This window comes from Dictyobacter alpinus (genome assembly GCF_003967575.1).
GTDB lineage: Bacteria > Chloroflexota > Ktedonobacteria > Ktedonobacterales > Ktedonobacteraceae > Dictyobacter > Dictyobacter alpinus.
Genome location: NZ_BIFT01000001.1, coordinates 1672469 through 1903154, shown reverse-complemented (window position 1 = coordinate 1903154; position 230686 = coordinate 1672469). Strand labels below are relative to the sequence as shown.

Sequence of the window (230686 nt, the reverse complement as noted above, 5' to 3'; positions counted from 1 at the left end):
GGCCCGTTTCTCCGTCAACCATGAAGCATGTAACGCTTTAGGATCCGTGAAGAGCATCACAAACGGCGTAGTAAGTTTAGCGCCAGCCAACGTTTGCATCACTTCATACGTCAAAAAAGGATAGGTCGTAATGATCATGTCCGGCTGTAAGCGCTGAATAGCCGCCCGTAAATTTTTTGCCACTAATGGAGTAAAAATACGATGAGCGACCAATGCCCTCCAGGGAGCATCTGTAAGCTGAAATTCTGCCGACCAGAGCCAGAGAGCATAGCGGCTAACCCACCTATAGTGCCAGTGAAAAAAGCTAGATTGCGGATCCAAAATTTCTATATTGGCATCCTCTGTTAAGCGATCGCGTAAAGCCTCCGCCAGACTTACATGGCCGCCCCCAGTTTTTGATGTCAGAATCAAAATTGTACGCATGATCTCCTACCCAATATTCTTCCCCCCGCAAAAAGCCTTTGCAGAGTTATGTTTTTCCTCCCGACTATAGCATATTTTTGTCTGCCTGACCATCACATGAGTCACCCCGATTTTTAAGAACGGGTGTTCTCTTTTTCTCAATGCGCCTGAGAAGCGGGGTTGCAAGGGGCAGCCGGCCCCTTGCCGGGGTTCGAGGGGTGTCCCCTCGTTTCTCTTCTTCCCTCGCGCGCCGCCGTAGGCGGCGCACAAAAGAAAAAAAAGGGGTTTTTCGGGGGACACCCCCGCACCCCCGGCAGGGCGCTCCGCCCCTGCACCCCGGTTTTGAGCTTTTGTTCCAAAAAATTGCTTGTTGAAGCAGGAGGTGGGGTGCCATTCATTTTTTAACTCTGTTGGCCAATGGTATTACGGGTAAAAATGTAGCCCGCCATATGCAATTCGGTATCATGTGAGTCTTTTGCCTGTTATGGAGTGCCAAAAAAGGGTTTTTTTGTGCCCGTTTTGCCATTCGCCAACAGAGTCTTTTTTTGCAACAATACCATCATGGACATGCTCAGAGACCTTGACGTGAGGCGAAGAGACGGCAATCCCCTTGCGGGTTGCCGTCTCTTCGCCTCATGGTTTGGTTGCTTCAACACGATTTAGTTTCTCCGTTCCAGGCAACACCCTTGATGTGAAATGAATTGGGCCTCTGATCTTCTACTCATAGGTGTGCTTGCAAAAAAATGGAAGGAGAAAGCGCGTAAACAGATGTCCTGCTTGGCACCCGTGCTGCGCTATGGTAAAATAATTTATGTTCACACCATCTGCATAACGCAGATCGACAAGCTAAAACTGATACACGCTATTACCGTTAGACATAATTCGCTCAACCTTTCGCTACCTGTCTAAAGGAATATGCGTAGTTCCTTACAATAATGATATACTTTTAAATACCACATATATGCCATCGTCTTGAGGTGATATGATAGGTAGCAAAAGGAATATCGTAAGTAGTAGATCATTGGACTGTGCCGATCCGGCACTTTGATGGGAGCGAAAGAACGGAACCTATGCTACGTTACCGACTTGAAGGAAGTGGACCGCCTCTCCTCCTCATTCACGGTTGGGGCGTGACCTATGCGATCTGGCAAAATCTAGCCCCGTTACTCAAACCGCACTTTCAATTGATTATGATTGAATTGCCAGGTCTGGGAGGCTCATCCGACATTACCGGGCATGAACCATACTATCAGGTCTGCGCCGAAGCTATCGAGGAGGTGCGCCGATTTTTAGGGATTGAGAAGTGGGCGATGCTGGCGTATTCATCTGGTACACGTGCGGCCGAAGCGTATGTAAAGCGGTATCCACAATCGGTAAGTCATGCTATTTTTCTATGCCCAACCTACATTCTTGAAATCTGGGCCGTGTTTCTTCGCCTATTGGATGCGCCACACTCCCCTAGCTTGATGCAATGGGTCTTCTCAGATTGGCGGCTCCACAGTCTGGTGCGTACATTTGGCTTTAATGGCCAAAGGCATGACTATACCTATGTATGGAAAAACGAAATTGAATTGCAGCCGCTAGACATTCTGGTGCGCTCATTATGTGAGATGCCCGGCCAGGGACGAACACCTTTTTATGTTCCCTCGATCCCCACACTCTTCATCTGGGGTGGACGCGATGCCTTGATTGCTCGTCCACGTCATCTGGGACCGCAGGATGTGGTAATTCCTGCCAACCACAGCGCGCCAATGCTGGCGGCCCCCGCCGTAGCGGATGTGGTGCTTCCCTTTGTACTTGAAGGACGGATCGTAACGGTAGGTAAAAATACATCCAAGACCTTTCAGCGTGTGCGGCGCTCGAATCGCAATCAGAAAAGGTTACGCTTCATTAAGAATAGAGGGATCCTGAAGAATAGAGGGATCCTGAGTTTCAGGGATAAGCAGACGCCACAACGCCGTCGCTTCTTCTTACAGAAACGCAAAAGTTCATTACAGACGAAACGTCCACGCCAGCAACGCCGTTTCCTTGACTTGTAGCATCTGTCAGGACATAGAAAAAAGCAGAGGACCGCTAATCGATCCTCTGCTTTTCAATTATGTGCATGGAGCTAGCGATGATACTGCTCCATGCACACAGGTTTTTTTAAGACCATATTGTATGATAGCGGAATAATTAATGTTGAACGGCGGCCTGCAGTTCGCTTTTGATCTGATGAGTGGCGCTGGCACGCAGTTCGGCTAACTGCTGGTCTGAAACCTTGCTATTCGTCTTTGGATCAAAAACGATATCATCGCGAGAACAATATGACAGGCTCTTCCATTGTGCGGTAGCTTTGTCCCAGGCTGGAAAGAGGACAGTGGTTTCATCGTCTCCACGTACGATACGTTGGAAGGCGAGATAGGAAGTGACCAGTGATCCCACGATAAAGCAGAGTGTCACTACAACCAGACCTAACTGAACGAACTGGTTAAGTCCACTTTCCATACCACCAATCAGTGTAATAATCAGAAAGATACAAATACCAACCAGTACGCCGCAAATAACAATCGGTTTCATCATGGAAACATTACGAGTAGGCATATCCGGTGGTGCACAACGTGCCACACCAGAATTATAAGCTGCTTGCATTGTTTTTACCTGGTCTGTCTGGTTACAAACCGGGCAAGTGGGTTTTTGGCTTTCAGCGGACGCCATTGAGAACCTCCTTGTCGTGCTCATTCTAATGAATAAGCAACCATTGCTGTTATGTTGTCGTAAAATAGCATAGCACGTTGCTTCACATTCGACAATGCTATGCTCTTTGCATTCTCTTATTAAAGATATTTTACCCCACGGTCACCGGGAAGGTGGTGTGTGGGAGAGGACTTTTTTTTCTATGACGATTACACCTGTTTCAGCTATTACTGTTGTTGGCCTTGGCCCAGGTAGCATGCAAGATGTAACCCTGGAAGCCTATCGAATACTTGCGCAAGCCGCCGCTAATGAACAGATGGTTTATTTCCGCACGATTATTCATCCTACAGTAGAGCCATTAAAGCAAGATCTACCTAAATTACGGATAGAGTCTTTCGATAGACTCTATGACGAGTCCGATGATTGGAGCTCTCTCTATCAACAAATCGCGACAGAGGTCTGTAATTTAGCCAGCCAGCAGCCGATCATTTATGTGGTTCCTGGTCATCCCCTGGTTGGTGAGACCTCTGTACAATTAGTACTTGAGCTGGCCCGTCAACGTGGTCTCTCTACACGTATCGTCTCCGGCCTTTCTTTTATTGAGCCAGTCTGTAATTTGCTGGCACTGGATCCATTTGAGGTAGGGGCACAGATTATCGATGCGACCAATCTGGCTATCACACATATAGATGAGGTTGCCGGTAAAATTATTCCGACCATTCCTTTGATGATTGTACAGGTCTATAATCGTCGGCTGGCCAGCGAGGTCAAACTGGCCCTGGGCGAGTGCTATCCCGATGAATGGCCGGTCAAGTTGGTGCGCGCCGCCGGTGTGGGAGAGGACGAGGCCGTGATTGAGATGCCCCTTTATGAACTGGATCGTAACAATTTTGCCAATCATCTGAGTACCCTCTATGTTCCACCGGTCACTGAGCTTTCCGCCTTGCGCTTACCGGAGACACTGCGTTATATCACCATGCGCCTGCGTCGAGAGCCCGATGGATGTCCCTGGGATCGTCAGCAGACGCACGATAGTTTAAAGCGCTATGTGATTGAGGAGACCTATGAGGTGGTGGAGGCGCTGGAAGAACACAATATGGATAAGCTGGCTGAAGAGTTAGGTGATCTGTTGTTGCAGGTGTATCTACACTCAGAGGTGGCGCGTCAGGCCGATGAGTTTACGCTTGGGGATGTCTATGAGCATGTCAATGCCAAGTTGATTCGTCGCCACCCCCACATCTTTGGTAATGTCGAAGTGGACAATGCCGGGCAGGTGGTGCAGAACTGGGAAGAGATCAAGAAGCAGGAGCGGGCCTCAGCGGGCGTGGATGTGAAAAACGAAAGTGTGCTGGATCGCGTGCCACAGGCGACGCCGGCTTTGATGGTGGCACAGGAATACCAGAAGCGTGTGGTTAAGACCGGCTTTGAGTTTACCTCGTTACAGGATGTCTATGCTAAATTGGAGGAGGAGCTCGAGGAGATCAAACAGGCGACCTCTCCTGATGAGCAGCTAGAGGAGATCGGGGATGTGCTCTTTATGGTGGCCAAGCTGGCGCGTTTCCTGAAAATCGATGCCGAGGAGGCCTTACGGCTGGCAAATCGCAAGTTCCGCCAGCGTTTCCAGACCATGGAAGAACTGGCTCGTGAGGAGGAACGTCCTCTGACTTCGTATAGCACCCCTGAATGGGAAGCACTCTGGGCTCGTGCCAAAGCTTTACAATAAATACTTTGATAGAGTATGGCGTGGCGGTCGCGACCGCCACGCCATACTCTATCAAAAGAGTGAATATGTGGAAAACATGCGCATGGTGTTATTTGCGCTCTGCCAGGGGCACAAAGCTTTCATTTTGTGGACCTGTATACTCGGCTTCTGGACGGATCAAGCGGTTATTATTAACTTGCTCCAGAATATGAGCGGTCCATCCGGCGCAGCGGCTTACCGCGAAGGTAGGAGTGAAAAGATCTCCGCTGAGTCCAACGGCTTTCATCAGGGCGGCCGAATAATATTCGACGTTCGTATAAAGCTTACGGCCTGGCTTCATCTCGTCGAGTAGTGCCAGCGCTTTTGTTTCTACATAGCTGGATAGTTTGAAATCCTCAGGATCGGCGACACGAGCCATCTCACGCAGCTCCTCGGCGCGTGGGTCAGTGGTTTTATAGACGCGGTGGCCAAAGCCCATTAAGCGACCGCCATGCGTGATTGCCTCACGTATCCAGGCTTCAGCTTTCTCCACACTGCCAATCTCATGCAGCATATCCTGTACTTTAGAGGGTGCTCCACCATGTAATGGACCCTTCAAGGCTCCCAGGGCTGCTACGAGCGCGGAAGCAATATCCGACTCGGTACTGGCAACGATACGTGCCGTAAAGGTTGAGGCGTTCATACCATGATCAGCCAGCAGCACGAGATACGTGTTTAAACCACGTACATGTTCTTCTTTGGGTAGTTCACCGGTGAGCAGATAAAGATAATTGGCGGCATGGCCCAGTTCTGAACGTGACTCCAGTGGCTCTTTTCCCTGGCGCAGCCGATGAAAGGTTGCCAGGATCAGTGGGAAGCGTGCGGTAGCCGCAATAGCTTGCTCTATCGTGGGTTTACCGGATACGCTGATGGCTCCCCAGGCCGAAACAGCGGTGCGCAGTACATCCATCGGCTCAGCAGTTTTTGGAAGTTCTCGAATGGTCTGCACAACTAAATCTGGTAAGTTGCGTTCCGCGACAAACTTTGTATGTAAATCTGAGAGCTCTTTTTGTGTGGGCAGGTGGCCAAACCATAGTAAGTGCGCGACCTCTTCATAGGTGCAGGTGCGGGCCAGATCGTGGATATCGTAGCCGCGATAAATCAGGCGACCGGCTGTACCATCCACTTTACTGATTGCGGTTGTAGCCGCGACAATTCCTTCTAAGCCACCTTTATTTGGCCTGGCAGCCGTCGCAGTAGAGTTGTCTTTTTGTGGGGTATTTCCTGTATCTGGTATCATCGTTGACATTGTGTATCTGCTCCTTTGCTTTTTTATAGATTACTGGCCAGATGCATTCTTCTTTTCTAGTTGTATCATCTATGACAATGAATGTCAACAAAACTTGACGTTATTTGATTTAACTCGATTTCTATCGACAAGGCTTGATTTTTTAGCGTAAATATGTGATGATAAAAGAGTTACGGGAATATTTAATAATTAATAAAAGATGCATTAAAGACTTCACTGGCAATATATCATCTTTTCACTGAGCAACGAAAGGAGGGTTACCCCTTGATTGAGTTAGATGGTGAACCTTATTTAGACGGTCATGAAGCTTCAACTTTTCTTGGTATTAAGCTATCCACACTTTATACCTATGTGAGTCGTGGAGTCCTTAAAAGTTATCGACAAGGGATGAAGAAGCGGCGGCTCTACAAGCAGGCTGAGCTAGAGGCCCTCCTGCGCTTACGAACCAGTGATGATGTCGTGGAAAGTAGTGCGGATACGATCATTGAGATACCTTATGCCCGAGATTGGATCTCTGACATTTAGTCGTTGTCTCTATGCTGGTGACTGGTTCGCTGTAACGTATTACTGATGAAAGCGAACCAGCCATATGCTATCTACAGTTGAAATCCTATGGCTTCCTGATTGTTCTCGCTCTCCCCTTCTTCTATCTCTACATAGCCGTACGTGGTCTGTAATTTCTCCCATACTTTTTCACCACCAAGATAATGGACTGTAATGCCTGCCAGGCGGGTTGGTGGTGGATTATCACCTACCAGTAACAACGAGATTGCGTGACCACTGCGTTGCATGCGCAGGAGTATCTCCATCAAGCGCTCATTGATCTGATTGGTAATCACAATAATAGTGGTACCTATCGAGAGACTAGAACGTTCTTTTTGCAGGATTTCCTCTAGCGGAGATCCCATATGGGACTGAATGCGTGCCAGCATCTCCATAATACGCTGCCTTTGATCCTCATTGCTTGCGGCTGGAATATGGATCGTATGGCGTTGGAGTCGCTCGGCTATCGACCGGCCCTGCCCCTTTGGTTTCAGGAATGCTGCCGATGTTTCCTCATCTATCGTGCTTATTGGTGTATTGGCATAGAGACCAACCGTATGGCCTTCATCAATGGCCCAATTGCTAATAGAGGCGGCGGCACAGATTGCCAGTTCCTGCAAGGCTGGATGGATGCTATAGTAGTTATCAAGTTGAACCGAGGAATTCAAGAAGATCGCTAGAGAGTATGTGGTCGTCGATTCATAGATCTTACTTTGCAACTCCTGGGCACGTGCGGTTGCCTTCCAATCTACCCGACGCATGCTATCACCATAAACATAATCGCGCACACCTATCACGCGCGAAGGATCTTCGAGAAATCTGCGCGACGTACGTAGATCTCCAAATGGTCGTTTAGATGGTAGCTGAAAGCTAGTAATTGGTACGACCAGCGGATAAACCAGGACGTGATTGAGTTCTTGAATTTTCAGTTCGCGACCGATAAAACCAAAGAGGTCACTACTATGTAGTTTGGCCGGACCAAAGGTATAGATGCCCCGATTAATGCAGTGCAAGGTATAATTTCTGGTTACGCGTTCATACCAGCGCAGACTAAAGAGTCCTTCTAGTACCACGCTATTGCTGACCAGTGTTTTACGGATCGCCTGACCTTTCAATGGCAAGGCCCGTGGCATCATATCATCAACCTGTACTACCGGTAAAGGCAAAAGTTTGGCGTTTTCAATTGAGACCGAGAGTGTAATCTCTTCGCCGAACAAGACCCTCTTTTCGCTGAGATGCCGCTGGTAGCGCACTTCTTGTAGACAATAAGTGGCCCAGACATCTGTAATAGCGAGCGCCAATAAAAAGATACAGCTACAGACCAGTAGTAGCGGACTATGTGTGATGACACTCCCAAGTAGAAAGATGCCACCCAGAAGATACAAGTATGGGTTGACGCGGGAGCCTTCTCCCATCTTTGCTTTTTTTGCGGCCTTGTCTGAAGCTAGCTGTGCTTTGCTCATTGTTCAACCGGTACTGCTGTGCTTTGTAATATATCTACAATTACCTGTTCCATATCATGGCCATGTAAACGTGATTGGTTAGTGGCAATCATACGATGGGACAGCACATGCGGTGCCAGACGTTTTACATCATCTGGAATTACATAGTCGCGAGCCTGTATGGCTGCCATCGCCTGGCTGGCGCGATACAGTGCCAGTGTACCACGTGGGCTGACGCCAAGTTCTACCTCGCTATGATCACGTGTGCCATGAATAAGATCAACAATATAGTTTTCAATATTGGTGTTAACATGGATCTTGCGCACCGCCTGTTGCAACTTCATCAACTGCTCCGCATCCACAACTGGTGTAAGCTGCTGAAGTGGTTGCTGCTCTTTAAAGCGCTGCAGGATCTGGCGCTCCTCATTCTTATTGGGATAGTTGAGTCGTAAGCGCATCAAAAAGCGATCCAACTGTGCTTCAGGTAAAGGAAATGTACCTTCAAGTTCAACCGGATTTTGCGTGGCAATAACCATAAAGGGACGTGGTAGAGGAATTGTTGAGCGTTCAACGCTGATCTGGCGCTCCTCCATCGCTTCCAGCAAGGCTGACTGTGTACGGGGGGTTGCGCGATTGATCTCATCGGCCAGTACAATTTGTGATAGCAAGGGACCGGGTCGGAACTCAAACTCGCCCTTCTTTTGATTGTAGAAGGTAATGCCTGTAATATCCGAGGGCAGGAGATCAGGCGTAAACTGGATGCGCTGAAAGCTACATCCCAGGGAGCGCGAAAGCGCTTTCGCGATGGTGGTTTTTCCAATACCCGGCACATCTTCAAAGAGCACATGCCCCTCGCAGAGGAGTGCTACCACCAGCAGTTCTATCACCTCATCCTTACCGATGATGACACGACCAACATTTTTTCTGATCGTCTGAGCTGCATCCCATATGAGGCGAATGTCTGTATTTCGTTCCATGTATATTCCTATGCATTGAGAGAGAAGCAGAAACAATGTTTATCAGATATTTGTTTGCCTGCTCATCTATAGAACAATTTGATCAGGAAAGAGCATATCCTTCCGTTCTTTCCTGATGTAATCATAGAATATACGTCTAAAGAGCGTCAAACATCACCTGGAAAAGGATTAACCGCCCATTTTGATGCGTACTGTGGCACCCTGTGAGGCGCTCTGCTGATTATTTTGATCACGTGCCACCGCTATCATGTTGGCGGTCACATTGCGCATAAATTTGTTGAAGCCACGCTCATTGATTGTCCAGGGAATAGTGGCGACACCATTAGCATCGGCAACCACTGGCTGTGTCTGTTGAAAGGCAGGTGTAGCTGTATAATTAATGACTAGTGACACTGCCGCACCAGGTTTGGTTATAACAGTGATATTGACCGTTGTATGATTATCGACTGTGCCAGGGACATTGCTGAACTGTGCCGTTAATGGCCCATTGTTAACCGCTGGCGTTGGCGTTGGTTGAGGGGCCTGCGTGGGTATTGGTGTGGGTGTAGGTGGTAGTGTGGGAGTTGCCGTAGGTTGTGGGGTAGCCGTGGGTGTCACCTTAGCCGCGCTGGTCTGCTGAGTATCCGGCGTGGGATTAGCTGGCTGGGTATTTGTTTGAGTTGGCGCTGATACTGTTGGGCGGCCAGGATTTGCGAATTGTGAGAAGGCGTTGCCAATCAAAATAACACCAATGATACTACACAACACGACCGCGCCAATTGCAATAAAGAGCACGCGATACGCTGGATCGGAGCGCCACAAATAGGCTATTTTGCTGGTCAGTGGTCCTGGAGGAAGTGCTTTACCTTTACCCCTATTGATGAGTTGCTCTGGCCGAACATTCGGTGTGGGACGCTGGCCGGGATTAAAGGGTGCTCCTGGTGTTGGCTGGTATGGATAATTAGCTGGTGGCACATTGGCCTGGAACATCTCCGTTGGCGCGTCATGTTCGACCCTCATATTTGGTCGATAAGGCTGTTTTGATGGATCTCCATTCATAAGACATCCTCCTCTCTACTCATGCGTGAAGGGTAGTGTACTTGCTCTACAGGCTCCACCTGTAAGAATAATAGAAAAAAATGAGAACTGATTTTTTTGCAGCACCCGATACGCATTGCTCAATAGATCAACACGAACGAGTATATGTGATATTTTCATCTGTGTAAAATTTCTAGTAAAAAGTGCTAATAATCACGCCTTTCACGATAGTATGCTGGCGGACCGACCTGCGTCATGTGATACGCTCTTCGCCCGCTCCGCGGGCGGAAGAGGAGGAGGTTGCGGGGGCACAGCCCCCGAACCCCCAGTCAAGGGGCTTGCCGCCCCTTGCATCCCCGCCTGGGCTATGAGTTGGTCACCCCTTGCATCCCCGCCTGGGCTATGAGTTGGTCGCCCCTTGTATCCCCGCTTTGCACATGAGTTGGGTCAGATCTTTAGCAGGGTTGCCGTTACTGATGAGGGACTGATTGCTGCTAACGAAGGATTGTAGATAACCTGGACGCGTTCGCCGATAGGTCGCCAGATGACTGGACTGCTGGGGCCGAATAGGGCAACCGTGGGTAGTCCGAGCAGGGCCGCCAGATGGGTGATGCCAGCGTCATTGCCTAAATAACCACGACACTGGCGTAGTATCTGGGCCAGTGTGGTCAAGGGAGCATCCACAATACTATGCAGTAACTCAGGTGATGGTGGTGCTGGAAGCAGTCTTTGCAATTCCTGGAATCGTGCCTGCTCCGCGGGTCCGATGCAAAGCAGGACGGGTATCGCTTGTTGCCAGAGGGCGGTGATTACGGCCGCAAAATGGGCTAGTGGCCAGCACTTGGTTGCTCCTCCACTGCCAGGATGAATGGCGATAGTATGGCCCCATGGACTATCCGCGACTGGCTGCCAGGCATATGCGCCGGGCGGTTGCCAGTAACTGGCTATGCCGGTTCTTTCTCCACTACTGCTGGCCAGATAATCCACAATTGGTTGGGGAGACTGGGATACTGGTCGTCCCGGGGCAATGGAGATCTGGTCAATACCTGCGGCGCGTAAATTGGCCTCTACCGTACCATCTGGATCTCGCAGCCAGCAGATGGCGCGTTCTATCTGCTGTAACTTGCTGTGTAACTGTTGTTGTCCCCGGCTATCCGCTGGAAGGAAGAGTCGGCTCCAGATGCGCTCCTCGTAACTGGATACCTCATCCGCCAGATTGAATGCTTGAAGTAATGGAAGTACCGCCGCATTGCCCACAAACGTTAGTGCAAGATCCGCTCTGGTTTTATGTAAATACTGTAACAGCGGAAAAGTTACCAGTGTATCCCCAATGGCTCCGGGACGCATCACAAGCATACGCATAGATTTTTCCTTTTTTCCTTGTCTGAAATAACGAGCAAGTCTGCTCCAGTATCGCTGCCAGGCCAGTATTTTGTATAGAGGTGTAAGAATAGTCGCGTTCGCTGTTCTATGCTTTGTAGCATATACTGATATGAGTAGGATAGTTCTAAATAATGCTAGCCTTTGTATCCTGGCACCTGTAACTTGCGCCTGCGTGTTTCGTTCTTGCCCTATACATCCTGAAAGGATGACCAATGAGAGCGATAATTAGTGTGGCTAACCATGAGGGACTCTCAATGTTAGCTCAGGAATTGCTAAGCCATCATGTTACTATCTTCGCGACCGGTGGTACCCAAAAGGCGCTGGTGGAAGAGGGAATCAATGCGCAATCTGTTAACGAGATAACCCAGTTTCCAGAGATTTTAAGTGGGCGTGTCAAGACACTACATCCGACGATCTTTGGGGGTATTCTGGCTCATCGAGGATTGCCAGAACATGAGAAGGAACTCAAGCAACATCAGATCCAGCCAATTGATATTGTGGCGGTTAACCTGTCTCCTTTTGTGGAGAAAGTAAGCAATCCAACGACGGCACTCGATGAGGCTCTTGAGCATATCGATATTGGTGGTGTGGCGCTAGTGAGAGCGGCGGCTAAAAATTTTCAGGATGTAGTCGTGCTGGTACGTCCGCAGGACTACTTTCCTGTCTTGCAGGAGTGGCGTGAACAGGGTGAGGTAAGCCTGGAGACGCGCCGTCGCCTGGCGGCGACCGCCTTCCAGCATACGGCCTGCTATGATACTGCAATCGCTGAATATTTACGCGGGGTCAGCAATGAAACTTTTCCGGAAGAACTGACAATCTCCCTTGAGCGTATTCATTTCTTGCGTTATGGCGAAAATCCTCATCAACACGCCGCCTTTTATCGCTGGACTGGCTCTCCGGCCTCCGCCATTCTACCAACCCTGGCTGATTGTGAGATTTTGCAAGGGAAAGATCTTTCCTACAATAATTTATTGGATCTTGATGTGGCCTTAAATGCCGTCCAGAGCTTTACTGCCCCAACCATTGTGATCGTGAAACATACTAATCCCTGTGGATTGGCCTGTGATGATGTCCTGGTCGAGGCCTATAAAAAGGCTCATGCAGGTGATCCTGTCTCAGCTTTCGGTGGCGTCATTGGCAGCAATAGACCCATTGATCAAGCCACGGCATTGGAGATCAGCCAGCTATTCTATGAAGCTATCATTGCGCCAGAGTTTACGGCTGAAGCTTTGCAGATTCTGGAGACACGCAAAAATCTGCGCCTGCTGGCTACCCATCGACCGATCGAGCCCAAACTTATCAATACTGAACTGCTCTTAATGGGTCGGCCAGAGGTAAGGACCGTCGGGGGAGGACTGCTGTTGCAGACGCCAGATTTTGTCGGTGATGGTGAGGCTGAATATCGGGTCGTGACCGATCGCGATCCAACCCTGGAAGAGATTACTGATCTAATGTTTGCCTGGAAGGTCGTCAGGTGCGTGAAGTCCAATGCTATTGTCCTGGCCCATAAATTAATGGTCGTTGGGGTAGGCGCTGGCCAGATGAGTCGTGTGACCAGTGTACAACTTGCGGTCTACAAAGCGGGAGATCGCGCCCATGGATCTGTGCTGGCCTCGGATGCCTTCTTTCCTTTCGCCGATGGCGTTGAAGCCGCCGCTAAAGCCGGTGTGACCGCCATCATCCAGCCAGGAGGATCCGTGCGCGACGAAGAAGCGATTCGGGCCGCCAATAAGCACGTAATGGCGATGATCTTTACCGGGAAACGCCACTTCAGACACTAACATACAAAAAAGAGAAAGAAGAAAAGCCAAAAGATATGAAACCTTTCCAAATGTTTTAAGGAGGTCTCCCCTTAAATACCTTGCGTGTCGGGAGACACACCAGCATCTGGAAAGGTTTCATATCTTTTGTGTATCTGCAGGCTGGAGGAAATACTGATATTCATTGCAGCCTTCCTCTTATCTCAGGATAAATTGAACTGCCGCTATGCCGCGATCAGATCGTCTGAGAAGAAGCGGACCCACAACACAACAACGGCCAGGCCGCCAATCAAGGCGAAGAAGCCGACGGCACCACCATTGGTATTGCCTACCTCTTTAAATGGATAGAAGAGGATCAGAGAGAGCCAGACAATGGTTAGTGTTACTGTCGCGCTTAATTTTTTGGTTTCGGACGTGGCATTGACAAACAGGTGATAGCCGCCAACGACCAGTAGGCCGATAACTCCAAGCACAAGTTTGAGAGGTGTCAGGTTTGAGCCATCGCCCGCCCAGTCAATGACGATAGAGTCCTTCACAAATATGAAGATACACATCCAGAGCATGGCCAGGACGATGCCTAGGATGACCTTACGAATCTCCAATGGACTATTCACAGTATACGGCTCCTTTCGAGGAGGATTTTTTACAAAAAAAGGACAAGACAATGTGAATGCACAAATTCTTTTTGTGTATTCGTATTGTAGTCGTTATGTCAGAATAAATCAATGTCTGACCGATATCTGTTTGCCCTCCCGCCGCCGCCTACGGCGGCGCGGGGAGGAGAGAGAAAGTGTATTTGGGGACACCCCAAACCCCGGCAGGAAGGGCTTGCCGCCCCTCCTGCACCTCCCCACTCGTGGAAATGAGAGTGGGAGAAAGTGTATTTGGGGACACCCCAAACCCCGGCAGGAAGGGCTTGCCGCCCCTCCTGCACCTCCCCACTCGTGGAAATGGGAGTGGACTAAAGTTAAATATTGGGGGACTGCCATATTTCCAGTTTTCCAGGCGAGTGTGGGGCAGAAAAGCTAATAATCTCCTCAATTGTATGGGGCGAAATGGCGACAATATGTGGTTGTCAGCAATATATAAAAGTAAGCCTCAAATGGGGGAGGTGCAGGAGGGGCCGTACAGGCCCCTCCTGCCGGGGTTTGGGGTGTCCCCAACCTTTCCCCTTAACCCATCCCCGCCGCAGGCGGGGGTGGAGGGAACTGCACGATATGACTATTATGGCTAGTACCGTTTGCGCAATTTCGATGGCACATGCTATATTAGTTCTTGAGCTTCTATTGCTCTATACATAAGTAAATCTTAATTAGGGTTATTGATATTTCCATCACTAAAGTCAGTATAGTATGATTGTTGGGGCGGTATGATGATCGTCTCATTATTGAAATTAGATAGAACAGCAAGTAGGAGTGGTTATAGATATGGCAATTGCAAAGAAATTGTTTAATACCAGTCTGATCGTGGGCGGTGCGCTGGGAGCACTTGCTCTTTATAACAAGGTGACTGAAACCATGGCGGGCGAGCTTGATACTGTTCTAACAGGTGAAGAGCGCCGCTATCCATGGAAGTACGGCGATATGTTTTATGAGGTTAAGGGCAACCGCGATGCCCGACCAGTGGTTTTGATCCATGGCTTTGGTCCTGGCGCGTCATCCTATGAGTGGCGTAAGAATATCGATTCACTCTCTGAGCAGTTCCGCGTCTATGCTCTGGATCTCCTGGGATGCGGTCTATCGGACCATCCAGTGATTGATTATGATGCTGAAACGTATACCGACCTATTGAATGATTTTATTCGTGAAGTGGTAGGCAAGCCCGCGATTGTGGTGGCCCGTGGTTTAACATCCGCTTATGTGATTGCTGCCGCTTACCGCCGCCCTCAGTTATTCGAGCGTTTGATTCTGGTCGGGGCTTCCCCGACGATGTTGCAGGAATCGTATCCTGGACCTTTGAATGCATTGCAGAAGTTTGTGTTGCGTACACCGATTGTGGGACAGTTCATCTATAATGCTTTGACTTCCCGCCAGGCTATTCGTCGCTATTATGATGATCAGGGCTATCATAATCCTGGTTTGATTACCGATGAACTGGTTGAGTATGTTTATACTTCCGCTCATCAGCCCGATAGTCGTCATGTGGGCGCGGCCTTCTTGAGTGGTCATTTAAATCTGGATGTTCATGAGCCACTTGCACGTTTGCAGGTTCCAGTGATTGCGGTTTGGGGTCGTGAAGGTATGTTGACGCCAGCTGAGGCCAGTAGCGCCTTTAAGCGTGTCAATCCTCGCGTTGATGTGCGTATCATTGATAAGTCTATTACCCAGATTCAGGATGAGCAGGCAGCCCAATTTAATAATCTTGTCCGGGAATTTGCTGGCACACCTGTCAAATAAAAATTTATCCATCGCGCAGTACACATAAAAAAGAGCAGGCATCTGGATGCCTGCTCTTTTTTATGTGTCTGTCACCTGACTTAACGCCATGTGCAAGTTTTAGCTCTCACACCTCGCGCCTACGGCTCTCGCTTGTTTTGAGGAGAAAGATGGCGAGGCGGTCGCGACCGCCTCGCTATCTTCCTCCTCAAAAGAGTGGGTATGTGGAAAACTTGCACATGGCGTTGACTTAGCTACCTGCCATCAGATTTTCATCCTTTGGCTGTGGTCGTGGGACCGCCCATTCGGGCTGAGTTGCATCATGATAGAGGCCAGCTTGATAGGCTGGTTCTTGCTTCCGCGCCTGATCATAAAGATTGAGCGCGGCCTGAGCGGCATCAAAGGTGACATTTTGATTGGTCTCAGGATCGCTCGCGACCTGTTCGAATCTGGCGGCAATGCTACGAATGGTGGCGGGATCCGTGATGCGACCATCCTGAACATTGCGATAAGCTTGTATCAACACTTCTTCCGTTAGCTCATAAGGAGAGGTCGCTGGCTTAGCTTTGTCAGCAGCATAATAAGAGCGTATTGGTTGCTCTTCCGCAGGTTTGGGCTGATTATTTGCAGGTTTGGGTGTGGCTGGTTTAGGGGCTGCCGGGGCTGTTGCTGGAATTACTTGTGTCACTGCGGGGGATTGAGGTCGAGGTGTGGCAGCTTGTCTGGCTGGTTGAGCCACTGCTACCGGTTCAATTTTAATTGAGCCGTGAGGAGCAATCTCAATATCTCGCAGACTTACCCAGTTGATTTGCACACCCCAGAGAGCCGCTTTGTCCCGCAGTAATTGGAACAGATAATCGTTGATCTGCTCCCGGCGTTCAAAACCGGCCGCGAAATCATCATCACCTGGTTGAAGCGCACCATTTTGCCGACCATCTGGCCAGGCGAGGAAATCGTCTGGTCTAAAGACAGTGGTGATCTCCTGGAGCTTTGTCTGGAATTGTTGACGCAGGCTCTCCTCCCAGTTTTTGATCTGGGTTACCGCAAGATAAGCATCCTCCGGTACGAGCTGATAAGAAATGACACCACGTAGCATCACATCTTCATCGCGTGAGAGCTGGACAATCTGGGCCGGACACATCCATTGTACTTCTTCGACATTGAGCTGGGACGACACCTCTTCCCATGGCAAAAGGACATTAAAGCCGGGATAAAGGGTACGTGCATATTTTTTGAAGCTAAAGATAATGTCGACAAAGCCTTCTGGAACCGGATGGACACAGCGGCGAGCCAGAAAGATGCCAATGGCAAGTAAAATCACCAGTACCGTCGTGCCCGTCAATGGTCCGTACAAAGCAAAACAGGTAATTAGCAAAAAGACGCAAAAACCGCTCAGGGTACCCAGGGTCCACATACCATGGTCTGCACCAGCGTAATAGACCGTGACAGCCTGAGCGATCGTCACTGCAATAATCACAATCAGGATAGGCCAGAATCCCTCTGGAGCCAGGGAGGCGTGTCCGCTTGCCACCTGAGGTAAGACAATCAGGCAGGTCAGACCACCGAAAAAGAGGGGGATAAGGATTAGCGTAATATATTGGCTGACATGTTTAATAAACTCAAAGGGTGAGGAGGCCGAGATTGGTACACCACTGCGAGGATTGCTCGCCGGTAAACCTCCTGAAATGGGCGCATTAGAGTAGTCTTCTACTAGCTCGTCCTGAGGATCAAGCAACTCTCCCTCTACCACTGGAAATTGTTCGGGAGGTTGATGCCAGTTAGAAGCTGGGTTAAGGGGTTCTTGCCAGGAGTTCCCCGGGTCCTTCCCGTCCGACGACATGTATACACACACCTTCCTCTCATCTCTTCAACCAGATAGTCGTTGTATTACGGCTTCTTCTTGAGGCCACATGATCCGCAACCGCCGCCTGCACCACCTGTAGCGGAACCAGTGCCACAGCTACCACCGGAGCCGCAGCTACCACAGCCGCCACCCGAGCCACAACTTCCGCCGCCACCTTTTGTGCTACAACATGCGCCACCGCTACCACAGCCGCCTGCTGCTTTCTTTTCTTCTACAGGGACATGGATAGTGACGCCACTCTCTAGCATGACTTCGACTGAATTTTGCGGTACATTGATTGATACGACCTTGCCTCGGCCACCAGGAGCATCGAGGAAGGTTCCGATTTGTGGCATCTGCTGCTTGGCTTGAATATAGTTGTCATTTTCATAGGAAAGGCAACACATTAAGCGTCCACAGACACCGGAGATTTTTGAAGGGTTTAATGGGAGTCCCTGCTCTTTGGCCATCTTAATTGAGACAATGCCAAAGTCAGTAATCCACGAACTACAACAAAGTGTCTTGCCACAGGGACCGACACCGCCTTGTAATTTGGCCTGGTCGCGCGCACCTATCTGGCGTAGCTCGATGCGTGTGCGGAAGGTTGCGGCCAGATCACGAACCAGGACACGAAAATCTACACGTTCATCCGCGGTAAAGTAAAAGGTCAGGCGACTACCATCAAACGTGTATTCGGCCTCCACAAGCTTCATTGGAAGCTTATGATACACCACGCGCTCATGACAGCGTACCAGTGCATCTTTCTCTTTACTTTTGAATGAAAGCATCATACGCAGTTCGTCTTCGGTTGCCAGATGTAGAATAGGTTTTAGTGGATCGCTCAGATCAATCTCAGCAAAACTCTTGGAGGCAATAACTACCCTGCCAGCCTCTAAGCCACGAACCGTTTCTACAACGACATATTGACCCGTTGAAAAAGTTTGTCCTACCGGATCGAAATAATAGATTCGACCAGCGGGACGAAAACGAATGCCAACGACAAAGACTTTTTGCTCTTGCTCTATACTATTCGCTGTCAATGACATCGATTTTTATTTCTTGCTAGACAATTGAAGGATGTAGCCACGCCGCCACATCCTGTTATCTTGCTTTACATTTCATTCGTCAATAAAATAGCTTCTGCTACTTCCCGCATTGATTTGCGATTGTTCATGCTAGCCTTTTGGATTTTGCGGAAGGCTTCTTGTTCGGAAAGTCCCTGCTTCTCCATCAAAAGACCTTTGGCACGCTCGACAACTTTGCGTGTCTCGAGTTTTTCGGAGAGGGTACGATTCTCTTCTTCAATCGCGCGATACTCGCTATAGCGTGCCAGCGTAACTTCAATCGCTGGAGTAACTTCGCTCTCGCGTAAAGGTTTCACGATATAATTAGCAACGCCAGCCTCTTTGGCCCGTTCGACCAACTGCTGATCTCCGAAGGCAGTGAGCAACAACACTGGTGCAATCTTTTCCTGTGCGAGCGTTTCAGCGGCGGCGATGCCGTCCATGTCGGGCATACGAATGTCCATGATAACCAGATCTGGTCGCAGTTCACGAGCCAGGTTCACTGCGCTCTGGCCATCGCCAGCTTCTCCAATGACCAGGTATCCCTGTTTTGTCAGCACATCTTTCAGATCCATGCGCTGAATGGCTTCGTCATCGGCAATAATAATTCGTGTTGGCATAGTGTCTCCTCAAAGCCTTTGGTCTTTTCCCACCCATCTGATAAAATACTCTTTCTACGTACAAAGAGTATATCATAACACCGAAGTAAGCGTCGATAGTGGAATGGCTTCTACTAAGATTGTATCAGGTCCGCGCTCAGGCGACACTGATCTCCTCTCTGATCATATTCGCAATCAGGCTGGTTTCCCGAATAATTTTTGTCAGTTGCTCTGGTGTAATAGATTGCTTGCCATCGCAGAGGGCGGTATCAGGATCTGGATGTACTTCGATGATGAGTCCTTGCGCCTGGGCGGCAATGCTGGCCCGTGACATAATAGGAACAAGTTCGCGGCGACCTGTGGAGTGACTGGGATCGACAACAATGGGCAGGTGGGTGAGTTCCTGTAGCAGCGGAACACAGGTGAGGTCGAGGACATTGCGTGTCTGGGGATCATAGCTGCGAATACCACGCTCGCATAAAATGACATTGGGATTGCCGGCGGCGAGGATGTATTCAGCGGCAAGCAACCATTCACTTAAGGTAGATGAGAGACCACGTTTCAGGAGGACTGGCAGTTGTTTGCTATTGCGGCCCGCAGCCAGCAAGAGAGGGAAATTCTGGGCGTTGCGGGTGCCGATTTGTAAGACATCCGCGTGTTGAGCGACTGTTTCCACCATACCTGGCTCCATGACTTCAGTGATAACTGGCAGGCCAGTAATTTCTCGTGCTTCCGCCAGCAGGTGCAGTCCTTCTACCCCTAAGCCCTGGAACTGGTATGGTGATGTACGCGGCTTGAAGGCGCCCCCTCGCAAGACATGGGCACCTGCACGCTTGACTGCTTGTGCGGTTGTTATGAGTTGTTCACGATTTTCCACTGCGCATGGTCCAGCCATAATCACAGGATCCGCGTGTGGACCGCCGATAATAACAGGGGTACAGGCATTGGTGGCTCCGATGGTGATGCTGGTGTTCTCTGGTTGGAAGGCTCGGCTGGCTAGCTGATAGGGGGTGTTGAGGGAATGGATCTGTTCGACTGCGTTCAGGGATCTCAATAAGGAGTGTGCTTCTGGATCGACAAGCGCTGAGTCAATGGCGACCACTTCACGTCCACGCATCTGTGTCGTCGTGATTGGTCGTTGGCTACCAGTGATACGACATAAAAGTGCCATTAATTGAGCTCTATGTTCACTGTTTGCTGTGTTGCGGATAGTTATGATCATGTCTGTAACCCTTTCATCAATCGAAAAAAATCTGAATAATTTTAAGAAACAAAAAAGCAGAGGATTTATCCTCTGCTTCTCCAGCACGCTGGTGGTTTATTTTTGCTCAGCCCAAAGGGCCCACCATCATGCTGGAGGGCTAAACCAATAATAAAAGCTCGATTGTACGAATTTTATCTGCTGGCTGAGCATTGCTTTGTTTTCCGCTTCTGTTTTTTTTAGGGACCGGCTACACTAAGTCTGCTTGCTTCAGTCCTTGTACTGATTATACGGAGCTTTATACGCTTGTGTCAAGGGGTACCTGTACCATTTTTGCTCTATCTCATAAAAAGATGCACTATAGTAAACGTTGCAACAGCACTTCAATCCTGCTATGCTGTGGATTGTGAGCACTTAAGCAAGCTGCAAAGTGGTAAGTGCAGTTGCGTGAGATACTAAAGATCTTTGCAAGTTATTGAAAAGCAAGAAGGAAAGTAGTGTTCAGTGAAATATCATGATCTTCATACTAGTTGGCAATTAAAGCAACGCAATCCAGAAATACAGCTGGCCGATGACTTTGTGTCAACCGAGCACTGGTTACCGGCTACCGTACCAGGTGTGGTACATCTGGATCTACTGGCGGCGGATCAGATTCCTGAGCCGTTTTATGGCTTAAACGAAGCAGAGCTACAATGGATTGGTGAACGTGACTGGTTGTATCGGAACACCTTTGAGGTAACAAATGAGGACCTGGCGGGAGCGGATGTGGTGCTGTGCTTTGATGGTCTGGATACCTATGCCAGTGTCTGGCTTAATGGTGTGCATATATTGACCAGTGATAATATGTTTGTGCCACAGCGCATACCTGTGAAATCTCACTTGCGTGTGGGCCAGAACGAGTTATATATCGCCTTTGAGTCTGCTCTGTTGCGTGGTAAGCAACTGGAGGCCGAGTACAAAAAGCTGCCATTATGGAATGGTGATTCCAGTCGGCTCTATGTACGAAAAGCCCAATATCACTATGGCTGGGATTGGGGTCCGGTCTTTATGACGGCTGGCTTATGGCGTGGCGTACGGCTGGAGTCCTATGATGCACGTATCGCGGATGTGCATTGTCCATATGAAGTGGCTGAAGATCTGCAGCGTGTGCGCTTACCAGTGGAGATACAGCTTGAAGCGTCCACGCAGGCAGCAGCTCAGGAAGTACATATAGCCCTCTATGCCCCTTCTGGCGAACTGGCGGCGGAGACTACCGTACGTGTTGAAGGACAGCAAGCTGTACACGCCCAATTAGCACTGACGCAGCCGCAGCTCTGGTGGCCCAATGGTTATGGTGAGCAGCCGCTTTATCGCCTGGTGACAACTTTGCGCAGAGCAGAGGGTGAACAGGTAGATCAGCATGAGTTGCGTCTGGGTTTACGCCGCCTGCAACTCCAGCAGCAGCCACTTCAGGATGCGCCAGGTAGCAGTTTTTATTTTGAGATTAATAACACCCCCATTTTTTGTGGAGGAGCTAACTGGATTCCAGCGGACTCTTTCTTGACGCGTATTACTCGTGAACGCTATCGGCAGTGGCTCCAGCTGGCGGTCGATGGCAATATGACTATGTTGCGTGTCTGGGGTGGTGGCATTTATGAAGATCCAGCTTTTTATGAATATTGCGATGAGCTTGGTCTTCTCGTCTGGCAGGATTTCCTGTTTGGCTGTGGCATTTATCCGGCGCATGCAAGTTTTCAGCAGAGTGTGCGGGCCGAGGCAGAGGCGGCTGTCCGTCAGTTGCGCCACCATGCCAGCATTGTACTGTGGTGCGCTAACAATGAAGACTATGCTATCGCTGAAAGTCAGAAGCTCTCAAATCCAGAGATTCATGATCACTTTGAAGAGACAGCTTTCCCGGCCCGCGCAATCTACGAGCAACTCCTGCCCGAGGTATGTCAGCGACTGGACGGCACCCGTCCCTACTGGCGCGGCAGCCCTTATGGTGGTAAAGCCTCAGACGATACCACGGTAGGCGATGTCCATATCTGGCGCGTCTGGCATGGAGGATCGCCTTATCAGGATTATCCAAAGCTGGCAGGTCGCTTTGTCAGTGAGTTTGGTATGCAGTCATTTCCAGCCCTGGAAACCATTCAATCTTTTGCACCAGATAGTGAGCTCTATCCACAGAGTCGTACCCTGGATTACCACAACAAGGCCGAAGGGGGACCCGGTTTAATGGCACCCTATTTGGTCGATAATGTGCGTGTGCCAGCGGACCTGCCGGGACAGATCTATGCCACCCAATTCGTACAATCCGAGGCACTCAGCTATGCCATTCGCGGCTGGCGCAGACTTTGGCAGGGTCCAGGTCGTGAATATACCTCAGGCGCTCTGGTCTGGCAGCTGAATGACTGCTATCCCGTGATGAGCTGGGCCATGGTTGACTACTATCTGCGTGTCAAACCCGCCTACTATAGCGTTGCACGCGAACTGGCCCCCTTTGCCGTGGGTCTGGCGCGTCAGAATTCTGAACAGGCTGGTGTCTGGGCCGTAAATGGAACCACCGAGCAGGTCACGTTAGAGTTAGAGCTACGGACCGTCAACTTGCAAGGAGAGCTCCTCTCCGAGCAAAGCAAAAGTGTTGTCCTGCCCGCCAACCGCTCCACCGAACTGGACCTGATCCAGCATCCCCAGAACGATGAGGTGGTATTGCAAGCGCGCCTGCTCAAAGACGGAGTTGTTCTGTCGCGCGCCACATTATGGAACGAGCCATACAAATACCTCACCTTGTCGGATCCTGAACTGAGCATTGAGCGTATCGACGCAACCACCGTCAGCATCAGTGCTACGCGTCCCGTCAAGGGTGTCTGGCTCGACGCAGGACCCAACTTGAAATGGAGCGACAACATGCTCGACATTATCCCCGGCGACACCCAGACCATCGTCATCCAGGGAACGCCCGAGCACGACCTACAAATACGTTGGCTCGATAAACCGTAGCCAACAACCATTATTCACATATAACAACCCGGGGATGGAGAGGTGGCCTCGGCCACCTCTCCATCCCCGGGTTGTTATATGTGAGCGCCGCAGGCGCTCACCTCTCAGGCCAGGAACGCACTAGCGCTTTTTGCGCTGGCTACTTCGATAAGCCTGATACAGATCATCATGCGCGCCCTTAACACCCTGACGCATAGCTGGTGGTGCAACCTTAGGCGTCGGTGTACCACCCTGCGAACCACTATTACTCTTCCCTTTACCCGCTGTCTGTGCTCGTCCGGCTGCAAACTGTTTACCACTTGGCAACAGATCAAGCGCAACCAGAACATACAGCACGACAATCAGGGTAATGATATTGAACAAGAAAGATGTGGTTACAGGCAGATTAACACCCGGCACTCTGAATAATTCACGCTCAATATGTGAATTGATAGCAAATGTCCGCTCCAGGGGGAGAACCGCATTGGCACCGATCAGATAGACAACCATACCGATAAAGTGGCGAGGCTTGAATAATTTGGCTGGGGGAGCCGCTTTAGCGGCAGCCTTTGGCACACCCGCTTTAGCATCGGCGGCCTCTTCCGCTTTAGTAATCGCGGCTTTGCCATTCATATTCTTTTTGGCGCGAGCCATACGAGCTTCAACAACCTCTTTCGTATCGGCTGGATCATCCTGCTCGCTATGTTCAACTTTTGAGAAGAATTTGGGGAGACGCACTAAACGCTTCGGTGTTGCCACAGGCTCACTGACGGTTTCCGTAGCTGCTGATACCGTATCGAGTGTCAGATCTTCAGTGGTAGGGTGGGAGACCCCTTCCTGGGTCTCTGTCTCTCCTCCTGTCACGAGAACTGGACGATTGCGCGGCACGCGGGTACGTCGTGGTCTTTTAGCAACGCTATTGTAGTTTTGACTCATGCTTGGTCTCCTGGATGATCCACATTAGGTGGGTTGGTTGAATTATAAGGATCTTGTTCGTTGATAGGTTTGGTTGTTTGCGTAATGCGTTCCGAGGGCCTCTCCTGGGAACGTATAGCTTCGGAGTTGTTCTGGCGATCCTGGGCGGGTATGCCGGGGCCGTTTCCTCCACTATTGCTGTTACCCTGATTGGGGTAGGTAGCCTGCGAGTAGAGTGGTTGTGAATAGGGGGCGGCAGGCTGTTGTGGTAGTGGCTGCGGCTGTGGTGAGACGGGAGGAGCAGCCTTAACCGCTGGTGCCATCGCCTCTAATGCGCCAAGAGCGGCGCGTGCAATCTCATCATCTCGTCCGGGTGCATTGCCACCACTAATGCCGATACCACCGATAGTGATACCATTGACACGTAAAGGCCAGCCACCAGCCGCCATAATAAATTGTCCATTGGTCATCGCAGCCAGACTAGAGGCAAATCCTGGGATTGATGCTCCCCATTGCGCCACGTCGTCGGTTGGTTGATTAAACATCACCGCGGTATGTGCCTTGGCAATACTGATATTTCCAGTGGCAAAACCATAGGGTGCCATCATACGTTCAAATAAGACGAGGTGTCCCCCTGCATCGACGATGGCGATGCTCACTGGACTACGTAGCTCACGGGCTCGCTGCTTGCTAGCCTCCAGAACTTTGCGTGCCATCTCGATAGATATACTCACGCCCAGATACTCCTTACTAAAAGACTGCTATTATGTATGGATTGGTGTACACTCCCTGTACATGCATAATCCAAGTGCCAGTGTTGGTGAGGTAGTGTCTTCCCCGCGCTTATGCCTTTCACTTTTTGCAGCCAGGCGAAGTCGATTGCTTGCCCTCGCTCAAAAAGTACAAAACATAACGACGTGTACGTTTGCTCATTGTACATCACATACCGTCTACGTGCAATGCAGCTATTTCTGTGGGACGGGTTTTTCAGGTTATCGTATGTGAATAGCTGTGCTGTCGATAAACCTTTGTATATCTACGTTTTGGCAACCGATAAGCTACGACAATGTGATGCGTTCTTTGCGCCAGTTCAGTTGACTATACTTTTCTTCAACCAGTCTGTGGGCCAGTTCCCATTCTGATGAACTCAGTTCTTCCTCGACCATCTCATGTTGTAAGAAAGTACTAAAGCCCTGACGGAATGCGTTGGATACATCGTCCCACGTTGCCTGTGGCGCAAAGGTGTGGAGCGGTGTCGTCTTTTCCATATAGAGGGCCAGGGCTTCCGCGCGTGCCTCAGGACTGGGATACCGTAATAAGTTAAAAAATTCTGCGGCGCGGTCATCCAATGGCAGCGATCCCTGTTGCAGTAATGCCTCATCTTTCCAGACCTGGGCACTGCCCACCAGTTTAAAACCACCACTGGTTAAATCTGCCTGGGTCGATGAAGCGAAGCAGGCTGCTGAAGGACTTTTACTGACTCGCTCATCGCTGATAATAGCCTGCACACCCAGCAAACGCAGAGCCTCCATTAATCCCTGACAGAGATATGCGTAGGCTGCTACCACACCAGAAGGGACACCCTCTCGTTTTCCAATCACGATACTATACGTAAATTCATCACGGTGATAGACTGCCCGACCGCCGGTTGGACGGCGCACCAGCAGTACTCCCTGACGCTCGCATTCATCCTCCTGAATCTCGCGCTCAACGTTTTGGAAGCGACCCAGCGTAATCGCGGGTTGCTGCCAGCTAAAGACCCGCAAAGTGGGAGGCACATCACCCTTAAGGTGATGAAGCAGAATAGCTTCGTCAATGGCCATATTTAACGCGGCATCTTGAATGCCTGTATTTACAAAACGATACGGTGCTGTCTGCATAACCAGGTTTCCTTTTGTGTTTGATGGAGTGTTCGCCCGCTACGTGGGCGAGAGGGAGGAGAGGTCTGGGGCACCGCCCCCGAACCCCCAGTCAAGGGGCTGGCGGCCCCTTGCATCCCCGTTCGCCTCTTAGTTAGAGGGCAATAAACTACTAAGCACGTTTATCGCGAGCTTCTTTCCATTTTTCACGTTGCGCGACACGTACTTTTTCGGATGCTGGTACATAGCGTGCCAGGAATTCCTCCTGGAAGGCGGGATATGTTCCATTAATAATCGATGCGCGTAAATCGCCAGCCAATCGCAGCATAAAGCGAATATTATGAATACTGCCCAGTCGGAAGTAAAGCTGTTCTTCAGCTCGAGCCAGATGATTGACATAAGCGGCACTATAATGCTGACAGGTATAGCAATCGCAGCCATCTTCAATGGGACCACGAGCAGTACGGAAGCGCGCGCCTTTGATGCTCACGCGTCCATCACGGGTAAACAATCCGCCGTGGCGAGCCACACGTGTTGGCAGAACGCAGTCAAACATATCCATACCCAGGCCAACCCCAATCACCAGATCCTCTGGTGATCCAACACCCAGCAAGTGGCGTGGTTTATCGCGAGGTAGATTTGGCGTCACATGTTTAAGCATGCCCCACATTTCATCTTTTGGCTCACCGACCGAGAGGCCACCGATCGAGAGGCCCTGAAACGGCATATTCCCGATAACCCGAGCGCTCTCAGCCCGCAACTCCGGCTCAAAAGCTCCCTGCACAATTCCGAACAACGTCTGTTCGGGTCGCTGCTTCTCCTTCTCAACCAGAGCCCGTTCCTCCCAACGATGAGTCCACTCCATCGCCTTTTTAGCTTCCGCCGGAGAGCAAGGATAAGGCGCGCAGATATCCAGAGGAAGAATGATATCGGCACCCAGTTCGGCCTCAATCTGCATCACACGTTCAGGGGTCAGTGTATGCAATGAACCATCGATATGGGATTTAAAGACTACCCCATTCTCATTCAGCTTACGCAGATGTCCCAGGCTCCAGACCTGGAAGCCGCCGCTATCGGTCAGAATAGGGCCATGCCACTGCATAAACGAATGCAAGCCGCCAAAAGAATCGATCAGTTCAGATCCAGGTCGCAGCATTAAATGATACGTATTAGCCAGAATAATCTGAGCGCCAGCGGCATGAAGTTCTTCAGGGGCAACACTTTTAACCGTCGCCTGTGTACCTACAGGCATAAAAATAGGAGTTTGAATCGTCCCATGTGGTGTCTGAACCGTCCCCGCCCGTGCCCAGGTATCAGGACATTCAGCATCTATTGTAAAGTTGAATGATGACATGCATTTCTCAAAAGCAGATTGACAACTGTGGGCATCCTAAACAAATCATATGTGCCCATTAATACCCTTCATTTTCTCACAAGCGTCAAGCCAAAGTCATCCCCTACCTCACATCCCTTCTGGTGTTTTGTCAAAATTCTTTTGATGGAGTGTGCGCCCGCTACGCGGGCGGGTAGGGGGAGATAGCCGGGGGCACAGCCCCCGAACCCCCAGTCAAGGGGCTCGCCGCCCCTTGCATCCCCGCATTTCCAGCAAAGGACAGGTGGCCCCTTGCATCCTCGCATTTCCAGCAAAGGACAGGTGGCCCCTTGCATCCCCGCATTTCCAGCAAAAGACAGGTGGCCCCTTGCATCCTCGCATTTCCAGCAAAGACAGGTGGCCCCTTGCATCCTCACATTTCCAGCAAAGGATGGCTGATAGACTCCCAGAGGGTGATCCAATCTATTAGTGTGTGGTGGCAGAACGTGGCCGCAGCCACGTTCTGCCACCACACACTAATAGATGTTGGGTGCTTTAGCACCCGCGTGAGGGATAGTTATACTCACCCGATAATAGCTTAACGCCCGTATAAGCCATCTAGATCTTCTTGTCTGTGTATAGCGAAAAAGTCCCATTAAAAGGATGAGTATAACTTTAGCTACGCATGATTAGGAATCGGCATATAAAAGCCAAATATAGTCATCATATGTAAATCGGCAAATTCCCCTGCATATAAAAGATACATAAAAATATGTACCATACCGACAATTTATCATAAAAACACTTGCAAATCATGAAACAATAGTGTATGCTTTCAATCGGTATCCAATCTCGGTCTCGCATACAGTGCTCGTCCAGGGTATAGAATCCCACGCTGGTAGGGGGACAAATTACTGGTGACAACTGCTAGGATATGGACCCGGAGGATTACCAACATATCAAACAGGAGGTCCCTAGTTGAATTTCGCTGACAAAACCCTAAAGTGCCGTGAATGCGGAACAGACTTCGTGTTCACCGCAGGAGAACAAGAGTTCTACCAGCAAAAAGGTCTGATGAATCAGCCTGGTCGCTGCCCTTCATGTCGTTCTGCTCGCCGTCAAGCATCTGGTGGTTCTGGTAGCCGCGAGCGTGCTCCACGTGAGATGCATACAGTAATTTGTGCCGAGTGTGGTACCGAGACACAGGTGCCGTTCTTGCCAAAGAATGATCGCCCTGTCTATTGCAGTCCTTGCTATGACAAGGTGCGTGTTGCCCGCGACTAACTTCTCGTTAGACGAGCGGCTCACACATCTGTATTTCAGCGGTATGGGCTCTAGCATAGAGTTCATTCCCTGTGTGCAACGGGTGACAGCTTACTGAATTTTCCCCAAAATAAATAAAAGAGGCCTGGTCAGGGTATGTTCTTGGCCCGGCCTTTCTTCTTTTTTGAATCACCGTTATTGTCGTTTATGGTCAAAAGTACTACCTCAGCCTTAAGGAATAAACAGGCCTGATTGCATGTTTAATAATTTAGAAAAAGTAAATAATCCGTGCCTCAGTTCTCTGCCTGATTGTAACCTTTTTACCCCTTCTTCAACGTAAGTGCTATTGTATCTGCTTGACAGTATCACTTTGCTCCTTATAATAGAGAAGTAACATCAGTTTTGCCCAGATGTAAGTGTTCCCACATGCAGAGATCTAACTTGAGGGGGCACTTTATTAATAAAAAGCTAACCAAATATCCAACCGGGTATGGGCAGATGGTACAGCATGTAGTAGCAGGTAATTAGAGAATGGCTACCAATTTCGACAAAGTTGCTGATGAGTCTGGCAAATCCAGAGATACTCAGGCGATTCTTCCCATGGTACGTACAACAACCACATGGGGAACGAAAGTAACGCCCTCTCGGATGACACTCCAGGACTTATTAGATGAGACGCAGCGCTATCTTACTCCAGAGGATATGGAGAAGATTCAACGTGCCTACGATCTTGCAAATCGCGCACACAAGGGGGCCGTGCGACGCTCAGGCGAACCCTATATTCAACACCCACTGGAGGTAGCCCTACTGCTTGCTGGAATGCGTATCGATGCAGATGGTATTGTCTCTGCTCTCCTCCATGATGTTGTTGAAGATACTGAATATTCGCTTGAAGACTTGAGTGAGCAATTTGGTCCTGCAGTTGCCAATATTGTGGATGGAGTGACGAAGTTTGATACGCTGGCAGGCAATAAACCCGCCAAAGCGGAACAGGGTGATGCGGCCCAGGCAGGAAAAGATACAGGCCCTTCGGCGTCATCCACTGGCACTCCTCATTCGCTGGTTGATAAGCGGCGTATACGTACTGAGACGGTACGTAAAATGCTGCTGGCTATGGCGGAGGATCCACGTGTTGTGGTCGTAAAGCTGGCGGACCGCTTACATAATATGCGCACGCTCAGCGCGATGTCGGCTGCCCAGCAGCAAAATACATCGCGTGAAACCAGTGAGATTTATGCTCCCCTGGCACGTCGCCTGGGCATGTCTCTGGTCCAGGCCGATCTTGAGGATCTGGCCTTTGGTTATTTAGAGCCTGAGAAGTATAATAAGCTGGCCAAACAGGTAGAAGAAGAAGTGAAACGCCGTCAGCCCTTTGTGAATGAGGTTTGTCGCATCCTCCGTGATGAGATGAAGCGGGCTGGTATCCGAGCGGATGTGCTGGCATGGCAGAAGCATCTGGCCAGCATCAATCGTAAATTAGAGGATGTACCATCGCAATTGAATGGCAATGAACTCAGTCAGATTCATGATCTGATCTCGTTTCGCATCCTTGTAGACTCCGATTACGAATGTTATCTAGCTCTGGGACATATCCATGCGCTCTGGAGACCAAAAGATGGGCGCATCAAGGATTTTATCGCGACCCCAAAACTGAATGGGTACCAATCTTTGCACACAACCGTCTTTGGCGTGAATAATCGTCTGGCGGAAATTCAGATTCGCACCTATGATATGGAGCGCACCGCTGATTACGGTATTGCCAGTTACTGGTTCCTGAAGGAGCGCATGGGCAATGCGGATAGAAGTAAGGAGCGGGGCGAACACGAGGATGCGACTCCCGGAAGCTGGCGACTCTCATATCGTGAGATGGTAACCTGGATTGAGCAGTTGCGCGAATGGCAGCGATCCTTGCCACAGGGCGCGGATGAATTTGTTGAGGCCGTCAAGGGCGATATCTTCCAGGAACAGATTTTTGTCTTTACCCCGCAGGGTGAAGTGAAGGATCTACCACGTGGTTCAACTCCCCTGGATATGGCCTATCGCATTCATACCGATCTTGGTGATCACTGTGCCGGTGCCCGTATTATTACGAATACCGATGATAGTGGTCGTCTGGTGACGCGTCTGGTGCCATTGGATTATGAATTGAAGGGTGGCGAGATCGTGGAGATCATGGTCAATCGGACCGTGCATCCGACCCGCGACTGGCTCTCTTTTGCGCGTACCGCTGCGGCCCGTAACAAGATTCGGCGCTACCTCAAAACATATGAGCGCGAAATCAATTTACAGTTAGGGCGTGAGCGTCTGGATTTTGCCTTAAAAACGGCTGGCTATGCTAACGGTGTCAACGAGCAGGTTGAAGAACTGCTCAAAGGTTTCTGCACACAGGAGCCGCTGGCAAGTACAGTCTTTAAGAAATATGCCACGATTGAAGATATCTACGTCGCTTTAGGACGCGAAGATTTACAGGTTGAGCAAGTTATGGAGCCTCTCCTCCTCCAGTTGCCATCAAGAGTAGTCGCAGGAGCTTCAGAGAGCGAAACAGGCCTATACCTGCATAAAGATGGTGAGAACGCCCTCCTGATTCAACTGGGGCGCTGCTGTTGTCCTATTCCTGGAGATACCATTATCGGACAACTACGGCCAGACCAGGGAGTTGTGGTCCATCGTACCGATTGTGACCTGTTGCGTCGTAGTCAAGAAAATCTGAACAATCTGGTGGAAGTAAACTGGTGGCAGATACACCCTGAGAGTTATCTGGTCGCCATTTCGATTGTCGCCCATGATCGTTCGGGCTTATTGCGCGACGTTGCTGCAGTGGTTGCCGATGCTGGTATCAATATGGTTTCGGTGACTTCCACAACAAATCCTTCTTCACAGAAGGCTATTATTACCGCTACCTTAGAGATTTTGTCGGAAGAAGGCGAGTTGCTAGATCAGATGGAACGTATCGTGCGTCGCCTGCGACAGGTCAAAACGGTTGTCAGTGTAGAGCGAGCAATAGGAAAATAAGGCCCCCTGCCATTGCGGGCACTTGATGTGAAGGCAAGTGCTCCAGCCCTGGCTTCAGAGCATGTTTTCTCCACCTTCACAGCTTAGAGGCATCTACAAGGAATATGCGACAATGTGTATAGAGCTGCCTTGTAGTGTTCCAAGGAGATGTCTCTGCTTTACTGCAAAAGTATGAGTCAATCTAACATGTAGCTCGTTGATACGTATACTGATGTAGGTACAGAATCGTATATTGTCAGGGATATATGCGCAGAAAACAAATTATACGGAGTAAGTGATACCCGACAAATCCTCCATCGGATCTGTCAGAGCTATAGATGAATTATGATAGATAGGTCTGTAGAACAACAATTCGTTGAGCCTCCTTATCCAGCTGCGATGTTGCAATTGCTGTCGCTGGTTCGTCAATATATGGCGCCTGCTGAAATAGAGCATGTAGTCAAGGCTTTTCATCTGATGTTAGAGAGTTGCCAGGATGTGCCTGGTTCTAGCACTCGTCCTATTCCTCCATTAGATCATGCCCTGGCTGTAACCACGATTATGGCTGAGATGATGCATGTGGATTCAATTGGAATTGCCGCGGGTCTGGTGTATGAGGCTGTTGATGCTGAGCTATTGCTCTCAGAGCAGGTTGATTATACGCTGGGTTCGGCTACGGCGCGTGTGGTAGATAGTATGCTGCGCCTGAATGTTTTGGAGCGCAAAAAACAAAATGCCGCCACTGGTGCCATGCTGGCTATCCAGAATTCTCAGCCTTCGAGCAAGAAGGCCCATAGTGAGCGCGACGAAGACGTGCTATCTGCCTCCTTTGAGAGCAAGAAGCCACGTGTACGTGAAGCGATGCGTCGCCAGCAGGCAGAAACTGTACGTAAGATGTTTGTGGCCATGGCCGATGATCCGCGTGTAGTGCTGCTCAAATTGGCATATCGACTACATGCTATGCGCCTGGTCTGTGAGGCCCCTGACAAAGGCGATCCTCAGGAAATGATGACGCTGGCCGAGGAGTCACATGAGATTTATGCACCTCTGGCTGGCCGTCTGGGTATGTCGCGTGTCGAGAGTGAGTTGCAGGATCTGGCTTTTGAGATTCTCCAACCGGATCGTTATGCCTGGGTACGCAAGATTCTAGATATCGAGACCAAGCAGTGGAGCTCTTATGTGGATCGTGTCTGCGAGCGGATACGGGCCGAGATGGCTGGGATTGGCGTTAAAGCTGAGATCTCTGGACGTGTCAAGCATGCGTACAGTTTCTATAAAAAAATTGCACGTACCGCTGGCGATTCTGATGATTTTGAACACCTGAAAGCGGCGGCCGATATCAGCCAGATCCACGATCTGTTGGCCTTCCGTATTCTTGTTGATACAACGACTGATTGCTATGTCGCGCTTGGCCATGTGCATAGTCTCTGGCGGCCAAAAGAGGGACGTATCAAGGACTTCATTGCCAATCCGAAACCAAATGGCTATCGTGCCTTGCATACGACTGTATTTTGCCTCGATGATCAGCTGGTCGAGATTCAGATTCGTACCCATGAGATGCACGAGACGGCTGAGTATGGTGTTGCCATGCACTGGCATTATAAAGATGTTGGAGATACTGCTTCATCTTCAGCTAAAGAACTGCTGACCTGGTTGCGTCAGCTGGCTGAGTGGCAACAGGATCTACGCATCGCCAATGCGAGCGATACAGAATTTGTGGAAGCGGTCAAGGATGATATTTTCCAGGAGCAGATCTTTGTGCTTACCCCTAAGGGTGAAGTAAAAGATCTTCCTGTCGGTTCGACGCCATTAGATTTTGCTTATCGTGTCCATACTAAAGTCGGTGATCATTGCGCGGGCGCGCGGATCATTGCTTCAGATGGGGATGGCAATGGAGATCGCCTGATCTCGCGGATGGTGCCGCTGGATTATGAACTGAAGAATGGCGAGATCGTTGATATTGTTACGAGTCGCAGTGCTCATCCAACGCGCGACTGGCTGAATTTTGCCCGTACGGCCGCGGCCCGCAATAAGATCCGGCGTTACCTTAAGATCAACGAGCGTCCGATCAATATTCAGATTGGTGAGGAGCGGTTGGAGCGCGAGCTCAAGGCTGCTGGCCCGCGTGGTCTGGAAGTCTTGACTGAAGATGCTGAAAATTGGGTCTGCAATAATCTGTCAATGAATACCTTTGAGGATGTGCTGGCCGCGATTGGCTCTGATGATCTACGTCCTCGGGCGGTGGTGGTCAAGTTGTTGGAATACTGGCAGCGTGAACATAAGGATGCCAGAGATGCTAAAGAGAGTGATGGCAACATTCCACTTTCCTCGACCTCTTCTAAGCAGGCAACCGCCCAGTTAGAGGTGGCAGGTGTCAGTGGTTTGCTGACCCGCCTGGCGAACTGCTGCTATCCTTTGCCAGATGACACGATTGTGGGTTTTATCAGCCGGGGTAAAGGTGTCATTGTGCACCGTTCTGATTGCCGCAATATTGCCCGCTTAAGTGAGCAGGATCGAGAGCGCTTGATCCACGTTAATTGGTCTGGTATGAGTCAGCAGCGCTATAATGCTCCGCTTGTGATTACTGCTCGTGACCGCACCGGTATGATTCGTGATGTTGCGACTGTTGTCTCAGATGCAGGTGCTAATTTGATGTCCATTAACTCAAGTGTCAGTACTAACCATCAGACGGTTGTGATTATGGCTACCCTTGAAATTAATGATCTTGATCAATTGCATCGCCTCTTTACTCGTCTTGAGAAGGTTAAGGGTGTGATACATGTTGCGCGTGACCTGGGTCAGCGCAAGTAAGAATGTGTTTGTTTCTTACTTTTATTGGCGAGCGTGCTAACAGCCGCACTCGGGCGCTAAAGCGCCCGAGCTTTTATTATTTGTGTGGGTGCAGCAATGGTGCGAACACACCATTGCTGCACCCACAATGAAAGAGCATAGTGTCCCTTGAAAGAAGTCAAAAGTTACGATTTCAAGAGAGTTCAAAGGCTACGATTGCTAGTTCCATGACTACGAGGACGCTACCTATTACAAGGCCTGTGGTAGAAAGGATTTTTCCGTCTTGCCACATTGGTTTGCGCGCCAGATAGCGGCCAATGATACCTAATGTTAGTGCTGGTAGTGGGCACATCAGAAAGAGATAAACTGAGATGTGGGCAAAGCCAACTGGTAGCCTGCCAAGCACAAAAGAAAAATACGTATCTAGCAAGAGGCTAATGCCAGCAATCACGCACAAGCTTATACTTAAGTAGGCGGTCCAGTGGATGCGCCAGGATTTTGGTATCAGTTCTTTTGGCCACAGTTTTCCGTCCATCTCAATTTTTTTCCTTCCATCTCACAGCGTTTATAATGCTGCCTTGCATAAGAATGTGTCTGATGCCAAGCTGTTATTGACGTACTCGTATGTTTTTTTGGGTTGCTGTGATGAATAACGTATAACAGGCGTTATTTATCTCCATAGGCTAGAAAAAGTTTGAGCACCGCAGGCGCAAAAGTTCAGGCCTGAGTATGCTAGTGTACTAGCATATACGCTAATGGCACAAATGAAAATAGACAAATGACCTGTTCTAATGGATATTATTGTCATGATACGTAATAATCAAGAAGATCAATAGATAAACGTACGCAGAGACAGAATTTGGCCAGAAAACACAAAGTCCCCCGGGAGGATGCTTTTTCTGTAAAAAGCACCCTCCCGGGGGACTTTGCGCATGTCGGTTTTAATTATGCCTATAAGGCCGCAGCTTAGCCGCGCAAGCGTTCTAGCACAGGTGGTTGACGAAGCTTAGCCAGAGCACCAGCCTCAATCTGCCGTACGCGTTCACGGGTAATACCCAATTCACGTCCCACTTGTTCAAGGGGATGAGCCTGGCCATTCCCGAGGCCGAAGCGCAGCTGGAGTACCAGCTGTTCGCGTGGTGTCAGAACTGATTCCAGTACACGTTGTACTTCATCTTTCAGGGTCTGGGTTGTTGCCAACTCTTCTGGTGATGCCGACTCAGTATCTGCCAGCACATCGCCCAGTTCCTGCTCTTCGTCTTCTCCAACGGGTAGTTCAAGTGAAACAGGAGCTCCCGGTGCCGATTGCAGTTCAATCATGCGAATAGGATCAAGTCCTGTTGCCTCTGCCAGCTCCATCTCTGTTGGTTCGCGTCCAAGTTCCTGCAGGAGCCGTTGACGCTCACGACGAATGCGATTCAGGGCAGTGTTGACATAGACAGGAAGGCGAATTGTTCGACCTTTATCCGCGACGGCTCGACTGATCGCCTGGCGAATCCACCAGGTTGCATGGGTCGAGAAGCGGTGTCCACGGCGCCAATCATAGCGCTGTACCGCACGAATAAGACCGATATTACCCTCTTGAATGAGGTCCAATAATGTCAGGCCTCTACCAACGTAACGTTTGGCGATACTGACAACCAGACGTAGGTTTGCCAGAATAAACTGTTTCATTGCATCGCGGTCACCAGACTCGATGCGCTGTGCCAGTTCAACCTCACGTTCATGGGTAATCATCGGGACGCGGCCAATCTCACGCAGGTAAGTCATTACTGCGTCAGATTCACCGGCATCAGCCGTATTAGCCTGATTTTCTTCCTGATCTTCAGAGCGGCGACGGCGCACTTGCGTGTTGCGACGTACGGGATGCTCTTCTTCAGAATTGGTTGAGGGAATGTGAATGAGTGAGTCGGTTTCAAGATCAGTGGGGGGAGAATCTTCTTGCTCGGAATCAGAAATATCTTCTAAATCCAAGGGGCCCGTCTCATTTTCAAGTGAGCCGGTATCAATACCACCCATGTCATCTTCCAACTCAGGGCTGTCTTTCTCTATTTCAGCCTCTCCATCATCCTCTTGTGTATAATCAAGATCTTTAGCAAGAAGCTGTTCGACAATATCGAATGGCTTCTCAAGATCTGTGGTATGTGATTTATGTAAGGTAAGCGTTGTTCCCGTCATGGCACGCTTTGTGTCTATCATTGTGCGCCCTCCATGAAAAGTAGTATATCCTAAGCAGCAAGATATCTGTTCGTCGTCAGTCTGGTCCTACACTCAAGGCGATTAAACCTATCATCGGACCAAATCTGTCCGAGCCGAGTGGGAGGAAAATCAATGACATGCAATCAGTTTCTACTAATAGAAACATCGCCAGGTTGGAAAATATTCCTAACTCATTGACAAGAAGACGTTTCCCCAATTTGTCGGACAAATGCGCGTACAATGTTGTCGGCTTTGTTAATTGGGCAGTCAAGCAATAATGACAATGTCATTGCCAATCAGTCGAAGGAACTACATCCCTACCTTAATTATAACGCAAGTCACCCTTTCATTCTAGTCCCTACGACCTGGATTTGACATAGTTTCACTGGTAAAACTGTAAGGTATGTGTAATCCATCTGTACTTTTATACGTTTGAACCCTTCTTAAAGTGGCAGGAAATGGAGTCGTTTTCAGATTCCGTTCCTTGTTGAAGTTTTTTTGTCGTTATTGTGAGCTCGGAGGAGGCCATCTGAAATTCTTCCGGTTTTGTCGATGTTGCCGCTGTTGTTTCTGACCGCCCCGTTCTCATCCTGTGGAACGTACGTAATAAAAGGACGACGAGATAGCCAGCAATGAGTAATATTGCTGTCAGGATAGAGATGGTGGTTAATACATCTCCGACAGCTTCCCAACTGGCCCCAAAAATAAATCCCAATATCAGAGGTGGTGCGATACCCAGGGCTTCGCCGAGAATATCGGCAAGCAAAAATTTACGATAGGGAAAACTTTCAGCGCCTGCCAGAATATTAGTGGTGCCACCAAGTGCTGGTAACAGGCAGCGCGTAAGAAAGATGGCCCAGATGCCGCGCCGCTGAAAATATTCCTGTGAGCGAGCAATAACTTTCGGTGACAAAAAGCGGATACGCCGCGTCTGACTTAGCCAGGCAATCACACGTGTTCCCACTTTACGTCCAATGAAATATCCCAGACTATCTCCACTGACTGAAGCGCTCAAAGCCGTAATAAAGAGGAGTGCGAGATTAAAATCCCCTAACGCTGCAAAGGCACCTGCCGCCAGCAGGAGTAAGCCGATCGGAAGTGGCGCGCCTACGGCTGCAATACAGATACAGATCCACAGTACTGGATAGCCATAGAGTTGCAGCCAGCTGAGCAGAAGTGGTACAAGTGTATTCAAATTATTTTGCTCCCCCCTCTATCAACCGTAGGCGTTGGATAGGGAACAAATGGATGATCTTTTCGATAATCCAGAATACTTTGCTGGATTTTACGAATCAGACTATCCGTTGACTGTTTATCCAGAATACTTTGCTGGATTTTACGAATCAGACTATCCGTTGACTGTTTATGTTGGAGAGCAAGTGTTTCTAATGTACTATGACGATTAGCCGGTGTATCTTTTATTTTTAGCGCTGCATACAGAATGCTAGCTGGGATGCGATATACATGCGCAATGTAAGGAATGGTCATCCATTGGCGAATGAGATGGACATCCCCTTGATGCTCCATGACTTGATGATTATGGACATCTTGAACCGCATGGATGGTTGCATTTGCCGCCACAACTGTCGCTCCAATTGAGAGCAGCAAAAAAAAGCAGATGATCACAAAGCGTTGCCGCATCGTTGTTTTTTTCATCGCAAAAGTATGTGTATCCACATGCCTCATCCCCCCTGATATAGAACCTTATATACACCTATCATCATAAGTTCTCTTGTCACCTTGTTTGTTTCCCCCTCTCATCGAGGAGCATGCAGCCATCCGCACGCGGGCCCTGAAGGGCCCACGCTCCTTTTACTTGTGCTGACAAAAACTGAGCAAAGCTCAGTTTTTGTCAGCACAAGTAAAACCGTTGGAGCGCCAAAGGCGCGAAAAGAACGATCGGCGGACCACAAATTTCATAGGAATTAGATACTCTCTACGAACACTATAAAACATTATTATTGGAGCGCCAAAGGCGCGAAAAGAACGATCGGCGGACCACAAATTTCATAGGAATTAGATACTCTCTACGAACACTATAAAACATTATTATTGGAGCGCCAAAGGCGCGAAAAGAACGATCGGCGGACCACAAATTTCATAGGAATTGGACACTCTCTACGGACGCTATAAAACATTATTACTTGAAATAGTATATGTTACACGCTGTGCGGAGCACAGCGTGTAACATATACTATTTCAAGTTAGTTGGGCACTTTAGTGCCCGCGTGCGGTTGAGAGCAGCAATCATAGTTAGTGTCAACTTCGGCCACAACACACGAAAAAGTCTGCCTGGCAGAAATCCTCTCTTGACGTCGCATCTTCTATTCTCTAGAATAACCTACATGGACGTATCTGTACAACCTTTAGAGGTAAATATTAAGAGAGTTGATGCGGACTTGCCGTTGCCGACGTATGCTACGGCAGGATCAGTCGGTTTTGATCTGCTCAGCCGAGAAACAACTGAAGTTGCGCCACGTACGCTGGCGTTGATTCCCAGTAACTTGATTGTGCAGACACCGCCGGGATACATGCTGCTGCTCACAATGCGTAGCAGCACTGCGCGGCGTAAAGGCTTGCTTATGCCCAATGGCGTCGGGATTATTGATCAGGATTATTGCGGGGATGGCGATGAACTGATGGTATCAGTTTATAATTTCCGGGATGAGCCTGTCACAGTCGAGCGCGGTGAACGTATTGCTCAAGGAATTTTTGTTCCTGTTGGTCGTTTCGCATGGAATGAAGTGGAGCAAGTCGGGAGTGGACGCGGAGGTTTTGGAAGCACAGGTAACTAAATTATGGCTCTACCAGATTATTATGCTATCCTCGAAGTATCAAGTACCGCCAGTTCCGATGATATCAAACGGTCATATCGTCGCCTGGCACGCTTACATCATCCAGATCTGAATAAGAATACCGAGGATCTTTACATCAAACGGATCAATGAGGCTTATGCGATCCTGGGAGATCCTATGCGGCGCATGGCTTATGATATTCAGCGTCTGGAGCAAATGAAGCGGGATGTAATTCTTAATTTTATTTTAACCCAACGCGGGCAAATTCAGCAAAAGCAGCCGCGCATGACCTGGAAAGAAGGTGCTCAGGGTTTTGTGCGTGAGCTGAAAAAGAATATGCACGACTAGACATCAACAAAGAACAGCGTGTAGCACACTTTGCCGCACGCTGTTCTTTGTTAGCTATGTTCTACTTTTTGTTTTCTTCCTGCCGGGCCTGCAAAAATGCGAGCGCGAGTGAGCCAAGCAATACCCCAACTAATACAATCTCCATCGTACTGAATGTCTTCTTCTTTTCCATCTGCTTGTATCCTTTTCAGTAGCTTTGATCAACATCTCTTTGTTTATATTTTAACCCACAGAGAACCATCTTTGCCATAGCTCTTAACCTGGTGAAAATGTTGTTGCACCCAGCTACGAAACTCTTGTAGCCTGGGATTTGTCAGTCGTCCTGTGTAGAATAGGACAGCTTTGACTTTGGGCTGAGAGGCTAGTTGGATCAGTTGCTGGCTGGTCAGGTAGTTCGTATTGATGCGAACGCTGGAGGTATCAACCAGTTCTGGTGGTGTATTTCGTCCAGCGAGAGCCGTGAGAAATTGTCCGTCTGTAATCACAAAGCCGTCGGCCGGGACTACCTGATCAAGTTCATGGGCTGTTCGCAACGAGCCCTGGGTAGCGGCCGCATTGGCCCGTGTCTGTGCCTGGCGATAGTTAAGTTGGATGATTCTAGCGCCGAATACTACTGTGATCAAAACCAGCAGTAAACAGCCTGCGCTGATGAGCCCTGATGGTTGTGTCCAGGCTTTTTTGTTCAGGGGCACCTCTCCCCATCCCATTACTGCCAATGCTGACAGAATGGGAACCAGAATCACCAGATGATGATCAAAGAGTGGTTGTTGTTGCCAGAGCATGATGGCGGAGGCTAGTGCCCATGCCAGCAATGGCAGCACACGCCAATCTTTTCTGAGTAGCGCCACAATACTGCCGTAGAGCGCGGCAAAGCTAAGTGGAGCTAGCAAGAAGCTGGCCAGCCTGGTGCCATTACCCAGCTGTGAGGTTGTACTTTTGGCGACATTATGAAATGTGATCACGCCAGCCCAGAAATCTGGCAGCACGTTGAGAAAAGGCAGCATAAGCACCACTGTTGCCAGGATGGCTACTGCTATGCCAATTATTAACGAGCGCGCACTTTGCCAGCGTGTGCCAGCCGGCTGACGTGTAATACGCCAGATCTGGGCCAGGGCCAGCAAGGCAACCGGAACAAAAGTCGTCAGGGCAAATAATTTGCTGAAAAGACTCAACACCAGGGTAAGCGTACAGAGAGCCGCTAAGAGGCTGCCACGCCATCCCTCGGGTTTCTGCCACCAAAGATATGCAAAGGCGACTGACAGTAGCGAGAAGGCCACCTGAGGGCCTTCTGCCTGGATGGTTTGTGATGCTGAGAGATAGAGGGGTGCCAGTATTAGCAGAAGCAAGGCGATAAACGCACCGCTCCAGTTGCGTAGCGCATAGCCAAGTAAAACCATACCTGCCAGTCCAAGCAGTGAGATCAGCGCAATACCCAGCCGGGCCGACCAGAGTGTCTGGCCAAAGAGCAGGTAGGTAGGAAAGATTGAGAATATGAACATTGGTGGCTGAGAATAAAAAGTAGGATGATACAAAGAATAGCCGGCGCCTAATGAGCGCAATGTCTGCCAGTAAACTCCCTCATCATATGAGTCCCGATCAAAGGGTACACCTAATGTATACAGGCGCATCAGTAGAGCAATCAGCAAGAGTGCCACCAGTCCTGCTGTGATGAAAAGCTTATGACGACTGGTCAGGGGAGTAGAAGTGTCTGTATGCGTACTGGCCGCATTTGAGAGAACGGTACTCATAGTAATTGGTTGCCTATCTCCTCTATGGTAGGGAAACTACAGTTTAGGGCTGCCGCTGGTGTTTTTTTCGTGTGTTTGATGGTGCGTTTCAAAGATACTGTATTTCACAGTAGCAAATAAGCGTAAATTATTCAAGTAATTGGGAACTCTTCCATTCTATTTACCTATGCTTATAGTGAATGCTAAAAAAAAGCAACCATCTTACAATGCGGTAAGATGGTTGCTTTGGGCTGGTGCTTTTGCGCTACATGTCTGGCATGTCGCTATAGCCCAGGGGTGGTTTATCTAATTCACTAGATTGGAAGTTGGTGCTCGTGTTATTAAAATTGGAGCCAGCCAGATAGCCAGCGTGGCTCTGGGTGTGACCGTTACTGTGGGTACCGTTACCGTTGCCGTTATGGCCTGCCTCTAGCAATGGTGTGAGTTCGCTGAAGAGCGTTTTGGTGGCGCGACGTGCATCGGCACCATCAATTAGCTCTTTGATCTCTTCCGCTACCAGTTCATCTCTGTCGATGAGTGCTTCGGCTACTGCGATCATCGCTTCACTGTGTTCAATAAAGAGTTGTTTAACCGCGTTCAGCTGGGACTGTAGGAGCGCTTCAACCCGGTCGGCGAGTTTGGGTATGGCATTCATGGCCGCGCCACCGGCATCGCTAAAAGCCAGGAACGAGGTAATCGTGTCATCCATACCGTATGCGCCAATATAGAAGGCGGCCTCTTGTGTTGCGGTTTTAAAGTCTCCCGTTACACCGTTTAGTCTGGTATTCAGGAATAATTCTTCGGCCGCGCGTGATGCCAGACAGACTTGAATACGGGCAAGCACGTCTTCGCGATTGCGCGTAACGATTGTTTCCTTGGGGCGTGGAGCAGCAAAGGCGGCGGCCCCCTCGACGTCGCCGCGCATGTGGATCGTTACATAAGCCGGGAAGTAGCGATCCATTAAGTAATAGCTGGCGACGATATGGCCCGCCTCATGATAGGCAAGACGACGGCGCTCAATCTCGGTTAGCTCACTAATCTGGCGCAAACCAAACTCATGGACATCCTGAGCTTCTGTCAGGTCTTTATAGGTAATTTTCTTGCGTCCATTAAAGTGAGCAATGATCGTTGCTTCATTGATGATGTGTTTGATCGCGACTGGTGTATAGCTTACAAAGCGCGCCGAGAGCGCTGCAATCGAGATGTCCTCTTCGTGCATCACTTTTTTTAGATAGTACTCGATGACTTCTGGACGATACTTATCGGTTGGTGGCGCCACGTTGATCTGGCGATCGAAACGTCCGGGACGCAGGAGCGCGCGGTCCAGAGCCTCTGGTGTATTGGTTGCACCAACGGTCAGTACAGGTTGGTGTTGCGCACGGCCATGATAGAGTCCAAGGGTACGCAGGATCTTTTTGAACCAGCCGGTCTCAATATTGGGGGGGTCCATCTCCATCAATAGCTGGTTAAGGCCACCACTACCGCCGCCCATCATACCACCCATCATACCCATGCCCATACCGCCATTGTTGCCACGGGAACCACCAATCGCATCAACTTCATCCATGAAGATCACGCAGCCGCCATATTCACGGGCCAGCCTGCGTGCTTTGCGGTACAGGTTACTGATCATCAGGACATCGATACCCATGAACATCGCTTTAAAGCTGGCCGCACTGGCATAAGCGAATGGCACACCAGCCTCGGTGCTCATACACTGGGCCAGATAACTCTTACCGGTTCCTGGAGGTCCTGAGAGGAGCAGACCCCTGACCGGATTACCACCCATCTCCTGGAATTCTTTGACGCCACGTAGCAGTGACACGATACGGCGGGCGGACTCCAGCACCTCTGGATTGCCTTTATAATCGTCAAAGGTAATGCCGGTCTCACCTGGCATGACCCAATACAAACGCGGACGAGCCAGGAACCAGAAGAGGGCTACAAATTGGATCAGAATGTAACAGATGGCAAAGGTAATCTGGAGAATGCCGCTCAGGGCAGTTCCTCCATCCAGGCCAGCAATTGTGACGCCTGAGGTGAAGAACCAGAGCGCAAAAATGCTTAGCGCAATCCACCACCAACCGCGCCTAAAAAATCTTCCAAACTGGTCCAGGCCCAGATCAATGGATCTATCCAGCTCGTTGCGTGGTTTCCTGGAGCGAGTTGTATTTGTTGACACTACGTCTATCCCTTCAGCAAGCTCTCAAGAGCGTATATGCTCATGAAAAGCGATCGCCAACGCCGCTCACATAATTGAATGGCATGCTAGTACTCAGTAGGTTTTCCAATGCAGTTCAGTTTAGACCGTACGACCCGACACATAATCCAGTAGGAAGATACGACCAGATGGAGTAGTGCTAAAATGCCAGAGCACCACACTATTTGTGGTAGTACTGGTGCCGCTTGCGCTACTTGTGGAACTTATATCGGTCTCGATAAATGTGTCGATCAGGCCGTCGGGAGCCTTGTTTATACTGGTTACAGCAACATTGGTCCATTTGACTGGTGCGTATTTTTCACTGAACTGCAAAACATACAACGAGCTATCTGGTGGACGTGTAGAGGCACTCATTGCCTTCTGGACTGCCAGCATCGTATTGATATCTCCAGCTCGCAGGGCTAACAGCCAGGTCTGTACATCAGGACTCAGATCAGGATTACTCTGAACGGACTGCTGTAGACTGTTTGAACTGGAACTCAAGGGGGTCTGGCCGCTGGCAAAGTATGTGGTTGCGAAGATGCTTGCCAGCAAAAGGATAAGCGCTAATAGCGTGACGAGTTTATGGGTCCGGATCCAACGAATGACGTAATAGAGGAGTTTGAAGATTGGACGCAATATCGCTTTGATGACAAGAGCAAAAGGGGATTGTCCAACTCGTTTGCGCGCCGGCGTCAGCGCTACTCTTGGTTGTTCGGCATTTGCCGGCTCAATTTGTGATGGAGGTGGGGCTACCCGTGTCGGTGGTGGCTGCGTCGGTGCTGGTATCATAGATTAGCTTATCTCAACTTTCTCGAACATAAGCAAACTATTCTTTACGTTACAACGCTCTTATAGAACGAGCACTATTCGCCAGTGTACAGGGTGATTTCTTGCCACAATTTTCGGGAGATTGTGGTTATTTTAGTACCATACATTATATCTTATGATTAATCAAGACATTCCTCTGTGCTAAATTGTATCTATCTCTACATGTTAGATCTTGTGATCCGCCTGACAACACCACAGAAGTTAAGGATAACTGTACCATCTATGGTATTATCCTTTCAGCAGGGCTTTCTGCAGCTGGCAAAAATGAGCGTGGCGCTTGAGGTTATGGCGCACCAATCCTCTTTATGTACAAGGGATGTGTCTGTAAGACGTTTTTGATATAATGTACGTACACTGTTTATGATCGACATAGAGACCCTGGAATTGCAGGTAGAGCAGCATTGTAGGAGAAAGCAGGTGAGTGCTTCCATGGATGGCAACAGGAAGATACAGGAGGAGTCCGGGCCGTATATCTGGCTACGCTACGCGACCCAGTATACGAAGGATGGCCGTACCCATACAATTGAAATGAGTGTTCCCGTCCCCCCTGGTGCGAGCGCTGAGGAGCGAGAGCGGCTGATTCTAGAGGCTGAGGCGGGTATGCAGCAACTGACGGTGCATATGGATCAACATCTACCAGAGACTTCGGGGTCGGGGCGTTCCCAGAATGGCCAGCAGAAAAACCGGCCCGCTCCACAACCGCAGGTAAATACCAGGACTGCCCCTGCCCAACAACAACAGGCTGCACCACCACGGACAACGTTGGTTCCTGGCAATCGGCCGGCTTCTATTGCGGCTCCGCCAACGGCCACACAGTCAGGAGATAATCGTAATGGGGACGCGCCTGAGATAACGACTGGTGGGCGTAGTGGAGAGCCGGGTAACAAGTCAAATACCGGAAATCTGTCATTGCCGGCTGGTGAGCCGGGCAGTAATATGCCTTTGCCGCAATTTATTCAATATATTAAAGATAATCTGGATCTGACACCAAAGCAGGCGATGGAGATGCTCAATGTGCGTTCTCTCACGACTGGTATTAATCTGCGTGATGCGTTAGAGCAGATCAAAGAAATGCTTGGCCAAAATGGTCCTGCACCTACATCTTTGCAAGCACCAACGCGACGGGATAGTGAAACGCATTTGCGGTCAGAGCAGGCGCAAGATAGTTCCGATCTGCCACGTGCGCAGAAATCAGGACAACTGCCGCGCATCTTGCGTCCAGAACGCGATAATCCGATTGTGGAGATGCGCATTCCGCGTGCAGCGCCAGCAGGATTTGAGGAAGAGATTGGACCTGATGAACTGGAGCATGAACCCTTAGCTGGTTCAACCTTTAATGAACTTGAGGATCTGCCCTTGCTCCCAGACGAATTTAGTGAACAAGAATTGGAGCGTGCCCGCACCAAAATCAGTTCCTTACGCGAATCCCAGGGCGCAGCCACAGCCAGTCCACAGCGTCAGAAAGTACTGGATAATGTGGTTCTCTCCCAGATCTCAGATGAGCAATTACGGACACTGATTGAAGGTGTATGGACAATTACAACCATCAAAAAACTGAAGGTGGACCAGGTTGAAGCGTTAATTTCCTGGGCAAAGCTGGAAGATGATTTTATAGAACAGGTAGAAGCTGTTCTGGCAGTCCTAGAGGAGGAACGCTAATGCGTGTGGTAACTGGTGAGGCCAAGGGTAAAAAACTGAAGTCTCCTAAAACAATCGGCACCCGGCCAATTATGGATCGCGTGAAGACCGCGTTATTTGATATTCTATCTGATGAAGTAACTGATGCCCGTTTCCTGGATCTTTTTGCTGGAACGGGCGGCGTGGGGATTGAGGCGCTCAGCCGTGGTGCCGCCCATGCCACCTTTATCGAGATGAATCCAAAGATTGTTAAGCTTGTACGCGAGAATTTACAGATAACTGGCCTGACCGATCGAGCTGATGCGTTGCAGGGAGATTCTTTCAAATTTTTGCTGGCCCACCAGTCTCAACCCCAACAGCCGTCTCCATCACATGGCCATGAGAAGCGTGCTTATTTTCCAGCCGCCCTCACAGGCCAGTCGCGCGTCTATGATATCATTTATGTAGCTCCACCCCAGTATGAAGAGATGGCGGCGCGTGCCCTGGGTTTATTGGAAAGCTCAACCCTATGGTCAGATAATACATTGATTATCGTGCAGATACATCCCAAAGAGCGCCCTGGTGTAGCGGCCGTGGCCAGCCAGAACTTTGTTCTAGACGATGAGCGGCATTATGGGAGTACACTCTTAATGTTTTACCGCCGTCCAACTGTATGAGCCGAATCTACCTGGGTCGTGATGCTGGTAGCGTGTGTCGGAATCACACGCGGCAAGGTGAAGCGAAAACAACTGCCTTCCCCTGCTATACCGGAACTCTCGACCCAGATACGACCGTGTAAACGCTCCACTAACTGCTGGCAAATATACAGTCCCAATCCTGTGCCGCGTACCGTGCCCCCTACATCACGGGGTAGACGCGCAAATTGCTCAAAAACATGGGCATGTTCTTCAAGCGGAATACCTGGTCCCGCGTCCTGCACACTGATACAAATCATCTGTGGATCATAGTGATCTGCTTCAGCCTTCAATATGATAGAGGTACCGGAAGGCGTATATTTAAGCGCGTTAGTGAGTAGCTGATGCAAGATGTGGCGTAAATATTGCCGATTAGCGCGTGCCCATAGATGGGTAGAGATCTGTAAACGCATACGATATTGCTCATGTTGAAGTACTGCAATATGATCACAGGTTTCAAGGACAATCTGAGCGATCGAGCACTCCTCAGCATCCCGTTCCGCCTGGGTGTTATCTATATCCATTGATACCAGGATATTATTGACAATCGCACGTAAATCATCACAGTGGCGCAACGCATCCTGTAAATAGATACCATGAGCTTGATATTGTAGATAGCCATGGCTCTCAAACAACATGTTAAGCAACTCAAAATAGCTATAAGTGGCAGCTAATGATGTTCTTAATTCGTGATTAACATTGATCACAAATTGTGTCTTGAGTTGCTCAAACTGGCGTAACTGTTCCCTTATCATCTGACGTTGCTGTTCTTGCTCCCGATTAAATGCCAGATGTGTCTGTTTGCTGCCACACGTTTCTTTGAAAAAAGCCATCAACTGTCCCGCGCCCAACAGAATAATCAAGTTGAACAGGGTTGAGATCAGGATTGTAGAAGCAGGACCATTGATACTCTTCTGATAGATGACATAGCCGCCTGATAGTGCAAAGCAACTCAAAAAGCAGATACATGTTCCTCTATATGAGAAGCCCCAGGCCCATAGCAACATGCTTAGTAGGAGGAGACCTTCAACGTGGATAACGCTAAATGTGAGCAGGTAGGTGATCATACTGAGCAGTGTGCATATAATGCAGATAGCCAGACGTGGAGCAAACGATATACTCGTAAATGAAAATTGCCATAGCAGATGCTGCTTCTCAAACATGACCCTCTCCCCTTATCACTACTCAAATATTTAATGTTCTTTTAATGATATAACAATGTTAAAACAATAAGCAGTTTTTGCAATAATACCATATTTATAAATACATATACAAGCCTTATCTTATGTAAAATTTATTAATTCCTAATAAATTATGTTATTGTCAGAAACAAAGGGCTTTCTGTTCTTGTACTTTGTCAAACGTCGTTTGATCGGTTGTTCGCCCGCTACGCGGGCGGCGAGCCCCTTGGATCCCGGCTTTGGAGGGTGGGATGTTGGGGGCACAGCCCTAGAACCCCCAGGCACCGGGGTTGGCCGTTCCTTGGATCCCGGCTTTGGAGGGTGGGATGTCGGGGGCACAGCCCTAGAACCCCCAGGCACCGGAGTTGGCCGTTCCTTGGATCCCGGCTTTGGAGGGTGGGATGTCGGGGGCACAGCCCTAGAACCCCCAGGCAATGGGATTGGCCGTTCCTTGGATCCCGGCTTTGTGATCACATGATGAGACGTGCCAATGTTCGCTGGTGTCTCGATCAGGAAACAAAGGGTCCAGTTTTATGGGATATAATAGAGGGAAGTATGTGTATAGAAAAAGGAGGACGTAATTATGGTAAGTAAGCCAGGTGGCCGTTTTGCATTTTTGGATGCCGGCGAGGCGGCGCGACGATTAGGAATTGATCGTGTGATGTTGGATCTCTGGGTGAAGGAAGGTCGGATTAAGACGCATCGGGGTGTGGGACGGGATAGTTTTTTCCGCGCGGGAGATGTTGAGGCGCTCTATAATGAACTGCATCCAGCAACTGAGGTGGCTGAGGCCGTGGCTCAGGATGAGCAGGACAGCGCAGCAGGCGTGGAGACAGCGGCGAAACCAGCGCGCAAGCAACAGGATCCACAGATGCGCGTCTACCTTCGCTTGCAGGCGGATGCCAAATGGTATGACGTTTCTGAAGATGATATTCGCTACTGGTTTCAGCAGCTGGCTCCAGATGGTTATGTGCGCAATAAGCGTAACGCCGAGCATACAATCAAGAAGTTGCAATTGCTCGTAAGCTTGATTGAAGATGCGCAAAAACGAGAAGCAGAGCAGTCATGATGGGCCGATAAAGCCCATCATGTTGGCTCTTGTTTTTCATCCTCCCAACCGAATTCGCGTCTGATTTGTTCCAAAGGGATCAATGCTTCCGCTTTTGTACCACGTTGTGCCAGGCGAAATGAGGTCATAAACTTCTCATTATGAAGTATTTCTAATGTCTGGTTGAGAGCTTCAATAGTCTCACACATGTGGAGGTAGTTAGCCATTGATAAAATGGCCATGACTTGCTGCTCATCTTGAGTGACGATGATTGGATCCTCTGTTTGTGCAAACAACTGGGGTAATGTAGAGAGTTGTTGCTGTGCTTCGGATAACGATAAATGTTTCTCCGTCATGTTGCTCCCCTTTGATAGATAATAGCATTATTTTTTATAGCAACACGCACTCAACGTTTATACTGTGCAATACAAAACGCCTTTATTGTGTGTACGTTAGCGGGTTCATGTTGTTGCAACTCATAAACAAGAGTGTTTTTCCACGAAATATGCATATAGCTTATTTAAGATAGACGCACGCCTATATTCATTTGTCACTTTGAGCTTCTGGACTATGACCTGTCTATTTCTACAGGTAGGGAACAGGTAGTTTCTCCGGCTTTAAAGACTGGTGGAAATAGCGGTGTTGTTGACCTCAAGGGAAGTTATACTACCACTGTGCAGAGGAACCATCAGTATGGAGCCCAGCGAGCAATAAGGCGTTGATTGTGGAACCCGGCGCTTTATTCATCGTTTGCATGCGAGCTTGACCTGTGTGATTTGTCAGCGGGCGAGGCGTGACGATAACATGCAATACAAGAGCCGTAGCGAGGGCATTATCGGATATAGTGTCGATGGAATCATACTGATGGGTGACTCATGTGCAGCGCGGATCAACCAGTTCAGCTGATCTGGTTGGTAGGGTGACACTCACGAATATTTGTGGGTACATGTATCGAGGGAAGAAGATTTCCTGGAAAGGAGTGCACGATGGGACAGTGGGCATATAAGGTTGTATATGTCGATTACCGTGGGCGTATCTCATGTGAAGGCACTGAGACGCTGATAGGCAACGAGCGACGTAGCGCGTTTGTGCGCCGCTATTTTGATAGCATCGGTCGTGAAGGTTGGGAGTTAGCGAGTAATCAGCCTCTGACATCCAACTCCGCATATTATGTGTTTAAGCGGCCAGCACAGGATGGCGATTATGCCGAGGAGACTCCTCCAGCTGCTAGTGAGGCGACTCCTGCTACACCTCCTCCGACATCGACTGAGGGTGGTAGTAGCCCAACTATTGAGAACGTCTAATTTAGCCAGGAAGAGGCCTCATGCATCCATAGTGGAATTGCATGAGGTTTTTTTGTTTTTGTGGTTGTGATGGCTTTTTGACGCCTCGCGCCTGCGGCGCTCGCTTGCTTTATTTTCTCAGGCGGGATATGGGCCGGTCGCGACCGGCCCATATCCCGCCTGAGAAAATAAAGGGGAGAGAGGCTATGGAGACTCTGTTATAATACTTCTGGAAATTCATGGGGTCATTATTTTGATTTGATGAAGTAATTTCCATTGATGAGATATCTGGATATCTGGCAGGAGATATATATGGCACAAACATCCGCAACCGAGGCTCCCATCTACCAAAATTTTATTGGTGGTCAGTGGCGTAACGCCCATGGTGGCAAATTATTTACAAGTACTAATCCAGCCCATACGCAAGAAGTTATTGGACAATATCAGATGTCTGATGTCCAGGACCTTGAAGATGCAGTGTCGGCCGCGACGAAGGCGCAGCGTGCCTGGTCCGCTACACCTGCTCCTGTGCGTGGTGAAGTCCTGTGGCGTACCGCCCAGTTGTTAGAGCAGCAGCAGGAAGAGCTAGCCGTTTTAATGACCCGCGAAATGGGCAAGATCTTAAAAGAGACGCGTGGCGATGTCCAGGTGGCGATCGACGTGGCTAAATTTGTGGCCGGCGAAGGACGGAGAGCAGAAGGTGAAACAGTTCCATCTGGCTTGCCTGATAAATTCTGCCTGACTATCCGCCAACCAATCGGTATCGTCGGAATCATCACACCCTGGAATTTCCCTCTGGCGATTCCAGCCTGGAAAACCTTTCCCGCTTTACTGGCCGGCAATGCTGTGATTCTTAAGCCAGCCAGTGATACACCGCTGCTTACCTTGAAGATGGCTGAAATTCTCCAGCAGGCGGGCCTGCCAGATGGTGTCTTGAATGTACTCACGGGTCCTGGTGGTACGCTGGGCGATGCCATGGCCAGTCATAAAAAGATCAATATGATCTCGCTGACAGGATCAAACGAAGTAGGACGCCGGGTGGCTGAGCTCTGTGGCCGAGACCTGCGTCGCTGCGCTCTCGAACTGGGTGGCAAAAACGCTGTAATCATTATGGATGATGCCGATCTGGATCTGGCCGCCAATAATATTACACTGGGAGCCTTTGGAACTACGGGACAGCGTTGTACCGCGACGAGCCGTGTTATCCTCCATCGTGCCGTCTATCAGGGCTTTGTGGACCGTATCATGGCGAATGCTGAGAAGTTGCGCGTTGGTGATGGCTTGGAAGCTCAGACGGAGGTTGGACCGCTGGTGAACCGTGGTCGTGTCAAGGCTGTCGATGCCTACACCCAGATCGGTCAACAGGAAGGCGCGCGCTTATTGCTGGGTGGCGCCCCTCTGAACAAAGACGCATACTCCGAAGGTGCCTTTTATCAACCTACCATCTTTGGCGATGTGCAGCCAGGCATGCGTATTGCTCAAGAAGAAGTGTTTGGACCATTCCTCTCACTTCTACCCGTTGATTCCTATGAAGAAGCCATTACTGTTGCTAATTCCACCGAATATGGCCTCTCTACCGGCATCTTTACCGAGGATGCGCGCCTGGTATTTCGAGCCATGCGTGACATCGAATCCGGACTTGTCTATATCAACGCTGGTACTACTGGGTCAGAGATTCATCTGCCATTTGGTGGTATGAAAAACAGTGGAAATGGACATCGTGAGCTGGGTGTTGAGGCTGTCAACGAATTCTGCGAACTTAAAAGCGTCTTTATTTCATACCCACCACGCAAGCACTAACCCTGCTCCTATCCATGCTTTTGAGGACGTCTGTTCATGACAGATGTCCTCTTTTTTTATGGTTAACTATCTTCTTGCATATTACTTGTGCAATTTAAATTAAATATATACATAAGGGTGAAGTGAGAACTAATAGCATCCCTTGCTCGTATATAATAATGGAACTTGTTGATGTGTCGGATTAGGGAGGGGTATATGCAAGAACAGCACGTGACCCAGTTGGAAGAAGTGATAGAGTGGTTGAAGGATTACGCGATTGCATTTGGTAGTACATCACCCGGGGGGAGTAATCGCGACCTTCTACCTTTTGTGGATATTGTAGGCAGTGCTCGTATTGTGTCTTGTGGGGAAGCAACTCATGGAACCCATGAGTTTTTTACATTGAAGCATCGTCTCCTGGAAATACTGGTTAAAGAGGCAGGCTTTACACATTTCGCGTTGGAAGATGGCTGGGCTGAGGCCGAACGGATCAATACATTTCTACACACCGGGCAGGGAGACCCAACGGCCCTGCTGGAAGGTTTGCGCTTCTGGACCTGGAAAACACAGGAGATGTTGGATATTATTCTTTGGATGCGGGCCTATAACCAGGATCGTGGTTCGCGCCCGGCATTGCAATTTTGTGGTATTGATATGCAATCCTGTGATCTTGCTATGCACAGTGTGCTGGATTTTGTGCAGAAGGTTGATCCTGATGCCGTTGAAGAGATGTTGCAACTGTATGAAACCTTCTGGCAGTATGCAGCGCATTTAAGTCGCTATAGCGATGAACCACTTGCCGTGAAGCAGACCTGTAGCCTGCAACTACAACGTGTCTATGATTTGCTGGATCAGCGACGTCCTATCTATGAGCAACAGGCTTCAGCCGCCGAGTTCGCCTTTGCCTTACAGAGCGCACGTATCGTACTTCAGGCTGAAGAGATGTTTTCCGCATATAACTATGAGTTGCGCGATGAATTTATGGCGGAAAATGCAGCCTGGCATCTAGAACAGGCTGGCCCTGAGGCCAAAATGTTTATCTGGACACATAATGGCCATGCGGCCGCGCCCGTGGGGAATGAACAGCGACGCTTTATGGGGACCTATTTAAGCGAGCGCTATCAAGATGCATTTCTAGCGGTGGGAATGCTCTTTTACCAGGGGGCGTGTAACGCATTGGATCGTGAGGAGCCGCAACAGCCAGTACCGCACCTGGTGGTACTCCCTCCACAGGATAGCTATGAATATGCCTTCCACGCAACTGGTTTAGAGCATATGATGATCGATCTGCAAGGTTTTCCGGATGAAGAGCAGCGCAGTGCCTGGATTTTACAACCCCACCTCCACCGGATTATTGGTGCCATGTACTCGGCTCGACAAGATAAATTATACTGGTCACCGATCGAACTGGCTTATGAGTTTGACCTCGTTTTTTGCCTGAATACCACCACACCATCGCGCTTATTGCACAATAGTCATGAAACCAACGATGAGACCAGAACAGCTTCCCAACTCATCACCAACAAACCCCGCAACCTTGACTTTGAAGCCGGCCTGGCCTACTGGTTATATAGTGCTCCAATCACCCATCAATGTGGTATTGAAACCGTCTTTGCCCATAGTGGTGAAGCCTGCGCTTATCTCAAATCATCCGAAGCGGATCCCACCATTTTCAGCACAATGCAGCAAACCATTGCCTCGACTATGTATGTCCAGCACCGTATTCGCTTATCAGCATACGTAAAAGCACAACAGGTACAGAAATACGCGGGTCTATGGATGCGTATAGAAAGTCCTACCGGCGCCTTAAAGTTTGATGGTATGGCTAACCGCGCGATCAGTGGCACCAGTGACTGGACGCGCTATGAGATCGTCCTGGACGTTCCTCAAGGAAGTACACAAATCGTCTTTGGACTCCATCTCGCAGGCCGAGGTCAAGTCTGGTTAGATGATGTGCAGCTAGAAACCGTTTCTTCAGAGGTACCCACCACCGATCCATCGTAACCTGACACCCGCAGTGCCCCCTGTAGCGGCAGGGCTTGCCCCCAATACTTTCAACTTAAGCACTTTTTGTGTCCGGGAGAGATGCGTCCTGCGTTCCCATCTCCCGGACATGAATGACAACAAAAGAGAGATAGGTGTCCGTTTTTTCGAAGGGAGCTGGCGCTGGCTTCCCTCGTTTTTTTGGCTTGTGTTTGTTATAGACCTGTTTGATTTCTCTTCGATTGTTCCGCAATATGGGGTCAGGCAAGACATGCGTACTCATCTCTTGTATCATTCGATCGAGGAGCGGTTCGCGATGCTGCTGACTCCATGTTGCGACCCGCTCGACCCGCAGGCGCAACTCCTCTAATGCGTGCTTACAACTCAACCTGCAGGGATCAATGCCTGCCTGCTCCCCCGCTTTGACCATCCAAAATCGCAGATTGTAATGAGCCAGCAGCAGAGCATACACTTCTTGCTTGACCCCGTCGGGCTTTTTCGCACGCAGCACTTTGACCTGCTCATGCAACACACTTTTGAGTTCTCGGATCATGAGCTCCACCTCCCAGCGTTGCTGATAGAGCTCGATGAGCTCATGAGATGGAGACGCTTTCTCATCTAACAACGTGGTGACCAGCCGATAGAGGCGTCCTGGCTTCCCGAGGCGCTCATCGGTGAGGGTGTATTCGATCACTCGCACGGTCTGTTTCTCTGTGGCGCGATACGTGGCTTTGCGATTGGGGTTGAGGATCGCCAGGTAGCTTCCATCAGAAAGCTCGGTATGCCGATGGCGTAAGCTCGTACGGGAAAGCCCACAGAGCACATGCGCATTCTTTTCTCTGGCCTCTTGTGCTAACATCCCACTGAAGATGCCACAATCGCCGAGCACGAGCATCCCTTGCACCACCGATCGCATGACCTCACGCACTCCATGCGCTTCAGCCCAATGGTAACCTCCTAATGCAGCAGCGATGACGGCATGACTGGCACATTCCATGAGCATCACGGCACGCACCTGAGGATAGGCTCCTTTGCCGTATTGGTTGCTTGATCGACCGAAGGCCGCATCATTGGCTGGGGTATCAGCAACATTGAAGAGCGTGCCATCAATGGCCATCACCCGTAATCCCTGGTAAAAGGCGCTCGGGGTTGTGAGGGCATCACCCAGCGGGCGGCAAGCACGCTCCAGCAATTGGCGAAAGGGATCAGATCCTAAGCGTGCACGTTGTGCGGCTAAGGCTTGAGCCGACATATGGTGCTCACGCATGGTGGGATGCAGATCCATCAGCCCATCGACAAGCTTTTTCCAGACCTGTTGCTGGCAAGAGCGACGCCAGTAAGAACAACAACATTGGAAGAGGATGATGCTCAGGCGCGTACACTGACGCACACGCCGAGGTCGACGCTTGGTCTGCTGGTGGGAAGGCACGCCAAAGATATCAGCAATGAGCGTGGCAGGGAAACAGGCCTCGAAAACATTCATATCAATCAAGGCGCAGATCTTGTCATTGGGGCCCACATGGCGTAAGCTAGGCATGAAGAAGTTCCTTTCATCAAAAAACAGGACGTAGATTCTTCTGTCTATGACGAAGTGAGAACTTCTTTTTCTCATCAATCCCTCTTTTTTCTCATGCTTAAGTTGAAAGTATTGGGGCTTGCCCCTGCTACCTGTTCACGTATGATATGCCTCTTAAACATGTGGTCTGGCGAGGCAAATGTTACGAAGCGTGTCGGATTTTTGGCTTGCACCTAATTGTACGTTGGGCAGGAGCAGGGATAAACCCTGCCGCTACTAGCTGCGTTGGAGGGCAAATTGTTCAAACATTGCTTCCCAGACTTCCTGGTTTTCGATGCGTTCGCGTGGGTTGGCGACACGGCCATTGATCATTTCAAAGATACAGCTGAGCAGGCGTTGTAGTACCATGGAGGACTCGTCGTAGAAACCAGCCGCCTTCTTGATATCGCCATTGAGGATTTCATAGCAGAGGGCGATGAAGTTTTCAACGTCGATATGATTATGGTCTACACGGAACTCGTAACTACCCATATGCCAGAGATTCTCATTAACCATCAATGTATGTAAGGTTTGAGGATCAAGATCAATACCATTGACACGACACGTCTCGGCAAGCGCATCCATGGTCCAGTTAATAAATGTTACCAGGGTCGACAACTGTTCCGTTGGAGAATGTTTGGTTTCCCATTCCTGTTCCATGCGGCTAATCAAATTGAGTAGCTCAAAATTTTCCAGGCGTAACTTTTCGGCTGGATCTGGCAGGCGCACCTTCTGTCCATTGGATTGTTGGGCTTCTTGGTACACAGCTACCAGGAAGCGCTGCTGCGCCAGTTGTCCCAGTTCGCGAGCAACATCCAGTTCTGGTCGGCGTAGCGCACTGGCGATACGGCGTACCCGGCGATAGAGGTTTACATGCGTGAATAATTCCAGACTGCGAATATCGAAACGCATCGCGTAGGGGATTGTCGGAGCCAGTTGTAACATGGTCCGCATGCCCTGTGGAAGAACATTCTGTAGCCCCTCCCACTCATCACTGTAGCGCACCATCTCCATAGTTGCGCGTACAACCTCGATATCCAGGGAAGCTTCACCATAGGGAAGGAGTTTTTGTACATTGGGGCTGGCAATAAATTCATAATGGCCATCCGACCACATAGATAGCTCACGGGCCGTCCAGAGCGTTTTCATCCGCAGCGCTTCGCGCAATTGTTGTTCTGTGATCACATTCATCATCACCAGACGCTCACCAATGCGCTTGCCCAGAGGATCCTGTAATTGTTGGGCATAAGCTTCTTCAATATGATGATAGGTAGTCATGCCCAGCTGTTGTAAAACATCACCCAGCGCCAGGGCCCCTGGATCAAGCTCGGACGCGTTAGCCAGTTTCCCTTCATTAAAGTAAAGGATGCCCATACGTCCAGTACTCTGCTTGAGATGAATTGCGCCCGTCATGCCACCAAGCTCTACAATTTGTAGGATTTCTACGAGGCCAAAATCTTTCAGGTTACCAGACAAGACGGTGTCGGTATTCATGCTCCCCCCAAGTGCCAGCTTGATCGATTGATCGTATTTGATGTCAGGTAATATGTTAAGCGCTTCTAACGATTCCGCAGTGAATGTTCTCAGTAGAAATGCCTGCGCTTTGCATTATATCAGAGCTTTATCTCATTCAACAAGTTAATAGATATATTATTCACCAGGCATGTTCGCCTGCTATAATTCAGGTATGGATATAAATAATAAAGTTGCTATAGTTACCGGGGCGGGCCGTGGCGTTGGCCGCTCTACCGCCCGTCTACTGGCTCAGGCAGGCGTCCGTGTTGTCCTTTTTAGTCGTACCAGGACGCAGTTGGACGAGGCCGTAGCAGAGATCACGCGCAACGGTGGTCAGGCCCTGTCTGTAGTCGGTGATGTTTCGCAAGAAGAGGACGTGCAGCGCCTCTTCCAACATACCCAGGAAACCTATGGGCGCATTGATATCTTAATTAACTGCGCTGCCATCGTGGCGGTAAAGCCCTTTGCAGAAATGGACACCGCGACCTGGGATCAAGTCATAAATATCAACCTGCGTGGAACCTTCCTCTGCTGTCGGGCCGCCTTCCGTCAGATGATGGAGCAGAAGCAAGGTGTGATCATCAACATTTCGTCCCTATCAGGCGTCAAAGGCGTAGAGAAATTCCCCGGAATGAGCGCCTATAACGTCTCAAAATCAGGTGTAGCCAGCCTTACAGAAATACTGGCTGTCGAAGGAAAAGCGCATAACATTCGCGTCTGTGCTGTCAGTCCTGGAGCCATAGATACTGAGATGCTCAAGCAAGCCGCTCCACATCTCAAAGCCGGCATGACCCCAGACGAACTAGCCGACATCCTCTTCTACCTGGCCAACGACAGCGGCCGCATGTTCAGCGGCAGCAACATCGAACTATTTACCAACGCCTGACACACAACAATAAAGAAGCAGGCAGGCGCATGAGAGACGGCCTTTTGGGGAGAGGAAGTGAGCGTAAACACTTCCTTTCTCTACGCCCATCTCGTTGGAGGGGTAGGGATGTGCAGGCGGGAAGGAAATAGAACGTTTTTGTAACTTGTTTAAAAAGAAAAAGACTATATCGACGATAGTCATCGAAACAACCGCTATCATCGTATCGAATAAAATAAATGAAGCCAACTAACTTATAGAGGAGAAAAATATGGTCTACCTGACCAGACGCGTCACCTTTAGCGCGGCACATCGTCTGTGGAGCCAGCACCTGACAGAAGAAGAAAACTACCACATCTACGACAAATGTGCCAACCCAAACGGACATGGACACAACTACACACTAGAGGTAACCGTGCGCGGCAATCCCGATCCAACAACGGGAATGGTAATGAATCTAACCGATATGAAGAAGATTACCAATGAGCAGGTGGTGGATTGGGTGGATCATAAACATCTCAACTATGATGTTCCCTGGCTGGAAAATGTGATTCCTACCGCTGAGATGCTAGCAATCGCTTTCTGGAAGCGCCTTGAGCCTGGTTTTCCGACTGGATCTCTCTACGAGGTGAAGCTGCACGAGACAGAGAACAATGTGGCTGCCTATCGTGGTGAGCAGACGGAAGCAGGTAGAGAATGAGGATCGCGCTGGTCGCGCCGCTGGTCACAACTATCTCAGAACCATTTACGGGCGGTTCGCAAGCGGTAGTGGCTGACCTGGCTATGGGATTGGCGCAACGTGGACATCACGTGACCCTCTTCGCCCGTGCAGGCTCAAAGGTACCTGGTATTACCATTGAGCCAGTTACGGTACCTGAAAACGTGACCCCATCAAGTTTCGCGGAACCTGGAAAAGAGCAAGCGCTCGATCCAGGTTTCATGGACCAGGCCAATGTATTTCTAGAATTGTTTCTGCAACTGCGTCAGCGGGCAGATGAATTTGATGTGATCCATGCCCACGCCTTCGACTGGCCCAGCTTTGCTTGTAGTACAGCGGTAACCACCATTCCGGTCATGCATACCGTTCATCTACCGGCTATTTCACCTGAAATCAACAACGTACTGAGCATACTAGAGCGTCAGGGGCATCCTCTCACACTAATCACGGTCTCACAGGCCTGTGCGCGTGATTATGCGGCATATACTTCTTTTGATCATGTGATTTATAATGGGTTGGATCTTGACGCGATACCTTTCTCCGCCCATGTTGCTCCCACTGCCCCACTCTTATTCGCGGGCCGTATTACGCCTGAGAAAGGCGTAGAGCAAGCCATCAAGATCGCTGAACGTGCGGGCAAGCCTTTAATCATAGCTGGCGGCATCTATGATCAGCGGTACTATACGGAGCGCATCGCACCGCTGCTGGAGCAGAAAAAGGATAGCGTGACGTACCTGGGTCAGTTGAATCATCCCGATCTGTGGAAACTAATGGGTGAGGTACAGGGATTACTCTTCCCGATTGCCTGGGATGAGCCGTTTGGGCTGACGCCTGTAGAAGCTATGGCGGCCGGCACACCGGTTATCGCCTTTGCACGTGGTGCTACCAGCGAGGTCATTGAGCATGGACGGACAGGCTTTCTGGTGCCAGCGGAAGATTGTGAGCAAGCAGCGGCGGCCGTCGAGCAGCTCTCCGAAATTTCGCGTGAATACTGCCGTAGCCATGTTAAAGCCAACTTCTCGCTGCAGCGTATGCTAGCGGCACACGAGAAGATATATCAGCAGCACTCCAGCTACTCACAAACGTAGAAGGTGCGTGTGGCGCTCCAACAGTTTTACATGTGCTGTCAGAAACTGAGCATTGCTCAGTTTCTGACAGCACATGTAAAAGAAGCATGGGGCCTTCAGGGTACCAATGCGGCTGGCTACCACGCTCCACAATGAGAGCAGAAAACACACACTAGCCTAGAAGACGGGGAGGTAGCGCTCGATTTCCCAGCTATGGACTTGCTGACGATACTCGGTCCATTCGATACTTTTGGCGTCTACAAAGCCTTCGTAAATAGTATCGCCCAGTACATCGCGAATCAAGGCATCCTCACGCATGCTATCCAGGGCTTCTCCCAGCGTGGCGGGGAGCAGACGAGCGCGTGGACGTAGACGTTCGCTTTCCTCTTGCAGGAAGATATTCTCGTCCATGGCGGGTGGTAAGGTGAGTTTGCGTTGAATGCCATCTAAGCCTGCACGTAGCATGACCGCCAGCGCCAGGTGGGGATTACAACTGGGATCGGTACAACGTAGCTCGATGCGCATCGATGATTGTGGATCAGTGCCGGGACGTGGAACACGGATCAGGGCCTGGCGATTGACGCGTCCCCAGTTTACGAAGACGGGCGCCTCATAGCCTCGCACCAGGCGCTTATAAGAATTTACCAGCGGTGCCAGGATTGCGCACATGGAACGCGCGTGTGCCAGTTGTCCCGCGATAAAGCCGCGTCCAATCTCCGAGAGGCCATATTCGGCCCGCTCATCAACAAAAGCATTTTTACCACTTTCTATATTGATGAGTTGTTGATGAATATGCAGCCCCGATCCATTTGTTTTGTAGAAGGGCTTGGGTAGAAAGGTAGCATAAAGATTTTGCTGGGAGGCAATCGCCTTGATGACATATTTCGCGGTCAGCAGGCTATCCGCTATGTGCAAAGCATCGCCGATCTCAAAATCGATCTCATGCTGGCCTGCCGCCACCTCATGATGGCTGCCCTCAATCTTGATACCCATACTTTGTAAGGCATGTACCATCTCACTGCGAATAGTGACGGTAAATTTAGTTGAGAGATCAAAGTAGCTACCTGGATCATCTTGAAGAGGAATCGGTTTTTTATCCTCAATTTGCAGTAAGAAGAATTCCAGTTCAGGTGCCACCTGATACTTAAAGCCCATCGCACGGGCCTCCTCGATCGCACCCAGTAGCGCGGCACGTGGATCGCCATCAAAGCGCTCACCATCTGGTTCACGGATATCACAAATGACCCGTGCCACCACATCCCCATCGCTCTCCGCATCACTCTGCCGCGTATCGATCCTGGGTGCTGGACGTACCTTACCAGGAAGGGTTGTAAAAGTAGCCAGATCAGGATACAGATACATATCACTTTCGGCTACGCGGGCAATATTTTCAAGTGCAGAACCGTCAAACCATTTGCCGTGCCGCACACAGTCAGCAAATTGCTCTACTGGAATCGTCACACACTTGGCTACTCCAACTACATCAGTAAATTCCAGATTGACGAAACGAATGCGCTCGTTTTTGATTGTGGCCATAACCTGTTCATAGCTGTTATGGTCCCCGCGTTTGTCTGCCATACTAATTTGCTCCTTTGCATCATTGCTTTTCTATTGGTATTGTCTACTTTGACAAAGTGGTGTGTATGTTATTTTTAAGCTGTCGCGGCCAACATGCTCGCTGCACAGTAATGGGTTGTCTATCTTTTGACGTATCTTGACGATACATGAGTTGTTGGTTGGCTTACATTGTTCTATCGGCAATGCCAGGAAGTGTATTTTTCTGGTGCCATTTTATAATTTGTTGATTCTATTGTATAGCATCCAGGTTGTGAAAAGGAGTGTTTTGGAAAGCGAATTTGCCCTATTGCATGAAGGATGTCTTTAAGATAATGTACGCCAGACTGAAAAGATGATTAGTGCTATGGAGGAAGTATACCATTAAAAGCAAGATAAAGCATATGAAATATCAGGTAAGTTTGGTCGTCCTGCATAATTGGATGGGACTTCTCATGGAGCATATGTAATCCCTTACTCCATGAGAAGTAGCAATGTTTAACTTATTCGAGGCCCAGCCAATGCATATCAGCACGCTCTTCCCAGATGGCACGAATCTCCTGGAATTCTTCATCTGAAAGGTTGCCAGCATTGAGTAAGGCTGCATTTTGCGCGTAGCGCTCAGGATGCGTGGTACCAACAATGGCGGTATGGACACCTGGGACGCTCAATGTGAAGCGCAGGGCAGTCGCGACTGAGGTGGCTGGACCACTTTGTAAGAAATCATATTTTAGCTTCTGCAGGCGCTCCCAATAGGAGTAGCCATAGGCTTCTTTATTAATATCGGGATCAGCCCAGGCAAAATTTGCTAGAGGGCGCTTAGCAATGATACCCATATTGCGTTCAATCGCCATCGGAAGTGTGAAATCTATGGTTTGTTGATCCGCGATATTTAGTGAGGTCTGCAATGTATCAAAAACATCCATGCGAATAGCATAGCGTGCATTTTCATTGGTACCGCTATAACCAATATAGTGTGTCTTGCCCATACGTTTGGCCTTCTCCAGAACATTGATGATGTCACCCTGACGCAGGACCTCGATTGGACATGTATGGATTTGCAGCAGATCTAGATGATCGGTCTGTAATCGGCGTAAGCTACGATCGATGCTGGCTTCAACCAGTCTGGGATCCCAATCTGGTAGATCGGGCAACTCATCCCCAGATGCATGTCCACATTTGGTGAACAGATAAAAATCATCCCGTCGGGTTGCTACCGCTCGGCCAATTAATTCTTCACTATCACCATAGCATTCAGCCGTATCGATAACGTTCAGACCAGCATCCAGGGCACTGTTGAGTAAGCGTGTAACATCAGCTGTTGATGAGCCTGAACCGATTTCAGAGCCACCAAAGCCAAGTACGCTCACCTGCATATCAGTCTTGCCAAATTGACGCTTTTCCATCTGAGAAACTCCTTTGACCATTTGTGGAAATACGCAAATGATAAAAATAAGAGCACTCCTCGTGTAGAAGTGCTCTTTACTCTATTCATGTTTCTATTATAGACACGGGTGAGTGTGTCTCAAGGTTTCACGATAGTGTATCGCCGATCAGTTCATCTTGTGAAAGTGGTCCGATGGCGGCAATAGTGAGTGGATGAACTGGAGAGTAGCGCTTCAGCACGCGCAACACTTGTTCCTGCGTCACGGCGTCGATGGCATCTTTCACTTCCTGAATGGTTTGTAGTCTTTGCTCATACCACCAGGAACGTAAGATCGCGCTCATACGAGAACCCGAGCCTTCGCCACGCATAACATTCTCGCTCTTCAGTTGCACCTTGGCGCGTTCCAGCTCATCGGCCGTAATGCCATCTTGCTCTAATTTGCGTAGCTCATTAATAATCACCTCTAAGCACTCGTGTCCCTGTTCAGGGGTTGTGCCTGCATAGATACGCAAGGCGCCGATATGCTTATTGCCAGCCAGGCCAGCGGAGACGCTATAAACCAGGCCGCGCTTCTCCCGAACCTCGACAAAGAGACGTGAAGCCATTGATCCACCCAGAACCTCGGACACCACCAGTGCCGCATAGTAATCTGGATCAGTATAGTTGGGGAAGGGCACCATCATACCGATATGCTCTTGCTTGCCCTCACGGAACTCCAACGAAACGCTCTGCTGAGGATTGGGCAGCTGCTCGCCCGAAGGTGGCGCCTCGCCCTGCCAGTCACCAAACAGATCCTGTACACGCTCCACCACATGCTCCCAGTCAAAATTACCGGCAATCGAGAAAAGCACATTATTGGGTTGATAACGGGCCTGCCAGAAATCGCGTAAATCCTGGCGCTGCAACTTACGTACATCCTCATCGGTACCCAGCACAAGGCGGCTGAGCGCGGTCCCCTTATAAAAGTTTGCCCGCACCAACTCAAAGATGCGGCTCATCGGCTCATCATCACGGCGGCGAATCTCTTGTAGGACCAGGTTGCGCATCTGATCCAGTTCCTCGCGTGGAAAGGTTGGTGTTAGCAAGATGTCACGGAAGAGGTTCAGCGTCGTATCAAATTTGGTATTAACAATCTGTCCCCAAACCATGGCGGTTTCCAGGCTGGTGCTGGCCCCTTTGCGTGCACCTAAGGATTCAAAGGCCTCATTGAGTGCGCGTGCATCTTTGGTTTTTGTCCCTTGAAAGAGCATATACTCGAAAAGGTGGGCCAGCCCTTGTTTATCAGCAGGCTCATGCACAACGGCAGCATCTAGTTGGAAGCCAAAGCTGATTGAGCTTAAGCTGGGCATGCGTTGACCAATAAGCTCAATGCCATTGGGCAATTTGTGGTAGAAATAGTTGGGTGGTAACCCCTGTTGGTCACTCATCTATAGGACGTCCTTTCTTAGACAGGAGTGAGGCCGCACATGGAAAACAAGGTTAGTATACCACAAGGGGATGGCGCTATGCTGTGACGCCATCCCCCTACACTTCTTGTTTGTTTATGCTGTGCGGTTAGTGAGGATGCCAATGACTGAGAGCATAAATAAGACGAATGCGGTCAGTGCGAAGGTGAGGTTGGTACCCAGGTAGGGTAATAAGACCAGCACTGGTAGGAAGGTGCCCAGGATGCTCCCTGCGGTTGAGGTCGCATAGAGTAGGCCTGATGTACGACCGGCGCTACCAACTTGCTGGATACGGATGCGAATGGAGTATGGTGAGACACAACCCAGGAGTATGGTGGGAATGGCAAAGAGTAGCATGATAGCAATCAGCGAGCCATACAGTACTCCGATCTCGTAAGAAGCAAATGTTAATTGCACCCAGTGCAAAATTGGATCAGCGATCAAGGGGATCAAGCCAATAAAGAGCGAAGCAACAGCTGTGATGATATAGAGATAGATGGGACGGGGATGGCGATCGGAGAGGATGCCACCAACGTAGTAACCAACGGTCAGATACAGTAAAATCAGGCCAATGACGCTTGCCCAGACAAATAGGGAGTCGCCAACGTATGGTGTCATTTTACGTGTGGCGGACATCTCCACGCAGAGCGATGCGGCTCCAGCTATAAATACCAGCAGCAGTACCAGCCAGCCCTGAAATGAGGATGGCCGGGTAGTTTCAATTATGTCGTTAGCGAGTGGCATCTGCTGAGATCCGGTAGTGGTTGCCATGCGTGGAAACTCTCCTTTATTGGGAATTACTACTATACATAACCATCAATAAATAGTTCTATCGCTAAGTGTACCACGTCGCGCGGCAAAGCGCAGCGGTTTATGCTTTCCCATCATTCTCAACAAACTGTGAGAGTACCTGCGGCTGAATCTCTAAAGCCTCCAGACACAACTGATTATATTTTTCTGAGCCCATTTTTTGTTCAACCGCCACCAGAAACCGTTCCAGTAACGATGTGGTTGGATCTTTTAGCGATTGACGAATCTGCAAGGCGGCAAAAAGCACTGCCAGAGCCTGTTGATGCTGACGTTGTTCGTAGAGTAACATCCCTAGATTCGTGAGTACCATGCCCGTATAGTGCTGATGATGGAGTTTGGCCGCTATCTTTAGCGCCTCGATATAGTAGCTATAGGCGTTGCCATAATCGCGTTCATGCTGTGAAATCAGACCCAGATTGTGATAGACTACGCTGACAAGTTGTAGATCTGGATGTTGTGATAACAGCGAGAGACAGGTCTCGAAGTTCTGTCGGGCCTGCTTAAGCTCCCCACGAATACGCAGCAATTCACCCTGGTTGGTCAGTGTAATGGCCTCACCATGCTGATCTCCAATGCGTCGCTGTAAAGCCACAGCCTGATCAAAATATACTTTGCTCTGCTGCTGCTCCCCGATGCGACCATAGAGAGTTCCCACATGGCTGGCTATCATCCCCTCATCCTGTGGTTTCAGCGTGCCAAAGGGTGGTAACATGGCCGTATATAAGCCAATCAATGTGTTCCAGGCGCCCCATTGGACCATACTATCGTGCAGTCCCTCGTAGAAAAGCAGATCGCAGGCATACTGCCAGCGATGTCCCAGGCAGAGATGACGCAGCGTAGTAATGATTGGTGCAACATCATAGAGTCCCGTACGTTGTGCGCGTGGTGGACACTGTTTTTTTATCAGATGTTCATAGTAACTTGCTACCTGGACATGGCCCGCCATTAAAGCACTTTGTCGTTGCTCCTCAGTTGCCGCAGACTGGGATGATGGCTTATTTTTATCCGGCCAGGGGGGAACGTTGCCCGCCTGACCCTGCTGGCTTATATCCTCCATAAAGTGCTCGGTTGTATACTGACGTAGAAGAGGATGGAGGGTATAGGCGGGCTGGTCATCCGAACTGGCGATATTTTGGATGATTCCTGTCTGCGTCAGCAGGTTCAGCTCATGATCAAAGGCCACAATTGCATCCATTTTTCCTTGCTGCTGTTGCGACTCAATACTATCGCCGATGATAGTCATAAAGATGCCAGCTTTTGGGACAGGTTCATGAAACAGACTTAACGCATGCACAATAGCATTCTGGGTAGGATTCAGAAAATAGTGGATGGCAATAATTAAATTAGCGGTAACATCGCCAGACCAGAGCGGGCGATAGTCTGGCGAATTCAAGAGATGATTGAGCAGCATGCCACTGAGCCGAATCAAGGCGCTGCAAAGCACCAGCGCATAGACATGTCCCGCGCAACGTTGCCAGACAAAGGAGACCTCTTCAGGCGTACCATGGACGCCACGTTGTTGGAGCAAGGCTACTCCTTCAGGGAGACTAATACGCGTCACCAGATAGGAGCGCACCCGAGGATTAGTAATCTTACTTTCATCATAGGGAGAGTGATAGCCAGTCAGAAGAATACGGCTCATGCCCAGATCGGTCTGCAACATATCTAGAAAAAGGGGCAGGACGCCACGGCCCGCCACCCCTTGATTAGTTTCAGGATGGAGAAGAAGCTCAAACTGATCCAACACAATCAATGCATTTTCTGAAGGGCGGCGCAGGGTACGCAGCAGTGCCGATACTTGCTGTTCCGGCTTCAAAAGAAACAAGCCATTATCCGGCACACCCACGCCAGCCAGGATATTGGCGATAATATCAGGTAACGTACTATACGTACCGATAGTGAGCCAGACAAGATGTTTAGGGGCCGACAACCCCGTATTTTTCGCCATCTGTAAACGTCTATAAATCAAAGCAGCCAGCGTAGACTTTCCCGTACCGGGTGCGCCCATAATCATCACCGCGCTGGTCTGTGTGTCTCCAAACATCCTTTGAATGGTATTGATCTCATCGGCACGCTGCATCGTTGTCTGGGGATCAGCTGATGGTGGCGTGGTTGCATTCACGCCAAAGGCTGCCGCTAATGGGTTCGCTTGCGTTTTTGTGACCGGTAAGGGTGTTTGTGAAAGCACTGTATTATAATTCGTCGAAGGTAAAGGAGCCAGATCCCGATTGGCTATATTGTTACCCTGTTGATCCCCCCGCTGCATAAAAAACTCCTTCTCATTAACACATAAATGCAACTATAGCATAACCGAATTATGCTCAAAGATGATAAAATAGCCTGAAAGTACGTCCCTAAAAGCACTCTGGCTTTTAAATCTTCTCTTTGCGTGTTTGGTGGCGCATACCGCTGAGTGCACAACTTGTTGGGAAAGTGTTATCATAAATTGCGTTTATGTGGAGTTTTGTAGAAGTTTCTTTCTCTACTTGAGAAGAGCTTACTTATAGCGTTGCAAGTATTGTAATGTGAAGATGTTTATTGATGTAGAGGGGACAGCGTATGCTACGGATTATCTATATGGGGACGCCGTATTTTGCGGTACCGGCCTTAGAGGCTTTGATTAAAGGGGCTGCGCCAGGAGCGGTCTTGCCAGAAGGTTATGAAATTGTGACGGTTATTACGCGTCCTGATAAGCCTGCGGGACGTGGACGAGGCGTGGTCTTTTCACCAGTTAAGCAGCTAGCATTAGATCAGGGCATTCCCGTCTGGCAGCCCGGCTCGTTTAAGAAGGCGGAGAATAGTGATGCCTTAGCGGCCTATAAAGCAGATCTGTATGTGGTGGCGGCCTTTGGCCAGATTTTGCCACAGAAAGTGTTGGATCAGCCTCACTATGGCACCCTCAATATCCATGCGTCACTGCTACCCCGATATCGTGGTCCAGATCCTATTGCCGAGTCGATTGTGCAGGGAGATCCCGAAAGTGGCGTCTCCATTATGTTGCTCGACGCAGGCATTGACACTGGTCCGGTTCTCACGCGTTATAAGCTGCCAATAAGCGCAGATGAAACCACCGGAACTCTAACCGCGAAGCTGGCTGAGCTAGGAGCCCGGGCCTTAGTCGAAACTTTGCCGCGTTGGATTGCAGGTACAATTACGCCGGAACCTCAGGAAGCGGAGCGGGCCACCCATACACGTATGCTGACCAAAGAAGATGGGATCATTGATTGGTCGCGACCAGCGGCCGTGCTGGCACGTAAGATCCGAGCCTATCAACCCTGGCCGGGATCCTATACCCATTGGCGTGGCAAACTGCTCAAGATTATCTCCGCCCACCCACAAAGTGTCGAGCTGCAATTTCCGGTTGAGCCGGGTACCGTCCTTCTTCGCGAAGAGGCTGGTCACAAAATACTGGCCGTTGCCACTGGCTCTGGTCTCCTGCATATCCATCAGCTTCAACTCGAAGGCAAAAAAGCACTCAGCTCCGATGACTTCCTGCGTGGCTATGCCCAGATCGCGGATGAGGTTCTCAATTAAACATTATCCATTGTATAGAAACGCCTACCACGAACATGTCCACGTAGCTGCGACCCTCAGCGGTCGCTTGCCACCCGCCGCAGCGTGGTGGCCCGGTATCTGGCCTGTGCGGCTCCCTCATCGTTGTCACCTCGCTCAGAGAGGGAGCCCCTGAGATAGCGTGGGATGGTTCTACATGGTACGTTCAGGGAAGGTTCCTTTTGGGCACTGCGTGAGGCAACGAGCCTGGCGAGAGGGGAGTGGGATCGCTGGGAGACTGGGCCACCACGCTGCGGCGGGTGGCAAACGACCGTTGAAGGTCGTAACTACGGGGGGCTTGCGCGTGGTGAGGGGAGGGATCGTTGGGGGAGGTATCCTCTGCTCATAATCATGGCTGCAAAAAAATGCATGAATTGCAAATAAGCGAACAATACTATAAAATAGTAGTATCAACAAAGTCAGGAGGTGCCCCGATGGGTACCAGCTTCATCGCTTGCGCATAAGTGTCGTCGCACTTATGTGGGGAAGCGTTCCTCATTCAGAGCTATAAAAAGTTGGATTGCATTCCAGATGCATTTAGAATAGGCATCTGGGTATTGCATTATCCACATTTCCATAGAAACATACTTGCTCACGGCACTTATCCTCTCTCAACATCCTCTTTTTTGCCATATACGCTGGCCTGTTTTTACGTGTGCTGAAAAATGTTTCTATGGAGATAAAAAATGGATCAAGAGACCTTGATCGCGCCAACAGAGGTTGCGCGCAAGTCGCGCTCCTTTTTTAGACGTCATCCGCAATTTGCATTGCTCTGGACTGGTCAGACTTTTTCAAACTTTGGCTCGCACATTTCTGCCGCTGGCCTGCCAATTGTCGCGATTACGTTGCTACAAGCCGCACCGCTCCAACTTGGATTGCTGGTGGCCTGTAACTCAATTCCAGTATTGCTTATCAGCTTATTCGTGGGTGTGTGGATCGATCGCTGGCCGCGCCGACCGCTTATGATCCTCGCAGATTTTGGACGGGCGCTGCTGTTAGGGGTGATTCCTCTGGCCGCTGTTCTGGGTGGATTACGTATAGAGTTACTCTATCTGGTCACGTTCCTGATCAGTATCTTGACGATCTTTTTTGAGGTGGCCCAGCGTTCGTTACTGCCTGCATTGTTGCCGGAACAAGATCTGGTTGTGGGTAATAGTCGGCTTGGTGTCAGTGAAGCCCTGGCAGAGATTGCAGGTCCGCCATTTGCGGCCTGGCTGATACAGTTATTGCGTGCCCCATTAGCCATCCTGTTTGACGTCGTGTCCTTTTTGCTTTCCGCCATTTCAGTCTGGTGTATACGGATGCCTGAACGTCCTATGGAAAGCATAGAGGCGCCTGGACCCTTCTGGCAGGATTTATGGGCCGGCCTGCGCCTACTGGCGCGACAGCCCTATCTGAGGGCTATGGCGACATATAGTGGCCTCTTTAACTTCTTTGGTGGGAGTTTTGCTACCCTATATATGCTCTACCTGTTGCGTACCTTGCAACTGCCGCTATTTGCCTATGGCTTGATGGTCGCCATGGGTGGTATCGGAAATCTGTTAGGTGCAACCCTGACCAGCAGGATCACATTCCGTTATGGTCCGGGTCGCGTCATGCTTGTCTGTGCTACCTTGTTTGGACTGATGGCTGCAGGCACTCCACTGGCGGCCGGACCTGTCTGGTTGGTACTGCTAATATTAGCAAGCACGCAACTGGTAGGGGATTGTGCCCTGACCATTTATATGGTCAATGAAATGAGTTGGCGCCAGACCCTCGTGCCGGAGAAATTTCAGGGCCGCATCAACTCCTGTATGCATCTGATACAGAACGGCATAGGGCCGCTAGGAGCTATTGTGGCGGCTTTATTCAGCCAGGCGGTCAATGATGTACGACTGACCCTGCTGTGTGGATCTATCGGCATGTTGCTGGCGGCTGGCTCTCTGCTGGCATCCCCATTGCGCAGACGTCATAGCGCTTAAAACAAAAAGAGAGAGCAGGTACCATTCAACCGGTACCTGCTCTCTCTTTTTGCGTTGGATGTCTGATAATCCTATGCACGAACAGTTAAGAAGAGGACTATCGCGATGATTCCGGCGATCCAGCAATAATATGCAAAAGGATCAAGGCGGCCTTTCTCAAAATATTTGGTTAAGAAGACGGTACTTAGATACGCGGCCACACCAGAAAGAGCCATGCCAAAGATGATCAACCAGGCAGGAAACTCATTCTGATGAAAGAGGGTTGGAACTTCGAGGACAGCGGCTGCCAGAATAATCGGTGTGCCCAGCAAAAATGAGAAGCGGGCAGCATCTTCGTGGGTCAGGCGTACACCTAAGCCAGCCACGATAGTGGTACCTGAGCGAGAGAAGCCTGGAATCAAGGCCAGTGATTGTGCCAGCCCAACCAGTAAAGCTTCTTTAATCGAGAGCGTCTTCAACGAACGGAAGTGGGACTCACGCTCGGCTGGTGCCAGATTTTTGAGATTGGCCTCAGAGCGTCGGCGTAATGCTTCACCCAAAAATAGGACTGAGCCATTCAAGAAGAGGAAGGCTGATACAATCAAAGGAGAAGTAAAAAGGGCTTCAATTCTATGCTTGAGAAGTATTCCTAATATTCCGGTTGGGATAGTACCAGCAATAATAAGCCAGCTAACCCATTCCTCAGTGCCGCGATTAATCTTGCGCGTCACTACTGTGTTGCCCAGGGTTTTTATCACCTGGAGCCAATCGCGCCAGAAATAAATAATCAATGCAATACTGGTGCCGAGGTGAAGTGCTACGATCACGGGTAAGAAGTTTTTGCTGGCATTCAGATCTCCCCAACCTACCAGGCCAGGAATAATGACGGTATGTCCCAGGCTACTGATTGGGAAAAGCTCTGTTACACCCTGTAACAGAGCCAGTACTACGGTTTGAATGAATTTTAATAGGTCCATATAATTTTACTCTCTTTTGGTAGAAGAAATTGCCGTCCTATTGGAGTGGATGCTTCTGCATTTCGTCCTGGAACTCTTGATTGGTTGCCGCATAATAGGTCTTCCCATCTTTGGCGGTAAAGAAATAGACATAGTTTGTATTGGCCGGAATCGCGGCCGCTTTCAAACTGGCCAGCCCTGGACTGCTAATCGGGCTAGGTGGCAGTCCGGTAATACTGTAGGTATTCCACCTGCTATTAGGCGCAATTTTTGAGCCCGCATCAGCCAGTGGCAACCAGTATTTCGTTGGTTTTTCATCCGTATCACGAGCATATTGCACTGTTGGATCGGCCTGAAGTTTGCCGCCGCCAGTTTCTGTTTGCCCATTAGCAGTATAAAGACGATTCCAATAGACGCTAGCAATTTTAGTTTTATCATCGTGTAGACCAGCCTCGCGCTCAACGATCGAGGCCAGCGTTATGAACTGATAAACATTCATATTACGCTTCTTGGCTTCCTGGTCCAGATGATTTGTGGTTATATTATTCGTCATCTCCGTTAACATACGATTAACAAGATCGCGTGCGTTCGCCTGAGGAGAAATTGAGTAGCTATCTGGGAAGAGCAGGCCCTCCATGCTACCGCCTTCTGGAACACCATTTAAGAGCAAGGGATATTTGTTGGCATCTGGAAATTTTTTGATGTTTTTGGTGTAGGTTAAAAATTGCTCTTTACTGAAATTTGGCAGATTGGCCGCAGATGCAATATTCGCAATCTCTTCAATGCGCTTGCCCTCTTTGATCAATACCAGAATCTCATCCGGGCGTCCATTTTGCAGATTATCGATGATGTCGCTGATCGTCATATTGGGATTAATCTGTTTATAAACGCCGGCCTGCAACTTTTTGTCCAGACCTTTAATACGTGCCCATAAAGTAAAGGCCAAGGCATTACGGATAACGCCCTTTTTTTGTAACTCGTCCCCGATTTCCGCAGTTGTTTCACCGGGCTGAATATTGATCGTTACATTCGTTTTACTGGTGCCCATGGGTTTTAGAAAAATATCGGTGCCAATATTCCAGAGAGTGATTACCCCTAAAAATATCAAGATGCCCACAACAAGGATCGAGAGAAGTGCAGCTCGTGATCTTGGTCGTCTCATACGTTTTGTTCCCCTTATGGGTTTATTCACCCAGATGATCCAGATAATCCTGGAGAATGACTGCCGCGGCTAACGCATCAATTTCTTGACCGCGTCGGCGTTTTTTGGCCTGATTACGTTGCCGACTATCGCCGCGTTTTTGACGCTTTTCCCCTCCATCCTGTCCACGCTGGGTCAGAAGGCGTTGAGCCTCTACCGTTGAAAGGCGTTCGTCCCAGAAGGTCACTGGGAGTGAGATATGTTTTTGCATGCGTTCAACAAAGGCCTGTATCCTCTGTCCCTGGCTGTGGATCTGTCCATCCAGACTGATAGGTAAACCCACTACGAGGCCTTCTGCTTCAATCTCGTTGATAAGTCTTTGGATGGCTTCCCAGGTTTGACGTTCATCGCGTGTCACATGGATGGTTGTATACGGGGAGGCCAAAAAACCTGTGGTATCACAGGTGGCGACACCTATTCTTGCGTCCCCGACATCCAGAGCTATCAATCGAGCCATGCGTGCATTCCTGACATTCCTCTGCTATTTGTTTAAACGGTCTAACCTATGCTGACCGTCTCGTTTCTGCCTAAAGATAGGATGATTGATCCAACATACAGCATTGTAACTAAGCATCGTTTATTCTGTCCAGTGTGTTCTTTCCTGGTAGCAGAATCAGGTACGATTGCTCGTGCTTATTGACATTGTATTGCCTTCTGCCAGACTCTGGATGAGTAGGAGCAGAAGGCAATAGGGCGGAACTGGCAAGCAATTTTTTTTATGATGTCGCTGGAATAGTACCAGGAACAACTTTGATAGTAATATTATTTTTGTTCGCTGGTAGTATCGGCATAAAATCAGGCCAGCGGGTGATCTTAACATCCTGGATATTATGGAACTGGGCCTTGAGTTGCTGACTGGCCGCATCAGGAGTCTGCCACGCGATCATATTGACCAGTTCATCTTTCTTAAAGGTACCCGCCACGTGGGCTGTCGCTGTAAAATCTAGTTTCAAGGTATTTTTATTGGGTGTTTGTGCTTTCAGTTTGGTGATAGTAATTGCTTGCGGACTATCACTTAAGACTGTATCACTGGCAAAATTTTTATCATTCTTCATATCCGCATTGATCTGCGCGCGTGTTGTATTTTGTAGATCGTTATGTGACACATAAAGAATATGGGCGGTTACTTTAAGTTGGGCTGGAAACGTTTTGCCTCCTTCGCTAATCGAATCCCTGGCAGGTGGATTGATCAAGGCATCGGTCGTGTCAAGCTTACCTAAGGCACCATCCTGGGGGAGACCTTTCACCCAGGCATCAATCTGACCCTGCAATTTTTTATGCAGATCCGTAGTGGCATTATCCAGATCTTTCTGGGTTATCGACGGAACCGGCTGCATACCACCACCTTTGATATCACCAATATTGATGACCGCCAGCTTCAGTTTAGCTACGGTGGTGTTACTGTAACTCGCGATGCTCTCCAGGCTGGCATCTGGAATAACCGTGACCGTTCCCGCCTGCATATTGCCTGTTTCACCCGCCTTTAGTGCCTCAACTGGAACCGGCTGTTGAAAAGTTGCACATGTGGTTTGTTTAGGGATTGATGCCTCAGCCGTTGTTTTGAATAACACTCCATTGGCACCTGTCGAAGAGACATTGGTGCCGGTTGGAATCAGTACTGGTATGTCACCATTGTTACTAAAACAGACATTACCTGTGGCTTTTGCCGTTCCCACGAGCTTGCTACCGGTAACGGGCTCTGGCCCTTGCTGGGTAAACTCATGCACAAGTTCCTGGGCTGGAATACTGTTCGCCTGATTATTGCTACTGGCAAGGATACTGACTGGATGTGAATAATTGCGGGCTGCAATCGTGATGGTCGCGGTTGCAGTTGGAGCGAAATAGGCTCCCAATGCCAGTGCAAGGAACAGAATGATAAAGATGGCGGCAATAATCCAGATCAAGATATTGCTGCTTTTCTTGCGTTGTTGTTCAGCCGGTAGCTGTTTACGCGAGCGCAAATCTTGTGAAGGACGTGGAGCTGGTCGCAGTGTACCCGATGGACGCAGATTTGTTGCCGGCGGACGCTGCAAGGAGGCTCCACCAGTGCGCTGGGAAGGGGACTGCCGTTGTTGCGTCGAGCCGCTACGCGCGCCATAGTTCCGTGGCCGTTCTACTGGCAGCGGAATGAGATCAGGACTCTTATTGCTACCACGTGAAGCTGGTTCATAGACAAACGTGTCGCGATCCTGAATCGGGGTTGGACGCCGTTCAACTGGTGGCAATTCATCATCATCATCCAGGTCCTCTGACCGTAAGTGTGGTCCCGCTGGATCTGAGACTGGTGGTGGTGGCGGTACCATTTTGCCGGAACGTCGTTGGCGTGGGCGCTCACTGGCTGGCCGTGGTTGCGCGCTCTGATTGGAAGCCTCTTCGTCCAGCTGGCGATTGCGATTGCGAGCTCCGCGTTGTGGGGGAGCAGGCATAGCCTCCGCCGCCTCATTACTAAAATTGAAATCGTCACCGATGACACTGGTCGGAAAATCCGCGACATCCTGAACAACATGATCATACTGTCCCGGATCCTCGACCACTGCCCCACCACGTTGTTCTGCTACCGGTGGCGGCTGTTTATCTTCCAGTGCGACAAAAGGATCCTCGTTATCCTCATCGGCATCAAGTGCTTGGGGGGCGACCCTGGACCTGGTTGTTTTCGTTTTTGTTTTTTGGGCAGGTTTGGTCTGCGGGGTCGGTGGAACGAAATCAGGCTCACTGGGAGATTCACCAGCGGCTCTGCGAATATGCTGGCTCTGTGTATAATCCTCAACCAATAAATCAGGATCTTCAATCTGATCAGGATCGAGCGGCCGAATCTGTGGCGTAGTGTATGGTGCTTCGAAGCTATGCTCGGATGGCTGGAATATCGTTGTGTTAACATCCTCGATATCCTCGGGCACCTGATAATCTATTGATTCTTGTCCTCGATTCGCAAGCTCGGAAGAAGGCCGTGCATTGGATTGGCGTGAACGTAAACTATTGGTGCTGCGTCCTGGACGAGCGGGTGTCGCACGTTGATTGGGATTCGCTGTTTTCGTACGATTGGTCGCGGGCGCGCTGCGTGCCGGGCGACCGGTAGGACGTGAGCGTCCCTGTTGAGAGGACTCAAGAGAATGGGCGACATTAAATTTTACCGCGTGGGCGACCGAACGTACCTGAGGATCTGAGCTGACAATCAGGACATCCTTTCCCAATTCACGTGCGCGAGCATATAATAGTTTCCAGGCTACATGGCTGCGCAATTGTGTTTGCGCGGGCACAACCAATGTCACTTTTCGGGTCTGAATTTGTTCCAGACGTTCACGCACCGTGGTTAAATCATCTTCCGGGCTAATATAGATTGTTTGCTCATCACTCATAAGCCCTTTCACCCCCTAATGGCATGTCAATCCCCTAAACTACAATCAGGAATGCCGCCAGCACAATCCGGTGCTTTCTGGTCAGGCTGATTGATTAGCGTCATGCTGTTAAATGTTTGCAGACTGACAGACAATTGTGCGTGTTGAGAGCCTGTCAGGCCGCAAAACGTAAGTTCAGGCTACCCTCGTTTAATGCATAGTGACAATAATGAGGAGCACTGCACAGAGTGCTCCGGATATTTTGCACATGAGAGCGCTAGATATGCATCGCGTTAATTACACGATCCAGTGCCCGCTCCAGCACATTGTTATCATTATTTAGCTCAACGGCCTGATAAGCCAGAGCCATTGGTGTAATATCCTGTCCACTTACCAGCATCCCTTCACTATCCAGAATACTGCCCACCATTTCTGGTTGGACCGCACGAATAATCGGCTGCCGCGAGAAAGGCAAGCGCTCAGTCCAGGGAAAGGCCTCCAGGCGCTGGTGCAGGTCGATCAGAGCTGATCCACCGCCGACGATATAGATGGCGGGTGGTAGCAACTCACCTTTAGAGAGCTCCTCGATCAGCAACTCGACACTATCCATCCAGGTCTGGCATTCTGGCGCCAGAATCGCCTGGATCTCATCCTGGCTGCTACCGTTGAGTTCTCCATTACTATAACTGATTTTGAGTCGTTCTGCTTCTTTAATAGGAATACCCTTACTGGTGGCAATACGCCGGGTAAAAGCGCGACCACCCAGTGCGAAGACGCGTGTCTCTTCAATACCGCCCTGGCGTACCAGGGCGATGTCAGTGGTACCACCGCCGACATCGATGAAGATAGCGCCGCTATCGGCACTGGCATTACTACTGAGACAGCGAGCCAGGGCGTAGGGTTCAGCGACAATCGTCACCAGGGTTAGATCGAGGCCCTGAGCCACCGTCTCGATGGCCCCCAGCTGGGTTAAGGGTGCAAAGGCACTAAAGAGTGTCAGGGCAAAATGGCGCCCCCGGAAACCGATTGGATTTGTCACCAGCTGTCCATCAATGCGCACTGAAATTACAGCTGCATTGGTTAAGCGGACATCGATATTGCCATAGCCAGTCTCAGCCGCGATCCGTTCCTTGGCCATCTTGAGTAGCCGCTCCTGAGCGGCCGTAATCAAGGATTCCAATTCTTCAGCCGTAATCTGTTTGGTAGGCTGGGCCCGTTGTTTACTGACCGTGGTTGAACTACCCTTGACCAGCTCACCGGCAATACCAATAACTGCCGATGGTGCAATCACACCACCGGCTGCCTGTTCCGCCTTGAGCAAGGCCTCATTACAATTGGCGATCACACCGGGAATATCAGTGACAATGCCATCAGACATATGTGCGTAGCTCTGCGGGTGACGCCCAACACCCAGCACTTCCGCATGATCTCCGCTTACCTCAACGATCATAGCTTTAGCGAAAGCGGTACCAATATCGAGTGCTGTAAAGAGCTGACGCTGGCCATCTATGTCACCTGGATCTTCATCGTCGTATTCTTCTTCATCATATGCATAATCTTGTTCCAGGTCTGCATAGTCATCTGCCCGTGACCCCGAAAACATGTCACGCAGACGTTGCAAGAGATTTTTCATGTATCCATCCCAAAATTATTGCTCCACTTGCTGCCAGCTCTGCTTGAGCAGCTTCCTCGTGTGTTGGGCGATCTAAGGCATTCGTTTATTTTATAGCACAAAAATGGCTTTATTAGCAAAACTGACTTTACACTAGCAGGCACTTTCTTCTCCTGGTAGTTGCACTCTACTTTGTATTGCTTTGTATTGTGCCAGCATCGGAAAATCCTATCTATGCCAGTCAAGTCCTGGCTTTTCTGTTCATAATAATTGCAATGAGAGAGGTAGAGTGCCAGTCATCAAAATACATACTGCCCAATGACTGTGTAACGGATAAACCCCTGATCTTGTCGTATGTCAGGTAAAAATGTCTCTATAATATGTTTAAAAAGCCTTAAGAGCCCCATCTCACCCGCGGGAGAGAGTGGAGGTGATGGTGGTGTCATCACCTCCATGTAGCAACAAGCCTACTTGAGATTATCACGCACGAAGGCTTTTGCAAGTTCCAGAGCTGGCTCAATAGCCGTTTTGTCCTTACCGCCACCCTGCGCAGAGTCCGGACGACCACCACCTTTTCCTCCCAATCGCTCTCCAACGGCACCGGCAAGCTTGCCAGCGTTGAGGCCACGTTTGGTTAGTGCTGGATCGATATTCACCTGCAGGGCGATACGCTCACCCAGATCGCTAGCCAGGACGACGACTCCCTGCGGAACTTTGTCGCGTAACATTTCACCCATATCACGCAGGACCTTTGCATCGGGTGCGCTCACCGTAGCCGCGATGACCGGAATACCCGCGATATCCTGTGCTTGCTGGATCAGGCTGAGTGCCTGTGCTTGAGCCTCATTGCGCTGGTAATGGGTAATTTGTCTGCGGGCGGCCGTCAGATCCTGTAAGATCTGTTCCACGCGGGTCTCAACCTGATCTGTTTGAACCTGGAGGAGCGAGGCGATGCGCTCTACCGTCTCGCGGCGCTGGCGCAGATAAGCATCGGCTGCCCGACCTGTCAGGGCCTCAATACGGCGAATGCCAGCGGCGATACTGGTCTCCTGTACTGTGATATAGCTGCCGATCTGGCCAGTGGTAGCACAGTGGGTACCACCGCAGAGCTCAATACTGCTACCCATCGAGACCACGCGCACTATATCGTCATATTTCTCACCGAACAGTGCCATGGCGCCAGTATCCATGGCATCATGGATCGGCATGATTTTGGTCTGTACCGGATAATTTGCGCGAATCCATTCATTGATCTGCCCATCAATATGGGAAAGATCGGCGCTGGTCAAAGGACGTGGGCTGGTGAAGTCAAAGCGCAAGCGCTCAGGTTCAACCAGTGAGCCACGCTGCTGTACCTGTGGTCCCAGTAAGTCGCGTAACGCTTTATGGAGCAGGTGGGTGGCGCTGTGATTGCGCATCGTATCTGCACGGCGCTGCTCGATCACATCGGCCTGTACCGTGTCTCCAACGCGTAGATGGCCTTCGGTTAACTCACCATAATGGACGATCAGCCCTTTCAGTGGACGTCGCGTATCCTGGACCTGGAAATTGCCCATTGGACTACTGAGATCGCCATGGTCACCAATCTGACCACCACTTTCCGCGTAGAATGGTGTTTTATCCAGAATTACCAGGGCACGTTGGGGAGCGCTAATAGCGCTGACCTCTTCGCCATTGACGACGAGCGCGATAACTTTGCTACTACCAACCAGTCCATCGTAGCCAAGAAATTCAGTCGTACCATGACGTTGTAAGATCTCGGTCAGAGCGCGATCATCCTGGGCCTGGGCAAACGTATTACTGGCACCAGCGCGGCTACGTTCCTGCTGGCGTTGCATTGATTGCTCAAAGCCAGAGGCATCGATGCTAAAGCCCTGCTCAGCGGCGATCTCCTGGGTTAACTCGACTGGAAAGCCATGCGTATCATACAGCCGGAAAACCTCTTCACCGGGAATGGTGCTTTGCTGGCGTTGTTTCAGATCCTGTAAGAGATCATTGAGCAGGCTTAGTCCTGTATTCAGTGTCTGGCTGAACTTTTTCTCTTCCAGACTCAGTACCTCAATGATGCGCTCACGCTGTGTTTTCAATTCGGTGTAATAATCGCCCATCAGATCGATGACGGTATTAGCAGCCTCAGCCAGGAACGGTTTATCCAGACCCAGTAGTTTGCCATGGCGTACCGCGCGGCGCAGGATGCGGCGGAAAATATAGCCGCGACCCTCATTACTAGGGAGAACCCCATCGGCGGCCAGAAAGACCAGCGAGCGGCCATGGTCCGCGATTACCCGTAAAGAGGTATCACTTTTAGCATCCCGTCCATAGGGGGTCTCAGTGATGGTTGCAAAGCGATCAATAATGGTGCGTAGCAGATCGGTATCGAAAACCGACTCCTTGCCCTGTAGCACCATGGTCAGCCGCTCCAGTCCCATGCCGGTATCGATATTGCGGCGTGGCAATGGCGTCCGGCTTCCATCCAGGTCCTGATAGAATTGCATGAAGACCAGATTCCAGATCTCCAGGAAGCGCTCACACTCACAGCCCGGCTTACAATCCGCCTGACCACAGCCATAGGCAACGCCGCGATCATAATAGATTTCAGAATCAGGACCACAAGGGCCAGACGCTCCCGGAGGTCCCCACCAGTTTTCATCCAGGCGTACAATGGCTTCATCGGCATAGCCAGCGATCTCCTGCCAGAGTTGAGGTGCCTCATCGTCTTCAGGGTGCACCGTAGGATGCAGCCGATCAGCGGGCAGATGCAACACTTTCGTCAGAAACTCCCAGGCATAAGTGATCGCCTCGCGTTTAAAATAATCTCCAACTGAAAAGTTTCCCAGCATCTCAAAGAAGGTCAGCGTACGCTGATTCCCTACTTTATCAATATCTGTCGTGCGGAAACACTTCTGAGAAGAAGTCATGCGTACCGCAGGAGGTGTCTCACGACCCAGGAAGTAAGGGATCATCTGCTGCATACCAGCGGTGGTCAACAATACTGTGGGGTCATTATGCGGCACGAGAGATGAACTAGGCATTTTCACGTGGCCCTGGCTGGCATAAAAATCCAGGAAACGCGCACGTATTTCGGTCCCGGTTAGGGTCGTATCAACAGACACAGCATCCTCCTCGATAAAGGTTTTATGATGAATGGAATGTGGTTACCTGGCAACATTCCACATATAATATGTGCAATGGGTTCGCTGTAATTCTTAACTCTCTACATCTCAGCAATAATGCGTCCAAACGGGTATCTGGCTGGAAAAAAATATATTCCTGGAGCGTAATCATTTGAGCGCTGTCCACAGGGTAGTATATCAATTTCCATAGCAGGATGTCTACAGTAATGAAGCGGTTCCACATGTTCTGCATTTGTTTTAAGGCACATATTGCTGCTGCCGTTGCAAGGGTATGAGAATGGGATGAGAAAAGCTGCCATAGCTTTAGCGCAAGGAACCTTGCACAACGGTTTTCACGTATAATTGTTGCGTATAAGTGTGGTTTTCTCCCCAATCATCCATCCATGCGAATCATGCTTACCAGGAATTTAAACGATTGAGCATGGGTGTCAGCCACTTCTCGGGATAGATAACGTAAACGGTCCCATGTGAGGCATTCAGCCAGACCGTCTCGAAACGCGCACGTGGATAAATGATTTGTACCTGCTCATCCGAGGCGGCCGCAGGATCATTTGTGACCACATCGCCATGTTCTGTAAAGCCACGCACAACCAGCAAGTGTCCTGGTGAACTGGCAATAGGTGAACCAGGTAAGGCTCCAGGTCGATACGCCACACTGGCTGCGATAGGAACGCCGGCGAGGATCCAGCTTTCAAGTTGGCTAAGCGAATACATCCTGGTCACAAAGCTCTTCAAATTATAGCTGCCCGCATAGGCTGTATTCATTGGCCAATTGCCGGCACCATCGTACGTATAATCATAGGTATGGCTGGCCACCTCAGGCACCGATTGCAGGAGCGAGGGTTGATTGAGTTGCTTTGACCAATAGGCCATGATCATACTGGTGGAAGTTGGACTGCACCAGGCTTCGCCGCCGCCGCCGAAGCCCAGGTTTCTATAAGCGGCGAGCATCTGTGAGCGCTGTGGTACCGCTAAATTGACGCCCCAGGCCGCTTTCAGTGGTGGCACAAATGGCGTTGTTTGAGCATTCGTATCATATGAAGCAATCACGTTTACGCGCTTAAGATGTGGACTAATACTGGCTGAAGTGGTAAAGAGGGTTACCGCTATTTGATAGGCATGCGCCGCTGTTTTCCCGGTTAGAAATGTATCTGTATCAACCACACCCATACTATCCCCGGGTACCTCGATACTATGACGTGTAATTGTACTGCTATCACTGGCCCAGATCGGTAGATTATACCAATGCGTCCAGCGAGCACCTTCCAGTACCCGTACATGAAACTCCAGCCACGTGCCAGATGGTGTGAGCGCGTTCCAGGAGGCGACCAGCGCAGTAAAAGGCTTTTGTAACATATGAATTGGTGATGTTAATATGCCAAAGTAAAATGTCCCGCCATTATAATAGTTACGCCCCCGTTCATAGCTCCTCGCAGGATAGGGATCCCTGCCCTGGCAGAGGCCCACCTGTTTCGCATAGCTCACCTGACCACCATCAATATCTCGACTATGACAACTTATCCTTTTAGTTCCAGACAACTGGACATCAGCATGTATGCCCTCATCTTCAGCCACTACCTCATCTTGCTGCCAGCCTTGAAAATCTCGACCACTTTGTTGTGACCAGAACTCATTATACTGTTGAACTCCCGTCGCGCCAGCCGTATGTACTTCATAGAGCCAGCCTTGCCCACCAACAAGCAGGCCTAGCAAACTGATATAAAGTACTCCAGACATACTACGACCAGACAGAGCAAACGATCGTTGCGAAAAAAGTCTCATGTAAACAACCCCTTATACAAGGAACCACTATACATAAAAGCTTCCAGATTACACCTAAAACTGAACACCAACGCATCCCATATTGAACGCACTACAAATCGCCAACTCATCCCTTTAATGTGTATGATACAAAATGTTTGCCAACTCATTCCAACTTTTCTGAGCCCGAGGAGGTGCGTAATCTCTACCACCACCTCCTCGGGCTCAGAAAAGCTCAGCTACTGTCACAGGCGTAACGATCCGGAAAAGTCGGCATAGCTTCATTGTAAATACCCATCTGATAAAGCAAAATCTATCTATAAAAAACTGATAGGTGAGGTTGCGGAAAATAATGGGTGATCCCAGATTTTTGGAAAATCTGAAAATGGGTTCCGCTCTTCCAATGCGGGAGGTGCAGGAGGGCGGCTAGCCCTCCTGCCGGGGTGCGGGGTGTCCCCGCTCGTTCTTTCTCCCTCTCGCGCCGCCACAGGCGGCGCGCAAAAAGAGAAAAAGGGGGGGGCGGGGACACCCCGCACCCCGGTTTTAAGAACTTTTGAAAAAGTGCAGGATGACTTATTATTTTCCGCAACCTCACAAGAAAAGTTTGATTGATGTCGGAGGAATAAACCTGCTGAATAGCTACGAGATTTTTTTAATGTTCAAGTTATATAGTATGGAAGGAAGATACTTTATTGAGCTCACAATGATCAGACGACAGAGACATTATAGTATCTTTTTATTGAAATTGTGAGAGGCAAAGGAGTAAGATACATGGAGAACGTTTTAGCGCATGAGGTTCAACGCATCCCCTTGCCCGAACGGACTTTAGTCGTGTTATGTGGGCCCGCCGGTGCCGGAAAAAGTACGTTTGCCCGTACTTTTATTGAACGACATAAGCAACAAGGATATCGTGCTACTGCAATCGTGTCATCTGACTATTGCCGGGCGATTATATGTGATGACGAGACAAATCAACAGGTTAATAAAGATACATTTGATCTTTTTCATTATATAATTCATAAACGTCTGTTCCATGGACGTTTAACGATTGCGGATAGCACCGCATTGCAGGCCGATGCGCGCCAACGGCTACTGGATCTAGCCACGCGACATAACTATTTTACCTGCCTCTTTATGTTTAATATTTCTCTGGAAACCTGTCTTCAATATGATCAGCATCAAGCACGTGGACGTGTGGTAGGGGAACAGGTAATTAAATATCATCTTAATTTGATGCAGCAAGCTATGCAAGATGTGCAGCAAGAAGGATGGAATATGATCCATGTGCTCGATGAACAGCATCTGTTTCCAGAAATTGAGATCACTATGACGCAGCATCCATCTTAATAGATTTATTTGCAGATTCCTCTAAATAATGTCATATACAAGTATTATACTTCATATCTTGCATCTACAGAGCTGGCATGTTTTTGAGGAGGAAAATGGGGAGGCGGTCGCGACCGCCTCCCCATTTTCCTCCTCAAAAGAGTTGGTATGTGGAATGCTTGCACATGGCGTTAAATGGGGCGCTGAGCTTATATCTGCCAGCAGCATAGTCGCAGAGAGCGGCAAGGCAATATCCATATCTATCAATAATATGTTATCCTATTTTCAGTTCAACGATTGGATATATTATAGTTATTGTGAAAGGTATGTTCTTGATGCCAGTTACGCCTTTGTTTAAAAAACGGTTTGCGCTACTGCTATTGATGAGCCTGACTGCGCTCTCTTTACTGCTCTCTGCCTGTGGGGGAGATACCACCACGACCAATACGCCAGGTAGTACACCTGCCAAAGCCAGTGTGCCAGCCCCTAAAAATCTGATGACTGCAGGCACCTTTACAGTTGGAACTGATCCTACCTATTTCCCGATGGAATACATTGATCAGAAGACCAACAGTTATTCTGGTTTTGATATTGATCTAAGCACCGAACTGGCAAACCATATGGGACTCAAACTGAGCATCCAGAAGACCGGATTTGACACTATTTTTAACGATCTGGACAACAAACGCTTTGACATGGTGAATGCCAGTGTCTATATCAGCGAAGAGCGCAAAGCCAAATATGACTTTGTTCCTTATATGCAAGCTGGTTCAGCTCTTCTCGTTGCCAAAGGCAATCCTAAAGGCATTAAAGGGGTTGATGGTCTTTGTGGTTTGACCGTGGGTGTGCAAACGGGTACTTCGCAGATCAAGGATCTTAGTAAACGTAACGATGCCTGTAAAGCCGCCGGTAAGCCAGAAGTGAAGCAGATACCTTTGAAGTCTGCCACCGATGTTATTCAGTTACTAACAAACAATCGTGCCGATGTAATATATCTGGGTTCGCTCTCTGCTGGCTATTACAACAAGCTTAGCAATGGTCAATTTGAGCAGGCTGGTCCAACCATTGATGCTGGCCCCAGCGGACTGGTTTTCCGCAAGGGTGATAGCGAAATGTTGAATGCCGTCAAAAAGGCCTTGCAAGCCATGAAGGATGACGGATCCTATAACAAGCTTTTTGAGAAATACGGCTTCCCGGATGACGAAAAAATCTAGTCCCGTCTGATAACGCTTAAGCGGGCGGCATTGCCAGCAGCTAGACAGATTTCTGTCGATGCCGCCAACCTCCAGTTCACTCCAGCTTTCAGCGCTACTCTGTATAAAAATCTGCTTCTTGTGAGATACGGGTAGGATTGAACGTACTTTACATAATAAGCATCTCTTCAGCCGATTGGCTGGGTTTCTCGCCCTGGACGGAGAACGTGCTCTTGTCTTCTCTGGAAAAGCAGTGTTGCTACGAGATCCATAGTTGAATGGTTGAAATTGCCCGGATTCCCTTGTATTTTCAGCACGAACAGACTATTTATGGATCACATGGAGGTTCAATTTTGATGCCATCTCCTACTCGTCTTCAGACCAAACGCCTACCCTTGCTCGGATTGCTGCTGGCCTCATTTTTTTCTTTATTGCTGGCTGCTTGTGGAAACGCTGATACTGGTAGCGCTCCTGCTCCTACTGCCAGTACTCCTGCCGCAAAGCCAAACGTCACCGCACCAACCTCATTGATCAAAGCGGGCACGTTGACCGTTGGTAGCGATACCACCTATACGCCAATGGAGTTCCTTGATACCAAAACTAATAAGTATACTGGCTTCGATGTCCAATTGATTCAAGCCATGGGGCAGCGCATGGGACTGAATGTGGTCATTCAGAAAACAAGTTTTGATACCATTTTTGATGATCTGAACAATAAGCGCTTTGATGTAGTGATCTCCTCCGTCACTATCAATGACAAGCGCAAAGCCGCCTTTGATTTTGTTCCCTATTTTAATGCAGGTGAATCACTGCTGGTTCCCAAAGGCAATCCCAAGAAATTGAAATCTGTGACGGACCTCTGTGGCCTCAATATTGGTGTGCAGACAGGTACCGTGGAGAAAGACGATCTGGATGCCGCTACCAAGGACTGCAAGAAGGCTGGCAAGCCTGATATCAAGCAGACTGTATTGCAGTCACAAACAGATGTGGTACAATTGCTTGCAAATGGACGAGTCGAAGCAACCTACCAGGACTCGCCAGTTACCGACTACTACAATAAAATCAATCCAGGCCAATTCGAGGTTGGTGGGTCAGTAGTGAATGCGGCACCTTACGGAATCACCGTTCGCAAAGGCGATACCTCGATGCTAACTGCAGTGCAAAAAGCATTTGAGGCAGTAAAAAGTGACGGCACCTACAATAATCTCTTCAAAAGTTGGGGCTTCTCTGATCAGCAAAAGGCTGCATATATCAAGCGGCAAGAATCCCTCGCTTAAGATATATGCGGGTAAAGGTTCCGCTGATCATCTTATTATCATTTGTTGCTCCTCACCTCTGTAAAAAAGCAGAGGTAAGGAGCACATAGTTTTATTTGGAGGATTGCCATGTTTCGTTGGGACCAAGTATGGTATTACCTTTTTCAAGATCCCAACTTCTATTTCTTGCAGGCCGCATGGATCACGTTATGGATCTCTGTGGTGGCGCAAGCAATAGGAATTGTGTTGGGCTTTATTCTCGCGCTGATGCGCACATCGAAATATGCATTTCTGGTGTGGCCAGCCCGTGCCTATCTCTGGTTCTTTCGCGGTAGTCCTTTGTTGGTACAGGTCTTGTTGCTATGGGCAGGTCTGCCAAAGATTTTCCCACAAGCACTGTTGCCAGCCTGGGCCTGTATTCTGATTGCCTTTTCGTTGAACGAAGGGGCCTACATGTCTGAAATCATTCGTGCTGCATTGGGATCGGTCGATCCAGGCCAGATGGAAGCGGCCAAGGCGCTGGGTATGCGCTACAACACAGCTATGCGCCGTATTGTGATTCCTCAAGCCATGCGTGTGATTATTCCTCCACTGGGCAACGAATTCAATAATATGCTCAAGACCACCTCGATTGCCTCTGTAATTGGTGTGCAAGAATTAACCGGGACCGCACAGGTCTTTGGCTCTCAGACATTTATTACGTTTGAACTCTTGATTGTTGCCACCGTCTATTATCTTATATTAACAACCATCTGGGAATTTGTGCAGCGCTGGATCGAGCAGCGCTTTGATCCGGATCGGGCTAATGTGGCGATAGCCGCCGCGCAAGAGAAAAGTACCATGAAACGTCTGACAGGTATAGGTGCGCAGACAGCCAGATAAGAGTGAGGAGGTACATACGGCCAATGAATAATGATGTAAACATGAATGACCCTCAGGAAAGCCAGGACGTAGAGATGGTGCGTACCGAGAAACTGGTCAAGCGTTTTGGCGATAATATTGTGTTAAATGGTGTTGATTTCAGTGTGAAGCGCGGCCAGGCGGTCGTTGTGATTGGTCCGAGTGGTTCTGGTAAGACGACACTTCTACGTTGTCTCAATCATCTGGAAAAGATTGATGATGGCCGAATTTACATTGATGGGCAACTGGTTGGTTATCGTGAACAGGATGGCCGACTCGTTGAGGATAGTGAGGCAAATATTGCCCGTATGCGTTCGCAGATTGGTTTTGTCTTCCAACGCTTTAACCTGTTTGCCCATAAGACGGCACTGGAAAACATCATCGAAGCGCCTATCCAGGTCTTGCGCCAGCCTAAAGATGAAGTTATCGCGCGTGCACGTGTCTTGCTAGAAAAAGTTGGCATGTCTGATAAAGAGCAATCGTATCCACACCGCTTATCCGGTGGACAGCAACAGCGCGTTGCGATCGCACGTGCTCTGGCTATGAATCCCAAGTTAATGCTGTTTGACGAAGCCACCTCTGCCCTCGATCCCGAACTGGTTGGCGAGGTCTTGAAAGTTATGCGGCAACTGGCTGAAGAAGGGATGACCATGGTCGCCGTAACCCACGAAATGGGTTTTGCCCGCGACGTGGCCGATCATGTCGTCTTTATGGATAAATCCCAGATTGTTGAACAGGGAACACCTGAACAAATTTTTAGTGACAGCCAGAATGAACGTACCCGCAACTTCTTAAGCCGCGTCGTATAAATCATCTATCATACCAACAGTAAATATGGTGTAAAATCGTGTGCTGTGTATACGATTTTACACCATATTTACTGTTGGTATGTTCCCTTCTCCTCCTAGCATTTTGTATTCCCTTAATCTAAAAGTTATACAATAACAAAAGTATATTCTCTATCTGGCACTAGTAAGTAGTACTTTGTCAAACTTTGTTTGATCGGGTGTGCGCCCGCTACGCGGGTGGGAGGGGGAGATGCCGGGGGCACAGCCTCCGAACCCCCAGGCAAGGGGCTCGCCGCTTGATCATGCCCCCGGCATGCTCGCTTGCATCCCCGCTTTCCCATCATATGATGGCTGGTAGACTAGTAGTGCCTTCTTTTTGAAAGGGTCTATGTGATGATGAGTGCTCCGGTAATCTGGCAGCGACCGGATCTAGTGTTACCCCGACCTTTTGATACCCTTCTCTTTGATGTAGATGGTGTGTTAATTGAGACAGTAGCTTCCTTTAGAGCGGCTAATATCGCTGTAACTACATATATTGTGGGAACACTTCATGGTTTGGAATGGGATCGTAATCGGCAGCAAGCTCCTGTGACGCAGGCTGATATCGCTGTCTTTAAGCAAGCCGGTGGTTTTAATAGTGATTGGGACATGTGTTATCTTCTAGCTGCTCTGGCGACGTCACGGCTACGTGAGTGGCGTGACAGCGCGCTGGGCAGTCGTAGTACCGAGGAGTGGGGTACACTGGCCCATGAGGCGGCTCAGAATGGTGTAGGTGGTCGCACCTGGGTTGAAGAGACCTTTCCCGCCAGTGCGCTTACCCCGTATGATGTAGTTGTGGATATCTTTAATGAGAGCTATTGGGGTGTCAGAGAGCTACGCAACCGCCTGGGTCGAGAGCCGCGCTATCTGCCAGATGCACCTGGGTATGTCCATAACGAGAAAATGCTTTATGAACCAGATTTCTTTGAGCACCTGCGTCGTAATGGCATTGCCCATCTAGGTATGATTACTGGCCGAGTGGGGGCCGAAGTGGATATTGCCATTGAGCGTATGGAAGCTTATAGCGGACAACGCTGGTGGGATGTTATTGTGCCTGCGGACCTTCATGCCAAGCCTGATCCGATTGCGCTCCGTTTTGCCATTGATCAGGTTGGGGCCAGAGGAGGATTGTATATCGGAGATACCGCCGACGATTTTGATCTGGTTCGACGTTATAAAGCTACAAAGACCGCTAAAGAGCCAGCCATGCTGGCGGCGATGGTGGTTCATGAGCAAGAGGTTGAACTCTATCGTCAGCGGGGTGCAGACCTGCTCGTACGTTCAGTCACAGCCCTGCACGACTTTCTGGGTAGCTATAATTCGTTAAGATGAGCTGTCATTGAGCCCATCTTAACGTTATTTCAGAGGAAGCTCAAAGGTGAAAGTTGTTCCCCGGGCTTCCTCGCCACTATTTTCTTCATTATGAGGCTCAAGCTGTAAGGTACCCTGATGGGCCTCAATAATCGACTTGGTGATAAACAGGCCAAGTCCCGAACCACGGCGTGAACTGGCCGCTGGCAGCCGTGTGTATGGTCTGAAAAGCTGACCAATCTCTGCGGATGGTATACTGGCACCCTGGTTATGCACACTGACGCGCACGCCCTTCTCTGTCTTTGCCACGGTCACCGTGATTGTTGTCTTCTCATCCGAATATTTGATGGCATTGTCCAACAGATTTCCCAGAGCCTGCTGTAGGCGACCTTTGTCCCACTGGCCAATAATTGGTGTCGCCGGCTTGATGATAGTCAGGGTATGGTAGGGGGCAACTGGACGCAGTTGTTCCACCATCTCGGTAGCCAATTGTATGATATCGCAGTCTTCACGGACCAGCGAGAACTTACCTGAGGCAAGGTGTGAAGAGTCCAAGAGATCATTGACCAGGCGGCTCATGCGTTGGGCCTGACCGATAATGATGTTGGTGCTACGTTTGATGGCGACCTGCTTTTTTCCCATTTGTTGTGGGGTGATTTGGTCGCCATTCTTGGAAAGGTTGGCGTGACGAGAAATCATCTGTGCGTAATTAATGATTGGTGAAAGAGGTCCTCGTAGATCGTGTGCGATCATCGCAGTCGACTGTTCTTTATGTGTCAGTTGATCTTGCAAGAGGAGATTTTCCGCCTTTAAATCATCTACCTGCTGTTGAAGCTCTTGAATTATCTGTTCCTGTGTCTTTTCGCTTTGAAGCTGCATAACCTCTCTCTCCTCGCAATTGGCATAACCATAGCCATTCTTAGGGATTGTGTAATACCAGTATACACTCGTACGACGTGCATATGGTCGTGAATGTCCATGGAATAGGAAAATTGGGTATGTGTGTTGTTGACTTTTGGAGGTGTGTGGAGGGGGGGCTTCTCTTTTTGTAGTGTCTGCACTCGGGCACTAAAGTGCTCCGAGTGGTATTAGTAGGTGGTGTCAGAAAATGTGCAAAGCACATTTTCTGACACCACCTACTAATACCAATGATAGCAATACTAATACCAATGATAGCAATAGTAATGCCATTGATAGTAATAATAACAATGGTAATAACAGGAGTTGACTAAAAAGCAAAAGAGATGATTAACAAAAAGAAGCCACTCCATGTTGCGATGGAGTGGCTTCTTTTTGTTAGTTGGCAGGTAGAAGATTGAGTTCGCGTAGTTCTTCCTGGGCCATTTCACTGAATTTGTTGATGTCCAGTGTATGATCGGCGTGAGAGATTAAATGGCGTAGGCGCTCAACAGTGGATTGGCGCATGTAGAAATCGGAGGTGAGGAGTAGCTCACCGATTGCAATCTCTATTTGTTGGCGCTGAATGGCGGCGATTGCAGATTCTTCCATTGTTTCTCCCTCAAATCTTTATTTGCTGGTAGCAGATGTTGTGTTTGACGGTGAACTATTTGTAGTTGTGCCGGAACTGCTATCTGAAGATTTGCTCTCTGTTGACGGTTTGCTCTCGCTGCCGCTTTCCGTTTTTGGAGTGTCTCCGTTGGATGGAGCAAGGGTCTTTCCATTGCTATAGTCGGTTTTGTAGAAACCAGAACCCTTGAATACAACGCCAGCAGGAAAGAGTACACGGCGGATGTGCTGGCCGCACTCCGGGCAAACTGTCAAAGGTTCATCGGTCATTTTCTGCCACGTTTCGAAGCGGTGGCTGCATGTTTGACAAAGATACTCGTACGTTGGCATATACCAATTACCTCTTAGATTGTGTTGAACGCACCATACACGATCAACACCCTTGTGGACGGTGGCGGTGATCTTTGTATGCGATCCCCATTTTAGCTGTCCGTATTTGTGATGAAGAAATTGATTTGATTTATTGCATAGAAAGAGGCCGACCGTGCTTGGCCGTCCCATTGATTAATAGTACCGTGAAATTGCCGGGTTGTCAATCAATTTGTGAGACTGCTAGCAGTCTCACAAAGGTAACTTCTATAGATTTAAACAAGCTTTTTGGTCTGCTTTATTCCACGCGACCAATATACTCTTTGACTTTTTCGGCGGCATCGCGTGTCATGCCTTCCAGGGCGGCGAGATCATCCAGGCTGGCGTTACTGATGGCACGCACGGAGCCAAAGTGCTTCATGAGTGTCTGCTTCCGTTTTGGACCAATGCCGGGAATCTCATCAAGCACGGATTTAAAGGTGCGATTTGAACGCAGCTTACGATGATAGGTAATACCAAAGCGGTGTGCTTCGTCCCGGATACGCTGGAGGAGATAGAGTCCCTGGGAGTTGCGTGGCAGGATAATGGGTTCGTTCGCGCCTGGAATATAAATTTCTTCGGCTGTATTGAGTTTGGTATGTGAACCTTCTTCTTTGGCGACGCCGATGGTTGGTATGTCCAGGTCTAACTCGCGCATGACTTGCAGAGCCGCATTGAGGTGTCCTTTACCACCATCAATAATTACCAGATCCGGCATGGCCCAATCGTGTTGGGTTGTCTCTGTGGACTTTCCAGTTGTTTGGGGTTCGCCATCCTGGATAATTTCTTCGATGGTCTCTCCAATGGGTGTACTGATATCATCATCTGGCTTGCTGGGCAGGGAAGAGGTATTGGTCGCGGCTTTGCGGAAGCGGCGGCGCAGTACTTCCTGGTGACTGGCATAGTCATTAGGACCCTCAACCTGTTTGATCTTAAAACGGCGATACTCGCTGTTCTTTGGTCGGCCACCCTCAAAGACTACCATCGCTCCTACCGAGTCGCTGCCCTGGGTATTTGAGATATCGTAGCATTCGATGCGTAGTGGTACCGTGGCTAAATTCAAGACCTGCTGCAACTCTTCCAGTGCCAGCTGGGTCTTCTGGGTATCGGTCAGCCATTTGATGCGTTGCTGCTCAAGGACAAGCTGGGCATTATGTTTGACCATTTTGACCACTTCGACCTTGTCGCCGCGGCGAGGTGTGGTAATGGTGACTGCGGATCTGCCGTTAGCGCTGGCGGTTCCCTTACGTTTCTCTTTAAGCCAGGTTTGCAGGATCAGGCGATCATCGGGCTCAACTTCAACCATAATTTCAGGTGGAACATGGGGGGAACTCTGATAGAATTGCTGGATAAATGAAGCCATGACCTCGCCCGCACTGGAATCACGGGTACCCTGCAAGATAAAATATTCCCGTCCTACCATCTTACCGCCACGGAAGAAAAAGACCTGCGCGCATGTTTCATCATCCTCACTGGCCAGCGCGATCACATCCTGATCATCCTGTGCCTCGGTATTAATAATGCGCTGTTTTTCTGATACCCGCTCGACGGCTTGAATGCGGTCGCGTAATCTGGCCGCCTCTTCAAAATTCAAGTCTTCCGCTGCCTTCTCCATCTGGGCCTGAAGGTCTTTAAGTACTTCATCATGGCGCCCCTCAAGAAAGAGCAGTACCTGTTTAATGATCGCGTTATATTCCTCGCGCGTCGTATAGGCCACGCACGGAGCGGTACAGCGATGAATATAATATTGTGTGCAAGGGCGTGACAGAAGTTTGAGTTTCCAGTTTGCCGGTGGTTCACCCTTTTCCGGTGGGGCCCAGGCACTGCCATCATAGCGGCAGGTACGAAACGCAAACAACTTATTTAACAGATCCAGGGTTGCATCAACCGAGCCAGAATTTGTATAAGGACCAAAATAACGGTTGCCATCATGGTGGAAGCTGCGTACCCGATAGACCCGTGGAAAATCCTCTGTCAGGGCAACCTTGATATACGGATAGCTTTTATCATCCCGCAACAGTACATTATATTTGGGGCGGTTCTGCTTGATATAATTGCTTTCCAGAACCAGTGCCTCAACCTCATTCTGGACGACCAGAAACTCGATATCATCAATCTTTGCCACCATACTCCGATTTTTAGGACTATGGTCGGTTGATTCCTGAAAATAGGATCTCACCCGGTTGAAAAGCGAGATTGCTTTACCAACATAGATGATCGTCCCCTCAGCATCCTTCATCAGGTAGATGCCAGGTTTATGTGGGAGAGAATTAAGGACCGACTGAATTTTTTCGTTCATCTATTTAAAACCTTGGGAAAAACAAGATGGTGAAACGCTGCCTGCGGCGGCGAGGACAGGGAGTAAGAGTTATGGGTCTAGCTAACCTTGAACTCCAGATTAAAGGACGCGCCCTTAACAATCCCACTTTCCACACGATTAAACTGTAGGATATTTTTGTGCTCCTATTATTATACCGCGTTAGAGCATGGGTGTCGATGGAGAGATGGTGGTCCTCTCTGTTAGTATTAAATAGCCAGAACCCACTGTTTGCGGTATACTGAAGATGTTACTGTCCTCCATCAGTTATCCCTGCTAGTTGGTTAAGATGAGTTGTATTGGAACCGCCGGCCATGTCGATCATGGAAAATCTACCCTGGTAAAAGCGCTTACTGGTATTGATCCAGATCGTCTGACTGAAGAAAAAGAACGTGGCATGACCATTGATCTTGGTTTTGCCTGGTTGAAATTGCCAGGTGGACAAGAGGTCAGCATTGTGGATGTTCCAGGCCATGAGAGCTTTATTAAAAATATGCTCGCTGGCGTGGGTGGGATTGATGCGGCCTTGCTGGTCATTGCTGCCGATGAAGGGATTATGCCGCAAACGCGTGAGCATCTGGCAATTCTAGATCTCTTGCAAGTGCAGCGTGGTATCGTGGTTCTGACCAAGGCCGATCTGGTAGATGCGGACTGGCTGGAAATGGTGCGGGAAGAGGTAGCTGAATACCTCAAACCGACCGTCCTGGCAGGCGCGCCAATTATTCCGGTCTCCGCGTATACAGGACAAGGCCTACCCGAACTCTTATCTACACTAGAGCATATCCTGCAAACATCATCCGAGCGCAAAAATATTGCGCGTCCACGTTTACCAATCGATCGAGTCTTTTCGTTAACTGGATTTGGGACAATTGTCACGGGCACGTTATTGGATGGTATGTTGAAAGTAGGACAAGAGGTCGAGATTTTACCGCAGGGCAAGAAGTCCCGTATTCGTAGTTTGCAGACGCATAAGCAGCAGTTAGATGAGACTTTACCGGGTCGCCGTGTGGCTATCAATCTGGCTAACATTGCGCGGAGTGAACTTGAACGTGGGAATGTCGTCGCTTTACCGGATCAATTGCGTCCCACCGTCCTTTTTGATGCCCGTCTGCATTTATGGGCGGAGGCTCCTCGATCCCTGGCGCATAATACTGCCGTAGACCTTTATAGCGGTTCCCAGGAGGTAGCGGCTCGTGTGCGTCTATTGGATACAGATGAGCTCCAGCCGGGACAAAGTGCCTGGGCGCAGTTGCGGCTGGAACGGGCGGCCGTGCTGGCAAGACATGATCGCTTTATTCTGCGTATTCCATCGCCGAGTATGACGATTGGTGGCGGAGAAGTTATCGATATTTCGCCCCGCTATCATCGTCGGCATCAAGCAGCAGTCCTAAGCGCTCTCATCCAATTGGAACAAGGAACTCCTGAAGAAATCGTGCTGGCGGTGCTTGATCGTCAGCAGAGGACAAAAGCAGCAAATATACCCAAACATACACACAATCAGCCAGGTTATCTGCTCGAAGAAATAGTGAAGCAGTCTAATTTGGCTCATGATGTGACGCAACAGATACTAGAGTCGTTGTTATCAGAAGGAAGAGTGTATAAAATAGGTGTATACTGGTTTGCACAAACCGTCTGGGATGCATTGGTTGCTGAGGCACTTCGTCTTGTCCAAGAATTTCATCAGCGTTATCCATTGCGCAGTGGAGTCTCCAAAGAGGAATGGCGTGCACGCCTGAATCTACAACCCAAGCTGGCCGCCGAAATTTTCGCTGTGCTAGTAGAAAAAGGCCACCTGGAGAATGTAGAGACGGCTGGTGGGGAGGAGCATACCCAGCGACAGGCACTTGCTCGAACCGGTGGATTAATCCGGCTACCCGGCTTTCTCCCATCTTTTACTCCTGCCCAGCAGCGACAGGTAGACCAGTTGCTTCAGCTTTTCGGGGAACAGCCCTATCAGCCTCCTATCCGTAGTGAAGCTGATGCCAGCGTGGGAGTTGAGATGGTGAACGCTCTCATCGAACAGGGACAACTGGTAAAAATCGGTGATGGTCTGTTATTTTCAAACACAGCTTATACCACGGCACTTTCAAAAATAGTATCCTATATGCATGAGCACGGTAAAATAACCGTTGCCGAGGCTCGTGATGTACTAGGAACGACGCGAAAATATATCTTGCCTCTACTCGAACACATGGATGTCCTGCGCATCACTCAGAGACGGGGGGATGAACGTATCCCAGGTACAACGCTATTTCGTGGACAGATAACATAGTTTGCTGTGTAGGCCGATTAAAATGGAACAGTAGAGACAAGAGGCACACAAAAGAACGCGAACTCCTACTTTCCTGTAGAGTGTTCCATTCTGATGTAGAATAAGTTAAAATAGTGACGCAATGCTTTTTGCCTTCTCGCCACAAACGGGGATGAAGGATGGACCATCAACTTGATGTTTATGAGCCACATTGCGTCTCTGGTTAAGATATGCGTAATCCTTGTTTGCATGCAATTGATGCCAGAAGACACCTGCTGGAAGCACCACTACTCTGGATTGCCGACAAAAGGTACTGTGACAGGAAGATTGTCCAATAAACAAGGGAAGGGCACTGCAAACAGTCGCCCAAACAGTGCGGAGAGCTATGCAAATCGAAGTTTTGGGTGAGCGATACCAACTACAAGACCCTATTGGGCGCGGTGGTATGGCTACGATTTATCGGGGCCGTGATATGCGCATGGACCGGACCGTAGCTATTAAAGTGCTGCGCGAAGTATATAGTACCGACCCAAAGTTTGTGACGCGCTTTCAGCGAGAGGCGAAAGCTGCATCTGCATTGCAGCACCCCAATATAGTGCAGGTTTATGATTATGGCCAGAGCGATGGTAATTATTTCATCGTCATGGAACTGATTGAAGGTACGGACCTGCGCCGGTATTTACGCTCACGGGGTGTCCTCGCCATGGACCGAGCGGTCATTATCGCGCACGATGTGGCTCTCGGTTTGGGAGCGGCCCATCGACGAAGTATTGTGCATCGTGATGTGAAGCCACAAAATATTCTGGTTGGTCGTGATGGGTCTATCAAACTAACTGATTTCGGTATCGCCAGTGTATATAAAGACATTAATGCCGAGCGTTTAACCACGACCGGCATGACCCTGGGTACCGTACAATATTATGCTCCAGAACAGGCGCAGGGCGAGATTGTCAGCCCGGCGGCTGACGTGTATGCGTTGGGAATTGTGATGTATGAAATGGTCACGGGCCGTACTCCTTTTGACGGAGATACCCCGGTGGCTGTCGCTATGCAGCACATTCAGGATTCGCCAATGCCGCCCAGTCAGTTAAATCCAAATATTCCGCCAGCGCTGGAAGAGATTATTTTACGCTGCCTGGAAAAAATTCCTGAGATGCGTTTCAGGGATGGAAATACACTGGCGCGAGCACTGGAACTGTTGGGTGAAGAAGATAATGCGACGGTTCAAGCTCCCCATCCGCTCCCTGGAGGAAATGGATCAGGCTCTGGTCCATCTTTCCAGCAGGTTGGAGGCTTTAATAGTGGAGCAGGACAAGCGATTAAGCAAACTTCTTCTCCGCATCCTGGTGCTATTGCTTCAGGTCCAACGGGCGTCCCTGAAAATGGTGCCGCCACCGCATTGCGGGCTGATCAAGGTTTTGTTCCTATCTCTGTTGATCCAAACGACGCCACAACTGCGATGGATCAGCAGCGTCCTGTACCTGTAAGTACCATAGGGGAAGGGGAAGCTGGAGCTACCCGTCCTTTCCAAAGAGATTCCATTAGTGGTGGACGTGCGGGTGTCATACGGGAACAGCGAGGAAACCGGATGGCCGGCGTTTTTGCTGTGCTTATTCTGGTTGCAACGGTATTATTGCTGGCTTTCAGTATTTATTTAGCCAGCCAACTTAAATTTATCACTCTCCCGTTCTCCCATACTAATCCGCCGCCGGCAGCGACCTCGGTACAAAATGTGCAAGTGCCAGATCTACGAGGATTGAGCCTCCAGAATGCCAGAAAACTGGCTCAGAGCAAAGGCTTTAAGATCTCGGTCCAGGGTGATATAAAGACTGGTAAAGTCAAACGTCAATCCCTGGAACCAGGCGCTTCTACCGCGCGAGGATCGACCATCCTGGTTGAATTAGAGGCTACTAATAATGTCGTGCCCTCGGATCTGATAGGCTTATCTCTTGATGAGGCTAAAGCCAAATTAGATGGCCTGGGAATTGCCTATATCCCTAAGGTAGACGACCAGAATAAATCTGATCCTAATCGGGATCCCAACACGATTACGCGTACAGATCCTCCGCCGGGAAAAGCCTTGAAGGACGGCCAGGTTTTGACGTTGTACATCACTAACTGGGTGGATGCTCCAGCGGATCCCAATCAACCGGGAGCTTCGGACACTCCTGTTGCGCCGCCTACACAACCGACGGCTCAGCCAACGGCCCCGCCTGCACCCAAGCCGACGGCCCAGCCAACGGTACAGCCGACGACCCAGCCAACGGTGCAGCCGACAGTCCAGCCAACGGTACAACCGACAACTCAGCCAACGGTATTGCCAACTGTAACGCCCACTCCATAGGCGTATAGGCATACACAATTTATACAAATAGAAGAGAAGGTATCTATAATTGGATATCTTCTCTTTTTATTGTCCTATGAAAGAGAAGATCAGATTACAGTGGCATAAAATAACGCAATTGTTGAGTCTATTTAAGCATAAAACATATACTATATGGTATACTCCTTGATATAATGACGTTGGTTATGAACAACGTGTTATACTTCATGTAGAAGTACTTGATATCTATCTGGAAAACAGATAGTAGACACGCGAACGATAGTGATGAACAACGATCAGGCATCGCAGGATTGGTGGCCTCCAAACGGGTGGAGCTCCCCGCATCGCTAACACTCAGTGTTCAAGACATTGCGTTCTGCTGGCCTAAAGTTCAATAAAGGTGTCTATGTTTCCCTTCTCAAAATGAAAAAATAAAGAATGAGGACGACCTATCATGATGAAATTAGACGGAGCAATCTCGCCGGAGAACACATTATTTGTCCTGCTCTGTTTTGAAGGGCCTGATGTCTACTCTACTGCGGGTGGTCTGGGTACTCGTGTCTCTGAGCTTGGCGAAGCACTCGCAACTCAGGGGTATACAACTCATCTTATTTATATTGGTGACCCCTATAAACCTGCGGTTGAACATCGCGTCGATGGACGTTTTATTTTGAAGCGTTGGTCGCAGTGGGTAAGCAAATATTATCCTAATGGTGTATATGATGGTGAGGAGCAGAAGTTATACGATTATAACGAGAGTGTTCCTTATCATATTTTTAGTGAAATTGTACGCCCGGCGGTCGCTGAAGGTAAGACGGTGGTCGTAATGGGCGAGGATTGGCATACGGCGGAAGTAATGTGCCGTACCTCTGACTTGCTGCACTGGTTTGGTGTGCGTCAGAAGGTCTTGATGCTATGGAACCTGAACAGCCTGATGTCGCTCCAGCGCATCGATTGGGAACGGCTCAACTTTGTGAGTACACTGTGTACCGTGAGCAAATACATGAAGCACAAGATGTGGAATCTGGGAGTTAATCCACTGGTGATCCCCAATGGTATTCCAGCTCGTCACCTTGAGCCAGTTGATACAGAGGCGGTTCAACGTCTGCGTACGATTGCGCGCCGTGGAGATCCTAATCGTTTCTTCCTCTTCAAGATTGGTCGTTTTGATCCAGATAAACGTTGGATTATGGCGATGGAGGCCGTGGCCCGTCTGAAAGATGCCGGTCATCCGGTAACGCTCTTTGTGCGTGGTGGTATCGAGCCACATGGTGCCGATGTGTTCCGCCATGCCTATAACCGTGGCCTGCATATTCAAGATGTGGTCGCCCAGCGCCCCAATCTGCAGCAGTGTCTGGATGCGATTGAGCAGGCCGGTCCAGCTGATGTCTATAATTTGCGTTTCTTCCTGCCTGAAGAATTTGTGCGCACGACCTATGCTGCGGCCGATGCCACACTGGCGAATAGTGGTCATGAGCCCTTTGGGTTAGTGGCCCTGGAAGTGATGGCGGCCCAGGGTATTGCGGTCACAGGCTCAACTGGTGAGGACTATGCCGTCTCCTTTGAAAATGCCATTGTGACCGAGACCGAAGATCCTGATGAAATTGTTGGCTACCTCCTCTACCTGCGCCGCCATCCCGAGAAGCAAGAGCAGATGCGTCAGGCCAGTCAGTATACCGCCAAACAATTCTTATGGGATCGTGTCATCGAAAATATGGTAGGAAAACTGGAGTTCCTGGCGCGCAAACAAAATATTGTTTTGCCCGCAGCCAGTATGATGGATGTAGTGGCTGATGCTCCTGTGCAAGATACGGTCGCGCAAGAGGTTGGTATAGGGTCCAAGCCTGCCGGTACAAAGCATAGTAGTATTGTCTAGTGTAAGACAACTTTTCTGGCATACATCATCCACCAATGTCAGGTACTTATGATGGTATTGGCTGATGCTCGTACCATCATAAGCGAGTGTGTGTGGATTGTAACGCCTGCACCATACAAGGTGTCGCTCTTTAGCATACGAAGGTGGAGGAACAATGGGGTCCTCCTGGGGGAGTGAGTAGGTGTGTTGGTAGATGGTTGGTATGCCAATTGGATGAGAGGATGACGAGTATGGTTGCGGATCTGGCAGTCTACACAGTAGTTCATCAACCGCGGCGTTTGAAGCTTCCCGCGCAACCCATTCCGCGCGGAGCGACGCCGGGGGAAATTGCCCACTGCCTCTTTGATGAACGTATGAATGAACACTATTTCAGAAAAGTGGCGCAATATAGCTATTATCCATCGGCCCAGATGTTTCTGGATCTGGTGCGTAAAGGCATGAAGCTATCGATCGGTTTTTCGCTCTCGTTTATTCGGCAGGCGGCCATCTGGGATCCAAGCCTGCTGGACCTCTTTCGGGAACTGGTCGCGCATGAGAATGTTGAATTGATTGGGGTAGAACCATATCATAGCTTTCTTTTTCTCTTGGATATGCCTGCCTTCGTCACCTGGATGCAAGACATGGCGTCTAATTTGGAAGCTATTTTTGGGAAGCGGCCGGTAATAACAGACACGACTGAAATGTGTATGTCAGCCTCGCTGTATGATGCCCTGGATGTCGCGGGTTTCCGTGGGGCCCTGATGGATGGCCGTCCCTGGGTGATGGGCTGGCGTGAAAGTACCCATCTCTACCGCAATGGGGATGAAGCTCCTTATGCACTTCCCATCGAAGGCAAGCGCGCCCGACGTCCTATCCGCAAAGGTCTTGATGGGCAAGATGCGCGCGCAAGCAGTCCTTATCTGTTGACCCGCCATCTCGAATTAAGTGATGATGTTGGCTATCGCTTCTCCAATCGAAGTTGGGACGGTTATCCGCTGTATGCCAATACCTACGCGGACTGGATTGCCAACACCTGGGGCGACATGCTTCTATTAGGTTGGGACTTCGAAACCTTTGGTGAGCACCATCGACTGGATAGTGGTATCTTTGATTTTATGCGCGCCCTGCCTGGTGAACTGAAGCAGCGTGGAGTAAGCACGTATACTGCCAGCCAGATCATCGAGCGCCATCAGGAACACGCCAATCATCTGCCCCTACCAGTTTTCCCGACCACATGGGCTGGAAGTGGTGGCATGGAATTCTTCCTTGGCAACGAAGCACAGAAAACCATTCTCCAACTCATGGGTGAAGTCTATGGCATGGCCCAATTAACCGGAAATGACGAATTGATCGATATCGCCATCTGGCTGGCCCAATCCGATAACCTGCACTTAATCCAATGGTATGGGAGAAGCGGGCCCGAGGCTGAAGTCTCAGCGTACTTCACACCATCCGAATGGTGGTCCCTGGGTCCAAACCGTGTCATTCACGAGCAGCAGCAAGTATATATCAACGCCCTGAAAGCCATGCAACCCTATATCCCCACCCGCCTATTGCGTCAACCCGAGCGTCGGAACCCGCGGCGCAAAGAGCCAATGGTCGAGCGTATCCCCGAACTCAACTATGCCGCCCGTCGCGCCTAAGCGCAAACGACCAAAAGGCCCGCCTACCATCTGGTAAGTGGGCCTTTTGATATAACTCACCCATAAGTAATAGGACCTGAAACCCCATGACCTTGGTACTACATTTGCATAGATTATTGTACTAAATACATCGCTCAAAAGTGTTTTATTATATGATATCAAAATACACCGCACTAACAGGCTGCCAGAAATATTTTTATGCGGTGTTGCCAGAAAATAGAAGGTTAAGAATTCACTAATGCGCTTCTATGACTTTTGGCCTACAACGTGCGTAACAAATTGACGAGTCTCGGTTTATTTAGTTAGACTCACATATAGCAAGTATAGTACAGTATTAAATACTTTGGTTAAGAGGTATGGTTAATGGCACAATTTCACTCACAGCGATCGTTTGATGACAACGATTTTGAATATCTAGGGGAGCGTATTCCCCGTGTGACAACGATTGCTCCGATGATGGGTGAAGAAGCCACCCAGGATATTTACACGCACCCTTTTCCAGGACACACCAGCACGGACCGCTTACGCGCCGCACCAGTACCGGTCAGAAACACTGATAGTTATAATCCCATTGTGATCCAGAATGCGCAAACCACACAGTCATTGATCCTGGCATTACAATCAACAATGCAGCCCCCGGCAAAGGGTATGCGCGCTCCAATCATTATTCCTGCTGAGAAGAAGCGTGAGCGCACAACTGAAGCCATGCGCCTGCAGCAGCAGGGGCAGCACCACGGCCTACATCTGCATGTGCGTCATGCCCTGGCCATGCTCGCATCTCTCGGTGTCCTAATGTTTACAATGATCTCTCTTACTCCACTGGGTAGTGGACAGAGTGGTATTCCAATCCTTGATAATGCGACACAGTGGGCGCAGACACAACAGCTCAACTGGGATTTCACTACAGGCCGGCCCATACCAATGCCCAAGCAGCAGGCACCGGCAGTCAATAAGCCCGTTGACCCGGTCGTGCCAGCCCCCCCACCAGTTGCCACCAATTTGCCAAGGAGCCAGTATGTAGCGATCGCTCAGGACGCCGCCATCAAATATGGTATCAGTCCAGTTTATTTTGAGCGTCAGATTAACCAGGAAAGTGGTTTTAATCCATACGCCATGTCTCCTGTTGGTGCGGTCGGTATCGCGCAGTTCTTGCCCTCGACAGCCGCAGGCATGGGTGTTAATCCCTATGATCCAGTCGATGCCCTCTATGGAGCCGCCCGTATGATGGCTAATCTCTCCAATCAATATGGTGGTGATTATGCGAAGGCCCTGGCCGCCTACAACGCGGGACCAGGTAATGTAAACAACGCAGTCGCCGCTGGCGGCGCCAACTGGCTGGCATTTACACCAGTTGAAACCCAAAACTACGTGCGCATCATCATGGGCTAAAGCACGGTGACGGCAGGAACGAGCAGGTGGCAGAGACAAGCTCTGCCATCTGCTCGTTTATATGTAATCACACAATGCCATTATTTGCGATGGTAAGAATCATAGGCATTATTCTGGTTAATATAGCGGATAAATAGGTATCTTTATTGTAGAAGCATCAGGAATCAACTGTAGGGCTGTTTGGAGCCTGTTGTGAAATTCATCTCTTTGCGCGTTGCCACGACGTGGCTGGCAAGCATATTGTACGTGGAGAGGGCGCCGCCAGCGAGCGTATCGTACGTGGAGAGGGCGCCACACGCGAGGCCGCACTGCTGGGTTATCGTGGGTCAACGGGTCAGAACGACTCGCAGTGCTGTGGCGCCTACACGTATCACGTTGGATGTAGCTTGATCATGGCGGAACGTGTGTGAGGCATATCTCATGATCGCTCACCAAAACCTTCCCGAGAGATCATGCTTGAAGAAACATGAGTGGTGTAGGCGCCACAGGCATGCGATGCTTTACTAACACCTATCGCCGTTGATCAAGCCGCATGTCGGCCTCGCGTGTGGCGCCCACTCCACGTACGACACGCCCACTAAAACCGTCGGAACATCTCTAGCAAAATCCGGCATCCATGATATTTCATAGTCTATCCTTCCTAAAAAGATAAAATGGACATATTCAGACAGGCCAGAATATCAGATGCTGCTCTTTCGGTTTCTGTCCTTCCAGAGGAACGTCTGATGTCCTTCCTTATTTAATAAGATCCATGAATCTATTATAGAGTTATTTGCCGTTTTGGTTTGTAACACCAAATATAATCAATCCCAGGAATGAAACAATGCAAATTATGATAAACATAATCCACACAAAAGACCTCCATTGCATAGTATATGAAGAGATCACAAGTGTCAGCCCTAGAAGAATACCGTTAGTAATCATCGTAAAAAATATGATGTTTGATTTTTTACGATGCTCCCAAGGTTTCATACCTAAAAAAGCACCTACATACATCATTATGATGACGAAAACCAGGCCAAAAACAGCAACCCAGTTCATACTCCTCCTTTTTGAAAATCTCGTTAGTTAATATGAACCATACAACAAGAATCCGTTATATGGTTCATATTGTGGCACACAATACTTTTTATTCTTAATTTAGGGATGCATCACTCATTTACATGCTTGGCTTATGTCATCCCATGAAGAATAAAGAGCATAGCCAATACTTACAAGAGCAATACCCCACCCAATAACTCCACCAAAAGTTTTTAAAGCCGCTAAAAGTGTTGTGCCTGCTGAAGCCTTTGCAGCATCTAATGATGCTGGAAGGATTGCTTTTACTAAATTGTTAAGTCTCGGAAAGACATCGGTTTTTGAAGATCCATAAATGCCTAGTAACCCCCAAATGCCTGTAAGTGAAACTTTACCAATGCATTTATTCCAGTCTGCCACTGCTCCACTGGGATCGACCTCATTGACAGGATTATCATCGGCATAGGTATACGGGTTGGCCTTGAGCGTCTCCTGCAGGCTGCCGCCGACGGGGGTGCGCTGGGTCCAGCGATTGAAGCGGACATCATAGTAGCGAATGCCGAATTTGATCAGGTCGGTGGTGCTGTCATAGTAACCACCAGCATACTGCCAGGGGTTGTTGACGCCGGGTTGGATGACGCTACCAGCGACGCCTCCGAAGGGATCGTAGTCGTAACTGGCGGCCATGTTGCCGGCACTGTCGGTCATGCCCACGATGGAGCCGAGGCCATCGAAGAGATAGTAGTAGACCTTACCCGCGGACGTACGCTCACTATTGAGCATACCACAACTACAGCGCACATACTCGGTGGTGTTGCCAGCTACTTTCTCTGTGCTCAAGCCCAGGCCAGTGTAGATGGTACTGGTGCCGTTGTTGTTGACGCGCTGGGTCTGGTCGGTTCCACTATAGCTCTGTGTATAGGTTTTGGTCGATCCAGCACCACTCACATCCTGGTTGGCGTTGTTGTAGGTATGGGTCTGGGCCAGGGAAAGCGCTCCCTTCGAATCACCGCTATTGGTGATCGCGGTCAGGTTTCCGTTGGCGTCGTAACTATAGGTCGCACTCGCCGAGACTGGTTTACCGGCATAATTTCCGGTGCTGCTCGCTCCGGTTGGCTGGTTGGCCGCATTAAAATTCGTATAGGTCGCGATAAAGTTGGACGCACCCGTATACTGTTTACTGGTCATGTTGCCGTTGGTGTCATACCCGATGGCCCAATGTTGTGTTGGATTTTTGACATCACTCAAACGATTGAGGCTATCGTACTGATAGGTCCAGGTGCCGTAGACACTGTAATTATTGGCACTATGCTTGACCGCGCTTTGCAAGACCTCTTTGGAGGCTGTAGACGAGCCATAGTTGTAGGTATAGCCTGTATAGGGACTCGGGATGGCGAGCGTGCTGCCACTGCCGGTGGTCTTGCCCCCTACGTTGTTCACCTGGCGACCTGCCGCATCATAGCCTATGATCATACCTGTTCCATTGGGATATTGGATGCGGGTCTTGCGATTGGCATCGTCATAGCCATATGTCGTGATAGCATTGCCTGGATCGGTCAGGGTGGTCACCAGGTTGATTTCGTTGTAGCCGTATTTGGTCAGTCCTGTTCCGTCATTCAAGCTAGTCAGGTTGCCAATATTATCAAAGGTACTGACAATGTTGGTGCCGCCTGGCAGGAGTTTGTTGGTCTGACGGTTGAGGTTATCATAGGTAAAGGTGGTGGTGCCGGTGCCATCTTTTTCGGTCAGGTCATTGCCGTCATTGTCATACGTGTAGGTGACGGTAGTGGCATTGGCGGTGCCGGTTCCATAGGTGATGGTGAGGATGCGATCAAAGACGTCGTAGGTGAAGCTGGTCTTATTGCCCACGCCATCCGTTTCAGTGCTCACCCGACTTAACGCATCATACGTCAGGGTAGTTTTACCCATTGGTGCAGGCGGCGTCACCGTACTCAGATTGCCCTTGCCATCATAGCCATAGAGCGTGGTATTGCCGTTGGCATCCTTGCTGCCAGATGGCGTGCCATCCGCGTTATAGGAATATTGCAGCTTGCTGCCATTGGTTTTGCCACCAGTGGTGTCACTACTCGAGGTCAAGTTGCCATAGTTGTCGTAGGCATTGGTGGTCACATTATTCTGCGCATCCGTCCCGGTGGTGGGCTGATACGGCACATTCTGTTGTTGTCCACCCGACAACGGCGAATACGTGAACTTCGTGGTAGCTCCCGTGGGATCTGTGATCTGGGAGGTTTCTCCATTGGTGGCATACTGATAATTGGTTGGTGTCTGCGTGGTCAGAGCATCCGCATAGCTCGTCACGTTGTAGGAGTTGGCATCAAAGCTGCTATTGGTACTCTTGCCCAGGGCATTGGTGGTTTTGGTCACCTGCAGTTTGTCCTGGTACGTATAGGTGGTGGAGTGCCCGTTGACATCCTTGACGACGGTATTGCCACTGTTATACGTAAAGGTGGTCTGCTTGTTATAGGCATCGGTGATGGTGCTGACCTGACCGGTAGCGCCATAGGTGATGGTGGTGGTACGCCCCTGGGGATCCTTGATGCTCATCAGTTCGGAATCGCCATCGGGATCATAGGTGAAGATGGTCTGCTTGTTATTGGCATCGGTAATGCTGGTCAGGTTGAGCTGCGCATCATAGCCATAGGTGATGGTACGTGTCTTGCCACCAACCAGGGTATTATCGGTGACCGCTTTGACCAGATGATTGGCATCCAGTGTGGTACTGATCGTGCGTCCCTGTGTGTCGGTCGTGCCCGTCCAATCTCCATTATCCAGATAATGATAATCGATCAGATTATTATTTTTGTCCAGCACCTCGTAGCGAGTGCCCCACTGGTTGAAGATCCAGCGCTCACCGCTTTGATGAAAGCGCAGTTCATAGGTGGCTGAATCCGGATGGACGAGGGTGGCTTTGAGACTGGGGGCATCTTTGTAGCCGCCACTGCCATCAGGAGCAAAGTAGGCTTTGAGTCCTGTGGGCAGGGTTAATTTGATACCGCCGCCGCTGGGCACATCATCCAGGTACAGGCTGGCACCGCGACCGGTAGTGAAGCCCCAGTTGGTACCATGATCGGTCAACCACCAGTTGTTCTGGCTATTATAGTAGCCACCAACCGTATTGTTGAGTCCGGTCCCGGTTACTTGTAACTCGACCGTATGCAGGACCAGGTTGCCGTTGGCGACATTGACCTTGAGGTCCAGCCGATCGGACAAGGGTTTGTCGATAAAAGTATAAAGGGAGGAATCACCCAGGCCATTGAGTGGGGTGGTGCCATTGACGATCACCGCTGCTTTGGCCTGTACTGTTTTGCCCTGGACTGTTTTAGTCTGGGCTGGCTTGAATGGTGAGACGTGTGAGCTGGTGTCATGAACGTTGGTGGGGACCGGCACATTGCGACGAGGTGTGCGTACCCCGCTAAATGTGGGTGGCAGATCCGTGGTTGGGGTTGCTGTGGCTGCCGCCGTTGCCGCATAGGCAGAAGGGGTCGCGCCCATGACCGTGGTTAAAATAGCTCCGGTTGTCAGGCTGATGACCAGCAGGAGACGCCAGAGAGAGTGCCAGGATGAACGCGTCACCTGTCTGGTGGGGACTACATTCATGGAAGAGGATGTTTCATGAGAATCCATCGATGAAAAAAAAACGATCCATACAGTGAAATCCATTTCTAAAAAAGGGCACAAAAAGAGAGGCAGAGGAAAAATTCCTCTTTGAACATACGCACAAAAAAAGAGCATCTGTCTGGAGAGATATATGGGCAGCAGAAAGACATGCTTGCGTCCTATAGACTCAGGCACGGCAAAAAGCATCCTTGCGAGATGAAGAGACGTATGAATCAGCGCGAGAAAAAAATAGCACTGAACGACTCATCACACTCTTACAAGAAAAATGTTCCTTCCTACGAAAAAGGAATACATGGTGATCTATCTAACCAAATAAAGATAACATGACTTTTCATGCATAGCTACCAGAAGCAAGTATACCCGAAGGTGCGACAAAAAAACAAGAGGTTTTTCAAGCAATTTTTGAATTTTTTCTACTTTTTCTTTATTTTAGTATAAGCTCATCCTTTATTTATGGATGAGCTTACGCGATTTTTTTCTTCTCTGGGTGCTATACCTTGTTTTATGCTGGCTACGTGTGCGTCAAGATGAGCACGTGTTGCAGGGACATGTCTTACGTAGACTGGCGTAGGGACGAGCCCTGCCGGTACGTTTGGCGCCCATTTGACGTATGATGTGCTGTTTTTTCGTCCTTTTGAGTGTTGAGATATATATGGACATGCGCGATGGTATTGTGTCTAAATGTAGCTAAGATGTGTTTATTGACACAATGAGAAAGGACGCTCAATACTATGACGACATTTCCAGTTGGTGTGGTTATATTTCCGCCTACAACGCAGAAGGTACTGCAGGGTATCAAGCGGGCAGAGCAGGCAGGAGTTCCAATGGCCTGGGTACCATCCTGGCCGGTGGGAGCTGATGGTTTTAGTATCGCTACCGCTGCAGCCGTACAGACAAGCACTATTGGACTGGGCACAGGCATCTCTATTACTTATCCCTGTCATCCCTTGGCACGTGCCAATCAAGCTTTAGTAATGGGGGAACTTGCCCCGCAACGTTTCCGTCTGGGCATAGGTGCAAGTCATCAGCCGGCCATTGAAGGGATCTATGGACTCAAGTTCGACAAGCCCATCGGTCATATGAAAGAGTATATTGCTGTACTTCGAGGGATGCTGTGGGAAGGGCGGATAGACCTGGATGGAGACTACTACCAGGTTCATGCGGAACTTCCACCACAGGTCGAGCCTCCACGTTTCCCAATTGTAGTTGCGGCACTGCGTAGAAACATGCTGCGCCTCGCGGGCGAGGTTACAGATGGAGCGATGCTGATCTGGGCACCGCCATCGTATATCCGTTCGGTCGCGCTTCCCAGTATGGAGGAAGGTGCGCGCCAGGCTAATCGTCCTCGGCCACCGCTGATCGTTAGCGCACCGATTGTACTGACAAAGGACTTCTCCATCGTCCGCCAGGTTGCGCAGGCGGCCTTCTCAGTCTACCGGTCCTTTCCTACCTACCGCCACCTGTTTATGGAGGCTGGCTATCCACTTCAATCCGATGGCACGCTCACGGATGAATTGATTCATGAGCTATTTTTGTATGGGGATGAAGATACCATTCGCCAGCGTATCTATGCCCTGCATGCAGCCGGAGCCGATGAAGTCATCACGATAACCGACCCGCGCACAGATCCTTCTCATGAAGAGCAAACGATCCTGGAAATCCTTGCCAGTATCTAATGCCCGACAAGCGGCCAGCACAATAGCACGAGATGCAGTCCGAATCGATCGACATCCTCGATCGGTTCGGCCTGAATTGGAAAAGGGGTGTCATTCGAATTTTTGCAACGACATGCATACCATCGTGGACATGCTCGGGTACTTTGACATGGGGCGAGGGGACGGCAACCCGCAAGGGGATTGCCCTACATCTCTCTTTTTTCTTGTTCCGTTTCTTGAAAATGAAATAAATATTCACGCGTGAAAAATATGAGAAAGTAACCTGGAAATGACTATTGTAGGGCAATCCCCTTGCGGGTTGCCGTCTCCTCGCCCCACGTGAACGTCCCTCATCATGATCATGTTGGGGATGACCTATCGTGACGTGAGATGTATGAGAGGATGGGTCCATGGCTACGCTTGCAAAAAAATGAATGGCACCCTTGGAAAAGTGGTCGCTTGAATTTGTGATAAGATGAGGATATACTTACAGCAATCGTAGATCGTTTTATACTACTATATAGATAGCAAGCTAAACGATAGATACACGCTGTTTCTGTCTGCGGGCAATACCGCAAAGCGCAGCAAGTTAACATTAAGGATACACTACTCCATGTCGGATATTCATGTCCGTCAACGCAATGGCATTTTCTGGCTCATTCTTGACAGACATCCAAGAAACATGTTGACCGCGACAATGCTTGAGCAGCTTGCGGAAGCCCTCCTCAAAGCAAGTAACAAGTCCCCACGCCTGATTGTTCTGACTGGAATGGGTGAAGACGCCTTTTGTGGCGGTGTGGATCTACCAGCAGACAGTACAGAAGCCCAACGTCAGGAGATTTTGCTGGCGGCTCAGAAGATTGACGAGTCGTTCTCGATGCTTTATCGGCAGGGTATACCAACGGTTGCACTGATCAAAGGATTGGCCCTGAATGCCGGCTGTGAGTTAGCTTTACTCTGTGATACTCTTCTTGCACGAGAAGATGCTGAGTTCCAACTACCAGAGACAAGCAGCAGTATTTTTCCACGTACACAGACAATTCTGGCGAGTGTGATTGGTCAGCAGGAAATGGAGCACCTTGTACAAAGCTCTGAGAACGTCGATGCGCGGGCTGCGCTGCGTTTAGGTCTGGTACACCAGGTTCTTGCTTCCAGGCGCTTCCTGCAGGATGCAGAGGAGCTCTTGACTATGTTGATGAGTGCGGCCTGATGTTCTCTCTTATTTAGACCTCGCTAAAAATCTCAAGAGATATAAAAAATGACCCCCCGACTTACTTACATTAAGCCGGGGGGTCATTTTTTTATGCCTCTTTTTAGTAGGTTTCCAGCAGGTTCATTGTCTTATTGCGTCCAGGCAATTGAACGTTGGATGGAGATGATTGCGCAAACGTCGGTTGTGAGAGGGCCGGCAAGTTGCCACCACTATCAACCGTATCCAATTGGAAGTTGACGATGCCTGTACGTACCTCCTGCGCCAGATGATTAACCTGACGAGCCATCGCATGGACATCGTTCGCGAATTGCGTACTGTGCTTGATCATTTCCTGTAAGGCTTCTGTATTAGCGCGTGGTATAGATCCATCGCTATTCTGGGTTTTAAGGAGCTGCGCCTTGTTCATAATCTGGGCCATCTCTTTCTCGATTTCCTGAAAGCCCCTGGCGCTACTTTTCTGGGAGGTCTGCATTTCCCGGGCGATCCGTTGATTTAGATTGCTCAGGGTGCGTAAATCTTCCTGGAAGTGAGTACGAAGTTCGTCGGGTCCCATATTGAGGGCGCTGGCAGTCTGCGGCAGATTTGTCAGACGATCAATTGTATTGGTTGCCTGTTCTGCCAGGCGTAGCGTGCTTCGTAAGCGTTGCACGATCTCTTCATTGGCGACCTGCTGGATCAGCTCACGAGTCTGACTCAATTGATTGAGCAGAGCCGTCTGCTGATTATCGGCCTTAAATGATGCACCTGAACCGCTGACTACTTCTACATCTTTACCAGGTAGCGTCGAAGTGGATTTGTGATTTGTCTTTACCAGGAGCAAGGATTGCGTGAAGCTTTCTGAACGTTCAACCTGTTGGCGCGCGATTACATCTAGTTGCTCGGCGGTTGTTTTTGTGCGCTGTAAGAAACGGCGGAAGCGACCGACTGTAAAATTAAAGGCGTTGGCTAGCATACCAATCGGATCATTACTAACAGGAGCATTGATACGCAGGTCACCTGCACTGACAACGCGCATATCGCTAAAAAGATGTTCGGCCGCATTGGTAAGCGCGTCACGCTGATTGCGCGTTTCATCCAGCAGCCCAACGATCGCCTCGAGCATCGCATTGACTGATCCCGATACATCCGCGATCTCATCACGTCCGATGACATTTACGCGGCGATCAAGTTGTCCCTGCTCAACTGCCTGTGTCACCTGACGCAATTGCTGCAGGCGACGCACAATCGTTCCTGAGATTACCAGACCAATGATAACGATCACGATAAAAGCAATAATCGATCCAATGATAGTCGTGATGATCTGATTCTGAGATTGAATGCTCTCGGCAGCCTGAATCGAGTCGGTCAGGCGCGAATTATACTGAATCAATGCGCGAATAGCACTGGCGGCGTCACTATTGGTGAGCTCAACCTGCACCTTTTGCAGATTCTTCGCTCTGGTCACATCATTGTTATCAAAATAGCGCATAACCTCGATCAGCGAATTCTTATGCGTCTGCCATGTGCGTTTAGCACTACCAGCTAAGATATCCTGTTGATGAGTGATGGTATCAGCCTGACCGGTAATGGCCAGAATATTCTTCTGCTCCTGATGCTTTGACAAGACATCTTTGCTTATATAACCATTTAATAAGTTATCATAACGTTGAATAAGATCTTGAAGAGCAGTTTTATCGGCTTTTAAGGTCTCAACCGATGGATTTGGCGTCTGTATCAGGTCTAAGATGGTCTGAGACTCTGTCTTGATCAGTTGTAAGTATTGAGTTCCGGTATTCAGGCTCGTATTGGTCGTTAAAATACTGCGGTAAAATTCAGATTGTTGACTCAAGGATTGAGAGCGCTGTAGGCCAATAATTCCTGCAACCATGGATGCAATTAAAGCGGCGGCAAGGAAGCCGAGCGTGAGACGTGTACCGATAGGTAGATCAATCAGCAATGAACCTCCCCGATTGCGGGAGGAACGGATACGCAGTTGATTGCCGTTATAAACCTGGTTATTTGACATAAGTGATCCTGATGGACTAGATGGTGGTGTGGCTGGCTTAGTTGTACGATTCACGGCGGTTGACCTCGCTTTCATAGGAGGACGAGAACGCTAAAGCTGGCTGGTCAAGTTGTTCTCCGGGCAGTGATCCTACTTTGGGTAAGTTCATTTCATCAATCGTGATATAGCTTAAATCATGCGCTTTTTTCTGCATGGCCGGGCTGGTCATGAAGGCTAGAAATTCTGTTAGCAAGGGAGTGTTGTCTCCCAGTGTATACATATGCTCATAAGACCAGAAATTATATTTGCCATCACCAATGGTTTGCGCGGTTGGCGTAAAGTTATCAAGGGCGACCGTCTTTACTGTAGGTTTGAGGGCAGAAAGACCAATATACCCGATGGCACCGGGGGTGGTGGCTACTTTGTTCACTACGGCATTGGTATCGTCTACATTCAAGGGTGTTCCAACTAACTCGTCGGCGCCCCCAAGCACATATTTACGGAAAGTCTCACGGGTGCCAGAGGTAGATGGGCGTACCACCGGGTGGATGGGTTGATCGTTTCCACCTGGTATCTGGTTCCAATTTGTGATTTTACCACTTGATAGGATATCGATAAGTTGTTCTTTGGAGAGCGACGTCACCTTGACCCCAGGATTAACGATCATTACAAATGGTGTAACACAAATAATATGATCTGTCATATTGGGATCAGGATAAAGGGCGGGATCAACATAAATATCTGAGTCACCGATGTCAGAGACTTTATTGTTAACATTTTTGAGCCCCTTTTTGCTGCCTCCTCCATCCACTGTAATCTTCACCTGCGGGTGCTGGCGCATAAATTCTTTGGCCGCCACATCTACGAGAGGCTTTAAGGCTGTTGAGCCGCTGATGCTCAACTTTCCACTTAGCTCTTGTGTTTGTTGAGGGTTTCCAGCGCATCCAGTCAGGAGAGAAGCTAAGAAGAGCAAGAGAAAAAGTGGCGTGATGCCCATCATAAAATTACGCCCACCTGTATATGAGCTTTTATGGTGCCGTTCAATATCGAGATTCTTCGATAGCATAACGATAATCCTTTGGACGTGTTTCTCCATAATGCGTGGAGTTTTTTTGGGTTAAGTCGCGTACGATTTTTGAGCATTACATCTCAAGTCGATTATGGATTAGCCCCGTTAAGCGATTGTTATGCCCTTGTTAAATTGTCTCCTGGGAATAGTTAAAAGAAAGCATGAAGTAGCTCAGGAAGAGCTTTGAAAGGTGATTTAAGCTTAACAAACTGATCAATAAGGTCGTAGGAGAAAAATACCAGGTTACTTAATATTTGTAAGTAAAATTGCAAGAATCATATGTATTGAGTTATTTTTTCTGAAAATTCTTCGAATGATATAGGATGATACTATTCTTTTTTTTATAGAGAAGAAAGATAAAAATTCATCTGGTTTATATGGCACATATTGAAGCCACCGAACAGGAATGGCGTGGGCACGGCGATCATGAGTGTGTACAGAGACCTTAACGTGGGCGGAGGAGATGGCGATCATGATCGTGAACAGGGACATTAACGTGGGCCGAGGAGACGGCAACCCGCAAGGGGATTGCCCTACATCTATCATTTTTCTTGTTCCATTGTTTCAAGATGGAATGAATACGTACACCGTTAAACCTACGATAAAGTAACCTGGAAATGACTATTGTAGGGCAATCCCCTTGCGGGTTGCCGTCTCTGCGCTTCACGTCAATGTTCCGGATGATAATTATGGTTGGGTATGAAATATTGTGACGTCGAATGTATTGTGGCCGTAACGGTGTGAGGAACTTTTGTTGGGTGGATCGCGTCATGCTAGTGAGTAATCATTGTATAAGTCTTCATAGGTTACCGAAAAAGGAGTTACTAATGAGTACGGTTCGGAAGCTTTTAAATAGAAGTAGAGTTGCGACTGGCGCTTTTGGCGTGCTATTGGTTATTGTGCTGACCCTGTTAACTGGTTGTGGGGGAGATGCCCAATCGACACCTGCAAAAACCTCTAGCGGTGATAAGGGATCTCAACCTGTTGTGGCACCCACGACAAAAGTAGCAGGTTATGGTACAGATCAGGGGTGTGCAAGTGATGTCATTGTGACTAATCCACCCAAAGCCAATGTAATTGCCTTATTATCAGGTACAAATGAGCCTACAGTTTTTGCTCGTACCGGTGATATCATCGAATTCCGTTTCCCGTTTGGGAAGAAATGGGGAAAATCGGCAACGACTCCGGAAGGTCTGACTATGGAGAATCCTGCTGGTTATGCTGTGAAAAGCGATAAGGTATGTGTCTGGCGCTTCACCGCTCAAAAGGCGGGTACCTATGAGCTTCATTTTAGTGACCGTCCACTATGTAAGGCCGGCGCTATGTGTCCGATGCATATTATAGATGTACCTGTTACGCTTGCAGTCAAATAGCCACCTCTCGTTTCTCCCTCTCGCGCCGCCTGCAGCGGCGCGAGAGGGAGAAAGAATGAGCGGGGATACCCCGCGCCCCCGGCAGGGCACTCCGCTGCTGCACCCCGGTTTTTGAACTGATGTTACAAAAATTCGCGGTAAATCATAACAACCTCTTATGTTTGTTTGTTCTACAATGTTGGTACCCGGATATAGTGATCGCAGCTATTGACAGTTTGTTGTCTTTCTTTTACAATGCTTTGTAACTACAGTTACTTTATTTTTGAGGGAGTAACTGGTGATCACACACAGATATGGAGTTACAGTAAGATGGCAACAATACAACATCATTTAGCGCAGTTGCAAACTGCTGAAACCAGTACGAGACCAGCAAATATTCCCACATTCTCCACCGCATCCTCGCTTGCCACAGGCCTCCTCATGCCTATGTTCATGTCCATGTCTATGTGTTGCCCCCACTGTTACTAATTTCTTTCCCAAATTTTTTTGCCCGCACATTGCTATAGAGCATTTATCCCAGTTTAATTGGCTTCTCAGGCCTCTACACTACAATTTCTGGTAAAGCTACCTTATGATCCTTTACCTGTAAACATTGTTTGCTTGCTTGATTTAGTTAGCTTGTGCGGGATGAACTTTCTTGTATTCATCATTTTTTAATTTTTAGCAAGCTAGCTGTAATTGAGTGGAGAATGTATCAGATGTTACAATATGAATTGCCCGTACAGGTACAAGAGATAACTTCTTTAGCTAAAAACAATGTTTTAAAAGGCCAGACAGATTTAATTGTCCTGCGTCACCTTGCCTGTCAACTGCGCCTGACGTTACTGACGATCGAGGATACCAGTGAGGCGGTGTTTCCGTTACGCTACCAATTAACTGAGCGTCAGAGTTGCCTGCATCGCATTCTGTTTTACCGACCCGAGCAGTTACTGAAAGAAGAGACTCTTTCATTTGTTGGATTTGTCAGTGGTCGGCATGTCTCAATTGATGCTGAGTTGGTTAGTGAGCTGTTTCAAGCGGATCAACAGATGCTGGCTAAACTGATCCATATTCCAGGTTTGCTGGCATATTCCTCATTGGAGTTGCGACCGGGACGTTGGTACAACCTTGTGGTTATGCAGGATTTTGAGGTCAAGGCCGATTTGAAGCGGGTTGATATGCATCAGCATGCGGCCTATCAACTGGGGCCGCGTACCTATGATTGGATTCGCATTCATAGTGGTATCTTTCCGGGCGGGCTGGCAAAAAACGCACCTCAACTGATTAAAACCAGGCATTATGCTTTTACCCACACGGTGAAAAATTTTCAGATGCATGAAGTTGTCTACTAACGCATTAACCATAAGGATAGGCTATGTTACAGAGTGTTACTATTTCTGCATCATTGCAGTTCGCGAATTTTTTATCGCCTTTGTTGCGGGACACCTATGCTGCGATTACTACCTATGCGGGACAACAATTACAGATGGCAACTGAATTAGTGCCCGGTCACGATCTTAGCGATTTTGGTAGCGGCCGGGTAGATGTTGGCTTCCTGTGTGGCCTGTTATATGTACATTTAAGGGCTACGCAAGAGGATCCAGTAGAATTGCTGGCGGCCCCGGTTTTGCGCGGGACTCGTTACCAGGGGCGGCCCCAGTATTTTTCAGATGTCGTGGTGCGGAGAGATAGTCGCTGGCGCGCTTTTGCGGATCTGGGTGGGTCTACCTGGGCCTATAATGAAGAGGCGTCACATTCAGGCTACAACCTGGTACAGTATAGCTTATTGGAGCGGCAAGGACATACAGACTATTTTGGTAGAACCGTGAAATCTGGTTCGCATGCTCAATCCCTACAACTTGTGCTGTCCGGTCAGGCTGATGCGGCCGCCATCGATTCGCATGTATTAGAGGTCATGTTCCAACAAGATCCGCAACTGGCCGCACAACTCCATAGTATTGATATGCTGGGTCCATCAGCCATTCCTCCTATTGTGGTCGCTCGTAAACTTCCCAGGCAGTTGAAACAAGCCCTGAGGGATATTCTCGCGCATATGCATGAAGATCCTGTGCAGGCAGAGCTTTTGCATGCCGGCAAGATAGAGCGCTTAGTAACAGTACAGGATGAGGATTACACGAATATCCGTGCGATGTGGAATCGTGTGCAGACAGCCAGGCAGCAGTCTAGAGGTTTTCCAGACGCAAAGCAGGTGCTTTATACGCTATAATGAAGAACACAACATGTTCATTGTGCGTATTGACACTACTGGAAGGACAGATATGACAACTGCTAGTGAAACAGGCAATGGTGCTGAGCACAATTCTCCCTCATATCGTTCCCGTATCGGATTAGTGGCGGATTCCCCGAATTTTCCTGCCGCCTGGGATCAAGTGATCGCAAAAGTGCGTCTGGCGGATGAACTGGGTTATGATTCGGTCTGGCTAGGTGAATCCTGGGGATATGAATTATTTACGTCGATGTCAGATCTGGTGCGAGCCACCAGTCGCATTAAGATCGGCGCCGGGATCGCCAATATTTATTCGCGTAGTCCAGCCTTGATTGCCAGTACTGTGGCCACCCTGGATGAGCGCTCCGGTGGACGCATCCTGTTGGGATTAGGACCCTCGGGGGCGCAGGTGGTTGAGCACTGGCATGGGGTTCCCTTTGAGAAGCCGCTGCAACGAACCCGCGAATATGTGGAGATTATCCGTACAATTCTGCGCGGTGAAAAGCTGGTCCATCAAGGCGAAATTTTTCAATTGGAGCGCGGTTTCAAGTTGCGTTTCAAAGCGACCCGACCAGATCTGCCTATTTATATCGCGGCCATGGGTCCCAAAAATATTCAGTTAACGGGCGAGGTCGCGGATGGCGTCCTACCTGTCTACTGGCCCGCGACCCGCTGGCAGGCGTTACGCGAACAGTTGGATGCCGGTTCCCTGAAGGCGGGCCGACCAGCCCATAGCGCGGCGATCGCCCCCTACATTACCACGGTCATCCTGAGCGATAATGCCAGTGAAGAGGAGCGGCGGGCCGCCTACTTTAAAGCCGCCTCACCACTGGCCTACTATATTGGTAAAATGGGTGTCTACTACGCTCAGATGTTGGCGCGTAATGGTTTTGAGGAAGATGTCCAGGCCGTCCTGGCTGGTTGGCAGCAAGGTATGAAGACCGCTGTTGAGGCGGTCAGTCCACGCTTGTTAGAGGCAACCACTATTGTTGGAAGCGCCCAGGAGTGCGCCAAAAAGATTGGTGAGTGGGCAGCCCTGGGCGTGGACGAACCATTGTTGACCATGCCCGAAGGCTCACCCGATGAAGTAGCCGCTCAGCTTTCAGCGCTTAAAGCGGCGCTACCAGCATAGCCTGAACGGGCCGCAAACTCGTCCGCATGCTCAAGACGTTTCTTGATTGATGGATGAGAGTGGAAAATAAACTCTACAATGGGCGCCGGCTCGATTTCAGACAGGTTCTGATCAGCCAGGCGCCTCATCGCGCTTTTAAAGGCCTCGATTTTGTGGGTGGATTGCAGGGCATATTCATCGGCCTGATATTCAATCAAGCGGCTATAGCCATTGCTAAGAGGCATAATAATAAAACTAAAGATCGCCAGGAGTGTAAAAAAGAAAGGTAGCGTAGCCGGATCAGTCAGAGAACGATAATAATGTTGCTGATCAATTACCCAGTGCAGCAGTAGATTGCTCACAAAGAGTCCTACCAGCATTAGCAAAGCCTGGCTGGCAATCAACTTCCAGATATCGCGATGCACATGATGTCCCAGTTCATGGGCCAACACCACCTCAATCTCATCAATTGCATAGCGATCAATCATCGTATCGCCCAATACAATGCGTCGCGTATTGCCCAATCCCATTAATGCCGCATTGGTGCCAGTGGTTTTATTACTCATTTTCATCGAGAAGACGCCACGCACCCTGGTATTGGCCTGTTCGGCCAGCTTTAAGAGGCGCTGTGTTAGCTCACCCTCGGGCAATGGTGTGAATTTATAGAACAGGGGATAGATCAGAACGGGAGCCAGATTGGCCATGACTACTGAGAAGAAGAGGATTATGAGCGCGGTCCAGAGCCACCAGAGTTGTGGTTGAAATGCCAGCAGGGCATAGATCAGTGAGACAAATACCACCTCAAGTACCAGACTTAAACTCAGGCCAACGAGCAGTTCACGGAACCAGGCACCGATACTCATCACAGAAATGCCATAGCGGCGTGGTAGCACAAAGCCAGAATAATAAGACAAGGGGAAGGTCAACACTTCATACAGTAGCGTGATTAACAAACAGTACACAGCAATCTGCCAGGGAAACCAGGCCGGGTGTGGTTGCCAGGTCAAGAGCGGAAACCAACTGCCCGCGCTCTCAACCACATCGCGAAACCACTTATCCAGTCCCGCGCCCAGCACAATCAAAATACTGAGCACCCCAATGCTCATACTTACATATGAGAGACGGCGACGCGTGCGGGCATATGCACGGGCCTTTTGCTGTCGATCGACATCAATTTCCATGCCAGTTTTACTTTCTTTGATAATGGGCAAGGTGATACTTAATAAATGACGAGTGAGAAGCCATGTTTGATCGTGACAGCTCGTTTAGACTTGGCGGCGCGCCAGGCGGTTTTACTCATGCCCACTTGTTTGCGTAGATCGTTCAATTGCTCTTCTGAGAAGTGTTCACAGGCAGCGAGCACGACCCGACGTAGCTCACCACGAATGCTATTAATGCGCTGCTCTAATTCAGCCAGGCGATATGCATCATGTGGAAGGCCCTGAATTGCCAGCCTGGCCAGATCGGCCCACTGGCTCGCAGGCGTATGCATAGCTTCAACACGTTCTTTGATAAAAACGGTAACTTCATCGAAATCAGGAACAGATGTCAGGTCAGTCATGCTTAGCTCTCCTCTTGACGAATATCAAGATGTCGTGGCACTGGAATGACATCCTTATCGTACCAGCCATCCACACAAGCGAACCGCATCCTACCGTATGAGTTTATCCAGATGAAGCGGTTGGAGGCGCCACCAATAAAGATGAGCGTCTCCCATGCCGCTTCACAAGCAAAGCTAGGTCAGGCTTCTATGTAAATCCTCGAAGGACCGGCGAGCACTTTCCAGTGAAGGAATCGCAGGCTGATCATTCTCAACGATAAATGCCGTAGCGCCAGCGGCCTGACCGGCCTCGATAAAGCCAGCGATATCGAGTGTCCCTGAACCAACCTCCGTAAACTTACGATCGGGGGTCATATCCTTCAGGTGCAAGGTCGCGATCCGCGTGCTATTCTTTTTAATGAATGCAATCGGATCAACACCCGCAAAGGCGGCCCAGTAGGTATCCAACTCAAATTTCACCAGAGCAGGATCGGTCGCAGCGATCATACGCTCAATCAACGTTTCATCGCCAACCTTAGCAAATTCAAAATCATGGTTATGGTAAGCCAACGTCAGACCATGCTCTTTTGTCACGCGACCATACTCGTTAAGTTGGTCCGTGAATTTTTTGAAGGAATCTTCCTGATTAAGTAGATCTTTATTGATAAAGGGGATAATCAAATAAGGGCTGCCAATCTCCAGGCAGTACTGGATTTCGCGCTCAATATCCTGCTCAACCAGATGTAGACCCACATGGCTACCAACCGTCTTCAAGCCAAGCTCGGTCAGAACTGCAGCCAGTTCTTTCGATGTGAAATCCCCATAGCCAGCGAACTCAACACCGGGATAGCCAATCTCGGCAACTTTGCGCAAGGTTTCTTTAAAATTCTTCGCAGTTTCATCGCGTACAGTATATAACTGTAATGCTACTGTGTCAGTCATGAAAACTCCCTACTACTACTAAAGAATAGGTGTTTAAGGCTCATTCATTGCCCAAACTCACCATAAGTATACCACCTTTAGGGAGGGCATAGCTCTCTCGCGGCCTGACCTGGGTGCCTCTTAACAATATTTGTGTAGGGTGGTGACGAGTGTCGTTCATGCTTTGCATAAAATAAATCGCAAATAACTAAATGTCCTATGTTCTTGCCGTGCCGGGAAAAAGCAAGGTATCTTCCCATGATAGAAAAGAATGTCTGTGGCAATCGCAATAGCAATCTGGGGATTAATTATGAATGGTCTGCAAGGACACCAACTCGGCAGTTATGTGCTGACACGCTTATTGGGACAAGGCGGTTTTGCGGATGTCTATCTGGGGGAGCATATGTATCTGCACACACACGCAGCCTTGAAGGTTGTGCGTATGCAACTCTCGGATGAACATAACAAGCGCTTTTTGACCGAAGCTCGCATTATTGCGCATCTCGACCATCCAAATATTGTGAAGGTCCATGATTTTGGAGTTCATGAGGGCACGCCATTTCTCGTAATGGCCTATGCTCCCAATGGTAGTGTGCGTAGCATTTATACACCGGGGAAGCCTCTGCCAGTAGCGCAAATTATTACATACAGTATGAGTGTGGCTGAAGCATTACAGCATGCCCATGCGCATGGTGTGATCCATCGCGATGTGAAGCCAGAAAACATGTTATTGGGGACGCGCGATGAATTGCTATTAAGTGATTTTGGCATTGCCGTCTTTACGCATGGAGATCAACGACACCCAAGGGATATTGCAGGAACTGTAGCGTATATGGCGCCTGAACAACTGCAAGGCTATCCATGTCCGGCCAGTGATCAATATGCATTAGCTATCGTGATTTATGAATGGTTATCTGGTAGCTTGCCCTTTACCGGTTCACGTACAGGTATTGCTGTCCAGCAAGTTATGGCTGCTCCGCCTTCACTGCATAAGCGTTGTCCTGAGATTACAGCCAGGGTTGAGAAAATCATCTTTAAAGCCCTGGCCAAAGATCCACGTGAGCGTTTCTCCAGTGTGCTGGATTTTGTTAGCGCGCTCAAAGAGGCTCTTGAAGCCCAGTATATAGAAAAGTCCATATATTCTGCGGCGTCCATAGAAACTGTGGCGATTGGACGTACCCGGCAGCGGCCACTGGTGGGTCGTGAGCAAGAGTACAGTCTATTGCATCAAACATTGCTGGCCGCAGAGCGTTATACCCGGACGCCGGAGGTGGCCACCGATTACGCTTCAGGACTTTCCTGGGTCACGCCAGCGCGTTCACCACTACTGGTGTTGTCAGGAGATGTTGGAATAGGTAAGACACGCTTAGCTGAAGAGGTTAGCCGTGATGCTTATCAGCGCGGCTGGTTTATCCTCTGGAGTCGGGCCTATGCTCAAGAAGGCGCCCCCTATCAATTATGGACAGATATACTACGGCAGGCCATGAAACAGCATCTCTGGTTTGATGTCAAAAAAGAATCTCTCCCGACCATCTATCAGCCTTTAATGGATTTGTTGCCTGAGCTCGCGCTACTCCCACTCCAAAGGACAGAAGTCAGTACCTCCACCTACTCCGATATGGCACCGCTCAAACTCTGGGATGCGGTGCTGGCAGTACTCACCGATATCAGTAAACAGGGTCCTGTATTGATTGTATTAGATGATTTACAATGGGCCGATCAAAGTAGCTGTGAGATGATCAGCTATCTTAGCCGCCATATGGTTGAATATCCTGTGGTATTCCTGGCAACCTGTCGTGAGACCAGTTTCTCCTCATTTTATCCTTTCAGAACGCAGGTCATGCAATTACAACGTGAGCTGTTGGTCAATGTCCACCATCTCGCAGCTTTGACCGATAACCAGATTGCTTGCCTGGTAGAGCCAGTAAAAGAACCGGCCCTGGTACAAAGGATTCAATATCTGGCCGCAGGCAATCCTTTTTTCGCGGAAGAACTGGCACGCATGGTTCATGCGCAGGAGCGGGATGCTGCGCAGGCCAGTGATGACCGTATTCCGTTGACGAAGACCATCACCGAGCTGTTTAAGCAGCGCCTGGAACGCTTGACTGCGCCCTGCTTACAACTCTTACGCGCCGGAGCGATCCTGGGCGGATCTTTCTCCTTTGCGGCTATGCATGAAATGCTGCATACTGCCGACCAGCCATTAGACGAAGAGGAGTTGTTGACGCTGCTAGAGGAGGCTCTGCACTCTGGTTTGTTGACTGAACAGGGCAGCGGGCACAAGGTGACATTCCATTTCTGGCATCCACTTTTTACCCATCATATCTATGAAAGCATGTTTGCTGCCAGACGCTCTTTGCTGCATAAGCGTGCCAGCCAGACACTGTTACGTGAATATGCGCGCCGTGAGGAAGAGGGGGCCGCATTAATTGTGCACCATCTACAGCAGGGTGGTGGTGAACCAGCATTGATCGTACGTTACGCCCAGATGGCGGGCAATCGTGCATACGCCCTTTTTGCCTATGCCGAGGCAGAGCGTTATTATCGTCTGGCGATCCACCAGCTAGACCTCTGTATGAATGATAGCTTTAAAGCTTCGCAAGCAGATCAGCAGCATATGGTCGAGTTACAAGAATATCTGGCAGAATGTCTGCGTATCCAGGGGCGTTTCCGTGAATCGTGTGACATCTATACCCACATTCTGGAACTCCATCAGCAGCAGAGTCTGCCACTGTCGCCTTCTGAACAAGAACTGGACGTCGAGATTCAGGCTCTTTTGCTGGGACGTATTGGACGTGCAAATTATGACCAGGGGAATGTCAAACAAGCGCTCCTCTTTTATGAGCGTGGTGAGCTATTATTACATGCCAGCGGTATGCATTCCGGGGCCGCGCTGGCGCACCTCTACTTTCAACACAGCTATGCCCACTGGCTTAGTGGTGCCTATGAGCAGGCACAATTTTACGCGCTACAATCCTGTGAATTTTTGAAGGATGTGCTTGAACAGCAGAAAACCATCTGCGAACTGAAAAACTACTCCCAGATCTCCCCACTACACCGCATCCTTTACGGCCATGAGATTGATCTGGCAGATGTATATGGTCTCTTAGGAACTATTGCTGGCGCGATAGGTCAATATGTTGAAGGATTGGAACATATGCGTACCGCCTTTGACATTTTCCAGCAACACGATTGTAAACGTAAGATGGCGATTGTGGATTGCAATATGGGTGATGTCTATCTTAAACGGGCGGAATATGCGCAAGCGATGCAAGTTTTCAGGCGAGCGTTGATCGAAGCACAGAATATTCAAGAGATTCCGCTTTCCACCTTTATCTCTTGTAATCTGGGGCTGGTTGCTGCCCGTTGTGGCAATTTGAGCGATGCTGAAATCGAAATCAAGCAGGCCATGAAATCGCTTGGCCGTTTTGATGATGTGCTGGCCAAGGTGTGGATTTATACCTACCTTGCCCTGGTTCTGGCGGACCAAGGTAAGTTGTCTGAAGCACAAAAAATGCTGTGTATCTCTCTGAAACTGGCACGCCTGTTGCGCATCCCTCCCTATATAGGACCAACCTTGATCACCTTAGGCTATATCCGCTTAATGCAGGCCAGGATGCTGGATTATGGCACCACCGGCACAACGCTCCTGGAGAAGGAGCGGCGGCGTTTACTACGCCGTGCCAGGCATACGCTTGAATATGTCGTGAAGATGCATGGTATCGAGGCAGAGACCCGTTGCGAAGCGCAGGTTGCCATGTTAGAAGTATTATTGTTATCGGGAGAGCACGAGCAGACGGCGTCCCGTGCTGTCGCGATTCAACAAGAAATTGCGCGCCTGGGAATTGTCTGGTTGACACCGCGACTGACACGTATTATTGGATGCAGCCTGGGTTTCCAGGGCCAGTATGAGCAGGCCCACGAGCGGCTATTATACTCGATCGAGCAGGCGCGCTATTATGAGATGAGTCTGGAATATGCGCGTTCGTTGCAAAGTTATGCTGGTATTCTCTTGCGACCTGAGCCACGCACGCCTGAAAATTATACGCTGGCCGTGCAGTATTTGCATGAGGCCAGGAACATCTTCCGCAATGAGAAAGCCCAATTGGACCTGCAACGGGTGAATCATCTGCTTGCTCATGCCAGCAAGTCAGGCTTGAGATAGTCTGGTCTGATGACAGATGAAAAAAATCAGGTACAATAGGGGGAAGCATGCTCTTACGCATGCTTCTCATTTTTGGTATGCAGTGGAGTTCAATCTGCGAAAATCACGTTATGTACGATGAAGGGATCTGCGATGAAACAGTCATTTGCCTGGTGGTGTTATGCGCGTCCTGATTTGAAGCCGGAGGTGCTACTACGTACCGCGGCGGAGATCGGCTATCAAGGGGTAGATTTAATCGACCAGCAATACTGGCCGCTGGCGAAAGAGCATGGTCTACAGATTGCATCGATTGGTGGGCATACCTCGATTGAGCGCGGGCTGAATCGTCCCGCCGAGCACGCGCGGATCGAGCAGGAGATTCTGTCCAATCTGGCACTGGCACAGGAATGGGGGATCTCAAGTCTGATCTGTTTTAGTGGTAATCGGGCCGGTATGTCTGATGAAGAGGGTTGTGAAAACACAGCCGAAGGTCTGCGCCGTGTGGCTAAAGCGGCCGAAGAGGCTAATGTGACCTTGATCCTTGAGTTGCTGAATAGTAAAGTAGATCATCCCGATTATCAATGTGATAAAACCTCCTGGGGTGCCAGGGTCTGTGAACTGGTTGACTCGCCTAGAGTCAAGTTGCTCTATGATATTTATCATATGCAAATCATGGAGGGCGACCTGATACGTACTATCCAGCAATACCATCCATATTTTGCCCATTACCATACGGCTGGAAATCCAGGTCGCCATGATATTGATACATCCCAGGAGATCTACTATCCTCCAATCTACCAGGCCATTCGCGCTACTGGTTATGAGGGCTATATCGCGCACGAATTTATGCCTAAAGGAGATCCATTGCAAGCCTTGAAAGTTGCTTATGCTGATTGTGAGCATAGCAAGTAAAGCTTAGCCGCTTGTCTCTATCAGGCGCAACTGCCAGAATTCAGGTGTGGGCAGGTGTGGATCATCTGCCCCCTGCGTCACATATGCACGTCCCTGTCCATCGCAGGCACTGGCCCCTAGCACAGACCCGCCCGCTGTAAATGGGACAAGCACCTGCGTCTGGAATGTTTGTGTATCAATCAGCCAGGTTGTATTGGTACCCTTCTGCCGGGCTTTGTCGTATCCTCCAACCAGGAGCAGCTTACCAGGCATCACGGTACAGCCCGAGGCCGCACTGATCGCCACCGGCATACTGGTAGGCGACTGAGACCAGAGATCGTGAGCAATATCATAGCGATAAATATGATTCGTCTGCAGTTGTTGTCCCGCGTCTTCCGATCCCCCGAATAGCAATAAATGGCCTTCCTCATCGCCCGCCAGCAGTGTATAGCCTAATCCCACCGGTAAATCCGCCAGGCGTTGCCAATGGTCAGTCGCGCTATCATAGCGATACCAGCCAGTGCCAGCGCGTGCACTGCTATCGCCTGCTTTGCTAAAGCCCTCGGTGAGATAAAGATGTCCCTGTTTATCCGCGAACATAGAACTGGCAAAACCAATTGTCACGGTTGTGGGGGGAACTATTTTTGTGAGCTGGGTATTTGTAGTCTGATACATATACAGGAGCGAAGGGACATTATAGGTATCAGACGAATAGCCGGAGGTAAAAAAGATCCTGTTTTGTTCATCAACGGCCGCAGCATTATTGACGATACCTGGAAAATGTGCCAGTGGGACTGTCTCCCAGTGTCTGGTTGTAATATCATAGCGATACAGGGTGCGGTCATAGGAAGGGTGATCGGGTTTGTGATAGGCCCCATTTGTGTAGACATATGCGTGTGTCTGTTCTTCCACATAGACGGCGGCGTTATCGGCCTGTGCCTGGGGAAGTGCGGGGAGGCGTAGCCAGGTATTGCTGAGTGTCGTTGACCTTGTTGGGGCGGATGTGTCTTGATCTGGGTTGGATACTGTGGGCAATTCTGTATGTTTCTGCGCGGGCTGCAAAATGCGTGTATAGATGAGGAGCGAGGACAGAAACATAAAGGTGAGGAGCGCCAGCACAAAGCAGATCTGAATGACGCGGTGTAAGATATGGCCTGTCAGCCGTTTAGGACGTGGCTGAGGAGCCTGTAATGCATGCAGTGAAAGCTGGGATAGGGTCGTACTGGAACGGCGCTGCAGGCTTTCATCCATTGACGCAAAATGGCCCTCTAATAGTTCCTGTTCCTGCTGCTCTAGTCGTTGTCTTTGTAACGATTCACGCGTCAGCCGCCGCTGCTCTAGATCGGGCACACAGGTCGTGAACTCGGTCTCTGCCCCTGCATTCTGTTCACTGACAGCCGTCGCCACTCCGGGTGGTCCGGCTTTATTTTCACCATTGTTATATTGTGTAGTGGTTGGGCGCAAAGATAAGTTGTAGAGCTGTTCCCGATAATGTAAGCGTTCCTCGGCGCGATAAGCCCGTTCCAGTGCCAGAAAAAAGACATGGGCGCTCTGAAAACGTTCGGCAACCTCTTCCCGTGTAGCCAACTTAAGCAATCCATTCAGCATAGTAGAGATTGTTGGAACCTGCTCTTGCGGCTGCTCATCGGTATGCGCTGCCCTATCGTGTCCTATAATCATCTCCTGCAAAAGACGACCCAGACTATAGAGATCCGCCCGCACGTCAAGTGGTCCCTGAGGTACGAAAAGTTCAGGGGCCATATAGGCAGTTATGTGTTTATCGGCCGCAAATAATTCTTGCGCCTGTTCCAGTGGATGAGATTCCTTAAAATAGCGTGCGCCACTAAAATTGAAGAGCATCAAGGATTTGTCGGGCAGCAACATAATCGTCTCTGGACGGAGCATACAAAAAATGACCGGTGGTTGTTGGCTATGCAAATAGTCCAGCACATCGCATAGCTGCATGGCATAACCCAGAGCCTCCAATGGACTTAAAGGGGACGATTGCTGGAGATATTGCTGTAACGACTGACCGGAAATGGTATCCATTACCAGATACCAGTAGCCATTCTCAGAAAAATAGTCATAGAGTGTGGGCAAAGCTGGATGCTGTAAGCGTGCCAGAAAGAGCGCTTCACGCAGAAAAAGATCCGTGTATTTACCGCCGCTCCTCGGAAACGTGCTGTCCTGAGCATAAGCAGGATTGGCGCGACGCGAGACATCTCCGCCATGCAGAATATAATCCAGTTCAGCGCTAACATTTTCAGGCAATGGTTGATCTGCTGGTATCTGCTTCAGTGTTAACGCCGTAGAAAGCGAGGTATGTCTGGCCAGATAGATTGTGCCAGTCTCTCCCCGTGTCACCAGGCGTTGAATCACATACTCGCCATTATGTAGCGTCTGTTCAGCTGGTTGATTGTCTTCTTCTATAGCTGAAGAATCTTCAGGAGGTATCATTATGCTCCCATCCCCTCTCACTCGCAACCTATTTTTATAGATGTTACCTGAATTATATAGTAGATAATGAAAATGCTGGTGTCAAGCCTGGTAGGCAATACTTTTCGGTTAAAAGGGGCATTCCTCATCCCCCCTTAACCGAAAAGTCTTGGGGAACAAGCCCTGCCGTTACGTTGCTCCCATTGAGCGCGTCTCCATGACCATCACCTGCTTTCGTGCATGGATGGTTCTCCCCCAAGAGACGGAGAGCTTATCTCACGTCGAGATATCGTGCGCTCATGCGTAATTTGTTGGAAAAAAGGTGTTTGAGCTCGCAACTTAAGACATTTAAGAACTTAGACGCTAGAGACATGTGCAAAAATGTCTTAAGCTATGGCGTAAAAAGGTGTTTGAGCTGGGCAACTTAAGACATTTAAGAACTTAGACGCTAGAGACATGTGCAAAAATGTCTTAAGTTATGGCGTAAAAAGGTGTTTGAGCTCGGCAACTTAAGACATTTAAGAACTTAGACGCTAGAGACATTGGCAGAAATGTCTTAAGTTATGAGGAGACATGTCATTTTTGTACATCAGGCTGTGCAAGAATGAGGTGGACTGTCTTGTACATTTATATTCTTCATTCCAGGTTACACTTACGTATGTATGTTCATGAGTCATCCCCAATTTTTCTGAAATCGCTCAAGGTCTCGGATGAGTGAGCAAACCGTGAGGGGATCATCAGAAGGTGGGAGGAAACAACCGAAGCGGGGACGGTCATCGTCCCACAAGCGACTGAGTGCCCATCGGATCCGATAGAGTGGTGCCTGCACGTGCAGGCACCGCTTTCCGGTTCGGTGACATCGGAAGCGCAAGAGCGCTTGCACGAGTTCGTGATGCCTCGGATCAAGCAAGGAAAGCAGGAAGGCATAGACGAGCATGACCATACCAAGCAACTTGAGTCGAGCTTCTAACGACCACAACCGAGGACATTCCAAGGCCAATTCACATTTCGCATAGCGAAAACTCACCTCAATTTGCCATCTCCGACGATAACTGAAGAACACATCCCATGCTTGCTCTTCGGTGTGGACTGGCTCATTGGTGATCAAATACATGATGCCTTTTTTGACCCGCGCTTTCACGAGAAACAATGGTTCGTGCGTCTGAGGATGGCGAAGGGCTGTCCACCACAGATCACAGGCCATCTTTTCTCCCGTTCTGCCATCCCAGATCTCTTTGTGCGCGCGATACTTCTTCCCCTGGCCAATTTGCCACAGCTTCTTTTCCTCTCCGGCCAGTGTCAGAAACACGTGATGTTTGACCCAGCGGATAATGAAACGGGCCCGATACTTGGCGAGCACGCGCAGCCAATATCCTGAGGCATAGCCGCGATCAAAGACATGAACCAGCAAAGAACCCCATTTCCTGACACAGATCCGCAATCCCTCTTCTTCCGCATCTCGGAGCCTGGTGGCAAAGACGCCTTTGGTTGACCACCACTTCGTGACTGCCAGATGAGGAAGCCCTTGCATTCCGACAATGAGTGCAGCATTCCACTGCATTCCCATGACCCTGACCGGACGAGCAGCAGGCCAATTGAACACGAAGCCCCGCTTTGTCCGCTGCCGCCTCTTGGCTTTACTCGAGAGAACCGGGCAGAGTCCTTCCAACTTTTCGCTTTCGGCTTTCTCCAGCACACTTCCATCCCAGATGCAGAGGATCCGCTTGCATTGCTCTTTGAGGGTGCGTACCTCCTCATCCGCTTTTTCCAGCAGATAGTGGTCAATGAGTCCTACCGTCCACTTCACGGATCGCAACAGCTTTCCGACCCGCTTGGTGCCTGCGGTAGCACTACATGCGTAGCCATCATAGCCTTGCAGATAGGATCCAAGTTCACTTATCCACAGGGCTTGCGGGTTATTGCGCAAGCGGATGATGGCGACCAGGCATTGCAGCAAGGTGCGCACCAACCGTTTGTCCAAGACATCATCGAGCCTGAGCAAAAAAGGCTGCAAAAACTGTTCAAGCAACTGAAGCAGATGCTGTGATCCCCCCTGCGGATCTTGTTCCAAGCGTTTGAAGGTTTCTGACAATTCTGACATAATAACGATGGATCTCCTCATTTAGTGATTGTTTGCTTTTCATATTCAACAGTCTAAATGACGAGATCCATTTTGCCTAGCCCTTCTTTTTTGCCTAGCCCTTCTTTTGAAAAATTAGGGATGACTCATAATATATTATTAATAAATTAATTAAAGTAGAAAAAAGTTAATTTTCCCATAAAAAGAAAATGAAACGCTTTCATACCATACTTTTGCAATGTTAAGACATTTCTACGAATGTCTCTAGTGTCTAAGTTCTTAAATGTCTTAAGTTGCGAACTAAAAACAGGGTTTAACCAACAACTTAAGACATTTCTGCCAATGTCTCTAGTGTCTAAGTTCTTAAATGTCTTAAGTTGTTGAGATCAAATCCTGGTGATGGGTGGAAAAAGAGGGAGCAAGAGAGCATGGTCTGAAGATGCTGTGAGGGAACCATGCTGCTCTGACAGAAGTATATTTTTGTGACGAAACATATAATGCCGCTATTCGCGATTCTAAGGACTATAGGAGTTCCTCTGGTTAGTATAACGGTGGATTAGTGGTTGGAGTTATAAAAGTCTTAAAAATTGATTGTGGTGTTTTTTAGGGTCTGTTGTGGAATTCATGATTTTGTGCATTGGTTTGACGTGGCTGGTGAGCGTCTTGTACGCCGAGTGGGCGCCACACGCAAGGCCGCACTGCTGAGTTTACGTGGGCGAATGTGCAAGAACGACTCGCAGTGCTGTGGCGCCTACACGAATCACGGTGGATGTGGCCTGATCATGTTGGAACGGGTGTGGGAATCACGGTGGATGTGGCCTGATCATGTTGGAACGGGTGTGGGAATCACGGTGGATGTGGCTTGATCATGTTGGAATGTGTGTGAGGGAATATTCCATTATCGCCATTCCTTGACGAGCAGGATCACCCATCACGACCATGATCGCCCACCAAACCGTTCCGGAGCGATCATGGCTGAAGAAATATGATTCGTGTAGGCGCCACAGGCATGCGATGCTTTCTAAACACGTATCGCCGTTGATCAGGCCGCATGCCGGCCTTGCGTGTGGCGTCAATCGACGTACGATCGGTTCGCTTCACATGTTTTTCCACCCAAGGCCAGATCACGAACCATGATGCGAGATCCTGCTGATTTTGTGGAGAGCAATAATGCTCTTATGATGATATATTTCATATTAAGATGCACAATGCATTTATTTGCGATTATAAGGCCATATGGCGGCTTTTTGATTATCATGAGGTACAATTAGATGCCGATACTATAAAAGTGTCATAAATTGATTGTAGCGCTGTTTAGGGCCTGTTGTGGAATTTATAAGCGGAGATCACGTTATAAACTGCCTTGCGTGCCTGTAACGCTCACTCAATCTATGCTTTGTTTGCTGACTGAGCTCATGAATTACAGAATTACAGAACTAAAGAGCTAGAGATATGTGCATAAATGTCTTTAGCTGTTGAGCTCAAATGATAGTGATGATATTCTTTGCGTGTTGGCATACATGATTGTTGTGGTTGTGTTATGATGGGGGCTATATATATTTGATTACTGGGTTCAGGTTGGGCTAGCATGTTTTTGTGGATCTCTATAAGGGTTTTGAAAAGCTAGCTGTTGGTTGCGTGAGAACGATGGTGGTCAAAATCATTGGAGAGTAAAAAGAACTATGGCTATTCATTATACGTTGCGTGGTACACGGCAAGAGCAGTCTATTGAGCAGGAGGGGACGTTGACCCCGGAACAATTGGTGGGGGTAAATTTGAAGCAGGATACTGCGTTGATCAATGTGGCTATCAGGAGCCTGCGGACTCAGGGGATTGAGGCACAGTGGCAGGAATGTATTCTGGAGGATACAGAGACCAATCAGACGCGGACCTATACCGTTTATAAAAAGCGTTGGATGGATCGTTCAGCAAAATAAATCTTGCTCTTGTTTTTGCGCGCAGGTTTTCAGGGTGTGCCAGCCAGATTGTTATTCTGGCTGGCACTTTTGTTTTGCGCTGTTATTCTGGTTGAGCTGTGAGTTGTAAGATGATCTGCTGTGAGCTATGGGCAGGAATATTCAGGCGATCGGCAGGACGGTTGAGACCGTCTTCGCTGGTGACGACTGGCTCAAAGCAGACAAAGTCATGATCTGGAGCGGTCGAAGGCTCGGACCAGACTTGCATGGTGGCTAAGGCATAGGTTCCATTGACCGGCTGTTCGGCAATGGTCAGGACGCCGCCCTGTGGAATATTCAGTGTGACGCTATGTGGAAATGGATAGGGATCATTTGGTGGTTGGGTCGCCCATTGGATTGTTTGTGGATCGACCTCGGGCAGGCCCTCAACGGTGATCTGTGTTTTGACTTGCTGCGCTACCGTAAAGTAAGGATGGAAGCCCGGAGCGATAGGCATCGTTTCGTCGCCACGGTTCTCCATGGTCAGGGTATAGTTCAGCGTACCTTCGCCGGCCACAATATGGGCGGTAAAGACGAACTCATAGGGATACTGCGGACGCGTCTGCTCGTTGCTGGTCAGCTCAATAGTGATACTTGAGTCATCCTGCTGCGTCACCGTCCAGGGCAGGTTGCGTCCAAAGCCATGCGCGGGCAGGCTAGTATTTTTCTCTAGAAAGATACCCTGCTTTAAGCGCGAGAAATTGGGGATCATCAAGGGCATACCCCAGCGCTTAATATTACCCGTCTCGCTGGCCCGATAGAGCACGGGCCAATCTCCTACCTGGAAGTGTGAGACCAGGCTAATTTCAGGCATCACTCCGACTTTGGTGTTGCCTGCCGTAAGCACGATTTCTCGTTGCATTGGAAACTGTGTGAACGTCATTGCGTTGTTACTCCAAATTAAAATGTGCATGCTCAATATCACTAAAATAGTGTTTGTTTCTCCCTCTCTTCGTGGAGCGTGCGCCCAGGCACACTCAGGCCCTGAAGGGCCCATCCTTCTTTCGGTTTTACGTGTGGTGTCAAAAAGTATTCGGAGAACACTTTTTGACACCACACGTAAAACCGTTGGAGCGCCAAAGGCGCGAAAAAACGCCAGGCGGTGCATGGATTTCATGCGAATCAAACACTATCTAACACATGAGCATGATAATTGTCATAGTCAGTGTCAGTAGAATGCGTATCTGTCTGTCTTGTCGTCCTTGATCAGGATAGAGTAAAGGCTTTGGTGAGCGCATCGCGTTGTTGAAATAGGCGTAGCGCATAAGCCACGGCATCCTTCTGTTCCAGAACGGCCTGGACTGGGTCGGGCAGAAAACCCGCTTCAGCAATCCAATACAGCGGAATGCGAATAAGCTCTAGTGCTAACGCCTGTATCTCCTCTGCTAACAATGGTTGCGCGCTGGTCTGGTTATAGGCCGCCAGCAGTGTGCGTACACGTTGCCAGGGAGCCAATTCTGGATAGCGTACATCCTCTAAGCCCCAATAGATCCAATAGATCGCATAGGCCAGATCAAAGATGCGCTCACGCACAGCCAGAAAATCAAAATCCAGCAAAGCCACAATCCTACCTTCATGGAAAAGGACATTGTCCATGCCATAATCGCCGTGTGTCAATCTATGCGGCAGATACTGTCCTTCAGCATACCACCAGGGCAATTGTTGGGCGAGCATCTGTAGGACAACCTGGCAGATCTCGCGAGCCTGTTGTACCTCGACCATCTTATAGTTGTATTGTGAATCGTTGATGAGAGCCAGGGTTTGTTCCACCTGCTCAATCAATTGCACGGGAGTTGCATAATTACTCACCATGGGAGGCACAATGCTTTCAGGCGGCAACTCTTGCTCAAGGAATGTATGTAGATCGCCCAGCAGCGTGAAGAGCGCCGGAAAATGTTCCCAGCGCCTGGCGGGCGTGTCAAAAAAAATAAACGGCTCCAGCTCAATCAACCTTTGTTGATGAACGAGAATATCGGCTCCTGTGATGGTGGGTACAGGGAGCGCAACTGGAAAGCCAGCGCCGGCCAATAAGCGTCTGACATGGTGCTCGAATCCTAGCCGGGGCATTGTCACCCAGGGACGATGGATGCGTAACACATAAGCCCCCGACTCAGTATTTAGCAGTGCATTTAAATTGTAGGCTCCCCCTAGATCTCTGATGGCATGAATCGTACCAAGCGCATAGTGCTCAATCAGATCGGCAACAGACGCTAACTCGGCACGAGGGCCAGTCTCTAACTCGTCCAGTTTCTCCTCCCTTCTGCTATTTGGCTTTGACGGTTGCTTATGCATAGTATACTGCGAATTTCAGTGAATGGTTTAGCGCTTTTCCAGTGAGCTTATCAGGCTAGTCGTAAGCAGGACCTATTGTGTTTTGAAAGTCAGGTGTTTATACTGTATGATATCAGGGTACATATGTATCTACACATATGTACGATATTCATCGTTACCACTGTATCATTATATTCGTCCAGCTTCCGGGATTATATGGGGACTAAAAGGCATGGGAGATAATTCGAGTAAAGAAGCGTCGACGGCACGGTCATATGTAGATACAGACAGGCTTCACAAGGAGGAATTCCAGTCTGTGACAGGACATATAGCAATCAAAGGTACCCGCAATGGCCTGCTCCTAACGCTAGAACCAGCAACCCCTTTTAGCGATTTGATCGCTGCGCTGGCAGATCGGCTTGCGGAGTCGCCTTCTTTTTTTCGGGGAGCATCTCTCACGGTAGATACCACACAGAGGTCTCTGCGTAACAATGAGCGTGTGCAACTGGAAGATTTATTGGCGCACTATCACATGTCCGTTTCCGCGGTTGAGACGGTCGCCGACAAACGGCGCGCAGCCAGGACCATCGCCCTCGCAATTCCAGATACAAATCAAGCAGAAGCCGTGACAAAAGAGATTACACCGACGCCAATCGTACCAACGCCAATCGCACCGACACCACAAGAACAGAATGGGCAGGTGCAGAAAGATGCGCGTGACTCTATGGATACCCTCTTCTTGCGGCGCACGGTGCGTTCAGGTCAGGCCATTCATCATAACAGCAATGTTGTCGTCCTTGGGGATGTCAATCCGGGTGCTGAAATCGTGGCGGGCGGAGATATTATCGTCTGGGGTGTGTTGCGTGGCATGGTACATGCGGGCTATCCCGACAATGAGAATTCCATCGTTTGTTCCCTACAACTATCGCCTGTCCAATTGCGTATAGCCCACCTGCTCTCTCGTCCTCCTGAAGGCTTTGAAGCGCAGCCGCGCCCAGAAGTGGCCACGATTAGACAGGGCCAGATCGTCGTTGAAACCTGGGTAAGTGGACGACCACCTCGCAAATAGTGTGCAGATGCTGTATTCGTGAAGTTAGATAATGCATCATTACTTCAATTAAAAGTTCGTGATATACTAAAAGACTGTATAGGCCAATACAGCAGCCTGAAAAGTTCTTCAAAAGGGGTATAGCATGGATAGCCGAGTAATCACCATTACATCGGGAAAAGGTGGGGTGGGCAAAACAACCACGACCGCGAATTTAGGCACCGCTCTGGCGATGCAAGGGAAAAAGGTCGTTGTCATAGATGGCGATATTGGATTGCGCAATCTAGATGCCGTGTTAGGTTTAGAGAATCGCATTGTGTATGATCTGGTAGATGTTGTCGAGGGCAACTGCCGTGTACGTCAGGCTTTAATCAAAGACAAGCGCCAGGAAGAATTGTATTTATTGCCGGCGGCACAGACGCGCGATAAAAATGCGGTTAATAGTGTGCAGATGGAGCAGCTCTGTCAACAACTGCGCCAGGAATTTGATTTTGTGATCATCGACTCACCAGCAGGCATCGAGCAAGGCTTTCGTAACTCTATTGTTGGAGCCGACGAAATCATCATTGTTGCCAATCCAGAAATGGCTTCCGTACGCGATGCCGACCGTATCATTGGTCTGGTAGAAGCCGCCGGCAAGCCAGAGCCCAGGCTTATCCTGAATCGTTTGCGCCCAGAAATGGTAAAGCGTGGCGATATGATGGATGTGACCGACGTACTGGAAGTACTGAGCATCGAGTTATTAGGGGTTGTGCCCGAGGACGAAGCTATTATCGTCGCCACCAACAAAGGTGAGCCAGCTGTCTATGATAAACGTACCAAGGCTGGTCGCGCATTTATGCATGCCTCACAACGTATCATGGGTGAAGATGTGCCATTGGAAGATCTGGTAGAATCGACATCCCTGCTAGAACGACTGCGCCGCTTAATGAGATTTGGTCCTGCATTGGACGAGAAGCCTGTACGTTCTCAGTCTTCTTAATACACTATTCTTGAAGCGGATCGTGAAAGCATGCTCGCCGTAGCCCTCTCACCCTGCTTCTGGTATACATACAAAGGCAAAAAGGTCTGGTGATAAAACATTAGGAGGGGGCAAACAATGGGTGTTTTTGAATTTATGGCTGGCAAGAAAAAGCCAACCCCTGGTGAGGTGGCCAAGGAACGCTTGAAAGTCGTGCTGGCGCACGATCGCCTCAAGCTGAATCCTGAATTACTTGAGCTGATTCGGGGAGAGATTCTTTCGGTTGTCTCACGTCGTCTGGCGATTGATGAAGATCTGGTGCAGGTCAATCTGGCACATGAAGGTGGAGCAGAAAAGTTATTGGCCAATATGCCCATCAAGCGTGAAAAAATTACGTTTGAATGGGATCCTCCATCGCATACGCCGAACTCGAATGTCATCCATGGCACGCTGCATGTAGATGACTCAGGTGATGAATAGGCAGACATTTCTCTCTAGAATACAAAACTCCTACGCGGGGGCACCCATTTCGGATGCTCCACGCACTCCAATCTGCTTCCCCTTCCTTACTATATTCACATATAATGCCTTTTATATATAATCAAAATCCTATGTATTTGTAAAATATTTCCGGTCAGTCTTATGAGTTTTTATTCATAAAAGCAATCTTTATGGGTTTTTAACTTGTATTGTGTGTATATCGGTGTATAATGGCTACTATGATTATGGTGCGTCTACCAGGAAAGAGCCTTTTCCTGGGAACGGACAAACTGGAGATCAAGTGAGGCTAGCGCGTCAGTGAAGTGCCGGGATAGAGACGTTGCAGCCGTACATTGGACCAATGGTTGATATGGGAAGGTAGAAGGGGAAATGTCCTGCCAGTTCTTGCCGGTTGTCATTTTTACCTCCCTCTTTCTCAAAGCTTATCAGCTTGTTGTATATGCGTACAGTGAGCCCACGATTGTGCTATAGCCGGTTTCTCTCACAAGTTGTTTCTGGATGTGTACAGACAGATCCTTATCGTTGAGCTGAGTTGTGTTGTTGGGTGGTAGTGGATCAACGATAGTCAGATAAATTTGGTGGAGAGCTGTGGTATGGAGTGTGGTTATTGGGGTGTGGCGTTATAGCGGCAGCAAAGGTTCTGTGTACAGCATTACAACTATTATCCTTTGGCCGGGTCAGATGTATGGTGAAGATGTTCGGGCACCCTGGCACTGGAGTCACCGGTGTATGCCGGCACTTCATTGACGCGATAGGAAGTTAATACCATAGCGATAAGAGAATACGCCTTATGTGGCCAGATAGGATGTATAGTAGTAGAGCACATGGGATTATCCGCTTGATCTACAACGGGTAGAACCTTGATTGGCACTAATACATCTATACGATTCAGGACGCTAAAACGTTCGTGTAGTGATAAATCTGGCAGAAGGGGTCCGCATCACCGCAGTAAGTTTATTTCTCCGCTTGAGTGCTTTGTCATCATTGGAGAGTCAGGCTGCGAAAGGAATTGTCGCTATGCATCAGTCATTTCTACCGAGGTATAAGGTGGTGAGTAGGGGTATACGAGAGCCCAGAATGCTCCGTGCATATAAGGAGCCTTATCAACTCCATCGCGGTGCCAGCAAAGCGATCTGGCCGACCAGTGTACAGCATTGTGTACACACTGGTCAGGTTGCGCAGCAGCGCCGACGCGTGATAATGACCGGTATCAATTGGATTGATACGCTTGGTCTTTTTCGCTTACAGGGTGTGTATATACTTTCCAAATATATAACCCTGAGCCGTATGCTGCAGAGTGGTATTGTGTTTACAGTCATTGGTGTCGCTTTTATACTAACCGCCATCTATGATTGGGCCATGCTACTGAATCACTGGATAACGTTTGTGCTGTTTGCTGCCCTCTGTGTGGTAACCACGGCGGTCGTCGATTATATCAGAACCGGGCGCAAACCACAGCATAAAGCTTCCCAGCCATTTATGCAGGCTCCCAATTCATCGTTCGCAGGCATACCCATCTCCCGGCTTGGCCAGCCATTGCGACTGATGAATACGGGTTCGAGCATTCCCCAGACGCAGGTACCAGGCCTGTTTCATTTTCCTGATACCCCAATGCCCGCAACTCCACTTGTACGGGTATTAGAGACAATCGATCTATCATCTACAAATGTTAAGCATTTTCTAGATATAAAGCCGCATGCAACCATTACCAGAGATGTAGATGGTAGAGTAAAGAGCAAAAATATCACACGATCCCAATAACATGTGCCTATGACCTTCGGCTAATTTATTGACCTATCTGCATCAGAGAAGTATGATTACAGGCAGATTTTGTGCGCGTAGCACAGCAGATAGGTAATTTGAGGAGGCTCCAATGAGCAACCAGCAGATACAGAAGGTAAAGGTAAAGCGCCTGGCACATGTTGGTATCTGGACGACAGATGTGCCTGCCGAGGCACGCTTCTACCACCAGGTTCTCGGGCTGGATGTGCGCTCAACAGCTGAGAGTGCGACAAACGATGATGAAGATGACATAGAGGATGCTAATGTCTTCCTGGGTCTGGGCGAGGAGTTCCACAACCTGGGATTTTTTAATGATAACCGACCAACGCCTACGAATGGCCGTCGCCCTGTGCAGAAGTCGCCTCTTCATCATCTTTCTTTTGAAGTTGATAGTGACGCTGAACTGGCCGCATTGGCCGCGCGCCTCAAGATGGCCGGCGTTGACCTGACTCTGGAGCCACGCGATGGCGACTCAGAACTGGGTGATACCCTCTGGTTGAGTGATCCAGAAGGGAATCGTATTGAAATTGCCGCCCGGGCGGATACGTTACTTACTTCGACCCATGGTCGGGGCGTGGCCTGGCGACCACAGGGGCTCCAACATATTTCTTTATATACCTCCCATCTGGAGTCGATGGTAGAGTTTTACACTGAAGCATTAGGCTTCGATATTTCGGATTGGCTGTTGCGTGAGCGCGCATGGCTACGCTGTAACCAAAATCATCATACATTGATGTTAATACAGGGTAAGCCGGGTATTGAGCATATCGGTTTTAGTGTTGCCGATGGCAATGAGCTATTGCGCTGGGCGGATCAACTAAGTCAGTTGCAGATCCCGCTGGTCTGGGGTCCGGGCCGTCATGGAGCCAGTGGAGACCTGTTTATCCGTTTCGTTGATACCGATGGTATTCATGTTGAGCTCTCGACAGGTATGCAGCAGTATTATGATCGTGATGTGACCACACCACCACGCCTCTGGCATACGCGCGCTACCGCCCTAAATGTCTGGGGTATCCTCCCATCCTGGATACGAGAAGAAGTTCAGTCCTAGCTGAGCTCAGAAGCACATCTATACAAAAAAGAGGCCGCCAGTAGCTGGCGACCTCTTTTTGTATGTGTGTTATTGCTGGCTACTTACAACGGGATTACGTAGCGTACCCAGACCTTCAATCTCGGACTCCATAATATCGCCGGGCCGTAAGAATTCGGGTGGGACGCGTGAGAAGCCAACGCCACTGGGTGTGCCGGTCGCGATGATATCCCCGGGCTCCAGGGTCATCCCCAATGAAAGTGTGGCAATCATCTCAGGAATTGAGAAGATCATTTGTTTGGTATTACTATCCTGTTTCACTGCGCCATTCACACGTAATTGCAGTGCCAGATTATGTGGATCTCTCACCTCATCGGCAGTCACTATCCAGGGACCCATCGGGCACGAGCCATCCAGGCTCTTGCCTTTAAAAAACTGCTTATGGCGAGATTGTAGATCGCGGGCCGTCACATCGTTCAAAACGGTATAGCCAAAGACATAATTCATGGCCTCATCTTCACGAATATTCTTACCCTTTTGTCCAATGATCACACCAAGCTCAACCTCCCAGTCAATCTCCTCAGAGACCGTAGGATCAATAATGATCTCTCCAAACGGACCATTAACTGTTGTTGGTGCCTTGGTAAACATGACTGGCTGCGTCGGAGCTTTGCCACCATGCTCGCGTAACGCGGCCGTCTCTTTAGCATGTTCGGTATAGTTAACAGCCAGGCACATAATATTTTTTTGCGGACGAGGAATTGGCGCAGCTAACGTTACCTCATGAAGCGCATAGCTCGCCTCGCTCAACTTACCCTGGCTGGCCGCTTCAGCCATATGCCGCAAACTCCCTTGTACCGTCGCAAACTCCGCAATAATCGCCTGTACAGAATCCGGCACCGACAGCTCCAGCAGCTTATTCGCTTGCAGAATATCCACAACCAACCCTTGCTCTACAAGTCCCGGTCGGACCATCGTATCCATCTGATTAGAAAAACTGACCAGTCTCACAAAAAATATCTCCTTTTAACGCGTGCTGCTACCCATCAGGTAGGAAAGGTATCATCCATTCTACAATATTCCGAAACGAGGAGTGACCTGGATGGGACAACGCGAGAAGCAGGCGTTGCGTACGTCGGGTGGCGTGAGAAGCGGACGTTTCATACGTGGAGTAGGCGCCACACGCGAGGCCGGCATGCGGCTTGGTAAACGGCGATACATGCATAAAAGCATGCATGCCTGTGGCGCCTACACGAATTACGTTGGGTGTTGCCTAATTAATTGGGAACGTTTAAGCATCGCCAAACGTTCCCAATTAATTAGGCTTGAAGAAAAATGATTCGTGTAGGCGCCACAGCACTGCGAGTCGTTCTTGCACGTTGGCTCACGTAAACTCAGCAGTGCGGCCTTGCGTGTGGCGCCCACTCCACGTACGAAACGCTGGCTGGTGCCACCACTCCACGTATGCTCGGCGTCGCATCCAATCCATCTCACGTCCTGCTACTTCATCCCTAACATGGTCATGATCAGGGACTTTGACGTCTCCTTGGCCCACGTGAAGGTACCCAATTATGATCATGGTTGGGTATGAAATATCGTTACATCGAGTTTGCTTTGACAGACTTGATCATTCAAGCTTATAATGGTGCGCGCATTCAAATATGGTGAATGGTTGATCTTGTAGTAGTTAGAACCCCTGGGTAGAGAAATAATGTTATATGAAGTGGCTTTCTAAGTATAGGTGGTGGAATCTAGCAGGCCTGATCATACTAGCCATGCTCTTACTTTGGCTTGATCGAGCATGCTATCAATTTACGTTGCCGGTAACTTTAGCCATGCGTAACCAATCTTTGCAGGTGCATGCGGGCAGCACTACTCTTGACCTTGGCAAAGTTGGCACCCCGCAATACCTCGTTTTTGCCGATCAGGATCCAGTTCTACATGAATATCAGATGGATGGAACCGATAGCACGAATAATTTCTCATTAGATAGCAACTATTTTCATCAACTTGCCACTTCTCCCTACTACCGTTTTCAGGCCTGGATGCGTGATCTGGCTGGCACCAGCATGTGGCGTGATCTACGCATAGAGCGTCCTCAGCAATCTCAGACAAGCTCTTATCCTTTAAAGCCTGGAGCATCAATTCCACTTCCAAGCGATCCATTATTTTATGTCCATGTGCAATTGCAACGTCCAGAGACGCCGCGCACACTGACACTGGTGATGAAGGATCATTCAAGTGTGCATATCACCTTGAATCGCAATGATCGCTTTATGAACGCCACCGGTAGTCCACTAGGCCTGTCCGACGAAAAAGAGATTGGACGGGCCTACTTTCCACAGGACCCTTTGCCCTTTGCGGCCATGGTACTTAGTTTTATCGTGCGTACCCTACTCTGGTCTCTTGTCCTGCTCATTCTGTGTATCGCCGGTGATATAGTGCTGGCCTTTCTTCGTAGAGCATTGGGTGGACGCCTGGATATCTTCAGGTTGCGTAGGAATGTGAATGGAGGGACCACAGTAGCCAATCGACCCCCCTTAAATGTGTTCAGGCGAGCATGGATGGCCCTGATCAATGCTGTGCACCCATTCGCGCTGATGTGTCTGTTGGGCTCTCTCTGCTTCGTCCTGTGGATTGCCAGAGTGCAATATCATGGTATGCCGCATATCTATGATGCCAATGCGTACTTCTTTGCCGCTAAAATCTATGCGCATGGTCAACTCGCCGCGCCGCTCCCTCCGGCCGCTACGTTGTTTCCTGGTCCCTTTATGCTGCAATTTGCTGGACAATGGTTTGCCCAATATCCGCTGGGAACGGCCCTGACGCTTACGCCTGGTATGTGGCTGGGACATCCCTGGGTGATTGAGCCGCTCTGTGGGACGCTGGCGCTGCTAGGAAGCGGATTCGTGCTGGCGCGTCTCTATAATCGTCAGATCGCGAGCCTGGCTGTAATACTTGGTACACTCTCACCTTTTTATAGCTATCTGGCCGCTAGCTATCTTAGCCATGCCATTGCGCTCTTCTATCTGGTCTGGGGCTGGTGGGCCTTGCTGCGTTTCTTGCAGGGAGGAGCGGCCTGGAATATCTGGTTAGCCAGCATCTGCTTTGGTCTGGCGGCCTTAACCCGCGACCTGGTGGGCATTCTATGGATAGTACTGGTTGCCGGCAGTAGTATCGTGCTCTGCTGGTCACAGGTGCGGTTATACTGGCGGCGCTGGTGGCGCGCCTTATTGATCGCATTGGGCCTTGCCCTCTGCTTCGTGGCCATCAGCCTGGGCTTCAACCTTCTGCTTACCCATAATATCTTTATCTCACCACGGACCCTGTTTTACGCGGCTGACACCTGGGGATTTGGTCCGGGGATCGGCTTTTATGGACAACATACGCTGGCCGCTGGTCTGGTTAATCTTGATGAGCTCTTAACCAGTCTCGCCATTGATCTCTATGGCTGGCCCTTCTATACCACATTGGCTTTTATCGCCATCCCCTTTATTACCCGGCAAGCCAGACTGATCGATTGGCTGCTGTTAGGATGTCTGGTTAGCATGGTTGGAGCCTATGTCGGCTACTTTTATCACGGCATCTATCTGGGACCACGTTACCTGTTTGAGACCTTACCATTTTTACTGTGCCTGACAGCCAGGGGTATCATAACGCTGGCGCTACTGGGGCAAAAACTGGGGGATAGGATTGCGCAGTGGCATACGTATAACTTCCCCAACCAGGTTACATCCTACTCATCGCGCTGGAGCCTGCCCACAGCCCTGCTGGTAGGCTGCCTGCTGGCTTGTAATCTCATTTACTACTTACCGCGTCAGACAGTCGTCTATAAAAATTATAGTGGCGCGCCCATAAGTTATCCGATCGATGTGAACACAATTTATCAGTCTAAACTGCACAATGCCATCGTGGTTACCAGTAATTCCTACCTGTACCAGATGGTCCTTTTTCCCCTCAATGATCCCGCAATGCACAGCGACGTGATCTATGCGCTGGCTGGTGATCCCACCCAATATGCGCAGCTACAAAAAGCCTTCCCTGGCCGAAAAATCTACCAGATCAATATTATTGATAATGGAGCTGTGCAGTATGAAGCCATCGATAATTGAGTTATGGATCTCCAGAATCCGGGTACTATAGAATTAATGATTGGCGCATGATCTCAATTGGTGCTGAACGGTTGGTCCAGAGCGTAAAGGCCAGGGCTCCCTGGTGCAGGAGCATAGAGAGTCCGTTAGCGGTCTCAAAGCCCATCAGACGTGCCTGACAGAGCAGGTAGGTCTGTGAAGGATTGTAGATCATATCGTAGATAAAGGTATCAGGATCAAAATGCGAGAGGATCTCAGGCGGTAATGGACTGATATCTTCGTGCAGGCCTACTGAGGTCGCATTAATAATGATCGACGAGGTACGCGGAATCAGAAAAGAAGGATCATTAAGGCTAAAGATCGGTCGATCATAGTATTGTAATAGATCGGAAGCCAGCATCTGGGCACGTTCCAGATGACGATTAAGAATGATTAATTGTTCAATGCCTGCCTCGACCAGAGCAAAAGCCGCCGCGCGGGCCGCGCCGCCGGCTCCTAGCAGGATGGCTGTATGACCTCTCAGAGAAACCTTGCGTTGCCTCATCTCGCCCAACCCATGTTCATGTAGCGCGTATAGGAGTCCCATCGCATCGGTATTATAGCCATACAGATAATCATCACGATGAACAATAGTATTAATCGCGCCGATACGAGCGGCAAGTGGATCAATCTTATCGATCAAAGGTAGGACTGCTTCTTTATGTGGGATTGTGACATTTGCCCCCAGGCAATTTGGCTCACAAAGCGAGCGTATCCGCTCCACCAGCTGTTTAGCGGGTGTGTGCCAGAGTTCATAATGCGCTGGGATACCCAGCGCATCAAAGGCGGGCTGTTGAAAACGTGGCGAGAAAGAATGCGCCACGGGATCACCTATCAACCCTACATGTAATTGTTGTACTGTTTGCACTAACGTCTGCTGATTCATAGACATCCATGCACCATTTTCTATATGTTGAAGGCGAGCTGCTCATCGCCTGATGGCTTCTGTTATAAATTATACCAGAAATAGTTCAATGCGCGTCTATAGTCAGGGACTATCATTCTCCCACCACATCTCTCCGCGTAAGAACTTGAGAAATTCCTAGCGGCTTTGCCTCGCGCCCTACTAAGATTATTTTGAGCATACAACATCTGTCTCTATGATAATATACATAAATGTGGTCGGATTTTGTAGATCTTACCAGATTTAAGCGCTTGCTAACACCAAAATGACTTCAAGTGCCCTCTCTGGATACGTGTTCTATTGTAAGAAGCTGCAGTTCAAGAGTAGTAGCGCGGAATAAAGAATTGGAGAATCAGGGATGCCAGTACAACCCAGACCCTCGGCGGCAGTGATGTTGCTGCGTGATACCCGGGCGAGCATGGAGATATTTATGGTCAGACGCTCGTCTAAAAGTGCATTTATGCCGGATGTCTATGTATTTCCTGGCGGGGCGGTGGCGGAAGAAGATCATCATATTGAACTTCAACCAGATCTTTGTCGGCCGATTGTTCCAACGGGGGCCGATCCCGAGGAGCGTACCAGGCTAGGAACTGGTTTGCGGGCGGCGGCGCTCCGCGAGCTGTTTGAAGAGGCCAATATCTTGCTTGCATATACCAATCAGCAGAGCATGTTAGCCATTGAGGAGAGCTCACTCGCGCGTTTTCAACTACATCGGCAGAACTTCCATGATCAGCAAGGATCGATGGAACAATTATTGCGGGTCGAGCAACTGCTGCTGGCCACTGATCAATTATATTACTTTTCGCATTGGATTACGCCCGAAGCGTCTCCCAGGCGCTATGACACCCATTTTTTTCTGGCTTCTGGTCCTACCAGCCAGGAGGCGGCTTATGATCAGATCGAAACCACCGATGGCATCTGGATTGGCGCTGGACAGGCCCTGGAGCGCTATGCGGCTGGCACGTTTGATCTGGCCTTTCCAACGATCTATCAATTGCGTGAACTGGCGGTCTTTACCTCGGTGGCGGAGGCACTAAGCGCGACTGAGCAGCGCTATGTGCAGACACACCGACCAGTAATTGTGAAAGAAGCAGGCGAGAGTCAGATTATTTTACCGGAAGAAACGAGCCAATCTTAATCGATACCCGGTTACAGGAGAGCAAAAATCATGCGCGAGCTGTTTACCACCATTCTAGCGCCCAATGCATCAATCATGACTGGCGATGGCACCAACACAATTGTATTAGGTGGTGGCATTGAGGGTGCAACCGTGATTGATCCAGGATCTGAGGATCAGGCACATTTAGAGGCGATTATCCGCGCTGGCGAGTCACGTGGCGGTATTCGCCGGGTGCTGATCACCCATGGACATCCTGATCACCAGGACGGTGCGGAGGCGCTGTGCAGAATGCTGAATGTCTATGTCTATGCTTTTAGTCGTATCGGTGCCCCATGCACGGATGAAGAGTTACGCGATGGCATGATCATTCCGGCTGGCAATGATACCTTGCGCACCCTCCACACGCCTGGCCATCGTTTCGACCATCTCTGCTTTTTGCTGGAGAAAGAGCGCATCTTATTCGCGGGCGATCTGTTAGCCGGTAGCGGTACGGTTGTTATTGCGCCGCCGGAAGGAGATATGCTGGATTATCTACGCTCGCTAGAACGCCTGCAATCACTCGACCTCAAAGAGATCGTCCCGGCACATGGACCGCGCATCACCGATCCACAGGAGCGCCTGGCTATGTATATTCAGCATCGCCTGCAACGCGAGCAACAGATCCTCGCCACCTTGTGCCTGCAACCGGCTGGCTGCAATCTGATGTTCATCGTGCAGCAGATCTATCGCGATGTTGATCCACAACTCCATCCAGTTGCCGCCCAATCAGTCACCGCCCATCTCCTCAAACTAGAGCGTGAAGGCCGTGTAAAGCATGACCATAACGACCATTGGCGCCCGCTCTCCTGAATCGTCTACCACAATACCAGCAAAGGGGAGAGGCCATTTCGATCGCCTCTCCCCTTTGCTATTTATATGCTCATTGCACTATCTATGCATTAGCGCCTGAAGAGCATGCCCAGGGCTGTTACCGCCGCTAAGCCGAGGCAGAACCAGCCAGGTATATCTAAATGGGTGGTGGTCAGATAGACACCACTTCCCATAGATGCCAGAAACATAAAGAAGAGTGAGGCACGACCACTTCCACCAGGGATTGAGACACTGGCGCCACCATTCCCATTGCGGCCTCGTCTGCCTCTGACCTGGGGGAGATTAGCCAGTTTGACCTCCATCTGCCCCGAGTCGATGCGCGTAATCAGACTTTCTACTGAACGCGGCAGACTTAGCAGGACTTTGCCGTTCTCTAACACCTGGGTCAATACTTCTTGTAATGTATCGCGCATCGAGTTCGCATCCAATCCCAGGAAGGCGCGAGCATAGGGGATCGCGACCTCAATAAAATTGAAGTCAGGTGCCAATCCGGTTGAGACGCCCAGCAATGTGCCGATCGCGCGACCGGTGAACGCAAACTGAGCTGGAATATGGAAAGGTTGGCCATAGAGGAGATTGATCATATCCTGTGCGATATCATCCATCTCTAATTCGCGCATCTGTGCCAGGGTCACACCATGATATTGTTCAAGTATCAAGGCGATAGCCTTCTCGATAGCCACTGGATTAGCCCCCTCACCGATAAAGCCCAGGCGGCTCAGCGCCTGAACCATTAAGTGAGCGTCACGCGTAATAAAGCCCAGAAAGATATCGCGTAGAGAGCGCTTCATACCTTTGGTAATCGAGCCAACCATACCAAAGTCCAGAAAGGCAATGACCGGCTCATCAGGTGAAGACCCGGCCTTCACAAAAATATTACCCGGATGAGGATCGGCATGAAAGAAACCAGCCTCAAAGAATTGGTAGAAGTAAGCATTCACGGTCCGGGTCGCGACCTGTAACCGATCAATCTTCGCCGCATCCAGGGCGGCATAATCATTTAACTTGATACCATCGATCCATTCGATGACCAGTACGCGGCGGGTGATATATTCCTCATAGACGGTAGGAATATAGATCGCGCGATCATCCTTGAACATCTCTTTAAAGCGTTTGGCATTAGCCGCCTCAGTCACAAAATCGACTTCCTCATAGACCGTACGCCGGAACTCGCGATAGAAACCCTTGAGATCAATAAAACTGGTATCTACGAATTTCGTAATCACCCAGATCACGAAACGTAGACTATTCAAATCCATCATCACCAACTGATCGATATTGGGGCGTTGAACCTTCACCGCCACCGTTTCGCCAGTTTTGGCCAGCACAGCTTTATGCACCTGTCCTAAAGAAGCCGCCGCCGCACATTGCGTTTCAATTTTGCTGAAGATCTCGCCTACTGGCTTCTTATATTCAGCCTCAATTGCACTCACTACATGCTCAAAGGACTCAGGTGGCACCTCATCCTGTAAGGATGTAAGCACTTTCAGCGCTCGTTCTGGCAGCAGATCGGCGCGTGTACTCATAAACTGACCCAGTTTAATCATCAACACACCCAGCTTAATCGCCGTCTGGCGGAAAGCCACCAGCACCTCGATTAAAACATCAGTATTAGGCTGGACCTCATAATTTCCGCGTTCACGTGCCTTCACCACACGCCGACGTTCGCGATAAATCACCCAGAGGGTCCAGAGCAGCAACCTTACCACCCTGAAGGAGCGAACCAGCTGTGAAAATCTATTGACACGGGGTATTTTTTTCTGCATGCATCAGCCTCTCAAAGCCTGTTTATTGTACTGTAGCAAGCAAAATGGAACGAAAACCAGTCCCATTTTACCGAATGTCTTTATCCCTTTACACATATACGCTTGAGTCATGGTCTGTGGTAGCGTTTCATTACCAGATTATGCGAAAGTGCTCCAATGTAATCACTCCTGCTGGCTGTTAACTTGCTTTTAATAGATTAATAACACTGATTATCTATACTCAAGTAATAAAGTGCACTATCCAACTGAAAGGCCTGCTCAAGATTGAGAGCAGGAAAGGTTTACCGTGACAACGTTACCTGATATTGTGCTACTTGTACTTGATACTCAACGCCTGGATCGTCTGTCATGTTATGGCTACAGACAGGAAACAACCCCTTATCTGGATAAGCTGGCGCAAGATGCTACGCTCTATCGACATGCATATGCCACCGCACAATGGACTGTTCCGTCACATGCTTCTATGTTTACCGGATTATATCCAGATCAGCATACGATGCTGCATGCATCCTCTCTATTGCCGGGACAATTACCTACATTGGCGGAACGGCTTGGACAGGCAGGCTACTTTACGGCTGCCTTTTGTAACAATCCTTTGATCGGGGTCGTCAATACTGGTTTGCAGCGGGGATTCCATAGTTTTCTGAACTACAGTGGTTTAATGACCTCGCGTCCCCATCAATCTGGTGATCAAAAACATCTGCTGGACCGCTATCGTCAACACTTTAAGCGTTTTCTGGCAAATGGTATTACCGGTTTACAGGATATTTTTGCCCATTCAGATCTCTTGTTGGATCTATCCTTTTCGCCACTGATGGCTCCACTCTGGCAGACGGCCCTTAGTTTCAAAGGCAATACGGCTAAATCCCTAAATGATGCGGCCAGCTTGCATATTGAGCGCAAAGGTATCGAGCAAGGGCAACCAGTTTTCAGCTTTATCAATCTCATGGGGGTGCATATGCCTTATCATGCCACCCCTCGATTTCGTGAACGCTTTGCGCCACGCGTACAGCAAGACAGACATACGCGTCAGGCTTTGCAACATTTTAATAGTGATGTGTTTGGATGGATGGCTCCCCTGACAAGCGCGTTGGACGCTAAAGATTATGCTTTGCTGAGCGCCATGTATGATGCTGAAGTTGCCTTTCAGGATGAGCTTGTTGGTACCTTCCTGGAGCAATTGCGGGCGAGTGGTGTGCTGGATCGTAGCCTGTTGATTATTTGCGCGGATCATGGCGAGCATCTCGGCGAAAAACAGTTGATGGGCCATAGTATTGCTGTCTACAATACCCTGGTCCATGTGCCTCTGCTTATTCGTGATCCTGCTGGAGCCTTTCCGCGTGGGACCACTAGCGAGCAAGTAGTTTCAACCAGACGCATCTTCCATACAGCGTTAACCGCGGCAGAACAGGCCTCAGACGCAGAGCAGGCTTACACCCTGGCCCAAAGTGTCAGTAGCGATCCTGATCAGCAACGCATTTTCGCCTCGGGTGTGACCCCGCAGAACTTACTAAATGTTATGCAACGTCGCCGCCCCGACCTGATTGAGGCCTACCATTGTGATCAACCTCGTCAGGCCGTCTGGCAGGGAAGATATAAATTGATCAAAACCGGTGAAGAGAAACTGGAACTCTATGATGTCTATGAAGATCCAGATGAATTGATTGATCTGTGTAGTATCCTGCCTGAGCAGGTCGAGGAGCTACAGGCCGCATTTGTCAGCGAGGATCGAAACCAATTCAAGCAACAGGTTTCAGCGGCTGCAAATCTACAAGATGATCCTGTTGTACGTCGTCGCCTGTATGATCTAGGATATTTAGAGTAAGAGGAGGATCGTCATTTTATGTATCCGCCAATTGATCCAATTTTGCTGCGACTAGGACCAATTACCATTCACTGGTATGGTCTGATTATGGTCACCGCTATTTTTCTGGCTACCTATGTTACCAGTCGTTACGTTGCCAGGCATGGAGAGGATCCAAATAACGTCTGGGATCTATTGCTCTGGGTGCTTATTCCCGCTTTTATTGGGGCGCGACTCTATTTTGTCTTTATCCAATCATCACGCGGTCCCAACGGGCTTGAACATTACCTGGCCAATCCAGGTGACATCCTGGCGATCTGGAAAGGTGGTATTCATATCTATGGCGCCCTGATCTTTGGTGGTCTGGCATTATTCATCTATCTTCGTGTCAAAAAACTTCCCCTCTGGATTTATCTGGATGGTGCTGGTCTGGGCTTGCTACTGGGACAGGCGATTGGTCGCCTGGGAAACTTTGTTAACCAGGAACTCTATGGTCCGCCCACAACGCTACCCTGGGGACTGCGTATCGACGCCAGCCATCGTCTGGCCCCATATGATGATCTCAATCGCTATCCCGATAGCACCCGCTTTCACCCTCTCTTCTTATACGAACTTTCCTGGGACAGCCTCGGCTTTGTGATACTCTTCTGGCTATCCAGGCGCTTCGAGAAACAATTACGTGCCGGTGATTTGTTTCTCATGTATCTGATCTGGGCTCCCCTGGGACGTTTCTTTATCGAATTCTTGCGTACCGATTCCTGGTTTTTTCCAGGCACACCTTTCAATGTATTGCATATCTTGACGGGCCTGATGGTTGTTGGAGCCACGGTCGCGCTGGTGGTTCGTTTGAGGCGTCGCTCTGGTATAACCAGTCAGCCACAAGTAGATGAAACTGACAACCCTGCGGTTCCTCAAATAGATGAAGCTGATAGTTCTGTTGCTCCTACTTCCTCAACGATTGCTACCCCTGAAATAGAAGGTTAAATATATGCCACATGCACCACGTTTGCTTATTATTGGTCTGGACTGTGCCGAGCCGTCGTTAATGTTTGAACACTGGTTGGCTGATCTGCCAACCATCTCACGTCTGATTGCGCAAGGAAGTTATGGGCGCCTGGAAAGTTGTGTTCCCGCCATCACAGTTCCGGCCTGGAGTTGTATGATGAGCGGTCGTGATCCAGGCGAACTGGGTATTTATGGCTTTCGCAATCGGGCTGATCGTAGCTATCAACGCATGGTGGTTGCCGATGGCCGCGCCGTCCGTGTTCCGCGTTTGTGGGATATTTTAGGTGAGGCAGGCTGGCAGGTAGCGACCCTGGGTGTGCCAGGAACCTATCCACCCTATCCAGTAAACGGAGCGCTGGTCTCTTGCTTCTTAACTCCTTCGACCGAGCTTGAATATACCTATCCTGCTGCACTGGCTGGCAAGATTGCAACCTGGGTTGACGACTATTTGTTGGATGTGCCGGATTTTCGTTCAGAGGATAAAGAGCGCATCTTACGCGACATCTACAAGATGTGCGACCAACACTTTACCGTTGCCGAGCAATTATTAGTCGAAAATGAACCAGATATGTTGATGATGGTGGATATGGGTGTCGATCGTATTCACCATGCCCTCTGGAAATATATGGATCCTCAGCATCCCCATTATACCGAGCATCCGCGCCTCAGTGATGCGATCCACGCCTACTATCAGCATGTAGATGGACGTATCGCCCAATTATTGCAGCACTGTAGCGAAGAGACTGCTGTACTAGTTGTTTCAGACCATGGTGCTCGTCCCTTAATGGGTGGTGTCCGCATTAATGAATGGTTGCAGCAACAGGGCTATCTCAGCTTGCGTCAGGTTCCTGAGTCCCCTATGCCGCTGGATCATAGCGCGATCGACTGGCAACAGACCCGGGCCTGGAGTGCAGGCGGCTATTATGGACGTATCTTTATGAACGTACGTGGACGAGAGCCCGCAGGTATTATATCGCCTGCAGCCTATGAACGTGAGCGTACCGCGCTGGCCGAACATTTGCGCTCCATGCTCGGTCCAGATCAACAACCATTAGGCAACCGTGTGTTTGTACCCCAGCAATTGTATCGCAACGTGCGTGGCATTGCTCCCGACCTGGTTGTTTACTTTGGTGATCTTGCCTGGCGCGCACTGGGAACCGTTGGTGGCGGTGAACTCTACTCTACCGAGAACGATACCGGACCCGACGACGCAAACCACGCCCAACACGGACTCTTTATCTTCCATGATCCTCAGCATCCCGATCACGGTCAGGAGATTACAAACGCCAGCATCTATGATATCCTACCCACTCTGCTCGCACGCTATGGCCTCCAACCGCCTGCCGGCCTGAGCGGAAAAACATTGCCACTCGCCGCCCTGTCCAGACCAGTGTAATTTAGCTCCTCTCCTTCAGTTTGATTAAAAAGAATAATCATAATATGATGTAGAGATAATGTTCTCAGTGTTCGATACATTTATACTAGAGTAGGAGCAACATTTTGTTTACCTGTCAACGCGGAGAGGCCATTGATCTGGGTAACGGCTATGGCCTGATGCTATTCAATGAACACCAATCACTCCCATCCCCTAAGTCTCGCTCTTTTGAGTTTCCTGGCGATCAACTCCATTTTGCCCCTGATCGGCCTGCTGACGTGCAGCATGTAAAATTAGATGTCACGTTGGACTTTGATCAGGAGACCATTAGCGGTACCGTATATACAACCTTCCTGGCACTGTATGAAGAGGTACGCAGCATTTCGCTGGATGCAGAGGAATTGCAAATCGAGAAAGTTGCCCTCGAAAATGGTACCCGATTGGAATATTCCACCACTGAGCGCAAACTCATAGTGGTCCTGGATCGACCCTATAAGCATGGTGAGCAGTTTACGGTCGCCGTGACCTACCATGCGAAGCCACGCATTGGTCTGCATTTCATGAAGCCAGCACCCGAGGATCCGGAGCGACCGGTGCATGCATGGACCTTTGGTGAAACTCGCTATAACAGCCACTGGTTGCCCTGTCATGATGATCTCAATGATCAGGCGACCACTGAGATTATCGTTACGGTGCCCGCCCAGTTTATAACTATTTCTAATGGTAACCTGCTCGACGTTAAAGATAATGGGGCCACCAAAACACACCACTGGCGGCACGATGTTCCGCATGCGGCTTATCTTATCTCATTAGTCGTTGGCGACTTTGCTGTGATCGAAGACTCTTACAACGGCAAGCCCGTGAACTACTATGTGCGTAAGGACCGCGCGGAAGATGCCACCCTGCTCATGGGCAAAACTCCCGCTATGCTACGCTTCTTTGGCGAGTACACCGGAGTAGAGTATCCATATGATAAATATGCCCAGACGGTAGTAGAAATCTATACTGGCGCAATGGAGCATACTACCGCTACTACACACAGTTTTTCACTATTGCCTGATAAACGTGCCGCATTGGACATGGATCTGGTTCCTGTGGTGGCACACGAACTGGCGCACCAGTGGTTTGGCGATTTGCTTACCTGCCGAGACTTATCGCATGGCTGGCTGAAAGAAGGTTTTGCCACCTACTTTGAGCAGTTGTGGGGTGAGTACGACCGTGGCAATGATGAGTTTAAATACTCGATGCTCCAGGAGAAACTGGGTTATCTGGATGAGGATAGCCGCTATCGTCGTCCGATTGTCTATTATGTCTATCATGATCGTGGCTTTGAGCTCTTTGACCGCCACCTCTATAATAAGGGCGCCTGGGTGCTGCATATGCTGCGTCACCAGTTGGGCGAGCAGAGCTTCCGCCGTGGTATGCAGGCCTATCTAGAAAAGTATCGCGCCAAAGCAGTGGTGACTGGTGATCTGTTACGCACCCTTGAAGAGGTAACCGGGCGTAGCCTGGAGCGCTTCTTCCAGCAGTGGGTCTATGGCGGTGGACATCCAGAATTAGAGGTAGGGTATAGTTGGGATGCCGAGCGTAAAATGGCGAAGGTGAAGGTCAAGCAGACCCAGAAAGTGGATGAGTTAACCGCTTGCTTCTATACCCCTCTGGATATCGCCTTTACCCTGCCTGCTTCAGAGAAAGAGGCGGCAAAAGCACAGGTCAAGCAGACAAGTACCGTTACTATGCAGGTACAACTGGGTGAAGATGGACAGGCCGAGCAGAGCTTTTACCTGCCGCTGGAGCGTGAACCAGTACTGGTGCGCATTGATCCAGATGGCTGGTTGCTTAAAACGCTGAAATTTGAGCGTTCCAATAGTATGTTGCGTTATCAACTGGCCCATGATCCAGATGTGCTGGGTCGGGTTGAGGCAGCCCAAGAGCTCGGTAAACAGAAGGATGATAGCAGCCTGGATGCATTGATTTCCGCGCTGAACAACGATCCTTTCTGGGGCGTCCAGATCGCAGCCGTTAAGGCTTTGAGGGCGATCAGGAACGAGAAGGCCCAGTCCGCCCTGATCAAGGCACTGGCAGACCTTGATCCCAATAAATCCTCGAAGGTACGTGCGGCAGTGGCCCAGTCCCTGGGACAATATCAAGTTCCGGCCCAGGCAGAACTGGCGCAACGCTCTGCTGAAGCTCTGCGAACGCTCCTGAGTCAGGGAGATGTTAGCTATCTGGTGGAAGCCAACGCCGCTGAAGCGCTGGGCCATACCCGGACAGAAGGTAGTGTAGACTTCTTGATTAGCCGTCTTGACCAACCCAGTTGGACCAACTTTGTCCAGCGTGGTATCTTCCGTGGTCTGGGCTTTACTGGTGAGGATCGTGTGATTGATTTGATGGCTGAATATGCGCGTAATCCAGAGAGCCATCCAACCCTGCGCCGAGCCGCACTGATTGGCCTGTCGGTAGTTGGTCAGCAACATACCCTTTACAGCGAGGCCGCTCAGCAGCGTGCAGTTACCGCCTTGCTCAATACTGTTGAGCATGATACATGGGGACCATGCCGGGCCGTCGCCTCAACGGCACTGGCTGCCTTTGGGGACAAGCGGGCCATTTCTACGTTACGGAACGTGGCCGAAACCGAACTGGATTCAGGGGTTCAGCGTAACCTCCTGGTATCCGTCCAGACCCTCAGTAGCGGTGACAAGGATCAAGAGCAGCTCAAACAGCTACGCAGTGACCTCGATGAGATTCGCGAGGAGAATCGTAAATTGCGCGAGCAATTAGGCGCACTGGAAGCCAGATTCAAATAAGGATCTGTCTCCCTGATATGACATCTGCAAAAGGCAGCGGCCAATCTACATATAGAGAGGCCGCTGCCTTTTTGCTAAGCTTTTTGATCGAAGATGGCTTTTTCTGTGAGCAGCCAGGAAAGATCGGTGCCCGGTGTATATTCTTGTGGATCAGTATGGCGTCTAAAGAGCCTGGCATTTGCCAGTCCATCCAGGTGGAGTTGTGTGCCGCGTTTACGTAACCAGGAGCCTTCGCGCAATCCCAGGACCGGCACATTATTCTCATCCAAAAACTCGCGGATGCGCTCCTCACGCGTCTCACCCATATGCGTTGAGGCAGGCAATGGATCTTGATAGTGTGGATTGATCTGGAAAGGAATCAGGTTGAATGACGCGAAAGAGTTGGGTTGGACGATGGGCATATCGTTTGTCGTGCGCATCGTAGGACAGGCCATATTGGTGCCGGCACTTGAACCCATATAGCGTAATTCTCCCCTGGACACGCGTTCCCTGACCGGAGCCAGCATGTCCAACTGTTCGAGTGTTTTTAGCAGGCGGAAACTATTACCGCCACCTACAAATAACACTTCAGCAGCCTGTAGCGTCTGCTGGAGATCAGTGACCGTATGCAGTCCGATCACAGTTACCCCAAACGGTTTAAGGGCCGTTTTGATCGTCTGTGTATAACCATCATAATCCGAACCAGCATAGGGCGCGAAATACAAGGTGTGACGGCCAGCGAGAAAATCGCTGAGTGCATCGCGAGCATGCTCAAACATAGCCATGCCATGCGTTTGTGAATTACTGAGTAATAAAAGATTATCTTCCATCGCTTTTTTTCCTTTTCATAGTAGTATCTATCCGTTATTGTAAATGATCTGGCGAGGTAGCGTAAATATTTCGAGATTGTAATCGCTACCCCCTTGACAAAAACGCCACCGTCATGGCATAATACACGAGCCGTAGGGAAAGCAAGTACAGATACGTGTATAGCCCCTATGAAACAGCATAAGGCGCATTCGTCTAGCGGTTTAGGACATCGCCCTCTCAAGGCGGAGATCACGGGTTCGAATCCCGTATGCGCTACCAACAAAAAAGGGTGGAGTCGCTTCAGTAGCGGCTCCACCCTTTTTTAATACGTATTTTCAGGGCCGAATAACATCACAGATCAATGGCTGGACCTGTACTGGAGTCTCGCTCCACTGATAGCAAGCTAACAAAGCCGATTGGATCTGTTGCGCCTCTTCCGGATTGCGGGCATGAATCTCAATCAGGGGATCACCCGCGTTCACATGGTCTCCAATTTTAGCTTTGAGCAACAGGCCGGTACGGTGATCGACTGGCTCACCTTTTTTGAAGCGGCCCGCTCCCAGACTCATACTGGCCAGACCAATCCCCTCGGCATTGATCGCCGCAATATAGCCAGTCTGTGTTGCAGGCAGCATCACGCGAATAGGTGCGCTGGGTAACAGGTCTGGATTTTCAATTTGCCGGGCATCGCCACCCTGGGCGGCAATGACTTCCGCCAGCTTTTTAACGGCTGCTCCCGATTGGATTGCATTGGCAACCAGTTGATCCGCTTCCGCCAGATCGGCAGCCTTGCCCGTCATCACTAACAGTTCGGCCGCCTCATGATAGCAGAGTTCAGAGACATCAGCAGGACCCTGGCCATGTAAAATATCAATCGCCTCACGTAGCTCAATCGCATTCCCCACGGCATATCCCAATGGTTGTTCCATCGACGTAATCGCCGCCACCGTATGCAGGTTCCCGGCGCGCCCAATCTCAACCATGGCCTGTGCCAGTTCACGTGCCTGTTCGATCGTTTTCATAAACGCGCCCGAGCCAAATTTCACATCGAGCAGCAGATGCGAAGCACCGATCGCCAGCTTTTTGCTCATGATACTCGAAGCGATCAGCGGAATACTCTCGATCGTGCCAGTCACATCGCGTAAAGCATAGAGTTTGCCATCGGCAGGCGCCAGATCGCTGGATTGTCCCGCCAGCACGATCTGATGCTCCTGCAAGATACGCATAAAATCAGCGCGTGAAAGTTCCACATGAAAGCCAGTTACAGATTCCAGTTTATCAACCGTCCCGCCGGTATGACCCAGTCCACGGCCCGTCATCTTGCCGACTGCAACGCCGCAGGCAGCTACCAGCGGAGCCACCGCCAGCGTCACTTTATCCCCAACGCCACCGGTACTATGCTTATCAACCACCGGCGACACCAGCGTATTCACCCGTAACTGCTCACCCGAATTAACCATAGCCAGGGTAAGATCACTCGTCTCGCGAGCATCCATGCCGCGTAAATAGATCGCCATCAACAGCGAAGCCATCTGATAATCGGGAATCGTTCCCTGCGTATATTGCGCGATCAGCCAGCGAATCTCATCTGTACTGAAAGTCCCCCCATCCCTCTTCTTGGTGATAAGTTCAACTGTTTGCATATGCCATTATTCCAATATTTCTGCCAGCTACTCAGATAACACGATGCGCAGCGCCTCCATTGAATAGCCATTATCGGTCTCAATCTGAAAGCGTTGCTGGTTCTGGCTCCCCAGGCGCACGTTACGATCGAAAATGAGTTGTCCATTGGTGTACTCATAAACGTTGCGTTCTTGATTATACACACCCTGTATAACAATTGTCTCAAATTTCTTATCGTCATGTTCGCTGAAAGCCTTCACCAGGGTTGCCACCTGTTGCCACTGGACACAATGGCTGAAAAGAATCCTGATGATCTTCTTCTGACCATAACCATCATCGACACTTAACACCTTATAATCCAACGCCCCCTCGGCTAACTTTTTGAGTTGAGCCAGAGTATGTACCGGGAATGGGACCGGTGGTTCTGGCGCAGGGGGGAGTGATTTTTCTACGGGCCAGCCGTTTTCCTGGATCACCTTTGTCGCCCGCCTGGGCGGTGCGGGCTGCCGTATTGGTGGGTAAGCCTGCACAGGAGGATAATCCTGGACTGGGGGATAGGCAGGTGCCGGTGGATAATATTCTGATCCGTTTGCCTGTTGAGGAGGACGAGGTGTCACGGTCGGACGTTCTGGCTGGCGAGCCTGCACCGGCGGATAAACTGATCTTTGTGGTTGAGGTTGAGGCTGCGGTTGCGATGTGGATGGTGCAAAGGTCCGCGTGGGATTTGGTGGATACACGGCTCGTTGTTGGCCGGGGCGCGCAACATTTTGTTGCTGTGGGGCAAAATTGCGGCCACAACGTATACAATAGCTGCTATTATCTGGATTTAATCCACCACAATAGGGACAGCGCATGGTTTTTCTCCAGTCCTGGTATATATCAAACAGAAATTATAGTCGATAGACCCTGTAATAATAAGACGAAATTTCACATAGTTATATCCAATGTCATCAGCGTAAACCATGATAATAAAACACTTTTTGCTGTATTATAGCACATTGCTAATATGACTTATCGCGGTAACTATTCAAGACTGGTCGGTCGATGCCTGCGGCATTGACAAAGTTTGTTGTGTCGTTGTGGAAAAATGTCGGCAGTGCCGACATTTTTCCACAACGACACAACAAACTTTGCTCTGCGAAGTAGAGCAGAAACATTTGCTCTGCGAAGTAGAGCAGGGGCATTTTAGCTTGCAAGGGTCCTGAATAGTCATCTCATAGCAACAAAAGCGCCTGAGCTTCTCAGGCGCTTTTTTGTGGTTAATTTATCCTTGTTTGATGATGGCTTCTATGAGTTGGGCGTTGGAAGGCGTCTTCTCAAAAAGTTGGATAACTTGTTCAGAGGCATCACGGCGTGGTATGTCAGCCATGCGTCGGCGTACAATCGACATGGCATTCAGTTCCGTGGATGAAAGCAGGCGCTCTTCCTGGCGCGTGCTGGACACGGTAATATCTATGGCGGGAAAGATACGGCGATCAGCCATTTCACGTGATAGGCGGATCTCTAAATTGCCCGTACTCTTAAATTCCTCATAAACTACTTCATCCAGGCGACTGCCCGTTTCAACCAGGCAACTGGCCACAATGGTCAGGCTGCCACCCTCTTCAAGCGCGCGGGCCGAACCAAAGACACGGCGGCCAATCTCAAGGGCGTGGGCATCGATACCACCGGAGAGCGTCCGGCTATTGTGACCACCGCCACCACGCTGGTTACGTGGCATCTGCCACATATCGCTATTCAGATTATGCGCACGTGCCAGACGCGTCAAAGAGTCAAGTAAAATAACTACATCACGCCCCTGCGCTGCTTCGCGGCGGGCATCTTGTAGTGCCTGTTCTACGATACGGCCATGGCGGGAAGATTGTTGATCAAAACTGGAGGCATAGAGTCGCACCTGCGTCCCGCGTACCTCCACGCGCCAATCAGTCACCTCCTCTGGTCGTTCATCAACCAGGCAAAGATAGAGGCGAGCCTCTGGAAAATTCTGAAGCGTGGCTGCTGCGATCTCGCGAAGAATCGTCGTTTTTCCGGCCTGGGGAGGAGCAACAATCAGTGCACGCTGTCCGAAGCCGAGCGGCACCAGAAGATCAATCATGCGTGGCGCTATCGGTTGTTTCCCAGTTTCTAAAGTAATACGACGATTAGGGTGGATCGGAGTTAGCTTCTCAAAGGGAGTATGTGTAGATGCCACTCGTCATGGATCTCCTATCAACTACTAGGGGGATACTTCAAGTATACTGTACCACACACGTCAAATTTGTGATGCATCCGAATCAATGGGTTGGGATGGTCGTTCATACGTCTGAAGCGCTGTTGAGGGTGTGGAATAAGCCATCATATGCTCTTTAGCAGCGTTCAGATTGCCTGATGCATGTTTTGTGTCAGGCGATTTTCGGACCAGAAAACTAGAGACAAAGTGCCGAAGTTGCTCATAGAACTTCTTGCGGGTTCCGGTATTGTGAATAATACACACCCTCTTCTTACTAATACCATATTGCGCCAGTAATTGATAGATAAGGTGCTCATTGTTTTCTTGTTGATAATACCCACGGATCATCTCTTCAGAAATGAAGTGGTCATCACGGTTGCTAGGATGATAGGATCGTTCGTAGACACGAGTAACGCAGGTATCCAGATCGGCTTCAAAGAAGATAAAGTAGGCATCCTGTAAAAAGGCAGGCTGAAATTGTTGGAGGGCCTGTATATAGTCGTTACGCGCAAACTCTATGAGCAGCAATTTATGTGCCTGGGTCGCATATTTTTTGGCTTCGTGCTCGATGGCATGTAATGCTACATCCAATACCGAAAAATCGAGGACATCAAAGCCGCCGCAGCCTGAGGGTTTAAATTTGCGATGATTGATATCAGCCTTAAACTGCGCCAGCAAGAAAGGATAGTCGTTAATATGCATAGCCGTCCAGCCGTATCTTTTGGTCAAGAGATGGATGTACCGAGCCGCCGTTGACTTACCGGACCCGGGCCGTCCTAATAAAAAAATAGTAATTGCCATAAGGATCTATTCTCCCATCTGCAATACCACCTCTTACGTTGAACTAACAATAAATAATGCCAGCTATATATAGATGTGCGTTGTTGTAAGCGAAGGATGGAAGAGGCGTTGGTACTGTTAATATACACGTAACGCGTACATATCATGGGAGGTAACTGTAAATAGGATAGATAAGAGTTATTGGGATGGAAGCAAAATATATCCTTGATAGAAAATGAAAGCCGCAAAACTTACAGAAGAGGTTACTTTGTTTTTTGTGGTGACCAGCGAATGAAGTTGCGTTGCTCATAATCCCAACTCACGACCACGTTGCCACCTTCAATTTGTCCCTTGACCAGTGCTACATCCAGGGCTGACGTAATAATCGACCGTATCTCGGCTATCGCGAATTCAGGTGTATGCTCATTGAGAATTTCATCTAATTTGGGATACGAATATGAGGTAATCCCCAGCCGAACGGTGATGCCATTTAATTCGATCAGGCTTTCCGGACGTGACTGCTGATCGGAGAAGACACGCAGAGCATCCAATTTATACGGGCCCATGACACCGACGCGCAGGCGTTCAGCATGTTCCCGTGTCTGCTCCAGCGAAGTATTTTTCAACACGATAAAGAAGCGATCGGCGTAAATATGATAAAGCTGGCATTCTGGATATTCCTTGAAGAAGGTCCTGATCTGCTCCTGAATACGCAAGCCAACTTCCCGCGTCAGATTGCGTGCCAGGCGTTCGCCATATTTATTCACCAGGCTGCTATATTTATCGATATCCAGTGCGATAAAAGAGACCACCTTATCCTGTACTTTTTCTTTTTTGCCCTTTGCCAGGCGATTGGTTTGCAGCGTGTCGAGTAACGTCTCAATATCCATATTGAAATCAGTTTCCGAAGCAAAACCCTCAAAGAGAGTATCAATCACGGAAGGCTTCTTAATTAAGCTACTCAAGTGGCTGATTGACTGCCGGCGAATCCAATATGTCTTGAGGAGCTCTTCAGCCATGCGACAAATGATACGCAGGAGGCGTTGATCATCGATGGTAAAAGCATCACGCAAATGGGATGCGACATAGAGGACGCCCAGTGGAATGCCATCTTCACCTGAAACAGGCATCGCAATTGAGGAGCGCAGCGGTATATCCAGATCGCGTAGCACCGCCTGGGTATCTGAAGCTGGAATATTGGGTTCATAAATAGTATTGCGACTATGCAGAGCACGAATATAGGGATAACTCATCTGCTTATCTAATGCGGAAAAGCTCACCTTGCTGGTATAGGTCGCATCCTGATTTTGCGCGCGAATGGTCAGATTGCTCATATTCGTGGGGTAGGAAGCAATGTCCCGTGGCAACAAGAGCCAGCAGAAACGCCAGCGTGCCTGGCCGGTATCGGTCGTTCCGCCCAGGTGGATAACCATATCTGCCAGTCCATTTAAAATAGCATCATCATAATTCATGCTATTATAGAGATCCGTGGCAGAATTAATAATATCGCGTGCCCCTATGCCCAGACACGTACGGGACCGTTCCACATTTTCATAGACAGGTTGTAGTAAGCGGTGGATCGTCTCGACGGCATCGCTATTTAGCGTTAGCGGGCTCGTCTCGCGTTGCAAAATGATGAATGTGTTATCCCGACTCTGAGTGGACGCTAAGCTGCTAGAGCGCATCTCCTGAAGCCGCTCAATACGAAAATCAGAGGCATATTGAAACCAGGGACGCAACGTCAGCAACGTATGTGATGAGCCATTCTGGCTCAGCCATCCGACCAGTGACTCCCCCAGTAGCTCCAGATCTTCAACACGATGGACCGCATCGACATTCACCTCAGCAGAAAGCGGCAGGATAAGTCCCGCCATCGTATTAGGAATATCTCCTGTGATCAGCTTAAGGGCCAGGCGTAGCGCGCGCGGCGCGAAAAAGCTCCAGAAGATCTCATCCTTGCCCTGCGCAATGCGCTGGTTAATAGCAGGTTCATTGGCAGGATCAGCAACGTCTTTTAGCGTCTGTTTTGCTGACGCATCGAGTTCGTGAAGGGAGCGAATGGTCAACCAGAGTTTATCGATATCAGCTGGAATATCACTGGCAGAATAACCAGCATCGATAAGTTCGCGGATAATGGCCAGTTTATCTAATTCGGTGGGAGTATACAGGCGACGGCCCTTGGGACCACCGGGGCGGAGAGGATTCAGGAAGCCATATTCTTCCCAGTCGCGTAACTTGTTTTCGGTAATACCAAATAATTCGGCGGCCCGACTGATCGTTACCGTCGCTTCATCACGCCCTTTATGGATATTTTGCAAGATGCGTTTTTGTACATCCGCTTTTTGCAAGTGTTCTTGTATTGATTGCTTAATTCGCACATCCATCTTTGCCTCGCTGAAAAAGTGGAGAAAAACTCAGGGCTGATGCAACACAAGCTTAATGGTACCACAATTGTATCAGTTTGTACACCTATTTTAGACCAGATATATGAGGTTTTTTGTTGAATAATATAGAAAATCATGAATACAATAAGTTTTTCTCAGGATATATAGTGGTTTATGAATAAAGTTGATGTAATGGTAAGGAAACTTGAGAAAAGTAATCTTTTGATCGAGATAAGTTATAACTTTCTTGCAGGCTATTGACAAAAAACTTCTTGTCAGGTACCATATACATTAAATATAGCAATTTTCTTCTTGATTGTAAACATTCTTCAGAATAATCTTCTATGAATTAAGAAATTTACTACAGTCACTGTTGGACAGTTGATTGCCTTTTTATTTGAGCTTATTTGATTGTCCCTCTGGTCATTTCTTCGTAGCACAAGCTGATTGAGAACGTATAGCCAGGAGGTACATCTCATGTTAGACGAAGCAACCTCTGCTCAACTTGATGCATGTGACGTTATTGATGGGCAGGCATGGTACGATCTCTACAACTGGCTTTTGCCACTTGTAGAAATATGGGTACGTGATTCTCGTGTATCATCCTGGTATGGTCAGCAACGAGAAATTGCGGAAGATATTGCTCATGAAGCGGTCATGCGCACCTTTCGTTATCATCAGCGGGAGGACCGGGGGCCAATAGGTTCTTTAAAGGCGCTTAGCCGGGTCATCGCGCTCAATTATTTTCGTGACTGGCGCAAAAAAGACTGGTGTCTGGTTCGTCCGACCCAGGATGATAATGAGCACCAGAGCTTTGACGCGAACATTAGCGTGTCCGATGTGGTTGATGCCGCGCAGATAGCGCTAGATCACTTGATGTTAGATTCGATCATTGTGACTGTGGCCCAGGTGGTCGCCAGGTTTCCACGCGGCCAGAAAGTGGCCCTACTCACTGATCTGGCGAATATGTCTGATTTAGATGGTGAGCCATCCTTATTAGAGCAAGCTTTGTCGGATGTTGGATTGCAGCTCAGTGATTATAAGCGGCCTCGTCCTGAAGATCCGACCATTAGGGGGCGAGATGCGGCCCTGCGTAGCATTGCCTACAAGCGTCTGAAGCATGAGGTACAAGTCTAGTGCGGGTCGCATCAGTACAGTAAAAAGAATTCTTCAACGCCCGGTGAACGAGAGGCAGCGTGGCCTCCCGTTACACGGGCGTTTCGCTTTGTCCTCAGGCGTGAGCCAGCTGTTTGTGTTGTTCTGACTCTACCTCTAGCTGAAATTCAGTCCGAAAAATGATCTCTGCAAAATCCTCGACAGCATCTAATAAAAGTGGCAGACTGCCAGTATTATGAAATGCGCGTACATCTTTGTAGATATGATGAGCTGATTTTAACTGTGTACTTACATAGGACCAGTTATCATTGCTATAGTAGGTATGCATAATATATTCCGAGACAAAATGATTGTTGGTTGCCAATGGTGATGTTACGCGCTGATAAATGCGCTTAATGCACGTATCCAGGTCTGCATCGACAAAGAAAACATAGGCATCTTTCAAAAATTCTGGACTAAATTTACTCAAGGCCTGACAATAATCGTTGCGGGCAAACTCAATAGTGATAATGCCATCCCCCTCCAGATTCGTCATCTCCTCGACCTGTTGTTGTAAGACCTCCAGGGCTGTATCAAAAATTGAGAGGTCCAGCACATCAAAGCCACCATAGGCGGTGCTGCGAAACTGCTCACGATGACGTTCATCGCGTGACATACGGTAGAGAATGCTATAGTCATCCATGCTCAGTGCTGAGTAATCGTACTGGCGTGCTAACGTAAGAAGATGATGAATTGCAGTCGTCTTTCCACTACCAGGTCGCCCTAAAACGAATATCTTCACTAACATCAATCACACTCCTCCATCTTCCATCTGTGTTTTAGTATATATCTATTTTTTTTGTTCCTCCCCTGGTTGATGCGGTGTATACGTCTGAGTCACGGGGTCCCAGCCATGAATGATATTGCCACCGGTATCTGTTCCCAATTTTAGTGCAAAATCTAACGAATGATACAAGGTTGAGCGCACATCGGTCACCGACCGCATATGATGAGGGGCAAGAAATTCTGCAAGTTTGTCATATGGATACCAGGTCACACCCAGGTGTACCGAAATGTCTGGTAGGGTGAGTGTGCCACCTGGAAGTTCAGATTGTTTGACTGCGATACTTCCCTCTAAAGCCTTGCGTAAGCGTTCGGCGTTGCTCTTGGTGCGTTCCAACGTAAAGCCACGCAGAAGCAGACAATATATACTGCCATAGATATGGTAGAGCTTACAGTTCAAATGGTTTGAAAAGAGTGCTGGCAAGAGATCGTGGATGCGCAATCCAATGGCCATCGAGAGATTATGTAACGTTTGATCTCCATAGCTATTGGCAATCGATTCTTGTACATTACTATCTATATCTATCGCAATAAAAGAGATTTCTTTCACAGGACCATCTATTTCAGTGGGGATCGTGAGTTCCTGGCTGTGTTCCCCTTGCTCTTTGATGGTGGTCAGGATATCTCCCAGGTCGTGAAGAAAATCATTTTCCGAGGCAAAGTCCTTAAAAAGAGGATCGACAATACTAGGATTTTCCAGTAGATCGGGCAGCGTATCGGAGATCTGCTGCCTGATTCGATAGGTATACAGGAGCTCTTCAGTGATCTTGGCGATGATACGTAAGATGCGTTGATCCTCCTCACTGAAGGCTTCACGATTATAGGATGTAACGTAGAGGACACCCAGCGGTTGACCGCTTTCACCTCCGATGGGTACTGCAATATTGGACTGGATTGGTCCTTCTATTTCGCGTGCGATCGCCATAATATCTTCGCGGGCCAGCTCCGGCCGATAAATAATATGACTGCCCTGGTAGGCACGAATGCTCAAGTTTGTCACATGACGTTCAGGTGCGACCGACGTAACGCCAACGGTGTGACGTGCATTGCGGCTCTTCGCGCGAACAACCAGGCTACGTTGTTGTAAAGGAAGACTCATATTGCCTGGTAAAAGGATACAGCAATCCTGCCAGTGATCCTGGCCATTAGCCATTTTCCCCCCAAGGCGAATCACCATATCGGCGAGCCCCGTGAGGAGTGCGTCAGTAAGTTTGGGGGTAAAGTCCATCGCAGGTGAGGCCAGATCTTGCATACCCTCACCAATATAATGGTGCCACAAATGCTGATCCTCATAGAGGGGTTCCAGCAGGCGTAGCACTGTGCGTACAGCCTTTTCCTGGCGGCGGACATGCTGGATCTCGTCGCGTTGTACCACGATCAGGGTACGATTAGCGATCGAGCCAGGTAATCTCATCCTTAGATCGGGGGGACATAATGGCTGTACAATATAATCGCTGGGATATTCAAACGTAGGAACTGGTGTCAGAAAGGTAAAGAACGAGCGTGTCTGGCCGAGCCAACCCACCAGTGATTCACCCACCAGTTGTAGTTGGAGGGGATCGCGTGCCGTTTCATCCAATGCATGTTCATGGGCGGGCAGCACCAGTCCTGCGTAGAAGCCAGGGACATCCTCATAGATTAAGAGCAGACTAAGCCAGAGGACCCGCGAGACATAGAAGCGCCAGGCCATGAGTTCGCGGTAGGCAATAGTGATACGCTTATTAATGTTGTCATACTGTGATCCTGGCATGGTGGATGATGTGGACAGATATTCTGTATCATCTTCCAGCACCTGGGATTCTGAAGCATAAGAGGGAGAGGCTAGCGTTGACCAGATTTCATCGATATTCGCTGGTATTGCTCCAGGCGTCAAATGAGCCTCATCAAGCAATTCTCGAATAATCGCCAGCTTATCCAGTTCGGCAAATGAATACTGGCGCTGTCCCGTAATCTGGCGCGCATCCGTGCCTTCTTTTGGGCGTATCGGCTTAATCAACCCCATCTTCTCCCAATCACGTAGCTGACTTTCACTAAAGCCAAACAGGCGTGATGCCCTTCCAATTGTTACCGTAACTTCGTTTCGCCCGCGCTGGATGTTGTGGTGAACACGTCGTTGCGCTGCCTCATCTTTGAGATGTCTGGCAATCCGTTGTAGGTTGCGTTCATCCATCGCCATATTTCCTTAAAAAAATACAGTGGGAATTGCCCACGTATTTCAAAATTCCTGCCTATCATAACACATGCTCGAATAGCTTGTACACCTGTATATGACGTTTTGGCAATTGGCGTATTAAAAAAACTATGAGTATGCTCGAAAAACATTACTATATATCAGTTTGTTTCTTGCTAAAAAAACGATGACGACGCAAATTTTTACTTATTCTCCTCTAAATTTCCCGTATATTGATGTTTTCTTATGTAGTGGTCAGGAAAGCTAAGGCTGATGGTGCCTATTTGGCTGTCAGGATGCTTATATTTATTAATGTTTTTGGCCAAAATATATAAAAATATTCGCTAACCCTGAGAAAACATTGAATTACTAACTCTAGTATGCTATAAAATTGATAAGGATAAGTCAATGGCAAGAGCGGTGTAACGTGTTTTAGGAGAAGGCAATTAGTGTGCATGCAACACGTATGGATGAAATAAAGATAAATACCTGGTGGCAAAGAGCGAATATTAGACAGATGCGCCACATCTTGGATAGGTTTTCTGAGGCATACCTATCTTTTCTGGAGGTTACAACTTATGGCTGTTTATCGACCAGTTGTACAGACCAATGATCGCCAGGCGGTCAGTGATCGGGTCTGGATGGAACTTTACAGTACACTGCGGCCTTATATTCTTGGTTGGGTATACTCTTCTGGTGTAACGTCCTGGCATGGTCAGGAACATGATATCGCTGATGATATATTGCAAGAAGCGGTTATTCGTACATTGAAGTATACACGACTGGTAGAGAATGGTCTTGGGATGCCCATTCACTCGATGACCTGTTTTGGGCGTACTGTGGCGCACAATCATTTTCGCGATCTACGTAGACGTGAACTTCGTCTGATCCGTCCATCCTCACCGGATGGTGAGGTTTCTTACCTGTTAGCCAATGGTGATGAAGTCGATCCTTCCGAGATAGCTCTGGATAGTCTTATGCGTATCTCTGTACTTATGGCCCTGGCACGTCTCATTGTGGATTTTCCTATCAAGCAGCGTACAGCGTTACTCATTGATCTGGCCAACCATGCTGATTTAAGTGGAGAGACCAGTCAACTTCAGAGCGCCTTTCAAACGGTGGGGATTGATTTACGAACGTATCGTTGTACACTCTCACGTGATCCGCTGGAACGGAGTCGGCATGCCGCTTCACTGAGTATGGCCTACAAGCGCTTACGGCAGACATTTCAGTCAGATGAGCAGGATTATATGTAATCGTCTTCATCCAGACCTTATACTTTCCGGGGAGGCCGCCAGGTATTGTTGTACCTGGTGATCTTTCTGGGACTGGTCGCCCTCGCTCTCTGTGATACAATGGCAGCAGGTCAACCTCACTGCCGATGTTCAACCACCCACGATGAAGGATAGTTATCTATGTCACAGACTGCGACTTATGCACAAAGCTACCTCTCAAGTTTTTCCTCCTACCAGGAAGAATATATACAGCGTTTAGCTACACTGGTCAACATTGATTCGGGCACGGGTCAGGTTGAGGGTGTGAACCGCATTATGGAATATCTCAAACAATGGTTACACGCGTATGATTTCGCGGTTACCTTACATCCATCTATTGGATTTGGCAATAATCTGGTGGCGCGCCGTAAGGGACGCGGAGAGCGACGTATTCTGATAGTGGGCCATGTGGATACCGTGTATCCGCTGGGTGCTGTAGCCGAGCAGCCATTTGAACTACATGACGGGGTAGCTAAGGGTCCTGGTGTGCTGGATATGAAGTCTGGTGTGGTGATGGGCATCTATGCTGTACGTGCCCTGCTGGAGGCTGGCTTTGATCAATATGGCGAGCTGATTTTTCTCTTCAATAATGATGAAGAAGTCGGTTCACCGGGAAGTATCCCTTTGATCCGCGAAATTGCGGGCGAGATTGATTATGCGCTGGTGTTAGAGCCGGCGGGCAAGCAGACCTCGCTGACCCATTCGCGTAAGGGTACCGATAAATATGTGCTGAAAGTCCATGGCATCTCGGCCCATTCGGGTGTCGAGCCCTTCAAAGGCCGTTCGGCTGTCGTTGAACTGGCGCATAAAATTCTGGCGATCCAAAATCTGCACGCGATCTTTCCTGGTGTCACCTTCAATGTGACCAGACTACAGAGTAATGAGCCGCTCAATGTTGTCCCCGACATGGCCAGTTGCGCCATTTCAGTGCGCTCATTCAGTCCTCATGGTTTAGATGCGGCTGCGGCTGCCTTGCATAATCTTGCCGCCAATCATAATGTGCCCGATACCCACACAACCCTGACGCGCAATCCAGGCCGTCATCCCTATGAGCCTACCGCGGCAGTCCAGCATCTGGTCGAGCAAGCAATACTGGAGGGACAGGCACTGGGTGTGGACTTAAAGGCCGAGTCCAAAGGTGGGGTCTCTGACGCCAACATCCTGATGGCCGCCGGCGTTCCAACACTGGACACATTAGGTCCGGTGGGTGGTGGCATGCATAATCTGGATCGCGAACATATGCAGATCGCCTCGGTTTCGATGCGCGGACCCCTGCTGGCAGGTTTGATCCAAAGAATTTGTCTGCAAGAATAGCAGCCAGGACTTGCCGCATAGAGGATAATATGTTTTGAAGCGCAGTCCCTGGAACTCCGATCGTAATATTGGACTGGGCAACTGTGGCACTTCGCGTTATGATATTTGTAGTAATACTCTGTCAGTCTTCATGTTAAAAAGCGGGATCGTTAAGGGCAGCGTTTCAAACCTTGTTAAGATCTGCATCATGCCAATCGGTAAAGAAAGAACAGAGTGCGATTCCCTCCATTGCGCTGAATGCGAGGCATCAAGGTATTCTTTTTTACACATACAAGGAGTTTTTCTTACATGGAAGCTTTTATCTTCCTGCTCTATGTCGTTCCATTCCTGCTAATGGTCTATGGCGCGTGCATGTTATTTATCCGCCCTCCCCGGAAAGTCTTACTGGCATCCTTGCTGGGTGGATTGGTGATGGGAATCGTCAATCTGCTGGTGGATCTTGTAGCTTATGGCAGCCACTGGTGGCACTACGTATTTGTGCAAAGCGGCCTGCATAATCCCAATGATTTTCAGGTGCAGTTCACTAATTTGTTTCTGAAGTCGCTGAACGTTTTGCATGTAGCTTTGCCATTCTACCTGACGCCTATCTTTATTTATGGCAGCCTTGGTTACCTGCTCATCTGGCGTTTCTGGACCAGCAAGGCTCGCTGGATCTCCTGGGTCCTGCTGGCTGGTATCCCTTTGTTTAGCATCTATCGCGACATTTCTGGTGGCATCACCAATGGTTCATACCAGGTGTGGGAGAACGTGCCGGCCTCTGTGGTCGCGACCATCGTGATGTGGCTGGTGGCCTTCTTTGCGGGTTTTGCATTGTTCTGGTGGCAAGCACGGAACACACCCTTTGTGGTTGAGCAGGCTGATGAAGAGCCAAAGCGAGCAGTAGCCTCAAAGCATGCTCCAACTATCTCAAAATAAAGCGCTCGGATAGCAATAGGCGGGAAGAAGCCAGAAAGGGGAGCTAAGGAATGGATGCCGAACAACAGGAGCTATTAGCGCGTTTGAATGCCAGTGGTCGAGGAACAGTGCTGGAGGCTCTAAATATCAAGCTGGTTGAGGCTAGCAAAGAAAGAGTGGCGGCCTCAATGCCGATTGGACCCAATCATCTGCAACTGGTTGGTTACTTGCATGGTGGCGTCTCAGTTTTGCTGGCTGAGACAGTCGCCTCGCTGGCGAGTGTGATGCATATCGATAGCGCACGCCAGATGGCCTTTGGTCTGGAGATTAATGCCAATCACCTGCGCCCCAAGCGCGATGGAGAACTGCGCGCGGTCGCCACGCCTATCCATCTGGGAAGAAGCACCCACGTCTGGGATGTACGTATCAGCGATGAGCGCGAGAAACTCATCTGCGTCTCGCGCTGTACCGTGGCCGTAGTTGATCGTCCTCCCGATGGAGGGGATCCGCTCCTTAAAGGCTAACGTTTGAGTTCTTGCATAACGGCGGCAAGGTCCTCATAAATATAATCTGGTTTGAGGGTAGATTTTGCCAGACTATCGGGTGTATCTTTGCCCGAGAAGACCAGCATGGTAAGGGTTTCGGCTGCGATACCGGCCTTGATATCTACCCCCAGATTATCGCCGATCATCACCGTTTCAGCCGGTGTGCTCTGTAACTTGCGCATCGCCTCTTGCAGCAGGGCAGGTTCTGGTTTGCCAATAACTTCAGGCGTCGTCTCACTACCCGCCTCAATTGCCGCCACCATCGTTCCGCAGCCAGCCGTTAATTCTCCACCAGCTATTGGCAGGAGAGGATCACGATTGATGGCGATGAATGTTGCACCCTTGCGGATCGCCAGGATCGACTCGGTCAGTTTCTTATAATCAAAAGCACGATCCAGGCCAACAAAAACCACATCCGCGCTATGCCAATCCTCATTTGCCACTTTAAGATGATGCTCATTGACCAGATCGAACAGCGGCTGTTCTCCGATAACATAAACGGATGCGCCAGGATAGCGATGTTCGATACTTTGTACCGCAGCCTGGGCGGCACCCATTACATGGCTTTTATCGGTAGCAATGCCCAGTCGTGCCAATTTAGCCACAACCTGTGACTCGCTGGCAAAAGAGTTATTGGTCAAGAACAAATATTTTTTCTGGTTTGCATCCAGCCAATCGATAAATTCTTTGGCCCCTGGAATCAATGTTTCGCCGCGATAGACAACGCCATCCAGATCAATCAAGTAAGTGGTCAGGTCCTGGATATGTGGTAGCATGGTTGCTCTGTTCTCCTGTCGTATTTGTGCATGCACATCAGCAACCAGTATATCACAGCCGCCATACCCCGCGTCCGCCCCAGCAGTAGCCGCAGCCGTCCTGGCTGCGAACGTCCCATTATGAGCGGAGCTAGCAAGCACCATGAGCGCACCTTCCCCGACGCCTCACTCAGTGACAATCATCGTCCACCTTCCCCTGTGACCTTATGCCATCCTCATAGACGCGGAGGTAGGTGGGCGGTGGTGCTCGTAAAGGGAGACTGGCGGGTAAGTGCACTCGAAGTGCTGACGGCTACGCTCGATGGGGGAGGTTCGCAGCCAGGACGGCTGCCGCTACTGTCATTTCATTTCTTTTTGCGTTTGTATATGGGTGTTCGCGAATATATATGAAGAAGCGCGTCCATTGTGGACGCGCTTTAAGGTTTGTGTTTGTTGATTACTCACGCATGAGTTGTTCGCGGATAGCGAGGATTTCGCGGCGCAGGGTCTGGTTGACGTGGATGGTGCGATCGATTTTTTCGCAGGAGTGCAGGACGGTACTGTGGTCCCGACCGCCAAAGAGTTGTCCGATCTCCAGCAGGGAGGTTGAGGTTTCCTGGCGGATAAGATACATCGCGATCTGGCGTGGTGTGACAATATATTTGTCGCGCTGCTTGCCACACATGGCTTCAAGCGATATATGATAGTAGTCCGCCACCGCCTGGGCGATCTGCCGGCTATTGAGGGTTGGTTCGCGTGTGTCGGTACCAAGTGATGAAATGGCGGCACGCGCTACATCCATCGTTAGTTCAACGCGATGCAGCTTCTGGTAGGCCATCAGGCGATTCAGGCAGCCCTCTAACTCACGAATATTCGTCTGCACGCGACCCGCAATGTAGGCAATGATCTCATCAGGTACATGATAATGCAAGAGATCAGCCTTGACACGCAGAATTGCCATTCTGGTCTCCAGATCTGGTGGCTGGATGTCGGCGATCAATCCCCATTCGAAACGTGAGCGCAAGCGTTCCTCCAGGCTCAGAATAGCTTTGGGGGGACGATCACTACAGATCACAATCTGTTTGCTCATCTCATACAGGCTATTAAAGGTATGAAAGAACTCTTCCTCGGTTGATTCTTTGCCAGCGATAAACTGGATATCGTCCACCAGTAGAATATCTACCGAGCGATACTTGGCGCGAAACTCTTCAGTTGTGCGATAGCGGATCGCATTGACAATTTCGTTAGTGAATTGCTCGGAGGAGACATACAGCACGGCCAGTCCGGTGTCGACGCCTTGATGGCCAATGGCATGGAGCAAGTGGGTCTTGCCCAAACCTACGCCTCCATAGAGGAAGAGCGGGTTATAGGACTCACCAGGAGCCTCGGCGACCGCCAGAGAGGCGGCGTGGGCCAGGCGGTTGCTGTTACCTACGATAAAGGCACCAAAGGTATAACGTGGATTCAAGCGGTTATGGGCCAGCATATTGGCGCGCTGCTCGTTTTCCCAGTCTTCAAGCGTATTGGGGGAGGCATAGGAAAACTCATTTTGCATTGGAGGACGCGACACATCATCATAATAGCCGTTGCCATTTTGCTGTGGCGGCGGTGCATGATGTTGTCGCATAGGCGGATGCGCGGTACGGGCCGGAGGTACTTCCCGTTCATGTACAGGAGGAATTACCTCAGGCACCGCGGCAGTCGTATAAGTGGAATTTCTGACGACCAGAGCTACTGGTTGACCCAGCATATCTCTCATCACATCTTCCAGCAAACCTTGCCAGCGCGTCGTAATGATATCGCAGGCCAGATCATTTGGGACCTGTAAGGCGAAAGCCAGACTCTGTTCTGGAGCATCCGAAGCCAGCTCATGGCGTGCGCTGGCGGGCAACTCAATGAGATGTGCATCCTGCAACCACGTTTTGGTCAGTGCATCAATAGGAGTCATATCCAGTTGTGTCAGGGTCGTGCGCCAGATAGTAGCGGTATTCACCGTTATTCCCCCATACCCTAGTCCTGGATGAGAGCGACACACTCGATTTCGACCAGCGACTTACGCGGAAGCTCGACCACGGCCACAGTTGAGCGAGCCGGAGCAACCTCAGGAAAGTAGGTGGCATAGACTTCATTCATGGCCTGAAAATCGCCCATACTGGTCAGAAAAACCGTGGTTTTAATCACACTATTAAGTGATGCGCCACCAGCCTGGAGCAATGCCTGGAGATTTTGAAACACACGATGTGTCTGTGTTTTTACATCGCTGCCAACTATTTCGCCAGTCGCTGGATCCAGTGGAATCTGGCCCGAGGTATAAAGAAACTGTCCGCAGCGGATGGCTTGATTATAGGGACCGATCGCAGCCGGGGCATCGGATGTGCTAATCTGTTTGTATTCCATGTGCTTTCCCCATCAATGGGCAAGTAGACGCGAATGCTATCTTGCGCTCTTATACTGAATATAGTTAAAAAAGGATGATCAAAAGTGAAGAAGAGACAGTGAAAGGACACGCCAATAATTTTGCGTGCCCCTTACCTGGTCTATTCTCTTACCAGAGGACCGCGATCAGAATTGACCGTGTCCCGAAGGTGGATATTGCCCCTTCCCATCGCCAAAACGTGATGGATAGGATGAGGCGACTCCTCCCGGCAGTGGTGCAGACTTGCCACGTGTTAGTTCGCGTGCACAGGCACGTAAGGCTTTTTGCATCTCAGCGGCTGAATTAAAGCGTTCAGCAGGTTCTTTCTGCAAGGTGCGGTTCACTAACTGTTCAAGCACTGCAGGAACCTGTGTATTGAATTGACGTAATGGAGGTGGATTGGTCGAGGCATGCTGCATCGCGATTGAAACCGCCGTCGGACCCACGAATGGTGGCCGACCTGTCAGCATCTCAAACATTACCACACCCAGTGAGTAAAGATCAGAAGAGGCTGTTAAGGTCTCTCCACGAGCCTGCTCTGGTGACAGGTAGTCGGCAGTGCCAAGCACAATACCACTATTTGTCAGGCCAGCATCTTCCGCTACGCGTACAATACCAAAGTCAGTTAGCTTTACCCATGCGCCTCCATCACCGAGGCTCCCTGTTCCTCCACTCCACGCTAACATGATATTTTGTGGTTTGATATCGCGATGAATAAAACCTCGTGCATGTGCAACCTGCAATACAGCGCAGACTTGAGCTGCGATTTCTATTGCTTCACGTGGCTGTAACTGCCGGCGTTGCGCGACAAGTTGTTTTAATGTCGGGCCATGAATATATTCCATTACCAGGAAATACTGACCCATTTCTTCGACAAAGTCATAGATAGTAACGGCATTCGGATGTGCAAGCGCTGCGGCAGCGCGAGCTTCCCGGCGGAAACGTTCGACTGCACGAAGATCATTCTTATCCAGGGATCGTAGCACTTTGATCGCCACAATTCGCTCTACGCGATGATCCCAGGTTTTGAAGACGCTTGCCATACCACCTGTAGCGATATGTTCACGAATTTCGTACCGTCCAGCGATCAGTGTGCCTTCAAATTGGTTCAACGTCTCACCTCAAGCGACCTGGGCGAATACTTTACTTAGAAATTCCCGTTTCAGAGGGTAGTATACCATTAATGAGTTATGCCGTCGAGTGCTACATGACCAGCGTCATTTCACATATCCAGATTGATATATCAAGGGGTTCGCATTGGGAGACAAAGGCTCCAGTTTCTCTTACAGAGTGTGTCGGACTTCCATCCCAATGGGAGTGGTGAGTTTTGTGCCAGCCTGGGGAGCGCAGGCGCCCCCATTCTTGTTTTATTAGTTGGTGCAGCCATGGCGCATTCGCGCCATGGCTGCACCAACTAATAAAATGTTGGGCACTTTAGTGCCCGCGTAAGGTTTGAGTATATGTTTCCATTAGAGTAGATGCCATCAAGCTGACCAGGCGGGACGCGAATCAGCATCCAGACTGCCATTAGCCTGCGTAATTTCAATCTGACTATCCTTTTGCAACGAGTAGCTACCAGTCTTGGGATCCTTGACAATTTTAGCCAACCACAGATCAAAGTTTGTATTATGGTAATCATAATAAATGATTTGTGTGCCATCGGGCGACCAGACTGGCTGGCTGAGATACTGACTCGTCATTAGCTTTGCCGACCTGCCATATTGCGAGAGCCCTTTTTGACTATTAGCCTCACTATTAGGATCAAACGCTGGATCATTTGGATCACTGGTCACACCATTGACTACGGGCATACTGTAGAAGCTCATATGGGTGGCATCCTCACGGCGCACATATAGAAGTGTGTTACCATCGGGCGAAAAGGCGGGTTGTATATTCATCAAATCAGCCTTATCGGGCGTTAACGCTACACCGGGATCGATCTCACTTTGAAAGGCACCGGGATGATACTTCTGGTTATATTCGTCAGGAAACTGGTTGATATTATCTTGTATGGCGTTGGTATCAATCAAATTAAGTTGCACGGCTAATTTGGAAAAGTCGGGTGCTGTATATTTATAACTGGTGTAGACCAATTGATCTCTATGGCCGGGACGACTGGCGGGATCTCGTAATCCGCCAGCGCCAATAGATGTATAAGCTATAGGCTGTGCATTCTGGATAGCATCTTCAGTTGTCAATCTGTCGTGCATAGACATCTTAAATACCTGCATATCCAGAATGGCCGCGTCATACCCCCCCACAATTTTTGGATTCCAAAAGTACTTCTGGTTATCGCCTAAAAAGTAGATATGTTCACTATCGGCATCCCAACTGGGTTGAGCAAACCAATGGTGGGTGCTTTGAGGTGTATCTGTATTTGTGGGTAGATATTTGCCATAGCCAGCCGCAATCACAATGGGTTTGCCGCCGCTGGTAGGCATGTAGGCCAGATCTGAAAAATCCTTATAGCGCACAATGAAAGCAACCCACTTACCATTGGGTGAGACCGCAGGATCGCGGACATCCAAACCCTTGGTCAACTGTTTGGGATGCTCTTTATCTTTCCCATCCAGCACATAGAGATTGCGCTCCAGTGTGAAATATATCTTCCCTTTAAAAGCTGCCTGTTGAATATTAATTTTTACATCACCATTCTTGCCATGGGTGACGCTTTTGTAGTTGTCATCTGCCCCTCCCAAACAACCCTGCAAGCTAAGTGTCAGCAAGGTAAAGAGAAAAAAGAGCTTCCATAGTGGATATTTTTTCATGTCAAGCTATTTATCCTTGATCTAAGCAGGTGGGATTATCAATGCCAAACATCTCGCGAATCTTTGGGATAACCAGTGCGCAATTTGGCCCGTAGTTGTTACGTGTATTAGATTTTATCTGGATGGCATAATTACTTGTCAGTGTCACGCGATCAAGTTTGTTAATATCGATGTCTCTGGCTATTTGCGCGAAAGTGTAGAGCTGATTGAGATTTAAATCGGTTAGCAAGAATCCGTTCAGATCGTTAAGCAAGGCTGGTGCTTTGGTAATGGTATCGGCATTGGTCAGTTTAACCTTGATCTGGCTCAGGACCTGTTGCTGACGATCGGTGCGCCCAAAGTCACCACCGAGGTCCGCATGGCGTGTACGCACATATTCCAGGGCTTCAAGTCCGGTAAGGTGCTGTGGACCTGGCGCGATAGAGAGCCGCTTATAGCCAAATTTGTCCTGACTGGTCCCGGTATCATCTGGATACAAATCATCGAACATAGGATGGCTGATGTCCACATCAATCCCACCAATGGTATCGATAACTTTGATAAAGCCCTGTAGACCAACCCAGGCATAGTGATCGATATGGATACCGTAGTTCGCTTCAATCACATCCATGGTATGTCCGGCGGCACGTTGCGCTTTTTCTTTAGCATCATTTCCTTGCCAGGCATGTTCAAAGGCTTCGTCAATTTTAGAATTTGGATATGCAGCATCATAGGTACTATCAGTTACCTGCATATCACGTGGAATTGAGAGCATGCCCACTTTATTGTTGGTGGGATCAATGGTAATCACGATGATGGTCTGCGCCAGGGGTTGTCCATGTTCCGGATCATTGCCCTTACCGTCTGTATCACTGCCCAGCAGGACAATATTTGTGCGTTGCGTTAAGGGATCAATATTGGTTGGTTCTTGAGGGTAGTTAGCCGTACCATCGTGGATGGCGCTCTGACCGGTAATATTATTTACGGAGCCCGCAAAGGTAAATTGATAGTAAGCAAAAGCTCCACCCGCTGCGACGATAAAAAATGTGAGCACACCAATGGCGATGCGTGTCCACAGCGGGATACGGCGGGTACGTTTTTTGGTGATTGAGCCAGCGGCTGCCAGTGGTGGTTGTACCATCACTGGTGGAACATTACTAAAACCGGGCGTGTTCATCGCATTGGGATTGCCCGGTTGGTGCTGTAGGCCGGAGGGATATGTTTCTGGACCAGCCTGAGGCGGCCATGCCATATTTGACACGGCTGGCTGTTGCCGCGTCGGTACTTCATCGACGCGTGGCGCAAAAGAATGAGTTACAGGTGGTTTAGTTGGATGAGAGCCGTGTGCTTGTAAGCGGCGTCCAGGCATCCGGCGCTTACTAAGTGGATCGTGCGCAGGTTCGTCCATCAGGCTGCCAGTTTGAGCGATATGCGCTTGAGAGGATTGCTCCGCATGGTGAGATTGTCCTGTTTTCCATTTTGTCAGGAGCCCGTTTTCCGCTGCCTGTTGTCCGGGGTGTCGCTTATCGGCCGCTGTACCCGGTGAAGCTTTTTGCTGGTCTATAGTGCCATCCTGCGAAGGCTGATTACCAAATTGATTTTTCACCTGCTTTACCTGCTTCCTTTTCCTCTGAGATTGTATGATTATCGCCTTTTGGGTTTTCCTCCCTCGCCAGGATAGTAAAGTCAATTTCATGCCTGGAAACATTAAATATGGTATTTTGACGTATTCAAAATGTGGCATAATGGTACATAAAGACGCATTTTCTATCCAGTATAACGAATAGTAGAGTAAATATTCACGGAGATGAGCGTTTTCTTATGTATGGATGCAAAACTATCTGGCTGCATGCGAGTGTTTCTATTTAATGGCTCTTTATCATCTGGTTTACATAACCGTAAACAAGGCTTAATTATCCTCTAAATAGAACGTGTTACTGTTGATGTAGGGTACATCGGTCACCCATTTGTCTATACGCATGTTATCGGTTGGCATATCCTGGAAAAGCAATCGTGAGCGCCGCCCACAGGCGGCTAGCATCGATTCCATGTTTGAATAGCGTGCCAATGAGAAGCAATCGTGAGCGCCTGAGCAGGGGTCATGATGAATGGGTATGATAGATCGCGTTAGCGCCTTGCGTGCTGCAAGCGATTTGTAGTTGGAGCAGGTGGTGAACCAATGCGCGTTGCCATAATCACAGAAAACTTTTTGCCAAAACTTGATGGAGTTACTCGAACAGTATCACGTTTACTTGAGCATTTATATGTCAATGGGCACCAGGCGCTCTTACTGGGTCCTGAATGCGGCATGGATGAATATGCTGGCGCGGAGGTGATTGGCACCGCCGGGCTACCTTTTCCTTTTTATCCTGAATTAAAATTTAATTTCTTTCGCCCCTTATTCATGCGTCGTCTGGCCGAGTTTCGACCAGACATTATTCATGTGGTTGATCCAGTTATTCTAGGTGCAACAGGTCTGGCGGCAGCCAGAGTACTAAATATCCCAATTATCTCGTCGTATCACACCAATCTGGCGGCCTATTGTGGACATTTTGGCTTCTCGCTTTTGACGAAGCCTATGTGGCTCTATAATCGCTTTGTACATAACCAATGTGCTCTAACATTTTGTCCTTCGGACTCGACGGCCAAAATGTTGACAAGCCAGGGTTTTGAGCACCTGCGGATCTGGCCGCGCGGTGTTGAGCGGACATTATTCCACTCGGGCCGTAGAAGCCAGGAAGTACGGAACGCATGGCTGCAGGATCGCGAGATGCCAGAGAACAAAACCATCTTACTGTATGTTGGTCGCGTTTCCTGGGAAAAAAATCTGCGCCTACTCATTCAAGCGTATCGTCAGATGGATCATTCCCGTTGCCACCTGGTCATTGTCGGCCAGGGACCAGCCTATGATGAGATTCGACAAGAACTGGAGCAGGTGCCGGTGACCTTTACTGGTTATCTGAGTGGAGAAGCACTCGCGACCGCTTATGCATCGGCTGATGTATTCGCTTTTCCTTCCTATACAGAAACCTTTGGTCAGGTGGTCCTGGAGGCGATGGCCTCTGGCCTGCCAGTCGTAGGTGTACGTTCCGAAGGGGTCTGCGATCTGGTTCAGCATCAAAAGACAGGACTTTTACTCGACGCTGAAAATTTGCAGGAAGATGAGCAGATTGCCGGCTATCGTGCTTACCTGACCCAGTTGATGCTTAATGCGCAAGAGCGTGCCTCAATGGGAGAACTGGCAGAGAATCTGGCGGCCGAGCGCTCATGGCACGAGGCGATGGAATGCATCGTGCAAGGCTATCGTGATGTAGTTTCTCGCTCAAATTTGCTGATCGCCGCGTAGTAACGGAGTTTTTATGTGGCCCAGGCCTGGCCGTCGGGTCCGGCTGTAAGTATTTGAACGCCGGAGTTTGTGATTGCCAGGGTATGTTCAAAGTGGGCGGCAGGCTTGCCATCCTGCGCCACAATGGTCCAATGATCTCCTAGCGTCTGAACACGCTTTGAGGTCATGGTGACCATTGGTTCAACCGCGATGACCACGCCAGGCTGTAACACAAAATCGCCAAGGGCCTGATATTGCAAGGTAAAATAATTAGGAACCTGCGGTGACTCCCACATCTCACGTCCGATACTGTGTCCGACCAATCCTTCTACCACCGCGAAGCCGGCACGCTTCACGTATGCCTCAAGCTCACGCGCCACCTCACTCCACCATTGGCATTGTGGAATGAGCTCTATCGCCAGCCGTAACGTCCCCTCCGTTACCTCTAGCAGACGTCGGGTTGGATCCTCAATCTTCCCAATCGCATGGGTAACCGCCGCATCACCACACCAGCCCTGATAGCGTACACCGGTATCAATGCTCACGATATCGCCTTCCTGCAGACGGCGTGGACCAGGTATGCCGTGGACCAACTCTTCATTGACTGAGATACAGGCCGCTGCTGGAAATGGTACATTGCCCGTACTGCTGGGTACCCCTTTGAAAAGCGGTTCCGCGCCATGTTCAAGCATAAAACTTTCCATTGCGGCATTCACTTCGGCCGTCGTGACGCCAGGATGAAGCATTGCCGCAGCCAGCTGATGAGCCTGCCAGGTCAGCAAGCCAGCCTGGCGCATACAAGCAATCTCTGCCTCAGATTTTAGATTCTGCCTCCGCTCTTGCATATATTCTTTATCCTCAGTTTGTTGCATTTAAGAATTACAATATATCAATAGTATCCCGGTTAGAGGACAAAGACAATGGATTGTGAGATGGAGTTAGTGGTTGTGATCGGCCAGCAGTGCTTGCAGTGCTTTCTGGTAGGCTTGTAGTGTGCGCCCATCGAAGAGTACAAAAATGACCTGTTTGAGACTGGTAGATGTGTTGTGTAGATGGTCGATGACCGTTTTTAGCGCAATAGGAGCCGCCAGGTGTAATGGATAGCCATAAGCGCCAGTACTCAGGGAAGGAAAGGCAATGCTCTCCAGTTGATATTGCTCCGCCAGATCCAGGCAGCTTTGATAGGCTTGCCGCAGCAGTTGTGGCTCGTCTGCATGGCCTTGATAGATGGGCCCAACGGCGTGAAAGATATAGTGGGCCGGAAGATTGCCTGCTGAGGTGGCAACAGCGCTGCCTGTAGAGCAGCCCCCGATCTTGCGGCACTCCTGCATAATTGTGGGACCGCCAGCACGATGAATCGCCCCATCGACTCCTCCGCCTCCAGCCAGAGCTGCATTGGCGGCATTGACAATCGCATCGGCCGTCACGGCAACGATATTCCCTTGTTGTAAGGTTAAGGTGACGCCATCAATTATATGTGTTGTCATCATAACACCTATCTAGTATGTGTCTATGTTGTTGTTATAGTAAACCAGCAAATTATGGACATGAGGATAGAGAAGATTGGTATCTAGAAATACCAGGGGATGAGTGCAGCGTATGAGACATAGCCTTTATAAGCATCGCAGGCAACGGGCCTCTTAGCGTTGCTCCTACAACAGAGAAATAATCATTATGGGACCCCTGCGTTGCAGTGTCCGGTTTCTCCTGGTCAGCGATGCTTAATAGGCTATGTATTTTTGGCAGTGAGACACGAGTTACAACTTACTATTTTTTCAGAACAGCTTCCGAAAGTTCTTTGCCCGGGAAAAAGCGGACACGCTCCTTCGCTGGCACTTCGATAGGTTTGCGGTCGCGTGGATTTACCCCCTTGCGCGCAGCACTTTGGCGGACTTTGAAAGAGCCAAAGCCTACTAGCCGGACCTCATCACCATTCTGAAGTGCTTCGCGGATGGCTGTCAGGGTCGCTTCTAGCACTTCAGAAGCTTGTTTTTGAGAAAGTTTCGCCTGTTTGGCAATACGCTTAGAAAGCTCTTGCCGACCAACGGTTTGTCCCGCTGCCTGTTCGGTCTTATCTTCGGCCATAGGATCGATTTCCTCCTTGCAACTATCAACACACGTCGCTTGATTACCCAAAAGCACTTTGCCGGGCTTGTAGAGCGGCGTTACAACCTCACTGCCGATTAGGAGTATAGCACGCGATTTTGAGAAATACAAGCGTCGCACTATCCCTAAAAGTAGGTAGTACGGCGTGAAGCCGCCTGGGAAGTGGATTTATCCCTATCTCTCTGATCCAAAAAAATTTGAGAAATAGCTCTATATAAGGTTGTTCTTTACTAGAATATCGTGCGATTGTACTTAGCATTTTTATTTGTTAAACTCTGCAGTTTGGAGAGCGCTGAGAAAAAGTAGCGCCTACTTTCAGGGTGATGTTGTGGCCACGATATAATATAGAATGCCTGCTTGGTTTTTTTGTTGAATAAGTTGTTGCCGTAGACGTAAATATTCCAGGTGAGCTAAGATCTCTGCCACCGCGAGACGCAGGGCTTCATGGCTCTTCAGGCGTGTCCCAAAAAGCTGCTTTGTGAGTTGGGTGGCATTTTGCGGTTGCTTTTCGAGTAAATCTATAATTTGTGTTAATCTGCGTTGGTGATGTTCCATGATTTCTGTAATTCTATTTGTAAGATCAGTGAAAACATCCCCATGGCCAGGTAAAATGCACTTTGCAGGTAAAGAGGAGATTTTTGTCAACGACTGAAAGAAATCTTGCAGCGGATCAGGACGATCCTGGGGAGAATAGCGTCCGATGTTTGGTGTAATGCGCGGTAACACATGATCGGCGGAGAGAAAGATCCCATCACGTTCACGGAACAAGCCAATCTGCCCATCTGAATGACCAGGTAGCCAGAGGACACGATAGCTTTCATCTGCGAGCTGTAGTTGTTGTCCATCTTCAATAGCTTGAAACGCCGAGCGTGGAGGTATGCGTAGGATTGAATGCAGCATTTCCGGTGACATCGTCGTGGACCAGTGCGTGGCTGTGGATAGCCCATGTGGCTCAAAAAAACGGTTGCTTGTCTCGATATAAGTCTGTATCTGATCCCCCCAGGTTCTATATAAGGCAGCCTCATCAAGAGGATGCATCAGCACTGGAACCTGCGTCATCTCATGCAATTCTCCTGCCAGTCCGATATGATCGGGATGCAAGTGGGTCAGCACAATCGCCTGCAAATTTTGCACCTGTAAACCGGCTTGAGCGATCCCAGCATAGAAAGCCTCCCGCGTTCCAGGAACTCCCATGCCTGCATCTACCAGCACCCAACCTGTTTTACCTTCCAGGGCATAAACATTGACGGTCTTCAATGGAAGGGGGATAGGAAGTGTGATCTGCCAGATATGTTCCGCTACTTTATGCACAGAGAGGGAAGATGACTGATCTGCTGCCGTCGAGGGATGTTGTTGCGACATGGAATCCAATCCTAAGGCTAGATAGACAAAACATTCAATATTTGAGATATCCTTCTAAATTGTATTTTTCTGGATGGTGCTCTGTCAAATCTGTTTAGGTATGGGTGGAAAAAAGTTTTCCACAAGTTATCCACGTCTGCGGGCAAAATTGGTCGCAAAGACTCTTTTCGCACATGCCTAAGAAGTGTTACAATGAAGTGGGGAAAAGTGGGGAATTTTGGTGAGGTTATATTTTCGGGGACGAAGATAGGGAAGTATAGCAAAATAGCATAAAATCTCTCACTGATTTTACAGAGGACATTCCTGCAACGTAAGTTGAGAAAGTATGGACGCTCTCTATGTTTCTTGGTGAATATGAACATACAATCGATGCAAAAGGCCGCATGGCAATCCCAGCCCGATTTCGCGCCCAGATGGATAAAGGTGCTGTAATCAGTAAAGGTATGGGAACCTGCCTTTCGATCTATACCGCCGACCATTGGGAGCAACGCTCAAATGAGTTGGTGGCTGGAATGTCGAGTGATGAATTACGTGACTTTGAGCGACGTATTTATCCCAGTGCCAGTGAGATCGACCTGGATGCTCAAGGACGTATGATTATTCCCGCGAAACTAAGAACATATGCCAATCTTCGTAGTGAAGTGACAATTGCTGGTGTGCGTGACCACTTTGAAATATGGGATCGCGCCACATGGCAGGCGTACCAGGAACGACTCGAGACCGAGGGAAGTAATATTCCTTTTTAAAAAAAGTAAGCCAAATCATATCAGGTTACCTGACAATCTAGAATTTTAACTTATTGATGACTATGGAACATACACAACATGTGTCGGTGATGCCAGATGAGGTGTTAGAGTATCTTCAGCCCAGGCCCGGAGGACTCTACATTGATGGCACACTTGGCGGCGGAGGCCATACTGCGGCCCTGTTAGAACGTTCGGCTCCCGATGGAAAGGTGCTGGGTATTGATACTGATACTCAGGCGCTGGCCCGTGTAGGTGAAAGACTGGCTGAATTTGTCGCCAGTGGCCGTCTGGTACTGGCCCATGGTAATTTTTCTGATCTGGAACGTATCGTTGCTGAAACTGGTTTTGGAGCCGGTCGGGCCATACAAGGCATACTACTGGATCTCGGCTTTTCATCCGACCAGATGGATAATCCTGAGCGCGGTTTTGCCTTCAGCTCAGATGGTCCTTTGGATATGCGGCTTGATCAGACAGCGCCGTTAACCGCGGCCGATCTGGTCAATGGAGTGAGCGAGCAGGAACTGGCGGATATCTTCTGGCGCTACGGAGAAGAGACGCGTTCTCGACCCATTGCTCGCCGTATTGTACGTGCGCGTGAGAAAGGTGCTATCACGCGTACCGCTCAACTGGCGAACCTGATCGCCGCCGGTGTGCCACACAAACCAGGCGCAATCCATCCAGCGACCCGCGCATTCCAGGCGCTACGGATAGCTGTGAATCGCGAGTTAGAGCGCCTGGAAACAGTATTACCCCAGATTGTGAATGTTCTTGAGCGCGAGAAAATGAGCGATGGAGGTGGTATGGGAGCGGGGAGGATGGTGATCATTGCCTTCCATTCTCTTGAAGATCGCATTGTCAAAGAATTTATTCGGCGTGAGGCAAAGGATTGTATTTGCCCTCCTCGTCTTCCTGTGTGTGTCTGTGGCCATAAAGCCCGGTTACGCAACCTGACCAACAAACCTGTTACGCCAGGTGAGCAGGAGATTGCACGCAACCCTCGCGCTCGTAGCGCCAAATTACGAGCCGCTGAAATTGCTATCGATTCGTAGCGCGTCATATGTAGGGGGTGTAAGGATGCAGGCGATCCCTGCTATGAATTCATCTACACATGGATGATTCAACATCTCGAAGGAACGCAGCGCATAATGTATAGTCCTAAGAATCGCAATAACAAGATGCAGCAGGTAAGTCTGGCGTCGGTCAGGCCAGTGTTCGCAGCCAAACGGCGGCGGCAACTGCGCCCATTTTTCTTTCACATGGGTCCGGTCGCACTCTCGATTACCTGTGTGTTGCTGGTCGCATTAATGGCGGTCCTCTATCTGGCACAGGTGGGGCAGGCAGCGGTCGCCAATCAGCAACTGCAACAAATACGTAGCGAACAGGCAACCCTGCAACGCAAGAACCAGGACCTGACCCAGAGTATTGCCATTGAGCGTTCCCCGTTTTATATCGCCGATCAGGCCAAAAAAGCAGGCATGGTCCCGGCTGATCCTGCGCGGGTGAAGGTAATTAAAATTCCAGATTTGCAGCCCATACACGATCAAAATCAAGGTAAATAGAGCCATATGATGTTTGTCTGAATGAGGAGACGGTAGATGAGTACAGAATTACGCCGTGCACGCAATCGCCAGATGGTGATCTTTCTGCTGGTTTGCGCGGGCATGGTCGTCCTTTCGGGGAGACTCTACTACTGGCAAATCATCAATGGACCTCGCCTGGCTCAGGCGGCTAATGCTGAACATACACAATCCCAGACCGTTAATGCGCCACGCGGCCGTATCTATGATGCGTCCGGCCTGCTGCTCGCTACCAATGTTGTGCGTGATGATGTGTATATTGAGCCATCACAACTGGTCACCGATTATCCAGATACCTATCAGACTGAGCGTGAAAGCCTGATTCAGGAGTTGCATGGTGTGCTCAATAATCTGCCAATTGATAAGTTGAAGAACGCCTTTAATTCTTCTGTGCCGACCGTGCGGATTGCGGTCTCGATCACACCAGATCAGAGCCAGAAGTTGCGTGATCTACACCTGCCCTATACCTTTTTGGAGCCGCGTACCTGGCGCACCTATCCAGGTGGGAGCCTGGCCTCGCAGGTGATTGGGTACGTGCAGGAAGGGGCCGATGGCTCGTCCCCTAAAGGTATCTATGGCATTGAGAAAATGTATAACAAGCAGCTCTCAGGAACGGCTGGCAGCTTTGTCGCTGAGACAGATCTCAATGGTAATCCTTTAACCGTTGGTGCCAGTTCTGAACAAGATGCTGTGAATGGGGCTGATGTAACCCTGACGATCAATAGCACGATCCAATATAAAGTACAGCTTGCCCTGGAGGAACGCGTCAAGGAAATGGGAGCCGAGAGTGGTACCGCCGTTGTGCTCAATGCTCGCACGGGAGCCATTGTCGCCATGGCTGGCGCTCCTTCCTTTGATCCTAATAGTTATGGCAACTACGCGGCCAGTACAGGTTGTCGCGGCCAGCTTGAGGTCTATAGCAATCCCGCCCTTTATTGCGCCTATGAACCAGGGTCTACCATGAAAGCCATTACCATGGCCGCCGCGCTGGACCTGCATCTGATCAAGCCGACCGATACCATCCAGGATCCAGGCTACCTGACCTTTCAGGATGGGACACCAACAGTTTCGAATTGGCGCAATAAGGGCTATGGTACAGAATCTATGACGCAGGTGCTGGAACATTCCGCCAACGTTGGTGCCGCGTGGGTCGCGACCCAGAAGTTAGGTGCTAAAGGATTCTACCCATATCTGCACCAGTTTGGCTTTGGGCAGGCCACAGGCGTACTGCAACCCGAGGCGGCGGGCATGTATCGCACGCCGGATGCAAAGGATTGGTCACCCAGCGATCTGGCCCGTCAATCCTTTGGACAGAGCATTCTGGTTACGCCTCTGCAGGTGGCCTCCGCCTACCAGGCAATCGCCAATGATGGTGTCCAGATGAAGCCCTATCTTGTCTCCTCAATTCAAGGGAAAGAGCATACAACCGTAACTCAGCCGCAAGAGGAGCACAAGGTCATCAGTCCAGAGGCGGCTAAAACTCTGGGGCTGATGTTGGAGAGTGCGGCGAATGCGAATGATAATACGGTTCCAGGTTATCGCGCTGCTGTGAAGACCGGGACCTCAACGAATCAAAGTTTAGCCGACACGAATACCGACGCCTCGATGGCTGGTTTCCTGCCGGTTTCAAATCCGCAATTTGTTATTTTGGTGAAAATTGATCACCCAACAGCGACTATCTATGGAGGAAGTGCGGCTGGACCAACCTGGAGAGCTATCGCGCAACAATTGATGTGGCAATATAGTATTCCACCTGATAAAGCAAGTTAAGTAGCAGAAATCAGTAGTAGTCTGTCAAACATCATGGGATAGCAAGGCGGGGATGCAAGGGGCGGCGAGCCCCTTGCCTGTGGGATCGGGGCTGTGCCCCCGGCATTCCTTCCTCGCTCGGGTTCAAGGCGGGGATGCAAGGGGCGGCGAGCCCCTTGCCTGTGGGATCGGGGGCTGTGCCCCCGGCATCTCCCCTCCTCCCGCCCGCGTAGCGGGCGCACAACCTATCAACCGAAGTTTGGCAAACTAATAGATGCGCACGGTAGCTGGATAAAATTGTCCTGATCTGACATGTGGAAGTGGCTATGTGTAGGGAATATAGAGTGTTGAGAAGGTGTGAGAGATGAAAGAAAAAAAGAAACATTCACAGCAAGAGCAACCGGCGATCGAACAGACGGAACTGAGTGAAACCTGGCGGGAACTCTTAGGCCAGCGGGCCCCTGGTGGGCCGGAACAAGAGAAATCTGATCCGGAGGGGCAAAAAGGTACTGAATCTAGTATCCCAACCCTCGAAAGTGACCCCTGGAGTACGTTAATCCAGGCAAAGGGTGTTGAAATCGTAGATTTACACAAAGCCCGTTTGCAAATTAGCGCGCAAGAAGTCGAGCAGATGCTCCAGGTTATGCAAGAGCAATCCGCTCAGCAAGATGACGAGGGTTCATCGTCAAAGCAGCGCTAACTCGGGAACCTTGCTGGTTCTCAGTGTACTAGAAAATATGTTCTATGTCAAGGCCATAAGCTGTCAGGTTCAGGATTTTTCGCTCAAGAGAGATAAAGAAAAGAAGCTTCATGCCACAAGATAACATCAAGCGCGGAAAGCGAGCAGAGGAGAAACCTATGAGAGGTGCGCGGCGCAGTGAACTGGCTCCCCATACCTTTCGTTCTCCTGCCCTGGATGCGATGGAACAGAAGAACCAGGTACAGCCTGAGCAGAAGAGGAGCCGACGTGCGGCTTTGCCACCGCCCACCCATGGAGCGAAACTGGTAAAGCAGAGGGCGAGCCGGATGGCGCCCGCCCGGCGTGTCAAGATGAGCTATGCGGCAGAAGATCAGTTAGCCGATAGTAGCAGTATGCGCAAAAGTTTGCCGCGTATGAGGAGCAAGCCCTTAGCGATGGCGGACCCCCAGGCGCCTACTGTGGCGGATGAAGAAGATCTTACGCAGGGTATCCGTGATGAGCCGCTAGAGGTTTTAGCGGGCAGGCGAGGAGCATCAGGACGTACTTTTCTGCCTCGGCAGACGGCCGATCTATTACGTAAGCCGCCAGCCCGGCCCAGCACACCGCTGCAGGTGATCAGCGAGGAAGAGCAGAAGAAATTAGCCTCCCTGGAGATGCTCCTGCCACGCGTAGCCGGCAAGCCAGATCCGATTTTGTTAGTGTCCGTTCTGGCTCTGCTCTGTATTGGCTTGATCATGGTTTATAGTGCCAGTTCATTTGCATCTGCGCGCTACTTTGGAGATGCATCATACTACTTTCAAAAGCAGTTGCTTGGAGCAGTACTGGGTGTGGTGGTGATGCTGGTTACGATGAGAATTGATTATCGTATCTGGCGGCGTTTCTCGCTGCTGGGATTAGCCATCGGGCTACCTTTATTAGTCGCGGTCCTGTTTGTTGGTTCAAGCGCTTATGGTGCTTCGCGCTGGCTGGTCCTTGGGTCCTTTTTCTCATTTCAGCCCAGTGAGTTGATTAAACTGGTGCTAGCCCTGTATATTGCTGACTGGTTAGCGCGCAAAGGAAAGCAAGTAAGCACATTTTTATATGGGTTAACCCCCTTTGTGCTCTTAATTGGACTTGTCCTGGGTGTGGTCCTTTTGCAAAAAGATATGGGAACGGCCAGCGTGATCGCTGTCTTGACCACCGTCATGTTTTTTACCGCAGGTGCGAATATTCTGCAATTCTTACTGGCCATGGGCTGTGGTTTCTTAATCTTTTTGTCCCAGGCATTTAGCGGATATCGCTATTACCGTTTGATTGGTTTCCTTAATCCGTTTAAGTATACGACGGACATTAATTTGCAGCTTTATCAATCGTTGCTAGCGCTCGGATCCGGCGGCTGGCTTGGGGTTGGCCTGGGTGCAAGTCGGCAGAAGACCGGCTATCTACCCTTGCCCTATATTGACTCAATCTTTGCCATTATTGGAGAAGAGATGGGATATATTGGCTGTATGGTTGTGGTTGTTTTGTTTATGCTTCTGGCCTTTCGTGGATTTCGGCTGGCCCGACGTACGCAGGACGTGTATGGCGCATTACTGGCGACAGGTATTACCACCTGGATTGTGGTGCAGGCCATGATTAATATCGGCGCGACCACCGGCTCAATCCCGTATACGGGGGTCCCATTACCATTTATCAGCTTTGGCGGCACCTCACTGGTGATCTCGCTGGCAGGAATTGGCGTCTTGCTTAACATCTCGCGCTACACCCAGGAGCCGGAAGATCCTGCGCTTTCCCGGCAGACGATTACAAAAAGGCTACATACAAAAAGGTTGAAAAGGAAAGAAGCTTGATAAAGGACCGGATTGCCCGGTAGCATTTATCAGCTGTGGAACATATTTATGCGAATTCTTATCTCGGGTGGTGGAACAGGCGGCCATATCTATCCGGCCCTCGCTGTTGCGACCTACCTGCGCGATACATATAATGCGGAAATTCTTTATCTGGGCAGTGATGACGGCCTGGAGACGCAACTGGTGCCGGCCGCCGGTTTCCGTATGGAGACGATTAAGGCGGGTAAGCTTCAGCGTTACGTCTCGGTCAAGACTGTCAAGGGCATTGCGCGCGTACCAGTGGGTATGGTTCAGGCGTTGGGCATCGTACGCAAGTTCCGCCCGGACGCGACCTTTACCAGTGGCGGCTATGTAGCGGTACCCGCCGGGCTGGCCTCAAAGGTTAACGGTGTGCCACTCCTGCTGCATCAACAGGATGTGCCACCAAACTTATCGAATAAGTTAATCGGGCCACTGGCAAGTCGTATATCGATCGCCTTTGCCGCATCGCAGCAGTATTTTCCTGCGAACAAGACCCTGCTACTGGGCAATCCAATCCGGCAGGAGATCCTGGATGTGCGCCAGATCAGTGTACAAGAGGCACGCAAGCGCCTGGGACTTGATCCCGAGCTGCCTTTGCTCCTGGTAACGGGTGGCAGCCAGGGGGCGCGCCATTTGAATCAGGTGGTGGCACGAGCCTTGCCTGAGCTACTGCAGTTCTGCCAGGTTTTGCAGATCAGTGGACAGAAACTGTTTGCTGAGACACAGACGCTAGCTGAAAGTACTATGGCTGGCCTGGAAGAGAGCCTGCGTCAACGCTATCGTCTGGTCGCGTATCTGTCGGATGAGATGCCGCTGGCTCTACAGGCATCCGAGCTGGTTGTCTGCCGCGCCGGTGCCGCGACCCTGAGTGAGTTAGCCGTGTTGGAGAAGCCGAGCATTCTGGTGCCCTTGCCGCCCGCGCTGGGTAGTTCACCGCAAGAGTTAAACGCGGAAACGTTTAGCCGTGCACACGCCGCTGAGGTCATCCGTAATGATGCCCTGAAGCCGGGGTTATTGATCAGTCGTGTACAACATGATATAAACTCTGCTAGCTTGCTTGAAATGGCTCAGGCGCTCAAAGGCTTTGCCCGCCCTGATGCCACGCAGGATATTGCTGCAGCTGTTGTAGAGATGGCACAAAGTAAAGACACGCTTGCGCCAGCACACAAGGGGAGAAAGGTTTGAATACGTCACGCTTGCATTTTATGGGTATTGGAGGCCAGGGCATTTCGGCCGTTGCGCAGATGGCGCAGGCGGCTGGAGATATCGTCACAGGTTGTGATCAACGTGAATCCGCAACCGTGCGTGCTTTACGCGAGGCAGGGATTGCCATTCAGATAGGGCATAGTGCCGACCATCTTAGCGAGGTTGACACGCTCGTTATCAGTCCTGCCGTTCCTGCACTGGACCCTCAGAATCCCGAATTGCTGGCCGCTCGGCAGCGTGGCTTACGCGTTGTGACCTGGCAGGAAATTTTGGGAGAGTTGATGCTGGACAAATGCGTCCTCTCGGTGAGTGGTGTACATGGTAAAGGCACGACGACCGCGATGCTCTCGCTGATGCTCGTCGATGCCGGGCTGGATCCCACCTGTGAGATTGGGGCGGTAGTGCCACGCTTTGGCGCGAACTATCGCCTGGGAAACAGCGACTATTTTGTCAATGAGGCCGACGAGTTCAACCATAACTTCTGGCATTATCATCCACGACTGGTGATCGTGACCTCGATCGAGTTCGAGCATCCAGAGTTCTTCGCGGACTATGCCGCTTTCTTGGATGCTTTTGAGCACTTTATTCGTGGCATGGACATGGAGCGGGAATGGCCGTTGCCACCCACGGTTATCCTCAACGCGGATAGCCCTGGTTGCTGGGACCTACGGGCGCGCCTGCAGGATTGGCCTGGCCAGATCTTGACGTATTCTGTCGGCAATCATGCTGCGCCAGAGCAGGGTCCGGCCACTTTCGAGGCATATGACATTAAATTGGATGGCCAGACGAGTTTCCGTGTACGTTCCGGTCTGGAAACACTCCTGCCAGATGAGCAGGTTTTTAGCCTGCCATTGCCTGGTGCTTATAATATCGAGAATGCCCTGGCGGCATTGATTGCGGCCCATTTGCTCGGCGTAAAATCTGAGAGCATTGCTCAATCCCTGGCAGAGTTTCGTGGCACACGGCGGCGCTTTGATATCCGCCAGCAAGGCCCATTAAAGGTGCAGGAGCGGGTGCTGGATGTCACGCTGGTAGATGACTATGCCCATCATCCTACCGCCATTGCCGCGACCCTGGAGGCCACACGGCGCCGCTATCCGGGTCAGCGTATCATCGCGGTCTATCAGCCGCATATGTATAGTCGCACCAAAACCTTTTTTAACCAGTTCCTGCGAGCCTTCGATGCCGCGGATATCGTGATCATCGCCGACATTTTTCCGGCACGTGAGCGCGATACCGGCTTGATTCATTCCCGTGAACTGGTGGAAGGACTGGCCCGGCAGCCCGTTTTCGCGCAAGGCCGTGCCCAGGTATTGCATGGCGGAAGTGTCGCCGAGACCACCGCCCTGCTATCCGAGACCCTGCGATCCGGCGACATGGTCGTGATCATGGGTGCGGGAGATATTTACGTCGTCACAGAGAACTTACTCAAAAATACACAACAGGCCTAGAGGAAAAGACATGATATTTGATGCTGAGATAGCCTATAACGAACTGCTCGCCCGTTTCGGTAGCCGTGTGCGCCGTAACGAGCCATTAGCCCGCCACTGTACCTTTGGCGTCGGTGGTCCCGCTGATGTGTGGGTCTCAGTTGATAAACCTGAAGATCTTGTGGGCCTGGTCACTTTATGCTCGCAGCAGCGCTGGCCATTGTTGGTTACTGGCAATGGCACCAACGTCTTGTATGCGGATGCCGGTGTTCGAGGGGTAGTGGCGCGGGTCGCCATCAACACCTATACCATTGAGGAGCTTGATGCAGATCATGCCTTTTTGACGGTAGGGGCTGGTATCAGTTGGCCACGCATCATAAATGATCTCACACCTCTGGGATGGGGTGGACTGGAATTCGGCCCTGGCATACCGGGCACCTTAGGTGGTGGGGTAATCAGTAATGCGGGTGTCCATGGGCATGATCTGGGCCAGGTACTGGAGTGGGTCGATATTGTCGATGCGCGCCAGTGCGAGGAGGAGCCTGTTGACCCTACGGTCGTACGTTATCAGCACGATCAACTGGACCTTACATACCGGCATAGCCGTTTTCGGGCCCAGCGGCGCGTGCAGTTCAACGCCGAAGGAGATCCTATCGCCGCTCCACATAAAATGATCGAGCCAGCGGAGATTGTCATGCAACTGGGGATTCGCCTGCATCGAGAAGATCCGCAAAAGTTACGGGCCGCGATTGATGAACATAAACAATATCGCAAACGCACCCAACCACCGCAACAGAGTGCGGGCTCTGTCTTCAAAAATCCGCAAGGTGATTACTCGGGACGGCTCATCGAAGCCGTAGGTTTGAAGGGAACGATCCGGGGGGGAGCCCAGATTTCGGAGCGTCATGCCAATTTTATTGTCAATGTAGGTGGAGCACGCGCAAACGACGTTGCGACTTTAATCAAAGAAGCCCATCAGCGTGTCTATGACCGCTTTGGCGTTGATTTAGAGTTAGAGGTCGAATTACGCGGGGAGTGGAAGGCACTATGACATGACAGAGAGGAAAAAGCTACCGCCGCAACCAGCAACGCAGAGTTTTAATAAGCTTGAAAAAGTTTATACACCTCGTAAAAATGCGTTAAAGCAAGAGACTTCGCGCAGCACGCTGGTTTCTTCTCGTTCGTTGAAACGTGTAGTGACGATCCCAAAAGCAGATCCTTCGGCGGCATGGAATACGTTTGATCAGCGCCAGGTCCAGTTGCGTCAGGTGCGCTCTCGACCACAAAAACCGGTCAAGCTGGTTCCACGCACTCTGGTACAGACAGGTTTTCGCGCCACCAATGGTCGTATCCAGGCGACCCGGCGTCCATTGCCTTATAAATCATCGATTCCCAGGCGCAGTGGTCAGCGGGCCGCCCGACGTGGACTCTTCTGGAAGATCTGCGCTACCCTGGCCGCGATTATCTGTATTGTGGCCGCGATCAATTTCGCCCTGAGTAGTGATTACTTTCGGCTTAAGCAGGTCAATGTTGTGGGCACCCAGAACGCAGCCTTGATGCAAAGTATTCAGCATATGGGTATGCAAGGGCAGAATATCTTTCTGATCGATACAACTGACATGCAGGAGCGTATTCAAGCTTCGCCCCTGGTGGCGACGGTTGAAATGAGAAAGCAATTTCCCGATCAACTGAACGTCATCATCAAAGAACGTAAGCCTGTTGTGCTCTGGCAGAATGAACAAGGCATTTTTAGTGTTGACAAGCAAGGCATGATCATCGCGCCGGTGAGCGAGACAGCGGAAAGTCCTCAGCTTGGGACCGTTGTTGATCTCACCGGTCAGCATAATTTGTCCGCAAGTACAAAAACTGTGCCGTCATTGCGTCCTGGAACGTATTTAAAGAACATCGATAGTGTATTTGCAAGTAATGTTTGGCAGCAAGTTCCTAAAGTCGCAGGTATAGATACGTTCAAACTGTATTACGATGGTACAATATATGCTAGTACTACCAGTCCCACAGGTGGAATGGAAGGTAGTAAGGGATCATATATCATAGAAAGTCCGGAAGGTTGGAAAGCGTATCTGGGAAGTTCTCATGATACGAACTCGCTGGACAATCGACTTAAAGAATTAAATGAGATTGTAAAGCTTGCACGTCAGCAGCAAATGAATATTGCCACCATTGATTTACGTTATGGCCTGCGACCAGTGTTTACTTTACAAAAGTAAGATCGTGAATAATATCCATGACAGGTCTCAATTATCGTATTCGTAGTGCGTCTCAAAAGTGTACCGCCCAATAGGAGCGTAGATCGTGCAAGAGCGGGTGATTGTCGGTATCGACGTCGGAACAACAAAAATCTGTGTCCTGGTCGGCGAACTGGATCGTGACGGGAAGCTGAATATTGTTGGCGTTGGCACCTGCCCTTCACAGGGGTTGCGCCGTGGGGTGGTGGTGAACATTGAAGAGACCGTCACTTCAATTGCAGCGGCGCTTGATCGTGCTGAACGCTTATCAGGTAAGAAAATTACCTCTGCGTATGTTGGGATTGCCGGGAGCCATATTACCTCAGAGAACAGCAAGGGCTTTGTCGCTATCTCCCCGAAGAATCGGGATATTGAACAGAACGACATTAGCCGTGCCTTCGAGGTTGCCCGCGCAATTGCCATTCCCGCGAACCGTGAATTGATTCATGTTATCCCGCGGGGTTATGTCGTCGATGGACAAGAGGGCATCAAGAATCCAATTGGTATGTCCGGTTTCCGCCTGGAAGTCGAGGCGCATATCATCACGGGTTCCGTGTCTTCTATGCACAACTTAATTAAATGCGTTCATAAAGCGCATGTTGAGATTGAAGACCTTGTCCTGGAGCCTCTGGCCTCAGGGGACGCCGTGTTAGAAGAAGGCGAGACCGATCTGGGGGTTGCCCTGGTGGATATTGGCGGGGGCACCACCGATGTCGCGGTCTATACCGATGGAGCCATCTGGCATACCATCGTACTACCGGTTGGTGGGAACCTGATCACCAGCGATATCGCCATCGGCCTGCGTCTTCCGGTCGGAGTGGCAGAGGAACTGAAAATTACCTATGGCCATTGTGATCCGTCAACTATAGATGAAGACGATATGATTGATCTGTCACAATTCATGCCGGATTGCGATGATCTGGTGCCACGCAAACTCCTGGCGGAAATCATCCAGGCGCGTGTGGACGAGATCTTTAGCATGGTGCATGAAGAGATCAAAAAATCTGGCTATGATGGCTTATTGCCTGCCGGCATCGTGATTACAGGCGGCACAGCCGAGCTACCTGGTATTTTAGAACTGGCGGGCCAGATTCTAGATCTACCGGCTCGTATTGGATCTCCATTAGGTCTGCATGGTTTATCTGACTCTATTAATCGGCCAGCTTTTTCGACGGCGGTTGGCTTATTGCTCTGGGGATTGAGTAATACCTCACTCCTCATGGAAGAAGAAGAGCCCCTCGAGGCAGACATTGATAGTAATCTTGTTTCTCGGTTTGGGCGCTGGCTACGTGCATTTATTCCTTAAGCGATGGGACTCATTTTATAGGCGAACAGCCGCATAAGGAAAAGATCAGTACTGCAACAAAACGCTCGTCGTTCGTTGTACACATTAAGAGGTGTTCATCTATAAAGGAGAAACTCGAAAGGGGGCCACGAAGGAAATGTTACCAATGGGAAATCATCAACTTGAAGGCTTCGCCCAAATCCGCGTGATCGGTGTTGGGGGAGGTGGCAGCAATGCGGTAAACCGCATGATACAGGCCGGTATGACGGGCATCGAATTTATTGCGATTAATACAGATGCCCAGGCCTTGCTGCTCACAGAGGCACCGCATCGCATCCGTATAGGCGATAAGCTGACACGTGGCCTTGGCGCAGGCGGCAACCCTGGCGTGGGTATGAAGGCCGCAGAGGAGAATGCGGAAGATATCTATGAGGCCCTGAAGGGGTCTGATATGGTGTTTATTACAGCTGGCATGGGTGGTGGCACCGGCACTGGCGCGAGCCCGGTTGTGGCACAGATTGCGCGCGAGGTTGGTGCGTTAACGGTCGGGGTAGTCACCCGTCCCTTTACCTTTGAGGGCAAGAAGCGCTTGCTCTCAGCTGAAGAAGGTATCAACAATCTGAAGCAGCATGTTGATACCCTGATTACAGTGCCCAATGATCGTTTGTTGCAGGTCGCTGATAAGCGCACCCCGCTGGCAGACGCCTTCCGGTTAGCCGACGATGTCCTGCGTCAAGGTATCCAGGGTATCAGTGATCTGATTACCGTACCTGGATTAATCAACCTGGACTTTGCGGACGTCAAAACAATTATGTCGGCCGCCGGTTCCGCCTTGATGGCAATTGGTGAGGCCACCGGCGAGAGTCGCGCGATTGATGCCGCCCACATCGCTATCTCCAGTCCTTTACTGGATATCGATATCAGTGGGGCTCGTGGTGTGCTCTTTAACATCACCGGCGGCATGGACATGACCCTGTTTGAAGTTAACGAGGCAGCCGACATTATCAGTCAGGCCGCCCATCCAGAGGCCAACATCATCTTTGGTGCGGTACAGGATGCAAATTACGAAGGCAAAGTCAAAATTACGGTTATTGCAACCGGTTTTGATCAGTCACCGCCGGCCCGTTCAATGACCGGTGTCCACACTTTTAATGATAACAAGCGGCCAGAGTATGATCGAGATCGTCTCTATACCGTTTCTAACTCGGCGGGACGACCTTCTAGCAATGCTCCATTGCGTCAAAGGCCATCCCAGGGTTATCAGCCACCTGTCACACCATCATTGCAGCAGGTAGATAACCATCCAACCGGGCCAATGCCACCTATCCAGCGTAGTCAGCAACCAGCGCAGCGCAATCCTGTAGCGAAGTCAGAGTCGGCATCAAATCCTTCACTGCCACCCTACGGTTCGAGCCCTGAGCATCCTGTAAGGCCACGTGTACCCGGTTCAGGCTATACACCGGCCCCGCCATCGGTACCAATGGTTAACAGTGGCAACCTTGATAGCGACGAAGACGACATGGAGATGTTAGATCAAGACGTACCAACGCCAGACATGGACATCCTGCCAACGCCAGAAATGGAAGACAAAGCCGTACGTCCACGCGTCGGTGGTCAACCACATCGGCATGTCCGACGTCTAGACCGAGGAGCCGCCTCCGAACTCTCGCGCGGCAACCGCAACACACCATCCGGTGACGTCATCGACATCCCAGCATTCCTACGCAAACGCTAACCAATAAAGCTCTCGAACAACTTATGTATGATAGAGTGCAAAAAGAATGTTGAATTGACATAGTGCCAAACACTTAATTGACAAAGCACAAAAATGTTGAATTAACATAGTGCCAAACACTTAATTGACAAAGCACAAGAATGTTGAATTGACATAGTGCCAAACACTTAATTGACAAGGCACAAAAATAGTAATTAAAATGGTGCAAAATTGTGCGCAGCACAATTTTGCACCATTTTAATTACTATGTAAGTCCCCTTCAGGGGACGAGTGTGGCCACTAACACCATCAAATAAACAGATAAAAAGAGGCGGGTCGCCCATCAAAAGCAACCCGCCATCTTTATAACCAAAGAGATATCACAGCAAACCCAGACTAAGCATTACGAGTCTTACCCAGATTACCAGGAATCTCCTTATTCAAACCGATATGGTTTACAACCACACGCACACCAGGAATACCAACAACCTCTCGCTCCAGCGTATACTTCATACTAGTCTTAGGCACATCCCCATAAAGATGCAAGATGTAATTCTCTACCAGCATAGAAATATTCTGAGCCCCATCCAGCTTCCCCTGAGACCTCAAATTCTCGACACGCGTATAAGCAGCATTCAAAATGGTATCTTCCGCCACAATGAAGTTACGCACACTTGCAACGCCAGGAATCTGACTGAGCTCACCCTCAAGGCGCTCAAGCTGGGCCTCCAGCTCAACCTTACCATAAAGCGCAAGCACAACACCTTCGGGTGTCTCATTTTCGATTTCGACTTTAACAGGATGAGTGCTGAAGGTCGTACTACCCACGGTAACAATCTGCTCTGCCCTGGCCCGAGCCTGATCCAATACCTCATGTGCAGGTAGTGAGACCAGCGGCTTCCGCACAGCAATCTCATCATGGGAAGTAGCCATGGGATCTTCCAGGGCCCAGCCTAAAATACCCCAGATTACAAATATGGCAGCGACAAGTGTCAGCCAGGGGGCGTCAGGGATAAACAACAGACCGGCCACGGCAACCAGTATGGCGATACTTAATAAAAATGGCCACATACTGGGTCCTGGCATATGGATATGGTGTTCGGCCTCTTCCGCATCCTGATATGACTCAAGGGACGTATCTATGTCGTCCACTGCGAGATTTGTTTTTTGAAGAGATGTTTCCATACGCTCTCGCTCTCCTCCGCGAATGGTTTACAATTAGCGAGGACTCTTTCTTTATTAGAATAATAGTAGTCCTGTACATTTAAGCATACCAAATATAAGAAGTTCGTGCAACTCTCTTTTTTTCTGTGCAGTGTTCTCCCATTTCCCCTCCTGCCGCCTGCGGCGGCAAAGGGGGGAAGAAAAGATTGTGTGGGGACACCCCACTCCCCGGCAGGAGGACTGGCCGTCCTCCTGCACCTCCTGCCCTAAAAATTTTGTTTTATGTAATGACGGTGTAGTTAAAAGTGTGCATTGCACACTTTTAACTACACCGTCATTACATAAAACAATTATTGTCAAACTGTTATTTTTCTTTTAGTAGTTGTTGTAGGTTGGCGGCCATCTGTGCGGGCTTGAAGTCGTCGCCCATGTATACGCGCTCTTTGCCTTGTTTGTCGATGACATAGAGGGCTGTGCTGTGATTGACTTTCTGTTGTTGTTGTTGGGCATAGATACTATAGCTGGACCAGATGGGAGAAAGTTCTTTCTGGGTGCCGGTCAGGAAGTGCCAGTAATCTTGCATGTTATGCGCGGTCGAAAACTTGAGCGCTTCAGCGGTGGTGTCCCGTTTAGGATCTGTACTGACTGCCAGGATGGCGACATTTTTAGCATCGCCACCGAGTTTTTGCAGGCTGGCATGCAGGTTTTCGGCCGTTAAGGGGCAGACATCAGGACAGTGGGTATAGAGAAAAGTAACCACCACTGGCTTACCACGGAACTGTGATAGCGAGACTGTCTTGCCATACTGGTCTGTGAGCTGAAAATTGGGGGCCGGTGTGCCGCCCAGATCAGTTCCTTGCAGGCCAGATGTGCTGGCAGTTGTATTACTGACAGGCTGGGAATGACTGCTCTGCTTTTGTTGAATAACGGTAACAATAATGACGACCAGAACCGCTAACGTTATGACAGATAACCGTGAAGCAAGTCGCCAACTCATACGCATACTCATAATATTTTGATCCTGGTATCTAGAAAAGGACTCGGTCTACGACCATGATTGCGAAGATGGCAGCCAGGTAGCAGTTGGAGTACCAGAAGATTGTGCGTGCCCAGTTCTTTGTATGGTCGGTCAGTAAGCGGATCGACATGTAGATAAGGATGCCGCCCAGGATGGTTGCGCCGATCAGATAAAGGTAGCTCATGGTGTGCATCAGGAAGAGCATCATGGTCACGGCAAATAATAAGAGGGAGTAGAAAAAGATCTGGCGGCGTGTCTCGGCTTCGCCTAATACTACTGGCATCATTGGTACATGAGCCTTCTCGTAGTCCTTTTTGATCAGGAGTGAGAGGGCCCAGAAATGGGGTGGCGTCCAGTAAAAGATAATAGCAAACAGCCAGATGGCAGCCAGTGAGAGGCTATTGGTTGCGGCAGCCCAGCCAACCAGGACCGGTACGGAGCCAGCGGCACCACCAATAACGATATTCTGGGCGCTGGTACGTTTCAGGCCCATGGTGTACACAAATACATAGAACAAGATCGCGCCCATTGCCAGGGCCGCGCTGAGTAGATTTACGAGCAGGGCCAGGATCACGAACGAAGCGACCCCTAAGCCAACGCCAAAGATCAATGCCTGCACAGGCTGAACCCGGCCGGATGGCAATGAGCGGCGCTGCGTGCGACCCATAATCTGGTCGATATCGCGATCAATATAACAGTTAATGGCATTCGCGCTGCCAGCGGCCATCGCGCCACCGACCAACGTCGCCAGGACTAATCCCAGGTTGGGCAGGCCACGACCGGCAATCGCCATGGCGGCTACAGTCGTACCCAGCAATAGAACCGTCACGTGTGGCTTCATCAAATTGATGTAAGCAGAAAGAGTCTGACGAAAAGGATGGACCTCTTTTGGCTCTTCAAGCTCACTATGGCTTAATACCTTCATGCACAAGCTCCCTTAGTCTATAAAGTTTGACGATCCCTATTGTCGGCCTCATTCCTGATACTACCCTTGCAACCAGTTTCTCTTACCTTACAATCGCCTGAACATTTCAGTTTTGTGGTGGTAATGACATGTGTTGCGACGTGCGGCTGTACGCTATCGCACACATCTTTACTTGTCGCCCCTTCGTTGTCCTGCTATAGTATGTAGGAAGATTTCTATAAACCTTATGTTCATGAGCCGCGCATGGGACCTTTCACCTGCACCTGATTAACAATGCTACCAATTATGTAACAGTGGTTGATGCAGAAATGACATATTCGTGCAATTCTGGCAGTAACTAGATAAAACAGGTTGTGAGAGCGCCTTATGGCGCGAGACTGACTCACCATCCTTCGAGAGGAAGGGCGGAGAGGCAATACATTCAATGTAATCGAATCCTGGTCGTCATGTTGGCGAACAGTGGCACCTCTCCCCGCGTAACGGCAGGGCTTGCCCCTGCCCCAGTAACGCGTACGACCAGGCACAAACTAGAGGCTGGACAAGCTTCGCCATGTTCGTCTCAAGATGACTACGTGTTTGAAGGACGTTTCTTACGTGAACTGGGGCAGGGGCAAGCCCTGCCGTTACGTGGGGAGAGCGGCTCAATTGACTTCTGGAGCCAGGAGTAAAAGGGACTTCTTCGTTCAGGCTCTTGTAAGGTTCATTTTTTTAATTGCAAGTTTTGTGTTAGGCTCCATCGCTACACTACAAAGTACAGTGGAAAAATGTCGCCAAAACAAGACATCATCGTCCATCGTCAATCAATTTTTTAGGAGAGATTTAGACGTGAGGATGCCGGTATTTAAAAGGACACAGCGCTGGATGGCTTTACTCGGCTGTCTGCTATTGTCCTCTATTCTATTCGCCGCATGCGGTGAAAACTCACCCTCTATCTTAAATACTGCGGGGCCAGTGGCTGAGAGTGAGAGCGGTCTATTCTGGATTATCCTGTGGATCGCGGTCGTCATCTTTATCCTGGTCGAGGGTATATTGATCTACTCTATTGCTCGTTACCGCGAGCGCCCGGGGATGCCAAATCCTTTCCAGCGCCACGGTAATATGACCTTAGAGCTGATCTGGACTGTTATTCCGACGCTTGTCCTCTTTGTGATCCTTTTCTTCACCATTCGTGGTCTTTTAGAGGTTGCACCAGAGAATGAGCCTGCCGCAACAGCCGCCCAGCCAAGGATGGCGGTTACCGCGGTTGGTCACCAGTGGTGGTGGGAATTCCATTATCCGAATTACAATGTGACAACGGCCGATGTCTTAGAGGTTCCGGTTGGAACAACTATTAGTGTTGACCTGTTCTCAAACAATGTAATTCACAGTTTCTGGGTTCCGGCTCTGACGGGTAAGACAGACCTGGTGCCTGGTCACGATAACAAAAAGTGGTTTGTGGCTGATAAAGAGGGAACCTACATGGGTATCTGTGCCGAGTATTGTGGCACACAGCACGCGAACATGCGCTTCGAGGTCAAGGTTGTATCGAAAGATGCCTTTAAATCCTGGATGTCGACGCAACAGCAGGCTGCCGCTACCCCAAATGAGGATCTGGCCAAGAAGGGTGAAGATCTGTTTAAAAATCAGTGCGCCTCTTGCCATGGTATCGTGGGTGTGAACGTCAAGCAATACTATGACACAAAGGCACAATGTACGGATGCTCCTGGTGGTAAGGCTAATGGGACGCCAGAATGTCTGATTGGACCAAACCTGACCCACTTTGGATCTCGTAACTTGATTGCAGGTGGTGTATTGGATAATAACACTGCGCAGTGTGATCCCAATAATCCTAATCTGCTCAAAGATTGTAATCTGGCGAAATGGTTAAAAGATCCTCAGGGCATTAAACCCGGGAATGATATGGCCATTGGTGCACTCACCAACGAACAGATTCAACAGCTGGTTGCTTATCTTGAAGGTTTGAAATAACCTGCCTTGCCCTATTGCTCTTCGTTGAGAGCTAGACACTGGAGGATTTGCGCATGGCAACTCGCACCATCGGTGAACACACAACTGCGACAACAACAACGGGTGTGCGCCGAAAGCGTTTTAGCGAAAGCTATATTGGTGAGTGGATAACGACGACCGACCACAAGCAACTCGGTCTGATGTATCTGATCACTGGTTTCTTTTTCTTTGTAGTGGGCGGTATGGAAGCGCTCCTGATCCGCACACAGCTGGCCTTGCCGAATGGTAAAGTTCTGTCCCCTGAGGTATATAACCAGATCTTTACTATGCACGGCACGACCATGATCTTCTTGTTCGTTATTCCGGTACTCTCGGGATTTGGTAACTATATTGTGCCGCTGATGCTTGGTGCGCGCGATATGGCCTATCCACGTATGAATGCCTTTGGTTTCTGGCTGTTACTCCTTGGTGGCATCTTCATGCAATCCAGCTTCCTGATTGGTCAGGCACCAAATGGTGGTTGGTTTATGTATGCGCCATTGAGTGAGTTAGTGGCCGGTCATGCCTATGAGGCGACCCCGCATATGAATGCCGATTTCTGGCTGCTGGGTACAACCTTGCTGGGTATTTCATCGATCACTGGTTCGCTCAACTTTGTGGTTACTATCTTCAAGCTGCGCGCTCCTGGTATGAGCATTAACCGTATGCCGCTGTTCTCATGGATGATCCTGGTGATGTCCTTCCTGCTGCTGTTCGCACTGCCCAGCCTGACTGTGGCTAGCGTACTCTTGCTGCTGGACCGCCACATGGGCAGCCATTTCTATCAGTATGGTAACGGTGGTGATCCGCTACTCTGGCAACACTTATTCTGGTCATTTGGACACCCCGAGGTGTACATCCTGATTCTACCAGCCTTCGGTATTATCTCTGAAGTTCTGCCGGTCTTCTCGCGCAAGCCAATCTTCGGTTATACCTTCATCGCCTGGTCTGGTGTGGCCATTGGTTTCTTGAGCTTTACCGTGTGGGCCCACCACATGTTTGCGGTCGGTCTGCCTTCGGTTGCTCAGGCCTTCTTTGCGACCAGCACAACGCTGATCGCTATTCCAACGGCGGTAAAAATCTTTAACTGGCTGGCGACCATTTTCGGTGGTAAGATCCGACTCAATGCTCCGATGCTCTTTGCATTGGGCTTTATCGCCATGTTCTTGATCGGTGGTCTGAATGGTGCTGCCCTGGCGGTTGTGCCCTTCGATTATCAGATCACAGACAGTTACTTTGTGGTGGCCCACATCCACTATGTACTCTTCGGTGGTACAGCGCTGGCCGTCTTTGCGGGTATCTACTACTGGTTCCCCAAATTCACCGGCAAATTGATGGATGATCGCCTGGGTAAATGGCACTTCTGGGTAACCTTCATTGGTTTGAACCTGACCTTCTTCCCCATGCACATCATGGGAATCCTGGGCATGCCTCGCCGTGTATACACCTATCCTGGCAACCTGGGTTGGAATGATTTGAACCTGATGGCTTCAGTTGGCGCTTTGATCATCGGTATTGGCGTGATCCTGTTCATGCTCAACATCATCAAGAGCTTGAAACAAGGCCAGGCCGCCGGCGACGATCCATGGGATGCCTTTACACTGGAATGGGATACCACATCTCCTCCGAAGAAATACAACTTCCTGGAGATTCCGGTTGTACGCAGCCGTCGTCCTTTCTATGACAAAAAGTATCCAGAGCATGCTGACTGGAAATCTGTCGTTGAACATTAATGCTAAATGACCGATCCACTCCTGGTGGAACAAGACTAGTAGAGGTATAAGGTGTCTCAAGAACAAAAAGACCGCGTAGAGCAGTCGGTGCAGGCTGAGGAGAACGATGGAAACGTCGCCCCTCTTAGCGGCACACCAGCCCCGGACTCTGCGCCAGTTGAACAAGAGCCGGCGGAAGCAACGGGGACCGCTACGACTACGACGGAGGGGCAGACAACACGTGGTACAACCGCTAAGAAGCGCACCAGGGCCAGAGGCCGTCTGGTCAACGCTGAAGAGGTCATGCCACGACCAAGTATCTGGCCGCTAGGCATGGCGATTTCAATTGCCATTGCCCTGTTTGGTGTTATTGCTGGTCCAATTGTACTTGTGATCGGTGCCGTCCTCTTACTTGTCTGTTGCCTGGGTTGGATTTTGGAGCGTCGCTAAAGATGAGTGGCTCGCGCTGCGAGCCTCATCTTTGTAGAGTTAGGGAGTTACTTGTATGAGTACTGCTCATGGCGAGCAGGTAAGGATTCTGGAAGAGCATGGCCAGGAGAGTGGACGTAGCCTCAACTGGTGGGGCATGGTTTTCTTCATTGCCTCAGAAGCTCTGATCTTTGCCAACCTGATCGCCGCTTTCCTCTATCTGGAAATCCGTAATGGCGGTGTGGGCTGGAAGCTCGAAGGTCCCATCCTTTTGCCGATCATAGCAACCGCAATTCTGTTATCTAGTAGCTACTTTGTGCATATGGCAGGTTCCGGTATTCGCAAAGGCAATCGGAGAAATCTGATCATCGGCCTGATAGGTACAATCCTATTGGGTGCGACCTTTCTGGGCTTTCAAGCGTATGAGTACACCAACCTGATCGTGAACGAGCACATGACGATCTCATCGAGCATTTTCGGCTCCGCATTCTTTACGTTGACGGGCTTCCATGGTCTGCACGTAACGATCGGTGCGATCTTCCTGCTGGTGGTGCTGGTACGCACTCTGCGTGGCCATTTCACCAAGGAAAATCACTTCGCCGTTGAGGCTGCCGAGATGTACTGGCACTTCGTTGACGTGGTCTGGGTCTTCGTGTTTACGCTCGTTTACCTGGTACCATTGCTGCGCTAAGTCTATCTTCCGGATAGAGGTGTATACTGAAGGGTTTTTTATCGTCCTCAGGATGATAAAAAACCCTTCACATTATTCTTACCCGTTTTTTGTATCCCTGGCTTCTTTATTATCGTGTTAAAAAGACACAATATGTTACAATAGAGCAAGCAAGCCAGCCTTCCCCGTATATCGTCTTGTTTTGGAGCCAGAAAGGGCGTAGTATGAAAGATGCAATGCACAGTGGAGAACCTGCCGTTGTGGTTCAGCACGGTGATATGCGGAAGCGAAAAAATTCGGCACCTCAATACTGTTCGATCTGCACCAGTCGCATCTGGTTAGATCCGGTGGAGATGGTGGAGCCGGAAGGTGTGCCTGAACCTCGTCTCTCATGGGTATTATGTAAATCCTGCCATCAGTTCTTACAGACTGAGATGGGGCGCTCCCCGGTGCGCTCGCCTTTGCGTTTACGCATCGCGATGGGCATGGTCGCAGCCGAACGCTGGCCGCATGCCTATTCTACCCGTGTACGCGAATATGTCAATGATCGGCGTTGGATTGTCTTTATTGCCGGTTCCCTCATCCTTGCGATGCTCCTGCACCTCATGCTAATTGTGATGATCGCGGGCCTCAATTAAATGCCTGACTATCCGCATACCAAAAGTACGTCTTGAATATCTTGTTTCCAGGCCGCTAAATCGTCTTGCCAGGCTCCTTTACCGCCACTGGTTGAGTTGTACGTGGTTGACTCTTTTTGCTAGAATATGAAATAGCCAGCTACATATCATCATTAGGCGGGAAAGGGTTGTTTTGGATGTCCTCCTTCACTGAACAAAATCACGATAAAAATCCTGGTAGTTTGTGGATTGCGGAAAACGCGCTGCCACTTGCGCAAGACTCTGTGAGTGGCACGGAGCGCATCCCGGCAGGATTTACCCGTGAGTATCAAGTACTTGCCGAAATGTGCGCGAGTATGAGCAGTGGCTTTATGCTACTCAATGCGCACGAACGTGTCACCTATTCAAATGAAAGCGCATTACGCCTCCTGCGAGTCGCGGGCTCTGATTCCGCCAGCTTGCAGTATTTTGATGTGCACAAACATCTCCTTTCACTGGCTTCAGATCCACAACAGGCCCAGCCCGAACTGGATCAGGTCTGGCAGCATCTGGACCAGGAATATTCCGCCGATCTTTCACTGGCCGATGCGGCCGCTAACTGGCTACGCGTACGTAGTTTTCCGGTGCGCAATGAGCAAGGTATCTTACTCGGTCGTGGCGTCCTGCTCGACGATGTGACGCTGGAACGCTCAACCTCAGATTCGCGTGCCGAGACATTGATGATGGCGGCCCATGAGTTTAAGACGCCGCTGGCTATCATCAAAGGCTGTGCCACCACCTTACTGGGAGGCTCGGCCCGCTGGGATCCCGCGATGCAGCGTGAGATGTTGCAGATGATCGATGCTCAGTCTGACCGCCTGTATGATGTGTTGAATACGCTGCTGGATGTCTGGCGCTTTGATGCGGGCACCCAGCCATTACGGCTCTCACAGGTGCAACTGGCCGAACTCTTGCTACAACTGGTCAAGCGCTGGCAAAACCAGGCCCCGAACCATAGTTTTGTCTTGGATCTGCCCGAGGGGATTCCTGCCGTTACCTGCGACGCCTTGCGTATCGAGCAGGTCCTGAACCATCTGCTCAACAACGCGGTTACCTATTCGGCGGCCGGCAAAATCGTGCGCCTCATGCTGGATTCCAATGATGAAGAGGTACGCATTAGTGTCACCGATGAAGGCGTGGGTATCGCATCCGAGCACCTGGATCGTATTTTTGATCGCTTCTATCGTATCGAACACGCCAATAAGGCCCACACCTTTGGACCTGAGCGCCGTGATCAGGGTAGTACCGGCCATCAGACTGGGAGCGGCCTGGGACTCTCTTCCGCTCGTGCGACGATCGAGGCGCATCATGGACGCATCTGGGCCGACTCGGCTGGCCCTGGCCAGGGCTCAACCTTTTCATTTACCTTGCCGCTAACCGTGCGCCGGGTACAGCCTCAAACCGCTGTACTGGATGAGCCGGAGGCAGCCCCGGTACAGCAGCGCAAGTCACGTCTCTCGCCCTTAAATCAAGGACGCTATATCCGTGTCCTGCTGGCTGAGAATGACGCTCGTCTGGCCCGCTATATTCGTGCCAACCTTGAAGAACAGCAATACCGTGTTCAGGTTGTCAGCCATGGCATCCAATTTCTGCGTCAACTTAACCTAGAGGAGCCGGACATCATTCTGCTCTCGACGCGACTGGCGGACATGAGTGGGGTTGAACTGCTGCAACGCATGCGCGAATTCTCCAATGCACCGGTCATGATGCTCTGCGAAGCCTGCGAAGAAGATGAGCGCGTCCAACTGCTGGATCTCGGTGGAGATGACCTGGTCCTCAAGCCCTTTGGCATGAAAGAACTGCTGGCCCGTGTGCGCGCCATCCTGCGCCGCCAGGCTCCACCCTCTGAACATACCCAGAACCAAACCATCTTCAGTACCGGCGCATTAAGCATTGATTATGCGCAGCATCTGGTAACCGTACGCGGCAACACCGTCCAACTCAGCCGCACCGAATATAAACTTTTAAGTACCCTGGCCCAGAATGTAGGCATGGTGGTGACCCATGAGTTGCTGCTTGAGAAAGTCTGGGGACCTGAATATAATCGCGACATTGATTTCATCTGGGTCTATATCAGCCGCTTGCGCCGTAAAATCGAAGCCAATTCGCGTCGCCCTGAATATATCCTGACAGTACCTGACGTTGGCTATAAATTGGCGCGCTTGTAAATTCAACGAACATCTTCTATACTTACAAAATATTCAGGTCATTGTAAGGGCATCTCTTAGAGAAGCAAAGATATTGTAATGTAAACCTCGTATGCTTAAAGCAGTGAAGCAATCCAACTTATCTGATTGACTTTGTAGCGATCGAGGTGCATATATGTCGCAAGGGCAGAAATCATCAGCTGCAACGGTACTCGTGCTGGAAGCTGACCCTTTAATGCGTCGCTTGATTACCCTTGGTTTACGCCATCGCGGTTTAAAGGTAATCGAGGCGACATCTTTAGCCACTATTTCTTCAACCGATCTACCGTCCCTGGACCTGCTTATCCTGGACGTTGATGACGGTGTGACCTGTGATTGGACGCTATTGTCCGCGGTACAGTCCCACTCAGAACTCTCGACTCTGCCCTCAGTGGTCCTCTCCTGGGATTCTCCCCGAGCGGAGCAGCATGAGGTACTCACGGCAAGCACGCAAAGCGTCAATGTGAGCAAACCATTTGACGCCCGTGCACTACACGCAGGCGTTGATCAACTCTTGCTGGCACGTACACGTGAGCAAAGCGAACGGCTAGCCGAAGCTGAGGCAATCCTGCTGGCCTCCTACCGCAAAGACAGCCCACCCAGCATCTGGCCCGCCATAACCGCCGCAGGCGTCTTCCTGGCCCTCATAGGACTGGTCTGGCAGTTCGCCCTCGTCCTGATAGGTCTCGCCATCCTCATCATCGGACTCCTACTCTGGACGATCGGCTCTTCTCACCCCCAGGTCGAAAAGGCCCCCGAGATCGCTTTTAGCGTCGGCAAATAAACGCCCCTACACATCCAGGCATCCTTCCCAACGTACTGGCAGGGCTCGTCCCTGCGACCAGCACCACGTACGACCACGAACACGTTAGAGGCTGACGCATTCATACATGTCAGCCTCAGGTTTGTGTATGGTCGTACGTAAACTGGGGCAGCCGCAAGGGCGTGCCGTTACACGGAAGAGCCAACCCCGGTCGTTTTGAAGGCACCGATCAGAGTGCACGGTGCTCATGATCGTAAACAGGGACATTGACGTCTCCTCGCCCCACGAACAGGTAGCCTTTAAAAATGTAAAATGCCATTATTTGCAATTGTAAGGACTTTAGGAGACGTTATTCTTGATGTAATGGATAAATGGTGATGAGGATATTTTAAAAGCCTCAGAAATCGATCGTAGCGCTGTTTAGAGCTTGCTGCGGAAGTCATCAGGCAACATCAGGTTATAAAAGGCCTTGTGTGGCTGCGATGCCTACGCGATATACGCTTTGTCTGCTGACTGAGCTCAACAACTTAAGACATTTAAGAACTTAGACGCTAGAGACATTGGCAGAAATGTTTTAAGTTGCTGAGCTGAAGTCCTGGTGATAGGTGGAAAAAGAGGGAGCATCAATCGCTGTAAAAAGCCAGAACGACAACCACCCATGCATGTCAAACTACGTGTGGGAGCATGGTCTGAAGATGATGTGAGATTCTGCTGATGCTGTAGGGTATAATAATGCTTTTACCATAATAATTTTATATTTGATCATACAATGCCATTATTTGCGATTTTAAGGATCATAGGCATTGTTATGGTTGATATGACGGGTAATCAGGTGTTGGTATTGCAGAAGCCTCAGAAATATATTGTAGGGCTGTTTGGAGCCTGTTGTGAAATTCATCTTTTTGCGCATTGGTTCGACGTGGCTGGCGAGCGTGTCGTACGTGGAGTGGCGCCACACGCGAGGCCGCACTGCTGAGTTTGCGTGGGCCAACGAGTCAGAACGACTCGCAGTGCTGTGGCGCCTACACGAATCACGTTGGATATTACCGCATTGACGGGGAACGTTTGGCCGGTCATGTTCATCTATCCTGCTCCATTCCCTGACGGAGAGGATCGCGAACCATGATGCGTGCGTTTAAACATTCCGCAACGATCATGCTCGAAGAAACATGATTAGTGTAGGCGCCACAGGCATGCGATGCCTGCTCAACACGTATCGCCCTTGATCATGCCGCATGCCGGCCTCGCGTGTGGCGCCCACTCCACGTATGATTAGCCCGCTAACCACGTCGGGCCATCTCTAGCAAAATGTGCTTAAGCGTAACGTCTTTAGCCTTGAGCGTCTCCTGCAGGCTACGGCCCACGGGTGTGCGCTGGGTCCAACGATTGAAGCGGACATCGTAGTAGCGAATGCCGAACTTGAGTAGGTCGGTGGTGCTGTCATAGTAACCACCAGCATACTGCCAGGGATTCGTGACGCGGGGTTGGATGACGCTGCCAGCGACGCCTCCGAAGGGATCGTAGTCGTAGCTGGCACTGTCGGTCATGCCCACGATGGAGCCGAGTCCATCGAAGAGATAATAGTAGACCTTACCCGCGGAAGTACGCTCACTATTGAGCATACCACAACTAAAGTGGACATACTCGGTGGTGTTGCCAGCTACTTTCTCGCTACTCAGGCCCAGGCCGGTGTAGATGGTGCTGTTGCCATTGTTTTTGACGCGTTGGATCTTGGTCGATCTAGTGCCGCTACCGCTACCACTTACGTCCTGGTTGGCGTTGTTGTAGGTATGGGTCTGGGCTAGGGAAAGCGCTCCCTTTGAATCATCTGCGCTTGCAGTCACTGCACTAGGTTTTTTCTTTACTGGGGCAGCCTATCAACTATTCTATTTTTTTCAGATTGAAACTGTGAAATGTGAGTACTCTAGCTTTTTTTATGTACTTTATAACGTATAAAACTTACCAAGCATATTAGTAAAATAATCAGTCCTATAAACTCTAAGACTAATGAAGTAGTAAAGTATTTACGTGCAAAAAATAGTAAAATAATCAATATTAGTGCTATTGCATCTGCTACTGTACCAATAATAGCAAATATTAGTGAGAGATTTTTCAAAGTATTCCTCCAAATAGCTAATGCGAGGAAGATAATATATACGATACTATCTTCCTCTTGCCGTCTTTTACACAAATTGCTAGGCCTGAGATCTTTCATTCTCAGTTAAAATTACTAGCTAGAATATAGCTAAATGCCACAAGCTTTTTTGGCATCAGGGACGCCCTGAATAATGCCAATAATGCCAATAATGCTACCAACTACAGATAACCCAATAAACATGCTTACTGCAAGACCTGCGATGGCGACATCTCCTGGGGCACTTGCAGCCGCAAGCGCTAATCCTACAGCACCTCCTGCTCCAGTGTCAGCAAGGAATGAAAATATACCTGCAACAGCTGAAACTATACCCGTAAGTCCAGCAGCTTTTACAATACAATCTGTAGTGATGCTAATTCTTCCACTGGGATCCACCTCATTGACAGGATTATCATCGGCATACTCATAGGGGTTGGCTTTGAGCGTTTCCTGTAGGGTGCCGCCGACGGGTGTGCGCTGGGTCCAGCGATTGAAGCGGACATCATAGTAGCGAATGCCGAATTTGATCAGGTCGGTGGTGCTGTCATAGTAGCCACCAGCATACTGCCAGGGATTGGTGACGCCGGTTTGGATGACGCTACCAGCGACGCCTCCGAAGGGATCGTAGTCGTAACTGGCGGCCATGTTGCCGGCACTGTCGGTCATGCCCACAATCGAGCCGAGTCCATCGAAGAGATAGTAGTAGACCTTCCCCGCGGACGTACGCTCACTATTGAGCATACCACAACTACAGCGCACATACTCGGTGGTGTTGCCCGCGACTTTTTCGGTGCTCAAGCCCAGGCCGGTATACACGGTACTGGTGCCGTTGTTGTTGACGCGCTGGGTCTGGTCGGTTCCACTATAGCTCTGTGTATAGGACTTGGTCGATCCAGCACCACTCACATCCTGGTTGGCGTTGTTGTAGGTATGGGTTTGGGCCAGGGACAACGCTCCCTTCGAATCACCGCTATTGGTGATCGCGGTCAGGTTTCCGTTGGCGTCATAACTATAGGTCGCACTCGCCGAGACGGGCTGACCGGCATAATTTCCGGTGCTGCTCGCTCCGGTTGGCTGATTGGCCGCATTAAAATTCGTATAGGTTGCGATAAAGTTGGACGCACCCGTATACTGTTTGCTGGTCATGTTGCCGTTGGCATCATAGCCGATGGCCCAATGCTGCGTCGGATTTTTGACGTCACTCAAACGATTGAGGTTATCGTACTGATAGGTCCAGGTGCCGTAGACACTGTAATTATTGGCACTATGCTTGACCGCGCTTTGCAAGACCTCTTTGGAAGCTGTAGAAGAGCCATAGTTGTAAGTATAGCCTGTATAGGGACTCGGGATAGCGAGCGTGCTGCCACTACCGGTGGTCTTGCCCCCTACGTTGCTCACCTGGCGACCTGCCGCATCATAGCCCATGATCATACCTGTTCCATTGGGATATTGGATGCGGGTCTTGCGATTGGCATCGTCATAGCCATATGTCGTGATGGCATTGCCTGGATCGGTCAGGGTGGTCATCAGGTTGATTTCGTTGTAGCCGTATTTGGTCAGGCCGGTACCGTCATTCAAACTGGTCAGGTTGCCAATATTATCAAAGGTACTGACAATGTTGGTGCCACCTGGCAGGAGTTTGTTGGTTTGACGGTTGAGGTTATCATAGGTAAAGGTGGTGGTTCCGGTGCCATCCTGTTCAGTCAGGTCATTGCCGTCATTGTCATATGTATAGGTGACGGTAGTGGCATTGGCGGTGCCGGTCCCATAGGTGATGGTGAGGATGCGATCAAAGACATCGTAGGTGAAGCTGGTCTTATTGCCCACGCCGTCCGTTTCGGTGCTCACCCGGCTCAACGCATCATACGTCAGAGTGGTTTTACCCATTGGTGCCGGCGGCGTCACCGTATTCAGATTGCCCTTGCCATCATAGCCATAGAGGGTGGTGTTACCGTTGGCATCCTTGCTGCCAGATGGCGTGCCATCCAGGTTGTAGGAATACTGCAGCTTGCTGCCATTGGTTTTGCCACCGGTGGTGTCGCTACTCGAGGTCAGATTACCATAATTGTCGTAGGCATTGGTGGTCACATTATTCTGCGCATCCGTCCCGGTGGTGGGCTGATACGGCACATTTTGTTGTTGTCCACCCGACAACGGCGAATAGGTGAACTTGGTGCTCGCTCCCGTGGGATCCGTGATCTGGGAGACTTGCCCGTTGGTCGCATATTGATAATCAGTTGGTGTTTGCGTGGTCAGAGCGTCCGCATACTTCGTGACATTATAGGAGTTGGCATCAAAGCTGCTATTGGTGCTCTTGCCCAGGGCATTGGTGGTTTTGGTCACCTGCAGATTCGCCTGATACGTATAGGTGGTGGAGTGCCCGTTGACATCCTTGACGACGGTATTGCCACTGTTATACGTGAAGATGGTCTGCTTGTTATAGACGTCGGTGATGGTGCTGACCTGACCGGTAGCGCCATAGGTGATGGTGGTGGTATGCCCCTGGGGATCCTTGATACTCATCAGTTCGGAATCGCCATTAGGATCATAGGTGAAGATGGTCTGCTTGTTATTGGCATCGGTGATACTGGTCAGATTGAGCTGCGCATCATAGCCATACGTGATGGTACGTGTCTTGCCATTGACCAGGGTAGTATCGGTGACCGTTTTCACCAGGTGATTGGCATCCAGTGTGGTACTCAGCGTCCGATCCTGGGTATCGGTCGTGCCCGTCCAATCTCCATTCGACAGATAATGATAATCGATCAGATTATTATTTTTGTCCAGTACCTCGTAGCGGGTCCCCCACTGATTGAAGATCCAGCGCTCACCGCTTTGATGAAAGCGCAGTTCATAGGTGGCGGAATCAGGATGGACGAGGGTGGCTTTGAGGCTGGGGGCATCTTTGTAGCCGCCACTGCCATCAGGAGCAAAGTAGGCTTTGAGTCCTGTGGGCAGGGTCAATTTGATACCGCCGCCGCTGGGCACATCATCCAGGTACAGGCTGGCACCGCGACCGGTGGTGAAGCCCCAGTTGGTACCATGATCGACCAACCACCAGTTGTTCTGGCTGTTATAGTAGCCACCAACCGTATTGTTGAGCCCGGTCCCGGTCACCTGTAACTCGACCGTGTGCAGGACCAGGTTGCCGTTGGCAACGTTGACCTTGAGGTCCAACCGATCGGACAAGGACTTGTCGACGAAGGTATAGAGGGAGGAATCACCCAGACCATTGAGTGGGGTGGTGCCATTGACGGTCACAGCTGCTTTAGCCTGGACTGTTTTAGCCTGGGCTGGCTTGAATGGTGACACATGTGAGCTGGTGTCATGAACGTTGGTGGGAACCGGCACATTGCGACGAGGTGTGCGTACCCCGCTAAAGGTTGGTGGCAGGTCGGTGGTTGGGGTTGCTGTGGCTGCCGCCGTTGCCGCATAGGCAGAAGGGGTCGCGCCCATAACCGTGGTTAAAATAGCTCCGGTCGTCAGGCTGATGACCAGCAGGAGACGCCAGAGAGAGGTCCAGGATAAACGCGTTACCTGTGTGATGGGTACTGCATTCATGGAAGAGGATGTTTCATGCGAATCTATCGATGAAAAAAACGATCCATATAGTGAAATCCATTCCTACAAAAAAGAGCACAAAAATATAGGGCAGAGGAAAGGATCCTCTTTGAAAATACGCACAAAAAAAGAGTATCCTTCTGGAAAGATGTGTAGGCATCAAAAAGGCATGTTTTGTGCATATATACACAAACATGACAAAAAGCATCCCTGAAAAAGAAGAGGAACAATGAATAGCGCAAGAAAAAATAGGAAAGAGCGATTCATGCGACTCTTGCAAGATAACTATCTATTCTTCTAAAAGAAATAGTATGTTGATCTATCTAACCAAATAAAAATAATGTGACTTTTCATGCATAGTTGCCAAAAGCAATTATACTCGAAGTTGCGAGAAAATGACAAGAGGTTTTTTAAGCAATTTCTGAAGATTTTCTACTTTTTCTTTATATTAGTATAAGCTCATCCATAAATGGAAGAATGAAAAGTACAAAAAGAAGATGTGCTGGTTTGCGTGCCTGCACTTTTATGGGATATGCTGATGGCGATAGATGGCAGGTAGCTTTGAAAGGATAGACGTGGATGAAGATTCGATCCGCTAGCAGAGAGGATGCCGCGAGGGTCATCCCATTGATATTGCAGGCGAATGGTGAGATTGCCAGTACGTTGACTGGCACTGGACAGATGTCGGAAATTGTGCGTGTCCTGACGGCCTTTTTTGAGGGCGAGGATAATCGTTTAAGCTATCAAAATATGCTGGTGGCGCAAGAAGATGGGCAGGCCGTGGGTATCTTGATCTTCTATCATGGGAGTCAGGCGGCGGCCCTGGATCGTCCGCTTATTGAGCGTTTGCGCCATCTGAAACAGGATCCTTCTCTGACCCTGGATAAAGAGGCGGATGAAGATGAGTGGTATATTGATACACTCTCAGTCTCTCCGGCTTATGGTGGTCGTGGTATCGGTACAGCTTTAATCTCAGCGGCGGAGGAGCGGGTCAGAAATAGCGCCGGTGAAGCTAAAATCGCGCTACTGGTAGATCAAGAAAACAAGCGTGCGCAGCGCCTCTATCAACATCTTAACTATCAGCAGGATAAAGTTGTGCAGCTTTATCAACATCCATATCTCCATATGGTGAAGTGGTTATAATTGTGCATATTGCTGAGACTCCTTTTTTTATGTCTATCCGTATAATAGATGTCAATCACTAAATGTAGAGTAGGTAGAAGGAGAAAGGCAGAATTATGCAAGCAAGTGGTAAACAATTAGATGGGTTGCGTGTGGCTATCCTGGTCTCAGATGATTTTGAGCAGGCGGAGATGACTGAGCCACGTAAAGCACTTGATCAGGCTGGCGCGATCACCAAGATTATCGCTCCGAAGGCCGGTCAGGTACAGGGTGTAAACCATGATGAGAAGGCTGATAGCTTTCCTGTTGATATGACTCTCGATCAGGCTAATCCTGGCGATTTTGATGCGATACTCCTTCCTGGTGGCGCGATCAATGCGGACACTATTCGTATGGAGCAGAAGGCTCGGGATTTTGTGCAGCAAATTGATAAAAGTGGCCGTCCAATGGCGGTTATCTGCCATGCTCCCTGGTTGCTGATTTCATCTGGTGTTGCGAAGGGTCGTACTTTGACGAGCTACTATACTATTCAGGATGATATCCGGAATGCGGGTGGTAATTGGGTGGATAAAGAGGTTGTGCGTGATCGTAATCTGGTTACCAGTCGTAGTCCTAAGGATTTGCCGGCGTTCAATCCTGAGATGGTTGCTCTCTTTGCTGAATATAAGGCGAAGGGTGCGGTTTCAGGTTCAGCCACGACCCAATCTCCCCAGGATATTATTACAGGCTAAAATATCCGCACATAAAAAGAGCTTTCCCACTTTTCGGGTGGGAAAGCTCTTTTTATGTGTTTGACCCTTTTTATATTGCGTTTATATGGTGTGACCACACTCGTCCCCTGACGGGGACTTGCCTTAAATTGTATGGCGGGTTGAAAAAAGGTGCTGCGGCACCTTTTTTCAACCCGCCATACAATTTAAAAGCGGGGTGCAGGGATGGCGGCATAAAAGCGGGGTGCAGGGATGGCGGCATAAAAGCGGGGTGCAGGGGTGGCGGCATAAAAGCGGGATGCAGGGATGGCAACATGAAAGGCGGGGTGCAGGGGCGGCAGCCCATGACGGAGCGCGAGGTGTCCTCGCAACTCTTCCCTCCCCTCTCTTTTCCCCCGGAGGGGGAAGGGTGGGGAAATTGAGCACGGAAAACGTTCAGGTCTTTGTAAGGTGATGGTGAAGGCTTGCAAGTTGGCTATCAGGCTCAAGCACCATAATCAAACCGTTGTTATTTATTCTGTGAGAATTGGGCATTGTATGGAAACAAATCAGACGATAACCAATCCTAAATCGCGTAAGCGTAGTGTTGTTGTTTTTGTCGTGACAAATATTTTAATCATCGGGGCGCTGGTCTTGTTGTGGACGCAGCTGACGACGCCTGTGTCGAAGTCCAATGCTACGCATTCGCCCGATGATACGCTGATTAGCGCAGGTGACGCGCCGAGTCCTTTGATCGGTAAGGCTGCTCCCACTTTTGCATTGTCCACCATCAATGGCAATAATAAAAGCGTCAGTCTATCCGACTATAAGGGTAAGCCAGTGATTATCAACTTCTGGGCATCTTGGTGCGATCCTTGCGTGCGTGAGACACCTTTCTTACAGCGCTCCTGGCCTGATCTCCAGGCTAAAGGTGTCGTGTTATTAGGTATAAATGGTGGAGAGCCATCTAGCGCCGGTACGAAATTTCTGCAAAAATATGGTGTGAGCTATACCAGTGTTGCGGATACCGTGACGGGCAATACTTTTTCCGACTATGGCGGCACGAATAGGCCTGAAACGTTCTTCATTGATCGCAGTGGTAAGGTCGTGGCCCGTTGGGTTGGCGAGATTGATGCGGCCGGGCTGCAACAAGAAATGGCAAAATTTCAGGAAAAATGAGGCCACCGGTAATATGTGGGAGATACAGTGGTTTGTGCGCCTTGTGCATATTCTGGCTGCGACTGCCTGGGTTGGTGGCAGTTTTATGTATCTGGTGGTGGTGATTCCAGCTTTGCGTAGCGCGGGCCCTGCACCAGAGGTGGCTGCGAAGGTGGCGCAACTCTTTAAGAGTATGGTCAATATTTGTGTCGGTGTGCTGCTACTCAGTGGTGTCTATCTCGCGTTTGATCGCCTCACGCAGACGAATCTGGGTTTACCGTATATAATTGTGCTGGCCCTCAAGATTTTAGGGGCATTGGGACTGTTTGTACTGGCAATGTATCTGGGACAAAGCAATATCCGCCGCCTGGCCAGGCGTACAACGCGACTCTCAAAGGCCGCACCACAACTCATGTTAGCCCTGGGCATCCTGGTATTTATCCTTGGCGCGCTTCTCAATTCGCTGTTTGAGATGGCGATCACGCGCTATTGAACAGCAATCACAGCATATGAGCACTGTTATTTGATGGAGGTCGTATTGTGCAGCCTGCTTTAAATGTTTCTAAGGACGGGCAGAGGAAGACGGCACAGCCGCGTAAGCGCGTCCCGCTTAGCTTTATTCTGGCTGGTATCGCTATTCTGGGGGCGATGATTTATCTGGTCTATGCCAACACTCAGAGTAGTGCAGTCTATTATTTGACGGTACCCGAGTTGCATCATTGTTCGGACTGCGTTGCGCGCTCGGTTCGTGTTTCGGGGATCGTGGAAAAAAATACTATTAAACGCAATGATCAGACTCAGAGCGTCTCTTTCTCTATTACGGATAGCAATCAGACGTTACCTGTCACCTATAGCGGTGTTGTGCCAGACATTTTCAAGCCTGGCGTTCAAGTGGTCGTAGAGGGACATTATACTGGCAGTGGTCCATTTGAGGCGCAAACCTTGCTGGCCAAGTGTCCATCTAAGTTTCAGTCTGCGACCCCTACAGCGAAATAAGGATTGACTGTGTATTTTTCAGATCTTGGCATTATCGCTCTTATCCTGGCCCTGGGCTTCGCTCTGTACACTGTGATTGCCTCCATTTTGGGGGCCATGCGTTCCGCTCCACCATTGGTGGCCAGTGCGAAGCGTAGCCTGCTCGCCGTGACCTTCTTTTTGTTGCTGGCTTCGGCGGCCCTGGTGATCTCGTTTTTGAGACATGATTTCGGGGTCAACTATGTGGCCGAGCATTCAAGCCTCTCGATGGCCTGGTATTTTGTTACGGCGGCTTTCTATGGTGGGCAGGAAGGGTCATTGCTTTACTGGGCATTAGTGCTCTCACTCTTCTCCGCCCTATTTGTGGTTACCTCTAAACGGGCGCCCTCAGCGTTTGTTCCTTATGTGATGGCGACCCTGATGGGGATCGAAAGCTTCTTCCTGCTGATGCTGGCGACCCTGTCGAATCCCTTTGTACGTTCGGCCGTGGCGCCTAAAGATGGCGCTGGCTTGAATCCTTTGTTGATGGATCCAGGTATGCTGGTGCATCCGCCGATGCTATTAATGGGATATATGAGCTTTTCGTTACCGTTTGCCTTTGCGGTGGCGGCCCTGATCACAGGACGCTTGAATGCTGAATGGTTACGTTCGATTCGTCGCTGGATGCTGGCGGCCTGGACCTTGCAAACGGCCGGGTTGCTGTTAGGTGCCTGGTGGGCCTATCATGTATTGGGTTGGGGTGGCTATTGGGGCTGGGATCCTGTTGAGAATGCCGCGCTGCTGCCGTGGCTGACCGCGACCGCGTTCCTGCATTCAACCATGGTACAAGAGCGACGCGGTATGTTAAAGGTCTGGAACCTCTTCCTGGTCATTGCCTCCTTTGCCCTCTCTATTTTTGGCACCTTTGAGGTGCGCAGTGGACTGATTAGCTCTGTCCACTCGTTTGCCTATTCAGATATCGGGGCCTACTTCTTTGGTTTTCTGGCGGTGGTGCTGCTCTTTTCGAGCGCCCTCTTCTTTTTCCGCCTGCCAGCCTTGCGCGCTGAACAGGAGTTTGACTCCGTGGTGTCGCGTGAGGGTGTTTTCCTGCTGAATAATCTTTTGCTGGTTGGTATGACCTTTGCCATCTTATGGGGCACCCTCTTCCCATTGATCTCGGCGTCGTTTAGAGGCCAGACAATGACGATGGGACCACCATTTTATAATCAGGTGGTCGCCCCAATGATCGTACTGCTGGTGCTGGCGATGGGTATTGGCCCTCTCCTGGCCTGGAGACGTACCTCTTTGACGGCCCTCTGGCGCAATATCAGTACTCCTGCCATTCTGGCGGCGCTCTGTGCTCTGGTCTTACCTGTGCTGGGCATTACCGATGTGGCGGCCAATATTGGTTTTACCGTCTGTACTTTTACCGCTGGCGCCATCCTGTATGAAATCTGGCGTGGAGCGCGTGTGCGCCATCGCCATGGTGAATCCTATCCACGAGCGGTCTATATGCTCTTCCAGCGCTATCGTCAGCGCTATGGTGGCTATATTGTGCACCTGGGACTGGTCTTCCTGGTGGCGGGTATCATTGGTTCGCATTATTTTCAGCAGCAGCAGGATGCTACGCTCAAACCGGGACAGGATATGAATGTGGCGGGTTATCGCCTCACCTATCTGGGCAATATTGATGAAAAGGATAGCGATAAAGAGACGATCTCTGCCCAGGTACAGATCTGGCGTGATGGCAAGCTACAAAGCTATGTGTATCCCGGTCGTGTGATCTATAGCAACTATCCTGATCAGCCAACCAGCGTCATTGAGATCAAGACCTTTGTGGCGACCGATGTATATGTCTATCTGGCGGATTGGCAAGGGGCCGCGCAGGCTACGATCCGTGTCTTTATTAATCCTCTCGTTCCCTTTGTCTGGTGGGGAGGCCTGTTGATGATCCTGGGTGGCATTCTCTGCTGGTGGCCGACGCGCCGCCGCCTCGCTACTGCGGTGCGGCCGCGTACAGTGGTTGAAAAAGAGAGCGTTAAAGAGAAGCCGGAGCAAGTCGCGGATGGAGGTGTGATCGCATGATGGCGAAAAACAAGCTTTCCCAGAAACGTTCGCTCTTTCTACTGCTGGCCACCGTTGCCCTGATCGCCGCTGTCTGGTCCTGGTTATTATTCGCGACCCCGAAGCAGCCAACGGTCGATCAACGGGTCCACAACATCGCAGCGCAGCTACGTTGTCCCGTGTGTCAGGGAGAATCGGTAGCAGACGCCCCATCAGGGCTGGCATTACAGATGCGCGGCATTATTCGCCAGCAGGTCCAGGCTGGTAAATCCGACTCTGAGATCATCCAATATTTCGCCAGTCGTTATGGGGAAGGGAATATTGTCTGGGTCCCACAGTGGCAAGGCTTTACCCTGCTGGCCTGGATTGTTCCGATCGTGCTGATGCTGGCCGGATTTATCTTCCTTTTTCTGGTAGTACGGGATTGGAGCAAAGATGCGCGTCTGGCTCCAGCGACTTCAACCACTGTCCAGCCTGCCGATGCTAGCGCGGAACCAGTAATCCTGAATGCAGAGGATGCAGATTTAGAGCGCTATCGTGCTCAACTTGAACAAGAACTTGCCGTTGATGACCCGCTCTTCAGGCGACCCATAAGGGAGGCAAACTGATGGCGCTGCTTATTGCCGTTGTGCTGGGGCTGCTGGCACTGGCATTTGTATTATATCCGCTCTATCGACGGCCAGCACAAAACAAGCCAGCCAATGGAGAGACAAACGAGCCCATGGTCGAGTCAAGCGAACTGGCTGAAAGTGAGCAACTTGCTCGTTCGGCTATCCAGGAAGTTGAACTGGATTATCAACTGGGCAATATTGAGGAACCCGATTATCGTTCTTTACGTGAGCGCTATATGCGTCGTGCCCTCACCGCCTTGAAGTCCCGTTATGAGCGTGAACAAGAGATTGATACAGAGATTGAAGAACAGTTGCAAAAACTAAAGGAGTCCTATGCGAAAACCGATCAAGAGTAGCCTGCTATTGCTCGCACTGTTCTCGCTGCTGTTGCTGTTCTGGCAGGCTCCTATGGCCCATGCCGCCACCGAAGATGGCCAGATCTCGGGACAGGTAGTCAATGCGACTAATAAAAGTGCGCCTGTTGCTAACCAGCCAGTGACCTTGCAGATGGCGCAGGGGAGCAGTACACGGGACGTTGGCACGGTCAAAACTGATGCCCAGGGCAAATTCTCGTTCACAAAACTGGCCACCGACCAGACTATCAACTATGTGGTCTACACCAACTTTCAGAAGGCCCAGTATATCAGTAAAGCTGTAACCCTGAACACACAGTCCGGCCAGGTTGCCAATGTGCAGGTTTATGAGGCTACGACAAGTACCGATAATGTCGCCATCGTGCAATCCACCCTGCTGATCCGCCAGGCTGATCCCTCGAAGGGTTTGCTCAACGTTTCGCAGGTCTTCTCCTTCCAGAACCTGAATAATAAGACCTATGTTGGATCCTTGAATGCCAGTAAGGGTAAGCCCAATGCCCTCCTGTTCTCCTTACCAGCAGGCGTCAAAAACATCACACTGGGGAATGGATTCACAGGTTATGAGGTACTGCAGGTGCCAGAAGGCTTTGCGTCTGACGCGGCCCTGTTACCGGGAAGCAACGAGTTCTCTTATTCCTATGAGGTGCCTTATAGCAGTTCCAGCTATAATTTCATCTATCAGACTCAATATCCAACGGTCTCTCTCTCTATACTGGTCGATCCAGGCTTGCATGCTAGCTCGCATGATGTAACCTCAAGCGGTGTGGTGAACGCTGATAATCATGCCTACCATGCATTTAAGAGCTCGGTATTGCCCGCGCATAGCCGTGTCTCGCTGACAATAGATGGACTGACGGTGCCGAACGCCAATGATAATTCCCCATCATTTAACGCCGGCTTGATCTGGTTGCTCGTTGGTCTGCTGGTCGTGGTCGCTCTGCTGGTAATGACCTGGTTCTTGTTACGCGCCAGACGCAAACGTCAGGCCAGTCCTGTTAAGCAGAAGAAGGATGTCCAGAAAACGGTGGCTGAGAAAGCACCCGAGGCCGAGGCAGGTAGTGAGCAGGCTCTGTTACAGGAACTACTAACACTTGACAAAGAGTATGAAGCTGGCAAAATCAATAAAGAGCGCTATGAAAAACAGCGCAATCGAACCAAGGCTCGTCTGCGGACATTGATGAGCGAAAAGGAGAGTGCGCGGCGATGAGCAGGGTAGGCAAGGGGACAGTGGGGATACAGCAGATAGAACTTCCTGATGGAGATGAGACGGTTGCATTGGCAATCGAAATCTCTCACCTCAAGAAGAGTTATGCCCTGAAGCCTGTGCTGCGTAATATCAATCTGGCCTTACCGCGCGGACAACGTATGGTCTTGCTGGGAGCAAATGGCGCCGGCAAAACGACGCTCCTGCGTATCCTGGCAGGCCTGGGTAAAGCCGGCTCTGGTACATTCTTGATAGAAGGTCTGGATAGTCGTTATGAGCTACAGGAGATTCGTCGGCGGATCGGTTTTGTGGCCCATCAGCCTTATCTCTACGAAGAGCTGACGGTATTGGAGAATCTCCTGTTCTTTGGTCAGCTCTATGGGGTGAAACAGGCACGCGAACGAGCCATGGCGCTGTTGCAGCAGGTTGGCATGGAGCGGCGCACGAAAGATAGAATTCGCTCCCTCTCACGTGGACAGGTGCAGCGCGTCGCCTGGGTCAGAGCCTTATTACATAGCCCCAGCCTGCTCTTACTTGATGAGCCCGATACTGGTCTGGATCAGGATGGTAATCGGTTGGTCGAGGTCCTGTTAGCAGAACATACGACGCGTGGTGGTAGTATACTGTTTACCACCCATAATCTAGAGCGAGCCTTGACCTGGAGCGATCATATTGTGATCCTGGCAGGAGGACGTGTGGTCTATCAACACGAGGCGGCAAGCCTGACGCATGAGGAGCTTGTCCAGCGCTACCAGGAGGTCGTGACATGACAATGGCGCGCCTCTTCTTCAGTCAGCTCTGGGCGGTCCTTTGGAAAGATATTCGCTACGAGCTACGCAGCAAACAGACCTGGATCGGAATGGGTATGTTCGCCTTGCTGGTGCTGGTAATCTTTAATTTTACTTTTGACCTGCATGCCAGTAATGTGGCTGATATCGCTCCCGGTGCGCTCTGGGTGGCCTTTATTTTCGCTAGCCTGCTGGGACTGGGACGGACCGTGGCGGCTGAGCGCGAGCAAAGTATGCTGGATCGGTTATTACTGACGCCGGTTGATCGCAAAGCCATCTATCTTGCCAAACTACTGGGAAATTTGCTATTTATCGGAGTAGTAGAAATTATTGCCTTGCCAGTTTTTGCGGTCCTGTTTAATCTACCCATCTGGCAGGGATCAACCTTGTTGGCACTGATGCCGATTGCCTTGCTCGGAGCCCTGGGAATTGCCGCGGTCGGCACACTTTTCTCGGTCATGGCGGCAACCACCCAGGCCAAAGAATTATTATTGCCGATTCTGATTTTTCCATTGGTCGTACCGGTCGTTATCAGCGCGGTGCGCGCAACCAGTATGTTACTGGTGCCAGCAGTCAACGAGCCACCATGGTTAGGACTGCTGATCGCCTTTGATGTGATTTTTCTCAGCGTCTCGACGCTGCTTTTTCAATATGTTGTTGAGGAATAATTAGCTAGCTTATAGGGACTCCAGATGATCTCGTAGCGCCGTTCCAGGCGATCCATCTTGAGGGGAGCCCTTTTGAGGAACGTTTTTATGGCTTTAGCAAATCAGCTACCCGATGCACAGGGACAACGTGTCGCGCGCCACCAGTCCGTAGCGGCTCAATCGCGCTTGCCCCTGGTATCACTTATCCTGGGAGGACTTACCGCCCTCACGCTATCCGTGTCGCTCTGGATGATCTTTTTCTATGCTCCTCTGGATGCGCTGCAGGGCGAGACACAGCGTATTTTCTACTTCCACGTCCCAACGGCATGGGTAGGAATGCTCTCATTTGTGATTCTCGCAGTTAGTGGTATCGTCTATCTCTTCAAAAGGGATCAACGGCTGGATTGGCTGTCCCGCGCCTCCGCCGAAGTTGGAGTGGTCTTTTTGACGATTACATTGATCCTTGGCTCACTATGGGGCAAGCCCATCTGGGGTGCCTGGTGGGTCTGGGATGCACGCCTGACAGCTACCTTGATTCTCTGGTTTATGTATGTCGGCTATATCATGCTGCGCAGCTATATGGGACCAGGAAGCGATGGCGCACGAGCCGGTGCCGTTATTGGTATCATTGGAGCTATCGACGTGCCAATCATCTATCTATCAGTGAACTGGTGGCGCGGGCAGCATCCAACCGCCCAGTTGAATGCCAATGGAGCACTCCCCCCGCAGGCCGTGACAACCTTGCTGGTCTCACTGCTTGCGATCACATTGTTATACGCTTTTATGCTGGTGCAGGCCTATCATCTACAGCGCCTACAGGCGGCGGCACAGCAATTGCGTGCCAGCGTGGAATAAAAAAAAGAGGACAAACATCGTGCAAACATATTTGATTATTGCTTATATTATTGCCTGGTTGGGCATCTGCTTGTATCTGGCCGTCTTAGCCATGCGCCTGCGTGGTGTACGTACCGAACTGGCCGCCGTAGAAGAACTGGTACGTGAATACCAGCAAGAAAAGGAAGATTAAGATGGCTGTAAAAGATAATACCACCGTAGCTGGCTCGGCTCTTCAAGCCAGCAAGCCTACCAATAAAAAAGAGTCTCAGCGTCTGTGGATACTGGTATTCGGAGACATTCTGGCCTTTATTATTTTCGCCGTCATTGGTCGTCAGAGCCACGGAGAAGATGCCGGACTCTCCGCGATCCTGCGCGTCCTCTGGACCGCGTTCCCCTTTGCCTTGAGCTGGTTCTTGATCGCACCTTTTATGGGAGCCTTCCGCCGTGACCTCATGAATGAGCCAAAGCAGATGGCGCGCAAAACCGCCTGGGCCTGGGTTGCCTCCTGGCCACTCGGTGTCATCCTGCACTTCGTGTTTGAGCAGAGCCTGCCCACCGCCGTGACCGCCTTAACCTTTGGACTGGTCACTCTGATTACTAATATGGTCTTCCTGTTTGTCTGGCGTATCCCATTTGCCATCGCCAACCATAGCAAAGATAGCCAGGAACACCTCGTGCATACGAAGAAATAGCACAGCAACATCCCCTTTCCCATCCTGCTTCGTCATAATGTAGTACAATACTGTTAAACAGACCTGACGAGACGGGATGGGTTTTGTCTTTGAACCAATGCGTATTCTGGCAATTTTGATTGTGATGATTTCCGGCATGTTGTAGAAGGTGGGGGTAAAAGATGGACAATCAAAAAGCATCATTTGGAGACTCAGCAGAATCTGGACAACCTTTTAACGCACATGTAGAGCCAACCTCTCCCAGTAACGTTGATCCATATCGGCAGCCACATCTGGAACAAGCGGCCGTACCCCTCTATCAACATCCTGATGATTATAAAGCTCCAGCGGAAAGCTTTTCGCATCCCCGGCACGCTGGCGAAAAGCTGATCCCTACAGAGCGCTTTTCTATCATCGGTACCTGCATAAAGTTTATTCCTCCTGCACTGATTATATTTTTACTTATCTTCCTGTTTGCTGGCGGTGGCAACCTGTTTAAAGGGATGGTGCAAGCCAAATTACCGGCCATCCAACACCTGCAAGTCAGCCAGCCCGTCCGTGTGATTATTCACAATCAGCAGGGCAAGGTGCATATTCATAACGGAAGCGAGGGCGCGGTCACCATTTCCACCAATAAAACTACGCCGGATTGGATTTTGGGTACAGTTGCTGGCCCGAATGTAGATGCGCGTGTCGTTGATCGTGGTCATACCGTGCTTATTGATGCCAGACGGCAAAAAGATACAGCTCCGGATGATCAGGACACCGATCTGGATGTGACGGTTCCTCCGAGCGTTGATATTCAGGCCAGTGTTCAGCATGGTTCCGCGTATATCGAAGGGGTGAGTGGCAATATGGATGTTGAGGTGAGCGATTCTATCAATGCACAAAATGTGAATAGTGGTTCTGGCCGTATCATCTTCAAGGCACACGACGGAGCCATTGACGTGGATCAGATCCAGGGACAGACCTTTTTCAGTACCTATCAGGGCCATATCGAGCTGGTGAATGCCTACCTATCAAGATTTTCACGGCTGAGCACGCAGGATGGCAAAATCGCCTTCGATGGCAATGTCGAAGCTGGAAGTAAATACAGTTTTGAGACGCGCACAGGTAACATCGAGGTAGCACTACCATCCACTGCTAGTTTTGCGCTGCACATCCGGGCCGAAAATGGTTCCATCGATAATGCCTTTGACAGTGATGTGGTGGGTCCTGCTCCACGGGCCCAGATTGGGATCGCCACACTATCAGGCAACGTTGAGATCAATGAAAACAATTAATTATTGTCGACTTTAGTTTTGTTCTTGCCACTCCGATTGTGGGTAGCAGGGGTGTGGGTTGTAGGGGTTGAATTATGCTGTGATGCTATCGCACAGAACATGCAATATATCTATCTATCTTATGCAAGCAGCATTTCTGATTGCTTAGAAGAGCGCATGAAGGGGCAAGTAATGAGTAAACCAGATTCCTCATATCTTGAGACAGGCGAAAAATCTACCACGGATAAGAAACAACTATCCAGGGCTTCTCAGTCCGGAGAGAAAGACAAGCAGGCGCCAATCCAGGAATTGACAGCTCCGGATACGGATACATCTGAGAATGAGCTGGCGATTGCACCTGAAGTGGTTGAAACTATTGAAGCCGAAGCAGTTGAGAACGAGCCTGTCCAATCAGTCGAAGCAGAAGCTGGAACGAATGTGCCGGCTTCATTACCACCGAATATTGGGACTGTCCCAACATCTGTTGTACCACTGTTCTATGCTGGTCAACCAATTCCGCCCGCATGGCGCTTCCCTCGTCGTGAGGAGAATGACCTGGGCCGTATTCTACTGGTAACCCTGGCGATTGCGCTGGTGATTGGTCTGATTGCAGTTGGCATCGTCAACAAAATAGGGACACAGAATGCTACTGAGAGCTACTTTTTTCAGTCGCAGCCCCGCCAGAAAATCATCATTAGTAATGATATCGGTGCCATTCATATTCATGGTCAATTAATGGGACCATTTGGGTTTCAGGTCAATAAATATTCTGAAGGCATAGGCCTGGGCTTAATTAATACGGAAGTAACGTATAACCAGGATGGTGCTAAGACCACGGTGAATGCCCGTATCCAGCCAGATTTTCTGTTTGCCGGATCGCGCGGCGTCGATATTGATGTGGCCGTCCCCCAAACGGCTGATGTGGAAGCGTATACCGCCACTGGCAACATTACCGTGACTGGTCCGGTTGGTCAAATCTCGGCCAGAACCAACACGGGCTCGCTTGATGTTGAAAATAGCACCGGGCGTATAATGCTACAGGCGGATACCGGCTCTATTGTGGCGCACAACTTCAAAGGTCATTTAATGCTAGCAACGCGGCAGGGTGATATTGAAACCAGGCAGGTGCAGCTGAGCAATCAATCATCGGTCGAGGTTGGTAGTGGCGCGATCACGTTTAATGGCAGCCTTGACCGCAATGGTAGCTATCATTTCACTACCACAAATGGACCCATTAGCCTCACGCTACCAGCGGACGCCGCCTTTCATCTATCCATCGAAGATACTTCGGGTCCAGTCAAAAATGAATTTGGTCACTTGAGCTATGGTCGAGCACCACAGGCACAAGTTATTATACGCACTCAGCGTGATGCCGTTTCAGTCTACAAATTGAAATAACCCTGGCCCCATGCTCTTTCTGACGCCGATAGAACAAGAGAGGGCTTCCTGTAAGCAAGCAGGGGGCCCTCTTGTTTATGTATAACCAGGATTCATCGATGCTAGTTTTTGTCAAAATTCGTTTGATAGGTTATGCGCCCGCTACGCGGGCGGGAGGGGGAGAGGTCGGGGGCACAGCTCCCGAACCCCCAGTCAAGGGGCTCGCCGCCCCTTGCATCCCCGCTTTCCCATCACATGATGTCTGACAGACTGCTAGTTTTTGTCGATGAGTTGGGGAGGTACGCTCGCATCGTTTGGATGAGCGGCTCCGTTTTCAGATGGTATCTGTACACGAGGTGATTTTTGTGTTGACTGAACATGTATATTCGCCATAACATGCTCATTTTCACTGGCGGTAGTGGGAACAGCGGCTGGATTGGCCATAAATTGGACGTCTCCACGTGCCGTCTGCTCGTGTGGTATCTCTACCGGCCACTGGTTAAAATTCTCTGCCCGTACACCGTTGGTGGCCAGGTAATCACGCCCATTACCCTCTCTCTGTGTCAGGTGCTCTTGTACGTTCTCAGGAGAACTACTGGAGCCCTCAAAAGGCAATTGACGTATTGGAGACTCATTGGTCGACCGGGCAGTCTCAGCATTCTCTACAGCAGCTGTAGGGTAAGGCCATTGAGCGGATTGCCAGCTTGCCGCTGGTGCTGGAGTTTGTGGAACCTGCTGGCTCTCAAATTCCATAACCCTGGCAGGCGTGGCTTCCTGCTGCTGATTGTTCGCAGATAGCGCTGACTGAGGTTGTGCCCCATTACCGCTATAACCATTGCCATTATAGCCTGCGTAACCTGCCGGTGGCATAGATGGATATGCAGAACCATTCGTTGCAGGTTGAGCATGGGTCTGATAGGCCAACTGAGATTTGGACCGGCGAGACCGAGACCAGAAGAACCAGCCTGGTGCTGCCAGCAAGATGATGATCACAGCTATAACGATCAGGCTCATAATTAGTGGTGTCAGATGGTTATCTGGCTGAGTACTGGTTGGCAACTTC

177 protein-coding genes, 1 tRNA gene and 1 pseudogene (2 of these 179 cut by a window edge) are annotated in these 230686 nt (G+C 49.8%); 98 read left to right on the top strand and 81 right to left on the bottom strand.

Annotation, left to right across the window (positions count from 1 at the left end; translation table 11 throughout):
- Window positions 1-423, bottom strand: partial view of a glycosyltransferase gene (locus EL633_RS07450; protein WP_126626584.1) — the 5' portion only. It extends 705 nt beyond the left edge of the window; the window shows 423 of its 1128 coding nt (coding positions 1-423); it begins with the start codon at window positions 421-423; the stop codon falls past the left edge of the window.
- A 1049-nt stretch (window positions 424-1472) separates the two neighbouring features.
- Between EL633_RS07450 and EL633_RS07445 the strand changes: the two genes are divergently transcribed.
- Entirely contained in the window at window positions 1473-2441 is a 969-nt protein-coding gene (locus EL633_RS07445) for an alpha/beta fold hydrolase (protein ID WP_126626583.1), read from the top strand.
- A gap of 136 nt (window positions 2442-2577) precedes the next feature.
- Here the strand turns inward: EL633_RS07445 and EL633_RS07440 are convergent, their stop codons facing one another.
- Window positions 2578-3099 (bottom strand): hypothetical protein, encoded by a 522-nt coding sequence (locus EL633_RS07440; protein WP_126626582.1) that lies wholly within the window; start codon window positions 3097-3099, stop codon window positions 2578-2580.
- A 181-nt stretch (window positions 3100-3280) separates the two neighbouring features.
- Between EL633_RS07440 and yabN the strand changes: the two genes are divergently transcribed.
- The gene (gene yabN, locus EL633_RS07435) at window positions 3281-4801 is read left to right on the top strand and encodes a bifunctional methyltransferase/pyrophosphohydrolase YabN (RefSeq protein ID WP_161982017.1); all 1521 of its coding nucleotides are present in this window, start codon (window positions 3281-3283) and stop codon (window positions 4799-4801) included.
- Between the two features lie 88 nt (window positions 4802-4889).
- On the opposite strand, the gene EL633_RS07430 is transcribed toward yabN, so the two are convergent.
- Window positions 4890-6068, bottom strand: coding sequence for a citrate synthase (locus EL633_RS07430; protein ID WP_246039099.1), 1179 nt, complete (start codon window positions 6066-6068; stop codon window positions 4890-4892).
- Between the two features lie 264 nt (window positions 6069-6332).
- On the opposite strand from EL633_RS07430, the gene EL633_RS07425 reads away from it, so the two are divergent.
- Entirely contained in the window at window positions 6333-6593 is a 261-nt protein-coding gene (locus EL633_RS07425) for a helix-turn-helix domain-containing protein (protein ID WP_126626580.1), read from the top strand.
- 71 nt (window positions 6594-6664) lie between these two features.
- Here the strand turns inward: EL633_RS07425 and EL633_RS07420 are convergent, their stop codons facing one another.
- From EL633_RS07420 to EL633_RS07405, 4 genes are all read right to left on the bottom strand, one after another.
- A complete protein-coding gene (locus tag EL633_RS07420; protein ID WP_126626579.1) occupies window positions 6665-8074 on the bottom strand; it encodes a DUF58 domain-containing protein in 1410 nt (469 codons plus the stop codon).
- Window positions 8071-9030: an AAA family ATPase gene (locus EL633_RS07415; RefSeq protein ID WP_126626578.1), complete on the bottom strand. Its 960-nt coding sequence runs from the start codon at window positions 9028-9030 to the stop codon at window positions 8071-8073. Before EL633_RS07415 ends, EL633_RS07420 begins: the two co-directional genes overlap by 4 nt.
- 168 nt (window positions 9031-9198) lie before the next feature.
- Window positions 9199-10068 (bottom strand): hypothetical protein, encoded by an 870-nt coding sequence (locus EL633_RS37220; protein WP_126626577.1) that lies wholly within the window; start codon window positions 10066-10068, stop codon window positions 9199-9201.
- Between the two features lie 426 nt (window positions 10069-10494).
- The gene (locus EL633_RS07405; protein ID WP_126626576.1) at window positions 10495-11409 is read right to left on the bottom strand and encodes a glycosyltransferase family 9 protein; all 915 of its coding nucleotides are present in this window, start codon (window positions 11407-11409) and stop codon (window positions 10495-10497) included.
- Between the two features lie 233 nt (window positions 11410-11642).
- Between EL633_RS07405 and purH the strand changes: the two genes are divergently transcribed.
- A complete protein-coding gene (gene purH / locus EL633_RS07400) occupies window positions 11643-13211 on the top strand; it encodes a bifunctional phosphoribosylaminoimidazolecarboxamide formyltransferase/IMP cyclohydrolase (RefSeq protein WP_126626575.1) in 1569 nt (522 codons plus the stop codon).
- Between the two features lie 203 nt (window positions 13212-13414).
- Here purH and EL633_RS07395 read toward each other — a convergent pair whose 3' ends face one another.
- A complete protein-coding gene (locus EL633_RS07395; RefSeq protein ID WP_126626574.1) occupies window positions 13415-13804 on the bottom strand; it encodes a hypothetical protein in 390 nt (129 codons plus the stop codon).
- An 813-nt stretch (window positions 13805-14617) separates the two neighbouring features.
- On the opposite strand from EL633_RS07395, the gene EL633_RS07390 reads away from it, so the two are divergent.
- Window positions 14618-15586: an alpha/beta fold hydrolase gene (locus EL633_RS07390; RefSeq protein WP_126626573.1), complete on the top strand. Its 969-nt coding sequence runs from the start codon at window positions 14618-14620 to the stop codon at window positions 15584-15586.
- Between the two features lie 229 nt (window positions 15587-15815).
- Here EL633_RS07390 and EL633_RS07385 read toward each other — a convergent pair whose 3' ends face one another.
- From EL633_RS07385 to aroF, 4 genes are all read right to left on the bottom strand, one after another.
- Window positions 15816-17405 (bottom strand): SPFH domain-containing protein, encoded by a 1590-nt coding sequence (locus EL633_RS07385; RefSeq protein WP_126626572.1) that lies wholly within the window; start codon window positions 17403-17405, stop codon window positions 15816-15818.
- A gap of 47 nt (window positions 17406-17452) precedes the next feature.
- The gene (locus EL633_RS07380; RefSeq protein WP_126626571.1) at window positions 17453-18454 is read right to left on the bottom strand and encodes a PSP1 domain-containing protein; all 1002 of its coding nucleotides are present in this window, start codon (window positions 18452-18454) and stop codon (window positions 17453-17455) included.
- A gap of 65 nt (window positions 18455-18519) precedes the next feature.
- On the bottom strand, window positions 18520-19092 hold the full coding sequence (locus EL633_RS07375) for an ANTAR domain-containing response regulator (protein ID WP_126626570.1): 573 nt from the start codon (window positions 19090-19092) through the stop codon (window positions 18520-18522).
- Window positions 19093-19228: 136 nt separating this feature from the next.
- Entirely contained in the window at window positions 19229-20293 is a 1065-nt protein-coding gene (aroF, locus tag EL633_RS07370; protein WP_126626569.1) for a 3-deoxy-7-phosphoheptulonate synthase, read from the bottom strand.
- Window positions 20294-20776: 483 nt separating this feature from the next.
- Here aroF and EL633_RS07365 point away from each other — a divergent pair, with 483 nt between their 5' ends.
- Window positions 20777-23251: a beta-mannosidase gene (locus EL633_RS07365; RefSeq protein WP_126626568.1), complete on the top strand. Its 2475-nt coding sequence runs from the start codon at window positions 20777-20779 to the stop codon at window positions 23249-23251.
- Window positions 23252-23371: 120 nt separating this feature from the next.
- On the opposite strand, the gene EL633_RS07360 is transcribed toward EL633_RS07365, so the two are convergent.
- The 4 genes from EL633_RS07360 to tgt form a co-directional block, all read right to left on the bottom strand.
- A complete protein-coding gene (locus EL633_RS07360) occupies window positions 23372-24166 on the bottom strand; it encodes a hypothetical protein (RefSeq protein ID WP_126626567.1) in 795 nt (264 codons plus the stop codon).
- On the bottom strand, window positions 24163-24879 hold the full coding sequence (locus EL633_RS07355; protein WP_126626566.1) for a GlcG/HbpS family heme-binding protein: 717 nt from the start codon (window positions 24877-24879) through the stop codon (window positions 24163-24165). The genes EL633_RS07360 and EL633_RS07355 overlap by 4 nt, the downstream gene beginning before the upstream one ends.
- Window positions 24880-25203: 324 nt before the next feature.
- Window positions 25204-26025, bottom strand: coding sequence for a lipoate--protein ligase family protein (locus tag EL633_RS07350; protein WP_126626565.1), 822 nt, complete (start codon window positions 26023-26025; stop codon window positions 25204-25206).
- Window positions 26026-26176: 151 nt separating this feature from the next.
- Window positions 26177-27358 carry a tRNA guanosine(34) transglycosylase Tgt gene (gene tgt, locus EL633_RS07345; protein WP_126626564.1) on the bottom strand — a complete coding sequence of 394 codons (1182 nt, stop codon included), beginning with the start codon at window positions 27356-27358 and terminating at the stop codon, window positions 26177-26179.
- 936 nt (window positions 27359-28294) lie between these two features.
- Here tgt and EL633_RS07340 point away from each other — a divergent pair.
- The 3 genes from EL633_RS07340 (at window position 28295) to EL633_RS07330 (ending at window position 34381) form a co-directional block, all read left to right on the top strand.
- Window positions 28295-28600, top strand: a complete 306-nt coding sequence (locus EL633_RS07340) for a zinc-ribbon domain containing protein (RefSeq protein ID WP_126626563.1) — start codon at window positions 28295-28297, stop codon at window positions 28598-28600.
- Between the two features lie 510 nt (window positions 28601-29110).
- Window positions 29111-31591, top strand: coding sequence for a RelA/SpoT family protein (locus tag EL633_RS07335; RefSeq protein ID WP_126626562.1), 2481 nt, complete (start codon window positions 29111-29113; stop codon window positions 31589-31591).
- 324 nt (window positions 31592-31915) lie between these two features.
- Entirely contained in the window at window positions 31916-34381 is a 2466-nt protein-coding gene (locus EL633_RS07330) for a RelA/SpoT family protein (protein WP_126626561.1), read from the top strand.
- 172 nt (window positions 34382-34553) lie between these two features.
- On the opposite strand, the gene EL633_RS07325 is transcribed toward EL633_RS07330, so the two are convergent.
- The 4 genes from EL633_RS07325 to EL633_RS07310 all read right to left on the bottom strand — a co-directional run bounded on the left by EL633_RS07325 (window position 34554) and on the right by EL633_RS07310 (window position 38236).
- Complete coding sequence (locus tag EL633_RS07325) at window positions 34554-34895, bottom strand: hypothetical protein (RefSeq protein ID WP_126626560.1); 342 nt, start codon at window positions 34893-34895, stop codon at window positions 34554-34556.
- A gap of 431 nt (window positions 34896-35326) precedes the next feature.
- Window positions 35327-36559 carry a sigma-70 family RNA polymerase sigma factor gene (locus EL633_RS07320; protein WP_126626559.1) on the bottom strand — a complete coding sequence of 411 codons (1233 nt, stop codon included), beginning with the start codon at window positions 36557-36559 and terminating at the stop codon, window positions 35327-35329.
- A 424-nt stretch (window positions 36560-36983) separates the two neighbouring features.
- Window positions 36984-37754, bottom strand: coding sequence for a DedA family protein (locus tag EL633_RS07315; RefSeq protein WP_126626558.1), 771 nt, complete (start codon window positions 37752-37754; stop codon window positions 36984-36986).
- Entirely contained in the window at window positions 37751-38236 is a 486-nt protein-coding gene (locus tag EL633_RS07310; protein WP_126626557.1) for a hypothetical protein, read from the bottom strand. Before EL633_RS07310 ends, EL633_RS07315 begins: the two co-directional genes overlap by 4 nt.
- 668 nt (window positions 38237-38904) lie before the next feature.
- Between EL633_RS07310 and dut the strand changes: the two genes are divergently transcribed.
- Both dut and EL633_RS07300 read left to right on the top strand, forming a co-directional pair.
- The gene (dut, locus tag EL633_RS07305; RefSeq protein ID WP_170216689.1) at window positions 38905-39354 is read left to right on the top strand and encodes a dUTP diphosphatase; all 450 of its coding nucleotides are present in this window, start codon (window positions 38905-38907) and stop codon (window positions 39352-39354) included.
- A gap of 3 nt (window positions 39355-39357) precedes the next feature.
- Complete coding sequence (locus tag EL633_RS07300) at window positions 39358-39702, top strand: DnaJ domain-containing protein (RefSeq protein ID WP_126626555.1); 345 nt, start codon at window positions 39358-39360, stop codon at window positions 39700-39702.
- 215 nt (window positions 39703-39917) lie between these two features.
- Here the strand turns inward: EL633_RS07300 and EL633_RS07295 are convergent, their stop codons facing one another.
- From EL633_RS07295 to EL633_RS07285, 3 genes are all read right to left on the bottom strand, one after another.
- The gene (locus EL633_RS07295; protein WP_126626554.1) at window positions 39918-41450 is read right to left on the bottom strand and encodes an ArnT family glycosyltransferase; all 1533 of its coding nucleotides are present in this window, start codon (window positions 41448-41450) and stop codon (window positions 39918-39920) included.
- Between the two features lie 244 nt (window positions 41451-41694).
- Window positions 41695-43611: an AAA family ATPase gene (locus tag EL633_RS07290; RefSeq protein ID WP_126626553.1), complete on the bottom strand. Its 1917-nt coding sequence runs from the start codon at window positions 43609-43611 to the stop codon at window positions 41695-41697.
- 120 nt (window positions 43612-43731) lie between these two features.
- Window positions 43732-44421, bottom strand: a complete 690-nt coding sequence (locus EL633_RS07285; RefSeq protein ID WP_126626552.1) for a hypothetical protein — start codon at window positions 44419-44421, stop codon at window positions 43732-43734.
- 456 nt (window positions 44422-44877) lie between these two features.
- On the opposite strand from EL633_RS07285, the gene EL633_RS07280 reads away from it, so the two are divergent.
- A complete protein-coding gene (locus EL633_RS07280; RefSeq protein WP_126626551.1) occupies window positions 44878-46119 on the top strand; it encodes a hypothetical protein in 1242 nt (413 codons plus the stop codon).
- Window positions 46119-46754, top strand: coding sequence for a 16S rRNA (guanine(966)-N(2))-methyltransferase RsmD (gene rsmD / locus EL633_RS07275; protein ID WP_126626550.1), 636 nt, complete (start codon window positions 46119-46121; stop codon window positions 46752-46754). Before EL633_RS07280 ends, rsmD begins: the two co-directional genes overlap by 1 nt.
- On the opposite strand, the gene EL633_RS07270 is transcribed toward rsmD, so the two are convergent.
- A complete protein-coding gene (locus tag EL633_RS07270) occupies window positions 46733-47935 on the bottom strand; it encodes a sensor histidine kinase (RefSeq protein ID WP_126626549.1) in 1203 nt (400 codons plus the stop codon). The two genes, rsmD and EL633_RS07270, sit on opposite strands and share 22 nt — an antisense overlap.
- Before the next feature lie 601 nt (window positions 47936-48536).
- Between EL633_RS07270 and EL633_RS07265 the strand changes: the two genes are divergently transcribed.
- Window positions 48537-49022, top strand: a complete 486-nt coding sequence (locus EL633_RS07265) for a MerR family transcriptional regulator (protein WP_126626548.1) — start codon at window positions 48537-48539, stop codon at window positions 49020-49022.
- 17 nt (window positions 49023-49039) lie between these two features.
- Here the strand turns inward: EL633_RS07265 and EL633_RS07260 are convergent, their stop codons facing one another.
- Window positions 49040-49357 (bottom strand): type II toxin-antitoxin system Phd/YefM family antitoxin, encoded by a 318-nt coding sequence (locus tag EL633_RS07260; RefSeq protein WP_126626547.1) that lies wholly within the window; start codon window positions 49355-49357, stop codon window positions 49040-49042.
- A gap of 630 nt (window positions 49358-49987) precedes the next feature.
- Here EL633_RS07260 and EL633_RS07255 point away from each other — a divergent pair.
- The 3 genes from EL633_RS07255 (at window position 49988) to EL633_RS07245 (ending at window position 54067) form a co-directional block, all read left to right on the top strand.
- Window positions 49988-50305 carry a hypothetical protein gene (locus EL633_RS07255; protein ID WP_126626546.1) on the top strand — a complete coding sequence of 106 codons (318 nt, stop codon included), beginning with the start codon at window positions 49988-49990 and terminating at the stop codon, window positions 50303-50305.
- A 291-nt stretch (window positions 50306-50596) separates the two neighbouring features.
- Window positions 50597-52084, top strand: a complete 1488-nt coding sequence (locus EL633_RS07250; protein WP_126626545.1) for an aldehyde dehydrogenase family protein — start codon at window positions 50597-50599, stop codon at window positions 52082-52084.
- 195 nt (window positions 52085-52279) lie between these two features.
- Window positions 52280-54067, top strand: coding sequence for an erythromycin esterase family protein (locus EL633_RS07245; RefSeq protein ID WP_161982016.1), 1788 nt, complete (start codon window positions 52280-52282; stop codon window positions 54065-54067).
- Window positions 54068-54122: 55 nt separating this feature from the next.
- Here EL633_RS07245 and EL633_RS07240 read toward each other — a convergent pair whose 3' ends face one another.
- Window positions 54123-55583, bottom strand: a complete 1461-nt coding sequence (locus EL633_RS07240) for an IS4 family transposase (protein WP_161982015.1) — start codon at window positions 55581-55583, stop codon at window positions 54123-54125.
- A 255-nt stretch (window positions 55584-55838) separates the two neighbouring features.
- Complete coding sequence (locus EL633_RS07235; RefSeq protein ID WP_126626542.1) at window positions 55839-57095, bottom strand: DUF4388 domain-containing protein; 1257 nt, start codon at window positions 57093-57095, stop codon at window positions 55839-55841.
- A gap of 193 nt (window positions 57096-57288) precedes the next feature.
- Between EL633_RS07235 and EL633_RS07230 the strand changes: the two genes are divergently transcribed.
- From EL633_RS07230 to EL633_RS07220, 3 genes are all read left to right on the top strand, one after another.
- On the top strand, window positions 57289-58002 hold the full coding sequence (locus EL633_RS07230; protein ID WP_161982014.1) for an SDR family NAD(P)-dependent oxidoreductase: 714 nt from the start codon (window positions 57289-57291) through the stop codon (window positions 58000-58002).
- Between the two features lie 250 nt (window positions 58003-58252).
- Complete coding sequence (locus EL633_RS07225; RefSeq protein ID WP_126626540.1) at window positions 58253-58681, top strand: 6-carboxytetrahydropterin synthase; 429 nt, start codon at window positions 58253-58255, stop codon at window positions 58679-58681.
- On the top strand, window positions 58678-59787 hold the full coding sequence (locus EL633_RS07220; protein ID WP_126626539.1) for a glycosyltransferase family 4 protein: 1110 nt from the start codon (window positions 58678-58680) through the stop codon (window positions 59785-59787). Before EL633_RS07225 ends, EL633_RS07220 begins: the two co-directional genes overlap by 4 nt.
- 156 nt (window positions 59788-59943) lie before the next feature.
- Here EL633_RS07220 and EL633_RS07215 read toward each other — a convergent pair whose 3' ends face one another.
- The 5 genes from EL633_RS07215 to EL633_RS07195 all read right to left on the bottom strand — a co-directional run bounded on the left by EL633_RS07215 (window position 59944) and on the right by EL633_RS07195 (window position 67228).
- Window positions 59944-61344 carry a glutamine synthetase family protein gene (locus EL633_RS07215; protein WP_126626538.1) on the bottom strand — a complete coding sequence of 467 codons (1401 nt, stop codon included), beginning with the start codon at window positions 61342-61344 and terminating at the stop codon, window positions 59944-59946.
- Window positions 61345-61823: 479 nt separating this feature from the next.
- Entirely contained in the window at window positions 61824-62726 is a 903-nt protein-coding gene (locus EL633_RS07210) for an aldo/keto reductase (RefSeq protein ID WP_126626537.1), read from the bottom strand.
- A 127-nt stretch (window positions 62727-62853) separates the two neighbouring features.
- Window positions 62854-64134, bottom strand: a complete 1281-nt coding sequence (locus tag EL633_RS07205) for a M16 family metallopeptidase (protein ID WP_126626536.1) — start codon at window positions 64132-64134, stop codon at window positions 62854-62856.
- Between the two features lie 114 nt (window positions 64135-64248).
- The gene (locus tag EL633_RS07200) at window positions 64249-64923 is read right to left on the bottom strand and encodes a fused MFS/spermidine synthase (RefSeq protein WP_126626535.1); all 675 of its coding nucleotides are present in this window, start codon (window positions 64921-64923) and stop codon (window positions 64249-64251) included.
- 100 nt (window positions 64924-65023) lie between these two features.
- On the bottom strand, window positions 65024-67228 hold the full coding sequence (locus EL633_RS07195) for a tetratricopeptide repeat protein (RefSeq protein WP_126626534.1): 2205 nt from the start codon (window positions 67226-67228) through the stop codon (window positions 65024-65026).
- Window positions 67229-67521: 293 nt separating this feature from the next.
- Here EL633_RS07195 and fmt point away from each other — a divergent pair, with 293 nt between their 5' ends.
- Together fmt and EL633_RS07185 are read left to right on the top strand one after the other, a co-directional pair.
- Window positions 67522-68496, top strand: a complete 975-nt coding sequence (gene fmt, locus EL633_RS07190; RefSeq protein ID WP_126626533.1) for a methionyl-tRNA formyltransferase — start codon at window positions 67522-67524, stop codon at window positions 68494-68496.
- Between the two features lie 704 nt (window positions 68497-69200).
- Entirely contained in the window at window positions 69201-70475 is a 1275-nt protein-coding gene (locus EL633_RS07185) for an MFS transporter (protein ID WP_126626532.1), read from the top strand.
- 71 nt (window positions 70476-70546) lie between these two features.
- Here EL633_RS07185 and EL633_RS07180 read toward each other — a convergent pair whose 3' ends face one another.
- The 7 genes from EL633_RS07180 to EL633_RS07150 form a co-directional block, all read right to left on the bottom strand.
- The gene (locus EL633_RS07180; RefSeq protein ID WP_126626531.1) at window positions 70547-71431 is read right to left on the bottom strand and encodes an undecaprenyl-diphosphate phosphatase; all 885 of its coding nucleotides are present in this window, start codon (window positions 71429-71431) and stop codon (window positions 70547-70549) included.
- A gap of 37 nt (window positions 71432-71468) precedes the next feature.
- Window positions 71469-72572 (bottom strand): endolytic transglycosylase MltG, encoded by a 1104-nt coding sequence (gene mltG, locus EL633_RS07175; protein ID WP_126626530.1) that lies wholly within the window; start codon window positions 72570-72572, stop codon window positions 71469-71471.
- 22 nt (window positions 72573-72594) lie between these two features.
- Window positions 72595-73068, bottom strand: coding sequence for a Holliday junction resolvase RuvX (gene ruvX, locus EL633_RS07170; RefSeq protein WP_126626529.1), 474 nt, complete (start codon window positions 73066-73068; stop codon window positions 72595-72597).
- A gap of 259 nt (window positions 73069-73327) precedes the next feature.
- Complete coding sequence (locus EL633_RS07165; protein ID WP_126626528.1) at window positions 73328-75967, bottom strand: baseplate J/gp47 family protein; 2640 nt, start codon at window positions 75965-75967, stop codon at window positions 73328-73330.
- A gap of 256 nt (window positions 75968-76223) precedes the next feature.
- Window positions 76224-77579: a cell division FtsA domain-containing protein gene (locus EL633_RS07160; RefSeq protein WP_126626527.1), complete on the bottom strand. Its 1356-nt coding sequence runs from the start codon at window positions 77577-77579 to the stop codon at window positions 76224-76226.
- Between the two features lie 446 nt (window positions 77580-78025).
- Window positions 78026-80671, bottom strand: coding sequence for an alanine--tRNA ligase (gene alaS, locus EL633_RS07155; protein WP_126626526.1), 2646 nt, complete (start codon window positions 80669-80671; stop codon window positions 78026-78028).
- A 417-nt stretch (window positions 80672-81088) separates the two neighbouring features.
- Entirely contained in the window at window positions 81089-82474 is a 1386-nt protein-coding gene (locus tag EL633_RS07150; RefSeq protein WP_126626525.1) for a C39 family peptidase, read from the bottom strand.
- Between the two features lie 750 nt (window positions 82475-83224).
- Between EL633_RS07150 and EL633_RS07145 the strand changes: the two genes are divergently transcribed.
- From EL633_RS07145 to EL633_RS07120, 6 genes are all read left to right on the top strand, one after another.
- On the top strand, window positions 83225-83800 hold the full coding sequence (locus EL633_RS07145; protein WP_126626524.1) for an AAA family ATPase: 576 nt from the start codon (window positions 83225-83227) through the stop codon (window positions 83798-83800).
- Between the two features lie 314 nt (window positions 83801-84114).
- Window positions 84115-84993, top strand: coding sequence for an ABC transporter substrate-binding protein (locus EL633_RS07140; RefSeq protein WP_246039097.1), 879 nt, complete (start codon window positions 84115-84117; stop codon window positions 84991-84993).
- Window positions 84994-85328: 335 nt separating this feature from the next.
- On the top strand, window positions 85329-86249 hold the full coding sequence (locus tag EL633_RS07135) for an ABC transporter substrate-binding protein (protein WP_126626522.1): 921 nt from the start codon (window positions 85329-85331) through the stop codon (window positions 86247-86249).
- A 108-nt stretch (window positions 86250-86357) separates the two neighbouring features.
- Window positions 86358-87110, top strand: coding sequence for an amino acid ABC transporter permease (locus tag EL633_RS07130; RefSeq protein WP_126626521.1), 753 nt, complete (start codon window positions 86358-86360; stop codon window positions 87108-87110).
- A 23-nt stretch (window positions 87111-87133) separates the two neighbouring features.
- Window positions 87134-87937, top strand: coding sequence for an amino acid ABC transporter ATP-binding protein (locus EL633_RS07125; protein WP_307720615.1), 804 nt, complete (start codon window positions 87134-87136; stop codon window positions 87935-87937).
- A 372-nt stretch (window positions 87938-88309) separates the two neighbouring features.
- Window positions 88310-89287, top strand: coding sequence for an HAD family hydrolase (locus EL633_RS07120; RefSeq protein ID WP_126626520.1), 978 nt, complete (start codon window positions 88310-88312; stop codon window positions 89285-89287).
- A gap of 24 nt (window positions 89288-89311) precedes the next feature.
- Here EL633_RS07120 and EL633_RS07115 read toward each other — a convergent pair whose 3' ends face one another.
- The 4 genes from EL633_RS07115 to uvrC form a co-directional block, all read right to left on the bottom strand.
- Window positions 89312-90145, bottom strand: a complete 834-nt coding sequence (locus tag EL633_RS07115; RefSeq protein WP_126626519.1) for a sensor histidine kinase — start codon at window positions 90143-90145, stop codon at window positions 89312-89314.
- Window positions 90146-90562: 417 nt separating this feature from the next.
- On the bottom strand, window positions 90563-90775 hold the full coding sequence (locus EL633_RS07110; RefSeq protein ID WP_126626518.1) for a hypothetical protein: 213 nt from the start codon (window positions 90773-90775) through the stop codon (window positions 90563-90565).
- A gap of 18 nt (window positions 90776-90793) precedes the next feature.
- Window positions 90794-91123, bottom strand: coding sequence for an FmdB family zinc ribbon protein (locus EL633_RS07105; RefSeq protein WP_126626517.1), 330 nt, complete (start codon window positions 91121-91123; stop codon window positions 90794-90796).
- A gap of 277 nt (window positions 91124-91400) precedes the next feature.
- The gene (uvrC, locus tag EL633_RS07100) at window positions 91401-93440 is read right to left on the bottom strand and encodes an excinuclease ABC subunit UvrC (protein WP_126626516.1); all 2040 of its coding nucleotides are present in this window, start codon (window positions 93438-93440) and stop codon (window positions 91401-91403) included.
- A gap of 307 nt (window positions 93441-93747) precedes the next feature.
- Here uvrC and selB point away from each other — a divergent pair, with 307 nt between their 5' ends.
- The 6 genes from selB to EL633_RS07070 all read left to right on the top strand — a co-directional run bounded on the left by selB (window position 93748) and on the right by EL633_RS07070 (window position 103329).
- Window positions 93748-95730 carry a selenocysteine-specific translation elongation factor gene (gene selB, locus EL633_RS07095; protein WP_126626515.1) on the top strand — a complete coding sequence of 661 codons (1983 nt, stop codon included), beginning with the start codon at window positions 93748-93750 and terminating at the stop codon, window positions 95728-95730.
- A gap of 364 nt (window positions 95731-96094) precedes the next feature.
- Complete coding sequence (locus tag EL633_RS07090; protein ID WP_126626514.1) at window positions 96095-98053, top strand: protein kinase domain-containing protein; 1959 nt, start codon at window positions 96095-96097, stop codon at window positions 98051-98053.
- 433 nt (window positions 98054-98486) lie between these two features.
- Window positions 98487-99908, top strand: coding sequence for a glycosyltransferase family 4 protein (locus EL633_RS07085; protein WP_126626513.1), 1422 nt, complete (start codon window positions 98487-98489; stop codon window positions 99906-99908).
- Between the two features lie 230 nt (window positions 99909-100138).
- Window positions 100139-101530 carry a polysaccharide deacetylase family protein gene (locus EL633_RS07080; protein WP_161982013.1) on the top strand — a complete coding sequence of 464 codons (1392 nt, stop codon included), beginning with the start codon at window positions 100139-100141 and terminating at the stop codon, window positions 101528-101530.
- 363 nt (window positions 101531-101893) lie between these two features.
- Complete coding sequence (locus EL633_RS07075) at window positions 101894-102919, top strand: lytic transglycosylase domain-containing protein (RefSeq protein ID WP_126626511.1); 1026 nt, start codon at window positions 101894-101896, stop codon at window positions 102917-102919.
- Between the two features lie 224 nt (window positions 102920-103143).
- Window positions 103144-103329 carry a hypothetical protein gene (locus tag EL633_RS07070; RefSeq protein ID WP_126626510.1) on the top strand — a complete coding sequence of 62 codons (186 nt, stop codon included), beginning with the start codon at window positions 103144-103146 and terminating at the stop codon, window positions 103327-103329.
- Window positions 103330-104074: 745 nt separating this feature from the next.
- Here EL633_RS07070 and EL633_RS07065 read toward each other — a convergent pair.
- A complete protein-coding gene (locus EL633_RS07065) occupies window positions 104075-107554 on the bottom strand; it encodes an RHS repeat domain-containing protein (protein ID WP_161982012.1) in 3480 nt (1159 codons plus the stop codon).
- A gap of 752 nt (window positions 107555-108306) precedes the next feature.
- Between EL633_RS07065 and EL633_RS07060 the strand changes: the two genes are divergently transcribed.
- Together EL633_RS07060 and EL633_RS07055 are read left to right on the top strand one after the other, a co-directional pair.
- A complete protein-coding gene (locus EL633_RS07060) occupies window positions 108307-109251 on the top strand; it encodes an LLM class flavin-dependent oxidoreductase (protein ID WP_126626508.1) in 945 nt (314 codons plus the stop codon).
- 592 nt (window positions 109252-109843) lie between these two features.
- The gene (locus tag EL633_RS07055; protein WP_126626507.1) at window positions 109844-110440 is read left to right on the top strand and encodes an enoyl-CoA hydratase/isomerase family protein; all 597 of its coding nucleotides are present in this window, start codon (window positions 109844-109846) and stop codon (window positions 110438-110440) included.
- Window positions 110441-110543: 103 nt separating this feature from the next.
- Here the strand turns inward: EL633_RS07055 and EL633_RS07050 are convergent, their stop codons facing one another.
- Both EL633_RS07050 and EL633_RS07045 read right to left on the bottom strand, forming a co-directional pair.
- Window positions 110544-112448: a HAMP domain-containing protein gene (locus EL633_RS07050; protein ID WP_161982011.1), complete on the bottom strand. Its 1905-nt coding sequence runs from the start codon at window positions 112446-112448 to the stop codon at window positions 110544-110546.
- Between the two features lie 37 nt (window positions 112449-112485).
- Window positions 112486-113493 (bottom strand): PstS family phosphate ABC transporter substrate-binding protein, encoded by a 1008-nt coding sequence (locus tag EL633_RS07045; RefSeq protein WP_161982010.1) that lies wholly within the window; start codon window positions 113491-113493, stop codon window positions 112486-112488.
- Window positions 113494-114323: 830 nt separating this feature from the next.
- Here EL633_RS07045 and EL633_RS07040 point away from each other — a divergent pair.
- The 4 genes from EL633_RS07040 to EL633_RS07025 all read left to right on the top strand — a co-directional run bounded on the left by EL633_RS07040 (window position 114324) and on the right by EL633_RS07025 (window position 118207).
- The gene (locus EL633_RS07040) at window positions 114324-114869 is read left to right on the top strand and encodes a hypothetical protein (protein ID WP_126626504.1); all 546 of its coding nucleotides are present in this window, start codon (window positions 114324-114326) and stop codon (window positions 114867-114869) included.
- Window positions 114870-115567: 698 nt separating this feature from the next.
- Window positions 115568-116200, top strand: a complete 633-nt coding sequence (locus EL633_RS07035) for a hypothetical protein (protein WP_126626503.1) — start codon at window positions 115568-115570, stop codon at window positions 116198-116200.
- 23 nt (window positions 116201-116223) lie between these two features.
- Complete coding sequence (locus EL633_RS07030) at window positions 116224-117075, top strand: phosphate/phosphite/phosphonate ABC transporter substrate-binding protein (RefSeq protein ID WP_126626502.1); 852 nt, start codon at window positions 116224-116226, stop codon at window positions 117073-117075.
- 52 nt (window positions 117076-117127) lie between these two features.
- Window positions 117128-118207, top strand: coding sequence for an LLM class flavin-dependent oxidoreductase (locus EL633_RS07025; RefSeq protein WP_161982009.1), 1080 nt, complete (start codon window positions 117128-117130; stop codon window positions 118205-118207).
- Here the strand turns inward: EL633_RS07025 and EL633_RS07020 are convergent.
- From EL633_RS07020 to EL633_RS07010, 3 genes are all read right to left on the bottom strand, one after another.
- Window positions 118171-119367 (bottom strand): M48 family metallopeptidase, encoded by a 1197-nt coding sequence (locus tag EL633_RS07020; RefSeq protein WP_126626500.1) that lies wholly within the window; start codon window positions 119365-119367, stop codon window positions 118171-118173. The two genes, EL633_RS07025 and EL633_RS07020, sit on opposite strands and share 37 nt — an antisense overlap.
- A gap of 38 nt (window positions 119368-119405) precedes the next feature.
- Complete coding sequence (locus tag EL633_RS07015; RefSeq protein WP_126626499.1) at window positions 119406-119747, bottom strand: hypothetical protein; 342 nt, start codon at window positions 119745-119747, stop codon at window positions 119406-119408.
- Window positions 119748-119921: 174 nt separating this feature from the next.
- A complete protein-coding gene (locus tag EL633_RS07010) occupies window positions 119922-120668 on the bottom strand; it encodes a sugar phosphate isomerase/epimerase family protein (protein ID WP_126626498.1) in 747 nt (248 codons plus the stop codon).
- 256 nt (window positions 120669-120924) lie between these two features.
- On the opposite strand from EL633_RS07010, the gene EL633_RS07005 reads away from it, so the two are divergent.
- Window positions 120925-124812 (top strand): serine/threonine-protein kinase, encoded by a 3888-nt coding sequence (locus EL633_RS07005; protein ID WP_161982008.1) that lies wholly within the window; start codon window positions 120925-120927, stop codon window positions 124810-124812.
- A 132-nt stretch (window positions 124813-124944) separates the two neighbouring features.
- Entirely contained in the window at window positions 124945-125703 is a 759-nt protein-coding gene (locus tag EL633_RS07000; protein WP_246039096.1) for a hydroxypyruvate isomerase family protein, read from the top strand.
- Between the two features lie 3 nt (window positions 125704-125706).
- Here the strand turns inward: EL633_RS07000 and EL633_RS06995 are convergent, their stop codons facing one another.
- Together EL633_RS06995 and EL633_RS06990 are read right to left on the bottom strand one after the other, a co-directional pair.
- Window positions 125707-128139 carry a protein kinase domain-containing protein gene (locus tag EL633_RS06995; RefSeq protein ID WP_126626495.1) on the bottom strand — a complete coding sequence of 811 codons (2433 nt, stop codon included), beginning with the start codon at window positions 128137-128139 and terminating at the stop codon, window positions 125707-125709.
- 652 nt (window positions 128140-128791) lie between these two features.
- Window positions 128792-130219, bottom strand: coding sequence for a hypothetical protein (locus EL633_RS06990; RefSeq protein WP_126626494.1), 1428 nt, complete (start codon window positions 130217-130219; stop codon window positions 128792-128794).
- Window positions 130220-131880: 1661 nt separating this feature from the next.
- Here EL633_RS06990 and EL633_RS06985 point away from each other — a divergent pair.
- Window positions 131881-132135: a hypothetical protein gene (locus tag EL633_RS06985; RefSeq protein ID WP_126626493.1), complete on the top strand. Its 255-nt coding sequence runs from the start codon at window positions 131881-131883 to the stop codon at window positions 132133-132135.
- 82 nt (window positions 132136-132217) lie between these two features.
- Here the strand turns inward: EL633_RS06985 and EL633_RS06980 are convergent, their stop codons facing one another.
- Window positions 132218-133036 carry an aldose epimerase family protein gene (locus tag EL633_RS06980; RefSeq protein WP_161982007.1) on the bottom strand — a complete coding sequence of 273 codons (819 nt, stop codon included), beginning with the start codon at window positions 133034-133036 and terminating at the stop codon, window positions 132218-132220.
- Window positions 133037-133359: 323 nt separating this feature from the next.
- On the bottom strand, window positions 133360-134445 hold the full coding sequence (locus EL633_RS06975; protein ID WP_126626491.1) for a phosphotransferase: 1086 nt from the start codon (window positions 134443-134445) through the stop codon (window positions 133360-133362).
- 295 nt (window positions 134446-134740) lie between these two features.
- Between EL633_RS06975 and minC the strand changes: the two genes are divergently transcribed.
- From minC to minE, 3 genes are all read left to right on the top strand, one after another.
- The gene (minC, locus tag EL633_RS06970) at window positions 134741-135493 is read left to right on the top strand and encodes a septum site-determining protein MinC (protein WP_161982006.1); all 753 of its coding nucleotides are present in this window, start codon (window positions 134741-134743) and stop codon (window positions 135491-135493) included.
- A gap of 124 nt (window positions 135494-135617) precedes the next feature.
- Complete coding sequence (minD, locus tag EL633_RS06965) at window positions 135618-136454, top strand: septum site-determining protein MinD (protein ID WP_126626489.1); 837 nt, start codon at window positions 135618-135620, stop codon at window positions 136452-136454.
- Window positions 136455-136571: 117 nt separating this feature from the next.
- Complete coding sequence (minE, locus tag EL633_RS06960) at window positions 136572-136913, top strand: cell division topological specificity factor MinE (protein ID WP_126626488.1); 342 nt, start codon at window positions 136572-136574, stop codon at window positions 136911-136913.
- A 254-nt stretch (window positions 136914-137167) separates the two neighbouring features.
- Here the strand turns inward: minE and EL633_RS36505 are convergent, their stop codons facing one another.
- A complete protein-coding gene (locus tag EL633_RS36505; protein WP_161982005.1) occupies window positions 137168-137332 on the bottom strand; it encodes a hypothetical protein in 165 nt (54 codons plus the stop codon).
- A 619-nt stretch (window positions 137333-137951) separates the two neighbouring features.
- On the opposite strand from EL633_RS36505, the gene EL633_RS06955 reads away from it, so the two are divergent.
- Together EL633_RS06955 and EL633_RS06950 are read left to right on the top strand one after the other, a co-directional pair.
- The gene (locus EL633_RS06955) at window positions 137952-138695 is read left to right on the top strand and encodes a hypothetical protein (RefSeq protein ID WP_126626487.1); all 744 of its coding nucleotides are present in this window, start codon (window positions 137952-137954) and stop codon (window positions 138693-138695) included.
- Between the two features lie 112 nt (window positions 138696-138807).
- A complete protein-coding gene (locus EL633_RS06950; RefSeq protein ID WP_126626486.1) occupies window positions 138808-139767 on the top strand; it encodes a VOC family protein in 960 nt (319 codons plus the stop codon).
- A 69-nt stretch (window positions 139768-139836) separates the two neighbouring features.
- On the opposite strand, the gene EL633_RS06945 is transcribed toward EL633_RS06950, so the two are convergent.
- The gene (locus tag EL633_RS06945; RefSeq protein ID WP_246039095.1) at window positions 139837-140757 is read right to left on the bottom strand and encodes a fumarylacetoacetate hydrolase family protein; all 921 of its coding nucleotides are present in this window, start codon (window positions 140755-140757) and stop codon (window positions 139837-139839) included.
- A 707-nt stretch (window positions 140758-141464) separates the two neighbouring features.
- On the opposite strand from EL633_RS06945, the gene EL633_RS06940 reads away from it, so the two are divergent.
- Window positions 141465-143858, top strand: coding sequence for an ArnT family glycosyltransferase (locus EL633_RS06940; RefSeq protein WP_126626485.1), 2394 nt, complete (start codon window positions 141465-141467; stop codon window positions 143856-143858).
- Between the two features lie 25 nt (window positions 143859-143883).
- On the opposite strand, the gene aroE is transcribed toward EL633_RS06940, so the two are convergent.
- A complete protein-coding gene (gene aroE / locus EL633_RS06935; RefSeq protein WP_126626484.1) occupies window positions 143884-144762 on the bottom strand; it encodes a shikimate dehydrogenase in 879 nt (292 codons plus the stop codon).
- 376 nt (window positions 144763-145138) lie between these two features.
- On the opposite strand from aroE, the gene EL633_RS06930 reads away from it, so the two are divergent.
- Together EL633_RS06930 and EL633_RS06925 are read left to right on the top strand one after the other, a co-directional pair.
- Complete coding sequence (locus EL633_RS06930; RefSeq protein ID WP_126626483.1) at window positions 145139-145918, top strand: NUDIX hydrolase; 780 nt, start codon at window positions 145139-145141, stop codon at window positions 145916-145918.
- A gap of 30 nt (window positions 145919-145948) precedes the next feature.
- Window positions 145949-146749: an MBL fold metallo-hydrolase gene (locus tag EL633_RS06925; protein WP_126626482.1), complete on the top strand. Its 801-nt coding sequence runs from the start codon at window positions 145949-145951 to the stop codon at window positions 146747-146749.
- 89 nt (window positions 146750-146838) lie between these two features.
- On the opposite strand, the gene EL633_RS06920 is transcribed toward EL633_RS06925, so the two are convergent.
- Window positions 146839-148536, bottom strand: a complete 1698-nt coding sequence (locus EL633_RS06920; RefSeq protein WP_126626481.1) for an ABC1 kinase family protein — start codon at window positions 148534-148536, stop codon at window positions 146839-146841.
- A gap of 286 nt (window positions 148537-148822) precedes the next feature.
- On the opposite strand from EL633_RS06920, the gene EL633_RS06915 reads away from it, so the two are divergent.
- The 4 genes from EL633_RS06915 to EL633_RS06900 all read left to right on the top strand — a co-directional run bounded on the left by EL633_RS06915 (window position 148823) and on the right by EL633_RS06900 (window position 155527).
- Window positions 148823-150361 (top strand): sulfatase, encoded by a 1539-nt coding sequence (locus EL633_RS06915; RefSeq protein WP_126626480.1) that lies wholly within the window; start codon window positions 148823-148825, stop codon window positions 150359-150361.
- Window positions 150362-150379: 18 nt separating this feature from the next.
- Window positions 150380-151324, top strand: coding sequence for a prolipoprotein diacylglyceryl transferase (gene lgt, locus EL633_RS06910; protein ID WP_126626479.1), 945 nt, complete (start codon window positions 150380-150382; stop codon window positions 151322-151324).
- A gap of 4 nt (window positions 151325-151328) precedes the next feature.
- Window positions 151329-152741: an alkaline phosphatase family protein gene (locus tag EL633_RS06905; RefSeq protein WP_126626478.1), complete on the top strand. Its 1413-nt coding sequence runs from the start codon at window positions 151329-151331 to the stop codon at window positions 152739-152741.
- Window positions 152742-152845: 104 nt separating this feature from the next.
- Complete coding sequence (locus tag EL633_RS06900; RefSeq protein WP_126626477.1) at window positions 152846-155527, top strand: M1 family metallopeptidase; 2682 nt, start codon at window positions 152846-152848, stop codon at window positions 155525-155527.
- A gap of 74 nt (window positions 155528-155601) precedes the next feature.
- Here EL633_RS06900 and pepE read toward each other — a convergent pair whose 3' ends face one another.
- Entirely contained in the window at window positions 155602-156336 is a 735-nt protein-coding gene (gene pepE, locus EL633_RS06895; protein WP_126626476.1) for a dipeptidase PepE, read from the bottom strand.
- 182 nt (window positions 156337-156518) lie between these two features.
- On the opposite strand from pepE, the gene EL633_RS06890 reads away from it, so the two are divergent.
- A tRNA-Glu gene (locus tag EL633_RS06890) sits at window positions 156519-156595 on the top strand.
- A 56-nt stretch (window positions 156596-156651) separates the two neighbouring features.
- Here EL633_RS06890 and EL633_RS06885 read toward each other — a convergent pair.
- From EL633_RS06885 to EL633_RS06865, 5 genes are all read right to left on the bottom strand, one after another.
- Window positions 156652-157959: a thymidine phosphorylase gene (locus tag EL633_RS06885; RefSeq protein WP_126626475.1), complete on the bottom strand. Its 1308-nt coding sequence runs from the start codon at window positions 157957-157959 to the stop codon at window positions 156652-156654.
- Window positions 157960-157986: 27 nt separating this feature from the next.
- Window positions 157987-158793 (bottom strand): hypothetical protein, encoded by an 807-nt coding sequence (locus tag EL633_RS06880; RefSeq protein ID WP_126626474.1) that lies wholly within the window; start codon window positions 158791-158793, stop codon window positions 157987-157989.
- Window positions 158794-159203: 410 nt separating this feature from the next.
- Window positions 159204-160130, bottom strand: a complete 927-nt coding sequence (gene rho, locus EL633_RS06875) for a transcription termination factor Rho (protein WP_126626473.1) — start codon at window positions 160128-160130, stop codon at window positions 159204-159206.
- Window positions 160131-160190: 60 nt separating this feature from the next.
- The gene (locus EL633_RS06870; RefSeq protein WP_126626472.1) at window positions 160191-160949 is read right to left on the bottom strand and encodes an NACHT domain-containing protein; all 759 of its coding nucleotides are present in this window, start codon (window positions 160947-160949) and stop codon (window positions 160191-160193) included.
- A 242-nt stretch (window positions 160950-161191) separates the two neighbouring features.
- A complete protein-coding gene (locus tag EL633_RS06865; protein WP_161982004.1) occupies window positions 161192-163306 on the bottom strand; it encodes a MerR family transcriptional regulator in 2115 nt (704 codons plus the stop codon).
- A gap of 483 nt (window positions 163307-163789) precedes the next feature.
- On the opposite strand from EL633_RS06865, the gene EL633_RS06860 reads away from it, so the two are divergent.
- The gene (locus tag EL633_RS06860; RefSeq protein WP_126626470.1) at window positions 163790-164449 is read left to right on the top strand and encodes a sigma-70 RNA polymerase sigma factor region 4 domain-containing protein; all 660 of its coding nucleotides are present in this window, start codon (window positions 163790-163792) and stop codon (window positions 164447-164449) included.
- 94 nt (window positions 164450-164543) lie between these two features.
- Here EL633_RS06860 and EL633_RS06855 read toward each other — a convergent pair whose 3' ends face one another.
- Both EL633_RS06855 and EL633_RS06850 read right to left on the bottom strand, forming a co-directional pair.
- Entirely contained in the window at window positions 164544-165215 is a 672-nt protein-coding gene (locus EL633_RS06855) for an AAA family ATPase (RefSeq protein ID WP_126626469.1), read from the bottom strand.
- A 42-nt stretch (window positions 165216-165257) separates the two neighbouring features.
- The gene (locus EL633_RS06850; RefSeq protein ID WP_161982003.1) at window positions 165258-167420 is read right to left on the bottom strand and encodes a MerR family transcriptional regulator; all 2163 of its coding nucleotides are present in this window, start codon (window positions 167418-167420) and stop codon (window positions 165258-165260) included.
- Window positions 167421-167998: 578 nt separating this feature from the next.
- On the opposite strand from EL633_RS06850, the gene EL633_RS06845 reads away from it, so the two are divergent.
- From EL633_RS06845 to EL633_RS06830, 4 genes are all read left to right on the top strand, one after another.
- Window positions 167999-168676, top strand: a complete 678-nt coding sequence (locus EL633_RS06845; protein WP_126626467.1) for an RNA polymerase sigma factor — start codon at window positions 167999-168001, stop codon at window positions 168674-168676.
- Between the two features lie 159 nt (window positions 168677-168835).
- A complete protein-coding gene (locus EL633_RS06840) occupies window positions 168836-170008 on the top strand; it encodes a M20 family metallopeptidase (protein ID WP_126626466.1) in 1173 nt (390 codons plus the stop codon).
- A 288-nt stretch (window positions 170009-170296) separates the two neighbouring features.
- Window positions 170297-170923: a hypothetical protein gene (locus tag EL633_RS06835; protein WP_126626465.1), complete on the top strand. Its 627-nt coding sequence runs from the start codon at window positions 170297-170299 to the stop codon at window positions 170921-170923.
- 50 nt (window positions 170924-170973) lie between these two features.
- Window positions 170974-171426, top strand: coding sequence for a PaaI family thioesterase (locus EL633_RS06830; protein WP_126626464.1), 453 nt, complete (start codon window positions 170974-170976; stop codon window positions 171424-171426).
- Here EL633_RS06830 and EL633_RS06825 read toward each other — a convergent pair.
- The 6 genes from EL633_RS06825 to EL633_RS06800 form a co-directional block, all read right to left on the bottom strand.
- On the bottom strand, window positions 171423-172367 hold the full coding sequence (locus EL633_RS06825; RefSeq protein WP_126626463.1) for an HAD-IIA family hydrolase: 945 nt from the start codon (window positions 172365-172367) through the stop codon (window positions 171423-171425). The two genes, EL633_RS06830 and EL633_RS06825, sit on opposite strands and share 4 nt — an antisense overlap.
- 292 nt (window positions 172368-172659) lie before the next feature.
- The gene (gene dnaA / locus EL633_RS06820; RefSeq protein ID WP_218027429.1) at window positions 172660-174195 is read right to left on the bottom strand and encodes a chromosomal replication initiator protein DnaA; all 1536 of its coding nucleotides are present in this window, start codon (window positions 174193-174195) and stop codon (window positions 172660-172662) included.
- A gap of 17 nt (window positions 174196-174212) precedes the next feature.
- Entirely contained in the window at window positions 174213-174599 is a 387-nt protein-coding gene (locus EL633_RS06815; RefSeq protein WP_126626462.1) for a RidA family protein, read from the bottom strand.
- A 165-nt stretch (window positions 174600-174764) separates the two neighbouring features.
- On the bottom strand, window positions 174765-175730 hold the full coding sequence (locus tag EL633_RS06810) for a protein kinase domain-containing protein (protein WP_126626461.1): 966 nt from the start codon (window positions 175728-175730) through the stop codon (window positions 174765-174767).
- A gap of 372 nt (window positions 175731-176102) precedes the next feature.
- Window positions 176103-177386, bottom strand: coding sequence for a TolB family protein (locus tag EL633_RS06805; RefSeq protein WP_126626460.1), 1284 nt, complete (start codon window positions 177384-177386; stop codon window positions 176103-176105).
- Window positions 177387-177396: 10 nt separating this feature from the next.
- Window positions 177397-178971 (bottom strand): LCP family protein, encoded by a 1575-nt coding sequence (locus tag EL633_RS06800; RefSeq protein WP_161982002.1) that lies wholly within the window; start codon window positions 178969-178971, stop codon window positions 177397-177399.
- 573 nt (window positions 178972-179544) lie between these two features.
- Here EL633_RS06800 and EL633_RS06795 point away from each other — a divergent pair.
- A complete protein-coding gene (locus EL633_RS06795) occupies window positions 179545-180711 on the top strand; it encodes a glycosyltransferase family 4 protein (RefSeq protein WP_126626458.1) in 1167 nt (388 codons plus the stop codon).
- Between the two features lie 11 nt (window positions 180712-180722).
- Here EL633_RS06795 and map read toward each other — a convergent pair whose 3' ends face one another.
- The 4 genes from map to EL633_RS06775 all read right to left on the bottom strand — a co-directional run bounded on the left by map (window position 180723) and on the right by EL633_RS06775 (window position 184158).
- Complete coding sequence (gene map, locus EL633_RS06790; RefSeq protein WP_126626457.1) at window positions 180723-181535, bottom strand: type I methionyl aminopeptidase; 813 nt, start codon at window positions 181533-181535, stop codon at window positions 180723-180725.
- Between the two features lie 93 nt (window positions 181536-181628).
- Window positions 181629-182180: an O-acetyl-ADP-ribose deacetylase gene (locus EL633_RS06785; protein WP_126626456.1), complete on the bottom strand. Its 552-nt coding sequence runs from the start codon at window positions 182178-182180 to the stop codon at window positions 181629-181631.
- Window positions 182181-182457: 277 nt separating this feature from the next.
- A complete protein-coding gene (locus tag EL633_RS06780; RefSeq protein WP_126549705.1) occupies window positions 182458-182775 on the bottom strand; it encodes an HU family DNA-binding protein in 318 nt (105 codons plus the stop codon).
- Window positions 182776-183111: 336 nt separating this feature from the next.
- Window positions 183112-184158 carry an MBL fold metallo-hydrolase gene (locus tag EL633_RS06775; protein WP_126626455.1) on the bottom strand — a complete coding sequence of 349 codons (1047 nt, stop codon included), beginning with the start codon at window positions 184156-184158 and terminating at the stop codon, window positions 183112-183114.
- Window positions 184159-184496: 338 nt separating this feature from the next.
- Here EL633_RS06775 and mraZ point away from each other — a divergent pair, with 338 nt between their 5' ends.
- The 12 genes and pseudogenes from mraZ to ftsZ form a co-directional block, all read left to right on the top strand.
- Window positions 184497-184904: a division/cell wall cluster transcriptional repressor MraZ gene (gene mraZ / locus EL633_RS06770; RefSeq protein ID WP_126626454.1), complete on the top strand. Its 408-nt coding sequence runs from the start codon at window positions 184497-184499 to the stop codon at window positions 184902-184904.
- A gap of 56 nt (window positions 184905-184960) precedes the next feature.
- On the top strand, window positions 184961-185953 hold the full coding sequence (gene rsmH, locus EL633_RS06765) for a 16S rRNA (cytosine(1402)-N(4))-methyltransferase RsmH (RefSeq protein ID WP_126626453.1): 993 nt from the start codon (window positions 184961-184963) through the stop codon (window positions 185951-185953).
- Window positions 185954-186049: 96 nt separating this feature from the next.
- Window positions 186050-186463: a septum formation initiator family protein gene (locus EL633_RS06760; RefSeq protein WP_126626452.1), complete on the top strand. Its 414-nt coding sequence runs from the start codon at window positions 186050-186052 to the stop codon at window positions 186461-186463.
- A gap of 36 nt (window positions 186464-186499) precedes the next feature.
- On the top strand, window positions 186500-188251 hold the full coding sequence (locus EL633_RS06755; protein WP_126626451.1) for a peptidoglycan D,D-transpeptidase FtsI family protein: 1752 nt from the start codon (window positions 186500-186502) through the stop codon (window positions 188249-188251).
- Between the two features lie 343 nt (window positions 188252-188594).
- Window positions 188595-188930: a hypothetical protein gene (locus EL633_RS06750; protein WP_126626450.1), complete on the top strand. Its 336-nt coding sequence runs from the start codon at window positions 188595-188597 to the stop codon at window positions 188928-188930.
- Between the two features lie 110 nt (window positions 188931-189040).
- Window positions 189041-190759, top strand: coding sequence for a putative lipid II flippase FtsW (ftsW, locus tag EL633_RS06745; RefSeq protein ID WP_126626449.1), 1719 nt, complete (start codon window positions 189041-189043; stop codon window positions 190757-190759).
- Window positions 190760-190807: 48 nt separating this feature from the next.
- Window positions 190808-191965, top strand: a complete 1158-nt coding sequence (murG, locus tag EL633_RS06740) for an undecaprenyldiphospho-muramoylpentapeptide beta-N-acetylglucosaminyltransferase (protein WP_126626448.1) — start codon at window positions 190808-190810, stop codon at window positions 191963-191965.
- Window positions 191962-193437, top strand: coding sequence for a UDP-N-acetylmuramate--L-alanine ligase (murC, locus tag EL633_RS06735; protein WP_126626447.1), 1476 nt, complete (start codon window positions 191962-191964; stop codon window positions 193435-193437). Before murG ends, murC begins: the two co-directional genes overlap by 4 nt.
- Window positions 193438-193447: 10 nt before the next feature.
- On the top strand, window positions 193448-194467 hold the full coding sequence (gene murB / locus EL633_RS06730; protein WP_126626446.1) for a UDP-N-acetylmuramate dehydrogenase: 1020 nt from the start codon (window positions 193448-193450) through the stop codon (window positions 194465-194467).
- 1 nt (window position 194468) lies between these two features.
- Entirely contained in the window at window positions 194469-195644 is a 1176-nt protein-coding gene (locus tag EL633_RS06725; protein WP_126626445.1) for a cell division protein FtsQ/DivIB, read from the top strand.
- Between the two features lie 85 nt (window positions 195645-195729).
- Window positions 195730-196968, top strand: a complete 1239-nt coding sequence (gene ftsA / locus EL633_RS06720; RefSeq protein WP_126626444.1) for a cell division protein FtsA — start codon at window positions 195730-195732, stop codon at window positions 196966-196968.
- Window positions 196969-197113: 145 nt separating this feature from the next.
- Window positions 197114-198073, top strand: a pseudogene (ftsZ, locus tag EL633_RS38100) (cell division protein FtsZ); the annotation flags it as partial.
- Between the two features lie 984 nt (window positions 198074-199057).
- Here ftsZ and EL633_RS06710 read toward each other — a convergent pair.
- The 3 genes from EL633_RS06710 to EL633_RS06700 all read right to left on the bottom strand — a co-directional run bounded on the left by EL633_RS06710 (window position 199058) and on the right by EL633_RS06700 (window position 201768).
- Window positions 199058-199846, bottom strand: a complete 789-nt coding sequence (locus EL633_RS06710) for a BON domain-containing protein (protein ID WP_126626442.1) — start codon at window positions 199844-199846, stop codon at window positions 199058-199060.
- Window positions 199847-200189: 343 nt separating this feature from the next.
- A complete protein-coding gene (locus EL633_RS06705) occupies window positions 200190-200834 on the bottom strand; it encodes an SCO family protein (protein WP_126626441.1) in 645 nt (214 codons plus the stop codon).
- Between the two features lie 19 nt (window positions 200835-200853).
- On the bottom strand, window positions 200854-201768 hold the full coding sequence (locus EL633_RS06700) for a heme o synthase (RefSeq protein WP_126626440.1): 915 nt from the start codon (window positions 201766-201768) through the stop codon (window positions 200854-200856).
- Between the two features lie 446 nt (window positions 201769-202214).
- On the opposite strand from EL633_RS06700, the gene EL633_RS36500 reads away from it, so the two are divergent.
- The 8 genes from EL633_RS36500 (at window position 202215) to EL633_RS06665 (ending at window position 210191) form a co-directional block, all read left to right on the top strand.
- Window positions 202215-202436: a hypothetical protein gene (locus tag EL633_RS36500; RefSeq protein WP_161982001.1), complete on the top strand. Its 222-nt coding sequence runs from the start codon at window positions 202215-202217 to the stop codon at window positions 202434-202436.
- Window positions 202437-202629: 193 nt separating this feature from the next.
- Window positions 202630-203736 carry a cytochrome c oxidase subunit II gene (coxB, locus tag EL633_RS06695; RefSeq protein WP_161982000.1) on the top strand — a complete coding sequence of 369 codons (1107 nt, stop codon included), beginning with the start codon at window positions 202630-202632 and terminating at the stop codon, window positions 203734-203736.
- A 53-nt stretch (window positions 203737-203789) separates the two neighbouring features.
- Window positions 203790-205487 (top strand): cytochrome c oxidase subunit I, encoded by a 1698-nt coding sequence (gene ctaD, locus EL633_RS06690; RefSeq protein WP_126626438.1) that lies wholly within the window; start codon window positions 203790-203792, stop codon window positions 205485-205487.
- Between the two features lie 51 nt (window positions 205488-205538).
- The gene (locus tag EL633_RS06685) at window positions 205539-205916 is read left to right on the top strand and encodes an aa3-type cytochrome oxidase subunit IV (protein ID WP_126626437.1); all 378 of its coding nucleotides are present in this window, start codon (window positions 205539-205541) and stop codon (window positions 205914-205916) included.
- Window positions 205917-205971: 55 nt separating this feature from the next.
- Entirely contained in the window at window positions 205972-206586 is a 615-nt protein-coding gene (locus EL633_RS06680) for a cytochrome c oxidase subunit 3 (RefSeq protein ID WP_126626436.1), read from the top strand.
- A gap of 203 nt (window positions 206587-206789) precedes the next feature.
- Window positions 206790-207203, top strand: a complete 414-nt coding sequence (locus tag EL633_RS06675; protein ID WP_126626435.1) for a hypothetical protein — start codon at window positions 206790-206792, stop codon at window positions 207201-207203.
- A 176-nt stretch (window positions 207204-207379) separates the two neighbouring features.
- Window positions 207380-209389: an ATP-binding response regulator gene (locus tag EL633_RS06670; protein WP_126626434.1), complete on the top strand. Its 2010-nt coding sequence runs from the start codon at window positions 207380-207382 to the stop codon at window positions 209387-209389.
- Between the two features lie 154 nt (window positions 209390-209543).
- Complete coding sequence (locus tag EL633_RS06665) at window positions 209544-210191, top strand: response regulator (protein WP_126626433.1); 648 nt, start codon at window positions 209544-209546, stop codon at window positions 210189-210191.
- A 1259-nt stretch (window positions 210192-211450) separates the two neighbouring features.
- Here the strand turns inward: EL633_RS06665 and EL633_RS06660 are convergent.
- Window positions 211451-212014 carry an RHS repeat-associated core domain-containing protein gene (locus EL633_RS06660; protein ID WP_126626432.1) on the bottom strand — a complete coding sequence of 188 codons (564 nt, stop codon included), beginning with the start codon at window positions 212012-212014 and terminating at the stop codon, window positions 211451-211453.
- Between the two features lie 401 nt (window positions 212015-212415).
- Window positions 212416-215865: an RHS repeat-associated core domain-containing protein gene (locus EL633_RS06655; RefSeq protein WP_126626431.1), complete on the bottom strand. Its 3450-nt coding sequence runs from the start codon at window positions 215863-215865 to the stop codon at window positions 212416-212418.
- Between the two features lie 579 nt (window positions 215866-216444).
- On the opposite strand from EL633_RS06655, the gene EL633_RS06650 reads away from it, so the two are divergent.
- The 16 genes from EL633_RS06650 to EL633_RS06575 all read left to right on the top strand — a co-directional run bounded on the left by EL633_RS06650 (window position 216445) and on the right by EL633_RS06575 (window position 229644).
- The gene (locus EL633_RS06650; RefSeq protein WP_126626430.1) at window positions 216445-217008 is read left to right on the top strand and encodes a GNAT family N-acetyltransferase; all 564 of its coding nucleotides are present in this window, start codon (window positions 216445-216447) and stop codon (window positions 217006-217008) included.
- 95 nt (window positions 217009-217103) lie between these two features.
- Complete coding sequence (locus EL633_RS06645; RefSeq protein ID WP_126626429.1) at window positions 217104-217718, top strand: type 1 glutamine amidotransferase domain-containing protein; 615 nt, start codon at window positions 217104-217106, stop codon at window positions 217716-217718.
- 516 nt (window positions 217719-218234) lie between these two features.
- The gene (locus tag EL633_RS06640; RefSeq protein ID WP_161981999.1) at window positions 218235-218855 is read left to right on the top strand and encodes a peroxiredoxin family protein; all 621 of its coding nucleotides are present in this window, start codon (window positions 218235-218237) and stop codon (window positions 218853-218855) included.
- 13 nt (window positions 218856-218868) lie between these two features.
- Entirely contained in the window at window positions 218869-219327 is a 459-nt protein-coding gene (locus tag EL633_RS06635) for a hypothetical protein (RefSeq protein WP_126626427.1), read from the top strand.
- A gap of 47 nt (window positions 219328-219374) precedes the next feature.
- Window positions 219375-219830 carry a cytochrome c maturation protein CcmE gene (locus tag EL633_RS06630; protein ID WP_126626426.1) on the top strand — a complete coding sequence of 152 codons (456 nt, stop codon included), beginning with the start codon at window positions 219375-219377 and terminating at the stop codon, window positions 219828-219830.
- 9 nt (window positions 219831-219839) lie between these two features.
- Entirely contained in the window at window positions 219840-221873 is a 2034-nt protein-coding gene (locus EL633_RS06625) for a heme lyase CcmF/NrfE family subunit (RefSeq protein WP_126626425.1), read from the top strand.
- Complete coding sequence (locus EL633_RS06620; RefSeq protein ID WP_126626424.1) at window positions 221870-222460, top strand: cytochrome c-type biogenesis protein; 591 nt, start codon at window positions 221870-221872, stop codon at window positions 222458-222460. The genes EL633_RS06625 and EL633_RS06620 overlap by 4 nt, the downstream gene beginning before the upstream one ends.
- A complete protein-coding gene (locus tag EL633_RS06615; RefSeq protein WP_126626423.1) occupies window positions 222460-222819 on the top strand; it encodes a hypothetical protein in 360 nt (119 codons plus the stop codon). Before EL633_RS06620 ends, EL633_RS06615 begins: the two co-directional genes overlap by 1 nt.
- Window positions 222797-224044, top strand: coding sequence for a carboxypeptidase-like regulatory domain-containing protein (locus EL633_RS06610; RefSeq protein WP_126626422.1), 1248 nt, complete (start codon window positions 222797-222799; stop codon window positions 224042-224044). The genes EL633_RS06615 and EL633_RS06610 overlap by 23 nt, the downstream gene beginning before the upstream one ends.
- The gene (gene ccmA / locus EL633_RS06605) at window positions 224041-224811 is read left to right on the top strand and encodes a heme ABC exporter ATP-binding protein CcmA (protein WP_126626421.1); all 771 of its coding nucleotides are present in this window, start codon (window positions 224041-224043) and stop codon (window positions 224809-224811) included. Before EL633_RS06610 ends, ccmA begins: the two co-directional genes overlap by 4 nt.
- A complete protein-coding gene (locus EL633_RS06600; protein WP_126626420.1) occupies window positions 224808-225497 on the top strand; it encodes a heme exporter protein CcmB in 690 nt (229 codons plus the stop codon). The genes ccmA and EL633_RS06600 overlap by 4 nt, the downstream gene beginning before the upstream one ends.
- Window positions 225498-225584: 87 nt before the next feature.
- Window positions 225585-226331 (top strand): cytochrome c biogenesis protein CcsA, encoded by a 747-nt coding sequence (ccsA, locus tag EL633_RS06595; RefSeq protein WP_126626419.1) that lies wholly within the window; start codon window positions 225585-225587, stop codon window positions 226329-226331.
- Between the two features lie 19 nt (window positions 226332-226350).
- Window positions 226351-226503: a CcmD family protein gene (locus tag EL633_RS06590; RefSeq protein ID WP_218027427.1), complete on the top strand. Its 153-nt coding sequence runs from the start codon at window positions 226351-226353 to the stop codon at window positions 226501-226503.
- Between the two features lies 1 nt (window position 226504).
- Window positions 226505-227005 (top strand): DUF3054 domain-containing protein, encoded by a 501-nt coding sequence (locus EL633_RS06585; RefSeq protein ID WP_126626418.1) that lies wholly within the window; start codon window positions 226505-226507, stop codon window positions 227003-227005.
- Window positions 227006-227166: 161 nt separating this feature from the next.
- Complete coding sequence (locus EL633_RS06580; protein WP_126626417.1) at window positions 227167-228267, top strand: DUF4097 family beta strand repeat-containing protein; 1101 nt, start codon at window positions 227167-227169, stop codon at window positions 228265-228267.
- 171 nt (window positions 228268-228438) lie between these two features.
- Window positions 228439-229644 carry a DUF4097 family beta strand repeat-containing protein gene (locus EL633_RS06575; protein WP_161981998.1) on the top strand — a complete coding sequence of 402 codons (1206 nt, stop codon included), beginning with the start codon at window positions 228439-228441 and terminating at the stop codon, window positions 229642-229644.
- A 252-nt stretch (window positions 229645-229896) separates the two neighbouring features.
- Here the strand turns inward: EL633_RS06575 and EL633_RS06570 are convergent, their stop codons facing one another.
- A protein-coding gene (locus EL633_RS06570) for a S1 family peptidase (protein WP_126626415.1) crosses the window boundary here: on the bottom strand, window positions 229897-230686 show its 3' portion. Its footprint extends 1319 nt past the window's final position; the window shows 790 of its 2109 coding nt (coding positions 1320-2109); the start codon falls outside the window, past its right edge; its stop codon occupies window positions 229897-229899.

Coding starts and splice junctions, on each gene's coding strand:
- EL633_RS07445 (WP_126626583.1), top strand. CDS start 1,473: ATGCTACGTTACCGACTTGAAGGAAGTGGACCGCCTCTCCTCCTCATT.
- EL633_RS07440 (WP_126626582.1), bottom strand. CDS start 3,099: ATGGCGTCCGCTGAAAGCCAAAAACCCACTTGCCCGGTTTGTAACCAG.
- yabN (WP_161982017.1), top strand. CDS start 3,281: ATGACGATTACACCTGTTTCAGCTATTACTGTTGTTGGCCTTGGCCCA.
- EL633_RS07430 (WP_246039099.1), bottom strand. CDS start 6,068: ATGTCAACGATGATACCAGATACAGGAAATACCCCACAAAAAGACAAC.
- EL633_RS07420 (WP_126626579.1), bottom strand. CDS start 8,074: ATGAGCAAAGCACAGCTAGCTTCAGACAAGGCCGCAAAAAAAGCAAAG.
- EL633_RS07415 (WP_126626578.1), bottom strand. CDS start 9,030: ATGGAACGAAATACAGACATTCGCCTCATATGGGATGCAGCTCAGACG.
- EL633_RS37220 (WP_126626577.1), bottom strand. CDS start 10,068: ATGAATGGAGATCCATCAAAACAGCCTTATCGACCAAATATGAGGGTC.
- EL633_RS07405 (WP_126626576.1), bottom strand. CDS start 11,409: ATGCGTATGCTTGTGATGCGTCCCGGAGCCATTGGGGATACACTGGTA.
- purH (WP_126626575.1), top strand. CDS start 11,643: ATGAGAGCGATAATTAGTGTGGCTAACCATGAGGGACTCTCAATGTTA.
- EL633_RS07390 (WP_126626573.1), top strand. CDS start 14,618: ATGGCAATTGCAAAGAAATTGTTTAATACCAGTCTGATCGTGGGCGGT.
- EL633_RS07385 (WP_126626572.1), bottom strand. CDS start 17,405: ATGTCGTCGGACGGGAAGGACCCGGGGAACTCCTGGCAAGAACCCCTT.
- EL633_RS07380 (WP_126626571.1), bottom strand. CDS start 18,454: ATGTCATTGACAGCGAATAGTATAGAGCAAGAGCAAAAAGTCTTTGTC.
- EL633_RS07375 (WP_126626570.1), bottom strand. CDS start 19,092: ATGCCAACACGAATTATTATTGCCGATGACGAAGCCATTCAGCGCATG.
- aroF (WP_126626569.1), bottom strand. CDS start 20,293: ATGATCATAACTATCCGCAACACAGCAAACAGTGAACATAGAGCTCAA.
- EL633_RS07360 (WP_126626567.1), bottom strand. CDS start 24,166: ATGAGTCAAAACTACAATAGCGTTGCTAAAAGACCACGACGTACCCGC.
- EL633_RS07350 (WP_126626565.1), bottom strand. CDS start 26,025: ATGCAGACAGCACCGTATCGTTTTGTAAATACAGGCATTCAAGATGCC.
- tgt (WP_126626564.1), bottom strand. CDS start 27,358: ATGTCATCATTCAACTTTACAATAGATGCTGAATGTCCTGATACCTGG.
- EL633_RS07335 (WP_126626562.1), top strand. CDS start 29,111: ATGGCTACCAATTTCGACAAAGTTGCTGATGAGTCTGGCAAATCCAGA.
- EL633_RS07330 (WP_126626561.1), top strand. CDS start 31,916: ATGATAGATAGGTCTGTAGAACAACAATTCGTTGAGCCTCCTTATCCA.
- EL633_RS07325 (WP_126626560.1), bottom strand. CDS start 34,895: ATGGACGGAAAACTGTGGCCAAAAGAACTGATACCAAAATCCTGGCGC.
- EL633_RS07320 (WP_126626559.1), bottom strand. CDS start 36,559: ATGATAGACACAAAGCGTGCCATGACGGGAACAACGCTTACCTTACAT.
- dut (WP_170216689.1), top strand. CDS start 38,905: ATGGACGTATCTGTACAACCTTTAGAGGTAAATATTAAGAGAGTTGAT.
- EL633_RS07300 (WP_126626555.1), top strand. CDS start 39,358: ATGGCTCTACCAGATTATTATGCTATCCTCGAAGTATCAAGTACCGCC.
- EL633_RS07295 (WP_126626554.1), bottom strand. CDS start 41,450: ATGAGTACCGTTCTCTCAAATGCGGCCAGTACGCATACAGACACTTCT.
- EL633_RS07285 (WP_126626552.1), bottom strand. CDS start 44,421: ATGATACCAGCACCGACGCAGCCACCACCGACACGGGTAGCCCCACCT.
- rsmD (WP_126626550.1), top strand. CDS start 46,119: ATGCGTGTGGTAACTGGTGAGGCCAAGGGTAAAAAACTGAAGTCTCCT.
- EL633_RS07270 (WP_126626549.1), bottom strand. CDS start 47,935: ATGTTTGAGAAGCAGCATCTGCTATGGCAATTTTCATTTACGAGTATA.
- EL633_RS07265 (WP_126626548.1), top strand. CDS start 48,537: ATGGTAAGTAAGCCAGGTGGCCGTTTTGCATTTTTGGATGCCGGCGAG.
- EL633_RS07260 (WP_126626547.1), bottom strand. CDS start 49,357: ATGACGGAGAAACATTTATCGTTATCCGAAGCACAGCAACAACTCTCT.
- EL633_RS07255 (WP_126626546.1), top strand. CDS start 49,988: ATGGGACAGTGGGCATATAAGGTTGTATATGTCGATTACCGTGGGCGT.
- EL633_RS07250 (WP_126626545.1), top strand. CDS start 50,597: ATGGCACAAACATCCGCAACCGAGGCTCCCATCTACCAAAATTTTATT.
- EL633_RS07245 (WP_161982016.1), top strand. CDS start 52,280: ATGCAAGAACAGCACGTGACCCAGTTGGAAGAAGTGATAGAGTGGTTG.
- EL633_RS07240 (WP_161982015.1), bottom strand. CDS start 55,583: ATGCCTAGCTTACGCCATGTGGGCCCCAATGACAAGATCTGCGCCTTG.
- EL633_RS07235 (WP_126626542.1), bottom strand. CDS start 57,095: ATGAATACCGACACCGTCTTGTCTGGTAACCTGAAAGATTTTGGCCTC.
- EL633_RS07230 (WP_161982014.1), top strand. CDS start 57,289: ATGGATATAAATAATAAAGTTGCTATAGTTACCGGGGCGGGCCGTGGC.
- EL633_RS07225 (WP_126626540.1), top strand. CDS start 58,253: ATGGTCTACCTGACCAGACGCGTCACCTTTAGCGCGGCACATCGTCTG.
- EL633_RS07220 (WP_126626539.1), top strand. CDS start 58,678: ATGAGGATCGCGCTGGTCGCGCCGCTGGTCACAACTATCTCAGAACCA.
- EL633_RS07215 (WP_126626538.1), bottom strand. CDS start 61,344: ATGGCAGACAAACGCGGGGACCATAACAGCTATGAACAGGTTATGGCC.
- EL633_RS07210 (WP_126626537.1), bottom strand. CDS start 62,726: ATGGAAAAGCGTCAATTTGGCAAGACTGATATGCAGGTGAGCGTACTT.
- EL633_RS07205 (WP_126626536.1), bottom strand. CDS start 64,134: ATGAGTGACCAACAGGGGTTACCACCCAACTATTTCTACCACAAATTG.
- EL633_RS07200 (WP_126626535.1), bottom strand. CDS start 64,923: ATGGCAACCACTACCGGATCTCAGCAGATGCCACTCGCTAACGACATA.
- EL633_RS07195 (WP_126626534.1), bottom strand. CDS start 67,228: ATGCAGCGGGGGGATCAACAGGGTAACAATATAGCCAATCGGGATCTG.
- fmt (WP_126626533.1), top strand. CDS start 67,522: ATGCTACGGATTATCTATATGGGGACGCCGTATTTTGCGGTACCGGCC.
- EL633_RS07185 (WP_126626532.1), top strand. CDS start 69,201: ATGGATCAAGAGACCTTGATCGCGCCAACAGAGGTTGCGCGCAAGTCG.
- EL633_RS07180 (WP_126626531.1), bottom strand. CDS start 71,431: ATGGACCTATTAAAATTCATTCAAACCGTAGTACTGGCTCTGTTACAG.
- mltG (WP_126626530.1), bottom strand. CDS start 72,572: ATGAGACGACCAAGATCACGAGCTGCACTTCTCTCGATCCTTGTTGTG.
- ruvX (WP_126626529.1), bottom strand. CDS start 73,068: ATGGCTCGATTGATAGCTCTGGATGTCGGGGACGCAAGAATAGGTGTC.
- EL633_RS07165 (WP_126626528.1), bottom strand. CDS start 75,967: ATGAGTGATGAGCAAACAATCTATATTAGCCCGGAAGATGATTTAACC.
- EL633_RS07160 (WP_126626527.1), bottom strand. CDS start 77,579: ATGAAAAATCTCTTGCAACGTCTGCGTGACATGTTTTCGGGGTCACGG.
- EL633_RS07150 (WP_126626525.1), bottom strand. CDS start 82,474: ATGAGACTTTTTTCGCAACGATCGTTTGCTCTGTCTGGTCGTAGTATG.
- EL633_RS07145 (WP_126626524.1), top strand. CDS start 83,225: ATGGAGAACGTTTTAGCGCATGAGGTTCAACGCATCCCCTTGCCCGAA.
- EL633_RS07140 (WP_246039097.1), top strand. CDS start 84,115: ATGCCAGTTACGCCTTTGTTTAAAAAACGGTTTGCGCTACTGCTATTG.
- EL633_RS07135 (WP_126626522.1), top strand. CDS start 85,329: ATGCCATCTCCTACTCGTCTTCAGACCAAACGCCTACCCTTGCTCGGA.
- EL633_RS07130 (WP_126626521.1), top strand. CDS start 86,358: ATGTTTCGTTGGGACCAAGTATGGTATTACCTTTTTCAAGATCCCAAC.
- EL633_RS07125 (WP_307720615.1), top strand. CDS start 87,134: ATGAATAATGATGTAAACATGAATGACCCTCAGGAAAGCCAGGACGTA.
- EL633_RS07120 (WP_126626520.1), top strand. CDS start 88,310: ATGATGAGTGCTCCGGTAATCTGGCAGCGACCGGATCTAGTGTTACCC.
- EL633_RS07115 (WP_126626519.1), bottom strand. CDS start 90,145: ATGCAGCTTCAAAGCGAAAAGACACAGGAACAGATAATTCAAGAGCTT.
- EL633_RS07110 (WP_126626518.1), bottom strand. CDS start 90,775: ATGGAAGAATCTGCAATCGCCGCCATTCAGCGCCAACAAATAGAGATT.
- EL633_RS07105 (WP_126626517.1), bottom strand. CDS start 91,123: ATGCCAACGTACGAGTATCTTTGTCAAACATGCAGCCACCGCTTCGAA.
- uvrC (WP_126626516.1), bottom strand. CDS start 93,440: ATGAACGAAAAAATTCAGTCGGTCCTTAATTCTCTCCCACATAAACCT.
- selB (WP_126626515.1), top strand. CDS start 93,748: ATGAGTTGTATTGGAACCGCCGGCCATGTCGATCATGGAAAATCTACC.
- EL633_RS07090 (WP_126626514.1), top strand. CDS start 96,095: ATGCAAATCGAAGTTTTGGGTGAGCGATACCAACTACAAGACCCTATT.
- EL633_RS07085 (WP_126626513.1), top strand. CDS start 98,487: ATGATGAAATTAGACGGAGCAATCTCGCCGGAGAACACATTATTTGTC.
- EL633_RS07080 (WP_161982013.1), top strand. CDS start 100,139: ATGGTTGCGGATCTGGCAGTCTACACAGTAGTTCATCAACCGCGGCGT.
- EL633_RS07075 (WP_126626511.1), top strand. CDS start 101,894: ATGGCACAATTTCACTCACAGCGATCGTTTGATGACAACGATTTTGAA.
- EL633_RS07065 (WP_161982012.1), bottom strand. CDS start 107,554: ATGAATGTAGTCCCCACCAGACAGGTGACGCGTTCATCCTGGCACTCT.
- EL633_RS07060 (WP_126626508.1), top strand. CDS start 108,307: ATGACGACATTTCCAGTTGGTGTGGTTATATTTCCGCCTACAACGCAG.
- EL633_RS07055 (WP_126626507.1), top strand. CDS start 109,844: ATGTCGGATATTCATGTCCGTCAACGCAATGGCATTTTCTGGCTCATT.
- EL633_RS07050 (WP_161982011.1), bottom strand. CDS start 112,448: ATGTCAAATAACCAGGTTTATAACGGCAATCAACTGCGTATCCGTTCC.
- EL633_RS07045 (WP_161982010.1), bottom strand. CDS start 113,493: ATGCTATCGAAGAATCTCGATATTGAACGGCACCATAAAAGCTCATAT.
- EL633_RS07040 (WP_126626504.1), top strand. CDS start 114,324: ATGAGTACGGTTCGGAAGCTTTTAAATAGAAGTAGAGTTGCGACTGGC.
- EL633_RS07035 (WP_126626503.1), top strand. CDS start 115,568: ATGTTACAATATGAATTGCCCGTACAGGTACAAGAGATAACTTCTTTA.
- EL633_RS07030 (WP_126626502.1), top strand. CDS start 116,224: ATGTTACAGAGTGTTACTATTTCTGCATCATTGCAGTTCGCGAATTTT.
- EL633_RS07025 (WP_161982009.1), top strand. CDS start 117,128: ATGACAACTGCTAGTGAAACAGGCAATGGTGCTGAGCACAATTCTCCC.
- EL633_RS07020 (WP_126626500.1), bottom strand. CDS start 119,367: ATGGAAATTGATGTCGATCGACAGCAAAAGGCCCGTGCATATGCCCGC.
- EL633_RS07015 (WP_126626499.1), bottom strand. CDS start 119,747: ATGACTGACCTGACATCTGTTCCTGATTTCGATGAAGTTACCGTTTTT.
- EL633_RS07010 (WP_126626498.1), bottom strand. CDS start 120,668: ATGACTGACACAGTAGCATTACAGTTATATACTGTACGCGATGAAACT.
- EL633_RS07000 (WP_246039096.1), top strand. CDS start 124,945: ATGAAACAGTCATTTGCCTGGTGGTGTTATGCGCGTCCTGATTTGAAG.
- EL633_RS06995 (WP_126626495.1), bottom strand. CDS start 128,139: ATGATACCTCCTGAAGATTCTTCAGCTATAGAAGAAGACAATCAACCA.
- EL633_RS06990 (WP_126626494.1), bottom strand. CDS start 130,219: ATGTCAGAATTGTCAGAAACCTTCAAACGCTTGGAACAAGATCCGCAG.
- EL633_RS06985 (WP_126626493.1), top strand. CDS start 131,881: ATGGCTATTCATTATACGTTGCGTGGTACACGGCAAGAGCAGTCTATT.
- EL633_RS06980 (WP_161982007.1), bottom strand. CDS start 133,036: ATGACGTTCACACAGTTTCCAATGCAACGAGAAATCGTGCTTACGGCA.
- EL633_RS06975 (WP_126626491.1), bottom strand. CDS start 134,445: ATGCATAAGCAACCGTCAAAGCCAAATAGCAGAAGGGAGGAGAAACTG.
- minD (WP_126626489.1), top strand. CDS start 135,618: ATGGATAGCCGAGTAATCACCATTACATCGGGAAAAGGTGGGGTGGGC.
- minE (WP_126626488.1), top strand. CDS start 136,572: ATGGGTGTTTTTGAATTTATGGCTGGCAAGAAAAAGCCAACCCCTGGT.
- EL633_RS36505 (WP_161982005.1), bottom strand. CDS start 137,332: ATGACAACCGGCAAGAACTGGCAGGACATTTCCCCTTCTACCTTCCCA.
- EL633_RS06955 (WP_126626487.1), top strand. CDS start 137,952: ATGCATCAGTCATTTCTACCGAGGTATAAGGTGGTGAGTAGGGGTATA.
- EL633_RS06950 (WP_126626486.1), top strand. CDS start 138,808: ATGAGCAACCAGCAGATACAGAAGGTAAAGGTAAAGCGCCTGGCACAT.
- EL633_RS06940 (WP_126626485.1), top strand. CDS start 141,465: ATGAAGTGGCTTTCTAAGTATAGGTGGTGGAATCTAGCAGGCCTGATC.
- aroE (WP_126626484.1), bottom strand. CDS start 144,762: ATGAATCAGCAGACGTTAGTGCAAACAGTACAACAATTACATGTAGGG.
- EL633_RS06930 (WP_126626483.1), top strand. CDS start 145,139: ATGCCAGTACAACCCAGACCCTCGGCGGCAGTGATGTTGCTGCGTGAT.
- EL633_RS06925 (WP_126626482.1), top strand. CDS start 145,949: ATGCGCGAGCTGTTTACCACCATTCTAGCGCCCAATGCATCAATCATG.
- EL633_RS06920 (WP_126626481.1), bottom strand. CDS start 148,536: ATGCAGAAAAAAATACCCCGTGTCAATAGATTTTCACAGCTGGTTCGC.
- lgt (WP_126626479.1), top strand. CDS start 150,380: ATGTATCCGCCAATTGATCCAATTTTGCTGCGACTAGGACCAATTACC.
- EL633_RS06905 (WP_126626478.1), top strand. CDS start 151,329: ATGCCACATGCACCACGTTTGCTTATTATTGGTCTGGACTGTGCCGAG.
- pepE (WP_126626476.1), bottom strand. CDS start 156,336: ATGGAAGATAATCTTTTATTACTCAGTAATTCACAAACGCATGGCATG.
- EL633_RS06885 (WP_126626475.1), bottom strand. CDS start 157,959: ATGCAAACAGTTGAACTTATCACCAAGAAGAGGGATGGGGGGACTTTC.
- EL633_RS06880 (WP_126626474.1), bottom strand. CDS start 158,793: ATGCGCTGTCCCTATTGTGGTGGATTAAATCCAGATAATAGCAGCTAT.
- EL633_RS06870 (WP_126626472.1), bottom strand. CDS start 160,949: ATGGCAATTACTATTTTTTTATTAGGACGGCCCGGGTCCGGTAAGTCA.
- EL633_RS06860 (WP_126626470.1), top strand. CDS start 163,790: ATGTTAGACGAAGCAACCTCTGCTCAACTTGATGCATGTGACGTTATT.
- EL633_RS06855 (WP_126626469.1), bottom strand. CDS start 165,215: ATGTTAGTGAAGATATTCGTTTTAGGGCGACCTGGTAGTGGAAAGACG.
- EL633_RS06850 (WP_161982003.1), bottom strand. CDS start 167,420: ATGGATGAACGCAACCTACAACGGATTGCCAGACATCTCAAAGATGAG.
- EL633_RS06845 (WP_126626467.1), top strand. CDS start 167,999: ATGGCTGTTTATCGACCAGTTGTACAGACCAATGATCGCCAGGCGGTC.
- EL633_RS06840 (WP_126626466.1), top strand. CDS start 168,836: ATGTCACAGACTGCGACTTATGCACAAAGCTACCTCTCAAGTTTTTCC.
- EL633_RS06835 (WP_126626465.1), top strand. CDS start 170,297: ATGGAAGCTTTTATCTTCCTGCTCTATGTCGTTCCATTCCTGCTAATG.
- EL633_RS06830 (WP_126626464.1), top strand. CDS start 170,974: ATGGATGCCGAACAACAGGAGCTATTAGCGCGTTTGAATGCCAGTGGT.
- EL633_RS06825 (WP_126626463.1), bottom strand. CDS start 172,367: ATGGTGCTTGCTAGCTCCGCTCATAATGGGACGTTCGCAGCCAGGACG.
- EL633_RS06815 (WP_126626462.1), bottom strand. CDS start 174,599: ATGGAATACAAACAGATTAGCACATCCGATGCCCCGGCTGCGATCGGT.
- EL633_RS06805 (WP_126626460.1), bottom strand. CDS start 177,386: ATGAAAAAATATCCACTATGGAAGCTCTTTTTTCTCTTTACCTTGCTG.
- EL633_RS06795 (WP_126626458.1), top strand. CDS start 179,545: ATGCGCGTTGCCATAATCACAGAAAACTTTTTGCCAAAACTTGATGGA.
- map (WP_126626457.1), bottom strand. CDS start 181,535: ATGCAAGAGCGGAGGCAGAATCTAAAATCTGAGGCAGAGATTGCTTGT.
- EL633_RS06785 (WP_126626456.1), bottom strand. CDS start 182,180: ATGATGACAACACATATAATTGATGGCGTCACCTTAACCTTACAACAA.
- EL633_RS06780 (WP_126549705.1), bottom strand. CDS start 182,775: ATGGCCGAAGATAAGACCGAACAGGCAGCGGGACAAACCGTTGGTCGG.
- EL633_RS06775 (WP_126626455.1), bottom strand. CDS start 184,158: ATGTCGCAACAACATCCCTCGACGGCAGCAGATCAGTCATCTTCCCTC.
- mraZ (WP_126626454.1), top strand. CDS start 184,497: ATGTTTCTTGGTGAATATGAACATACAATCGATGCAAAAGGCCGCATG.
- rsmH (WP_126626453.1), top strand. CDS start 184,961: ATGACTATGGAACATACACAACATGTGTCGGTGATGCCAGATGAGGTG.
- EL633_RS06760 (WP_126626452.1), top strand. CDS start 186,050: ATGTATAGTCCTAAGAATCGCAATAACAAGATGCAGCAGGTAAGTCTG.
- EL633_RS06755 (WP_126626451.1), top strand. CDS start 186,500: ATGAGTACAGAATTACGCCGTGCACGCAATCGCCAGATGGTGATCTTT.
- EL633_RS06750 (WP_126626450.1), top strand. CDS start 188,595: ATGAAAGAAAAAAAGAAACATTCACAGCAAGAGCAACCGGCGATCGAA.
- ftsW (WP_126626449.1), top strand. CDS start 189,041: ATGCCACAAGATAACATCAAGCGCGGAAAGCGAGCAGAGGAGAAACCT.
- murG (WP_126626448.1), top strand. CDS start 190,808: ATGCGAATTCTTATCTCGGGTGGTGGAACAGGCGGCCATATCTATCCG.
- murB (WP_126626446.1), top strand. CDS start 193,448: ATGATATTTGATGCTGAGATAGCCTATAACGAACTGCTCGCCCGTTTC.
- EL633_RS06725 (WP_126626445.1), top strand. CDS start 194,469: ATGACAGAGAGGAAAAAGCTACCGCCGCAACCAGCAACGCAGAGTTTT.
- EL633_RS06710 (WP_126626442.1), bottom strand. CDS start 199,846: ATGGAAACATCTCTTCAAAAAACAAATCTCGCAGTGGACGACATAGAT.
- EL633_RS06705 (WP_126626441.1), bottom strand. CDS start 200,834: ATGAGTATGCGTATGAGTTGGCGACTTGCTTCACGGTTATCTGTCATA.
- EL633_RS06700 (WP_126626440.1), bottom strand. CDS start 201,768: ATGAAGGTATTAAGCCATAGTGAGCTTGAAGAGCCAAAAGAGGTCCAT.
- EL633_RS36500 (WP_161982001.1), top strand. CDS start 202,215: ATGTTGGCGAACAGTGGCACCTCTCCCCGCGTAACGGCAGGGCTTGCC.
- coxB (WP_161982000.1), top strand. CDS start 202,630: ATGGCTTTACTCGGCTGTCTGCTATTGTCCTCTATTCTATTCGCCGCA.
- ctaD (WP_126626438.1), top strand. CDS start 203,790: ATGGCAACTCGCACCATCGGTGAACACACAACTGCGACAACAACAACG.
- EL633_RS06680 (WP_126626436.1), top strand. CDS start 205,972: ATGAGTACTGCTCATGGCGAGCAGGTAAGGATTCTGGAAGAGCATGGC.
- EL633_RS06675 (WP_126626435.1), top strand. CDS start 206,790: ATGAAAGATGCAATGCACAGTGGAGAACCTGCCGTTGTGGTTCAGCAC.
- EL633_RS06670 (WP_126626434.1), top strand. CDS start 207,380: ATGTCCTCCTTCACTGAACAAAATCACGATAAAAATCCTGGTAGTTTG.
- EL633_RS06665 (WP_126626433.1), top strand. CDS start 209,544: ATGTCGCAAGGGCAGAAATCATCAGCTGCAACGGTACTCGTGCTGGAA.
- EL633_RS06655 (WP_126626431.1), bottom strand. CDS start 215,865: ATGAATGCAGTACCCATCACACAGGTAACGCGTTTATCCTGGACCTCT.
- EL633_RS06650 (WP_126626430.1), top strand. CDS start 216,445: ATGAAGATTCGATCCGCTAGCAGAGAGGATGCCGCGAGGGTCATCCCA.
- EL633_RS06645 (WP_126626429.1), top strand. CDS start 217,104: ATGCAAGCAAGTGGTAAACAATTAGATGGGTTGCGTGTGGCTATCCTG.
- EL633_RS06640 (WP_161981999.1), top strand. CDS start 218,235: ATGGAAACAAATCAGACGATAACCAATCCTAAATCGCGTAAGCGTAGT.
- EL633_RS06635 (WP_126626427.1), top strand. CDS start 218,869: ATGTGGGAGATACAGTGGTTTGTGCGCCTTGTGCATATTCTGGCTGCG.
- EL633_RS06620 (WP_126626424.1), top strand. CDS start 221,870: ATGATGGCGAAAAACAAGCTTTCCCAGAAACGTTCGCTCTTTCTACTG.
- EL633_RS06615 (WP_126626423.1), top strand. CDS start 222,460: ATGGCGCTGCTTATTGCCGTTGTGCTGGGGCTGCTGGCACTGGCATTT.
- EL633_RS06610 (WP_126626422.1), top strand. CDS start 222,797: ATGCGAAAACCGATCAAGAGTAGCCTGCTATTGCTCGCACTGTTCTCG.
- ccmA (WP_126626421.1), top strand. CDS start 224,041: ATGAGCAGGGTAGGCAAGGGGACAGTGGGGATACAGCAGATAGAACTT.
- EL633_RS06600 (WP_126626420.1), top strand. CDS start 224,808: ATGACAATGGCGCGCCTCTTCTTCAGTCAGCTCTGGGCGGTCCTTTGG.
- ccsA (WP_126626419.1), top strand. CDS start 225,585: ATGGCTTTAGCAAATCAGCTACCCGATGCACAGGGACAACGTGTCGCG.
- EL633_RS06585 (WP_126626418.1), top strand. CDS start 226,505: ATGGCTGTAAAAGATAATACCACCGTAGCTGGCTCGGCTCTTCAAGCC.
- EL633_RS06580 (WP_126626417.1), top strand. CDS start 227,167: ATGGACAATCAAAAAGCATCATTTGGAGACTCAGCAGAATCTGGACAA.
- EL633_RS06575 (WP_161981998.1), top strand. CDS start 228,439: ATGAGTAAACCAGATTCCTCATATCTTGAGACAGGCGAAAAATCTACC.